This is a genomic window from Pseudomonas sp. M47T1 (assembly GCF_000263855.1).
Lineage (GTDB): Bacteria > Pseudomonadota > Gammaproteobacteria > Pseudomonadales > Pseudomonadaceae > Aquipseudomonas.
The window spans coordinates 171,729-401,253 of sequence record NZ_AJWX01000003.1 but is presented as its reverse complement, the minus strand read 5'-3'; the positions used below and the strand labels follow the sequence as shown (position 1 = coordinate 401,253).

208 protein-coding genes, 5 tRNA genes and 3 pseudogenes (2 of these 216 only partly in view) are annotated in these 229,525 nt (G+C 62.4%); 83 read left to right on the top strand and 133 right to left on the bottom strand.

Annotated features, from left to right (window positions below):
* Positions 1-706: the start of a DNA helicase RecQ gene (gene recQ / locus PMM47T1_RS05700; protein WP_008366661.1), read on the bottom strand. Its footprint begins 1,433 nt before the window's first position; the window shows 706 of its 2,139 coding nt (coding positions 1-706); the start codon lies at positions 704-706; its stop codon lies off the left edge, out of view.
* Between the two features lie 255 nt (positions 707-961).
* Between recQ and PMM47T1_RS05695 the strand changes: the two genes are divergently transcribed.
* The 3 genes from PMM47T1_RS05695 to lapD all read left to right on the top strand — a co-directional run bounded on the left by PMM47T1_RS05695 (position 962) and on the right by lapD (position 4,410).
* Positions 962-1,549 carry a UPF0149 family protein gene (locus PMM47T1_RS05695; protein WP_008366659.1) on the top strand — a complete coding sequence of 196 codons (588 nt, stop codon included), beginning with the start codon at positions 962-964 and terminating at the stop codon, positions 1,547-1,549.
* Positions 1,550-1,749: 200 nt separating this feature from the next.
* On the top strand, positions 1,750-2,457 hold the full coding sequence (gene lapG, locus PMM47T1_RS05690; protein WP_043300741.1) for a cysteine protease LapG: 708 nt from the start codon (positions 1,750-1,752) through the stop codon (positions 2,455-2,457).
* A gap of 9 nt (positions 2,458-2,466) precedes the next feature.
* Complete coding sequence (gene lapD, locus PMM47T1_RS05685) at positions 2,467-4,410, top strand: cyclic di-GMP receptor LapD (RefSeq protein WP_008366655.1); 1,944 nt, start codon at positions 2,467-2,469, stop codon at positions 4,408-4,410.
* Between the two features lie 171 nt (positions 4,411-4,581).
* On the opposite strand, the gene PMM47T1_RS05680 is transcribed toward lapD, so the two are convergent.
* Positions 4,582-13,053: a retention module-containing protein gene (locus PMM47T1_RS05680; RefSeq protein ID WP_008366653.1), complete on the bottom strand. Its 8,472-nt coding sequence runs from the start codon at positions 13,051-13,053 to the stop codon at positions 4,582-4,584.
* Positions 13,054-13,628: 575 nt separating this feature from the next.
* Between PMM47T1_RS05680 and PMM47T1_RS05675 the strand changes: the two genes are divergently transcribed.
* Genes PMM47T1_RS05675 through PMM47T1_RS05665 form a run of 3 tightly spaced genes read left to right on the top strand, consistent with a single transcriptional unit; the run spans position 13,629 to position 18,539 of the window.
* The gene (locus PMM47T1_RS05675) at positions 13,629-14,984 is read left to right on the top strand and encodes a TolC family outer membrane protein (RefSeq protein WP_008366651.1); all 1,356 of its coding nucleotides are present in this window, start codon (positions 13,629-13,631) and stop codon (positions 14,982-14,984) included.
* 28 nt (positions 14,985-15,012) lie between these two features.
* Positions 15,013-17,172: a type I secretion system permease/ATPase gene (locus PMM47T1_RS05670; protein ID WP_008366649.1), complete on the top strand. Its 2,160-nt coding sequence runs from the start codon at positions 15,013-15,015 to the stop codon at positions 17,170-17,172.
* Between the two features lie 11 nt (positions 17,173-17,183).
* Complete coding sequence (locus tag PMM47T1_RS05665; protein WP_008366647.1) at positions 17,184-18,539, top strand: HlyD family type I secretion periplasmic adaptor subunit; 1,356 nt, start codon at positions 17,184-17,186, stop codon at positions 18,537-18,539.
* Positions 18,540-18,629: 90 nt separating this feature from the next.
* Here PMM47T1_RS05665 and PMM47T1_RS05660 read toward each other — a convergent pair whose 3' ends face one another.
* The gene (locus PMM47T1_RS05660; RefSeq protein WP_008366645.1) at positions 18,630-19,592 is read right to left on the bottom strand and encodes a zinc-binding dehydrogenase; all 963 of its coding nucleotides are present in this window, start codon (positions 19,590-19,592) and stop codon (positions 18,630-18,632) included.
* Between the two features lie 139 nt (positions 19,593-19,731).
* Here PMM47T1_RS05660 and PMM47T1_RS05655 point away from each other — a divergent pair, with 139 nt between their 5' ends.
* Entirely contained in the window at positions 19,732-21,813 is a 2,082-nt protein-coding gene (locus PMM47T1_RS05655) for a carboxy terminal-processing peptidase (RefSeq protein ID WP_177323363.1), read from the top strand.
* 186 nt (positions 21,814-21,999) lie between these two features.
* A complete protein-coding gene (locus PMM47T1_RS05650) occupies positions 22,000-23,832 on the top strand; it encodes a bifunctional diguanylate cyclase/phosphodiesterase (RefSeq protein ID WP_008366641.1) in 1,833 nt (610 codons plus the stop codon).
* On the opposite strand, the gene PMM47T1_RS05645 is transcribed toward PMM47T1_RS05650, so the two are convergent.
* The 11 genes and pseudogenes from PMM47T1_RS05645 to PMM47T1_RS05600 all read right to left on the bottom strand — a co-directional run bounded on the left by PMM47T1_RS05645 (position 23,744) and on the right by PMM47T1_RS05600 (position 29,942).
* On the bottom strand, positions 23,744-24,217 hold the full coding sequence (locus tag PMM47T1_RS05645) for a tetratricopeptide repeat protein (protein WP_043300740.1): 474 nt from the start codon (positions 24,215-24,217) through the stop codon (positions 23,744-23,746). The genes PMM47T1_RS05650 and PMM47T1_RS05645 overlap by 89 nt on opposite strands.
* Positions 24,205-24,576: a hypothetical protein gene (locus PMM47T1_RS05640; RefSeq protein ID WP_008366638.1), complete on the bottom strand. Its 372-nt coding sequence runs from the start codon at positions 24,574-24,576 to the stop codon at positions 24,205-24,207. Before PMM47T1_RS05640 ends, PMM47T1_RS05645 begins: the two co-directional genes overlap by 13 nt.
* Positions 24,573-24,914, bottom strand: a complete 342-nt coding sequence (locus PMM47T1_RS05635; protein WP_008366636.1) for a helix-turn-helix domain-containing protein — start codon at positions 24,912-24,914, stop codon at positions 24,573-24,575. The genes PMM47T1_RS05640 and PMM47T1_RS05635 overlap by 4 nt, the downstream gene beginning before the upstream one ends.
* A gap of 104 nt (positions 24,915-25,018) precedes the next feature.
* Positions 25,019-25,486, bottom strand: coding sequence for a YkvA family protein (locus PMM47T1_RS05630; protein ID WP_008366634.1), 468 nt, complete (start codon positions 25,484-25,486; stop codon positions 25,019-25,021).
* A 290-nt stretch (positions 25,487-25,776) separates the two neighbouring features.
* Positions 25,777-26,547: an FKBP-type peptidyl-prolyl cis-trans isomerase gene (locus tag PMM47T1_RS05625; protein WP_008366633.1), complete on the bottom strand. Its 771-nt coding sequence runs from the start codon at positions 26,545-26,547 to the stop codon at positions 25,777-25,779.
* A gap of 158 nt (positions 26,548-26,705) precedes the next feature.
* Positions 26,706-27,638: a pca operon transcription factor PcaQ gene (pcaQ, locus tag PMM47T1_RS05620; protein ID WP_008366631.1), complete on the bottom strand. Its 933-nt coding sequence runs from the start codon at positions 27,636-27,638 to the stop codon at positions 26,706-26,708.
* A 183-nt stretch (positions 27,639-27,821) separates the two neighbouring features.
* The gene (locus tag PMM47T1_RS05615) at positions 27,822-28,004 is read right to left on the bottom strand and encodes a molybdopterin oxidoreductase (RefSeq protein ID WP_008366630.1); all 183 of its coding nucleotides are present in this window, start codon (positions 28,002-28,004) and stop codon (positions 27,822-27,824) included.
* Positions 28,005-28,053: 49 nt separating this feature from the next.
* Positions 28,054-28,401: pseudogene (locus PMM47T1_RS28875) on the bottom strand (molybdopterin-dependent oxidoreductase); the annotation flags it as partial.
* A 287-nt stretch (positions 28,402-28,688) separates the two neighbouring features.
* Positions 28,689-29,042 carry a hypothetical protein gene (locus tag PMM47T1_RS05610; RefSeq protein WP_008366627.1) on the bottom strand — a complete coding sequence of 118 codons (354 nt, stop codon included), beginning with the start codon at positions 29,040-29,042 and terminating at the stop codon, positions 28,689-28,691.
* A 13-nt stretch (positions 29,043-29,055) separates the two neighbouring features.
* Positions 29,056-29,451 (bottom strand): hypothetical protein, encoded by a 396-nt coding sequence (locus PMM47T1_RS05605; protein WP_008366626.1) that lies wholly within the window; start codon positions 29,449-29,451, stop codon positions 29,056-29,058.
* Between the two features lie 107 nt (positions 29,452-29,558).
* A complete protein-coding gene (locus PMM47T1_RS05600; protein ID WP_008366623.1) occupies positions 29,559-29,942 on the bottom strand; it encodes a hypothetical protein in 384 nt (127 codons plus the stop codon).
* Between the two features lie 343 nt (positions 29,943-30,285).
* On the opposite strand from PMM47T1_RS05600, the gene PMM47T1_RS05595 reads away from it, so the two are divergent.
* From PMM47T1_RS05595 to PMM47T1_RS28870, 3 genes are all read left to right on the top strand, one after another.
* Entirely contained in the window at positions 30,286-32,091 is a 1,806-nt protein-coding gene (locus PMM47T1_RS05595) for a di-heme-cytochrome C peroxidase (protein WP_043300773.1), read from the top strand.
* Positions 32,088-33,263 carry a catalase family protein gene (locus PMM47T1_RS05590; protein WP_008366618.1) on the top strand — a complete coding sequence of 392 codons (1,176 nt, stop codon included), beginning with the start codon at positions 32,088-32,090 and terminating at the stop codon, positions 33,261-33,263. The genes PMM47T1_RS05595 and PMM47T1_RS05590 overlap by 4 nt, the downstream gene beginning before the upstream one ends.
* Before the next feature lie 420 nt (positions 33,264-33,683).
* Positions 33,684-33,836, top strand: a complete 153-nt coding sequence (locus PMM47T1_RS28870) for a DUF3309 family protein (RefSeq protein WP_008366615.1) — start codon at positions 33,684-33,686, stop codon at positions 33,834-33,836.
* 63 nt (positions 33,837-33,899) lie between these two features.
* Here PMM47T1_RS28870 and PMM47T1_RS05580 read toward each other — a convergent pair whose 3' ends face one another.
* From PMM47T1_RS05580 to PMM47T1_RS05570, 3 genes are all read right to left on the bottom strand, one after another.
* Positions 33,900-35,558: a cation acetate symporter gene (locus PMM47T1_RS05580; protein ID WP_008366613.1), complete on the bottom strand. Its 1,659-nt coding sequence runs from the start codon at positions 35,556-35,558 to the stop codon at positions 33,900-33,902.
* Positions 35,555-35,866: a DUF485 domain-containing protein gene (locus PMM47T1_RS05575; RefSeq protein ID WP_008366611.1), complete on the bottom strand. Its 312-nt coding sequence runs from the start codon at positions 35,864-35,866 to the stop codon at positions 35,555-35,557. Before PMM47T1_RS05575 ends, PMM47T1_RS05580 begins: the two co-directional genes overlap by 4 nt.
* 211 nt (positions 35,867-36,077) lie before the next feature.
* Complete coding sequence (locus PMM47T1_RS05570) at positions 36,078-36,935, bottom strand: glycine betaine ABC transporter substrate-binding protein (RefSeq protein WP_008366609.1); 858 nt, start codon at positions 36,933-36,935, stop codon at positions 36,078-36,080.
* A gap of 280 nt (positions 36,936-37,215) precedes the next feature.
* Between PMM47T1_RS05570 and PMM47T1_RS05565 the strand changes: the two genes are divergently transcribed.
* Entirely contained in the window at positions 37,216-38,766 is a 1,551-nt protein-coding gene (locus PMM47T1_RS05565; RefSeq protein ID WP_008366607.1) for a glycoside hydrolase family 17 protein, read from the top strand.
* Positions 38,767-38,834: 68 nt separating this feature from the next.
* Here the strand turns inward: PMM47T1_RS05565 and PMM47T1_RS05560 are convergent, their stop codons facing one another.
* Positions 38,835-39,191 (bottom strand): hypothetical protein, encoded by a 357-nt coding sequence (locus tag PMM47T1_RS05560; protein ID WP_008366605.1) that lies wholly within the window; start codon positions 39,189-39,191, stop codon positions 38,835-38,837.
* A 215-nt stretch (positions 39,192-39,406) separates the two neighbouring features.
* On the opposite strand from PMM47T1_RS05560, the gene PMM47T1_RS05555 reads away from it, so the two are divergent.
* The 3 genes from PMM47T1_RS05555 (at position 39,407) to PMM47T1_RS05545 (ending at position 42,509) form a co-directional block, all read left to right on the top strand.
* Positions 39,407-40,705: a serine protein kinase PrkA gene (locus tag PMM47T1_RS05555; protein WP_008366604.1), complete on the top strand. Its 1,299-nt coding sequence runs from the start codon at positions 39,407-39,409 to the stop codon at positions 40,703-40,705.
* Complete coding sequence (locus PMM47T1_RS05550; RefSeq protein WP_008366602.1) at positions 40,698-41,474, top strand: MlaA family lipoprotein; 777 nt, start codon at positions 40,698-40,700, stop codon at positions 41,472-41,474. Before PMM47T1_RS05555 ends, PMM47T1_RS05550 begins: the two co-directional genes overlap by 8 nt.
* A gap of 180 nt (positions 41,475-41,654) precedes the next feature.
* Positions 41,655-42,509: a pirin family protein gene (locus tag PMM47T1_RS05545; RefSeq protein WP_008366600.1), complete on the top strand. Its 855-nt coding sequence runs from the start codon at positions 41,655-41,657 to the stop codon at positions 42,507-42,509.
* A 34-nt stretch (positions 42,510-42,543) separates the two neighbouring features.
* Here PMM47T1_RS05545 and PMM47T1_RS05540 read toward each other — a convergent pair whose 3' ends face one another.
* Both PMM47T1_RS05540 and PMM47T1_RS05535 read right to left on the bottom strand, forming a co-directional pair.
* The gene (locus tag PMM47T1_RS05540) at positions 42,544-43,686 is read right to left on the bottom strand and encodes a patatin-like phospholipase family protein (protein WP_008366598.1); all 1,143 of its coding nucleotides are present in this window, start codon (positions 43,684-43,686) and stop codon (positions 42,544-42,546) included.
* Between the two features lie 39 nt (positions 43,687-43,725).
* The gene (locus tag PMM47T1_RS05535; protein WP_008366595.1) at positions 43,726-44,661 is read right to left on the bottom strand and encodes a lipid A biosynthesis lauroyl acyltransferase; all 936 of its coding nucleotides are present in this window, start codon (positions 44,659-44,661) and stop codon (positions 43,726-43,728) included.
* 121 nt (positions 44,662-44,782) lie between these two features.
* On the opposite strand from PMM47T1_RS05535, the gene minC reads away from it, so the two are divergent.
* From minC to PMM47T1_RS05500, 8 genes are all read left to right on the top strand, one after another.
* Positions 44,783-45,511 (top strand): septum site-determining protein MinC, encoded by a 729-nt coding sequence (gene minC / locus PMM47T1_RS05530; protein WP_008366592.1) that lies wholly within the window; start codon positions 44,783-44,785, stop codon positions 45,509-45,511.
* 125 nt (positions 45,512-45,636) lie between these two features.
* A complete protein-coding gene (gene minD / locus PMM47T1_RS05525) occupies positions 45,637-46,449 on the top strand; it encodes a septum site-determining protein MinD (protein ID WP_008366590.1) in 813 nt (270 codons plus the stop codon).
* Positions 46,449-46,700, top strand: a complete 252-nt coding sequence (gene minE / locus PMM47T1_RS05520) for a cell division topological specificity factor MinE (RefSeq protein WP_008366588.1) — start codon at positions 46,449-46,451, stop codon at positions 46,698-46,700. Before minD ends, minE begins: the two co-directional genes overlap by 1 nt.
* Positions 46,701-46,789: 89 nt before the next feature.
* The gene (locus PMM47T1_RS05515) at positions 46,790-47,425 is read left to right on the top strand and encodes an RluA family pseudouridine synthase (protein ID WP_008366585.1); all 636 of its coding nucleotides are present in this window, start codon (positions 46,790-46,792) and stop codon (positions 47,423-47,425) included.
* A 164-nt stretch (positions 47,426-47,589) separates the two neighbouring features.
* A complete protein-coding gene (locus PMM47T1_RS05510; protein WP_008366584.1) occupies positions 47,590-48,879 on the top strand; it encodes a M18 family aminopeptidase in 1,290 nt (429 codons plus the stop codon).
* 231 nt (positions 48,880-49,110) lie between these two features.
* On the top strand, positions 49,111-49,278 hold the full coding sequence (locus PMM47T1_RS30060) for a hypothetical protein (protein WP_008366582.1): 168 nt from the start codon (positions 49,111-49,113) through the stop codon (positions 49,276-49,278).
* Positions 49,279-49,346: 68 nt separating this feature from the next.
* The gene (locus PMM47T1_RS05505) at positions 49,347-51,524 is read left to right on the top strand and encodes a mechanosensitive ion channel family protein (RefSeq protein ID WP_008366581.1); all 2,178 of its coding nucleotides are present in this window, start codon (positions 49,347-49,349) and stop codon (positions 51,522-51,524) included.
* A gap of 89 nt (positions 51,525-51,613) precedes the next feature.
* Positions 51,614-52,096 carry an MEKHLA domain-containing protein gene (locus tag PMM47T1_RS05500; protein ID WP_008366579.1) on the top strand — a complete coding sequence of 161 codons (483 nt, stop codon included), beginning with the start codon at positions 51,614-51,616 and terminating at the stop codon, positions 52,094-52,096.
* Here the strand turns inward: PMM47T1_RS05500 and phnR are convergent.
* Complete coding sequence (phnR, locus tag PMM47T1_RS05495; RefSeq protein ID WP_008366578.1) at positions 52,071-52,790, bottom strand: phosphonate utilization transcriptional regulator PhnR; 720 nt, start codon at positions 52,788-52,790, stop codon at positions 52,071-52,073. The genes PMM47T1_RS05500 and phnR overlap by 26 nt on opposite strands.
* Positions 52,791-53,132: 342 nt before the next feature.
* Between phnR and PMM47T1_RS05490 the strand changes: the two genes are divergently transcribed.
* From PMM47T1_RS05490 to PMM47T1_RS05465, 6 genes are all read left to right on the top strand, one after another.
* Entirely contained in the window at positions 53,133-54,197 is a 1,065-nt protein-coding gene (locus tag PMM47T1_RS05490; protein WP_008366575.1) for an ABC transporter substrate-binding protein, read from the top strand.
* Positions 54,198-54,316: 119 nt separating this feature from the next.
* Positions 54,317-55,123: an alkaline phosphatase family protein gene (locus PMM47T1_RS05485; RefSeq protein WP_008366574.1), complete on the top strand. Its 807-nt coding sequence runs from the start codon at positions 54,317-54,319 to the stop codon at positions 55,121-55,123.
* Positions 55,124-55,188: 65 nt separating this feature from the next.
* Positions 55,189-55,974, top strand: coding sequence for an ABC transporter permease (locus tag PMM47T1_RS05480; RefSeq protein ID WP_050990384.1), 786 nt, complete (start codon positions 55,189-55,191; stop codon positions 55,972-55,974).
* Positions 55,961-56,758, top strand: coding sequence for an ABC transporter permease (locus tag PMM47T1_RS05475; protein WP_008366570.1), 798 nt, complete (start codon positions 55,961-55,963; stop codon positions 56,756-56,758). Before PMM47T1_RS05480 ends, PMM47T1_RS05475 begins: the two co-directional genes overlap by 14 nt.
* Before the next feature lie 2 nt (positions 56,759-56,760).
* The gene (locus PMM47T1_RS05470; RefSeq protein WP_008366569.1) at positions 56,761-57,750 is read left to right on the top strand and encodes an ABC transporter ATP-binding protein; all 990 of its coding nucleotides are present in this window, start codon (positions 56,761-56,763) and stop codon (positions 57,748-57,750) included.
* Between the two features lie 238 nt (positions 57,751-57,988).
* Positions 57,989-58,642, top strand: a complete 654-nt coding sequence (locus PMM47T1_RS05465) for an HAD family hydrolase (RefSeq protein ID WP_008366568.1) — start codon at positions 57,989-57,991, stop codon at positions 58,640-58,642.
* Here the strand turns inward: PMM47T1_RS05465 and PMM47T1_RS05460 are convergent.
* From PMM47T1_RS05460 to PMM47T1_RS05450, 4 genes and pseudogenes are all read right to left on the bottom strand, one after another.
* Positions 58,630-59,214, bottom strand: coding sequence for a tRNA-uridine aminocarboxypropyltransferase (locus PMM47T1_RS05460; RefSeq protein WP_008366567.1), 585 nt, complete (start codon positions 59,212-59,214; stop codon positions 58,630-58,632). The genes PMM47T1_RS05465 and PMM47T1_RS05460 overlap by 13 nt on opposite strands.
* 84 nt (positions 59,215-59,298) lie before the next feature.
* A complete protein-coding gene (locus PMM47T1_RS05455; protein WP_425225576.1) occupies positions 59,299-60,468 on the bottom strand; it encodes a methyl-accepting chemotaxis protein in 1,170 nt (389 codons plus the stop codon).
* Positions 60,469-60,582: 114 nt separating this feature from the next.
* Positions 60,583-60,858 (bottom strand): annotated as a pseudogene (locus tag PMM47T1_RS30780) (PAS domain-containing protein); the annotation flags it as partial.
* Positions 60,859-61,017: 159 nt separating this feature from the next.
* A complete protein-coding gene (locus PMM47T1_RS05450) occupies positions 61,018-61,911 on the bottom strand; it encodes a LysR family transcriptional regulator (protein ID WP_008366563.1) in 894 nt (297 codons plus the stop codon).
* A gap of 255 nt (positions 61,912-62,166) precedes the next feature.
* Between PMM47T1_RS05450 and speB the strand changes: the two genes are divergently transcribed.
* From speB to PMM47T1_RS05420, 6 genes are all read left to right on the top strand, one after another.
* Complete coding sequence (gene speB, locus PMM47T1_RS05445) at positions 62,167-63,117, top strand: agmatinase (protein ID WP_008366562.1); 951 nt, start codon at positions 62,167-62,169, stop codon at positions 63,115-63,117.
* A gap of 10 nt (positions 63,118-63,127) precedes the next feature.
* Positions 63,128-63,535 (top strand): YybH family protein, encoded by a 408-nt coding sequence (locus PMM47T1_RS05440; RefSeq protein ID WP_008366561.1) that lies wholly within the window; start codon positions 63,128-63,130, stop codon positions 63,533-63,535.
* A gap of 50 nt (positions 63,536-63,585) precedes the next feature.
* Positions 63,586-65,085, top strand: coding sequence for a purine-cytosine permease family protein (locus PMM47T1_RS05435; protein WP_008366560.1), 1,500 nt, complete (start codon positions 63,586-63,588; stop codon positions 65,083-65,085).
* A gap of 152 nt (positions 65,086-65,237) precedes the next feature.
* The gene (locus PMM47T1_RS05430; protein ID WP_008366559.1) at positions 65,238-66,617 is read left to right on the top strand and encodes a sodium:solute symporter; all 1,380 of its coding nucleotides are present in this window, start codon (positions 65,238-65,240) and stop codon (positions 66,615-66,617) included.
* Between the two features lie 120 nt (positions 66,618-66,737).
* On the top strand, positions 66,738-66,965 hold the full coding sequence (locus PMM47T1_RS05425) for a hypothetical protein (RefSeq protein ID WP_008366558.1): 228 nt from the start codon (positions 66,738-66,740) through the stop codon (positions 66,963-66,965).
* Between the two features lie 10 nt (positions 66,966-66,975).
* On the top strand, positions 66,976-67,224 hold the full coding sequence (locus PMM47T1_RS05420) for an acyl carrier protein (protein ID WP_008366557.1): 249 nt from the start codon (positions 66,976-66,978) through the stop codon (positions 67,222-67,224).
* 32 nt (positions 67,225-67,256) lie between these two features.
* On the opposite strand, the gene csrA is transcribed toward PMM47T1_RS05420, so the two are convergent.
* From csrA to PMM47T1_RS05405, 3 genes are all read right to left on the bottom strand, one after another.
* Entirely contained in the window at positions 67,257-67,466 is a 210-nt protein-coding gene (csrA, locus tag PMM47T1_RS05415) for a carbon storage regulator CsrA (RefSeq protein WP_008366556.1), read from the bottom strand.
* A gap of 178 nt (positions 67,467-67,644) precedes the next feature.
* Positions 67,645-67,977, bottom strand: coding sequence for a YnfA family protein (locus tag PMM47T1_RS05410; protein WP_008366555.1), 333 nt, complete (start codon positions 67,975-67,977; stop codon positions 67,645-67,647).
* A gap of 176 nt (positions 67,978-68,153) precedes the next feature.
* Positions 68,154-68,969, bottom strand: a complete 816-nt coding sequence (locus tag PMM47T1_RS05405; protein WP_008366554.1) for an SDR family oxidoreductase — start codon at positions 68,967-68,969, stop codon at positions 68,154-68,156.
* A gap of 265 nt (positions 68,970-69,234) precedes the next feature.
* On the opposite strand from PMM47T1_RS05405, the gene PMM47T1_RS05400 reads away from it, so the two are divergent.
* The gene (locus PMM47T1_RS05400) at positions 69,235-70,371 is read left to right on the top strand and encodes an OpgC family protein (protein ID WP_008366553.1); all 1,137 of its coding nucleotides are present in this window, start codon (positions 69,235-69,237) and stop codon (positions 70,369-70,371) included.
* Positions 70,372-70,377: 6 nt separating this feature from the next.
* Here PMM47T1_RS05400 and nadA read toward each other — a convergent pair whose 3' ends face one another.
* Positions 70,378-71,436 (bottom strand): quinolinate synthase NadA, encoded by a 1,059-nt coding sequence (gene nadA, locus PMM47T1_RS05395; protein WP_008366552.1) that lies wholly within the window; start codon positions 71,434-71,436, stop codon positions 70,378-70,380.
* Between the two features lie 417 nt (positions 71,437-71,853).
* Between nadA and PMM47T1_RS05390 the strand changes: the two genes are divergently transcribed.
* Both PMM47T1_RS05390 and PMM47T1_RS05385 read left to right on the top strand, forming a co-directional pair.
* Positions 71,854-72,678: a sugar phosphate isomerase/epimerase family protein gene (locus tag PMM47T1_RS05390; protein ID WP_008366551.1), complete on the top strand. Its 825-nt coding sequence runs from the start codon at positions 71,854-71,856 to the stop codon at positions 72,676-72,678.
* 65 nt (positions 72,679-72,743) lie between these two features.
* A complete protein-coding gene (locus PMM47T1_RS05385; protein ID WP_008366550.1) occupies positions 72,744-73,838 on the top strand; it encodes a hypothetical protein in 1,095 nt (364 codons plus the stop codon).
* Position 73,839: 1 nt separating this feature from the next.
* Here the strand turns inward: PMM47T1_RS05385 and PMM47T1_RS05380 are convergent, their stop codons facing one another.
* The 3 genes from PMM47T1_RS05380 to PMM47T1_RS05370 are packed head-to-tail and all read right to left on the bottom strand — an operon-like array spanning position 73,840 to position 76,708.
* Positions 73,840-74,721: a DMT family transporter gene (locus tag PMM47T1_RS05380; RefSeq protein WP_008366549.1), complete on the bottom strand. Its 882-nt coding sequence runs from the start codon at positions 74,719-74,721 to the stop codon at positions 73,840-73,842.
* 2 nt (positions 74,722-74,723) lie between these two features.
* Positions 74,724-75,473, bottom strand: coding sequence for a 2OG-Fe dioxygenase family protein (locus tag PMM47T1_RS05375; protein WP_008366547.1), 750 nt, complete (start codon positions 75,471-75,473; stop codon positions 74,724-74,726).
* Positions 75,470-76,708: an argininosuccinate synthase-related protein gene (locus tag PMM47T1_RS05370; RefSeq protein WP_008366545.1), complete on the bottom strand. Its 1,239-nt coding sequence runs from the start codon at positions 76,706-76,708 to the stop codon at positions 75,470-75,472. The genes PMM47T1_RS05375 and PMM47T1_RS05370 overlap by 4 nt, the downstream gene beginning before the upstream one ends.
* Positions 76,709-76,851: 143 nt before the next feature.
* Between PMM47T1_RS05370 and PMM47T1_RS05365 the strand changes: the two genes are divergently transcribed.
* Positions 76,852-77,742 (top strand): LysR family transcriptional regulator, encoded by an 891-nt coding sequence (locus PMM47T1_RS05365; RefSeq protein WP_238536600.1) that lies wholly within the window; start codon positions 76,852-76,854, stop codon positions 77,740-77,742.
* Positions 77,743-77,805: 63 nt separating this feature from the next.
* Here the strand turns inward: PMM47T1_RS05365 and PMM47T1_RS05360 are convergent.
* The 18 genes from PMM47T1_RS05360 to PMM47T1_RS05275 form a co-directional block, all read right to left on the bottom strand.
* Positions 77,806-77,881, bottom strand: a tRNA-Lys gene (locus PMM47T1_RS05360).
* Between the two features lie 146 nt (positions 77,882-78,027).
* Positions 78,028-78,103 (bottom strand) — tRNA-Lys (locus PMM47T1_RS05355).
* A 63-nt stretch (positions 78,104-78,166) separates the two neighbouring features.
* Positions 78,167-78,841, bottom strand: a complete 675-nt coding sequence (gene queC / locus PMM47T1_RS05350; RefSeq protein WP_008366540.1) for a 7-cyano-7-deazaguanine synthase QueC — start codon at positions 78,839-78,841, stop codon at positions 78,167-78,169.
* 85 nt (positions 78,842-78,926) lie between these two features.
* A complete protein-coding gene (gene queE / locus PMM47T1_RS05345) occupies positions 78,927-79,574 on the bottom strand; it encodes a 7-carboxy-7-deazaguanine synthase QueE (RefSeq protein ID WP_008366537.1) in 648 nt (215 codons plus the stop codon).
* A gap of 163 nt (positions 79,575-79,737) precedes the next feature.
* Positions 79,738-80,568, bottom strand: coding sequence for a tol-pal system protein YbgF (ybgF, locus tag PMM47T1_RS05340; protein WP_043300737.1), 831 nt, complete (start codon positions 80,566-80,568; stop codon positions 79,738-79,740).
* 6 nt (positions 80,569-80,574) lie between these two features.
* The gene (gene pal / locus PMM47T1_RS05335; protein WP_008366533.1) at positions 80,575-81,072 is read right to left on the bottom strand and encodes a peptidoglycan-associated lipoprotein Pal; all 498 of its coding nucleotides are present in this window, start codon (positions 81,070-81,072) and stop codon (positions 80,575-80,577) included.
* Positions 81,073-81,124: 52 nt separating this feature from the next.
* Positions 81,125-82,426: a Tol-Pal system beta propeller repeat protein TolB gene (gene tolB / locus PMM47T1_RS05330; RefSeq protein ID WP_008366532.1), complete on the bottom strand. Its 1,302-nt coding sequence runs from the start codon at positions 82,424-82,426 to the stop codon at positions 81,125-81,127.
* A complete protein-coding gene (gene tolA / locus PMM47T1_RS05325; protein WP_043300736.1) occupies positions 82,423-83,511 on the bottom strand; it encodes a cell envelope integrity protein TolA in 1,089 nt (362 codons plus the stop codon). The genes tolB and tolA overlap by 4 nt, the downstream gene beginning before the upstream one ends.
* The gene (tolR, locus tag PMM47T1_RS05320) at positions 83,508-83,960 is read right to left on the bottom strand and encodes a protein TolR (RefSeq protein ID WP_008366529.1); all 453 of its coding nucleotides are present in this window, start codon (positions 83,958-83,960) and stop codon (positions 83,508-83,510) included. The genes tolA and tolR overlap by 4 nt, the downstream gene beginning before the upstream one ends.
* 14 nt (positions 83,961-83,974) lie before the next feature.
* Positions 83,975-84,670 (bottom strand): protein TolQ, encoded by a 696-nt coding sequence (gene tolQ / locus PMM47T1_RS05315; RefSeq protein WP_008366527.1) that lies wholly within the window; start codon positions 84,668-84,670, stop codon positions 83,975-83,977.
* A 2-nt stretch (positions 84,671-84,672) separates the two neighbouring features.
* Positions 84,673-85,128, bottom strand: coding sequence for a tol-pal system-associated acyl-CoA thioesterase (ybgC, locus tag PMM47T1_RS05310; RefSeq protein WP_008366525.1), 456 nt, complete (start codon positions 85,126-85,128; stop codon positions 84,673-84,675).
* A 136-nt stretch (positions 85,129-85,264) separates the two neighbouring features.
* A complete protein-coding gene (gene ruvB / locus PMM47T1_RS05305; RefSeq protein WP_008366524.1) occupies positions 85,265-86,323 on the bottom strand; it encodes a Holliday junction branch migration DNA helicase RuvB in 1,059 nt (352 codons plus the stop codon).
* On the bottom strand, positions 86,324-86,932 hold the full coding sequence (gene ruvA / locus PMM47T1_RS05300; RefSeq protein ID WP_008366522.1) for a Holliday junction branch migration protein RuvA: 609 nt from the start codon (positions 86,930-86,932) through the stop codon (positions 86,324-86,326).
* An 86-nt stretch (positions 86,933-87,018) separates the two neighbouring features.
* A complete protein-coding gene (gene ruvC / locus PMM47T1_RS05295; protein ID WP_008366520.1) occupies positions 87,019-87,543 on the bottom strand; it encodes a crossover junction endodeoxyribonuclease RuvC in 525 nt (174 codons plus the stop codon).
* 103 nt (positions 87,544-87,646) lie between these two features.
* Positions 87,647-88,393, bottom strand: a complete 747-nt coding sequence (locus PMM47T1_RS05290; RefSeq protein ID WP_008366519.1) for a YebC/PmpR family DNA-binding transcriptional regulator — start codon at positions 88,391-88,393, stop codon at positions 87,647-87,649.
* A 201-nt stretch (positions 88,394-88,594) separates the two neighbouring features.
* Positions 88,595-90,370, bottom strand: a complete 1,776-nt coding sequence (aspS, locus tag PMM47T1_RS05285) for an aspartate--tRNA ligase (RefSeq protein WP_043300734.1) — start codon at positions 90,368-90,370, stop codon at positions 88,595-88,597.
* 95 nt (positions 90,371-90,465) lie between these two features.
* Positions 90,466-90,687, bottom strand: a complete 222-nt coding sequence (locus PMM47T1_RS05280; protein WP_008366515.1) for an FmdB family zinc ribbon protein — start codon at positions 90,685-90,687, stop codon at positions 90,466-90,468.
* A gap of 129 nt (positions 90,688-90,816) precedes the next feature.
* The gene (locus tag PMM47T1_RS05275; RefSeq protein ID WP_043300769.1) at positions 90,817-91,137 is read right to left on the bottom strand and encodes a ribbon-helix-helix domain-containing protein; all 321 of its coding nucleotides are present in this window, start codon (positions 91,135-91,137) and stop codon (positions 90,817-90,819) included.
* A 596-nt stretch (positions 91,138-91,733) separates the two neighbouring features.
* On the opposite strand from PMM47T1_RS05275, the gene PMM47T1_RS30555 reads away from it, so the two are divergent.
* Positions 91,734-92,336, top strand: coding sequence for a cold-shock protein (locus PMM47T1_RS30555; RefSeq protein WP_043300733.1), 603 nt, complete (start codon positions 91,734-91,736; stop codon positions 92,334-92,336).
* A 227-nt stretch (positions 92,337-92,563) separates the two neighbouring features.
* On the opposite strand, the gene PMM47T1_RS05265 is transcribed toward PMM47T1_RS30555, so the two are convergent.
* Both PMM47T1_RS05265 and PMM47T1_RS05260 read right to left on the bottom strand, forming a co-directional pair.
* Positions 92,564-92,770 carry a SlyX family protein gene (locus PMM47T1_RS05265; protein WP_008366510.1) on the bottom strand — a complete coding sequence of 69 codons (207 nt, stop codon included), beginning with the start codon at positions 92,768-92,770 and terminating at the stop codon, positions 92,564-92,566.
* A complete protein-coding gene (locus PMM47T1_RS05260; protein WP_008366508.1) occupies positions 92,760-93,197 on the bottom strand; it encodes an HIT domain-containing protein in 438 nt (145 codons plus the stop codon). The genes PMM47T1_RS05265 and PMM47T1_RS05260 overlap by 11 nt, the downstream gene beginning before the upstream one ends.
* Before the next feature lie 911 nt (positions 93,198-94,108).
* On the opposite strand from PMM47T1_RS05260, the gene PMM47T1_RS05255 reads away from it, so the two are divergent.
* From PMM47T1_RS05255 to PMM47T1_RS05245, 3 genes are all read left to right on the top strand, one after another.
* Positions 94,109-95,467: an OprD family porin gene (locus PMM47T1_RS05255; RefSeq protein ID WP_008366506.1), complete on the top strand. Its 1,359-nt coding sequence runs from the start codon at positions 94,109-94,111 to the stop codon at positions 95,465-95,467.
* A 179-nt stretch (positions 95,468-95,646) separates the two neighbouring features.
* On the top strand, positions 95,647-97,362 hold the full coding sequence (locus PMM47T1_RS05250) for a proline--tRNA ligase (protein WP_008366504.1): 1,716 nt from the start codon (positions 95,647-95,649) through the stop codon (positions 97,360-97,362).
* A 16-nt stretch (positions 97,363-97,378) separates the two neighbouring features.
* Positions 97,379-98,329: a hypothetical protein gene (locus tag PMM47T1_RS05245; RefSeq protein WP_008366502.1), complete on the top strand. Its 951-nt coding sequence runs from the start codon at positions 97,379-97,381 to the stop codon at positions 98,327-98,329.
* A 125-nt stretch (positions 98,330-98,454) separates the two neighbouring features.
* Here the strand turns inward: PMM47T1_RS05245 and dinB are convergent, their stop codons facing one another.
* Positions 98,455-99,522: a DNA polymerase IV gene (gene dinB / locus PMM47T1_RS05240; RefSeq protein WP_008366501.1), complete on the bottom strand. Its 1,068-nt coding sequence runs from the start codon at positions 99,520-99,522 to the stop codon at positions 98,455-98,457.
* 261 nt (positions 99,523-99,783) lie between these two features.
* Between dinB and PMM47T1_RS05235 the strand changes: the two genes are divergently transcribed.
* From PMM47T1_RS05235 to PMM47T1_RS05215, 5 genes are all read left to right on the top strand, one after another.
* Positions 99,784-99,860, top strand: a tRNA-Met gene (locus PMM47T1_RS05235).
* Positions 99,861-100,075: 215 nt separating this feature from the next.
* A tRNA-Met gene (locus PMM47T1_RS05230) sits at positions 100,076-100,152 on the top strand.
* A 188-nt stretch (positions 100,153-100,340) separates the two neighbouring features.
* Positions 100,341-100,417, top strand: a tRNA-Met gene (locus PMM47T1_RS05225).
* 322 nt (positions 100,418-100,739) lie between these two features.
* Positions 100,740-103,316 carry a bifunctional lysylphosphatidylglycerol flippase/synthetase MprF gene (gene mprF / locus PMM47T1_RS05220; RefSeq protein WP_425224792.1) on the top strand — a complete coding sequence of 859 codons (2,577 nt, stop codon included), beginning with the start codon at positions 100,740-100,742 and terminating at the stop codon, positions 103,314-103,316.
* Entirely contained in the window at positions 103,316-104,614 is a 1,299-nt protein-coding gene (locus PMM47T1_RS05215; protein ID WP_008366497.1) for a virulence factor family protein, read from the top strand. The genes mprF and PMM47T1_RS05215 overlap by 1 nt, the downstream gene beginning before the upstream one ends.
* 176 nt (positions 104,615-104,790) lie before the next feature.
* Here PMM47T1_RS05215 and PMM47T1_RS05210 read toward each other — a convergent pair whose 3' ends face one another.
* On the bottom strand, positions 104,791-106,689 hold the full coding sequence (locus PMM47T1_RS05210) for a potassium transporter Kup (protein WP_043300732.1): 1,899 nt from the start codon (positions 106,687-106,689) through the stop codon (positions 104,791-104,793).
* Between the two features lie 209 nt (positions 106,690-106,898).
* Between PMM47T1_RS05210 and rimO the strand changes: the two genes are divergently transcribed.
* The 6 genes from rimO (at position 106,899) to tsaA (ending at position 111,116) form a co-directional block, all read left to right on the top strand.
* Entirely contained in the window at positions 106,899-108,236 is a 1,338-nt protein-coding gene (gene rimO / locus PMM47T1_RS05205) for a 30S ribosomal protein S12 methylthiotransferase RimO (protein ID WP_008366494.1), read from the top strand.
* 182 nt (positions 108,237-108,418) lie between these two features.
* Entirely contained in the window at positions 108,419-108,886 is a 468-nt protein-coding gene (locus PMM47T1_RS05200) for a GNAT family N-acetyltransferase (protein ID WP_008366492.1), read from the top strand.
* A gap of 50 nt (positions 108,887-108,936) precedes the next feature.
* Positions 108,937-109,647: an rRNA pseudouridine synthase gene (locus PMM47T1_RS05195; RefSeq protein WP_008366490.1), complete on the top strand. Its 711-nt coding sequence runs from the start codon at positions 108,937-108,939 to the stop codon at positions 109,645-109,647.
* Positions 109,648-109,680: 33 nt separating this feature from the next.
* Entirely contained in the window at positions 109,681-110,142 is a 462-nt protein-coding gene (locus tag PMM47T1_RS05190; RefSeq protein WP_008366487.1) for a DUF1456 family protein, read from the top strand.
* 89 nt (positions 110,143-110,231) lie between these two features.
* Entirely contained in the window at positions 110,232-110,414 is a 183-nt protein-coding gene (locus PMM47T1_RS05185) for a hypothetical protein (protein WP_008366486.1), read from the top strand.
* Between the two features lie 9 nt (positions 110,415-110,423).
* Complete coding sequence (tsaA, locus tag PMM47T1_RS05180) at positions 110,424-111,116, top strand: tRNA (N6-threonylcarbamoyladenosine(37)-N6)-methyltransferase TrmO (RefSeq protein WP_008366483.1); 693 nt, start codon at positions 110,424-110,426, stop codon at positions 111,114-111,116.
* A gap of 145 nt (positions 111,117-111,261) precedes the next feature.
* Here the strand turns inward: tsaA and fpr are convergent, their stop codons facing one another.
* Entirely contained in the window at positions 111,262-112,041 is a 780-nt protein-coding gene (gene fpr / locus PMM47T1_RS05175) for a ferredoxin-NADP reductase (protein ID WP_002554680.1), read from the bottom strand.
* A 120-nt stretch (positions 112,042-112,161) separates the two neighbouring features.
* Here fpr and PMM47T1_RS05170 point away from each other — a divergent pair, with 120 nt between their 5' ends.
* A complete protein-coding gene (locus PMM47T1_RS05170) occupies positions 112,162-113,088 on the top strand; it encodes a LysR family transcriptional regulator (RefSeq protein ID WP_008366447.1) in 927 nt (308 codons plus the stop codon).
* Here the strand turns inward: PMM47T1_RS05170 and PMM47T1_RS05165 are convergent, their stop codons facing one another.
* Together PMM47T1_RS05165 and erdR are read right to left on the bottom strand one after the other, a co-directional pair.
* On the bottom strand, positions 113,089-113,451 hold the full coding sequence (locus PMM47T1_RS05165) for a diacylglycerol kinase (RefSeq protein ID WP_008366446.1): 363 nt from the start codon (positions 113,449-113,451) through the stop codon (positions 113,089-113,091).
* Between the two features lie 75 nt (positions 113,452-113,526).
* Positions 113,527-114,177, bottom strand: a complete 651-nt coding sequence (erdR, locus tag PMM47T1_RS05160; RefSeq protein ID WP_008366444.1) for a response regulator transcription factor ErdR — start codon at positions 114,175-114,177, stop codon at positions 113,527-113,529.
* A gap of 266 nt (positions 114,178-114,443) precedes the next feature.
* Between erdR and PMM47T1_RS05155 the strand changes: the two genes are divergently transcribed.
* Positions 114,444-115,358, top strand: a complete 915-nt coding sequence (locus PMM47T1_RS05155) for a DMT family transporter (RefSeq protein WP_008366443.1) — start codon at positions 114,444-114,446, stop codon at positions 115,356-115,358.
* 31 nt (positions 115,359-115,389) lie between these two features.
* Here PMM47T1_RS05155 and PMM47T1_RS05150 read toward each other — a convergent pair whose 3' ends face one another.
* Entirely contained in the window at positions 115,390-116,112 is a 723-nt protein-coding gene (locus PMM47T1_RS05150) for a tRNA-uridine aminocarboxypropyltransferase (RefSeq protein WP_008366441.1), read from the bottom strand.
* Between the two features lie 172 nt (positions 116,113-116,284).
* On the opposite strand from PMM47T1_RS05150, the gene PMM47T1_RS05145 reads away from it, so the two are divergent.
* Positions 116,285-116,713: a PA3611 family quorum-sensing-regulated virulence factor gene (locus tag PMM47T1_RS05145; RefSeq protein ID WP_008366439.1), complete on the top strand. Its 429-nt coding sequence runs from the start codon at positions 116,285-116,287 to the stop codon at positions 116,711-116,713.
* On the opposite strand, the gene PMM47T1_RS05140 is transcribed toward PMM47T1_RS05145, so the two are convergent.
* A complete protein-coding gene (locus PMM47T1_RS05140) occupies positions 116,714-116,908 on the bottom strand; it encodes a hypothetical protein (RefSeq protein WP_008366438.1) in 195 nt (64 codons plus the stop codon).
* Positions 116,909-117,324: 416 nt separating this feature from the next.
* On the opposite strand from PMM47T1_RS05140, the gene PMM47T1_RS05135 reads away from it, so the two are divergent.
* Positions 117,325-118,458, top strand: coding sequence for an LOG family protein (locus PMM47T1_RS05135; protein ID WP_008366436.1), 1,134 nt, complete (start codon positions 117,325-117,327; stop codon positions 118,456-118,458).
* 11 nt (positions 118,459-118,469) lie between these two features.
* Here the strand turns inward: PMM47T1_RS05135 and recX are convergent, their stop codons facing one another.
* From recX to PMM47T1_RS05110, 7 genes are all read right to left on the bottom strand, one after another.
* Positions 118,470-118,937, bottom strand: a complete 468-nt coding sequence (gene recX, locus PMM47T1_RS05130) for a recombination regulator RecX (protein ID WP_008366435.1) — start codon at positions 118,935-118,937, stop codon at positions 118,470-118,472.
* 7 nt (positions 118,938-118,944) lie between these two features.
* The gene (recA, locus tag PMM47T1_RS05125; protein WP_008366432.1) at positions 118,945-120,009 is read right to left on the bottom strand and encodes a recombinase RecA; all 1,065 of its coding nucleotides are present in this window, start codon (positions 120,007-120,009) and stop codon (positions 118,945-118,947) included.
* An 86-nt stretch (positions 120,010-120,095) separates the two neighbouring features.
* A complete protein-coding gene (locus tag PMM47T1_RS05120; protein WP_008366430.1) occupies positions 120,096-120,596 on the bottom strand; it encodes a CinA family protein in 501 nt (166 codons plus the stop codon).
* Positions 120,597-121,317: 721 nt separating this feature from the next.
* Positions 121,318-121,872: a hypothetical protein gene (locus PMM47T1_RS29685; protein WP_157212953.1), complete on the bottom strand. Its 555-nt coding sequence runs from the start codon at positions 121,870-121,872 to the stop codon at positions 121,318-121,320.
* 21 nt (positions 121,873-121,893) lie between these two features.
* The gene (locus PMM47T1_RS30055) at positions 121,894-122,466 is read right to left on the bottom strand and encodes a 2OG-Fe(II) oxygenase (RefSeq protein ID WP_008366428.1); all 573 of its coding nucleotides are present in this window, start codon (positions 122,464-122,466) and stop codon (positions 121,894-121,896) included.
* Between the two features lie 318 nt (positions 122,467-122,784).
* Positions 122,785-123,123, bottom strand: coding sequence for a phage holin family protein (locus tag PMM47T1_RS05115; RefSeq protein ID WP_008366426.1), 339 nt, complete (start codon positions 123,121-123,123; stop codon positions 122,785-122,787).
* A 125-nt stretch (positions 123,124-123,248) separates the two neighbouring features.
* A complete protein-coding gene (locus PMM47T1_RS05110; protein WP_043300730.1) occupies positions 123,249-123,965 on the bottom strand; it encodes a LexA family transcriptional regulator in 717 nt (238 codons plus the stop codon).
* 164 nt (positions 123,966-124,129) lie between these two features.
* Here PMM47T1_RS05110 and mutS point away from each other — a divergent pair, with 164 nt between their 5' ends.
* Both mutS and fdxA read left to right on the top strand, forming a co-directional pair.
* Positions 124,130-126,697, top strand: a complete 2,568-nt coding sequence (mutS, locus tag PMM47T1_RS05105) for a DNA mismatch repair protein MutS (protein ID WP_008366422.1) — start codon at positions 124,130-124,132, stop codon at positions 126,695-126,697.
* A 139-nt stretch (positions 126,698-126,836) separates the two neighbouring features.
* Positions 126,837-127,160 carry a ferredoxin FdxA gene (gene fdxA / locus PMM47T1_RS05100; RefSeq protein ID WP_008366420.1) on the top strand — a complete coding sequence of 108 codons (324 nt, stop codon included), beginning with the start codon at positions 126,837-126,839 and terminating at the stop codon, positions 127,158-127,160.
* A gap of 468 nt (positions 127,161-127,628) precedes the next feature.
* On the opposite strand, the gene rpoS is transcribed toward fdxA, so the two are convergent.
* From rpoS to PMM47T1_RS05060, 8 genes are all read right to left on the bottom strand, one after another.
* Positions 127,629-128,633 carry an RNA polymerase sigma factor RpoS gene (gene rpoS, locus PMM47T1_RS05095; RefSeq protein WP_008366418.1) on the bottom strand — a complete coding sequence of 335 codons (1,005 nt, stop codon included), beginning with the start codon at positions 128,631-128,633 and terminating at the stop codon, positions 127,629-127,631.
* A 106-nt stretch (positions 128,634-128,739) separates the two neighbouring features.
* A complete protein-coding gene (locus tag PMM47T1_RS05090) occupies positions 128,740-129,630 on the bottom strand; it encodes a peptidoglycan DD-metalloendopeptidase family protein (RefSeq protein WP_008366416.1) in 891 nt (296 codons plus the stop codon).
* Positions 129,631-129,794: 164 nt separating this feature from the next.
* Entirely contained in the window at positions 129,795-130,469 is a 675-nt protein-coding gene (locus PMM47T1_RS05085; protein WP_008366414.1) for a protein-L-isoaspartate(D-aspartate) O-methyltransferase, read from the bottom strand.
* Complete coding sequence (gene surE / locus PMM47T1_RS05080; protein ID WP_008366412.1) at positions 130,469-131,218, bottom strand: 5'/3'-nucleotidase SurE; 750 nt, start codon at positions 131,216-131,218, stop codon at positions 130,469-130,471. Before surE ends, PMM47T1_RS05085 begins: the two co-directional genes overlap by 1 nt.
* Positions 131,206-132,264 carry a tRNA pseudouridine(13) synthase TruD gene (gene truD, locus PMM47T1_RS05075; RefSeq protein WP_008366411.1) on the bottom strand — a complete coding sequence of 353 codons (1,059 nt, stop codon included), beginning with the start codon at positions 132,262-132,264 and terminating at the stop codon, positions 131,206-131,208. The genes surE and truD overlap by 13 nt, the downstream gene beginning before the upstream one ends.
* Positions 132,261-132,734, bottom strand: coding sequence for a 2-C-methyl-D-erythritol 2,4-cyclodiphosphate synthase (gene ispF, locus PMM47T1_RS05070; protein WP_008366408.1), 474 nt, complete (start codon positions 132,732-132,734; stop codon positions 132,261-132,263). Before ispF ends, truD begins: the two co-directional genes overlap by 4 nt.
* Positions 132,735-132,969: 235 nt before the next feature.
* A complete protein-coding gene (gene fghA, locus PMM47T1_RS05065) occupies positions 132,970-133,818 on the bottom strand; it encodes an S-formylglutathione hydrolase (RefSeq protein WP_008366406.1) in 849 nt (282 codons plus the stop codon).
* Positions 133,819-133,912: 94 nt separating this feature from the next.
* A complete protein-coding gene (locus PMM47T1_RS05060) occupies positions 133,913-135,025 on the bottom strand; it encodes an S-(hydroxymethyl)glutathione dehydrogenase/class III alcohol dehydrogenase (RefSeq protein ID WP_008366405.1) in 1,113 nt (370 codons plus the stop codon).
* A gap of 107 nt (positions 135,026-135,132) precedes the next feature.
* Between PMM47T1_RS05060 and PMM47T1_RS05055 the strand changes: the two genes are divergently transcribed.
* Positions 135,133-136,032 (top strand): LysR substrate-binding domain-containing protein, encoded by a 900-nt coding sequence (locus PMM47T1_RS05055; RefSeq protein ID WP_008366403.1) that lies wholly within the window; start codon positions 135,133-135,135, stop codon positions 136,030-136,032.
* Positions 136,033-136,111: 79 nt separating this feature from the next.
* Here PMM47T1_RS05055 and ispD read toward each other — a convergent pair whose 3' ends face one another.
* The 23 genes from ispD to rpsB form a co-directional block, all read right to left on the bottom strand.
* Positions 136,112-136,822, bottom strand: coding sequence for a 2-C-methyl-D-erythritol 4-phosphate cytidylyltransferase (ispD, locus tag PMM47T1_RS05050; protein WP_008366401.1), 711 nt, complete (start codon positions 136,820-136,822; stop codon positions 136,112-136,114).
* Positions 136,819-137,097, bottom strand: coding sequence for a cell division protein FtsB (ftsB, locus tag PMM47T1_RS05045; RefSeq protein ID WP_008366399.1), 279 nt, complete (start codon positions 137,095-137,097; stop codon positions 136,819-136,821). Before ftsB ends, ispD begins: the two co-directional genes overlap by 4 nt.
* Positions 137,098-137,195: 98 nt before the next feature.
* Positions 137,196-138,485 carry a phosphopyruvate hydratase gene (gene eno, locus PMM47T1_RS05040; RefSeq protein WP_008366398.1) on the bottom strand — a complete coding sequence of 430 codons (1,290 nt, stop codon included), beginning with the start codon at positions 138,483-138,485 and terminating at the stop codon, positions 137,196-137,198.
* 153 nt (positions 138,486-138,638) lie between these two features.
* Positions 138,639-139,484, bottom strand: a complete 846-nt coding sequence (gene kdsA, locus PMM47T1_RS05035) for a 3-deoxy-8-phosphooctulonate synthase (RefSeq protein WP_008366395.1) — start codon at positions 139,482-139,484, stop codon at positions 138,639-138,641.
* A gap of 18 nt (positions 139,485-139,502) precedes the next feature.
* The gene (locus PMM47T1_RS05030) at positions 139,503-141,134 is read right to left on the bottom strand and encodes a CTP synthase (RefSeq protein ID WP_008366393.1); all 1,632 of its coding nucleotides are present in this window, start codon (positions 141,132-141,134) and stop codon (positions 139,503-139,505) included.
* A 169-nt stretch (positions 141,135-141,303) separates the two neighbouring features.
* Positions 141,304-142,599: a tRNA lysidine(34) synthetase TilS gene (tilS, locus tag PMM47T1_RS05025; RefSeq protein ID WP_008366391.1), complete on the bottom strand. Its 1,296-nt coding sequence runs from the start codon at positions 142,597-142,599 to the stop codon at positions 141,304-141,306.
* A 138-nt stretch (positions 142,600-142,737) separates the two neighbouring features.
* Positions 142,738-143,685, bottom strand: a complete 948-nt coding sequence (locus PMM47T1_RS05020; protein ID WP_008366388.1) for an acetyl-CoA carboxylase carboxyltransferase subunit alpha — start codon at positions 143,683-143,685, stop codon at positions 142,738-142,740.
* 128 nt (positions 143,686-143,813) lie between these two features.
* The gene (dnaE, locus tag PMM47T1_RS05015; protein ID WP_008366386.1) at positions 143,814-147,335 is read right to left on the bottom strand and encodes a DNA polymerase III subunit alpha; all 3,522 of its coding nucleotides are present in this window, start codon (positions 147,333-147,335) and stop codon (positions 143,814-143,816) included.
* A 457-nt stretch (positions 147,336-147,792) separates the two neighbouring features.
* Entirely contained in the window at positions 147,793-148,422 is a 630-nt protein-coding gene (gene rnhB, locus PMM47T1_RS05010; protein WP_177323367.1) for a ribonuclease HII, read from the bottom strand.
* Between the two features lie 8 nt (positions 148,423-148,430).
* Positions 148,431-149,564, bottom strand: coding sequence for a lipid-A-disaccharide synthase (gene lpxB, locus PMM47T1_RS05005; protein ID WP_177323366.1), 1,134 nt, complete (start codon positions 149,562-149,564; stop codon positions 148,431-148,433).
* A gap of 5 nt (positions 149,565-149,569) precedes the next feature.
* Positions 149,570-150,346 carry an acyl-ACP--UDP-N-acetylglucosamine O-acyltransferase gene (gene lpxA, locus PMM47T1_RS05000; RefSeq protein WP_008366383.1) on the bottom strand — a complete coding sequence of 259 codons (777 nt, stop codon included), beginning with the start codon at positions 150,344-150,346 and terminating at the stop codon, positions 149,570-149,572.
* Positions 150,343-150,783 carry a 3-hydroxyacyl-ACP dehydratase FabZ gene (gene fabZ, locus PMM47T1_RS04995; protein WP_008366382.1) on the bottom strand — a complete coding sequence of 147 codons (441 nt, stop codon included), beginning with the start codon at positions 150,781-150,783 and terminating at the stop codon, positions 150,343-150,345. The genes lpxA and fabZ overlap by 4 nt, the downstream gene beginning before the upstream one ends.
* A gap of 112 nt (positions 150,784-150,895) precedes the next feature.
* Entirely contained in the window at positions 150,896-151,951 is a 1,056-nt protein-coding gene (gene lpxD / locus PMM47T1_RS04990; RefSeq protein ID WP_008366381.1) for a UDP-3-O-(3-hydroxymyristoyl)glucosamine N-acyltransferase, read from the bottom strand.
* Between the two features lie 2 nt (positions 151,952-151,953).
* A complete protein-coding gene (locus tag PMM47T1_RS04985) occupies positions 151,954-152,463 on the bottom strand; it encodes an OmpH family outer membrane protein (protein ID WP_008366380.1) in 510 nt (169 codons plus the stop codon).
* 39 nt (positions 152,464-152,502) lie between these two features.
* Positions 152,503-154,851 (bottom strand): outer membrane protein assembly factor BamA, encoded by a 2,349-nt coding sequence (gene bamA, locus PMM47T1_RS04980; protein ID WP_008366379.1) that lies wholly within the window; start codon positions 154,849-154,851, stop codon positions 152,503-152,505.
* Between the two features lie 73 nt (positions 154,852-154,924).
* A complete protein-coding gene (gene rseP / locus PMM47T1_RS04975; protein WP_008366378.1) occupies positions 154,925-156,277 on the bottom strand; it encodes a sigma E protease regulator RseP in 1,353 nt (450 codons plus the stop codon).
* A gap of 59 nt (positions 156,278-156,336) precedes the next feature.
* A complete protein-coding gene (gene ispC / locus PMM47T1_RS04970; RefSeq protein WP_043300728.1) occupies positions 156,337-157,527 on the bottom strand; it encodes a 1-deoxy-D-xylulose-5-phosphate reductoisomerase in 1,191 nt (396 codons plus the stop codon).
* Positions 157,524-158,339 (bottom strand): phosphatidate cytidylyltransferase, encoded by an 816-nt coding sequence (locus tag PMM47T1_RS04965; protein WP_008366374.1) that lies wholly within the window; start codon positions 158,337-158,339, stop codon positions 157,524-157,526. The genes ispC and PMM47T1_RS04965 overlap by 4 nt, the downstream gene beginning before the upstream one ends.
* Positions 158,339-159,094, bottom strand: a complete 756-nt coding sequence (uppS, locus tag PMM47T1_RS04960; RefSeq protein WP_008366372.1) for a polyprenyl diphosphate synthase — start codon at positions 159,092-159,094, stop codon at positions 158,339-158,341. Before uppS ends, PMM47T1_RS04965 begins: the two co-directional genes overlap by 1 nt.
* A gap of 19 nt (positions 159,095-159,113) precedes the next feature.
* Positions 159,114-159,671, bottom strand: a complete 558-nt coding sequence (gene frr, locus PMM47T1_RS04955; RefSeq protein WP_008366371.1) for a ribosome recycling factor — start codon at positions 159,669-159,671, stop codon at positions 159,114-159,116.
* Entirely contained in the window at positions 159,668-160,411 is a 744-nt protein-coding gene (pyrH, locus tag PMM47T1_RS04950) for a UMP kinase (protein WP_008366369.1), read from the bottom strand. The genes frr and pyrH overlap by 4 nt, the downstream gene beginning before the upstream one ends.
* 188 nt (positions 160,412-160,599) lie before the next feature.
* On the bottom strand, positions 160,600-161,469 hold the full coding sequence (tsf, locus tag PMM47T1_RS04945) for a translation elongation factor Ts (RefSeq protein WP_008366368.1): 870 nt from the start codon (positions 161,467-161,469) through the stop codon (positions 160,600-160,602).
* A 181-nt stretch (positions 161,470-161,650) separates the two neighbouring features.
* Positions 161,651-162,391 carry a 30S ribosomal protein S2 gene (gene rpsB / locus PMM47T1_RS04940; protein ID WP_008366367.1) on the bottom strand — a complete coding sequence of 247 codons (741 nt, stop codon included), beginning with the start codon at positions 162,389-162,391 and terminating at the stop codon, positions 161,651-161,653.
* Positions 162,392-162,734: 343 nt separating this feature from the next.
* Between rpsB and map the strand changes: the two genes are divergently transcribed.
* The 4 genes from map (at position 162,735) to PMM47T1_RS04920 (ending at position 168,371) form a co-directional block, all read left to right on the top strand.
* Positions 162,735-163,517: a type I methionyl aminopeptidase gene (gene map / locus PMM47T1_RS04935; RefSeq protein WP_008366366.1), complete on the top strand. Its 783-nt coding sequence runs from the start codon at positions 162,735-162,737 to the stop codon at positions 163,515-163,517.
* Positions 163,518-163,653: 136 nt separating this feature from the next.
* The gene (locus PMM47T1_RS04930) at positions 163,654-166,356 is read left to right on the top strand and encodes a [protein-PII] uridylyltransferase (protein WP_008366365.1); all 2,703 of its coding nucleotides are present in this window, start codon (positions 163,654-163,656) and stop codon (positions 166,354-166,356) included.
* Between the two features lie 10 nt (positions 166,357-166,366).
* On the top strand, positions 166,367-167,563 hold the full coding sequence (dapC, locus tag PMM47T1_RS04925; RefSeq protein WP_008366364.1) for a succinyldiaminopimelate transaminase: 1,197 nt from the start codon (positions 166,367-166,369) through the stop codon (positions 167,561-167,563).
* Between the two features lie 85 nt (positions 167,564-167,648).
* Positions 167,649-168,371 carry a M12 family metallopeptidase gene (locus PMM47T1_RS04920; RefSeq protein WP_008366363.1) on the top strand — a complete coding sequence of 241 codons (723 nt, stop codon included), beginning with the start codon at positions 167,649-167,651 and terminating at the stop codon, positions 168,369-168,371.
* Here the strand turns inward: PMM47T1_RS04920 and PMM47T1_RS04915 are convergent.
* Entirely contained in the window at positions 168,356-170,017 is a 1,662-nt protein-coding gene (locus PMM47T1_RS04915) for a Na+/H+ antiporter (protein WP_008366362.1), read from the bottom strand. The genes PMM47T1_RS04920 and PMM47T1_RS04915 overlap by 16 nt on opposite strands.
* 295 nt (positions 170,018-170,312) lie before the next feature.
* Here PMM47T1_RS04915 and PMM47T1_RS04910 point away from each other — a divergent pair, with 295 nt between their 5' ends.
* Genes PMM47T1_RS04910 through PMM47T1_RS04895 form a run of 4 tightly spaced genes read left to right on the top strand, consistent with a single transcriptional unit; the run spans position 170,313 to position 173,402 of the window.
* Positions 170,313-170,663, top strand: a complete 351-nt coding sequence (locus tag PMM47T1_RS04910) for an ArsC family reductase (protein WP_008366361.1) — start codon at positions 170,313-170,315, stop codon at positions 170,661-170,663.
* 41 nt (positions 170,664-170,704) lie between these two features.
* Entirely contained in the window at positions 170,705-171,739 is a 1,035-nt protein-coding gene (dapD, locus tag PMM47T1_RS04905; protein ID WP_008366360.1) for a 2,3,4,5-tetrahydropyridine-2,6-dicarboxylate N-succinyltransferase, read from the top strand.
* Between the two features lie 56 nt (positions 171,740-171,795).
* Positions 171,796-173,001, top strand: coding sequence for an aminotransferase class V-fold PLP-dependent enzyme (locus PMM47T1_RS04900; RefSeq protein WP_008366359.1), 1,206 nt, complete (start codon positions 171,796-171,798; stop codon positions 172,999-173,001).
* The gene (locus PMM47T1_RS04895; RefSeq protein WP_008366358.1) at positions 172,998-173,402 is read left to right on the top strand and encodes a SufE family protein; all 405 of its coding nucleotides are present in this window, start codon (positions 172,998-173,000) and stop codon (positions 173,400-173,402) included. The genes PMM47T1_RS04900 and PMM47T1_RS04895 overlap by 4 nt, the downstream gene beginning before the upstream one ends.
* A 120-nt stretch (positions 173,403-173,522) precedes the next feature.
* Here PMM47T1_RS04895 and tcdA read toward each other — a convergent pair whose 3' ends face one another.
* Positions 173,523-174,323, bottom strand: a complete 801-nt coding sequence (gene tcdA / locus PMM47T1_RS04890) for a tRNA cyclic N6-threonylcarbamoyladenosine(37) synthase TcdA (RefSeq protein WP_008366356.1) — start codon at positions 174,321-174,323, stop codon at positions 173,523-173,525.
* A 236-nt stretch (positions 174,324-174,559) separates the two neighbouring features.
* On the opposite strand from tcdA, the gene PMM47T1_RS04885 reads away from it, so the two are divergent.
* Positions 174,560-177,151, top strand: coding sequence for a glycosyltransferase (locus PMM47T1_RS04885; RefSeq protein WP_008366354.1), 2,592 nt, complete (start codon positions 174,560-174,562; stop codon positions 177,149-177,151).
* 158 nt (positions 177,152-177,309) lie between these two features.
* Here PMM47T1_RS04885 and PMM47T1_RS04880 read toward each other — a convergent pair whose 3' ends face one another.
* The 6 genes from PMM47T1_RS04880 to PMM47T1_RS04855 form a co-directional block, all read right to left on the bottom strand.
* The gene (locus tag PMM47T1_RS04880; protein WP_008366352.1) at positions 177,310-178,392 is read right to left on the bottom strand and encodes a DUF1120 domain-containing protein; all 1,083 of its coding nucleotides are present in this window, start codon (positions 178,390-178,392) and stop codon (positions 177,310-177,312) included.
* Positions 178,389-180,701 (bottom strand): fimbria/pilus outer membrane usher protein, encoded by a 2,313-nt coding sequence (locus PMM47T1_RS04875; RefSeq protein WP_238536599.1) that lies wholly within the window; start codon positions 180,699-180,701, stop codon positions 178,389-178,391. Before PMM47T1_RS04875 ends, PMM47T1_RS04880 begins: the two co-directional genes overlap by 4 nt.
* A gap of 77 nt (positions 180,702-180,778) precedes the next feature.
* The gene (locus PMM47T1_RS04870; RefSeq protein ID WP_008366348.1) at positions 180,779-181,501 is read right to left on the bottom strand and encodes a fimbria/pilus chaperone family protein; all 723 of its coding nucleotides are present in this window, start codon (positions 181,499-181,501) and stop codon (positions 180,779-180,781) included.
* Positions 181,502-181,648: 147 nt separating this feature from the next.
* Positions 181,649-182,302, bottom strand: coding sequence for a DUF1120 domain-containing protein (locus PMM47T1_RS04865; protein ID WP_008366346.1), 654 nt, complete (start codon positions 182,300-182,302; stop codon positions 181,649-181,651).
* Positions 182,303-182,491: 189 nt separating this feature from the next.
* A complete protein-coding gene (locus PMM47T1_RS04860) occupies positions 182,492-183,145 on the bottom strand; it encodes a DUF1120 domain-containing protein (protein ID WP_008366344.1) in 654 nt (217 codons plus the stop codon).
* A gap of 73 nt (positions 183,146-183,218) precedes the next feature.
* A complete protein-coding gene (locus PMM47T1_RS04855) occupies positions 183,219-183,869 on the bottom strand; it encodes a DUF1120 domain-containing protein (RefSeq protein ID WP_008366342.1) in 651 nt (216 codons plus the stop codon).
* Positions 183,870-184,105: 236 nt separating this feature from the next.
* Here PMM47T1_RS04855 and dapE point away from each other — a divergent pair, with 236 nt between their 5' ends.
* Genes dapE through PMM47T1_RS04840 form a run of 3 tightly spaced genes read left to right on the top strand, consistent with a single transcriptional unit; the run spans position 184,106 to position 186,464 of the window.
* Entirely contained in the window at positions 184,106-185,257 is a 1,152-nt protein-coding gene (gene dapE / locus PMM47T1_RS04850; protein WP_008366341.1) for a succinyl-diaminopimelate desuccinylase, read from the top strand.
* A complete protein-coding gene (locus PMM47T1_RS04845) occupies positions 185,257-186,069 on the top strand; it encodes a putative RNA methyltransferase (protein WP_008366339.1) in 813 nt (270 codons plus the stop codon). Before dapE ends, PMM47T1_RS04845 begins: the two co-directional genes overlap by 1 nt.
* Positions 186,070-186,086: 17 nt before the next feature.
* A complete protein-coding gene (locus PMM47T1_RS04840) occupies positions 186,087-186,464 on the top strand; it encodes a hypothetical protein (protein ID WP_008366337.1) in 378 nt (125 codons plus the stop codon).
* A gap of 77 nt (positions 186,465-186,541) precedes the next feature.
* On the opposite strand, the gene PMM47T1_RS04835 is transcribed toward PMM47T1_RS04840, so the two are convergent.
* On the bottom strand, positions 186,542-186,751 hold the full coding sequence (locus tag PMM47T1_RS04835; RefSeq protein ID WP_008366335.1) for a cold-shock protein: 210 nt from the start codon (positions 186,749-186,751) through the stop codon (positions 186,542-186,544).
* A gap of 193 nt (positions 186,752-186,944) precedes the next feature.
* Between PMM47T1_RS04835 and plsB the strand changes: the two genes are divergently transcribed.
* The 3 genes from plsB (at position 186,945) to PMM47T1_RS04820 (ending at position 190,607) form a co-directional block, all read left to right on the top strand.
* Positions 186,945-189,428: a glycerol-3-phosphate 1-O-acyltransferase PlsB gene (gene plsB / locus PMM47T1_RS04830; RefSeq protein ID WP_008366333.1), complete on the top strand. Its 2,484-nt coding sequence runs from the start codon at positions 186,945-186,947 to the stop codon at positions 189,426-189,428.
* 63 nt (positions 189,429-189,491) lie between these two features.
* Positions 189,492-189,890 (top strand): YbaY family lipoprotein, encoded by a 399-nt coding sequence (locus PMM47T1_RS04825; RefSeq protein WP_008366331.1) that lies wholly within the window; start codon positions 189,492-189,494, stop codon positions 189,888-189,890.
* Between the two features lie 27 nt (positions 189,891-189,917).
* On the top strand, positions 189,918-190,607 hold the full coding sequence (locus PMM47T1_RS04820; protein ID WP_008366328.1) for a DUF4197 domain-containing protein: 690 nt from the start codon (positions 189,918-189,920) through the stop codon (positions 190,605-190,607).
* Between the two features lie 255 nt (positions 190,608-190,862).
* On the opposite strand, the gene PMM47T1_RS04815 is transcribed toward PMM47T1_RS04820, so the two are convergent.
* From PMM47T1_RS04815 to PMM47T1_RS04805, 3 genes are all read right to left on the bottom strand, one after another.
* Positions 190,863-193,931: an efflux RND transporter permease subunit gene (locus PMM47T1_RS04815; protein WP_008366326.1), complete on the bottom strand. Its 3,069-nt coding sequence runs from the start codon at positions 193,929-193,931 to the stop codon at positions 190,863-190,865.
* 4 nt (positions 193,932-193,935) lie between these two features.
* Complete coding sequence (locus PMM47T1_RS04810) at positions 193,936-195,036, bottom strand: efflux RND transporter periplasmic adaptor subunit (protein ID WP_008366324.1); 1,101 nt, start codon at positions 195,034-195,036, stop codon at positions 193,936-193,938.
* Between the two features lie 72 nt (positions 195,037-195,108).
* Positions 195,109-197,280 carry a TonB-dependent receptor gene (locus tag PMM47T1_RS04805; RefSeq protein WP_008366322.1) on the bottom strand — a complete coding sequence of 724 codons (2,172 nt, stop codon included), beginning with the start codon at positions 197,278-197,280 and terminating at the stop codon, positions 195,109-195,111.
* Between the two features lie 152 nt (positions 197,281-197,432).
* On the opposite strand from PMM47T1_RS04805, the gene PMM47T1_RS04800 reads away from it, so the two are divergent.
* Positions 197,433-198,068: a TetR/AcrR family transcriptional regulator gene (locus PMM47T1_RS04800; RefSeq protein ID WP_043300761.1), complete on the top strand. Its 636-nt coding sequence runs from the start codon at positions 197,433-197,435 to the stop codon at positions 198,066-198,068.
* Positions 198,069-198,078: 10 nt separating this feature from the next.
* Here PMM47T1_RS04800 and PMM47T1_RS04795 read toward each other — a convergent pair whose 3' ends face one another.
* Complete coding sequence (locus PMM47T1_RS04795; RefSeq protein WP_008366318.1) at positions 198,079-198,861, bottom strand: class I SAM-dependent methyltransferase; 783 nt, start codon at positions 198,859-198,861, stop codon at positions 198,079-198,081.
* Positions 198,862-198,953: 92 nt separating this feature from the next.
* Between PMM47T1_RS04795 and PMM47T1_RS04790 the strand changes: the two genes are divergently transcribed.
* Positions 198,954-199,571, top strand: a complete 618-nt coding sequence (locus PMM47T1_RS04790; protein WP_043300760.1) for a hypothetical protein — start codon at positions 198,954-198,956, stop codon at positions 199,569-199,571.
* Between the two features lie 443 nt (positions 199,572-200,014).
* Here the strand turns inward: PMM47T1_RS04790 and PMM47T1_RS04785 are convergent, their stop codons facing one another.
* The 5 genes from PMM47T1_RS04785 to ppc form a co-directional block, all read right to left on the bottom strand.
* Positions 200,015-200,884 (bottom strand): DUF72 domain-containing protein, encoded by an 870-nt coding sequence (locus PMM47T1_RS04785; protein ID WP_043300726.1) that lies wholly within the window; start codon positions 200,882-200,884, stop codon positions 200,015-200,017.
* Positions 200,881-201,174 carry a hypothetical protein gene (locus PMM47T1_RS04780; protein WP_008366312.1) on the bottom strand — a complete coding sequence of 98 codons (294 nt, stop codon included), beginning with the start codon at positions 201,172-201,174 and terminating at the stop codon, positions 200,881-200,883. The genes PMM47T1_RS04785 and PMM47T1_RS04780 overlap by 4 nt, the downstream gene beginning before the upstream one ends.
* Positions 201,175-201,337: 163 nt before the next feature.
* On the bottom strand, positions 201,338-202,012 hold the full coding sequence (gene tsaB, locus PMM47T1_RS04775; protein ID WP_008366310.1) for a tRNA (adenosine(37)-N6)-threonylcarbamoyltransferase complex dimerization subunit type 1 TsaB: 675 nt from the start codon (positions 202,010-202,012) through the stop codon (positions 201,338-201,340).
* A gap of 92 nt (positions 202,013-202,104) precedes the next feature.
* Positions 202,105-202,752 carry an adenylate kinase gene (adk, locus tag PMM47T1_RS04770; RefSeq protein ID WP_008366308.1) on the bottom strand — a complete coding sequence of 216 codons (648 nt, stop codon included), beginning with the start codon at positions 202,750-202,752 and terminating at the stop codon, positions 202,105-202,107.
* Positions 202,753-203,045: 293 nt separating this feature from the next.
* Positions 203,046-205,694, bottom strand: coding sequence for a phosphoenolpyruvate carboxylase (gene ppc / locus PMM47T1_RS04765; protein WP_008366306.1), 2,649 nt, complete (start codon positions 205,692-205,694; stop codon positions 203,046-203,048).
* Between the two features lie 208 nt (positions 205,695-205,902).
* Here ppc and PMM47T1_RS04760 point away from each other — a divergent pair, with 208 nt between their 5' ends.
* From PMM47T1_RS04760 to PMM47T1_RS04750, 3 genes are all read left to right on the top strand, one after another.
* The gene (locus tag PMM47T1_RS04760; RefSeq protein ID WP_008366305.1) at positions 205,903-206,247 is read left to right on the top strand and encodes a hypothetical protein; all 345 of its coding nucleotides are present in this window, start codon (positions 205,903-205,905) and stop codon (positions 206,245-206,247) included.
* Between the two features lie 349 nt (positions 206,248-206,596).
* Complete coding sequence (locus PMM47T1_RS04755) at positions 206,597-206,998, top strand: DUF4398 domain-containing protein (RefSeq protein ID WP_008366303.1); 402 nt, start codon at positions 206,597-206,599, stop codon at positions 206,996-206,998.
* Positions 206,999-207,045: 47 nt separating this feature from the next.
* Positions 207,046-207,837, top strand: coding sequence for an OmpA family protein (locus PMM47T1_RS04750; RefSeq protein ID WP_008366302.1), 792 nt, complete (start codon positions 207,046-207,048; stop codon positions 207,835-207,837).
* Between the two features lie 47 nt (positions 207,838-207,884).
* Here PMM47T1_RS04750 and PMM47T1_RS04745 read toward each other — a convergent pair whose 3' ends face one another.
* The 18 genes and pseudogenes from PMM47T1_RS04745 to PMM47T1_RS04660 all read right to left on the bottom strand — a co-directional run bounded on the left by PMM47T1_RS04745 (position 207,885) and on the right by PMM47T1_RS04660 (position 227,488).
* Positions 207,885-208,337, bottom strand: coding sequence for a hypothetical protein (locus PMM47T1_RS04745; protein WP_081492617.1), 453 nt, complete (start codon positions 208,335-208,337; stop codon positions 207,885-207,887).
* Between the two features lie 137 nt (positions 208,338-208,474).
* Positions 208,475-208,625: pseudogene (locus PMM47T1_RS30265) on the bottom strand (J domain-containing protein); the annotation flags it as partial.
* Between the two features lie 227 nt (positions 208,626-208,852).
* Complete coding sequence (locus tag PMM47T1_RS04740) at positions 208,853-209,161, bottom strand: hypothetical protein (protein ID WP_008366297.1); 309 nt, start codon at positions 209,159-209,161, stop codon at positions 208,853-208,855.
* On the bottom strand, positions 209,154-210,056 hold the full coding sequence (locus PMM47T1_RS04735) for an alpha/beta hydrolase (protein WP_050990382.1): 903 nt from the start codon (positions 210,054-210,056) through the stop codon (positions 209,154-209,156). Before PMM47T1_RS04735 ends, PMM47T1_RS04740 begins: the two co-directional genes overlap by 8 nt.
* A complete protein-coding gene (locus PMM47T1_RS04730) occupies positions 210,028-211,305 on the bottom strand; it encodes a flavohemoglobin expression-modulating QEGLA motif protein (protein WP_008366293.1) in 1,278 nt (425 codons plus the stop codon). Before PMM47T1_RS04730 ends, PMM47T1_RS04735 begins: the two co-directional genes overlap by 29 nt.
* A 14-nt stretch (positions 211,306-211,319) precedes the next feature.
* Positions 211,320-211,874: a hypothetical protein gene (locus PMM47T1_RS04725; protein ID WP_008366291.1), complete on the bottom strand. Its 555-nt coding sequence runs from the start codon at positions 211,872-211,874 to the stop codon at positions 211,320-211,322.
* A gap of 37 nt (positions 211,875-211,911) precedes the next feature.
* Positions 211,912-212,616 carry a TetR/AcrR family transcriptional regulator gene (locus PMM47T1_RS04720; RefSeq protein WP_008366288.1) on the bottom strand — a complete coding sequence of 235 codons (705 nt, stop codon included), beginning with the start codon at positions 212,614-212,616 and terminating at the stop codon, positions 211,912-211,914.
* A gap of 226 nt (positions 212,617-212,842) precedes the next feature.
* Positions 212,843-214,345, bottom strand: a complete 1,503-nt coding sequence (gene lysS / locus PMM47T1_RS04715) for a lysine--tRNA ligase (protein WP_008366285.1) — start codon at positions 214,343-214,345, stop codon at positions 212,843-212,845.
* A gap of 83 nt (positions 214,346-214,428) precedes the next feature.
* A protein-coding gene (prfB, locus tag PMM47T1_RS04710) for a peptide chain release factor 2 (protein WP_157212952.1) occupies positions 214,429-215,524 on the bottom strand; the annotation gives its coding sequence in 2 pieces (ribosomal slippage) (positions 214,429-215,451 and positions 215,453-215,524; 1,095 coding nt in all).
* A 198-nt stretch (positions 215,525-215,722) separates the two neighbouring features.
* Entirely contained in the window at positions 215,723-216,730 is a 1,008-nt protein-coding gene (locus tag PMM47T1_RS04700) for a diguanylate cyclase (RefSeq protein ID WP_008366278.1), read from the bottom strand.
* 51 nt (positions 216,731-216,781) lie between these two features.
* On the bottom strand, positions 216,782-217,792 hold the full coding sequence (locus PMM47T1_RS04695; RefSeq protein WP_008366276.1) for a chemotaxis response regulator protein-glutamate methylesterase: 1,011 nt from the start codon (positions 217,790-217,792) through the stop codon (positions 216,782-216,784).
* Positions 217,789-220,086, bottom strand: coding sequence for a hybrid sensor histidine kinase/response regulator (locus tag PMM47T1_RS04690; protein WP_008366274.1), 2,298 nt, complete (start codon positions 220,084-220,086; stop codon positions 217,789-217,791). Before PMM47T1_RS04690 ends, PMM47T1_RS04695 begins: the two co-directional genes overlap by 4 nt.
* Entirely contained in the window at positions 220,083-220,766 is a 684-nt protein-coding gene (locus PMM47T1_RS04685; protein WP_008366272.1) for a chemotaxis protein CheW, read from the bottom strand. Before PMM47T1_RS04685 ends, PMM47T1_RS04690 begins: the two co-directional genes overlap by 4 nt.
* Entirely contained in the window at positions 220,763-222,022 is a 1,260-nt protein-coding gene (locus tag PMM47T1_RS04680) for a CheR family methyltransferase (RefSeq protein ID WP_008366270.1), read from the bottom strand. Before PMM47T1_RS04680 ends, PMM47T1_RS04685 begins: the two co-directional genes overlap by 4 nt.
* Positions 222,022-222,546, bottom strand: a complete 525-nt coding sequence (locus PMM47T1_RS04675; protein ID WP_008366269.1) for a chemotaxis protein CheW — start codon at positions 222,544-222,546, stop codon at positions 222,022-222,024. Before PMM47T1_RS04675 ends, PMM47T1_RS04680 begins: the two co-directional genes overlap by 1 nt.
* Positions 222,546-224,168, bottom strand: a complete 1,623-nt coding sequence (locus PMM47T1_RS04670; RefSeq protein WP_008366266.1) for a methyl-accepting chemotaxis protein — start codon at positions 224,166-224,168, stop codon at positions 222,546-222,548. Before PMM47T1_RS04670 ends, PMM47T1_RS04675 begins: the two co-directional genes overlap by 1 nt.
* Before the next feature lie 348 nt (positions 224,169-224,516).
* The gene (locus tag PMM47T1_RS04665; RefSeq protein ID WP_008366264.1) at positions 224,517-225,227 is read right to left on the bottom strand and encodes a tetratricopeptide repeat protein; all 711 of its coding nucleotides are present in this window, start codon (positions 225,225-225,227) and stop codon (positions 224,517-224,519) included.
* Positions 225,227-227,488 (bottom strand): TonB-dependent receptor, encoded by a 2,262-nt coding sequence (locus PMM47T1_RS04660; protein ID WP_081492616.1) that lies wholly within the window; start codon positions 227,486-227,488, stop codon positions 225,227-225,229. Before PMM47T1_RS04660 ends, PMM47T1_RS04665 begins: the two co-directional genes overlap by 1 nt.
* Before the next feature lie 134 nt (positions 227,489-227,622).
* Between PMM47T1_RS04660 and PMM47T1_RS04655 the strand changes: the two genes are divergently transcribed.
* Both PMM47T1_RS04655 and PMM47T1_RS04650 read left to right on the top strand, forming a co-directional pair.
* Complete coding sequence (locus tag PMM47T1_RS04655; RefSeq protein ID WP_008366261.1) at positions 227,623-228,297, top strand: response regulator transcription factor; 675 nt, start codon at positions 227,623-227,625, stop codon at positions 228,295-228,297.
* A protein-coding gene (locus PMM47T1_RS04650) for a sensor histidine kinase (protein ID WP_043300723.1) crosses the window boundary here: on the top strand, positions 228,290-229,525 show its 5' portion. The gene runs 36 nt beyond the window's last position; only the first 1,236 of its 1,272 coding nucleotides appear in the window; its start codon is at positions 228,290-228,292; its stop codon lies beyond the right edge, outside the window. Before PMM47T1_RS04655 ends, PMM47T1_RS04650 begins: the two co-directional genes overlap by 8 nt.

The window sequence follows — 229,525 nt, the reverse complement described above, 5'->3', positions numbered from 1 at the left end:
GGCAGTACACGATGCCGGCGTCGCTGCGGCGCTCCGCCAGGAAGGCCATCAGTTGCTTGCGCGGGTTTTCCTTGGGCACGATGCGGTAGAAGATGTTCGGGCGGTCAAAGCTCGACAGGAAGCGTTCGGCATCCTGCAGGTGCAGGCGGGTGACGATTTCCTCGCGGGTGCGCTTGTCGGCCGTGGCGGTCAGGGCAATACGCGGCACATGGGGGAACTGTTCGGCCAGTTGCCCCAGTTGCAGATATTCGGGACGGAAGTCATGGCCCCACTGCGACACGCAGTGCGCTTCGTCGATAGCGAACAGGGCAATGTCCAGGTTGCGCAGGAAGTCGAGCATGCGCGGCTGCACCAGGCGCTCGGGGGCCAGGTAGAGCATTTTCACTTCACCGCGACGAATGCGTGCAGCCAGGTCGCGCTGCTGTTCGGCGCTGAGCGTGGAGTTCAGCGCCGCGGCGGCAACGCCCAGCTCTTCAAGGGTGGCGACCTGGTCGTCCATCAGCGCGATCAGCGGCGACACCACCACCGCAAGGCCCGGGCGCAGCAGCGCCGGCACCTGGAAGCACAAGGACTTGCCGCCACCGGTGGGCATCAGTACCAGGGCATCGCCACCGCTGGCCACGCGCTCGATAATGGCACCCTGGCGACCCCGAAAACTGTCGTAGCCGAAGATGTCCTTAAGGACGCGTTGAGCCTGTTCGAGCATAAGAACTCCAAATATCGCAGAACCATCCGTGCCCTAGGCTGGATGAAAATTGCGCACGTTTCACGCAAAAATGCGTAAGCACCCTTTGCCGGGGTACCCTTTCAGGGCGTGAAACGGCCAAAGCGGCGCATTATACCCGAGCGCTCGGCTGCACAGGGCACCACTGATAAGGCCATGTTTTGCAGGCTTGGGTGGCGCGCGGGGCGTAACAAGGCCTAGAATTCACTATCGTAAATTCTTCAAGGTAGCCTTTTAATGTCCTTCGCTGAGCAACTGAACCGCCTGCAAGCCTTCCTCGACGCCGATGAGCTGCACGAGGAAGCGCTGGACTTCGTGGCCGCTCACGGCTATCTGACCGCGCTGTCCGTCTGTTCCGAGGCCGTCCCGGACCGTGAATGGATCGACGCCCTGTTCGCTGAAGAGCCGCACTATACCGATGCGGCACAGCGTGAAGAGATCGAAGGCACGCTGGTTGCGCTCAAGGCCCACATCGCCCGCCAGCTGGCCAGCGACGAGGAATTCGAGCTGCCATGCGACCTGGACCTGGGCGAAGAGGCGGACGACTCCGAGCTGCGCGGCTGGTGCATCGGCTTCATGGAAGGCGTGTTCATGCGCGAAGCGGCCTGGTTCGAAACCGCCGAGGATGAAGTGAGCGAAATGCTGCTGCCGATCATGGTCGGTTCCGGGCTGTTCGACGAACAGCCCGAATTCGCCGACATCGCCGCCGACGCCAACCTGCAGGACGACATGATCGTGCAGATCCCCGAGGCGCTGACGGCCCTGTATCTGCTGTGCAACGCACCGGACGAAAAACCGGCCATCCTCAAGCCGCGTCACCACTGATACGTGGGAACGGGCTCTGCCCGCGAAAAGGTCACCGCGGTATTTCATAAATCATGCGTGACTCTTTTCGCCGGTAGAACCCGATTCCACCAAAGCGGTACATGAGCGTGCCGCTTGAATAAAAATATATACGCCCTTCCCCTGTGCTGTCTGATCGCCATCTCCTAAACTCTGTCGACTGATCACAGAGTGCCCCTGGCATGCCCCAACGCCCGCGTCGACACGGATGGCTCTCGCCAAGGCTCTGGCGCCTGTGTGGCTGGGTAGTCCTGTGCCTGTCGCTGACCGTGGCCGGAGAAAACTGGCCTGACTGGGACTTCACGCAAATCATCAACAAGGCTGACCAGCACTACGGTGGGCTGGGCTCGGCGCGCGGGCGCATGGAAGCCTGGGCCACATTGCTGCAAACCAGCGGCGACAGGCCGGAGCTGGAGAAACTGAGCATCGTCAACAGCTTCTTCAACCGCCAGATGGCCTTCAAGGATGACATGACCGTATGGCACGTCGAAGACTACTGGGCCACCCCGCTCGAAGCGCTGTGGAAAGGCGCCGGGGACTGTGAAGACTATGCCATTGCCAAATACTTCAGCCTGCGCCGCCTGGGCGTGCCGGCCGAGAAACTGCGCATTACCTACGTCAAGGCCCTGAGCCTGAACCAGGCGCACATGGTGCTGGCCTACTACGCCACCGACCGTGCTGACCCACTGGTGCTCGACAACCTGATCGGCGACATCAAACCCGCTTCCCAGCGCAAGGATTTGCTGCCGGTGTATGCCTTCAATGCCGAAGGCGTGTATTTACCCGGCGCCTCGGCCAGTGCCCGCAGCAGCGACAGCAAGAAACTGTCGCGCTGGCAGGACGTGCTGCAAAAAATGAAAGCCGAAGGCTTTACCATCGGCGACGGATAGGAGTGCCCAATGTCATTACTCAAGCAACTGTTCCTGGCGATCTGCCTGTTCCTGGTGGTGGCCTTCAGCGGCAGCTTTTTCGTTGGCCTCGAGAACTCGCGCGAGCAGTTGGTCAGCCAACTGCGCTCCCACGGCCAGGACGCCGCCACGGCGCTGGGGTTGTCGCTGGCACCCCATGTGGACGACCCGGCGATGGTGGAGCTCATGGTGTCGTCGATTTTCGACAGCGGCTACTTCTCCAACATCCGCGTGGTGAATATCGGCGATAACAGCACGATGGTGGAACGCACCGCAGAGCCGGGCACCGGCGAGGTGCCCAGCTGGTTCGTGCACTTGGTCAACCTCAAGCCCCAGGGCGGTGACGCCCTGGTGATGCGTGGCTGGGAACAGGCGGCCCGCGTGGAGGTGCTGAGCAACCCGCAATTCGCCCTGGCCAAGCTGTGGGAAACCGCCATCGGCAGCCTGGCCTGGCTGGCCCTGTGCGGCCTGCTGAGCGCCATTTTCGGCGGCTGGCTGCTGCGCAAGCAGCTGCAACCATTGGACAGCATGGTCAACCAGGCCAACGCCATCAGCCACCGCGAGTTTCTCAGCCTGCCGAAAATACCGCGCACCCCGGAACTGCGGCGGGTGGTGCTGGCCATGAACCAGATGGTGGAAAAGCTCAAGGCGCTGTTTGCCGAAGAAGCAGCGCGCAGCGAGAAGTTGCGTGAAGAGTCCTACCAGGACACGCTCACCGGCCTTGCCAACCGCCGCCTGTTCGACACCCAGTTGACCAACCAGTTGATGGTCACCGAGCAGAACACCGAAGGCTTTGTGCTGATGCTGCGGGTCAATGACCTGGCGGGCCTCAACCAGCGCATGGGCGGCCAGCGCACCGACGCGCTGATTGCCGAGGTGGGTGAGGTGCTGACCAAACTGCTCAAGGAACCGCGCCGCAGCCATTGGACCGCCGCCCGCAACCGCGGTGGCGAATTCAGCCTGCTGGCACCGGCGGTCACCAGCGAAGAGGCCGAACAACTGGCCGATGACCTCAGCCGCCAACTGGAAAACTTCTACCTGACCGGTGCCAGTGATCGCTCCCCCGTGGCGCACATCGGCATTGTGGCCTACAAGCCCGGCGAAACCCTGAGCACCGTGTACATGCACCTTGACCAGGCGCTCACCGAGGCGCAGAACCATCCGCAGCGCGCCTGGGCGGTGCTGGCCCACTTCAACGGCGCGCCCATCCAGAACCCGGCGCAGTGGCGCACCTGGATCGACGAGGCACTGACGCTGCGCAAGCTCAAGCTGTATTTCCAGCCGGTGGTGCCGTGCGCCGAACCCGGGCAGGTTCTGCACCACAAGGTGCTGTCACGCCTGCTGGACCCCGCCGGCGAAGCCGTGGCCGCCGCGCACTTCCTGCCCTGGATCGAACGCCTGGGCTGGTCTGCGCGCTTCGACCTGGCCATGCTCGAACACACCCTGGACTATTTGCAGGAACACCCGCACCCCCTGGCCTTGAGCCTGTCGGGCACCACCTTGCGCCGCGTAGAGCACCTCACACCCCTTCTCGACATGCTCAAGGCCAGCCCAGGCCAGGCCCACCTGCTGACACTGGAAGCGGACGAGCGCCACCTGCCCCCACCCGAGCAGTTGCAAGCCCTTAGCCAGGCCATTCGCGACACCGGCTACCGCTTTGGCCTGCAACACTTTGGCGGCCGCTTCAGCCAGATCGGCAACTTCACCCACCTGGGCCTGGCGTACCTGAAGATCGACGGCAGCTACATCCGCGCCATCGATCAGCAGAGCGACAAGCGTCTGTTCATCGAAGCCATCTACCGCGCCACCAACAGCATCGACATGCCGTTGATAGCCGAGATGGTGGAGACGGCCGGCGAGTTGGAGGTGTTGAAGGAGCTGGGGTTGCATGGGGCAATGGGGCGCCTGATAGGGCCACCGGTGGCGCAGGTTTGATGCCTGCCTTGTAGGCTGCCGAAGGCTGCGCGGGCCCTGTGCCTCACTGGAGAGCTTCTGGGTTCACACCGGCCAGCGCAGCCTGGCGGCAGCGGCTGCAAATCCGCGGCGACGAAACAGAATAAAAAAATCCCGCCACGAAGGCGGGATTTTTTATCTAGCCAAACACCCTTACGCTACATCCACCTTCAACGAATGATCCCCCAGCATGCCACCAATGATGGTTGCCGTGTCGTGGGATGAGATGGTGCCGCCCGCCCCTGGGGTGATGCCGTAGTGGGTGGCCACGTTGACCCCCTGCAGGTCGATGGTCTGGGTGGTGGCGCCGCCGGCGGTGGCGCTGACGTCGATGCTCGATACCAGCCCGGAACCCGAACCGGTGACCTTGAAGTGCAGGTAGTCATCCAGGGTCGACGCCGTGGCACCGTCACCTTGCAGCAGTTGCGACAGGTCCAGCTTGTCGGTGCCCAGGGCGAAGTCGGTGATGGTGTCGTGGCCCGTGTTGCCAGCCAGGTACTTGAAGGTGTCGGCGCCGTCGCCGCCGGTCAGGGTGTTGTCACCCAGGCCGCCGATGATGGTGTCGTTGCCGCCACCGCCATTGATCACGTCATTGCCCGCGCCACCGGTGATGACGTTGGCCTGGCTGTTGCCGGTCAGGTGGTCGCCGTAATCGGAGCCAATCAGGTTCTGGATATTGATCAACTGATCGTGACCGGCATTGACCGTGTCCTGCACACCGGTGTTGCTCAGGTCTACGGTGACCGGCCCCTTGGCGGCGTGGTAGCTGACGGTGTTGACCCCGGTACCGCCGTCGAACTTGTCGTTGCCCGCTCCGCCGATCATGAAGTCGTTGCCCGCCAGGCCCAGCAAGGTGCTGCCGCTGTCGTTGCTGATCAGGATGTCATCGCCCGCCGTGCCGGTCAGGGTATGGCCGTCCTGGTAGGTGATGGTCGCCGCCGCGGTGTCGCTGCCGCCATGGTTGTCGGTGACGGTGTAGGTCGCCGGCAGGTCCGGGGTGTAGTTGGCGGCCCCGGCGTAGTTGATGCTCATGTCCAGGGTGTAGGCCGTCTGACCGGTGTGGTTGGCGGCGTGGCTGACGTGAATGGTGTAGTCACCGTCAGTGCTGGCGGTCAGTACGCCGCCATCACCCAGGGTGGTGGCACTGCCGTTGCCCAGCTGCCAGGTCATGTTCAGGTGGCTGTTACTGGCGTCGCTCAGGTTCAGGCTTTCCCCGGCTTTCAGGTGCACGGTGATGCTGTCGCTGGCGTTGGCATTGCTGCCAAAGCCCACCGCGCCGAGGAAGCCGCTGACCACCAACAATGCCGTCATGTTGCTGGTGTTGGCGTTGAAGTCACTGCGGTCAATGGTCTTGATCTGGTTGCTGCTGAGGTTGCTGGTGCCATTGAACTGGATGGTCTGCACCGTGGTAGCGGTGAAGTCTGCGCCTTTGGGTGCCCAACCGGTGTCGAAGCCGGTATTGGCCACGGTCAACGGGTCGCCATTGGCATCGGTGTCGTTGGCCGCCAATGCCTCGCTGGGCACAATGATGGTGGACGACAGGATGTTGGTGATCACGTGATCAGCCACCGCCACTGGCGGCGAGTTCGGGGTCACGGTGATGTCCAGGTTGGCGGCATTGGACAGGTCGCCGTCATTGTCCGCCAGCACGAAGGTGACCTTGTCGGTGAAGGTCGCCGTGGAGCCGCTGGACGCCGAACTATAGGTGTAGGCGCCGTTGTCCATATCCACCACCACGGTACTGCCATGGCTGGTGGCCACGCTGATGCTGTTGGTGGTGGTGTCGAAGGTGCCCGCGCTGGTGCCGCCGGCAGTGGTCATGCCCCCTTCGCCATTGTTGGCCTTCGGATCGTAGGTGTAGGTCACGCCGTCGATGGTGATCGACTTGATGAAGCCACCGTCGGCGCCGAAGGTGCCGTTGGTCAACAGGCTGCCGGTCAGGGCCACGGCCTGCACCGTGCCACTGAGCACGCTGCCCAGGTTATTGAGGTTGGTGACCACGGTGGCATTGGTGTTGGTGCCGGTGGTGCCGTCATAGGCGATGGGGTTCAGGTACTGACTGTCGACGCCGTTGCCCAGGCCAATGGCGTAAGCCTTGATGTCATTGGCGTTGAGGAAGTCGGTCCAGGCCTTCTCTTCGGTGGTGTCGATGCCATCGCCCAGGTTGGGGTTGGTCTCGCTGCCCGACTGGCTGCCACCCGAAGTGGGGTGGGTGCTGGACAGCGTAGGGTTGCCGTCGGAGAAGAAGTAGGCCACGTTCTGGCCGCCCACCAGCTTGCCGTTGGTGTTGAACGCCGACTCGGCGCCCGACAGGGCGTAGTCATAGTTGGTGCCGCCGTTGGCATGCAGCCCGGCGATATACGCCTTGGCGGTAGCCACGTCGACCCAGACGCTGCTCGGCGTGCTGACGCCGTTGCTGAAGGTGACCACCTGCACTTTCACGTCGCCCATGCCGCTGTACTGGTCCAACAGCTTGTCGATCGACACCTTGGCCAGATCCAGGCGCGACAGCTTACCCACCCCGGAAGGATCGTCCATGCTCCCCGAGATGTCGATCACCAGCAGCACGTTGGAGTTGACCTCCGGCGCAATCACCGCACGGTCGATGGCGCCCGCCTGGGGCACATCGTCAGTGATGTTGATGGTCAACTGGTTGGTAATGGTGTTGCCCTGGCTGTCGGTGGCCCGGTAGGTGACAGTGTCGGTGGTGGTGTCGGCGCCGTTGTTGGCCGAAGGGTCGGTTTTCGGCGCCGAGGTCAGGGTGTAGGTGTAGCTGCCGTCGGCGTTGAGCTGGATCACCCCGTGGGCGGTGGTGAACAAGCCATTGCTGGCGCCGTCGATACTGTAGGTAATGGTGCCCACGCCGCCCGCCACGGAACCGGCTACCGAACCGGAGCCGGTTTCGGCGGTGGAATCGGGGTTGCTGCCCGTCACGGTACCGGCGGCCAGGTCCTTGCCATCCTGGTTCAGGTCCAGGGCGGCTTCAGCCACGGTCACGCCCGCGCCGTCGCCGGGCACGATGTGCAGGCCTGCATTGCCGATGCTGATGGTCAGCGTGGTGGTGCTGACATCGCCATCCTTGTCGGCGACCGAGTAGACGAAGGTGTCAGTCACATCACCGGCGGCGGCCGAGTTCGGGTTGGCGTGGTAGTAGCTGGACCCGTCCGCGGCGATCACCAGTTGGCCGTATTGGCCCTGGATGATGGTGCCCACGCCGCCCAGGACGTTAGTGCTGGTATCGCTGCCGGCCTTGACGCCGACCACGCCGGCGAAACCGTCCGCGCCCGACACGTCGTTCTGCAGCACGTTGCCCTGGGCCAGTTGGCCTTCGAGGATATGCGCGGAGTCCGGGTAGGCCTGGGGCTGGTCGTCGACGATTTTGATGGTCAGCTGGCTGGCCACGTGGTTGCCAACGCTGTCGGTGGTCACCACAGCGAAGGTTTCGGTGGTGCCGATACCGGCCACTTGCGGCGCGGTGGTCAGGGTGTAGGTGTAGGTACCGTCGGCGTTCATGTGCAGCACGCCGTATTGACCCTTGATGTCGCCGCTGGCGTCAGTGCCGTAGACGCTGTAGTTCAGCGCGCCGACGCCACCGGTGACAGAACCGGCCACGGTGCCGCTGGCGGTTTCCGAGGTCCAGTCCGGGTGGCTGCCCACCGAGTTGCCTGCGGCCAGGTCGTTACCGTCCTTGACCAGGTCCAGCGCGGCTTCGAACACGGTCACGCCGTCGACATTGGTGGCGGTGAGGTGCGAATCGCCGACCTTGATGGTCAAGGTAGTGGTGCTGATGTCGCCGTCTTTATCCGCTACCGAGTAGGTAAATACGTCGATGCCGACGTGATTCACCGAGTTGGCATTGGCATGGTAGGTGCTGGTGCCGTCGGCGGCGATGAACAGCTCGCCGTATTGGCCCTGAATCACGGTGCCAACGCCGGTGGTCACGGCCTTGCTGGTGTCGGCGCCGGCTTTCACGCCGACCACGCCGGCGAAGCCGTCGGCGCCCGACACGTCGTTGGCCAGCACATTGCCCTGGGCCGTCTGGCCTTCAGTGATGTGCGCGAAGTCCGGGTAAGCCTGCGGCTGATCGTCGACGATCTTGATGGTCAGGGTACTGGCCACGTGGTTGCCGACACTGTCGGTGGTCACCACGGCGAAGGTTTCGGTTGTGCCGATACCGGCCACTTGCGGCGCGATGGTCAGGGTGTAGGTGTAGGTACCGTCGGCGTTCATGTGCAGCACGCCGTACTGACCCTTGATGTCGCCGCTGGCGTCAGTGCCGTAGACGCTGTAGTTCAGCGCGCCGACGCCACCGGTGACAGAACCGGCCACGGTGCCGCTGGCGGTTTCCGAGGTCCAGTCCGGGTGGCTGCCCACCGAGTTGCCTGCGGCCAGGTCGTTGCCGTCCTTGACCAGGTCCAGCGCGGCTTCGAACACGGTCACGCCATTGACGTTGCTGGCCTTCAGGCCCGAATCATCAATCTTGATGGTGAGGGTGGTGGTGCTGATGTCGCCGTCTTTGTCCGCAACCGAATAAGTGAATACGTCGATGCCGAAGTGGCCGACCGAGTTGGCATTGGCGTGGTAGATACTGGTGCCGTCGGCCGCGATGATCAGCTCGCCATACTGGCCCTGGATGACCGTGCCTACACCGCCGATGACCGCCTTGCTGACGTCGATACCCGCTTTCACGCCGACCACGCCGGCAAAGCCGTCCGCGCCCGACACGTCGTTGGCCAGCACATTGCCCTGGGCGGTCTGGCCTTCGACGAGGTGCGCGAAGTCCGGGAACGCATGAGGCTGGTCATCGACGATCTTGACCGTCAGGGTGCTGGCAACATGGTTGCCGACACTGTCGGTAGTCACCAGGGTGAAGGACTCGGTGGTACCGATGCCTGGCACCTGCGGTGCAGTCGTCAAGGTGTAGGTGTAGGTACCATCGGCGTTCATGTGCAGCACGCCGTACTGGCCCTTGATGTCGCCACTGGCGTCAGAGCCGAACACGCTGTAGGTCAGCGCGCCGACGCCACCGGTGACAGAACCGGCCACGGTGCCGCTGGCGGTTTCCGAGGTCCAGTCCGGGTGGCTGCCCACGGAAGTGCCCGGTGCCAGGTCGTTGCCGTCCTTGACCAGGTCCAGCGCGGCTTCGAACACGGTCACGCCATTGACGTTCTTGGCCACCAGGCCCGAGTCGTTGATGTTGATGGTGACGGTGGTGGTGCTGATGTCACCGTCCTTGTCCGCTACCGAGTAGGTGAACACATCGGTAGCGCCTGTGACGCCCACCGAGTTGGCGTTGGCGTGGTAGATGCTGCTGCCGTCGGCCAAGATCACCAGTTCGCCATAAGTGCCCACAACCACGCTGCCCACGCCGCCGCTTACCGGCGTGGTGGTATCGCTGCCCGCCTTGACGCCCACCACACCGGCAAAGCCGTCGGCGCCGGAGACATCGTTGGCCAGCACGTTGCCCTGGGCCACCTGGCCTTCGGTGAGGGTAACCGAGTCGGCCAGGGCCACGGGCTGGTCGTTGACGATTTTGATGGTCAGGTCGCTGACCACGTGGTTGCCCGCGCTGTCGGTGGTTACCAGCACGAAGTTTTCGGTGGTGCCAATGCCGGCCACTTGTGGCGCGGTGACCAGGGTGTAGGTGTAGGTACCGTCGGCGTTCATGTGAATCACGCCGTACTGGCCTTTCATGTCGCCGTTGGTATCGGAGCCGTAGACGCTGTAGGTCAGCGTGCCCACGCCACCGGTGACCGAGCCCACCACGGTGCCGCTGGCGGTTTCCAGTGGCGAATCCGGATGGCTGCCGGTGGAGGTGCCGGCGGCCAGGTCGTTGCCGTCCTTGGTGGTGTCCAGCGCGGCTTCGAACACGGTCACGCCGTCGACGTTCTTGGCCACCAGGCCGGCGTCGTTGATGGTAATGGTGACGGTGGTGGTGCTGATGTCACCGTCCTTGTCCATCACCGAGTAGGTGAAGGTATCGGTGGCGCCTGCCTCGCCCACGGAGTTGGCGTTGGCGTGATAGACCGCAGAGCCATCGGCCTGGATCAGCAACTGGCCGTAGGCGCCGGCGATGACCGTGCCCACGCCACCGCTGACGGGCGTGGAAGTATCGCTGCCGGCCCGCACACCCACGACGCCGGCAAAGCCGTCGGCGCCGGAAATGTCATTGGCCAGCACGTTGCCTTGGGCAATCTGACCTTCAGCCATGGTGACCGCGTCCGGCACGGCGGTAGGCGTGTCGTCGACGATCTTGATGGTGACCTGGCTGTCCACCTGGTTGCCGACGCTGTCGGTGGTCACCAGAGTGAAGGTGTCCAGGGTACCCAGGCCCGGCACTTGCGGGGCGACGTTGAGGGTGTAGGTGTAGCTGCCATCGGTGTTCAGGTGCAGGGTGCCGTACTGGCTGGTGACGTTGCCGTTGGCATCGGCGCCTTGCAGGCTGTAGGTGAGCGCGCCGACACCGCCAGTGACGGAGCCGGCCACGGTGCCGGTGCCCACTTCAGCGGTGGAGTCCGGGTGACTGCCGGTGGGCAACGCCGCTTCGAACACGGTGGCGCCGTCGACGTTGGTGGCCTTCAGGCCCGCATCGTTGATGGTGACGGTGACGGTGGTAGTGCTGATGTCACCGTCCTTGTCCGCTACCGAGTAGGTAAACGTATCGCTGACGGCGCCGTCCTTGGTGATGTTGGCATTGGCGTGGTAGCTGCTGCTGCCGTCGGCATTGATGGTCAGGGTGCCGTAGGTGCCTTCGATGGCCACGCCAACGCCGCCGCTGACGGCGGTGGAGGTATCGCTGCCGGCCTTCACGCCCACCACGCCGCCGAAGCCATCGGCGCCGGAGGCGTCGTTGGTCAGCACGTTGCCTTGCAGGGTGACGCCTTCGGTGACGGTCTCGGTGTCGGCCACGGCCTTGGGCACGTCGTCGACGATGGTGGTGGTCAACTGGGTGCTGGCGGTGCTGCCGTCGGTGTCGGTAGCCACCACGGCGAAGGTGTCAGTGATGGTGTTAGGGCCCTGGACATCCGGATGGGTGTCGGCATGGGTCAGGGTGTAGCTGTAGCTCACCACGCCAGTGGTGGCGTTGTAGCTGTTGATGGTCAGGGTACCCAATTGGGTGACAACGCTGACAGGCGAGCTGATGCCCACGCCGTTGGTCACCACCGACACACCGCCAATGGTCAGGGTTTGCAGGCCATCGGGCGCGCTGACGGTGAACTGCCCGGTCTGGGTCAGTGCCGCGGCAGCGGGGCTGGAGCCGTTGGCCAGGTTGGCCTCGTTGACGGTGGTATTGACCCCGTTCACATCTGGCGCAGTGATGGTCACCGCGTCGTTGATGTTGTTGATGTTCAGCGTCAGCACCGCGGTGCTGGTATCGCCGTCGGCATCGTTGAGGGTGTAGGTGAAGCTGTCAGTGCCCTTGCCGCCGCCGTGCAGGTCGTTGAACGCCTGGCCAGCCGCGTTGAGGGTGTAGGTGTAGGTGCCGTCGGACGCCAGCACCAGGGTGCCGTAGGTGCCGGTGTAGGTACCGGCCGTGATCGGCCCGCTGGTGGCGGTGATCGGAATGCGGTCCGCACCCTGGATGTCGTTGGTCAGCACGTTGCCGGTCAGCACCAGGTTCTGCTCGGTGGCAGGCGTGGTGGGGTTGTCGTTGATGGCGTGAGGCACGTCATCGACCACGGTCACGGTGAACGAGCCGCTGCTGTTGGTGCCGTTGGAATCGGTGGCGCTGACGCCCAGGTTTTCAGTGACGGTGTTGGCGCCGCCGCCGGCAGGCTGGGTGTCCGGCCCGGTCAGGGTGTAGCTGTAGCTGACCTGGCCGGTGGTGGGGTTGTAGCCGGTGATGGTCAGGGTGTTGCCCAGGCCAGTGGTGATCGACTGGCCGATGCCCACTACCGCACCGTTGTTGACCACGGTGATGCCACCCACCACCAGGTTGCTCAGGCCATCGGCGGCGGTGACAGTGAAGCTGCTCGATTGGGTCAGCGCGGCCGTTTGCGGGTTGGAGCCGTCGGCCAGGTTGGCCTCGTCGACGCTGACGCCATTGCCAAGGCCGGTCAGGGTCACGCCGTTGTCCACCACCAGGGCGGCGGTGTTGGCGTTGGTCAGCGCAGCCACTTGCGGCACGGTAAAGTCCGCCACGCCGTTGAAGCCGGCGGTGGCGTAGCCCAGCACGGGGGCGATGGCGCCGCCGGTTTCGGTCAGCAGCACGAAGCTGTGGCCGCCACCCTCGGCGCCGCCCTGGGTCGAAGTGCCCAAGGCTGCCGGACCTGCGGCGGTGGCCTCGGCGGCCTTGGTAGGGTCAGCGCCGGCGGCGATGGCCTGCTGGATTTTCTGCACGTCGGTAAGGTCGGCCTGGGTCGGCGCGGTGGCCTCCTGAGTGGCCACGTGAGGCGCCCAGTCGCCGCCCAGCATCTGCTGGCTGAGGGTAACCTCGCTGCCACGCCCAAGGGTCAGTTCCTTGCCGTTTTCCAGGTGCACGGCCACGGCCCCGTCGGCGCCCGTGTCCAGTTGTTCACCCACGAACAGGCGGTCGCCCTGATGCACCTCGCGGCGCGTGCCGTCCGCACCCATCGCAAAAACGTGTCCGATTACCTGACTGACTACACCAATCAACGTGGCCATATGTGCACTCCTCATCTGCCGCTCTGGGCATGGGGTTTTGCAGAAAAAGTGCTATCGGCTTCGCGTAGCGGTGTGGCTGAGGTGTCTGCTGAGGGCTCCCCTGAGGGAGCACTGCCCGGCGCTAGATTTCAGGCCCTACCTAATCCTGGAAACGCCCTGTTCGACCCGCAAAACCTGAATGAAATCAGGAGGATCCAAACAGTTTGTGTACCAGTGAGTGTTCAAGAGAGGTTTTCGGCCTGCGAGTGACAATTTATTGTCGCCAAAAACCCTCCTGTTTTCTCCCCTTCGCTACTTCCTTGCGCAATACTGCAAAATTTTGTTGAACTTTTCTTCGCCGCCCGTAACTCTTGGCTTTCCGTGGGTATAGCAGGCGGCCTGATGAGAACAATGTCGTGAAATCCTCAGACCGCATAAGTTTTTTTTCGCATAAGACTTATTCGAAAAAGTTCTTAGATTTAGCTAAGGATGTTCTTAGCTCTCATGTTACAAGCCTGAAACGGTTTGCACCCTATTTTTCGTCATTTTTTTGGCGAACACAGCACCAATTTAAGACCACCAGGGAGATTCACCCCATGCGCGTTTACACCCCCATCTGCAGCGCGGTCCTGATCGCGATGGCTTGCGCCCAAGCCCACGGCATGACGCTGACAGAGGCGATTCAGAGCACGATCAGCTACCACCCCGAAATCCAGTCGAGTCTGAACAACCGCCTGTCCGCAGATGAGGATGAAAAAGTTGCCAAGGGCGGGTACTACCCGTCCGTAGACCTGGTGGCCGCGTACGGCCGCGCCCGCACGGACAACCCCACCACCCGCGCTATCGAAGGCAACAACGCCGAAACGCTGAACTACACCCAGTCGGAACTGCGCCTGCGGCAAATGCTGTTTGACGGGTTCAACACCCCGAACGAAGTAGCCCGTACCCAGGACGTGGTCAATTCGCGCGCGTATTACCTGCGCGGCACCGCCGAAACCCAGGCCCTGCGCGCCATCGAGGTGTACCTGAACGTGCTCAAGCAGCGTGAATTGGTGACCTTGGCCAAGAACAACCTGCAAGCGCACCTGCGTGTGAACGACCAGATCGGCCTGCGTAGCGAACGTGGCGTGGGCAGCACCGCCGACGTCGACCAGTCCCGCGCCCGTCGCGCGCTGGCGGAAAACAACCTGTACACCGCCCAGGTCAACCTGGCCGACGCCGAAGCCAACTTCTTCAGCACTGTGGGGCGCATGCCCGACGAGCTGGAAGCACCACCCAGCGTCCGCGGCGAAGTGCCCACCGACATCATCGCTGCCCGCCAGGAGATGCTGGACAACAACCCCTACCTGAAATCGGCCCAGGCCGACGTGCAGGCCGCCGAAAGCCAGTACGAAGTGGCGAAGTCGCCGTTCTACCCGCGCTTCGACGCCGAACTGGCAGTGGACGCCAACAACAACATTTCCGGAGAACAGGGCCGCGACAACGAATGGCGCGCCGGCGTGGTGATGAACTACAACCTGTTCAAAGGCGGCAGCGACAAGGCCCGCCTGCAGTCCGACGCGCACAAAATCAACCAGGCCATGGACATCCGCAACAACGCCCTGCGCATGCTCAACGAGAACCTGGCGCTGGCCTGGCACGCCATGGACAACGCCCACGTGCAGACCCCGTATGCCCGCGAGTACGCCGAGACCACCACCAAGGTGCGCGCGGCCTACCAGGACCAGTTCGGCCTGGGCCAACGCACCCTGCTCGACCTGCTGGACAGTGAAAACGAGCTGTACACCGCCAACAGCCGCTACACCGAAGTACGCTACACCGAGGAATTCTCGATGTACCGCGTGCTGGCCAACATGGGCGTGCTGCTGGAAAAAGAACGCGTAGTGCTGCCCAACGAGGCCGTTGCCCAGTCGGAAGTGAAGAACGAAGCTCGCCTTCCGGAAATGAAGTGACTGCCCTTTGGTTTTTGGAGTACTGCACGTGACCAGCATGCAACCTGCGGGGCCGGCAACGGACCCGCGCCTGAGTTTCGATGACCCCTTGCTGGACGGTTTGCTGATCCTGTGCAAGCTACATGGCTGCGCCGTCAGCCGAGCCAGCCTGAGCGCCGGCCTGCCCCTGGCCCAACAGCGCATGAGCGCCGAACTGCTGCCGCGCGCCGCTGCCCGCGCCAGCTTGTCGGCCCGCCTGCTGCGCCGTGAGCTGGGTGCCATTTCGGCGCTCAACCTGCCGGTGCTGCTGATGCTCAAGGGCGGCCGCTGCGCCGTGCTGCGACGCCTGGGCGACGACGGCCGCGCGCTGATACTGCCCTGCGAAGCCGAAGGCGGCGAGCAGTGGGTAACCCAGGAAGAACTGGCCGCCGAATACACCGGCGAGGCGCTGTTCGCGCGCCCGCGCCATGAACTCGAAGACCTGCGCCAGCCGCTGATGCCCCGCGTGCATGCGTGGTTCCGCGACACCCTGAAACTGTCCCGCTGGCTGTACAGCGACGCGATCCTCGCCAGCCTGATGATCAACCTGCTGGGCCTGATGGTGCCGCTGTTCGTGATGCAGACCTACGACCGCGTGGTGCCCAACCAGGCCACCTCCACCCTGTGGGTGCTGGCCATCGGTTTGCTGGTGGGCACACTGTTCGAACTGGTGCTGCGCGTGCTGCGCGCCCACCTGCTGGACACCGCTGGCAAGAAAACCGACCTGATCCTGTCGGCCACGCTGTTCGAGCGCATCACCGGCATGGCCATGAAAGCCAAGCCGGCCACCATTGGTGGTTTCGCCCAGAGCATCCATGACTTCCAGGGCCTGCGCGAATTCCTCACGGCTGTGACCCTCACCAGTATCATCGACCTGCCCTTTGCCGTGCTGATGCTGGCGGTGATCGGCCTGCTGGGTGGCTGGCTGGTGCTGGTGCCGATCGTCGCGTTCCCGCTGACCATCGGCTTTGCGCTGATCATCCAGGCCAAATTGCGCGATACCGTGCAGAAAAGCCTGGCCCTGGGCGCCGAGCGCCAGGCCCTGCTGATCGAAACCCTCAGCGGCCTGGAAAGCATCAAGGCGTGCAGCGCCGAGAGCGAGCGCCAGTACCAGTGGGAATCCACCCACGGCGCCCTCACCCGCCTGGACAGCCATGCGCGCAACCTGGCCGCGCTGGCCACCAACGGCACGCTGTTCATCCAGCAGTTCGCCGGCATGGCCGTGATCGTGGCCGGTGTGTACACCATCATCGCCGGCAACCTCAGCGTCGGCGCCCTGGTGGCCAGCTACATGCTCAGCAGCCGTGTGCTGGCGCCCCTGGGCCAGATCGCCGGGTTGATTACCCGCTACCAGCAAGCGCAACTGACCATGATCAGCACCGATGCGCTGATGGCCCTGCCGCAGGAACGCGACCCGCGCCAGCGCCCGCTGGAGCGCACGCAATTGCAAGGTGCTCTGGCCATGAGCCAGGTGACCTTCCGCTACGCCGGGCAGAACGCCCCGGCACTGGGCAATATCAGCTTCAGCATGCGCGCCGGTGAACGCATTGGCATCATCGGCCGCAGCGGCTCGGGCAAAAGCACCCTGGCACGCTTGGTGATGGGCTTCTACGAACCCGAGGAAGGCCAGATCCTGCTGGACAACCTGGACCTGCGCCAACTGGACGTGGCTGACCTGCGACAGCAGATCGGCTACGTGGCCCACGACCTGCCACTGCTGGCCGGCAGCCTGCGCGACAACCTGACCATGGGTGCCCGCTATGTGAGCGACGCGCGCATGCTGGAAGTGGCCGAGATGACCGGCGTCACCGAACTGGCCCGCCAGCACCCGCAAGGCTTCGACCGCCCCGTGGGCGAGCGCGGCCAACTGCTCAGCGGCGGCCAGCGCCAGGCCGTGCTGCTGGCCCGTTCACTGCTGCTGGACCCGCCCATCATGGTGCTGGACGAACCCACCAGCCATATGGACAACGCCAGCGAAGACGCCCTGCGCCTGCGCCTGCACAACTGGGTAGGCGGCAAGACCCTGCTGCTGGTCACCCACCGCACCTCGATGCTCAGCCTGGTTGACCGCCTGGTGGTGTTGGACAACGGCCGTATCGTGGCCGACGGTCCGAAGGAAGCGGTGATCGAAGCCCTGCGCAAAGGCCGCGTTGGCCAGACGCCTGTTTAGGAGTGGTATTGATGTCAGCTTCCCAAGGCTTGCGGGGCTATTTCAGCAGTTTCGGCAAGACCGCCGAGAGCGAGTTCATGCCCGAACTTGCCAGCGCGGCGCTACAGGATTCACCGCGTTTGACGCGCATCACCGTGTGGCTGTGCTTCGCCCTGCTGCTGGCCGCCCTGATCTGGGCCAAGTTTGCCGTGCTGCAGGAAGTCACCATGGGTGAAGGCAAGGCCATTCCGTCCAGCAAGGTTCAGGTCATCCAGAACCTGGAGGGCGGTATCGTCACCGAGATCTACGTGCGCGAAGGCCAGGTGGTGAACAAGGGCGACACCCTATTGCGCCTGGACGACACGCGCTTTTTGTCCAACAAGGGCGAAAGCGAGGCCGACCGTTATGCGCTGATGGCCCAGGTGGAACGATTGTCGGCGGAAGCCGACGGCAAGCCGTTCGTGATCTCCGACGAAGTGCGTACCAAGGCCCCGCAAGTGGCCGAAGACGAGATGGGCCTGTACCAGTCGCGCCAGCGCCGCCTGGCCAGTGAACAGCAGACGCTCAACGAGCAACTGCGGCAAAAAACCCAGGAGCTGGCTGAGTTTCGCTCCAAGCAGGACCAGTACCGTTCCAGCCTGGGCCTGCTGCAGCAAGAGCTGAACATGTCGACGCCGTTAGTGGGTACCGGGGCCATTTCGCCGGTGGAAATCCTGCGACTCAAACGCAGCGCGGTGGAAGCTCGCGGGCAGATGGACGCCACCACCCTGGCGATTCCACGGGCGGAAGCGGGGATCAACGAGATCAAGAGCAAGATGAACGAGTCGAACCAGCAGTTCCGCTCCGACGCCTCAAAGGACCTCAACGCCAAGCGCACCGACCTGTCGAAAATCACGGCCACCAGCATCGCCATTGATGACCGCGTGAGCCGTACCACGGTGGTGTCGCCGGTGCGCGGCATCATCAAGACGCTGAAGGTCAATACCATCGGCGGCGTGGTGCAACCGGGCAGCGACATGGTGGAAATCGTGCCGCTGGAAGACAACCTGCTGATCGAAGCCAAGGTCCGCCCCCAGGACGTGGCGTTCCTGCACCCGGGGCAACCGGCGATGGTCAAGTTCAGCGCCTATGACTACACCATCTACGGTGGCCTGAAAGCCAAGCTGGAACTGATCAGCGCCGACACCATCACCGACGACAAAGGCAACAGCTTCTACCTGATCCAGGTGCGCACCGACGCCAACCACCTGGGTGGCGACGCCAAGCCGCTGGTGATCATCCCGGGCATGACCGCCACGGTGGACATCATCACGGGTGAGAAGAGTGTGCTGGATTACCTGCTCAAGCCGGTGTTGAAAGCGCGCACGGAAGCGTTGCGCGAACGCTAGACCGCGTGCCGCCTTTCGCGGACACGGCCCGCTCCTACAGGATCCCCCCGTAGGAGCGGACCATGTCCGCGAAGGGCACAACCGGTTCTATCAGACCAGGGTTGGATCGATCACCAGAACGACCTTGCCCGAGACCTGGTTACTTGCCAGCTCGGCAAACGCCGCTTGCGCGTCGCCAATGGCGAACGTACGCGCCACCTGCGGCTTCAACCGCCCTTCCTCGAACAACGGCCACACGTGCTGACCCAGGTCGCTGAGCAGATCGGCCTTGAACTGGTCACTGCGGCTGCGCAAGGTCGAACCCAGCAATTGCACGCGCTTGCCCAACACCTTGCCCAGGTCGATATTGGCCTGGGTGCCGCCCATCAAGCCGATCAGCACCCAGCGCGCATCCACGGCCGTGACCTTCAGGTTCAGGTCGGCGTAGTTGGCACCCACCGGATCGAGGATCACGTCGAACGGGCCGAAATCGCTCAAGGCCTCCAGGCCATCACCGCGCACCACGCCACCCTGGGCCCCCAGGGCCTCGCAGTAGGCCAGGCGCTCGGCCGAACCGACGCTGACCCAGGTCGGGTTGCCAAATGCCTTGCACAGCTGGATAGCGGCCGAGCCGATGCCACTGGCACCGGCGTGCAGCAGCACTTTTTCACCCGGCTTGAGCGCCGCCAGCTGGAACAGGTTCAACCACACCGTGGCGTACACCTCGGGAATCGCCGCCGCTTCGATCAGCGACAGCCCCGCCGGCACCGGCAGCACATGGCGACCGTCCGCCACAACCTCTTCGGCCATGCCGCCACCGGCCAGCAACGTGCACACCCGATCGCCCACCTGCCAGGACGACCCGGGGCCCACCTCGCTGATCACGCCGGCGCACTCCAGGCCCAGTACATGGCTGGCGCCCGGTGGCGGCGGATACAGGCCGGCGCGCTGCAGCAAATCGGCGCGATTGAGGCCCGCGGCAGCTGTCCGAATTTTCACTTGACCCACGTCGCAATCCGCGCTCGGATGGTCTACCCACTCCACATGTCCTTCAACGCCTTGCAATGCCTTCACAGTGCCTCCATAGTTGACTCATGACTGAGCCCGGTGCCTAGGTGCCGGGCTTGTTGCATTATGCGACCGGTTTCAATGAAACCGGCGAATTCAAAGACGGCCTAATATGCGTGATCAATTGTCCCCACGTCGAATCAGCATGAAGCATCTACTGCCCAGCTCCGCCCTTGCACTGTGCATCGGCCTCGGCGCTCTGTCGATGTCCGCCCGCACCTTCGCAGCCAACAGCTGGGATAACCTTCAGCCTGACCGTGACGAGGTGATCGCCAGCCTCAACATCGTCGAGCTGCTCAAGCGCCATCACTACAGCAAGCCGCCGCTGGATGACAAACGTTCGGTCATCATCTACGACAGCTACCTGAAGTTGCTCGACCCCTCGCGCAGCTACTTCCTGGCCAGTGACATCACCGAGTTCGACAAGTGGAAGACGCAGTTCGACGACTTCCTCAAGAGCGGTGACCTGGACCCCGGCTTCACCATCTACAAGCGCTACCTGGACCGCGTGAAATCGCGTCTGGACTTCGCCCTGGCCGAGCTGGCCAAGGGTGTCGACAAGATGGACTTCACCACCCACGAGACCATGCTGATCGACCGCAAGGACGCACCATGGATCACCAGCGAAGCGGACCTGGACAACCTGTGGCGCAAGCGCGTCATGGACGAAGTGCTGCGCATGAAGATTGCCGGCAAGGACAACAAGCAGATCCAGGATACCCTGACCAAGCGCTACAAGAACCAGTTGGCGCGCCTGGACCAGACCCGCAGCGAGGACATCTTCCAGGCGTACATCAACACCTTCGCCCAGTCGTATGACCCGCACACCAACTACCTGTCGCCTGACAGCGCGGAAAACTTCGATATCAACATGAGCCTGTCGCTCGAAGGTATCGGTGCCGTGCTGCAAAGCGACAACGACCAGGTCAAGGTGGTGCGCCTGGTGCCTGCCGGCCCTGCCGACAAGACCAAGCAGATCGCCCCGTCCGACAAGATCATCGGCGTCGCCCAGGGCGACAAGGAAATGGTCGACGTGGTGGGCTGGCGCCTGGACGAAGTGGTCAAGCTGATCCGCGGCGCCAAGGGCTCCGTGGTGCGCCTGGAAGTGATCTCGCACACCAATGCGCCGAACGACCAGACCAGCAAGATCGTGTCCATCACCCGTGAAGCGGTGAAACTCGAAGAGCAGGCCGCGAAGAAATCCATCCTGCACCTGACCGAGAACGGCAAGGAATACAAGCTGGGCGTCATCGACATCCCGGCCTTCTACCTTGACTTCAAGGCCTTCCGCGCCGGCGACCCGGACTACAAGTCCACCACCCGCGACGTGAAGAAACTGCTGACCGAACTGCAAGCTGAAAAAGTCGACGGCGTGGTCATCGACCTGCGCAACAACGGCGGCGGCTCGCTGCAGGAAGCCACCGAACTGACCAGCCTGTTCATCGAGAAAGGCCCGACGGTTCTGGTGCGCAATGCCGACGGCCGCGTCGACGTGCTGGAAGACGAAAACCCCGGCGCGTTCTACAAGGGCCCGATGGCGCTGCTGGTCAACCGCCTGTCCGCCTCGGCCTCGGAGATCTTCGCCGGCGCCATGCAGGACTACCACCGCGCGCTGATCATCGGTGGCCAGACCTTCGGCAAGGGCACCGTGCAAACTATCCAGCCGCTCAACCATGGCGAGCTGAAGCTGACCCTGGCCAAGTTCTACCGCGTCTCCGGCCAAAGCACTCAGCACCAGGGCGTGCTGCCTGACGTCGCCTTCCCGTCGATCATCGACACCAAGGAAATCGGCGAAAGCGCACTGCCTGAGGCCATGCCGTGGGACACCATCCGTCCTTCGATCAAGCCGACCGCCGACCCGTTCAAGCCGTTCATTGCCCAGCTCAAGGCTGACCATGACCAGCGCACCGACAAGGATGCCGAGTTCATCTACATCCGCGATCGCCTGGCGTTGGCCGAGAAACTGATGAACGAGAAGACCGTCAGCCTCAACGAAGCGGACCGTCGTGCCCAGCACGCCGATATCGAAGCCAAGCAGCTGGCGCTGGAAAACGCCCGTCGCAAAGCCAAGGGTGAAGCGCCGCTCAAGGAAATGAAGAAGGAAGACGAGGACGCCATGGCGGCCGAGCCGGACAAGACCAAGCCGGAAGACGACGCCTACCTGGCCGAGACCGGTCGTATCCTGCTCGATTACCTGAAGCTGAACTCGACGGTAGCGAAGCATTGATGAATTGATGGCTATTTGTCATCAAATGGTCATCCATCTGTCGTGAAATAAGGGGCTGGGCACTGTAATAAGTGCCCAGCCTTTTTTTTCGCCCTCAAGCTTCTGTGGGAGCTGGCTTGCCAGCGAGTTTTTCATGCTCCCCAAAAGCTCGCTGGCAAGCCAGCTCCCACAAGGTTGCGATTACCCATGACCATCACCGAACAGCTGGGCGCATTGGCCAATATCCTGGCCCAGGGCAGCCTGCACACCCTGTTCCAGCCCATTGTCTCGCTGTCGGAGCGGCGTATCCTGGGGTACGAGGCCTTGAGCCGCGGGCCGTCCAACAGCGCCCTGCACTCGCCCATCAATCTGTTTGCCGTGGCGCGCCAGGCCGGGCGCCTCAGCGAGCTGGAAATAGCCTGCCGCGGTACCGCCTGCCAGCGCTTCAGCGAACAGAAGCTGGGCGGCAAGCTATTCCTCAACGTGTCGCCCGAATCATTGCTGGAGCCCAGCCACCAGCCGGGCATGACCCTCAAGGTGTTGCAGGCCCACGGCATCCCGCCCAGTGACGTGGTCATTGAACTGACCGAACAAACCCCCACCGACGACTTCCAGCTGCTGTACAACGCCCTGCATCACTACCGCGCCATGGGTTTCTCGATTGCCCTGGATGACCTGGGCGCTGGCTATTCGAGCCTGCGCCTGTGGTCGGAGCTGCGCCCGGACTACGTGAAAATCGATCGTCACTTTATCGATGGCATTCACCAGGACGCGGTCAAGCGCGAGTTCGTCGGCTCCATCCTGCAAATCGCCAAGGCCTCCCGGGCCCAGGTGATTGCCGAAGGCATCGAGCTGCCGGAAGAACTGGCAGTGCTGGCCGAGATGGGCGTGGACCTGGTGCAGGGCTACCTGCTGTGCCGCCCTCAGGAGCAGCCACCCCACGACGCGCGCACCCTGCTGCCCAAGCTGGATGCCAGCGTGGCGGTATTGAGCGAGGAAGGCAGTGACCTCAGTGCCCTGCTGATCGACCAGTTGGCAGTGCAACAGAACCTCCCCACCGCAGCGGTGCTGGAGGCATTTCGCAGCCAGGCCAACCTCAATTCCCTGGCGGTGCTGGACGACCAGCAGCAACCCTGCGGTATCGTCCACCGCCACTCCTTGTCCGAAGCGCTGCTCAAACCCTTTGCCACCGACCTGTTCGCGCGCAAGCCCATCAGCCGGCTGATGAGCGAGGACTTCCTGGCGGTGGAGCTCAGCCAGTCGCTGCAACAAGTCAGCCGCCTGCTCACCAGCCGTGCCCGCCAGCGTATGGAAGAGGATTTCATCATCACCCTGGACGGCCGCTACCTGGGCCTGGGACGGGTGATAGACGTGCTCAAGCTGATCACCGAAATGAAGATACAGCAGGCGCGCTACGCCAACCCACTGACCTTGCTGCCCGGCAACGTGCCCATCCAACAGTGCCTGACCCGGGTGCTGCAACAAGGCCGCGAAGCCGCCATCTGCTACGTCGACATCGACAGCTTCAAGCCCTTCAATGACATCTACGGCTACGGCCGTGGCGACGAGGTGCTGCTGTGTCTGGCCCAGTGCCTGAACGAGCGCGTCGACCCGGCCCGCGACTTTGTGGGCCACATTGGCGGTGACGATTTCATGCTGGTGCTGGGCTCGCCCGACTGGCGCAAGCGCTTGAATGAACTGCTGGAGGATTTCCAGGCGCAATGTAGGCGCTTCTACCGCGCCGAGCATCTGGAGCAAGGGTGTTTCGTGGCCCGCAACCGCCAGGGCCAGCGTCAGGAATTCGCGCTACTGTCGTTGTCCATCGGTGTGGTGCACCTGCACCCGCAGGCCTGCGCCACGCTGGATGCCAGCCTGTTGGCCGAACTGGCCTCCCAGGCCAAGCACCAGGCCAAGGTAGTGCCCGGCTACAGCATCCATGTGCTCGATACCCTTACTCTGGCCCCGCTGCATAACGCGCTGCCCGCTCAGGGTCTGGCGCCAGCCCCGGGCCGCCCTGACGGTACAACTGCGCAAGCTTGAATGCAGCCAGCGGGTGGCCACCGGCCAAGGCCATTTCCCACCAGTGCACCGCCGCCACCGCATCCGGGGCGCTGCGCAGGGTGCCGGCCAGGCTGGTGACGCCCATCTGGTAGGCCGCCTTGGCATCACCGCGCTCGGCGGCCAGGCGCACCAGGCGCAAGCCCTCATCACGAGCCGCCAGGCCTTTGCCACGGAACAACAGGATATGGCCATAGAAACCCATGGCATTGAGGTCGCCCAGGTTGGCCATGCGTGAAAACTGCCCCTCCAGCCATTCCCAACCGCGCGGCTGGCGCACGAACCAGGGCCAGTGGAACAGTTGTCGCGCCACCCAGTAGCTGATCCGGGCTCGGAGCAGCCACACCCCGCGTTTCACGATGTGCATTCTTCCGGGTAGCTGTATTCGAACACGCGTACCACTTCCGAGGCGTGCCAGGACGCCGCGGCCACACCATCGGACGGCCCGCTGAAACGTCCCAGGCGCTCGACGCATTCGAAAAAGCCGGTGCGCGGCAGGCGGCTGGCGCCCTGGCTGATCACCAGCGAGCTGCGCAGCGGCTGTTCGGCACGGGCATCGATCACGGCCAGGTATTCCAGGGCCGCAGTCAGCGTCTGCATGGCCGGGGTGGGCAATTGCAAGCGCTCAAGCAAGGCGCGGTAGGTCAACAGGTGTCGTTGGCGGCGAGCATGGTCCAGCTCGCTCAGCAGGCCGTCCCACTGCTGACGGCTGATGCGCACGCTCACGAGGGGTCTCCCCAGCCGGGAACCCCCAGCTCCCACGCCAGGCTTCGTCGGATGGCGGCATCGGGCTCACGCTCACCGGACTCGATCATGGCCAGGTAAGAAGGGCTGATACCCACGGTGCGCGCCAGCTTGTCCAGGGCCAGGCCCTTGGCTTCGCGCAATGGGCCCAGCCGGGTCAGGGCCGGCAATGCTTCGCTCGCAGGCTGCGGCGCAGCGCCAGAGACGGCCGGCGGCGGTTCGGCCGGTTGCCCGGCTGCGGCCAACAATGCCTGATATTGATCCCACGGCAGCACGGCATATTCCGGCTTGCCATCGCGACTGATGACCTGAACACCCATTACAACCCCCTGTAGGATCACCATATGTAATCTGTAGGCATAATCCTTATGCCAAATATAGTAACAGTCGGCGGGAGAGAACGGGATTTTCTATTTCAACTTGCTTACAAACTACGGTTTTCGCCGCTGTTGTGTTCAAGTTGCAGGGCCTGTGGCGTGGCGGGCAAACGCTCTACCACGCGCAGTTTCTCGGGGCGCAGGCTGTCACGCCAAGCCTTGAAGGCGTCGAGTTCCTTTTCCAGGCTGTTGATCACCCAAGCCAGCACCGCAATGTCATCGAGAAAGCCGATGCCCGGAATCCAGTCGGGGATGGCGTCGATGGGGCTGACGAAATACAGCAGCCCAGCCACGATCATCACCAGCGCCCTGGGGTTGACCTGCCGGTATTCACCACGCCAGTAAGCCAGGCACAGGTCCTGCAGCAATTTGGCGTTGCTCTTCAGTTGGCTGAAACGGCTGGCCTGCCCCCGGCTTTTGCGCACCACGGCAAAAATCAGCGCAGGCAGGCGGCCACGGCTGAGCAGGCGCTCGGCCAGCGGCAGGAAACGGGCGAAATTCCAGGGTGCTTTCATTGCCCCTCCGGGGAAGCAGCGCCGTCGGGTTATCCACAATTATTGTGGATAACCTTGTGAACAGCGGTCGTTTGGCTGGCTGAAAGCCACGTTTTTCAAGGGGCGAGCTTAGATCGGGCGTTTTTTACACACTTTTACAGGTTCAGATGAATCGTTTGCGCGGCTGGTTGCTTATAGGACTGCGACAGGCCTGGGCAGTTCATTGTCCCGTGCAGGAGCGGGGATCACCGCCTGCGCTCAAAAAAAAACGCCCCGCTAGGCGGGGCGTTTTTGATGCACAGGGCTGTGAATTACTTCGAAGCAGCCTTGTCAGCATCAGCAGCGTCGGCCTTGTCGGCGTCAGCAGCGGCTGGCTCTTGACCAGCCTTGGCCGGGTCCTTGATGGCCAGCAGTTCCAGGTCGAATACCAGCACCGAGTTGGCTGGGATTTTCGGGCTTGGGCTCTGGGCACCGTAGGCCAGGTCGGCCGGGATGAACAGCTTGATCTTCTCGCCAACGTGCATCAGTTGCAGGCCTTCGACCCAACCTGGGATCACGCCGCTTACTGGCAGGTCAATCGGGCTACCGCGCTCGATGGAGCTGTCGAAGACGGTGCCGTCAGTCAGTTTGCCTTCGTAGTGAACAGTTACCACATCAGTCGGCTTAGGCTGTGCGCCATCGGCTTTCTTGATGATCTGGTACTGCAGGCCGGAAGCGGTAGTGACCACGCCTTCCTTCTTGCCGTTCTCTTCCAGGAATTTCTTGCCCGACGCTTCGGCTTCGGCGTTCATTTTGGTCATGCGCTCTTCAGCGCGCTTTTGCAGCGCAGCGAAAGCTTCAACCAGTTCGTCGTCCTTGAGCTTCTGAGGCTTTTTGCCGACCGCATCTTCGATGCCTTGGGCGACGGCCTTGGAGTCCAGGTCGTCCATGCCTTCCTGAGCCAGGCTCTTGCCCATGTTCAGGCCGATGCCGTAGGAAGCTTTCTGCGCCGGGGTTTTCAGTTCCACGCTGGAATGATTGTCGCAACCTGCGAGTACCAGAGTGACCAAGGCAACCGCCGCCGCCAACCGATGCTGTTTCATGCTATTTCCTTGTTCATGCGCCAAATGGGCAATCGAGTAAAGCCGCGAGCTTATCAGGCGGCCACGACCAATGGCTACCGGCATGAGAGCTGGAAAATACAGATAAGTTCAGGTGTCCAAAGGGTTTCATCTGAATGATGGCAAACCTTACCAAAATCTTACAATGGTTCGGTGTGGCGATAACTCGCTGCCACCTCGCGCAACACGTCGCACAACCACTGCGCCGGCAACGACAGCGCCAGCGAAGCGTTGCTGCAGATGCCCACCGAGCCGCCCGGCTCGCGCACGCCCAGGTCGAGCTCGAACAGCGCCTGCTCGCGGATATCCAGCAACACGGCGTCACGCGGCGCTACCCAGATGGCGTTGCTGCTCAGCACGTAACGACGGCTCAAGGTGGGCGACAAGGTTTCCAGGCGCTGGGACGGCATCTCGATGGCACACTGCACGAACAGGCTGTCGGCATGCTTGCGAATGGTGGTGCCCGCCAGCGGCAGCACCAGCGGGTAACGATTGACCCGAGCACGGTCGGTGGGCACTTGGCCCAGCAGCGGGTGGCCGGGGCGCACCACCAGGGTCATGGCCTCGCTGTACAAGTGCTCGAATATCAGGCCCTGAATTTGCGGGCTGTCGGTCATGCGCCCGATCACCAGGTCCAGTTCGCCCACGTGCAATTGCGACAACAGGTGCGCCCCCGGCCCGGTGGCCACGCTGACAATCAGCGCCGCATGGCGCTCGTTGAGGCGGCACAGCACCTCGGGCATCAGCAGGCTTTCCACCGTGGACAGCACGCCCACCTTGACCTGCGGCGCCTCGTGCTCCTCGGTGCGCAGGGTGCTTACGCCGTCACGCAGGGCCTGCACGCAAGGTGCCGCGTAACGCATGAAACGCACCCCGGCCGGGGTCAGCTCGACGCCGCTCTTGTCGCGCTCGAACAGACGCGTCTGCAGCAATTCCTCCAGCTCCTTGAGGGTCTTGGAAATGGCCGGCTGGCTGATCGCAACGGCATCGGCGGCCTTGGCGAAACTGCCCTGGCGGGCGATTTCGAGAAAGCACAGCAGGTGGCGGAATTTGATGCGGGTGTCGAGGTTCATGCGCGAATATTACACCGCTTTGTGGGAACGGGCTCTGCCCGCGAAACCGGCGCCGCAGAGCATTCTGGATAACCGTGGTGTTCTTTTCGCGGGCAGAGCCCGCTCCCACAAGAAATAGCCAGCCACATAAAAACGTCGTCCGATCGCACCGTGCCTGTGTAAATACCGAGGGCCTGCCTCGTTTCAGTACACATCGCGCAAGTAGCCCTTGTCCTTGCTCATCTTCGCCACATAGGCCTCGGCATCCACGCCACCGTGCTCGGTGATAACCGCCTTGAGCGCCGCGTCGACGTCCTTGGCCATGCGGCTGGCATGCTCCAGCCATGGCCACAGCAAGGCGCCCTGCTCCACCAGCCGCTGCTGCACTTAGATCTTCTGCACCTGATCGCAAGAGAACGCCGTGTCCAGGCGCTGTATATTGGGCCTCCAACGATATCTGCCCGGACACATAAAAGGCCACCGCATCAGGCCCGTGGGCCTGGATCAGCGCCTTTAGGCGATCGGCCGTATCGCTGATGGCCTGATCCATGGGCACACGCGCCGGATCGCGCTGGCGTTCACGGCGCAGGTAGGCATGCTCCATCCGCCCGCTGTCAGCCAGCCGCTGGTGGCAACTGCTGCCCTTAGTGCACAGGCGGCCGAAATGGGTGGGGTGGGCCTTGTCGCCGGTCACCTTGGTAACGCGGTTGTCGGTGACACTCATGATGATGCCGCAGCCAACACCGCAATAGGGGCACACACTGCGAACCGTGGTACTGCTCATGGGCCTGCCTCGACCTGGAAAAACAAAAAAGCGCCGGCTGCCACCGAGCTTTTGCGAGCGGGGGTGGGGCAACACGGCGCCTTTGTCGTGATGGGGCAATCGACGTTGATTGCGGATGTTTGAGTGAGCGCAAAGAGCGCGCCAGCTTGGCGCGGAACCTGTTTGCAGGGGCGGGATGTGCATGGCGGCCTTCAGGGATGCACTGCCTTGCAGCGCACGCATCAACATGTAGCCACAGCCTGACGGCTGCGGCTTAGCAGTGGATTACTCGATCAGTAAAAATCCGCCTATGAGCCACATGAACGAAATCGCCGAGAGAAAAACTTCACCTTCGCCAGACGCATCACCCGACTTGGGAAATTGGCGATGTCGTCAGCGCTTAGCTCTCCCGATCGGATGACCAAGCCGGAAAGCGTCACCATCCCGGATATTTTCGAGACCAACATCATTCGACCCAGCAACCCGCCGGAATCAACGGTCCCTGCCCGCATGGCGATGTGGGAGCTGCGGCTCAATGCTTCGATCATGGATGTTAGGCGATACCGGCTCAGGTATAGGCCGAACAGTATATTGGCCAAAGCCGATGGCAGTATGGGGCCGTAGGCGATGAAGATCAGTAAGGGAGCATTGGAAATATCCACTCATAGCATCGCCTTACAGTTTTCTACCCATATCCAATACAAAGTAGGCGGAGGCAAACCAGACGATAATCAAATAAGTCATCAGGCTTTTGATGAAGAACAACCGTCTGAGATGACGTGGGAACTGCTTGATATCCAGAGGATCAAGAACACCGGCACGAATCCCTGGCCCGGACCAACCAAGCGCCCCCCAGATTTTTGTGATCAAGACCATCCGACCGAACCAGCCTTGCCCCAGAAGCACCGGAGCGCCTACGCTGAACTGGCGAGAGTTGCTTAGCGCCTCGAGCATCTGGTCCAAGTAGCGACGGCTTAAGTAAAAGCTGTATGCCGTACTGACAAAGCACATGAGTATTGGACCGCCCGAAAAAACGAGCGTCAGCCAGAACCTGACCGAGTCATAGCCCATTCTGCCCTCCTTCGAAAATCAGATCACCAACGTATTCTCCCCCCCATAATTCATGACAGTCCAAGCCCGCGCGTACGCGGATTGGGCGTCAGACGAAAATGGCTTTATCAAGCCAGCTTAGCCACCAAGGTAGCGGCAATTGCCCACACGATGATCACGCACGTCAGCACATCCTTGATTCGAAAAAACCTTCTGAGGCCGGGAGGGAAATTTTGAATATCCGCAGGGTCAAGCACACCAGCACGAATGCCTGGCCTTGGCCATGAAATGGCGCCCCATACGGTTGCCAACAGCATCATTCGGCTGGACCAGCCTTGCTTGAGCAGCGCCGGGGCAAGGAGCGAAAACTGACTCGACCGTCCCAAGGCATGCACCATCTCGTCCAAGTGGCGACGGCTTAGGTAGAAACTGAACCCAAGGCTGACGAAACACAGCAGAACCGGCCCGGCATAAAGCACCAGGGCCCACCAGGAGGAAGAAAAGTCATTCATTAGCGCAGGGCTTTCTCATAGACAACATCTCCCAGGTTTCGACCGATGATTGCGCCGATTGTAGCTCCGGCCCACGCCCCCATTCGGGCAATGGCAACGCCAGCGCGCCCGTCCTTGGAAGTGTTGTAGTGGCTCACTGACGATTCCTTTTGGCAGGCCCCAGCCTAGCAATCCGGAAAATCAGGGCAATAAACGCTTTGTCAGGAAATGTTGCGATCCACGCAGCTCGCTATCAAAAAACACTGTGTAAAAAAAGCTACAGAATGTAAGTGAATAGCCACTTGCCACTGTATATATAATCAGGCATAAAAGGGGCAACGTTTCCCTGATATGGATGTCTGCCGTGCGATTGATCTACCGCAGCCTGATAGTGCTGCTCTTTGGCATTTTCGTCGCAGTGGCCGTGGTGCTGTACTACACCGCGCGCCCCAACCTGCCCCGCTACGAACCGGTGCAATCCTTGCGCTACCTGGACCAGTGGAGCGCGGCCGACCGCCAGCTCTACTACTTCACACCACAGGGTACCCAGGTGAAGGGCCTGCATTACGACTGGTTCACTGCCCTTGAGCTGCCGTTCTCCCAGGACCGCTTTGCCGCGCCCGAGTACATGGCGCGCTTCGGCTTCCTGACCGAGCCCCATCAACAGCCCAGCGCCGCCAACCCCGGCAACCTGCCGGTGGGTTTCGCCCGCCACCGCAACGACGGTGACAATGCCGAGTACCTGGACATCACCTGCGCCGCCTGCCACACCGGCGAGTTGCGGGTGAACGGCCAGGCGGTGCGCATCGACGGCGGTACCGCCCAGCACGTGCTGCCCTCCAGCGTGCCCACCCTCAAGGGCGGCAGCTTCGGTCAGGCGCTGGTGTCGAGCCTTGCGGCCACCTATTACATTCCGTGGAAGTGGAGCCGCTTTGCCCACCGCGTGCTGGGCGAACGCTACGACAGCGACAAGGACACCTTGCGCAAGCAGTTCAAGGCCTCGCTGGACACCTTCGCCCACACCGCCTGGAACGACTGGCACCGCGGCCTCTACCCCACCGAGGAAGGCCCGGGCCGCACCGACGCGTTCGGGCGCATCGCCAACGCCACCTTCGGCGACGCCATCTCGCCCGCCAACTACCGCGTGGCCAATGCCCCGGTGGATTACCCGCAGCTGTGGGATATCTGGACCTTTGACTGGGTGCAGTGGACCGGCTCGGCGCAGCAGCCCATGGCGCGCAACGTGGGTGAGTCGCTGGGCGTGGGCGCTACCTTGAAGCTGCTGGACGAACACGGCCAACCGGTGATGGGCGACGATCGCTACGCCTCCAGCGTGCGCATCAAGGACCTCTACAGCATCGAAGAAACCCTGCAGCACCTCAAGCCGCCCGCCTGGCCCGAGGACATCCTGGGCAAGGTCGACCTGCCGAAAGCCGCTGCCGGCCGCGCGCTGTTCACCGACAACTGCGCGGGTTGCCACGTACCGCCCATGCATAAGGAGGGTGAACGCCCCGTGCGCCGGATGGTGCTGGTGCCCACGCAAACCATCGGCACCGACCCCACCGCCGCCAACAATATCGCCACCTACCGCTACGACGTCAGCAGCCTGAAGTGGACGCCCGAAGACCTGAAGGGCCTGAACGTGACCATTGAGCCCAACCCGGGCCCACTGGACCTGACCAAGGTGTCCGTGGCCCAGGGTCTGGCCTACGTCACCGCGTTCGTCGAGCGGCACGCCTACAAGGCCGCCGGCATCAGTGAAGCCGAGCAGGCCCGCTACAACGGTTTCGGCCTGCCGATCGGCGTGCTGGAGGTGCTGGCTTATAAAGCCCGCCCACTGGACGGCGTGTGGGCTACCCCACCGTTCCTGCACAACGGCTCGGTGCCCAGCGTTTACCAGTTGCTGTCGCCCCAGGACGAGCGCCAGCGCACCTTCTACCGCGGCACTTTCGAGTACGACCCGGTCAACCTGGGCTACCGCACCGAGCGCTTCGACGCCGCCTTCCTGTACGACACCGCCATCACCGGCAACCACAACAGTGGCCATGAATTCCGCGACGGCCCCCGTGGCCGGGGCGTGATCGGTCGCTACCTGCAACCGGACGAACGCCGAGCCCTGATCGAGTACCTGAAAGTACTGGGCGGCCCGCTCGAGGAGAAATTGCCATGATGTTCAGTGATTCAGCGCGCCTGCCGGGCTTCTTCGGCCGCCTGTGGCTGCGCCTGGGCCGCGGCCTGTTCAAACTGGTGCTGATCGTGCTGGTGCTGGGCGGCCTGGGCCTGGGGATCGGCTACGCCTACTACGCCTGGAAATTCAGCGGCCCAGTGCCGGCCGAAGAGCAGGTCCCGCCCGGCGAGGCAGCCATGACCCAGGACATCATCCAGACCGCCATCCGCATCGTCGACCAACACCGCGAGCCCACCCGCTACCTGCGCGACGCCCACGCCAAGGCCCATGGCTGCGTGACCGCCGAGGTCAGCGTGCCGCAGAACCTCACCGTTGATTTGCGCCAGGGCGTGTTCGCCGAACCAGGGAAGGTCTGGCAAGCGTGGATTCGCCTGTCCAATGGCAACGCCTACCCACAGTTCGACCAGCTGCAGGATGCGCGCGGCATGGCCATCAAGCTGCTGGACGTACCGGGCAAGCAACTGATGGCCGACCAGGTGGACCACCACGACCAGGACTTTGTAATGTTCAACCACGCCAACTTCTTCGTCAGCGACGTGGCCGAGTACCGCCAGAACATCAGCGCCCAGGCCGATGGCAAGCAGGCCATGGCTTTCTTCCCCGGCTGGGACCCGCGCAGCTGGCAACTGCGCCACCTGCTGATCGCCAAGGCCACCCTGGCCAAGGCGCCGCTCAGCCCTACCCTGGCGACTTACTACTCGGTATCGCCCTACAAGTTCGGCAGCGCCAACGCCAAATTCCGCGTGGTGCCCGACCCTGCCAGTTGCCCGCCCTACACGGTGGCCAAACAGAACCAGGACTTGCCCAACTTCCTGCGCACCGCCCTGCACCAGCAACTCACCACCGACCAGCAACCAGCGTGCTTCATGCTGCAGGTACAGCGCCAGGACCCGCGCAAGTACATGCCCATCGAAGACACCAGTGTGCAATGGAAGGAAAGCGACGCGCCCTTCCAGACCGTGGCCATGATCCGCGTGCCCCCCCAGGACTTCGACACCCCGGCGCAAAACCTGATGTGCGACAACCTGTCGTTCAACCCCTGGCATGGCATCGAGGCCCACCGGCCAATTGGCGGCATCAACCGCTTGCGCAAGGCGGTGTATGAGGCGGTGAGCGAGTATCGGCATGCCCGCAATGCGGCGGTAACTCAATAACAGGGGGCTGGCGGCGTCCAGCATCCTATGTTCGGCACGGTATAACGACTTAAGACACCGTGCGCAAATACTGGCTGATAAAGCAGGCACCCGCCGATGGAGACTATCGACCGCACCGGCAACGCTGAAGTCAGACATTTCTGAAACTGTTTCCGCACGTGTAGAACGCACCTCGGTGCAGCCGCTGCCGCAGGCGGTGCTGGCCCTTTGCCTCGCTGAAGATCGCCTGCGCACGCTAGGCCTGCGACAGCGGGTACCACGGCGGCGGGTCTTGAATTTTCGAGGTTCTTACACCCCCGAACAAAATGTCTAAAAATATTTCGGACTTTTTTCAACACCCCAGAGTCGGATTTATTAAGCCGTCAGGTTTTCACTGACGCTAAAAGCCTGCACCCCAAAAGTCGAAGAAAGGAAAACGTCATGGGCACCATACTTATCGTCATCCTTATCCTGCTGCTGATCGGTGGTCTTCCCGTGTTCCCTCACTCCAGAAGCTGGGGTTATGGGCCGTCCGGTATTATCGGTGTCGTGCTGGTGGTTCTGTTGATATTGGTATTGCTCGGCAGGATATAACCGCAGCAATCGCAATAAAGAAAGGCAGCCCGCAGGCTGCCTTTTTCATGTCTGTGCTACCGATTAGTGCGCCACTGCCCCGCTGGCACCCAGGCCAGTCTGGGAGCGCACGAACTGTGGCAGGAACAACGCCCGTTCGTTTTCCGCAGCCTTGGACTTGTCGGTAATGGAGAAGAACCAGATGCCGACGAAGGCAATGATCATCGAGAACAGCGCCGGGTACTCATAAGGGAAGATGGCCTTTTCATGCCCCAGGATCTGCACCCAGATGGTTGGGCCCAGAATCATCAGCCCGACGGCGCTGATCAGGCCCAGCCAGCCACCCACCATGGCGCCACGAGTGGTCAGCTTTTTCCAGTACATGGAAAGGAACAGCACCGGGAAGTTGCAGCTGGCCGCGATGGAGAAAGCCAGGCCCACCATGAACGCGATGTTCTGGTTCTCGAACAGGATGCCCAGGCCGATGGCCAGGATGCCGAGCGCGATGGTGGTGATTTTCGAGACGCGGATTTCTTCCTTCTCGTTGGCCTTGCCCTTCTTGATCACACTGGCGAACAGGTCATGGGACACCGCCGAGGCACCGGCCAGGGTCAGCCCGGCCACCACGGCCAGGATAGTGGCAAAGGCCACGGCGGAAATGAAGCCCAGGAATATACTGCCACCCACCGCGTCAGCCAGGTGCACCGCAGCCATGTTGTTACCGCCCAGCAAAGCGCCCGCCGCGTCCTTGAACGCCGGGTTGGTGCTGACCAGCAGGATGGCGCCAAAGCCGATGATGAAGGTCAGGATGTAGAAGTAACCGATGAAGCCGGTGGCATACAGCACGCTCTTGCGCGCTTCCTTGGCGTCGGAAACGGTGAAGAAGCGCATCAGGATATGGGGCAGGCCCGCAGTACCGAACATCAGCGCCAGGCCCAGGGAGAACGCTGAGATCGGGTCTTTCACCAGGCCGCCGGGGCTCATGATGGCCTCGCCTTTGGGGTGAACCTTGATGGCTTCGGAAAACAGCGTGTTGAAGTCGAAGTTGACGTGTTTCATCACCATCAGCGCCATGAAGGTGGCGCCCGACAGCAACAGCACTGCCTTGATGATCTGCACCCAGGTGGTGGCCAGCATGCCGCCGAACAGCACGTACAGGCACATCAGGATACCCACCAGCACCACGGCCACGTGGTAGTCCAGGCCGAACAGCAACTGGATCAGCTTGCCGGCACCGACCATTTGCGCAATCAGGTAGAACGCCACCACCACCAGCGAACCGCAGGCCGACAGGGTGCGGATCTCGGTTTGCTTGAGGCGGTACGAGGCCACGTCGGCAAAGGTGTACTTGCCCAGGTTGCGCAGGCGCTCGGCAATCAGGAACAGGATGATGGGCCAGCCCACCAGGAAGCCGATGGAGTAGATCAGGCCGTCGTAACCGGAAGTGAACACCAGTGCGGAAATACCCAGGAAGGACGCCGCCGACATGTAGTCACCGGCAATCGCCAGGCCGTTCTGGAAACCCGTGATACGCCCGCCCGCCGCATAGTAATCGGCGGCCGACTTGTTGCGTTTGGAGGCCCAGTAGGTGATGCACAGGGTGGCCCCCACAAACACCACGAACATGACAATGGCAGAGACATTGAGCGGTTGCTTCTGCACCGCACCGGTAATGGCATCGGCCGCAAACAGCGCGGGGGCGAACGCCAGCAGGCCAAGGCTGGCCAATAATCGCTTGATCATTGTTGCGCCTCCTTGAGGATCTCTTTGTTCATGTCGTCGAACTCACCATTGGCGCGGCGCACATAGATAGCCGTCAGGATAAACGCGCTCAATATCAAGCCAACACCAATGGGTATACCCCAGGTGATGGATGACTCAGGGGTCAACTTGGCACCCAATATATGGGGGCCGTAGGCAATCAACAGAATGAAAGCCGAATAAAGCCCAAGCATGATCGCCGAGAGTATCCAGGCGAATCGTTCCCTTTTTTGTACCAGCTCCTTGAAGCGCGGGCTGTTTTGAATCGAGAGGTAAATGCTGTCGTTCATTGTTTTTATCCTCGCAGCACAGATGGGTTGCAACGATTCCACTGTAGGCTGCTGTGAAACAGTCTCCAGACGACCTTAGTATTAGATCGACATTACCGATTCGCCAGTCGACATAGTTGCATAGCTAACTGATGACAAAGATAAAACAAAGAAAAACCGCCAGGGTATTAGCCCGGCGGTTCTGGAAGTTGCGTAATAGAGCGGTCGGTGATTATTTACCCACCCACTCGGCCACGCGATCAGGGTGCTTGGCTACCCAGTCCTTGGCAGCGGCTTCAGGCTTGGCGCCTTCCTGCACGGCGAGCATCACTTCGCCGATTTCGTCCTTGGAGTTCCAGTGGAATTTCTTCAGGAACGCAGCCACGTCCGGTGCCTTGGCGTCCAACTCCTTGCTGCCGATGCTGTTGACGGTTTCGGCAGCGCCGTACACACCTTTCGGGTCATCGAGGAAACGCAGTTTCCATTTGGCGAACATCCAGTGCGGCACCCACCCGGTCACGGCGATGGACTCATGCTTGTCGTAGGCGCGGCCCAGTTCTGCAGTCATGGCCGCACCGGAGCTTGCTTGCAGTTTGTAACCGGTCAGGTCGTAGTCCTTGATGGCTTCGTCGGTCTTGAGCATCACGCCTGAACCGGCGTCGATACCCACAATCTTGCTCTTGAAGGTGGTGTCGGTCTTGAGGTCGGCAATGGATTTGGCCGCCACGTACTCCGGCACGATCAGGCCGATCTTGGCGTCCTTGAAGTTGGGGCCGTAGTCGACCACCTTGTCCTTGTTCTTGGCCCAGTATTCACCGTGGGTCACTGGCAGCCAGGCCGAGAGCATGGCGTCGAGTTTGCCGGTGGCCACGCCCTGCCACATGATGCCGGTGGCCACGGGCATCAGTTTCACGTCGTAACCCAGCTTCTGCTTGATCACTTCCGACGCCACGTAGGTGGTGGCAACGCTGTCGGACCAGCCATCGACATAGCCGATGCTCAACGTGGGCTTGCTATCGGCGCTGGCCAGGGTGGAACTTGTAGCAAGTACCAGAGCGGCGGTCGCTCCCAGGATTTTTCGCATGTTCATCCAGACTTCCCCAAAAGGCTGCGCTCGACGAGTGTCGAGCATCGATCGTGTGTGGTTCGGGTGCACGGCGCTGGCAAATCGCCTTGACTGCCCCCCGATGATCAACCTCGCGCCCCGACCATCCTGCTCTGGCTGCGACCTTGAGGCAGCGAGAAACGACATCACCCTGCCAGTAGTAAAGACGACCGCTGGTCGCCTGCCCGAACTTTGCATGGCAAACGCGTAAGGTGCTGGCAAAGCAGGTAACATGCGCGGCTTTGTTGCCTGACGAAAATAGACAATGCCCGCCACGTCCCGCTCTACGTTGTTGCCTTACCTGTTCGCCTGTGTGCTCGGTGTGCTGGCCCTTGCCGGTTTCTGGTATGGGCTGGGCAAGCCGGTGATCCTGCCCGACGCCGCCAGCGCTACGCACAAACTGCAATGCGCGTCGTACACGCCGTTCGACAAGGACCAATCGCCGTTCGACCAGCCATTCAAGCTGCGCCCCGAGCGCATGGACGCCGACCTGGCCCTGCTGGCCACGCGCTTTGAATGCATTCGCACCTATTCAATGACTGGCCTGGAAGGCATTCCGGCACTGGCGCGCAAGCACGGCCTTAAGCTGATGATCGGTGCCTGGGTGAACAGCAACCCGGTGGACACCGCCAAGGAAGTGAAGGCACTGATTGCCGCCGCCAACGCCAACCCGGATGTGGTGGAGGCGGTGATCGTGGGCAACGAGACGTTGCTGCGCAAGGAAGTCACCGGCAAGTACCTGGCTCAATTGATTCGGGAGGTGAAAAGCCAGGTCAAGCAACCGGTGACCTACGCCGACGTCTGGGACTTCTGGTTGCAGTACCCGGAAGTGGCACCTGAAGTGGACTTCCTCACCATTCACCTGCTGCCCTATTGGGAAGACAACCCCACCGGCATCGATGACGCCCTGGCTCACGTAGCCCAGGTGCACGACATCTTTGCCAAGCGCTTTGCACCCAAGGACATCTTGATTGGCGAGACCGGCTGGCCCAGCGAAGGCCGCCAACGCGAGACCGCCCTGCCCAGCCGGGTCAACGAGGCACGCTTCATTCGCGGCGTGGTGGCCATGGCCGAACAACGCGGCTGGCACTACAACCTGATCGAGGCCTTCGACCAGCCGTGGAAGCGCGCCAGCGAAGGCGCCGTGGGCGGTTACTGGGGCCTGTTCGACGCCGACCGCCAGGACAAGGGTGTGCTGCAGGGGCCGGTGACTAACGTGCCGTTCTGGCCGCAGTGGCTGGGCGCCGGCGTGGTGCTGTGGTGGGTGACCCTGGTCTTCGCCGGCCGCGTGGACAACCGTCGCAGCGCCCTGCTGCTGCCGCTGCTGGCGGCGGTGGGTGCGGGCAGCCTGGGTGCCTGGGGCGAACTGGTGCGCATCAATGCGCGGTTTGCCGAAGAGTGGGTGTGGGCCGCGCTGCTGGCCGGGTTGAACCTGGTGGTGTTGGCCTATGGCGCCCTGGCGCTGGCCCAGCGCAGCGGTTGGCGGGAATCGCTGTTCGGCTGGCTGGACCGCCGTGGTGGCTGGTGGCTGATGGCGGCCGGCTTCGGCGCGGCGGTGATGATGCTGGCGCTGGTGTTCGATGCCCGCTATCGCAGCTTTCCGAGTGCAGCACTGGTGTTGCCGGCTCTGGTTTACCTGCTGCGGCCGGTGAACGTGCGTCGTCCTGAAGTGCTGCTGTTGACGGCCATCGTTGGCGTGGGCATTCCCGTGCAACTCGCTATCGAAGGCGTGCATAACCAGCAGGCGTGGGCCTGGGCCCTGGTCAGCGGGTTGATGGTGTGGGCGCTGGTGCATAGCCTTCGGGTTTCGCGTTGAGGCCTTCGCGGGCACGGCCCGCTCCTACATCTGTAGGAGCGGGCCGTGCCCGCGAACGGCGCCACTCTTCAGCGGCGAACCAACCGCAACCCCGCAATCACCACCGCAAACACCGCCAGGCTGGCGCTGTACAGCACCAGCCCCGGAATGCCGATGACCAGCGCCAGCGCGGCAATCCACCAGCCCAGGCAACGGGGCACGAAGAAGCCCAGCACCGAGGCCACCAGGGCCGCCATGGAAATAGCGCGAAAGTGAATCAGGTACCCCAGGCCCGAGCGCAGTTGGCACTCCCAACGGCTGGCCTCGTCGCTGCACAGTCCCACCCAGCGGGCATCTTCCATCAACCCGTAACGTACGCCGTAGCTGGCAGCCAGGCTCAGGGCTACCAAGGCGAAAAGCACAATCAATGACGAACGACGGGACATGAACCACTCCGGAAGGGAAAATCGGCGCCAAGAATAACGGTCGCCACCCTTTATGCAAGGCGAAAACCGTTGCACCGACTATTGTGTCTGTTTGACGTATCACGCCCGTACAATATTTTGCGTGCCAAAAGCGGCCATACTTGGCAACTTGCCACCAACGCGGTGGTCAGAGCCTGCGTACTTCACTTAGCTTTCGCCTTCTTAGGGACATCGTCATGCTTCGAATACTGCACTTCGCTGCCTTGCTGGGCGGCCTCATCCTGAGTGCGTCCGCGCTGGCCAAGGATGTTGATGCCGCCACCTATGGCTACCCGTTGACCAACCCGTTCGAAGCCACGATTGCCTCGACCCCCCCAGACCTGCGGCCCAAGCTGCCGGCCGACGAGGACATCAAGCAGGCAGACCATACCCTGAACCTTCGCCCGGACCGCGACTTCACCCTGCCCGACAACTTTTGGGCGGTGAAAAAATTGCGCTATCGCCTGGCGTACCAGGACCATCCGGCGCCGCTGATCTTCATCATCGCCGGCACCGGCGCGCCCTACACCAGCAGCCTCACCGAGTACCTGAAGAAGCTGTACTACCAGGCCGGCTACCACGTGGTGCAATTGTCATCGCCCACCAGCTACGACTTCATGAGCGCCGCCTCGCGCTTCGCCACCCCCGGGGTGACCAAGGAAGACGCCGAAGACCTGTACCGTGTGATGCAGGCCGTGCGCGCGCAGAACCCCAAGTTGCCGGTCACTGACTTCTACCTGACCGGCTACAGCCTGGGCGCGCTGGACGCCGCGTTCGTCAGCCAACTGGACGAAACCCGACGCAGCTTCAACTTCAAGAAAGTGCTGCTGCTCAACCCGCCGGTGAACCTGTACACCTCCATCAGCAACCTGGACAAGCTGGTACAGGCCCAGGTGAAGGGCATCAACAACAACACCACGTTCTACGAAGTGGTGCTGCAAAAGCTCACTCGCTACTTCCAGCAGAAGGGCTACATCGACCTTAATGACGCGTTGCTGTACGACATCCAGCAATCCCGGCAACACCTGTCCAACGAACAGATGGCCATGCTGATCGGCACCTCGTTCCGCTTCTCGGCGGCCGACATTGCCTTTACCTCGGACCTGATCAACCGCCGTGGGCTGATCACCCCGCCCAAGTTCCCGATTACCGAGGGCACCAGCCTCACGCCGTTCCTCAAGCGTGCCTTGCAATGCGACTTCGACTGCTACCTGACCGACCAGGTCATCCCCATGTGGCGTGCCCGTACCGACGGCGGCAGCCTGCTGCAACTGGTGGACGAAGTGAGCCTGTATGCCCTCAAGGACTACCTGCACGACAGCCCGAAGATTGCCGTGATGCATAATGCCGACGACATCATCCTCGGCCCCGGCGACCTGGGTTTCCTGCGCAAGACCTTTGGCGACCGCCTGACCGTTTACCCTCACGGTGGCCATTGCGGCAACCTCAATTACCGCGTCAACGCCGACGCCATGCTGGAGTTCTTCCGTGGCTAAGACATTACTCCTGGCCGCCGCACTGCTGTGCGCCGGCGTGGCCCATGCCGACGACACCCCGACACACGCCGACGCGGACGGTTTCACCGAGCCGCTCAAGCAACTCAAGTTCAACCCCGGCCTTGACCAGCGCGAGTTCGAACGTTCAAGCCTCACCGCGCTGAACGTGTACGACCCGGTGGAGAACTGGAACCGCCGCGTCTACCACTTCAACTACCGCTTCGACGAGTGGGTATTCCTGCCAGTGGTCAATGGCTATCGCTACGTGACCCCAGGCTTCCTGCGCAGCGGCGTGAGCAACTTCTTCAGCAACCTGGGCGACGTGCCCAACCTGCTCAACAGTTTGCTGCAGCTCAAGGGCAAGCGTTCGCTGGAGATCACCGGGCGCCTGTTGCTGAACACCACTATCGGCGTGGCCGGCCTGTGGGACCCGGCCACCAAGATGGGCCTGCCGCACCAGACCGAGGACTTTGGCCAGACCCTGGGCTTCTACGGTGTGCCAGCCGGCCCGTACCTGGTGCTACCCGTGTTTGGCCCGTCCAACTTGCGTGACACCACGGGCCTGCTGTTCGACTACGGCGCCGAGTCGCAGATCAACTTCCTCAACGTGTCGCAGGAAAGCAGCCGTCACCCGGAAATCTGGGCCTTGCGTGCAGTGGACAAGCGCTACACCACCAGCTTCCGTTATGGCTCGCTGGACACGCCGTTTGAATACGAGAAGGTGCGCTACATCTACACCGAATCGCGCAAACTGCAGATCGCCGAGTAACCCTTGTGGGCGCTGGCTTGCCCGCGAGCTTTTCAGCCGCCAAAAGCTCGCTGGCAAGCCAGCTCCCACACCTAAAATAATCAATAATATTGATAGTTAATAGCCGAAATTGTCGCTATTCGTTCGATATATCATGAGTGAAAATAGAGCCATTCCCACCTCCCACACAGGAGTTGTGCCATGACTCAGTTTCGCAAAGTAATCGGTGTACAGGCTGGCCAAGCCACCAGCGACGGCGCAGGCGTGAGCCTGACCCGCGTGATCGGCGGCCCGGGCATTGAGCGGTTCGACCCCTTCCTGATGCTGGACGAATTCGGTTCGGACAACCCCGATGAATACATCGCCGGGTTCCCGCCACACCCGCACCGCGGCTTTGAAACCATTACTTACATGCTCGAAGGCCGCATGCGCCACGAAGATCACCTGGGCAACGTCGGCCTGCTGCAAGGCGGTGGCGTGCAGTGGATGACGGCGGCGCGCGGCATCATTCACAGCGAAATGCCCGAACAGGAAGAAGGCGTGATGCGCGGCTTCCAGCTGTGGCTCAACCTGCCCGGCAAGGACAAGCTCGGCACCGCCAGCTACCGCGACATCCAGCCCGACGATATTGCGCGCCTGACCACCCCGACCGGTATCGACGTGGTGGCCATCGCCGGTACTTTCGACGACGGTGACGTGCGCCAGGCCGGCGCGGTAGAACGCCCGCACACCGAACCGCACCTGTTTGACCTGCATTTGCCGCCAGGCAGCACCATCAGCCCGCGACTGCCCCAAGGGCACCGCGTGATGCTGTATGTGTACGAAGGCGCGGTGCAGTTGCCGGGGCTTGCCGACAGCGTCAAGGCCAGCCGCCTGATTCGCCTGTCGGACGTGGGTGAGTTGCAGATCAACAGCGTCGACGGCGCTCGCGTGCTGCTGATCGCCGGCAAGCCGCTGAACGAACCCATTGTGCAATACGGCCCGTTCGTGATGAACAGCCGCGAAGAAATCGAACAGGCCCTGCGCGACTTCCGCGATGACCGCCTGACCGCTTGACCGCTTGACGGCCCGACGCAGCCTGCGGCAGCTCCTACGGGGCTACCCCCAGAAACGCCAGCAACTGCGCCTGCTTGGCCAGCGCATCGCGACGCCCCAGTTCGATCAATTCCGTGCAATACCCCGCCTCGAACAACAAATAACTCAACAACCCCGCGCCACTGGTTTTCGTCGCCCCCGGCCCGCGCAGAAACAGGCGCAAGGCCGGTGGCAGTTCGTGGCGATGGCGGGCGGCAATCTCGTCCAGCGGCTGGCTGGGCGACACCACCATCACCTCCACCGGGCTCAGGCCCAGCGGCGCGCTGTGCACATCGGCAGGCAGCAACCTGCCCAATTGATTGAGGCGTTGCAGCAGCTCCAAGTCGTCTTCCAGGCTGTCAATGAAGGCGCTATTGAGCAGGTGCCCGCCAATCTGCGCCAGGCTCGGCTGTTGCTCGCCGCCCACCGCCCCCACGCTGGCCGACGGCCCCCGTGCATTGCCACTGACACCCACCACCAGTACTCGCTCGGCCCCCAGGTGCAGGGCCGGGCTGATGGGGGCGGACTGGCGCATGGCGCCATCGCCGTAGAAGTCCTGGCCGATGCACACCGGCGCAAACAGCAACGGGATGGCAGCGCTGGCCAGTAGATGTTCAACATCCAACCGCGTGGGTACGCCGACACGGCGGTGGCGCAGCCAGGGCTGGATACCGTCACTGCCCTGATAGAACGTCACGGCCTGGCCACCGGTATAGCCGAAGGCGGTCACGGCAACGGCCCGCAGGTGGCCGCCCGCCAGTGCGGCATCAATGCCGCGCAGGTCGAGGCGTTCGCGCAGAAGGTCACCCAGCGGAGCGTTGTCCACCAGGGCAACGGGCACGGCGTCGCCGATCCCGAGCAGGCTGTGACGAATGAAGCGCATGGCCTGGCGTACCACGCCGGGCCAGTCGCTGCGCAGCACCTGGTGGCTGGTAAACCCCCGCCAGAACGCCTCCAGGCGCTGCACGGTGGCAATGAACTGGTCGGCACCGCTGGCCAGGGTCACGGCGTTGATGGCGCCGGCCGAGGTGCCGACGATGACTGGAAACGGATTCGCTGTGCCGGCGGGCAGCACCTGCGCGATACCCGCCAGCACACCTACCTGGTAGGCGGCACGGGCGCCGCCGCCGGAGAGGATCAGTCCTGTGGTTGGCTGCATGACACTCCTCGGCCTGGCGGCTGCGGCTACAAAACAACTTCAGCGGCGGCGCTTTTCGTAAAGCTTAGGCGAGCCTGCAGGCCGCGACTTGAAGCGTCGGTGCGCCCACAGGTACTGCTCCGGGCACTCGCGAATGGACGCTTCCACCCACTGGTTGATGCGCAGGCAATCGGCCTCTTCGCTCTCCCCCGGGAAACCTTGCAGCGGCGGGTGCACCACCAGTCGGTAACCGCTGCCGTCCGCCAGGCGCTGCTGGGTGAACGGAATCACCCGTGCCTTGCCCAGGCGGGCGAACTTGGTGGTGGCGGTGACCGTGGCGGCCGGAATGCCGAACAGCGGCACGAAAATGCCCTGCTTGGCGCCGTAGTCCTGGTCGGGCGCATACCAGATGGCACGGCCCTTGCGCAGCAGCTTGAGCATGCCGCGCACGTCTTCGCGCTCCACCGCCAGGGAATCCAGGTTGTGCCGCTCGCGCCCTTGGCGCTGCACGAAGTCGAACAACGGGTTGCCGTGCTCGCGGTACATGCCGTCGATGGTGTGGCGCTGCCCCAGCAGCGCGGCGCCAATTTCCAGGGTGGTGAAGTGCAGGGCCATGAGGATGGCACCCTCGCCAGCCTGCTGCGCAGCCTGCAAATGCTCAAGGCCTTCGATGTGCGCAAGCCGCGCCAGGCGGGCCTTTGGCCACCACCAGCTCATGGCCATTTCGAAGAAGGCGATGCCGGTGGAAACGAAATTTTCCTTGAGCAAACGCGTTCTTTCGACGAGCGGTAATTCTGGGAAACACAGTTCCAGGTTTCGCGCCGCAATGCGCCGGCGCTCGCCGGCAATGCGGTACATGCCAAGGCCCAGCACACGGCCAATGACCAGCAGCGCGCGGTACGGCAGTTGCACTACAAGCCACAGCAGCCCCAGGCCCAGCAGCAGCGGCCAGAAACGCGGGTGGAGGAAGGTTCGGTTAAAACGCGGGCGATCCATTACAGATTCCGGACAGACAACAAGGCCGCGCATTCTACATGGGTTCGCCCGGCTTGCGGCTTGCGGGCGTTCTCGTTATAAGTCTCGGCACTTTTCGTTACAAGGCGCCTTTTTGCCGACCATGAGCCAGACCGAACCGCTAGACCAGGAAACCGTGTTCCAGCTGAAGGGCAGCATGCTCGCCATTACCGTGCTGGAGCTGGCGCGCAACAACCTCGAAGGGCTGGACCGCCAGTTGGCGGCCAAGGTCGCCCAGGCCCCCAATTTCTTCAGCAACACCCCGCTGGTGCTGGCGTTGGACAAAATGCCGGCCAGCGAAGGTGCGGTCGACCTGCCGGGCCTGATGCGCGTGTGCCGCCAGCACGGCCTGCGCACCCTGGCCATTCGCGCCAGTCGCATCGAGGACATCGCCGCCGCCATCGCTATCGACCTGCCGGTGCTGCCGCCGTCGGGCGCCCGCGAGCGGCCCATCGAGCCGGAAGCGCCCAAGGCACCGGAAAAACCGCCGGCGCCAGTGGTCAACCCGACGAAAATCATCACCCTGCCGGTACGCAGCGGCCAGCAGGTCTATGCTCCCGGCGGGGACCTGGTGGTCATGGCCACGGTCAGCTCCGGTGCGGAACTTCTGGCCGATGGCAACATCCATGTGTACGGCCAGATGCGCGGTCGCGCCCTGGCCGGTATCAAGGGTGATACCAAGGCCCGGATCTTCTGCCAGCACCTGGGCGCCGAACTGCTGTCCATCGCCGGCCAGTACAAGGTCTCCGAAGACCTGCGTCGCGACCCGCTGTGGGGAGCGTCGGTACAAGTCAGCTTGTCCGGGGATGTGTTGAACATCACCCGTCTTTAACGGATACTGCCGCCATTTTCCATGCAACTTTTAAACTTGGCGGCGTTGAGCCATCAGCAGTTGTTTACAAGTCATGCTTTCATTCAGGGACTAGCAATCCTTTTTCACTTCAGGGGTGATACACCTTGTCCAAGATTCTCGTGGTTACATCCGGCAAAGGTGGTGTGGGCAAGACCACCACCAGCGCCGCCATCGGTACCGGCCTGGCCCTGCGCGGCCACAAGACAGTCATCGTCGACTTCGACGTGGGCCTGCGCAACCTCGACCTGATCATGGGCTGTGAACGCCGCGTGGTGTACGACTTCGTCAACGTGGTCAACGGCGAAGCCAACTTGCAACAGGCCCTGATCAAGGACAAGCGCCTTGAGAACCTGTACGTGCTGGCGGCAAGCCAAACCCGTGACAAGGACGCGCTGACCAAGGAAGGCGTGGAAAAAGTACTGATGGAACTCAAGGAAACCTTCGAGTTCGTGGTTTGCGACTCGCCGGCCGGCATCGAGACGGGCGCTCACCTGGCCATGTACTTCGCCGACGAAGCCATCGTGGTCACCAACCCGGAAGTGTCCTCGGTACGTGACTCGGACCGCATGCTGGGCCTGCTGGCCAGCAAGTCGCGCCGCGCCGAGCGCAACGAAGACCCGATCAAGGAACACCTGCTGCTGACCCGCTACAACCCCGAGCGCGTGAGCAAGGGCGAGATGCTGGGCGTGGAAGACGTGAAGGAAATCCTCTCGGTGACCCTGCTGGGCGTGATTCCCGAGTCCCAGGCCGTGCTCAAGGCGTCCAACCAGGGCGTGCCGGTCATCCTCGATGACCAGAGCGACGCCGGCCAGGCCTACAGCGATGCCGTAGACCGCCTGCTGGGCAAGAACGTGGAACACCGCTTCCTCGCGATGCAGAAGAAAGGATTCTTTGAGCGGCTCTTTGGAGGCAACTGATGAGCATTTTTGACTTCTTTCGTTCCAAAAAGGTCAATACCGCGTCGGTAGCGAAAGAGCGTCTACAGATCATCGTGGCGCACGAGCGTGGTCAGCGCAGTACCCCGGACTACCTGCCAGCCCTGCAGAAGGAACTGGTGGAAGTAATTCGCAAGTACGTCAATATCGGCAACGAGGACGTGCAGGTCGCCCTGGAAAACCAAGGCAGCTGCTCGATCCTGGAACTCAACATCACCCTGCCTGACCGTTAACTCGGCCTGGCAGCACCCGCGGCGGTTGCCGGTCTTTCCCTGGGGAAACACCGGCAATCGCCGTTGGCGTTTTTACCGAGACAATTTCAATGCCGCTGTCCAACATCCACATCCTGCACCAGGATGACGCCATCCTGGTGATCAACAAGCCCACGCTGTTGCTGTCGGTGCCCGGCCGCGCCGAGGACAACAAGGATTGCCTGATCACCCGCCTGCAGGAAAACGGCTACCCGGAAGCGCGGATCGTGCACCGCCTGGACTGGGAAACCTCGGGCATCATCCTGCTGGCTCGCGACGCCGACACCCACCGCGAACTGTCGCGCCAGTTTCACGACCGCGAGACCGAAAAGGCCTACACCGCCCTGGCCTGGGGCCAGCCGGAACTGGACAGCGGCAGCATCGACCTGCCGCTGCGCTACGACCCGCCCACCAAGCCACGCCACGTGGTGGACCACGAACAGGGCAAGCACGCCCTGACCTTCTGGAAGGTGCTGGAGCGCTGTGGTGACTGGTGCCGCGTGGAGCTGACGCCCATTACCGGCCGCTCGCACCAGTTGCGCGTGCACATGCTCTCCATCGGCCACCCGCTGCTGGGTGACGGCCTGTACGCCCACCCCGAGGCGCTGGCGGCGTACCCGCGGTTGTGCCTGCATGCCAGCATGCTCAGCTTCACCCACCCTACCAGCGGCGAGCGCGTGCGCTTCGAGTGCCCCGCGCCGTTCTAACCTTGCCTGTTTTGCCTGTGGGAGCGGCCTCTGCCCGCGAAAAGCGCAGGTTATCCGCAGTGATTTCTTTGCGGGCAGAGCCCGCTCCCACAGGTCCATGGGCACGACGCCCCCAAGCGGGCTGCAATACGTTAAACTCGCGCCACTGCTGTCTGGAGCCATTTATGCGCGAAGCTTTGAACCAGGGCCTGATCGACTTCCTCAAGGCCTCCCCCACGCCGTTCCATGCCACCACCAGCCTGGCCATGCGCCTGGAGGCTGCCGGTTACCAGCGCCTCGACGAGCGCGACACCTGGGCCACCGTTGCTGGCGGGCGCTACTACCTGACCCGTAACGACTCCTCGATCATCGCCTTCAAGCTGGGCCGCCACTCGCCGCTCATTGGCGGTATTCGCCTGGTGGGCGCCCACACCGACAGCCCGTGCCTGCGGGTAAAGCCGCAGCCCGAGCTGCAGCGCCAGGGTTTCTGGCAACTGGGCGTGGAAGTCTACGGCGGCGCGTTGCTGGCGCCCTGGTTCGACCGCGACCTGTCGCTGGCCGGCCGCGTCACCTTCCGCCGCGACGGCAAGGTCGAAAGCCAGCTCATCGACTTCAAGCTGCCGATTGCCGTGGTTCCCAACCTGGCCATTCACCTCAACCGTGAAGCCAACCAGGGCTGGGCCATCAATCCCCAGACCGAACTGCCGCCTATCCTGGCCCAGGTGGCCGGTGACGAGCGCCCGGACTTCCGTGCCCTGCTCACCGAGCAACTGGCCCGCGAACACGGCCTGAACGCCGATGTGGTGCTGGACTACGAGTTGAGCTTCTACGACACCCAGAGCGCCGCAGTGGTGGGCCTGCACGGCGAGTTCATCGCCGGCGCGCGCCTGGACAACCTGCTGTCGTGCTACGCCGCCCTGCAGGCGTTGCTCAACGCCGACAGCGAGGAAACCTGCGTGTTCGTGGCCAATGACCACGAAGAAATCGGTTCGTGCTCGGCGTGTGGCGCCGACGGCCCGATGCTGGAGCAAACCCTGCGCCGCCTGCTGCCCGACGGCGACGACTTCGTGCGTACCATCCAGCGCTCGCTGCTGGTGTCGGCCGACAACGCCCACGGCGTGCACCCCAACTACGCCGAGAAGCACGACGCCAACCACGGCCCGAAACTCAATGCCGGCCCGGTGATCAAGGTCAACAGCAACCAGCGCTACGCCACCAACAGCGAAACCGCCGGGTTCTTCCGCCACTTGTGCATGGCCGAGGAAGTGCCGGTGCAAAGCTTCGTGGTACGCAGCGACATGGGTTGCGGTTCCACCATCGGCCCGATTACCGCCAGCCACTTGGGCGTGCGCACCGTGGACATAGGCCTGCCAACCTTCGCCATGCACTCGATCCGCGAGCTGTGCGGCAGCCAGGACCTGGCGCACCTGGTCAAGGTACTGGAAGCCTTCTACCGCAGCCGCGAGCTGCCCTGACCCCTGAAGGCGCTGCCGCAGGCTGCGAAAAGGTCCGCAGGCCCCTCGGCGGTGTCATGTCGATCGCGGGCACGCTGTGCGTGCCTTCGCAGCCTGCGGCAGCTCGGGGCCACCCCACACAAGACAGGGGCTGCCCTATAGGCGACGTCAATGTTTCATGATACCGATCAAGTCGTGTGAGACAGCCAGGCCTACACTGAATCAAGGCCCCTCGCAAAAAGGACAACGGTCATGGACGAATTCACCACCCTGCTTGTTCAGGTCATGGCCAGCCTCGGCCTGTTGACGTTCGGCTTCAGCCTGCGTGAACGCGATATCGGCGTGCTGATGATCTGGGTCGGCATGCTCTGCCTGCTGGGCATTGTGCTTTACAAGATCCTGGTGCGAATCGGCGCATAGCGCTCGCAATGGCCCGGCACGGCTCGTACACTCCCTCGATCAAGAATTGCCCCTGGGTTTATCGTCGCGTGCCTGTCCTTTTCCGTTTGCCTGCCCTGTTCACCCTACTGCTGAGCTGCCTGCTGGCAGTGCTGCCACCCGCCCAGGCGGCCGGCTTGCCGAGCCTGCTCAGCGGCTCGCAGAAAGCCCAGCCCGCACCCACCGAACCGCTCGCGCAGTCACTGGACGAGGTGATCAAGTCGCTGGAAAACGATCAACAGCGCACCCAGCTGCTGACCGACCTCAAGCGCCTGCGCGACACTACGCTCAAGGCCCAGCCTGCCAGCGAAGAAGGCGTGCTGGGCCTTATCGGAAGCACCCTGGGGCATTTCGAGAAACAGTTTTCCGGTGACGACAGCCCCTTCAGCCGCTGGTCCAACGAATTCGACCAGGCCGGCGTGGAGCTGTCCAACCTGATGCTGCCAGTGGCCCAGTGGCCGCCGATCATCTTCGGCTTCGTACTGATCATCCTGGTGTGGAGCCTGCTGGCCTATGCGCTGAACTGGATCAGCCACCATATCCGCATGCGTTTCGGCCTCAGCGAAGAGTTGCCCCAACACCCGCGCACCCTCGACCTGTTGCGCTTCGCCCTGCGCAAGCTGGGCCCATGGATGGTGGCACTGATCATCACCGTGTGGGTGGGTTACGCCCTGCCCTCCTCGCTGGGCAAGGACCTGGCCATGGTGCTGGCCTACGCCCTGGTAGTGGGCACCTGTTTCTCGGCGATCTGCGTGGTGGCGTTTTCCCTGTTGGACGGCCCCCACCGCCATCGCGCGCTTTACATTCTGCGCCACCAGGCGTTCCGTCCACTGTGGCTGATCGGCAGCTTCGCCGCCTTCGGCGAAGCCCTCAACGACCCACGGCTGGTGGCCAGCCTGGGCTCGCACCTGGCGCACATGGCCGCCACGCTGGCAAACATGCTGGCGGCGGTGTGCACCGGCATGTTCGTCCTGCGCTTCCGCCGCCCGGTGGCGCACCTCATTCGCAACCAGCCGCTGTCCCGGCGCCTCACCCGGCGGGCCCTGAGTGACACCATCGAGATCCTCGGCACATTCTGGTACCTGCCAGCGCTGGTGCTGGTGGGTATTTCGCTGATCGCCACCTTCATCGATGCCGGCGACACCAGCACCGTGCTGCGCCAGTCCCTGGTGTGCACCGTGCTGCTAGTGCTGTGCATGGTGTGCAACGGCCTGGTACGCCGGCACGCTCTACGGCCGCACAAGCGCATCAAACGCCACGCGGTGTACTCCGAACGCCTGCGCAACTTCGGCTACACGTTGGTGCACATGATCATCTGGCTGGCCTTCATCGAGCTGGGCCTGCGCGTGTGGGGCATGTCGCTGATCCGCTTCACCGAAGGCGAAGGCCACGACATCAGCGTCAAGCTGTTCAGCCTGGCGGGCACACTGATACTGGCGTGGCTGGTATGGATACTGGCCGACACCGCGGTGCACCATGCCCTCACCCACTCGCGCAAGGGCCTTGCCAACGCTCGCGCGCAAACCATGATGCCGCTGATCCGCAACGTGCTGTTCATTGCCATCTTCATCATCGCCGCCATCGTCGCCCTGGCCAACATGGGCATGAACGTCACGCCACTGCTGGCCGGTGCCGGCGTGATCGGCCTGGCCATCGGTTTTGGCGCCCAATCGCTGGTGGCCGACTTGATCACCGGCCTGTTCATCATCATCGAAGATTCCCTGGCCATTGACGACTACGTGGACGTGGGCGGCCACCTGGGCACGGTGGAGGGCCTGACCATCCGTACCGTGCGCCTGCGCGACATCGATGGCATCGTGCACACCATTCCGTTCAGTGAAATCAAAAGCATCAAGAACTACTCGCGGGAATTCGGCTACGCCATTTTCCGGGTCAATGTGCCGCACACCATGGACATCGACACCGCCATCAAGCTGATGCGCGACGTGGGCCAGAAGATGCGCACCGACCCCTTGCAGCGCCGCAACATCTGGTCGCCCCTGGAGATTCAGGGCGTGGAAAGTTTCGAATCGGGTACCGCTATCCTGCGGGCCCGCTTCAAGACCGCGCCCATCAAGCAGTGGGAAGTGTCGCGGGCGTTCAACCTGGCCCTCAAGCGCCAGCTCGACGAGTCGGGCCTGGACCTGGCCACCCCGCGCCTGAGCGTGCAGGTGGTCACCAGCGCCGGTGGCAATGTGGCTGGCGAGACGGCTACCGTTTCGACATGATGTGTGTCCAATGTGGCAATAGACTATGGGCGGCCCACAGGGTAGCGTGGCACCTCCGACTTCTTTCAGTGCAGTAGAGGAAGAGCACAATGCTTGGCCCCGACCTTGCGAGCCGCTTGCTGGAAATCGACGAGGCCTATTTCAGGCACACCGGCAAACACCTGCCCATGGCCATCCCCGGCGCGCCCATCGACCTGCAATGGGTGCACGAACGCGCACCCTATGGCTTGCTGGCCCACGACGGTAGCGACCAGCCACGGTTCATCTACGCCAATGAGCAGGCACAGAAGTGCTTTGACTACCCGCTGGAAGACTTCATCGGCCTGGTGTCGGAACTCAGCTCGCCGCCCACCCAGCGGGCTTCGCGCCAGTATTACCTGGACCGGGTGCGCCGCGCGGGCTACAGCTTCAACTACCAGGGCGAGCGCTTTTCGCGCAGCGGCCAGACCTTCCAGATCTTCGATGGCGAGATCTGGGAACTGTCCCCGCCCGGCAGCGTGGTACGCGCCGGCCAGGCCTCGCTGTTCTGGCTGACCGAGGTGGAAATCAAGACGGCGAAACATCGGCACTGAGGCGAATGGCATCGTGCCGCCAGTACTCCAGGTCGCAATCAATCAGCCGCCCGTGCTGGTCATGATTGATGCGCGTAATGCGCAGCCCCGGGCTGCCCAATGACACCTTCAACGCACTGGCCGCCTCGGCGCGCAATGCCGTGGGCGACATCTCGAAACGCACCCGCCCGTATTCAATTGCGTAGTGACGCGCGTAAATCTCGGTCAGCGGCTGGTTCAGGTCCAGTTCCAGAATACCTGGGAAATACTGCGGGTTAAGGTAGTGTTCCACATACAGCACCAGCCGCTGGTCAATGCGCCGCGTGCGGCACAACTGGATCACGCTGGACAGCGGTGGTAATTGCAGGCTCGCACAAATGGCCGCCGACGCCGGCACCAGGCGCCCCGACAACAACTGCGTGGACGGCTCGCGGCCCTGCTCGCGAACCATGGCGTGGAAGTGGCTGCGCTTCATCAGGTCATAGGTGAGGCGCGGCGGCGAGATAAACCAGCCCCGGCGCTCTTCGCGGTAAATCAGCCCCCTGGCCTCCAATTGCACCAGCGCCTCGCGCAGGGTGATGCGCGTGGTGTCGAATACCTCGCTCAACTTGCGCTCGGCCGGCAACTTGCAACCGGGCGCCAGCAAGCCATGCTGGATCTGTTCCTGCAGGGCCTGGCAGATGGCTGTCACGGCCCGGGGTGCACTGTTACGCATCATCTCAACCTGTCTGGACTAGTCCAGCCGCAAAAAGGGGCACTGACGGTGCCAAGGGAACCTGCCAGCAGCGTAGGGAAAATAAATGACTGCGGGATGACAGACGCTTCGGAAATGCCCTACACCCCATGGCGCAAGCCTTTGCAGATCAGTCAGTTAAATCTGAACTACGCTTAGTGCCCACGGGTGCCGGGCAAGGTCCTGCAAGCCGCGCGCCAGGCCCCCATACATCAAATTGTAATCACTGCCTCCTAGATTGGCTCAGGTCTTGCTGATCTAGACCACCCGCGACACCGTCCAGACAAACACCAGCGTTCACGGAACGCGCCCAAGGAGCTTCGGATGAAAAAGCTTTTCCTGGCATCACTGGTAGGCATGGGCATCACCATGAGCATCAACGCCATGGCCGCCGACGTCGATTTGAACACCCTGGAAGCGGCCGCCAAGGCCGAAGGCGCCGTCAACAGCGTCGGCATGCCCGATGACTGGGCGAACTGGAAAGGCACCTGGGCGGGGTTGCTGACCAAATACGGGCTGACCCACATGGACACCGACATGAGCTCGGCCCAGGAAGTGGCCAAGTTCGCCGCGGAAAAAGACAATGCCAGCGCCGACATCGGCGACGTAGGCGCCGCCTTCGGCCCCATCGCCGTGAAGCAGGGCGTGACCCAGCCGTACAAACCCAGCACCTGGGACCAGATTCCAAGCTGGGCCAAGGATCAGGACGGCCACTGGGCACTGGCCTACACCGGCAGCATCGCGTTCATCATCAACAAGCAACTGGTGAAGGATGAGGATGCGCCCAAGAGCTGGGCCGACCTGGAAAAAGGCAAGTACAAGGTTGCCATCGGTGACGTGAGCACTGCGGCCCAGGCGGCCAACGGCGTGCTCGCCGCGGCCATTGCCCGTGGCGGCGATGAAAGCAACCTGCAACCAGGCCTGGAACTGTTCACCGAACTGGCCAAGCAAAAGCGCCTGTCGCTGGCCAACCCCACCATCCAGACCCTGGAAAAGGGTGAAGTGGAAGTGGGCGTAGTGTGGGACTTCAACGGCCTGAGCTACCGCGACAAGATCGACCCTACCCGCTTCACCGTGCTGATTCCTTCCGATGGCTCGGTGATTTCCGGCTACACCACCATCATCAACAAATACGCCAAGCACCCGAACGCCGCCAAGCTGGCGCGCGAGTACATCTTCAGCGACGAGGGCCAGTTCAACCTGGCGCGCGGCCATGCCCGCCCTATCCGTGCCGAGCACCTGAAACTGCCTGACGACGTGGCGTCCAAACTGCTGCCCAACGAGCAGTACAAGAACGTCAAGCCGATCAAGAACCCTGATGCGTGGGAGAAGAGCTCCAAGGCCCTGCCGCAGCAGTGGAACGAGCAGGTCATCATCGAGATGAATTGATCGGCGGCGCTTTCTTCGCGGGCAGAGCCCGCTCCCACAGGCGCAGTGTGTCCAGTGTGGGAGCGGGCTCTGCCCGCGAAGAGGCCAGCCCTGGCAACAACGATTTCAGAGGCTAAGCCATGCCCCACAAAACCCTACTGGTCCTGCTCGACGGCCTCAGCTATCAGGTCGCCGAGCACGCCATGGGCCACTTGCAGGCCTACGTCGGCGCCGGCAAGGCCGCGCTGTACCAGCTCCAATGCGAGTTGCCAGCCCTGTCACGGCCCCTGTACGAATGCATCCTCACCGGCGTTGCGCCCATCGACAGCGGCATCGTGCACAACAACGTTACGCGCCTGTCCAACCAGCGCAGCGTGTTCCACTGCGCCAGCGAGGCCGGCAAGGTAACCGCCGCGGCCGCCTACCATTGGGTCAGCGAGCTGTACAACCGCTCCCCGTTCGACGCCGCTCGCGACCGCCACACGGTGGCACCGCATCAGCCCATCCAGTTCGGGCATTTCTACTGGGCCGACCATTACCCGGACTCGCACCTGTTCGCCGATGGCGAGGACCTGCGCCTCAAGCACGAACCGGACTTTCTGCTGATCCACTCCATGAACATCGACGATGCCGGGCACAAGCATGGCCTCAACAGCGCCCAATACCGCAACAGCGCGCGGGGCGCCGACGTGATCCTGGCCGACTACCTGCAAGGCTGGCTGCAGGCCGGCTACCAGGTGCTGGTGACCGCCGACCACGGGATGAACGACGACCGCTCCCACAACGGCCTGCTGCCCGAGGAGCGCCTGGTACCGCTGTTCGTGCTGGGCAACGCCTTCAGCCTCGACCCGGCGGCCCGCCCGCAACAGACCCAGCTGTGCGGTACCCTGTGCGAACTGCTGGGCGTACCCCATGACAAACCGCTGTGCCGGGAGTTGCTCAAGTGAGCCAGCCAACCTACCGCCCCACCACCGGGAAAATCTGGGCCATCCTGTGCCTGGTGCCTTTTGCCATGGTGTTTTTCGTGTTCCAGATCGCCCCCCTGGCCTGGGTGGCCATCCACAGCCTGCAAACCGATAGCGGCTGGAGCCTGGACAACTTCATCAGCGCGTTCAGCTCGCGTTTCTACCGCCAGGCCATGCAGTTCAGCCTGGAAATCAGTTTCTGGTCGAGCCTGTTCGGCATTATCATCGCCGTGCTGGGCAGCTACTCCCTGCGCAGGGTGGACTCCAGGCTGCGCGATTTCGTCAGCGCCTTTGCCAACATGACCAGCAACTTCGCCGGGGTGCCGCTGGCGTTCGCGTTCATCATTCTGCTGGGCTTCAATGGCAGCGTGACCATGATGCTCAAGCAGGCCGGGATCATCCAAGACTTCAACCTGTACTCCAAGACCGGGCTGATCATCCTGTACACCTATTTTCAGATTCCCCTGGGCGTGTTGCTGCTGTACCCGGCCTTCGATGCCCTTCGCGAAGACTGGCGCGAATCCTCGGCCCTGCTGGGCGCCAGCGCCTGGCAGTATTGGCGGCACATCGGCCTGCCGGTGCTGACCCCGGCGCTGCTGGGCACCTTCGTGATCCTGCTGGCCAACGCCCTGGGCGCGTACGCCACGGTGTACGCCCTGACCACCGGCAACTTCAACGTGCTGCCGATCCGCATCGCGGCCATGGTGGCCGGCGACATCAGCCTGAACCCCAACCTGGCCGCAGCGTTGGCGATGATCCTGGTGGGCATGATGACCCTGGTGACCCTGGTGCATCAGTGGCTGTTGAAGAGGAGCTACCATGTCGCGCACTGAATACGGCCCCGCCGGGCTCTACCATCGGCTGGTGGTGTGGCTGCTGTTCCTGATTCTGCTGCTGCCCCTGGCTGGCACCCTGCTGTACTCGCTGGCCACCAGTTGGTCGGCCACCATCCTGCCCAGCGGCCTGACCTTCCAGTGGTACCTGGAACTGTGGAGCGACGCCCGTTTCCTGCACGCCTTCGGCCAGTCGCTGATTGTCTGCGTCGGTGCCCTGGTGCTGTCGGTGGTGCTGATCCTGCCGCTGCTGTTCGTGGTGCACTACCACTTCCCGCGCCTCGACGGCCTGATGAACATCCTCATCCTGCTGCCCTTCGCCGTGCCGCCGGTGGTGTCGTCGGTGGGCTTGCTGCAGCTCTACGGCTCGGGCCCGCTGGCCATGGTGGGCACGCCGTGGATACTGATTGGCTGCTACTTCACCGTGGCGCTGCCGTTCATGTACCGGGCCATCACCAACAACCTGCAGGCCATCAACCTGCGCGACCTGATGGACGCCGCCCACCTGCTGGGCGCCAGCACCTTCAAGGCGGCTTTGCTGGTGGTATTGCCCAACCTGCGCAAGGGCCTGTTGGTGGCATTGCTGCTGTCGTTCTCGTTCCTGTTCGGCGAATTCGTGTTCGCCAACCTGCTGGTAGGCACCCGCTACGAAACCCTGCAGGTGTACCTCAACAACATGCGCAACAGCAGCGGGCACTTCAACAGCGCGCTGGTGATTTCCTATTTCCTGTTTGTGCTGGTGCTGACCTGGGCCGCCAACCGTTTGAACAAGGACAAAGACTAAAGATGAGCTTCGTCAGCGTCGAACAACTGCAAAAGCACTACGGCGACACGCCGGTGTTCAGCGACATCAACTTCACCATCAGCCGCGGCGAGTTCGTCACCCTGCTGGGCCCGTCGGGCTGCGGCAAGTCGACCCTGCTGCGCTGCATCGCCGGCCTGACCCCGGTCAACAGTGGCCGCATCCTGCTGGACGGCCACGACCTGGTGCCGCTGAGCCCGCAGAAGCGTGACATCGGCATGGTGTTCCAGAGCTATGCGCTGTTCCCCAACATGACCGTGCAACAGAACGTCGCGTTCGGCCTGCGCATGCAGAAGGTCGGCAAGGCGCAGAGCCAGCAGCGCGTGGACGAAGTGCTGCGCATGGTGGAGTTGCAGGACCTGGCCAGCCGTTACCCGCACCAACTCTCTGGCGGCCAGTGCCAGCGCGTGGCCTTGGCCCGCTCATTGGTCACCCGCCCACGCTTGCTGTTGCTGGACGAGCCACTGTCGGCGCTGGACGCGCGCATTCGCAAGCACCTGCGTGAACAGATCCGCGCCATCCAGCAGGAGCTGGGCCTGACCACTATTTTCGTCACCCATGATCAGGAAGAAGCACTGACCATGAGCGACCGTATTTTCCTGATGAACAAGGGCCGCATCGTGCAGAGCGGCGACGCCCAGAGCCTCTACACCGCCCCCACCGATGCCTTTGCCGCCGGGTTCATCGGCAACTACAACCTGCTGGATGCCGAGCAGGCGGGCAAACTGCTGCAACGGCCTGTGCACACGCGGTTGGCGATTCGGCCGGAGGCCATCAGCTTGAGCCTGACGGGTGAGCTTGAAGGCGAGATTCGCAGCCATAGCTTGCTGGGTAATGTCATCCGGTACCGGGTGCAGGCGCGAGGTGTTGAGCTGGTAGTGGACGTGCTTAACCGTTCGGCGAGTGATCTACTGCCCAATGGGCAGCGAGTGTCACTGACTATCGATACACAGGCACTGTGTGAGGTAGCCTGAGAACAAACGCAAACCAGCGTTTGATCTTGCTGTTAGCTTTTGATCTGGCTGTTGATCTTGCTGTTGAGGTTGGCCCCGTTAAGCGCCAGGGCCGACTGGAGGCACACTGCAGAGGGAGACGAGGCAGGAGCCAAGTCAGGTGCGCAGGGCCAGGGACGGCCCTTCGCGCCGGCCCCCGGAAGCGTGCCGGCGGATCGGGCCGGAATTGTTTTTTGCATTTATCAGAGGGAAATTTTGTATGGCATTGGCAATCTTCGACCTGGACGAAACCCTGATCCACGGCGACTGCGCCACCCTGTGGAGCGAACAGATGGGCCGCCTGGGCTGGGTCGACCCCGAATCATTCATGCGCAAGAACAACGAACTCATGGACGCCTACAGCCAAGGCAAACTGGCCATGGAGGACTTCATGGCCTTCAGCCTGGAACCCATGATCGGCCGCACCCCCGAAGAAGTCGACCACCTGGTAGGCCCCTGGGTCGAAGATTTTATCGAACCCATCATCTTCAGCGACGCCACCAAAACCATCGCCCAGCACCGCAAGGCCGGCGACCGCATTCTCATCATCTCCGCTTCCGGCACCCACCTGGTGGGCCCCATCGCCGAACGCCTGGGCGTGGACGACATACTGGCCATTGAACTGGACGTGCAACACGGCGTGTACAGCGGCGCCACGGTCGGCACCCTCACCTACCGCGAAGGCAAGATCACCCGCCTGCTGCAATGGCTGGACCAGGAAGAGGAAAACCTGGAAGGCGCGACGTTCTACTCCGACTCACGCAATGACCTGCCGCTGCTGCTCAAGGTCGACCACCCCCACGTGGTCAACCCCGACCCGGTGCTGCGCGAGCACGCGGAAAAGGCCGGCTGGCCCATTCATCACTGGGTGTGATTGCGCCGGTAGACGTCTTCACCCATGGCTGCGATCTGCCCTTGGATCAATGCATCGAAGGGCGCCAGCAGCGGTTGGAATGATGCCGGGGCTTCGAGTATTTCCAGCGCGTGCGTGATGGCCTCGATGGTCGATAAAGCCCCGGGCCCCGGCGCCTTGCGCAGGCGGTAGCGCGACGGCGGTGCGCCGTCCAGGGTTACCCGTGGCAAGGCCGCCAGCGTTGGGTTGAGGTGCAGCATCTTGCGCGCCTTGCGCCACGTGCCGTCGGGCACCACCAGCAGCATCGGCTGACTGCTCAGGCCAGCGACCAGCGGCTGGGCGTCGTCCCCCGGAAACAGTAGGCACGTTCGATAGCCCGGTTGCTGCAACAACGCGTCATCGAAGACTTCGCCCACCACCAACTCGGCGTTGGCCAAACCCAATACAGCCAACCGCGCGGTGTTGAGCGCGTGATTGACCTCGCTGGGGTGTTGCAGGATCAGCACGCGGGTGCGGCTGGGCAGGCTGGGGATCAGCGCGCACAGGCAGCGGGATTCGGGACGATGGCAGCGGGGGCAATGTATTCGAGGCATCGCTCATTTTGCCACAAGCCAACACCCAACTCGACCTCTGTAGGGGCGGACAGGGTTCGCTCCTACAAGGAAAACGTTGCCTTATTAGCGGCTGAATCGCTCGGCCAGGCTGTGCAGGTATTCGGCCATGCGCTCCAACTCCTGGCTGATCTGCGCGCCCTCTCGGGCCTGGCTGGCGCTGCGGTCGCACAGTTGCGCAATGCGGGTGATCTGCTGGTTGATGTCCTCGGCCACATGGCTCTGTTGCTCGGAGGCTGTAGCCATTTGCTGGCTCATGCCAGTGATGCGGCTCACTGCCTGGGTGATGCCCACCAGCGCGGTTTGCACCGCCTCGACGCTCTGCACACTGTCACGGGAAATTTCCTCGCCGCGATTGGCCGTGGCCACGGCGCGATCGGCCCCTGTTTGCAGCGACGTAATGATCTGGTGAATCTGCTCGGTAGAGGTACGGGTACGCATGGCCAGCGAGCGCACTTCGTCCGCCACCACAGCGAAGCCACGGCCCTGCTCCCCTGCCCGCGCTGCTTCGATGGCCGCATTGAGCGCCAGCAGGTTGGTCTGTTCGGCAATGGCGGTGATCACGTCGGCGACGCTGCCAATGGATTGGGTTTGCTGGGCCAAGTCGTTCACCGCCTGGCCAATCTCGCTGACCGCGGAGCTCATCAGGCCCATGGCCTGCAGGCTTTGCTGGGCCAGGGTGCTGCCCTGCTGGGCGAGCTGGTCGGCATCGGCCGCCGCCACGGCGGTATTCTGCACGTTGTGTGCGACTTCCTGGATGGTGGCGGCCATCTCGGCAATGGCGGTGGCCGATTGATCGGTTTCGCTGCGCTGGCGGTCCAGCAGTTGCGCCTGGGCGCCCGACAACCCGGAAGACTGCGAGGCCCGCTCGCGCACACTGACGCCAGCGTCCACCAGCCGCGTGAGGGCGGTTTGCAAACGCGCTTCCTCGCTGAACATGGCCAAGTCCAGCCGCCCCTGGGCGCCGGGTGTGTCACTGTAGGTCAAGGCCACCAGGGCACTGGTGAAGGATTTCGGGTGTTCGCCCAATGTGCGTTCGATGTCGCGCACCTGGCGGCGCTCGGTCAGGGCCCAGGCGCCCACCAGGCTGGCCAGTACCACCAGCAACGCCGGGTAGCCCTCCAGCAGGAAATGGCTCAACACCGACACCACCGCCGCCGCCAGGATAGGCCAGCCGCGCTGGAACGCTTTGCCCAGGCGCACCAAGGGTGAAACCGGCGATTTGCCGGCGCGCATGCGTGCGTAAAGCTCGGTGGCACGACCGATCTGCTCGCGGCTGGGCACCGAGCGCACCGACTCGAACCCACTGATGCGGCCGTGCTCGTAAATGGCCGTGACGTAGGCGCTGACCCAGTAGTAATCGCCGTTCTTGGCGCGGTTCTTCACCACGCCCATCCACGGCTTGCCCTGCTTGATGGTGTCCCACATGTGCGCGAAAACGGCCGGCGGCATGTCCGGGTGGCGCACCAGGTTATGCGCCTGGCCCACCAGCTCGTCATAGGTGAAACCACTGATATTGACGAATGCCTCGTTGCAATAGGTGATGTGGCTGTTGAGGTCAGTGGTGGAAATCAGCCGCTGTTCGCTTGAAAACGTGCGTTCGTGTTCGCTAACGGGCAAATTCATGCGCATCTGGGCGGTCCCTGCTGTAGATGAAAAAAGTCATCAAGCCCTGAAAGGTGTAGCAGAGCCTTTCAGGGTTGTAGGGACGTTCGACGCGGCACGTTTCAAAAAGCGCACAAATAATGGCCTCTGGCCGCCGCGACCCATCGCCACAGGCACCCATCAGACAGGCGTGAGCTGTGCCTTGAGCAGGTCGCGGAAGGTCTGGATCAACGGCTCGCGGCTGCGTCCCCGGCGGGTGATCATGGAAAATGGCGCCTGATAGCCGAACGTCGCCGGCGACAACACCCGCAGGTCGCCCTTGTCTGCCCATGGCTGGGCGTAGTGTTCGGGCAGGTAGCCGATGTAGGCCCCGGACAGCACCAGAATCAGCTGCGCTTCCATGCTTTCCACGGTGGCGGCGCTGTGCTTGAAACCATGGCGGGCCAGTTCCGCCTGGCTCCAGTAACCGCGCCCGACCATGCGCTGCTGGGTGATGACTTGCTCGGGAATGCGCCGTTCGGCGTACAACGGGTGGCGATTGCTGCAATACAGCCAATGCTGCTCGCGGTACAGCGGCTGATAGACCAGGCCGCTCATGCGCGTGGAGAACGCGCCGATGGCCAGGTCCAGGCGGTTTTCCTGCACGCCCAGTTGCAGCTCGTAGGGGCTGGACACCGACAGGTGCAGGTGCACCGCCGGGTGTTCCTGGCAATACGCCCCGATGGCCTCGGCGAACGGCAGGGCGCGGTCACTGACGGTGGAGTCGATGACACCAAGGTTGAGCGTGCCGCGAAGCTCGCCCTTGAGCGCGGCGGCGTACTGCTCGAAGCCTTCCATTTCGGCCATCAGGCGCAGGGTTTCCTGATGGAACAGTTCGCCCTTGCTGGTGAGGCTGAAGCCGCCGCGGCCGCGATGGCACAACACAATGCCCAGCGCCGCTTCCAGCTGGCTCATGTAGGTACTGATGGCCGAGGTGGACAGGTTCAGTTCCTGCTGGGCGTTGGCGAAGCCCTGGTGGCGGACGACGCTGACGAAGATGCGCAGCAGTTTCAGGTCGGGAAGTGCGTTGGCCATGGTGGTCGTTCTGTGTTGTTTCAGGGCGGGGCCGTTTCGCGGAGACGGTCTGCCCCTGCAGGGAACGCGAAACCGGCAGGAGCGAAGCGTGTCCGCGAAGAAGGCAATACCAGTGTAACGGCATTACTTCAGAAAAATCTGAACTAAGTATTTCTCGGTAGCGATTCTTCTCGGTCACTACCTTTTGCAGACTCCGCCTCAACGTGCCGGTTTCTGCCGAGCTCAAAGAAAAAAGACAAACGATGAGGGTAACCCGTGGACAAGATTCTTCACCAACCACTGGGCGGTAACGAAATGCCGCGTTTCGGCGGCATCGCCACCATGATGCGCCTGCCGCACCTGCAAACCGCAGCCGGCCTGGACGCGGCCTTCGTCGGTATTCCCCTGGACATCGGTACCTCGCTGCGCTCCGGCACCCGTTTCGGCCCTCGCGAGATTCGCGCCGAATCAGTGATGATCCGCCCCTACAACATGGCCACCGGGGCCGCGCCCTTCGACTCGCTGTCGGTAGCCGACATCGGTGACGTGGCAATCAACACCTTCAACCTGCTCGACGCCGTGCGCATCATTGAAGAAGCCTACGACGAAATCCTCGAGCACAACGTGATCCCGCTGACCCTGGGCGGCGACCACACCGTGACCCTGCCGATCCTGCGTGCCATCCACAAGAAGCACGGCAAGGTCGGCCTGGTGCACATCGACGCGCACGCTGACGTTAACGACCACATGTTCGGCGAGAAAATCGCCCACGGCACCACCTTCCGCCGCGCCGTGGAAGAAGGCCTGCTGGACTGCGACCGCGTGGTGCAAATCGGGCTGCGCGCCCAGGGTTATACCGCCGAAGACTTCAACTGGAGCCGCAACCAGGGTTTCCGCGTGGTGCAGGCCGAAGAGTGCTGGCACAAATCGCTGGCCCCGCTGATGGAAGAAGTGCGCGCCAAGGTCGGTGACGGCCCTGTTTACCTGAGCTTCGACATCGACGGCATTGACCCTGCCTGGGCACCTGGCACCGGCACCCCCGAAATTGGCGGCCTCACCACCATTCAGGCCATCGAGATCGTGCGTGGCTGCCAGGGCCTGGACCTGATTGGCTGCGATCTGGTAGAAGTCTCTCCGCCCTACGACACCACCGGCAACACCTCGCTGCTGGGCGCCAACCTGCTGTACGAAATGCTCTGCGTACTGCCGGGCGTGGTGCACCGCTGAGGACATGACCATGAGCGCAGAACAACAAGTACTTCAAGCTGCCCGCGACCTGGTCACCGCCTTTGCCAGCAACGACCGTGAGGCCTATTTCGGCGCCTTCACGGCCGACGCCAGCTTTGTGTTCTACACCCTTGCGCAACCGTTGCTGTCCCGCGATGCCTATCGTGAGGTGTGGGACGGCTGGCGGCGCGAGGATGGCTTCGAAGTGATCGAATGCACTTCAAGCAACGCGTGCGTCAGCCTGCAAGGTGACGTGGCGATATTCATGCATGACGTGGCGACACAGCTGCGCATGCAAGGGGAGATGTGCTTTAGCCAGGAGCGCGAAACCATTGTGTTTCGCCAACAACAAGAAGGCCATTGGCTGGCCTGCCACGAACACTTATCCGCCGCACCCTCGACACTGCCCTCCCCTTAGCCGCCGCGCCGCCCGCGAAGACGGGCGCCACGCAATGATCGGAGCAGATCATGAACAATAACAACAGCACGAACAGCATCAGCCAGATAGAAACCTTCGGGGTCGAGCAGATCCCGGACCACGAAAGGAATGCCAAGCCCCTCGACCTGTTCCGCCTGATCTTCGGCGGCGCCAATACTTTTTCCACCGCAGTGCTGGGCAGCTTTCCGGTGCTGTTCGGCCTGTCGTTCCAGGCCGGCCTGGTGGCCGTGCTGTTGGGCACCCTGGTAGGCGCGCTGATCCTGGCGCCCATGGGGCTGTTCGGCGCCATCAACGGCACCAACAATGCGGTGTCCTCCGGTGCGCACTTCGGTGTGCACGGGCGCATCGTCGGCTCGTTCCTGTCGCTGCTGACCGCCATCGCGTTCTTCTCGCTGTCGGTGTGGAGCTCGGGTGACGCCCTGGTGGGCGGCGCCAAGCGCCTGATCGGGCTGCCGGAAACCGACCTGACCCTGGGCCTGACCTACGGCCTGTTTGCGGTGCTGGTACTGGCCGTGTGCATTTATGGCTTCCGCTTCATGCTGTGGGTCAACAAGATCGCCGTGTGGACCGCCAGCCTTCTGTTCCTGTCGGGCATCGCCGCCTTCGCCGGTGCATTCGACGTGAACTACGCCGGCACCGTTGCCCATGGCCAGGCCGGCTTCTGGGCCGCGTTCATTGGCGCCTCGCTGGTGGCCATGAGCAACCCGATCTCGTTCGGTGCGTTCCTGGGTGACTGGTCGCGCTACATTCCGCGCACCACCTCCAAGGCACGCATCATGGGCGCGGTGATCTTCGCCCAGCTGGCCACCTTGCTGCCGCTGATGTTCGGCCTGGCCACCGCAACCATCGTCGCCACCCAAGCGCCGGACTACATCGCCAACAACAACTACGTGGGTGGCTTGCTGGCGGTATCGCCGGGCTGGTTCTTCCTGCCAGTGTGCCTGTTGGCAGTGATCGGCGGCATGTCCACCGGGACCACCTCGTTGTATGGTACGGGCCTGGACATGTCCAGCGTGTTCCCGCGCCTGCTGTCGCGGGTGCAGGCCACCTTGTTGATCGGCCTGATGTCGATTGCCTTCATCTTCATCGGCCGCTTCGCCTTTAACCTGGTGCAGAGCGTGTCCACCTTTGTGGTGCTGATCATTACCTGCACCACCCCTTGGATGGTGATCATGCTGATCGGCCTGCTGATGCGTCGCGGCTGGTACTGCCCCGATGACCTGCAAGTGTTCACCCGTGGTGAACAGGGTGGGCGCTACTGGTTCCACCACGGCTGGAACTGGCGCGGCCTGGGTGCGTGGATTCCCAGCGCGCTGGTGGGCCTGTGCTTCGTCAACCTGCCGGGGCAGTTCGTTGGCCCGCTGGGCAACCTGGCCGGCGGCATCGACATCAGCCTGCCGGTAACCCTGGGCCTGGCGGCCGTGGTGTACCTGACGTTGCTGAAACTGGTTCCGGAGTCGGCCGCGGTCTACGGCCCAAACGGTGTGCGCGGTAGCGCGCCGATCGCTGCAGGTGCCACCCCCGCATAACCCGTAGCTGCCGTCAGGCTGCGAAAAGGTCCGCAGGCCCTTCAGCGATGTCATGTCGACCGCTGGCGCGCTTTGCGCGCCTTCGCAGCCTGCTGGCAGCTCTACGGGACTGGTATTCCAACTATAAGAAATAAACGCGGAGAAGTTTTCCCATGGCTTTAGATATTTTCGTTGTCGCGATCTACGCGGCTGGCATGTTGCTGCTCGGCTGGTACGGCATGCGCAAGGCAAAAACCCATGAAGACTACCTGGTGGCCGGTCGCAACCTGGGCCCGTCGCTGTACATGGGCACCATGGCCGCCACGGTATTGGGCGGTGCTTCCACCGTGGGTACCGTGCGGTTGGGCTATGTGCACGGCATTTCCGGTTTCTGGCTATGCGCGGCGCTGGGCCTGGGCATCGTCGCCCTGAATCTGTTCCTGGCCAAGCCGTTGCTGAAACTGAAGATCTTCACCGTCACCCAGGTGCTGGAGAAGCGCTACAACCCCATGGCCCGACAGGCCAGCGCTGTGATCATGCTGGCCTACGCGCTGATGATCGGCGTGACCTCCATCCTGGCCATTGGCACCGTGCTGCAAGTGCTGTTCGGCCTGCCGTTCTGGCTGTCGGTGCTGGCCGGCGGTGGCGTGGTGGTGGTGTACTCGACCATTGGCGGCATGTGGTCACTGACCCTCACCGATATCGTCCAGTTCGTGATCAAGACCGTGGGCCTGATGTTCATCCTGTTGCCCATCTGCCTGTACCGTGTGGGCGGCTGGGACCAACTGGTGGCCAAGCTGCCGGCGTCCAGCTTCAGCTTCACCAGTATCGGCTGGGACACCATCATCACCTACTTCATGATCTACTTCTTTGGCATCCTGATTGGCCAGGACATCTGGCAACGGGTGTTTACCGCCAAGAACGAAAAAGTAGCCGTGTACGCCGGCACCACCGCCGGTATCTACTGCATTTTCTACGGCCTGGCCTGCGCCCTGATCGGCATGGCCGCCCACGTGTTGCTACCGGACCTGGACAACGTCAACAACGCCTTCGCCGCGATCGTCAAGGTCAGCCTGCCTGACGGCATTCGCGGCCTGGTGATTGCCGCAGCCCTGGCCGCCATGATGTCCACCGCCAGTGCCGGCCTGCTGGCCGCCTCCACCGTGCTCACCGAAGACCTGCTGCCAAAGCTGCGCGGCGGCAAACAATCGAGCCTGGGCATCAACCGCCTGTTCACCCTGCTGACCGGCCTTGTGGTACTGGGTATTGCCTTGGTGGTGACTGACGTGATCAGCGCCCTGACCTTGGCCTACAACCTGCTGGTGGGCGGCATGCTGATCCCATTGATGGGGGCTATCTTCTGGAAACGGGCCACCACCGCAGGGGCCATCAGCAGCATGGGCCTTGGGTTCATCACCGCGCTGGTATTCATGTTCAAGGATGGCCTGGACGCCAATACGCCCATCTACTACAGCCTGGGTGTTGGCCTGGTGAGCTTCGTGCTTGTCAGCCTTCTGTCACGCCGGCCTGCATTGGCCGCCAAACTGGCCTAATCTGTTGAAAAAAGCCGCATCCCCATGAGGATGCGGCACATCATAAGGATAGGCCGCTGTTGTTCTGACAGTACCGCAAACGAATTGCTGAACGGAGCGCGCACGCATTCGAGGTCTGCCATGAACCGAACAGACATTCAGCTGTATATCCACAGCACCATCGAGCAACAACTGGCCGCGCAGCAAAGCGATGCGCCACATCTGGACCTTGCCCAGCTGTTTAACTGCCTGGAACGCCTGTTCGGCGTTCAACTGGACCCCGACCGTGTATTGCGCCAGGTCAGCACCATCAACGACCTGAGCCGCGTTATCCAGAGCATGACGCTCCCCGACCGCGCTTCAGCGTAGGAAAGCGACCATGCCACGATTCGGTATGCGCAAGACCGTGCACAACTTCATCAGTGATTTCCTGCGCGACGGTGACTTCCATGACGACGTCAGTCTTGAGTCGCTGGGGTTGGACAAGGCGGACATCATGATGCTGATCACTCGCCTGGAAGACGAATATGGCCTGACGGCGTTTACCAGCGAAGAGGACAAGCTGCTGGAGCAGGCCGTCACGGCCAACGACCTATGGAAATTCCTGCAGGAGATAAACAGGCACTGACATCCCCAGACAGGCACTGCTGAAGGTTGTGATTATGGATGTTCGCAAGGTTCCGGTGGCAGTGCCGCCTGCTTCGCCGCCTGGGCCATGATGCGCCTGAACACTTCGGCGCGATGGATCTCGATGTGCTTGGGCGCCTGAACGCCAAAGCGCACCTGGTTGCCGCGAACCTCCAGTATCTTCACCCAGACTTCGTTGCCAATGGCTATGGATTCACCCACTCCTCGCGTCAATACCAGCATCGTCCCGCCCTCGTTTCATTGAATGAATCACGAGACTGCGCCGCGCCTTGACCGCTATCAACACCTACGGATCAAAACAGGATTGCCCTACACAGTTTGGCGAAATGCCCTACAGAAACGTCTGATGAAATAGCGTAGGACTGCACGAATCCGGACTGTTTTGCACGCTGTTGCATGCTTATGAACTGTGCAAGCGCGGGCCCCACAGGATGATGCTGGCGCCAATCACGCACAGCACTGCCCCCAGCCAGTCGCTGCCCGCCGGGCGCACGCGCTCCACGACCGCCAGCCAAGCCAGTGAAGTGATGATATAGAGCCCGCCGTAGGCCGCGTAGGCGCGCCCGGCATACGCCGCTTCGACGCGGGTGAGCAACAGGGCGAAGCAGGTCAGGCTGAGCAACGCAGGCACCGCCCACCAGGCGCTCTTGCCCAGGCGCAGCCACAGGTAGAAGGCGTAGCAGCCGGCGATCTCGAACACCGCCGCGAGGAAGAACCACAGGTAATTGAGCATGGGAGCGTCCTGTAAAAGGCAGGATCTTCCCTGAGTTGCGCCCCAGGCGCCAGCACGGCCGCGGCAGCCGCGTGCAGCCGCGGCCGCCAGGCTGTGCAGGCCAGCGGCCTTGCTGACACTTTCAGTGAACGCCAGGGCCCCGCGTAGCCTGGCGGCAGCGGCAGTGTGGGCCTGCTTCAATCAGCGCTGGGGCGGGCCTTGGCGCGCATTTTTTCCGCCATGCTGGCCATTTCGTTGTAAAGCAATTGCGGGTTCTGTTGCTTGAGCTGCCAGGCCATGCGCCCCTGCTCGTGGGGCAGGATCATGAACTGGCCCTCGGCCACCTGCTGGTAGACATAATCGGCAATGTCCGCCGCGCTGATGGGCGAGCTTTCCAGCAGCTTGCCCACTTGGGCTTTCATGGCCGGCGTGGGGCCACGGAACGAGTCGAGCAGGTTGGTCTGGAAGAACGACGGGCACACCACGTGCACCCCCACTTCCTGCTGGCGCAATTCCACCAGCAGGCTTTCGGACAGCGCCACCACACCCGCCTTGGCCACGTTGTAGTTGCTCATGGCCGGGCCTTGCATCAGCGCGGCCATGGAGGCGATGTTGATGATCTTGCCTTTGCTTTTCTCCAGCAACGGCAGGAACGCCTTGCAGCCCTTGACCACGCCCATCAGGTTGATTGCGATCTGCCAGTCCCAGTCTTCCAGTTGCAACTCGCTGAAGAAGCCGCCAGAGGCCACGCCGGCGTTGTTGACGATCACGTCGATGCCGCCCAGCTTTTCTTCACACGCTTGGGCCAAGGCCGTCAACTGACTGTAGTCGCGCACATCACAGCGCTGCACGAAGCCATCGCCGCCCGCCTCGCGCACCCGTTTCAGGGTTTCCTGCAGGCCGGCCTCGTTGACGTCCGACAACGCCAGGCGCCAACCCTCGCGCGCCCAGCGCAGCGCTATTTCGCGGCCCAGGCCCGAACCTGCGCCAGTGATCATCATGCGATTGTGCATAGCCAATGCCCTGTTGTTCCTTGAATGGTAGGGCCCAGTCTAGTGAAGGAAGGCGCAAGCCTCATGCACCATCAGGTTAGTGAATGGGTGATGCAAACCACCGCTTTGCGACGCCTTTGTGACATTCAGTAATAACCCGGCTTTTGCAATCACCCGGAAAAAACGCCAACCTCCCCGCCGCTGATCGGCCACCCGGGTTTTGACGGAACCTGCAAGGCCGTGCGCCTCTCCTTATTCAACCACTTATCGATCAAGGCCAATCATCATGATCACCCGGCGCGACCACCGCATCGACTTCTATCGTGGCTTGGCGCTGGTCTTCATCCTGTGGGATCACATACCGCAAAACCCGCTCGCCAACTTCACCGCGCGCAACGTGGGCTTCAGCGATGCCGCCGAGATCTTTGTGTTCCTGGCCGGTTATGCCGCCGTGCTGGCCTACGGCAAGATCGCCCTGCGCAGCGGTTACCTGATTGCCACGGTGCGCATCCTGCGACGCGCCTGGGTGCTGTACGTGGTGCACATCTTCCTGCTGGTGCTGCTGATGGGCATCATTTTCGTTGCCAACAGCCATGTCGAAACCCGCGACATGATCCAGGAAATGAACCTCAACTATTTCATCCTCAACCCCCAGCAGGCGCTGGTGGATGAGTTGCTGCTGCGTTTCAAGCCCAACCTGATGGACCCGCTGCCGTTGTACATCGTGCTGCTGGCCGGGTTGCCGCTGGTGCTGCCCCTGCTGATCAAGCACACCGTGCATACCGTGGGGTTGTCGCTGGCGGTGTACGGGCTGACCCAGTGGTTTGGCTGGAACATTCCGGCCCACGGCAATGGCCTGTGGTATTTCAACCCGTACGCCTGGCAGGCGCTGTTCGTGCTGGGCGGCGCAGCGGCGTTGCACAGCCAGGCGCCCCAGGTGCAGGACCTGCGCCCATTGCGCCAGCAGCCGCTGTTCATGACCTGCGCGGTGGTGGTGGGTATCAGCGCGTTCATTGTGCTGAGCTGGCGCTGGCCGGCGCTGCACGATGCGTTGATGCCGCAATGGATTGCCGAACGCCTGTACCCCATCAGCAAGACCGACCTGGCGCCGGTGCGCCTGCTGCACTTCCTGGCGATGGCCTATTGCGTGGCCAAGCTGGTGCCGTCGGGCCAATGGCTGCAGCACTGGCTGGTACAGAAAGTGGCGATGATGGGCCGCTATTCGCTGGAGGTGTTTTGCCTGAGCGTGCTGCTGGCGCCGCTGGCGGACATGGCCAATGCACTGGGCGGTGATCGCCTGCCCATGCAGGTTGCCACGGCCCTGGCGGGGTTGGGCCTGATGCTGGCCTTGGGGCAGTGGCTGGACCTGAACCGGCGCCTGACCAGCCCACCACCGGCGGCGGGCGTGGTCAGCCAGGCCTGAAGCGGCTCAGGCGTTGCCAGCAACCTTCATGCGCGCCGCTTGCGTGAAGTCGAGCATGCGCTTGAGCGGGCGAATGGCCTGGGGAATCAGCGCCGGGTCGACGATGATCTCGTTGCGGCCTTCGCGCAACGCGGTCAGCGTGCGCTCCAGGGTGTTCATGGCCATCCACGGGCAATGCGCGCAGCTGCGGCAGGCCGCGCCGTTGCCCGCCGTAGGCGCCTCGACGAAGATCTTGTCCGGGCACAACTGCTGCATCTTGTAGAAGATGCCGCGGTCGGTGGCGACGATGAACGTCTTGTTCGGCAAGCGCTGGGCAGCGGCAATCAGCTGGCTGGTGGAGCCCACTGCATCGGCCAGCTCAATCACCGACTCCGGCGACTCGGGGTGCACCAGGATGGCGGCATCCGGGTAAAGGGCCTTCATGTCTTCCAGCTGACGCCACTTGAACTCTTCGTGAACGATGCACGAACCGTCCCACAGGAGCATGTCGGCACCGGTCTGCTTCTGGATGTAGCGGCCCAGATGCTTGTCGGGCCCCCAGATGATGGTCTCGCCGTTGTCCATCAGGCTTTCGACGATTTCCAGCGCGCAGCTGGAGGTCACTACCCAGTCGGCACGCGCTTTCACGGCCGCCGAGGTATTGGCGTACACCACCACCGTGCGCTCCGGGTGCTGGTCGCAAAACGCCGAGAAGTCCTCCACCGGGCAGCCCAGGTCCAGCGAGCAGGTGGCATCGAGCGTGGGCATCAGCACGCGCTTTTCCGGGGTGAGGATTTTCGCGGTTTCTCCCATGAAGCGCACGCCGGCCACCACCACGGTCTTGGCAGGGTGGTTCTTGCCGAAGCGGGCCATTTCCAGGGAGTCGGACACGCAACCACCGGTTTCCTCGGCCAAGGCCTGGATCACTGGGTCACAATAGAAGTGGGCCACCAAGACTGCGTCCTGAGCCTTGAGCTCGGCAGCGATGGCAGCGCGGTAGTCGGCTTCCTGCTCGGGCGTCAGCGGCTTGGGCTGCTTGGCGTCGAGGTGGGCCTGGACCAGAAGGCGTTCGGAAATCTGCGTCATGTTGGCAAGACCTGCAGGCGCTTGTGCGCGAAAGTCGAGTATACCACCCGAGCTTACGCGAGCCTGGGCGTGTTTCGCTGGCGGTACATACCGCCGCGCCGAGGAAGGCTACAGCCAATGAGATGATTTCCAAAGATTTTTTTCAAGCCGCCGGGCACGCCGTGCGGGCGTTGGTTGCCCGGCTGCACTCAACCACGTGGCTGCGGCCGCTTCCCATCGGACAGACGGGCGGATGGTCGGCGTTTTTTCGACACGTTGACTGGCCAACCCACACACCCTGCACTAGCCTCTGTTTTGCCACGCAATTTCCATTGCCTGCGCCCTCTCGCCCGCACCGGGCCGGGGCGGTAGCCTGCCCACCTTTTGCCTCGCCCCACCTTGCCCAGTGCTCACGTCCGACAGCCCGGAGGCACGACCATGCGGCTCGCACTCTCCAGCATCGCCTGGGAACGGGCGGATGACATCGCCGTCAGCCAGTTGCTACAGCGCTTGCAGATCGACGCAATCGACATCGCGCCCAGTCAGTATTTTCCCAACCCGCAGCACGTGTGCGAAGCACGGGTGGCCCAGGTGCGCCGCTGGTGGCGCTCGCGAGGCATCGAAATCACCGGCATGCAGTCACTATGCTTCGGTACCACGGGGCTGAACCTGTTCGCCGGCGCACACAGCCAGGCCGCCCTGTTGCTGCACCTGACTGCGGTGTGCCGTATCGCCGCCGGCCTGGGCGCCACCCGGCTGGTGTTCGGCTCGCCGAAAAACCGCGACTGCAATGGCCTGGGGGCCCAGCAAAGCCTGGACATTGCCACGGCCTTCTTTCGCCAACTGGGCGACATTGCCCACGACCACGGGGTGACCATTTGCCTGGAGCCGGTGCCGGCGCGCTACGGCGCCAACTTCATGCTCACCAGTGCAGAGACGGCCGAAGTGGTGCGGCGCGTGGCCCATGGCGCAATCCGCATGCAACTGGACACCGGTGCCCTGACCATCAACGGCGAAGACGTTGCCCGGGTGTTGCATGAGTGCAGTGAGCTGATCGGCCATGTGCATGCCAGCGAACCCGGCCTGGTGCCACTGGGCGATGGCACCACGGACCATCCGCGGGTGCTGGCCGCGCTGCGCGGTTACCTGCCCCAGCATGTGGTGAGTGTCGAGATGCTCACCGGCCGCGGTGAGGCGTCGTTGCCTGCGATCGAGCGCGCCCTGCGGGCTGCCACCCGCTACTACCGGCATCCGGCGTCGTAACCTCACCCCAGCTGTAGCCTGCGGCAGCGGCCACAGGGTTTCGAACTTTATCGAAGGGGGCTTTCATGAGCAGCCAGGCCTTGCCCACTGCACGCAGTTGCTTCGCCCCTGGCCTGCTGGCCAGCGTCTACCTATGCCTGTGTTTTGCCCCACTGGGCGCACGCTTGCCGTTTACCGTACCGTCGCTACGGCTGTGGACCTTGGCGATTGTGTTGCTGCTGGCATCGGCACTGGCAACCGCGCTGCGCCCTTGGCGCCATGGGTGCTGGTTGCTGGCCTTGGTGGTGTTCGGGCATTGCCTGGGCAGCCCGGTACTGTTCAGCGAAATCACCTTTCACCTGCTGGCCTTGAGCACAGGCTTTCTGCTGGTGCTGGCCATTGTTGCCAGCCAGTCTGGGCACCCCGTTGAGGCGATGCTGTGGCTGGTGAGCGGGTTGTTGTCCTGGGTGTACATGCAGCCCCATAACCTGTCTGACAACGACGCCTGGTCTGCCGCGCTGAGCGCCTATGGTGCGCCGCTGATGGGCGTTTCGGTGGCTGCGCAATTGGCCTTGCTCACGCGTTTTGGACACGGCCTGGCCCGCACCCTGAACCGCGCGTTCCTGCTGGCGCTGGGGTTGTTGCTGTTTACTCACCTTACGGGCCTGCTGCCTCTGGGCAATGCTCGGCAATGGCTGTGGCTGGTGGCCATGAGCATGGTGATGGACGCGCTGGTAATCGCCCAGTTGCTGGCAACACCGGGGCGGATGCCGCGATGGCTGGGGTGGCTACTGGTGGCGCTGCTGGCCTGCCATTTGCTGATGCCTTCGGGCGATGCGCGCTATGGCTACCCGGGGAAAGACAGCCTGTATCAACAGGTGTCGGCGTTGCCAGCCAGCGAGATTCTGGTGCAACGCTGGGCGCAAGCGGCCGTGGCCCGTTACCGAGCGCTGGACCCGGGCCTGGCCAGGCACCGCTTTGTGCAAGCAGGCTCGATCGATGCCTTGTTCCAGGCCCGGCATACCCAGGCGTTTTACCTGCTGGGTGCACCGCTGGACCTTCAGCACAACACCAGTGGCCTGGACGCTGGGCTGCAACGGCAGGTGGACCGTTACCGTTGCCGATACACCTGGAACGCGGCGATCAGCGACGGCAGCGTGCTGCACCTTTCCTGCGGGTGAGTCAGGCTGGTACCGGCGCCTTCACCACTTTCTCTGGGCGCCCACCCACCAGCGCCGCAATCAGGATCAAACCGCCGCCACACCAAGCCAGCGGCGTCAGTTGCTCGTTGAGCCACAGCACCGCGAAGCACGCCCCAAACAGCGGTTCGGAGCCCATCAGCAGCGCCGCGCGTGTGGGGCTGGCATGTTGCAGCGCGTAGTTCTGTGCAAAGAAAGCAAACAGCGTGCAGAACACCACCAGGTAGACCGTCGCCGTCCAGAACGACACCTCGGTGGGTAACGCCGGCACGCCGCCGGTGGTCAGCAACAGAATCAGCAAACTGCCAAAGCCCACTACCCCCACCTGCACCGCCGTCAGCGCCAACGCGGGTATCTTGACGTTCTGCAGCAGGTACTTGGTGGAACACACCATGAACGCGCGCAACAGTGCCGCCAGGATCATCAACCAGTCACCCAGGTTCATCTCAACTTGCGAGGCGCCGGTGAGCATCATCGCACCCACCAGCGACAGGCACGCAATGCCGATGGCCTCGGCGCTGGGACGGCGGCGAAACACCGCCCACTCCACCAGGGGCGTCAGCACCACGCACAGGCTGATCAGGAAGGCTGCGTTGCTGGCAGTGGTCAGGTGCACGCCATAGGTCTCGCTGAGAAAAATCCCCAGCAGGATGGTGCCCAGCGCGAGCCCAGGTAGCAGTGCCTTCTTCAGATGCCCGCGCAGTGCCGGCAACAACAGCACAAAGGTCATGATGAAGCGTACGCTCAGAAAGCCCATGACCGGGTAGAACACCAGGGCACCCTTGGCCACGCCGTAGCTGGTACCCCAGATGAACGCCACCAGTAGCAACATGATTTCGGCGATGCGTATTTTCGATAACGACATATTCAACCCCCCTTGCGGGTAAAGGCGATGACCAACGCGTCGCGGTGGCCCTGGCGCCCGATTTCCAGGCTATTGATGGGCGAGACCTCGTGCATGATCTGCTGGTCATCGCCGACGATCATGTCAAGGCCATTGGCCAGGGTCACTTCGCACAGTGTCTTGTTCAGCGGGTTCGAGACCCGCGTGGTACCGCCGGTGATACCGACCCGGCGAATCAGCAGCATGACGATATAGTCCACCCCATCACGATGCCGCCCCTCGGGGGTCGGTTTGCCCTGCTCGGCATCGTTGGTCACGATGCGGTAGGGGTGCAGGCGGATGTTCCAGTCACAGGTGGCCCCCGCCGCGCGGTCGAACACCCGCGCCATGCCGCTGAGCAGTGCGGTGAAAAACGGATGCTCGACCATGCCGTCTTCCAGCGGCAGGAAGTGCCGGGCCACACCCCCGTTGAGGGTGTTGATGTACCTGGCCTGCTCGTACGGTGCATGGGGCAACTTGTGCAGGCTGCCGCCGACCCGATAGTCGAACTCGCTGTAGCGACGCAAGCGATAGGTGCCCCTGTCGGCCATGTACTCGTCCAGCACCAGGCCATCCCAGTAACTGGCGAACTCGGCCCAGCTGTCGGCATCCAGGTTGAAGCGCTGGGCCAGGCCCTGACCGTCGCGGTAGGCCCAGCCGTGTTTGTTGATGTCGTCGCCCATGGACTGGACGGCTTGGGCGTCCAGCACGATTTGCGCACAGGCAAGGCTCATGGGCTTACTCCTTCAGCCTGCGCCGCGCTGCGCAGCGGGCGGCGTGCATGCTGTTCGGCCAGGCTGCGGCTGCCACGTTCACGAGCGATGTCCTTTTCCCACTGGTCGCGGTCGGTGAGGTACAACGCTGCCGGCGCCTTGATGGCGGCCAGTTGAGCGCTGCCCTCGCTCAACTGCAGGGTCACTTTGCCGGTCACCGACGCGGCCGTGTGGGCAATGAATGCAGTGGCGGCGCCATGCAGGGCGCCGAACCAGCGGCCCTCGATGGCTTCGCGCACCCACAGCTGTTCCTGGGTGATCTTTTCACGGATCAGCTCGGCATCCAGCACCGCCGTTTCCAGGGTGCGGTAGGCCTGCAACAGTACGGCCGCCGCCGGCGCCTCGCGCACCTCCAATACCTTCTCGCCACCTTCCAGGTGTTCCAGCCCACTGTAGCGGCCTATCTGGAAGCACCCCGCCAAGTGGTTGAGCTGGTGAATCAGCTCGATCAACGGCAGGATCTGCCCGTTCAGGGCAAACGGCCGGCCGCCACGGAACTCGATCTCCAGGCGATCCACTTCGCGAGGCTGGCGGGCGCGGGTCCAGCGGTAGATATCGGGCGACACGGTGAAGTCTTCCGGGTTGTCCAGGCAGCCCGACTCGTATTCGCGCACCCACAGGTTGGCGTCGCCACTCATGCCCCGGGTCTGAAAACCGCTGAGCCCGGCGGCGCTCAACTGCGCCACTTTTTCCTGGCGGGTCAACGCCGAGTATTCGTAAGGGCTGCCCGTGAAGCCGGTGTAGCCCAGCTGCTTGATGGCGCCATTGAGGCGGCGCAGGCTGTTCTGCGACTGGTTGGCGGTGTGCAGCAACGCGCCGCAACCCAGCTTGTGGGCGGTTTCCACAGCGAAGCGGGCAATGATGGGCCGCGACAATGACGAGCTGATCGGGTACATGCCCAAGTATTGCGCCTGGGCCTGAATGGCCGGCAGCACAGCCTGTTCAACGAACGCGGAGCGCCCGTCCACCACCATCAGCGTGGCCCCGAAGAAGTTTGTGATGCGTTCCAGTTCCGCGTAATCTGCCCCTTCATCCAGATCCACTGCCAGCGCCGTGACCTTGCAGTCGAGCTTCGACAGTTGGTACAGCAGGTAACTGCTGTCCAGGCCACCGCTGAACAAAGTCAGTACATGGGGCGTGCGTTCGGCTATGAAAGCCAGGTCATCCAGGCTTCGAACATCCATTTCTCGGGTCATGCAGCGGGCTCTCCTGAGGCCAGTGAGTGAGATTGCAACCAGTGCCCGGATTATCGACGGCCCCGTGACTGGCTATTAGCCCAGCTTTCAGGACAACAGTTTTGCGCCACGAGAACGAATCAACCAATCGGCTGATGCCGTACATGTCGGTGTTTGTGAAGGTGGTAGAGCTGGGCAGCTTCTCTGCGGCCGCCGAGCAAGTGGGGCTGACCGCCTCGGCGGTGAGCCGGCAGATCGCCACGCTGGAAAGCGCCCTGAGCGTCAAACTGTTGGAACGCACCACGCGCAAGCTGCGCCTCACCGAAGTGGGCACCCAGGTGTTCGTCCGTTGCCAGGAAATGGTGGAGTCCGCGCGCGCCGTACAGGAAATAGCCGAGCGCTTCGTCAGCAGCCCCCAGGGTTTGATCAAGATCAGTGCGCCCAAGGCCTTCGGCAAAATCATCATCAGCCCGCTGATACCCGAGTTCCTGCGTCTGTACCCGCAAGTGGACGTGCAACTGATGCTCAGCGACCAGCCCGGCGCCCTGATCAGCGACGACTTCGACCTGCTGGTGCGCATCACCGATACCCCGCCCCTGGGCCTGGCCGCCCGCCCGTTGCTCGACGTGCACCACGTGCTGTGTGCCAGCGAACATTACCTGGCGCAGGCCGGCACGCCGGTGCACCCCGAAGACCTGAGCCATCACAGTTGTATCTACCTGGGCGAAACCCCCAGCGACAACCGTTGGCAACTGCGTCACGCGCCTAGCGGCGACAAGGTGACCGTCAACGTCAAAGGCCGCTTCGTCAGCAACCACAGCGAGGTGCGCCTGAATGCTGTGCTGGCCAACCTGGGCGTGGGTTGCCTGCCCTTCTTCACCGCTGCCGAAGCCTTGGCCAACCAGCAGATAGTCGAAGTGCTGAGTGACTGGCGCTACGAGACCACTTACCACGGCAAGGCCTGGATTCTGTACCCGCCCAACCGCTACCTGCCGCCCAAGTGCAGGGCGTTGATTGATTACCTGGCGGACCATATCAACAGCGCCACGCACTAAAAATCACAGACGAAAAAAAGCCGGAGAACACGATGTGTTTTCCGGCTTTTTTCTTGATGCATATGGTGGGTCGTGTGGGATTCGAACCTACGACCAATTGGTTAAAAGCCAACTGCTCTACCAACTGAGCTAACGACCCGCTGTGTTGGGGTGCGCATAATACTGGTTTATAACGCAAATTCAAGACTTTTTTGCAATGACCGCGTCATTTGATCAAGGCAAGAAAATCGAGGACGAAAAAAAGCCGGAGGCGCTGAACGCTTCCGGCTTTTTTCTTACCGCATATGGTGGGTCGTGTGGGACTCGAACCTACGACCAATTGGTTAAAAGCCAACTGCTCTACCAACTGAGCTAACGACCCGCTGTGTTGTTGGGCGTATAATACTGATTTCTAACGAGAATTCAACAAGTTATTTGAAAAAGATCAAAAATAGCGCGTTGGGTCGCTGACACCGGCCGCCGCGAAGCCTTCTGCGCGCAGGCGGCAGCTGTCGCATTTGCGGCAGGCGCGGCCCTGATCGTCGGCCTGGTAGCAGGAAACAGTAAGGCTGTAGTCCACGCCGTGCTCCATACCGGCCTTGACGATGTCAGCCTTGCTGAGGTTTTGCAGCGGCGCCTTGATGCTGAAGCCCTGCCCTTCCACGCCCGCCTTGGTGGCCAGGTTGGCCATGCGCTCGAACGCCTCGACGAACTCGGGGCGGCAGTCCGGGTAGCCGGAATAGTCCACGGCGTTGACGCCGATGAAGATGTCCCGTGCGCCCAGCACTTCTGCCCAGCCCAGGGCCAGGGACAGGAACACCGTGTTGCGCGCCGGCACGTAGGTCACCGGGATGCCCACGGTAGGCGCCTCGGGCACGTCGATGCTGCTGTCGGTGAGGGCCGAGCCGCCGATGCCGTTCAGGCTCAGCCCGATGACTTTGTGCTCCACCGCCCCCAGGTCCTTGGCCACGCGGGCGGCAGCGTCCAACTCGGCGCGGTGGCGCTGGCCGTAGTCGAAGCTCATGGTGTAGCAGCTGTAGCCTTCGGCCTTGGCCATGGCGACGACGGTGGCCGAGTCCAGGCCGCCGGAGAGCAGGATTACCGCTTTTTTGTCAGTCATGTCTGGTGTCCTTCGATGAGGCTGCGAATGCGGCTGTGACCGCTGCCGCCAGGCCGCGGCTACAGGTTCGTGTTGGGCCTGCGAATCAGCGGCCGGGTTCGTCGTTCCACAGCAGTTTATGCAATTGCAACTGGAAGCGTACAGGCAGGTTGTCAGCGACGATCCAGTCTGCCAGGTCGGTGCCGCTCAGCTCGCTCTTGCTCGGCGAGAACAGTACATCGCTGACGCGACGGTCCAGGCCGTACTGAATGAGCTTGGATACCGCCCAGTCATAGTCGTCCCGCGAGCAGATCACAAACTTGACCTGGTCATTGGGGGTCAGCAACTCGATGTTTTCGTAGCGGTTGCGATGCGACTCTTCAGAGGCCGGGGTTTTGAGGTCCAGCACCCGGCTGGCGCGGGTGTCCACCTTGGAGATGTCCAGCGCACCACTGGTTTCCACCGACACTTCATAGCCGGCATCGCACAGTTGCTTGATCAGGGGGATGGCATTGGGCTGGGCCAGCGGCTCACCGCCGGTGACGCAGACATAGCGCGGCTTGAAGCCGGCCACTTGCTCCATGATCGATTCCAGGGTGCGAATGGTGCCGCCGGTGAAGGCGTAGGCACTGTCGCAGTACTGGCAGCGCAAGGGGCAACCGGTCAGGCGTACGAAAACCGTGGGCAGGCCCGCGGTACGAGTCTCACCCTGCAACGAGTAGAAGACTTCGGTAATGCGTAATGTGTCTTGCATAGGGTCCACGGGCGGGACAGCTAAACAGGCTGACCGCCTCCGTTGGGCACTTCGAAGAACCCGCCAACGCGTAGTTCAGGGAAGCGTGTTCGAATAAAAGGGCAACAATTCTAACGAAAAAACCCGCGACAAGCGCGGGTTTCTTCAAGTTGGCAGTGCCAGCTTACATTTTCTGCAGGTCACGCTGCGCCAGTTGGGCAGCGGAGGTGCCAGGGTATTGGCTTACAACCTGCTGAAGAATGCCTTTGACGCGGTCGGTATGACCCAGGCGACGCTCGACATCAGCCAGCTTGTACAGCGAATCCGGCACCTTGGCGTGCTTGGGGTACAGCTGGCTGACCTTGGCAAAAGCCTGCCCGGCGCCTTGCAGGTCACCCTTGGCCAGGTTCACTTCACCCAACCAGTACTGGGCGTTACCCGCGTACTGGCTGTTGGGGTATTTGCGCAGAAAGGCGGCGAACGCCAGGCTGGCCTTGTCGAAGTCCTTGGCCTTGATCAGGTCGAAGGCGGCATCGTAGTACAGTTTTTCCTTGGCCGGGTCACCCGGCTCGGTGCTGGCCGCAGGCGCCTGGGCGGCTGCTGACGGAGGCACCGGGGTACCGGCGGCGTTTACATCGCCACCGGCTTGAGAATTCTCGGAAGGCGCGGCGGCTGCAGGTGCAGTGCCGGTTCCAATGCGACGATCGAGTTCCTGATAACGCTCCAGACCCTGCTGTTTAAGCTGCTGGATATCGTTTTGCTGGACTTCGACCTGTCCGCGCAAACGCGCGATGTCTTCCTGCATTTGCTGCAGTTGCATGAACAGCTGGCCTTGCGCAGACACCGGGGCTTGCGCCCCGGAGTCAGCGTAGGCGCCGCTCGTGCCATAACCCGATGGCGGATTACTGCTGACCCCATTGCTGGAACCATCACCATCAACCACAGGAACCTCGGCCCATGCCACGAGTGGCAAGGCGAGAGCCAGAATAGTTACAGCACGGCGGCACGTTCGCATATCGAATTACTTACGCAGTTCGACGCGACGGTTCTGAGCCCACGACTGTTCGTCGTTGCCAGTTGCAACTGGACGCTCTTCGCCGTACGAAACGACTTCCAGCTGAGCTGGCGAAACGCCTTGCAGGACCAGGTAGCGTTGAACGGCTTTCGCACGACGCTCGCCCAGAGCCATGTTGTACTCGCGAGTACCGCGTTCGTCGGTGTTACCTTCCAGTACGACGTGAGCGCCATTGGCTTTCAGGTCTTTAGCGTGGACGTCCAGAGCGCGCATGGCTTCTGGTTTCAGGTCCGAGCTGTCGTATTCGAAGTAGAAGGTGGTGATTGCGCGCAGAGCAGCTTCTTCGCTCAGGGAGCCATCAACGGCACCGGTGTTTGCGCCGTAACCAGCGTTAGGGTCTACAGCTGCTTGACCAGCGTTGTCGCCGCCTTTCGAAGAGCAACCTACAGCTACAGCCATGGCCAGAGCCAGCGCAGCAAACTTACCAAACTTCAGCATTTCCATCGTGAAACTCCTAATGAACCCCAATGTGTTAAGTAAAACGTGTAGCGCCGCGTCAGTTCAGGTAAGGGGACCAGGACGGTTCTCTGACTTCGCCTTGAGCGGTAGGAAGCGGGAGCCTCACGCGGCCGTTTAGCGACACGAGCATCAAGACTCCCCGGCCCTGCTGGCGGGTGGCGTAGATTACCATGGTGCCGTTGGGCGCAACAGTAGGCGACTCATCAAGACTTGAATCTGTGAGAATTTTTACCGTTCCACGCTCCAGATCCTGCGAAGCAACCTTGAAGTTGGTGAAACCGTCCTGGCGATGGATCATGACCAGGGTCTTTTCATCGGCAGAAAGTTTCGGGTTGGCGTTGTAGTTGCCAATAAAGGTGACGCGGGTTGCACCGCCACCGCCCAGCGACTGTTTATAGATCTGTGGCTTGCCACCGCGGTCGGAGGTGAAATAGATGGTGGAACCATCTTTACCCCAGAACGGTTCGGTGTCGATGGCCGGATCATTGGTCAGGCGGGTGAGGTTGCGCGAAGCCAGGTCCATCACGTAGATCTCGGGGTTGCCGTCCTTGGACAGCACGAACGCCAGCTTGCTGCCGTCAGGCGAGAACGCGGGTGCGCCGTTGAGACCTTCGAAGTTGGTGATCTGCTGACGCGCACCGGTATCGACGTTCTGCACGAAGATACGTGGGCGCTTCTGCTCGAACGACACGTAGGCAATGCGCTTGGCATCCGGTGCGTAACGCGGTGACAGGATCGGCTCGCGCGATTGCAGCAGGGTGACCGCGCGGGCGCCGTCGTAGTCCGAACGCTGCAAGGTGTAGCGAGTGCTGTTGGTGCTGAAACGCTCGGCAGTTACATAAAGGAGGCGAGTGGAGAATGCGCCCTTGATGCCGGTGAGCTTTTCAAACGACTGGTCGGAGATGTAGTGCGCCATGTCGCGCAGTTGATCGACGCTGCCCGACACGCTGCCGGTCAGCACAGGCTGCTGGCTGCTGACGTTGAGCAGTGCATACGACACCTGCAGGCGACCGCCGGCCGGGGTGATGCTGCCGACCATCACGTACTGGGCACCCAGGGCCTGCCAGTCACGCCATACCACTTCGCTTGGCTGCGACGGGGTGCTGATCATGTTCTGCTTGTCGATCGGCGAGTAGTAACCCGAGTTGCGCAGGTCGTTGCCGATGATCAGTGCCATGTCCTCGGGCAGCACGGAGCCGCCCTGGAAGCCGAAGGGCACGACGGCGATCGGGGTGGCCCGATCGCTGCCGCTGGTGACCAGAATGTTCTTTTCATCTGCCTGGGCAACGGCTGCAACGCAGCACAGTGCAACCAGCAGTCCTCGAAGAAGGTTAATCACAAGGCAAGGTCCTCAGGGGTGAATGTCATCTTGAAATTGCGGTAAGGGTTGAAATCACTCGGTTTCAGGCCCTGCATTTCGGTTAAACGACCGATGTTCTTGACCGCTGCCACTGCCGACGCATCGAACGGACCATCGCCACTGCTCTTGGCCACGGTAACGTTGGTGACGGTGCCGTCAGGCAACATGTTGATCTGCAGTACCACTGTCATGTTCTTGCGCGCAGACGGTGGGCGAGCCCAGCCTTCGGCAGCACGGGAACGGATCAGGTCATCGAAGTTGCCTGCGGTCTGGTCGCCCTGCTCGTCCGCCAACGCCTGCTGGCGCTGAGGTGTATCGGACAGCAAGTCAGCCAATGCCTGCGCCTTCTTGTCTTCAGCGGCCTTGCGGGCTGCTGCCTGAGCCTTCTTCTTGGCGTCGTCGGCAGAAGCCTTCTTCGCGTCCTCGGCGGCTTTCTTCTTCGCCTCCTGCGCAGCTTCGGCCACTTTCTTGGCGTCGTCCGCGGCCTTCTTCTTGGCGTCCTCGGCGGCTTTCTTCGCAGCGTCGGCGGCCTTCTTGGCGTCTTCCTCGGCTTTTTCCTTGGCCTCGTCCTCAGCTTTCTTCTTGGCGATGTCGGCCTGCTCGGCTTTTTTCGCTTCGGCAGCCTTCTTGGCGTCGTCGGCTTTCTTCGCCGCGTCCGCCGCGGCGGCCTTGGCGTCGTCGGCAGCAGCTTTCTTGGCGTCGTCGGCCTTCTTGGCTTCCTGGGCTTTTTGAGCGGCTTCTTCCTGCTTTTGTTCCGCAGCCTTGTCAGCTTGCTCCTGCTTCTCCTGCTCGACCTTTTTCTGTTCCATCTGCTCGACTTCCGTCTGCTTGGCAGCGGACTTCTTGGCCTCCCCGGCAATCTTCTGATTGGTCTGGGTGGTGGCCTGGCTCTTCGATTTCAGCTGGTACAGAGTAGCCTGGACGATGGGCCTGGCAGGCGGCAGATCCGGGGTCATGGCAAAGCTTATGAACAGCATGCCAAAAATCAGGATATGCAGGGCAATGGCCCAGACACTGGGCCAGAAATAGCTTTCCGAGGCGGAGGGCTCTCGTTGTCGCATCAGGGGGCCTCGGTAATCAGGCCGACGTTACCGACACCCGCTTTCTGCAACCCGCCCATGGCACCCATGACCGCGCCGTAGTCCACAGACTTGTCGCCGCGAATGAATACCTGGGTGCGTTTGCCGCCTTCGTTGCCGGCGCGAATGATCTTGGTGACGGCGTCGGTCATGGCAGGCAGGGTCATCGCCTTGTCCTGGACCTTGTCGGCATCGACTTCGCTGCCAAGGTTCCAGTAGTAGGTCTTGTCAGCCTTGATCGAAATGGTCAGGACCTGGGTGTTGTTGTCCTGCGGCAAGGCTTCGCTGGAAACCTTTGGCAGGTCAACCTTCACGCCCTGGTTGAGCATTGGTGCGGTGACCATGAAGATAACCAGCAGTACCAACATCACGTCGATGTAGGGCACCACGTTCATCTCGGCGACCGGCTTGCGTTTCTGGCGAACTCGGGCCATGGGTAATTACCTGCTCACTCTTCGCTGGTGTGCACTTTACGGTGCAGGATGGCCTGGAACTCGTCAGCGAACGTGTAGTAACGGCTGATCAAGGTTTCGCTGCGCGCGGCGAAGCGGTTGTAGGCGATAACCGCCGGGATGGCCGCGAACAGGCCGATGGCAGTGGCCACCAGCGCTTCGGAAATACCCGGGGCAACGGTGGCCAGAGTGGCCTGTTGGGCGCCAGCCAGGCCGCGGAAGGAGTTCATGATGCCCCACACGGTGCCGAACAGGCCGATGTAGGGGCTGACCGAACCGACGGTGGCCAGGAACGGCAGCGTCTGCTCCAGTTTTTCTTCTTCACGGGAAATGGCCACGCGCATGGCACGACCCACGCCGTCCATGACCGCGTCCGGGTCTACACCCGGCTGCTGGCGCAGGCGCGAGAATTCCTTGAAGCCGGCACGGAACACCTGCTCCACGCCCGAATCCGGATCAGGGTTGCTACCCGCCTGACGGTACAGCTTGGACAGGTCGATGCCCGACCAGAAACGCTCTTCAAACGAATCCAGTGCACGGCGGCCGGCACGGATGAGTGCGCTGCGCTGAAAAATCATGACCCATGAAGTGACCGATGCGGCTACCAGAATCAGCATTACCAGCTGTACAACCACGCTGGCATTGCTGACCAGGCTCCACATGGAGGTATGGTCGACGACGTTAGCTTCCACGCTTAATCTCCTGCTTTTGAGTGTGTACCCGGGCCGCCTGCAGCGGCAAAGGCCGCACGCAGAGCTTCGGGAATGGCCCGGGGTTTGAAAGTATCGGCGCGCACACAGGCCACCAAAAACTGCCCTTCGCAGAGCAGCGTCATATCCGCTGCGCGCCAGACCTGCTGCTTGAAGCGCAGGCTGGCACGGTTCAATTCAATTACTTGCGCAGTGACGAGCAACTCGTCGTCCAGCCGGGCCGGCACCAGGTAGCGCGCCTCGCTGGAATGCACCACGAACAGCAGGTTCTCGCGTGCCAGAACCGACTGCACATAACCCAGTTCACGCAGCCTTTCGGTGCGTGCCCGCTCCATGAACTTGAGATAGTTGACGTAATAAACGACGCCGCCCGCATCGGTGTCCTCGTAATAGACGCGACAGCGATGTGCGAACGACTCAACCCCATTTTGCGCGCGCATACTCTAGTGCTTACTCCTCAGGTTGCCAATCCGGCCAGGCAACTGTTTTTTCATCGTTTTTGCGCCGTTCAGGTAGGGCAAGCGCCTGTCAGCACCCTAGGACCGCAAAAACCTCAATTAAATCGCCATCATCGCGTTATTCATCACCCGGATCGACGAACTGCTCAGTCGCAGGCGTTTCGCCCAGGCGGTTGGGGATGTTAAGCCCGAAATGCAGGTACGCATGGCGGGTAACCACCCGACCACGCGGGGTGCGCATGATATAGCCCTGCTGGATCAGGTATGGCTCCAGCACGTCCTCGATGGTGTGCCGCTCCTCGCTGATGGCCGCTGCCAGGCTGTCCACGCCCACCGGGCCGCCGTCGAACTTCTCGATCATGGTCAGCAACAGACGGCGGTCCTGGTGATCGAAGCCACGTTCGTCCACATCCAGCAGGTTCAGCGCCAGGTCGGCGATGGGTTTGGTGATGTGGCCCTTGCCGCGCACTTCGGCGAAGTCGCGCACCCGGCGCAGCAAGCGGTTGGCGATACGTGGTGTGCCGCGGGCGCGGCGGGCGATCTCGAACGCGCCCTGGTCTTCAATGGGCAGGCCGAGAATGCCGGCCGAGCGGCTGACAATGGTGGCCAGGTCTGCGGTGCTGTAGAACTCCAGGCGCTGAACAATGCCGAAGCGGTCGCGCAATGGGTTGGTCAACATGCCCGCGCGGGTAGTAGCCCCCACCAGGGTGAACGGCGGCAGGTCGAGCTTGATGGAACGTGCGGCCGGCCCTTCGCCAATCATGATGTCCAGCTGGAAATCTTCCATGGCCGGGTACAGCACTTCCTCGACGATGGGCGACAAGCGATGGATTTCGTCGATGAACAGCACGTCGTGCGGTTCAAGGTTGGTGAGCAGCGCCGCCAGGTCGCCAGGGCGCTCCAGCACCGGCCCCGAGGTGCTCTTGATCGACACCCCCATTTCCTGGGCAATGATGTTGGCCAGGGTGGTCTTGCCCAGGCCCGGCGGGCCGAAGATCAGGGTGTGGTCCAGGGACTCGTTGCGCCCACGGGCGGCCTGGATGAACAGCTCCATTTGCTCGCGCACGGTGGGCTGACCGATATAGTCGGCCAGGCTCAGCGGGCGAATGGCCCGGTCCTGCTGTTCTTCCCGGTCGCGGCCGCTGGTGGCGGCGATCAGGCGGTCGGCTTCGATCACTTAAATCATTCCCTTCAGGGCGTGGCGGATCAGGTCTTCGCTGCTAAGGCCTTTAGTCTTGATGGCGGCCACTGCCTTGCTGGCCTCCTGAGGCTTGTAGCCCAGGGAGATCAGCGCACTGACGGCGTCAGTCTCGGCGCTTGGCACCGGCGCGGCGGTATTGGGCCCGGTGGGCATCAGTTCGAACATGGCCGGCGCGGTTTCCCAGGCCTTGAAGCGGTCCTTGAGCTCGACCAACAGGCGCTCGGCGGTTTTCTTGCCCACGCCCGGCACCTTGGTCAGGGCCGACGCGTCCTGGGCCTGCACGCAGCGCACCAGCTCGTCCACGTCCAGGCTCGACATCAGCGCCAGGGCCAGCTTGGGGCCCACGCCGTTGAGGCGAATCAGCTCGCGAAAAAACTCGCGTTCGCGCCTTTCAAAGAAGCCGTAGAGTAACTGAGCATCCTCGCGAACCACCAGATGGGTGTGCAAAGTCACCACCTGACCGACCGGCGGCAAGCGATACAACGTGGTCATCGGCACTTCCAGCTCGTAGCCCAGGCCGTTGACGTCGAGAATCAGGTGCGGCGGCTGCTTTTCCGCCAGGGTGCCGCGCAAACGTCCAATCACGTTTCAATCCTTTCAGTGCCGACGAGCAATACTCGCCATCATTGCAGGCCCGACGGGCCATGCAAGTCAAAAATCTTCAGAGGCTGTTACAGCCGCAGGCGGCCACCACGGCTGCGCGCCGAGCCCAGGCCGTGGGGAATCAGGCTTGAGCGCGTATGGGCATGGGTCAGGGCAATGGCCAGGGCGTCGGAGGCGTCGATTTGCGGCTTGGCGGTCAGCTTGAGCAAATGCATGACCATCATCTGTACCTGCTCCTTGTTGGCGCCACCGGTACCGGCCACCGCCTGCTTGACCTGGGTAGCCGTGTATTCGGCCACCTCCAGCCCCTCCTCCATCGCCGCGACAATGGCCGCGCCACGCGCCTGGCCCAATTTCAGCGCCGAGTCGGCGTTGCGTGCCATGAACACCTTTTCGATACCCATGGTCACCGGGCCGTAGCTCTGAATGACTTCACGCACACCGCGAAACACAATCTGCAGGCGTTCCTGCAGTTCGCCGCTGCCGGTGCGAATACAGCCAGAGGCCACATATTCGCAGCCGCGCCCGGTGTCACGTACCACACCGTAGCCGGTAATCCGCGAACCGGGGTCGATACCTAGAATTAACGTCATAAAGCCTGCAGCGTGAAGGTTGCCGAAAAGCAGAAACCGGAACGGCAACGCCGCGCTCCATGGCGCGATTCTGCCGCTCCGGCCTCAAGAGTGTGGTTCTGGATCAGCCGAGCTTTTCCATGACGTCGTCCGGGATCTGTGCGTTGGAATAGACGTTCTGCACGTCATCCAGGTCTTCGAGCATGTCGATCAGCTTGATGACCTTTTCCGCACCCTCCAGGTCCAGTTCGGCACTGGTGCCGGGCACCATCACGATTTCCGCGTCGGTGGACTTGAAGCCCGCCGCGTCCAGCGCGTTACGCACCGCATAGAAGCTGGCGAAGGAGGTAAACACGTCCATCGAGCCGTCTTCATGGGTGGTGACGTCATCGGCGTCGGCCTCCATGGCCGCTTCCATCAGCGCGTCTTCGTCGGTGCCTGGCGCGAACGCGATCTGCCCCTTGCGCTCAAACAGGTAGGCCACCGAGCCGTCGGTACCCAGGTTGCCGCCCGATTTGCTGAACGCGTGACGCACGGCCGCAGCGGTACGGTTACGGTTGTCGGTCATGCATTCGACCATCACTGCCACGCCGCCCGGGCCGTAGCCTTCGTAGGTCAGTTCAACCATGTCGTCGGTGGCCGCGGCGCCCGTGCCGCGGGCCACGGCGCGGTCAATGATATCGCGGCTCATGTTGGCGCCCAGGGCCTTGTCCAGGGCCAGGCGCAGACGGGGGTTGGAGCCCGGATCACCACCACCCTGGCGGGCCGCGACGGTCAGTTCGCGAATCCACTTGGTGAAGATCTTGCCTCTCTTGGCATCCTGACGCTCTTTGCGGTGCTTGATGTTCGCCCACTTGGAATGACCAGCCATAACAACTCCGAAATTCTCTTATTACGCAATCGCGGGAGTGGATTTAGTGTGCGAGCGGGCTCTGCCCGCGAAGCGAACACCCAGGTGCCTGCTTCGCGGGCAAAGCCCGCTCCCACACAAACCAGCTCACGCCAGGCCCGCTCCACAGGTTCAGGCCTGCCATGTGAAAAGCGCATCCGAAGATGCGCTCTGGTTCAGCTCTTACTCAGCCTTGGGCTGTTCGCGCAGGCGTATATGCAGCTCGCGCAGGGCCTTGGCGTCGACCAGGCCCGGGGCCTGGGTCATCACGCACGCGGCGCTCTGGGTTTTCGGGAAGGCGATCACTTCACGGATCGACTGGGCGCCGGTCATCAGCATCACCAGGCGGTCAAGGCCGAAGGCCAGGCCACCGTGGGGCGGGGCGCCGTACTTCAGGGCGTCCAGCAGGAAGCCGAACTTCTCTTCCTGTTCCGCTTCTTCGATACCCAGCAGGCGGAACACGGCCTGTTGCATTTCCTTGCGGTGAATACGGATCGAACCGCCACCCAGCTCGGTGCCGTTCAACACCATGTCGTAGGCGCGCGACAGAGCGGTGGCCGGGTTGGCCGCAAGCTCCTCGGGCGTGCACTTCGGCGCGGTGAACGGGTGGTGCAGCGCGGTGAAGCTGCCGTCCTCGTTCTCTTCGAACATCGGGAAGTCGACAACCCACATCGGTGCCCACTCGCAGGTGTGCAGGTTGAAGTCGTTGCCGACCTTCAGGCGCAGGGCACCCAGGGCTTCGCTGACGATCTTGGCCTTGTCGGCACCGAAGAACACCAGGTCGCCATCCACTGCACCCACGCGATCCAGGATGGTGTTCAGCGCTGCTTCAGGGATGTTCTTGACGATTGGCGACTGCAGGCCTTCGACGCCCTTGGCGCGCTCGTTGACCTTGATATACGCCAGGCCCTTGGCACCGTAGATGCCGACGAACTTGGTGTAGTCGTCGATCTTGCTGCGTGGCATGCTCGCCCCGCCTGGCACGCGCAGTGCGGCAACGCGGCATTTAGGGTCGTTGGCCGGGCCGCTGAACACCTTGAATTCCACATCTTTCAGTTGGTCGGCAACGTCTACCAGTTCCAGCGGGTTGCGCAGGTCCGGCTTGTCGGAACCGTAGCGGCGCATGGCTTCTTCGAAGGTCATGTGCGGGAATTCGCCGAATTCCAGGTCCAGCACTTCCTTGAACAGGTTGCGGATCATGGCTTCGGTAAGGCCCATGATGTCCTGTTCGTTGAGGAAGCTGGTCTCGATGTCGATCTGAGTGAACTCAGGCTGACGGTCGGCACGCAGGTCTTCGTCGCGGAAGCACTTGGCGATCTGGTAGTAACGGTCGAAGCCAGCCACCATCAGCAGTTGCTTGAACAGCTGGGGCGATTGCGGCAGGGCGAAGAAGCTGCCGGCGTGGGTGCGGCTTGGCACCAGGTAGTCGCGGGCGCCTTCCGGGGTAGCCCGGGTGAGGATCGGCGTTTCCACGTCCAGGAAGCCGTTCTCGTCCAGGAAGCGACGGATGCTGGTGGTCATGCGCGAACGCAGGCGCAGCTTCTCGGCCATTTCCGGACGACGCAGGTCGATGAAGCGATAACGCAGGCGGGTTTCCTCGCCAACGTCGGAATATTCGTTCAGCGGGAACGGCGGGGTTTCCGCTTCGTTCAGCACTTCCAGCTCGTAGCCCAGGACTTCGATCATGCCCGAAGCCATGTTGGCGTTGCCGGCACCGGCCGGACGCAGGCGTACCTTGCCGGTCACCTTGACCACGTATTCGCTGCGCACACGGTCGGCAGCGGCGAAGGACTCGGCGCGATCCGGATCGAAGACCACCTGGGCCAGACCTTCACGATCACGGATATCGAGGAAAATCACCCCGCCATGGTCACGACGGCGGTGGACCCAGCCGCAAAGGGTGATTTCCTGACCTTCCAGGGTCTCGTTCAGTTGGCCGCAATAATGGCTGCGCATCATGATGGTGGTTTCGCTTCTCGTATTCGGTATTCGGGGAAGGCCTTGCAAGCCTTGGCGTTGGCTAATAGTGCAAGACCCTGAGGGTGCAGTTCAACTCAATCGGCTTTGTCGCCGCCCGCCAGATTCTTTTTGCTGCCGGTCTTGAAGTCGGTTTCATACCAGCCAGTACCGCTCAGGCGAAAGCCTGGCATGGACAGCAGTTTCTTGAGCTCCGGGGCTTGGCAGGCCGGGCAGTCCGTCAACGGCGACGCACTGATCTTCTGGATGACTTCCATCTGGTGACCACAGGAAGCACATTGATAGTCATACATGGGCATGGGGAATGTCTCGGCAACAAATACACAGCACAGCCGCGCCACGCGGCAAAGAGCGGGATTATATCCTTATACCGCGCGACTGTGCAGCCGTGACGACGCCCCGAATGTCGCTCGCGCCCCCGGACACCGTCAATGGGCCGTGCCACAGCGGTCCAACAGGTGCACCACGCACACCACGCGCACCAGCCCGCTGAAGTTCTTGACCCCGCCGTGACGCAAATGCACCTCGCGATCCAGGTGCGAGAGGATGGCGTTGACCGTGCAGCCATTGGTGGCGGCTATACGCTCGAGAATCTTCCAGTACACCCGCTCCAGCCTGAGGCAGGTGGCAAAGCCATTCAATCGCACCGACCGGGACAGGGGTTGCGCCAGGCCCATATTAAAGTCGGCAACAAAGGGGTCGTCATGAATCTTGCCGGCCCGGGACGGCAATCGGGGACTTTGGATCATTTCGCTGGGCATAATGAGCACCACATCCTTGTGTAAAAGAACACTGAGAAAAATCAAACATAGTTTTATCGTTTCCCTTCCCCCATAAGGCCCTAACTAAATATTCCCTGCCAGCGGAACAGGCTTTTGCAGCCGTAGGAACACGCCGCCAAGAACAAGTAAATAATTCTCCCCGCAACCACGACCCAGCCTTGGCCGTCCGCCTGAACGCCTTGGCCGGCGGGGCACGCGCGCCCTCCTCCTCGGCGAGCTTGAATAACGACAGCCAGCGCAACAAGTACCGAACAAGCGCAAGTTAGAAACGAACAATGCCTACGTAACAAGATCACTTTTCCTATCCAGCAAACACACTCCCTTTGCCGTCATGACCACGTCAGCGCAAACGTTTGTTTACACGCTCCGCAAATGACCGTCGGGGCCCTTGATTTGAGTCGCTACAGGCTTTGCTGTTAAATAGAACACCTGTGCCGTGCACACCTTCATTGCGTGCACGTGCGCAGGCTGCACTCGCCCCGTGAACTGCGTCTCATTTTGTTCTGATGCGCACCGTGACGTGCCAGCTCTCCTTGTGATCCGTCTGAACGTGAGTTAATAAAATGTTGAAAATCGTCCACCTCCTGACGGGCGCCGCAGCCTTGCTGCTGTCCTTCATCCCCAGTCTGCGGGCCGAAGCGGTGCCTTACCTGCAACAACCCGATGCCATATACCTGGCTCTTTTTGGTCTGCTCAACCTGACCCTCGCCCCTGTCATTCCTTACTGGAACAAAGGCCCACGGCATCAATTGCAAAACCTGGTCAGCGCATTGCTGGTATTGGCCGTGGTGCTGCAAACCGTGACCCTGCTGGCCGAATGGACCAACGTCGGCAATTTCGCCGCCATGCTGCCAGGCCTTGCCTGCGCCGTGCTGGCGGTACTCCTGCACCTGGCCGTCAGCTTCTACAGGTCCTCCCCTGCGGCTGCGGCACCGTCGTATGACATGAGCAATCGTGATACCGGCACGGTGAAGTGGTTCAACACCTCCAAGGGCTTCGGTTTCATTTCCCGCGATTCCGGCGACGATATCTTCGTGCATTTTCGCGCCATTCGCGGTGAGGGCCATCGTGTGCTGGTCGAAGGCCAGCGCGTGGAGTTCTCGGTAATGAACCGTGATAAGGGCCTGCAAGCCGAAGACGTGATCGCCGCCTCGCCGCGCCGCTGATCACGACACAAAAAAACCCGCGTCCAGCCTTGGCTGAACGCGGGTTTTTTATTGGGTTGCGGATTACGCGCAATGCTGCGGTTGCGGTTGGCCTGGCTTTTGATCTTGCTTTTGACAACCTTGGCGCTTTACGGGGGGGCCCGAAAAATCAAAAGCAGGATCAAGAACCAAAGCAACGGCAACGGCAACAGAGAGGAGCAATCGCTACTTTTCCGACGGCGGCACCCTCAATAATGGGGCGGCGGGGCTTCCTGCTCGCTGACGCCGAACTGCCCTACCATTTCTTCCTGACGCTTGAGCAACGCCGCCATCTGCATCTGCAGACGCTCTACCTGCCGCTGCTGCTGCACCATCTCGTCATTAAGCGCCTGGATAGTGTCATCCTGAAATGCCAACCGGGTTTCCAGCTCCATCACTCGCGCTTCAAGCGTCATGGGCGGCCTCCAGGAATACAAAGTCCGCGGTCAGCACTTCACGCAACTGCTGGCGAATGGTGTCAACTTGTTGCGCCGTATAAGGCAGCGCGGAAACTTTACCCCACACCGGTGCTGGCCATGCCACGTCGTCACGCTTGCGAACTATCACGTGCATGTGCAATTGGCTGACAACATTACCCAGGGTGGCGACGTTGATCTTGTCGGCGGCAAAGCACTCTTTCAATAGTTGGGCCAGGAAGGTGGTTTCCTGCCACAGCTGAAACTGTTCGGTGTCACTGAGCTGAAACAGCTCACTGATACCGTCGCGACGAGGCACCAGAATAAACCAGGGGTAATTGGCGTCATTGCTCAACAGCAGCCGGCTCAGAGGAAAGTCGCCGATGACGAGGGTGTCGTGTTGCAGGCGCGAATCTAAAGAAAACACCGCGAGATCTCCGGCAAGGTGAAAATTTTTTTAGCCCCATGGATCGGGAGGGCCCATGCACCCACAGGATACCCTCGTTCAGCAGGCGGTTCACGGACAACCGCCTATCGGTGCAGGGAGTCGCCCAAGCAGGCGCCGCGAACACGCACCGGTTCAGTGCGGCACGCACCAGGAACGACCGAATTTTCCCGCTGTGAACACCCGCCCGCCCTCCCCCGAAGAAAACCTGCGGCGCAATCGTTGTCGACGGAAATTTCCTGTAATTACAAGCGGGTTTGCCAAAGTGCAACTGTGGTCTAGGCTGCCATGGGCAACCGCTACTTTTCGCACCAAAATGGGCCAGAGTGAGTAATGCCAGTGCGCCAGTCATCCGCCAAGTTCCCACTTGCCTACGCCAACGGTAACGTTTCGCAACCAGGGGCGAACCCCGCGCGATCCTCAGGCCGCCGTCAAGTTCCCTGGCCCACCCCCGATTTCATGAGGCGGGGCGGCGAAAACGGAAAAAAAGTGAAAAATTTGTCATGGGTTGGCACGTTTGAGCACGCTTGTTGCATTCCTACCCACCCAAGTCGACACGCACCCCGGGACGGGATGACGCGAGACAAATAACAACAGCTGCACGGAAGCCCATGGAGTTTTCAGGGATGAGCTTAGAACCTTTCTACCTATGCTCAAGCCCTCGGAAACAGCGCTGTAGTTGTGCAGCTTGTTACATAAAAAGCTGTGGTTTGCGACATGGACGGAAGTTTTTGCGACAGGCTCAGAAACACGTCAACGATTGAGCTCAGAAGTATCGCCATAAAGCGTCAGCGTGATATAAGTTTACGCCGACACAAAAAGAAAGAGCCGCCCAGATAATAAACCAGGTGGGACGGCAGTACTCTTCCTAAAAACCAAAGGAGCAAATCACGATGAAAGTGATTAAGTGGAGCGCAATCGCACTGGCAGTTACCGCGGCTAGCACGCAGCTGGCCAGCGCCGCAGCATTCGTTAGCGATCAGGCAGACGCCAAGGGCTTCGTCGAAGACGCAACCCTGAACATGCTGCTGCGCAACTACTACTTCAACCGCGACAACAAGCACCAGAGCCATGACTCCATTGACTGGACTCAGGGCATCCAGGGCGTCTTCACCTCTGGCTTCACCCAAGGCACCATCGGTGTCGGCGTCGACGCGTTCGGCTACCTGGGCTTGAAACTCGACGGCGGCAAGGGTACCAGCGGCACCAACAACCTGACTGTAGGCGGTGATGGCGAACCGAACAGCAGCTACGGCAAAGCCGGCGCTGCCATCAAGTTCCGCTTCTCGAAAACCGAGCTGAAAATCGGCGACCAGCAGCCTACCACTTCGCCAGTATTCGCAGTCGGCGGCTCCCGCCTGACTCCGCAGACCGCTACCGGTATCACCCTGCAGAGCAGCGAAGTCAAAAACCTGGACCTGGAAGCGGGCCACTTCACGTCGTCCACCAGCGAAAGCCAGACCAACCGTGACGGCAACCTGTGGTCGCAATATGCTATCGGCCTGAACGGCAGCGAAGACGGCGTTTCCTCCCGCTCTATCGACTACGCGGGCGGCAAGTACGCGTTCAGCGACAACTTCACCGCGTCCCTGTACGGTGCCAAGCTGGATGACATCTGGAACCAGTACTACACCAACCTGAACTACGTCCTGCCACTGGCTGATACCCAGTCGCTGACCTTCGACTTCAACTATTACAAAACCACTGACAGCGGCAGCGCCAACGCCGGCAAAATCGACAACAACACCTTCTCGTTGTCGGCCGCCTATGCCTTCCTGTCGGCTCACACCGTTACCCTGGCCTTCCAGAAGGTCAACGGCGACACCCCATTCGACTACGTGGGCGTGGGTGACAACAACCGCGGCGCTGACTCGATCTTCCTGGCCAACTCCGTTCAGTACTCCGACTTCAACGGCCCGGGCGAGAAATCGGCCCAGATCCGTTACGACCTGAACATGGCCACCTTCGGCGTGCCTGGCCTGAGCTTCATGGCCCGTTACGTGAAAGGCTGGGACATCGACTACGCCAGCATCTCTGCTGACAGCGCCTACTACAACGCTGACCGCGCTAATGCCAACGATGAGAAACACCACGAAACCAACCTGGAAGCCAAATACGTAATCCAGGAAGGCCCAGCCAAGGACCTGTCGTTCCGCATCCGTCAGGCTTGGCACAGCGCCAGCAGCCTGCAGGCTGACGGCGACGCCAACGAGTTCCGCCTGATCGTCGACTACCCACTGTCGATCCTGTAATCACAGGGCACTCGCCAGCGGTACCGATAGCTATATAAAGAAGCCCGGCTGATGCCGGGCTTTTTTTTGTCACCACCGCAGCTCGCGGCGGCGGCCACACGGCATCGGCCTGTACGTCGCCGGATGTGCACCGTACAATGCCCAGCTTCAATAAAATTCAGCAACAGACACGGCCTATCATGCGCACCAGTCAATATTTGCTCGCCACCCAGAAAGAAATTCCCAACGACGCGGTTGTCATCAGCCATCAACTGATGCTGCGTGCCGGCATGATCCGCAAGCTTGCCTCGGGCCTGTACACCTGGCTGCCGATGGGCCTGCGCGTAATGCGCAAGGTGGAAAACATCGTGCGCGAGGAAATGAACGCCGCCGGCGCCCTGGAAGTGCTGATGCCGGGCATCCAGCCAGCCGAACTGTGGCAGGAATCGGGCCGCTGGGAACAGTACGGCCCTGAGCTACTGCGCCTGAAGGATCGCAACGACCGCGACTTCTGCGCCGGCCCTACTCACGAAGAAGTGATCACGGACCTGGCCCGTAACGAGCTCAACAGCTATAAACAGCTGCCAATCAACATGTACCAGATCCAGACCAAGTTCCGTGACGAAATCCGTCCGCGCTTCGGCTTGATGCGTGGCCGTGAATTCATCATGAAGGACGCCTACTCCTTCCACGTTGACCAGGCATCGCTGCAACAGACTTACGACCGCATGCACCTGGCCTACTGCAATGTCTTCACCCGCCTGGGCCTGAAGTTCCGCCCGGTAGAGGCCGACAACGGCTCCATCGGCGGCGCCGGTTCCCACGAGTTCCACGTACTGGCCGAGTCCGGCGAAGACGATATCGTGTTCAGCGACACCTCCGATTACGCTGCCAACATCGAAAAAGCCGAAGCCGTCCCACGCGAAACTTCCCGTGGCGCCGCCACCGAGGAACTGCGCCTGGTGGACACGCCGAACGCCAAGACCATTGCCGATCTGGTGGAAAACCACGGCCTGGCCATCGAAAAGACCGTCAAGACCCTGATCGTGCACGCGGCCGAAGAAGGCAAGCTGATTGCCCTGGTTGTTCGCGGCGACCACGAACTCAACGAAATCAAGGCCGCCAACCACCCGCTGGTTGCCAGCCCGCTGGAAATGGCCAGCGACGCCGAACTGCGTGACGCCATTGGCGCCGGCGCTGGCTCCCTGGGCCCGCTGAACCTGCCACTGCCCTGCATCATCGACCGCTCCGTAGCGCTGATGAGCGACTTTGGCGTGGGTGCCAACATCGATGACAAGCACTACTTCGGCGTGAACTGGGAACGCGACCTGCCGATTCCGGAAATCGCCGACCTGCGCAACGTTGTCGACGGCGACCCAAGCCCGGACGGCAACGGCACCCTGGTGATCAAGCGCGGCATCGAAGTGGGCCACATCTTCCAGCTGGGCACCAAGTACAGCGAAGCCATGAAGTGCCAGGTGCTGGGCGAGAACGGCAAACCGGTCACCCTGACCATGGGCTGCTACGGCATTGGCGTGTCCCGCGTGGTGGCAGCCGCCATCGAGCAAAACAACGATGCTGGCGGCATCATCTGGAACGACACCCTGGCACCCTTCCAGGTTGCCCTGGTGCCGCTGCGCTATGAAACCGAGCAGGTTCGCGAGGCTACCGACAAGCTGTACGCCGAACTGACCGCCGCCGGCTTTGAAGTGCTGCTGGACGACCGCGACAAGAAGACCAGCCCCGGCATCAAGTTTGCCGACATGGAACTGATCGGCATCCCGCACCGCATCGTCGTCAGCGATCGTGGCCTGGCCGAAGGCAATCTGGAATACAAGAGCCGCACCGAAGGCGAGGCTCAAGCCATTCCGGTCGCCGACGTGCTGTCCTTCCTTCAGGCCCGCGTGCGTCGCTGATCAGACCCGAGAAACCATGTATAAGCGAAGTGGCTTGAAACTGGGGGGCACCGCCTTGTGCGGTGCCCTGTTGCTGGGCGGCTGTGCCAACCACATGTCCCAGCGCAGCGAGCATGACGAGCGGGTCGAGCGCAAGCTGCTCGACCACAGCCTGCAAATAGACGCCGGCAGCCCGGCCTCGCTGGAGCTGCCGCAACGTCGGGTGCGCATACACGAGCAGAAGACCTTCGAGGTCACCGAGTTCGAGGTTACCCGCCGTTACGACCGCTACACGCCCTACCAACCCTGGCGCGAGCTGTACGAAGTGCCGCTGGGGGCGGTGGCCGTGGTGGCGGGCGTGGGGGCCAACGTGGTCAACGTGCTGATGTTCGGGCAACTGCCCGACAGCGTCACCAAGGACTGGATCAGCTACGGTTTCGCCGGCCTTAACCCCTTCATGAACGTGCAGTCCAATGGCCGCGCCCAGCAGAACCTTGCAGGCGTCGATCAGGTTCAGAAGGACAAGCGCCTGGAAACCACCAGCCTGCCCTGGAGCGAACGACCGGTTGACGTGCAGTCGGGCAAGCAGACCTTTGAGCTGACCACCGACCGAAACGGTGTGCTCAAGGTCAACCTGTTGGACAGCCCGTTCGCCGATCAGGACCTGAAAAACGTCAGCCAGTTGAAAATCAGTGTCGAGGACGCCGACGACAACGTTCGCGCCGATACCACGCTAGGCCTGAGCAGCGACTTGCGCGGCAAGCTGGTGGAAGCACGCGCGCTGATCTACGACGACCTGGAAGGCGAGGACGTGGGCCAGTGGGTGCATCGGGTGAAACGATTGTCGGACCTGGGCCTGGAAGAGGAAGCCAGCGAGCTGGAGCAAAGCCTGATTGAGCTGACCCGCAACGATCCGGAGTTGCAACAGCAGTTTCTCAAGTCCCTGACCCGCGACGCCGGCCGGCTGGTGGCAGACCCCGGCACCTGATCGGTCGCCAGGCGATGGCTGCTCGTAGCCGCTATCGCCAGACTGCGCTGGCCCTTAGCCTCACTTGATAACTTCAGTGTACTCAAGGGCCAGCACAGCCTGGCGGCTGCGGCTACGGGCAGCCATTAAGATTCACCGATAAACAACTCAAGCTGCTCATGCGCCCCGCGCAAATCTTGCAGCCGCACCCCTATCCCCAGCAACCGTACCGGTTTTGCGCCCCGCGCCACCGCCTGGCTCATCAGCTGCCGATAGCTCTCCAAATCCCGCCCCGCGCCCGCCTGCTCAAGGGTGGTCTGGCTGAAATCATGAAACTTGACCTTCACGAACGGCTTGCCAGCTTTATAGCTGCTGTCGATGCGCGCCATGCGGGTGGCCAGGGTTTCCATCAGCTCGGGCAATTTGGCCAGGCAGGCCGCCACGTCTGGCAGGTCGGCGTCGTAGGTATTTTCCACGCTGATGGACTGGCGTCGACTGTCGTTGTGCACCGGGCGCTCATCAATGCCTCGGGCCAGACTCCATAACCGCTCGCCGAAACTGCCGAATTCGCGAACCAGGGCCAGCTTGCTCCAGTCGCGCAGCTCCAGGCAGTTACTGATGCCCAGGCGTGCGAGCTTGTCGGCGGTGACTTTGCCCACGCCGTGCAGCTTGTTGACGGGCAGCGCCGCCACAAACTCCTCGACCTGTGGCGGTGTTACCACAAACAGGCCGTTGGGCTTGCGCCAGTCGCTGGCGATCTTGGCCAGAAACTTGTTCGGCGCCACTCCGGCCGACACGGTGATGTGCAGCCGCCGGGAAACCTTACGCCGAATGTCTTCGGCAATGCGCGTGGCGCTGCCGGAAAAGTGCGGGCATTCGGACACGTCCAGATAGGCTTCATCCAGGGATAATGGCTCGATCAGGTCGGTGTACTCGCGAAAAATCCCGTGGATCTCCCGCGAGGCTTCCTTATAGGCATCCATGCGCGGCTTGACGATGGTCAGGTCTGGGCACAGCTTGAGGGCATGGCGCGACGACATGGCTGAACGCACGCCATAGGCTCGCGCTTCGTAGTTGCAAGTGGCAATCACCCCGCGGCGGTCCGCTGAGCCACCCACCGCCATGGGCTTGCCGGCCAAGGTGGAGTCGTCGCGCATCTCGATGGCGGCGTAGAAGCAGTCACAGTCGACGTGGATGATTTTTCGCTGTGTCATGGCCCGGCATTTCTGACTATAAAGGAAGCGCTTTCTCACAAAGCATGCCGCTAGTATCTCACCCACCCGACCGGGATGGCAGGCCTTCGGGCCCCCATGAATTTATTATATCAATCGAAAACCCACCCTCGATAGGGCTGAAAGCCCCGGCCGGCCTGCCCGCAAGGCCATTTACAGCGCGCTAACCGTTTGAACGAAAAGACTTTTCCCGAAATTGGGGTTTGACACGCCAGGGGATTTCTGTAGAATCAACTCCACAGACGCGGGATGGAGCAGTCTGGTAGCTCGTCGGGCTCATAACCCGAAGGTCGTCGGTTCAAATCCGGCTCCCGCAACCAAACATCAGAAAAGGCCAATCGAAAGATTGGCCTTTTTTGTTTCTGCTTATTTCGTATTCACCAGTGGCAATTCCCTCTTTGCCCGCCTGTAGCTAGCACTGACCCAGCTAAAAATCCTTTTGGGTTCAAATAGTTGGCTCAATGGCACTAAATGGCCAGGATTTGCGATTAACAGTTGACACCCCCGCTGCTTGCTGTAAAGTCCGCCCCACAGACGCGGGATGGAGCAGTCTGGTAGCTCGTCGGGCTCATAACCCGAAGGTCGTCGGTTCAAATCCGGCTCCCGCAACCAAACGTCAGGAAAGGCCAATCGAAAGATTGGCCTTTTTTGTTTGCCCGGAATTTGTGCCGCCCTTCCGCCCAGGAGGCAATCGAAATTACCAAGGGGTTCAGGCACTTGCCGTCACTGTGCCAATTTGTCACAGTGCTGGATTAGCAGTTGACACCCCTGACGCGTGCTGTAGAATCCGCCCCCACAGACGCGGGATGGAGCAGTCTGGTAGCTCGTCGGGCTCATAACCCGAAGGTCGTCGGTTCAAATCCGGCTCCCGCAACCAAATATCGAAGAAGGCCACTCGCAAGAGTGGCCTTTTTCGTTTGGGCGCAGAAATAAAAAGGGCACAATTGTGCCGTATTGTTGTCCACCCTTCCATGACATAGAGGTGGAAGAAACATGAAACTTCCCCTATAGATAAAGCGTCCGAGCCCGATAAATGATCAAACGGGTTAATATATTCCGAATTATTTTTGTATAGGGATTGGTAACTTGACTGGATACCTTCATCCTGTTGCGCACAATCCACGAGGTGATTGATGCGCCCCGACTCGCCAGAACTGCCTGATACCGTGACTGCCCCACATCCGTTGAACCCAAGCAAAATGCGCTGGCTGGAGCTGTTGAGCAAGTACCGCCAACCCATCGGCCTGGCCGTTACCCTGCTGTTGTTCGGCATTGCCCTGATTGCCTGCCGCCACCTGCTTGCCGAACTCGACATCTACGCCCTGCATGACTCGGTACTGAGCACGCCCAGGTCTTCCCTGCTTGGCGCCCTGGGTGCCGCCGCCGCAGGTTTTGTGGTGCTGCTGGGCTATGAATGGTCGGCCAGCCGTTATGCGGCCGTGACCCTGCCGCGCAAGACACTGGTGCTGGGTGGCTTCACCGCATTCGCCATCGGCAACGCCATTGGCCTGTCGCTGCTCTCGGGCGGCTCGGTGCGCTATCGCCTGTACGCTCGCCACGGCGTAGGTGCGGCGGAAGTTGCGCGCATGACCCTGTTCGCCAGCCTGTCGCTGGGCTGCGCCTTGCCGCCGTTGGCTGCACTGGCCACCCTGAGCAACCTGCCTGCCGCTTCGGCAGCGCTGCATATGCCTGCCGTCGCTCTGGGCGCTATCGCGGGTGCGGTCATTGCCTTGACGCTGCTGCTGGCAACCGGCATTTATCGCCGCCGCCTCGCAGAGCAACCGATTGCGGACAACCTGCTGGTCAAGGTAGGCCGACGCACTTTGCGCCTGCCGGGCGTGCGCCTGACCCTGCTGCAGTTGGTGATCACCGCCCTGGACGTGCTGGCTGCGGCCACCGTGCTGTACCTGTTGCTGCCCGAGGCCCCACCCTTTGGTGCGTTCGTGCTGGTGTACCTGCTGGCCCTGGCGGCCGGTGTACTCAGCCATGTACCCGGTGGGGTTGGCGTGTTCGAAGCCATTCTGCTGGCCGCGTTTGCCAACGAACTGGGTGCCGCACCACTGGCCGCCGCGTTGCTGCTGTATCGCCTGATCTACGTGATGTTGCCGTTGCTGCTGGCGTGTATCGTGCTGCTGGCCACCGAGGCCAAGCGTTTCTTTTTTGCCCAACAGGCCATCCGGGTGGCCTCGGGCATGGCGGCGCCGATCCTGGCGCTACTGGTGTTCCTGTCTGGTGTGGTGCTGCTGTTTTCCGGCGCCACGCCGGAAATCGACACCCGCCTTGAACATCTGGGCTTCCTCATCCCCCACCGCCTGATCGACGCCTCGCACTTCGGCGCCAGCCTGATCGGCGTGTTGTGCCTGCTGCTGGCCCAGGGCCTGCGCCGTCGCCTGTCGGCGGCCTGGATGCTCACCACCACGCTGTTGCTGGTGGGCGCGCTGCTGTCGCTGCTCAAGGGTTTCGACTGGGAAGAGGCCTGCCTGCTGACTTTCACCGCGTGCCTGCTGGCGATCTTCCGACGTTCGTTCTACCGTCCGAGCCGCCTGCTGGAGCTGCCTTTCTCGCCCTTCTACCTGATGGCCAGTGCCTGTGTGGTGGGCGCGTCGATCTGGCTGTTGCTGTTCGCCTATCAGGACATTCCCTACAAGCATCAGCTGTGGTGGCAGTTCACCCTGGACGCCGATGCCCCCCGCGGCCTGCGCTCGGCGCTGGGCAGTGCGGTGCTGCTGGTGATCGTGGCGCTGACCTGGCTGCTGCGCACCGCCCGGCCGGTGATTCACCTGCCCGACAGCGAAGAGCTGAACCGGGCAGCGAAGATTCTGATGACTTCCGATCAGCCGGACGGTGGCCTGGCGCTGACAGGTGACAAGGCTTTGCTCTTCCACCCCAACGATAACGCCTTCATGATGTACGCCCGCCGCGGCCGGAGCCTGGTCGCGCTGTATGACCCTATTGGCTCTACCCAGCAACGGGCGGAAATGATTTGGCAATTCCGCGACCTGTGCGACTTTCACCATGCACGACCGGTGTTTTATCAGGTACGCGCCGAGAACCTGCCGTTCTACATGGACATCGGCCTGACCGCGATCAAACTGGGCGAGGAAGCCCGGGTAGACCTGGAAAAGTTCGACCTGGAAGCCAAGGGCAAGGAGATGAAGGACCTGCGCTACACCTGGAACCGCGGCACCCGCGACGGCCTGTCGCTGGAGATCCACGAACCGGGGCAGGCGCCGCTGGATGAGTTGCGGGTGATTTCCGATGCCTGGCTGACCGGCAAGAACGTGCGGGAAAAAGGCTTCTCCCTGGGCCGTTTCAGCCCGGAGTACCTGCAGCATTTTCGTATTGCAATTATTCATTTCGAGGGACGCCCCGTGGCGTTCGCCAACCTGCTCGAGACCCACAGCCATGAACTGGCCAGTCTCGACCTGATGCGCGCGCACCCCGAGGCACCAAAGCTGACCATGGAGTTCATGATGGTCGGTTTGATTCAACATTATAAGAGTCATGGTTATGCACGCTTCAGCCTGGGCATGGTGCCGTTGTCGGGCCTGCAACCACGTCGTGGCGCACCGCTGACCCAGCGTCTGGGGTCGATGGTGTTCCGTCGTGGCGAGCAGCTCTACAACTTCCAAGGCCTGCGGCGCTTCAAAGACAAGTTCCAGCCCGACTGGGAACCCCGTTACATGGCCGTGCCCGCAGGACTCGATCCGCTGGTGGCACTGGCTGATACTGCCGCCCTGATCGCGGGCGGCCTGACAGGATTGGTGAAACGCTGATGATTCGACGCAACTGGCGAAAATGGCTGGCGGTCGTGGTGGTAGTGATCGCTGGCGCCGCGGCGGTCTACTGGTACATGAACCGCCCCGCCCCCGCGCCCCTGGTTGAACAAGTGAAACTGGACGACGGCAACAGCGCCACGCTGGTGACCCCGGGTACCAGGATCAAGGCCCGTGTCGTGCTGTCGGTGCCTGCCGAACAGGCACTGACCGACAAGCAACTGACCGACCTGAGCAAGGACGGCTCGGCCCAACTGGTACAAGTACTGCTGGCCAAGTCCGACTGCGATGAACAGGAAAACGACCTCAAGGCTGCTGCCCAGCACCTTGACGGCCCGGTGACCCTGTTCGGCGGCATTGGCTCCGGCGCTGCCGAAGCCTGGTCGTGGCTGAGCAAGCAGACCGACGACAAGGCCACCGCCGTGTCGGTAGGCTTCAGCCTGGAGCAGCCCGGCTGCGCCACCCCGCTGCCGAAGAAGGCCGATCATGGCCACTGGATCGTGGCCTGGAACGATAACCCGGATGACGCCAGCGCCTCGTTCGTGCGCGACACGCCGAATGCCGAAACCAGCATCAGCGATTATGACGTGCACCTGCCTCAGGTGCTCAAGAACGAGCTGACCAAGCTGCTGGTAGGCGACAACAAAGACGCTCTGAGCATGCCCGTGGTGGAAGTGCCGGCTGGCCAGGCCACCGATACCGTGACCCTGTTCCTGTCCGGTGACGGCGGCTGGCGCGACCTGGACCGCGACGTGGCGGGCGAAATGGCGAAGATGGGTTACCCCGTCGTCGGCATCGACATGCTGCGTTACTACTGGCAGCACAAGACCCCGGAGCAGAGCGCCGAGGACCTTTCTGCGCTGATGCTGCACTACCGCCAGAAGTGGGGCACCAAACGCTTCATCCTGGCCGGTTATTCGTTCGGCGCCGACGTGTTGCCGGCTACCTACAACCGCCTGCCGGCCGACGACCAGAAGCGTATCGACGGCGTATTGCTGCTGGCCTTCGCCCGCAGTGGCAGCTTCGAGATCGAAGTGGAAGGCTGGCTGGGTAACGCTGGTAAGGAAGCGCCTACCGGCCCGGAAATCGCCAAGATGCCGCAAAACAAGATTCTGTGCGTATATGGCGTGGAAGAGGCGGACGAGACCGGCTGCACAGACGCCAAGACCTACACTGGCGAAACCCTGAAGCTGCCTGGCGGCCACCACTTCGACGAAGACTATCCGGCGCTGGCCAAGCGCCTGATCGACGCCATCGAGAAGCTGCAAGGCAAGCCACCGGTGGCCAAGGCTAACTAACGGTCAGCCTGGTCAACAAAAAGCCCCCGCACCTGTGAAGGTGCGGGGGCTTTTTTGTGTACGCCGTCTGCGTCGTGTAGCCGCCGCCAGGCTGCGCGGGCCCCGGCCCTGGGCCACACCGCAGATCTCCGGCGCCCTCAGGGGCCAGCGCAGCCTGACGGCAGCCGCTACGAGCACTACATCTCCACTTGGGTACCCAGCTCGATCACTCGGTTCACCGGCAGCTTGAAGAACCGCAGGTTGCCGTTGGCGTTCTTCAGCATGAAGGCGAACAGCCCCTCGCGCCAGCGTGCCATGCCCACCAGCTTGGACGGGATCACCGTCTCACGGCTGAGGAAGTAGGTGGTACGCATCGGGCTGAAATCCAGGTCCTCCAGGTGGCACAGTTTCAGCGCGCCCGGTACGTCCGGCTCGTCCATGAAGCCGTAGTGCAGGATGACCCGGAAGAAGCCCTCGCCATAGGCCTCCACCTCGAAGCGGCGGTTGGCCGGCACGCGTGGGTCGTCTTCGTTGACCACGGTCAGCAGTACCACCTGCTCGTGCAATACCTGGTTGTGCAGCATGTTGTGCAACAAAGCATGGGGCACGGCGTCGGAACGCGCGGTCAGGAACACGGCGGTGCCCTGCACCCGGTGCGGTGGCTGCACGCGAATACTGCTGATGAAGATCGGCAACGGCAATGCGCCCTCGTCGATACGGTCCACCAGCAGTTGCTTGCCGCGCTTCCAGGTGGTCATCAAAACGAACAGCGCGCTACCGGCCAGTACCGGAAATGCACCACCCTGGACAATCTTCGGCACGTTGGCGGCGAAGAACATGCCGTCCACCAGCAGGCAGATGCTCATGACCGGCACGGCGAACACCGGCGGCCACTTCCACATCAGCAGCATCACCGCTGACACCAACAGCGTGGTCATCAGCATGGTACCGGTCACGGCCACGCCGTACGCCGACGCCAGCGCGCCCGAGGACTCGAAGCCCAGCACCAGCAGGATCACGCCACACATCAGCGTCCAGTTCACCGCGCCAATGTAGATCTGGCCTTGTTCGTCACTGGAGGTGTGCTGGATATGCATGCGCGGAATATAGCCCAGCTGGATAGCCTGCTGGGTCAGCGAGAACGCACCGGAAATAACCGCCTGGGAGGCAATGACCGTGGCCACTGTGGACAGGCCGATCAGCGGCAGCAGTGCCCAGCTGGGCGCCAGCAGGAAGAACGGGTTACGCGCAGACTCGGGGTCGGCAAGGATCAGCGCGCCCTGGCCGAAGTAATTGAGCACCAGCGCCGGCAATACCAGGATGAACCAGGCGCGGGCAATGGGCTTGCGGCCAAAGTGGCCCATGTCGGCGTACAGCGCCTCGGCACCGGTCAGCGCCAGCACCACCGCGCCCAACACCGCCACCGAAATACCGAAGTGGCTGGCGAAGAACCTGACGCCCCACATGGGGTTGATCGCCTTCAGCACTTCGGGTTGCTGGGAAATGCCATACGCGCCCAGAATGCCGAGCACCACGAACCAGGTGACCATCACCGGCCCAAATAGCTTGCCGATGCGCGCAGTGCCGTGCCGCTGGATCAGGAACAGGCCGATCAGCACGATGAGTGCCAGGGGCACTACCCAATGGCTGATGCCATCGAACGCCAGCTCCAGGCCCTCCACTGCCGACAGTACCGATACCGCCGGGGTAATCATGCTGTCGCCATAAAACAGCGCCGCACCGATCAGCCCGCACACCACCAGCATCGAACTCAGCCGCGGGTAGCCCGCCGAAGCGCGCCGCGCCAGGGCGGTCAGGGCCATGATGCCGCCCTCGCCCTGGTTGTCGGCACGCAGCACGAACAGCATGTACTTGATCGACACCACCCAGATGAGCGACCAGAAAATCAACGAAAGAATGCCCAAAACGCCATCATGGTTGCTGGGAATCCCATAGCCACCGGAGAACACCTCCTTGAGGGTATACAACGGGCTTGTACCGATATCGCCGTAGACTACCCCGACGGCGGCCACCAGCATCGCAATCGGTTTTGCCGACGAATGCCCCGTGCCTGCCTGACTACTTGCCTGAACCATCAACCACTCCTACAACCTTGGACTTTGGGTGTTTCAAAATACTGCGAGACTCAACGCGGCGAAGCATAGCGCAGCACTCGTCGTATTTCCCTGCATAAAGCTGGTCAAGTGGCTTTCTCATCGCTAGAATTGCGCACTTTTTGATCAGAGGCGCGTAAAGTGCCCGTCAGGGTTGCTGTTGGCAGCTCTAATTAATACCGAGGTTAGTCATGTCCACCACTCCCGCGCCGTCCGCCCCCAAGGTTGGCTTTGTCTCCCTGGGCTGCCCAAAGGCCCTGGTCGACTCCGAACGCATCCTGACCCAGCTGCGCATGGAAGGCTATGAAGTCGTGCCGACCTACCAGGACGCCGACGTCGTGGTCGTCAACACCTGCGGCTTCATCGACTCTGCCAAGGCCGAGTCCCTGGAAGTGATTGGCGAAGCCCTGGCCGAAAACGGCAAGGTCATCGTCACCGGCTGCATGGGCGTGGAAGAAAGCGCGATTCGCAACGTGCACCCCAGCGTGCTGGCTGTGACCGGCCCGCAGCAGTACGAGCAGGTCGTCAATGCCGTGCACGAAGTGGTGCCGCCACGCCAGGACCACAACCCGCTGATCGACCTGGTACCGCCACAGGGCATCAAGCTGACCCCGCGCCACTACGCCTACCTGAAGATTTCCGAAGGCTGCAACCACAGCTGCAGCTTCTGCATCATCCCGTCCATGCGCGGCAAGCTGGTCAGCCGGCCGGTAGGCGACGTGCTGAGCGAAGCCGAGCGCCTGGTCAAGGCCGGCGTCAAGGAGTTGCTGGTCATCTCCCAGGACACCAGCGCCTACGGCGTGGACGTCAAGTACAAGACCGACTTCTGGAACGGTCGCCCGGTCAAGACCCGCATGCTGGAACTGTGCGAGGCCCTGAGCAGCCTGGGCGTGTGGGTGCGCCTGCATTACGTGTACCCATACCCGAACGTGGACGACATCATCCCGTTGATGGCCGCCGGCAAGCTCCTGCCGTACCTGGACATCCCGTTCCAGCACGCCAGCCCCAAAGTGCTGAAGCTGATGAAGCGCCCGGCCTTCGAGGACAAGACCCTGGCGCGCATCAAGAAATGGCGCGAACAATGCCCGGACCTGATCATCCGCTCTACCTTCATTGTCGGCTTCCCTGGCGAAACCGAGGAAGACTTCCAGTACCTGCTGGACTGGCTGACCGAAGCCCAGCTGGACCGCGTAGGCTGCTTCCAGTACTCGCCCGTTGAAGGCGCACCCGCCAACGACCTCGACGCTGCCGTGGTACCTGACGACATCAAACAGCAACGCTGGGACCGCTTCATGGCCCACCAGCAGGCCATCAGCGCCGCACGCCTGCAAATGAAGATCGGCCGCGACATTGAAGTGCTGATTGACGAAGTGGACGAACAAGGCGCCGTGGGCCGCTGCTTCTTCGACGCACCGGAAATCGACGGCAGCGTGTTCATCGAAGGCGCTGAAGGCCTGAACCCGGGCGACAAGGTCATGTGCCGCGTGGTGGATGCCGACGAGTACGACCTGTGGGCCGAGCGTATCTAAACGCTCCAGCCTCACAAAAAGACCTGCCTGCTGGCAGGTTTTTTTATGCCCTGGAACACCCTTTGTAGCCGCTGCCGCCAAGCTGCGCCGGCCCTGCGCCTCGCTGAAGGTGTTCGGTGAACTCAGGGGCCAGCGCAGCCTGGCGGCAGCGGCTACACTGCGGGAATCAAGGAGGAGCAGACATGGGCAAACATCTGGTGGTGCACACACCACGCGCCAACGATTACGCGGAACTGACCAACCTGTGGGAGGCGTCGGTGCGCGCCACGCACCATTTCCTGCCGGACAGCTATGTGGCCCTGCTGCGCGAGCTGGTGGAAAAACACTACCTGGACGCGGTCATGCTGATTTGCTGCAAGGACGAGCGTCAGCGCATCACCGGCTTTGCCGGGGTGGCGGCCGGGAAGATCGAAATGCTCTTCATCCACCCCGACTTTCGTGGCAGAGGCATCGGCAAGCGCCTGCTGCTCTTTGCCCTGGACAACCTCAACGCCGACCAGCTGGACGTCAACGAGCAGAACGAGCAAGCCTTCGGTTTCTACATGAAACAAGGCTTCGAGGTGGTGGGCCGTTCCGAGGTCGACGGCATGGGCCAACCCTACCCGCTGCTGCACCTGCGCCGGATACAGCGACAATCTGCACGGGCTTAACCGCGGCAGGGCGGTTACACTAGCGCCCTTCTTCTGTTACGGCTCCTGTCATGTCTGATCCCATTCGTCTGTCCAAACGCCTCATCGAACTGGTCGGGTGCTCCCGCCGCGAGGCCGAACTGTTTATCGAAGGGGGCTGGGTGACGGTTGACGGCGAAATCGTCGACGAGCCGCAGTTCAAGGTGGCCGACCAGGTCGTGGCCCTGAGCCCCGAGGCCAAGGCCGAACAGCCCGAGCCCGTTACCTTGCTGCTGCATCAGGAAGCCGGGCAGTCGCTGGAGCAGGCCCAGGCCAGCCTTGAGGCCGCCTCGCTGTCGACCGAGCACAGTTACAGCAAGCGCCCGCTCAAGGGCCATTTCCTGCGCCTGACCTGCGGGGCCGAGCTGCAGGCCAAGGCCAGCGGCCTGCAAGTGTTTACCCAGGATTGGAAAATCCTGCGCAAGCTGACGGCCGACGCCGCCAAGATCGAACAGGAATACGTGGTCGAGGTCAGCGGGCAAATGTCCGAGCACGGCCTCAATCGCCTGACCCATGGCGCTACCTACAAGGGCAAGCCGCTGCCAGCGGTGAAGGCCAGCTGGCAGAACGAGACGCGCCTGCGCATCGCCATGAAGAACCCGCAGCTGGGCATTATCGCCCAGCTGTGCGCCAGCGTCGGCCTGACCGTGGTGGCCATGCGCCGCATCCGCATCGGCGGCGTGTCCCTGGGCAAAGTCCCGGCGGGCCAATGGCGCTACCTGGCCAGCAACGAAAAGTTCTGACCCTCTTATTTTCGCAACACTGGGATTTCCACCATGATTCACAATGATGTACTGCGCAGCGTGCGCTACATGCTCGACATCAGCGACAACAAAGTGGTTGAGCTGATCAAGCTCTCGGGCCTGGAGGTGAGCAAGGAAGACGTCCTCACCTACCTGAAGAAAGACGAGGAAGAAGGCTTCGTGAACTGTCCTGACCTGGTCATGGCGCACTTCCTCGACGGCCTGGTGTTTTTCAAGCGCGGCAAGGACGAAAGCCGTCCGGCCCAGCCGATTGAAACGCCGGTCACCAATAACGTCATCCTGAAGAAACTTCGCGTGGCTTTCGAGCTCAAAGAGGATGACATGCACGCAGTGCTCAAGGCCGCCGAATTCCCGGTATCCAAGCCTGAGCTGAGCGCGCTGTTCCGCAAGGTCGGCCACAACAACTACCGTCCGTGCGGCGACCAGTTGCTGCGCAACTTCCTCAAGGGCCTGACCCTGCGAGTGCGCGGCTGAAACATCGCAATGCCCGGATAACCGCGACGTAGCCGCTGCCGCCAGGCTGCGGCTACGGGCGCAGACCACTTCCTGTGAGGTATACCGTCATGCTCTCGCGTTTGTTGCTTGCAATCGCGCTTTCCCTGCCTCTGGTTGCCGTGGCCGGTCCCGCCCCTTGGTACAAGTGGCAGAGCATCAGCCAGAATGGCGCCATGGTTTGCTCGCAGACCAACCCCGGTGCCGGCTGGCAGCGCATGTCAGGCCCCTATGACAATGCCGGTTGCCGTTGATCCCCGCCCATGACCTATAGCGTTTCGCCCATCGGCTTTGTCCGTTCCTGCTTCAAGGAAAAATTCGCCATCCCCCGCCAGCCCCAATTGGCACCCGCCGCCCGCGGGGTGCTGGAGTTGGTCGCACCTTTCGATCAGGGCGACGCCGTGCAAGGGCTGGAGCACGTCAGCCACGTGTGGCTGCTATTCCTGTTCCACCAGGCACTGGAAGACAAGCCACGCTTGAAAGTGCGCCCTCCCCGCCTGGGCGGCAACAAATCAATGGGGGTATTCGCCACCCGCGCCACCCACCGCCCCAACGGTATTGGCCAGTCGGTGGTGCGCCTGGAGAAGGTCGAGGCCGGCAAGCTGTGGCTCTCGGGCATTGACCTGCTGGACGGCACACCGGTGCTCGACATCAAACCCTACGTGCCTTACGCCGACAGCCTGCCCCATGCCCGCAACGACATGGCCAGCGGCGCGCCAGAGGCAATTGCGGTGATTTGGGCTGACACTGCCCTGGTGCAGGCCCATGGCCACGCCACGCGCCTTGCAGAGCCCCTGGTGGAGCTGATTGAGCAATGCCTGGCCCAAGACCCGCGGCCGGCGTATCAGGTACCTGTGCCTGAGCGCGAATACGGGGTGCGATTCTGGGATGTGGAGGTGCGTTGGCATTATCCGCAGGCGGGGACCATCCGGGTGATGGAAGTAGTGTTGGGGTAATTTCAAATCTGCGGCGCCTGCTTCGCTACAAGCACGGCGCACCTATGGAAGCGGACCGTGTCCACGAACCAGACGCCACGGTTTCCTTGGGAAATCACAGGCACAAAAAACCGCCCACAAGGGCGGTTTTTTATTGAACGAAGGCTTACTTCTCGACGAAGGCGCGCTCGATCAGATAGTCACCCGGCTCGCGCATGCGCGGCGAAACGGTCAGGCCGAAGCTGTTCAGCACTTCGCTGGTCTCGTCGAGCATGCTCGGGCTACCGCACAGCATGGCGCGGTCGTCCTGAGGGTTGATCGGCGGCAGGCCGATGTCGCTGAACAGTTTGCCGCTGCGCATCAGGTCGGTCAGGCGGCCTTCGTTTTCGAACGGCTCGCGGGTAACCGTCGGGTAGTAGATCAGCTTGTCACGCAGCGCTTCACCGAAGAACTCGTTCTGCGGCAGGTGCTCGGTGATGAACTCGCGGTAGGCGACTTCGTTCACGTAACGCACGCCGTGGCACAGAATGACCTTTTCGAAACGCTCGTAGGTTTCCGGGTCCTGGATGACGCTCATGAACGGCGCCAGGCCAGTGCCGGTGCTCAGCAGGTACAGGTGTTTGCCAGGCTTGAGGTCGTCCAGCACCAGCGTGCCCGTAGGCTTCTTGCTGATGATGATCTCGTCACCTTCCTTCAGGTGCTGCAGCTGGGACGTCAGCGGACCGTCTGGCACCTTGATGCTGAAGAATTCCAGATGCTCTTCCCAGTTCGGGCTGGCGATGGAGTAAGCGCGCATCAGCGGGCGGCCGTTGGGCTGCTGCAGGCCGATCATCACGAACTGACCGTTCTCGAAGCGCAGGCCCGGGTCGCGGGTGCACTTGAAGCTGAACAGGGTGTCATTCCAGTGATGGACACTGAGTACACGTTCGTGGTTCATGTTGCTCATGTACGGGGGCTCCTCAGAAAACGCGTGCGCCGAACGAGAGCGCGATTGCGCATTATTCTAACGGCAGCGACAATATCTGTTAATTGAATTATCAAGATATGGGTTATCGGTTATATCGATATGCGATTTACTCTACGCCAGCTCCAGGTTTTCGTCGCCGTGGCCCAGCAGGAAAGCGTTTCGCGCGCCGCCAGCTTGCTGTCGCTGTCGCAATCGGCCGCCAGTACCTCCATCACCGAATTGGAGCGCCAGTCCAGTTGCCAATTGTTCGACCGCGCGGGCAAGCGCCTGAGCCTCAATGCGCTGGGCCATCAGTTGCTGCCACAAGCCGTGGCGCTGCTGGACCAGGCCAAGGAAATCGAGGACCTGCTCAACGGCAAGTCCGGCTTCGGCTCCCTGGCCGTGGGCGCCACGCTGACCATCGGCAACTACCTGGCCACGCTGCTGATAGGCAGTTTCATGCAGGTGCACCCGGAAAGCCAGGTGAAGCTGCATGTGCAGAACACCGCCAATATTGTGCACCAGGTAGCCCATTACGAAATTGACCTGGGGCTGATTGAAGGCGATTGCAACCACCCGGATATCGAAGTGCAGCCATGGGTGGCCGACGAACTGGTGGTGTTCTGCGCTCCGCGCCACCCCCTGGCCGCGCGTGGCCGGGCCACCCTGGACGAGCTGACCCGCGAGGCGTGGATCCTGCGCGAACAGGGTTCAGGCACGCGCCTGACGTTCGACCAGGCCATGCGTCATCACCGCTCGACACTCAACGTACGGCTGGAATTGGAGCATACCGAAGCCATCAAGCGCGCCGTGGAATCGGGGCTGGGTATCGGCTGCATCTCGCGCCTGGCCCTGCGCGACGCATTCCGGCGCGGCAGCCTGGTGGCCGTGGAAACCCCGGACCTGGACCTGACGCGCGAGTTCTTCTTCATCTGGCACAAGCAGAAGTACCAGACCCAGGCCATGCGCGAATTCCTCGAACTGTGCCGCGCCTTCACCGCCGGGGTGCGGCGCAGCGACGAGATCGTGCTGCCGACCATCCCCTGATCAGAGCAGGATCACGCCCCACACCAGGGCGATCATGCACAACACCACAAATTGCGCGGCGCTGCCCATGTCCTTGGCATTCTTGGACAGCGGGTGGCGGTCCAGCGAAATACGGTCGATGGCCGCTTCCACCGCCGAGTTGAACAGCTCGACAATCAAGGCCAACAGGCACACGGCAATCAGCACCGCACGCTCCACACGGCTGACATGCAGCAGGAAAGCGATGGGCACCAGCACCACGTTGAGCAGCACCAGCTGACGGAACGCGGCTTCGCCGACAAAGGCGGCGCGCAGGCCATCCAGCGAGTAGCCGGTGGCATTGAAGATGCGTTTCAGGCCGGTCTGGCCTTTATATGGGGACATGAAAGATCAACTGTTGCAGGAGAAAAGAGGCAAGCTAATTCAGCTTTTGTCAAAAAACCGTGAAGGCAAAGTGCCTTAGGACGACGAAATTGACTCAAGTTGTTGCAGCAGCAACGCCGCCTGCGTGCGCGTGCGTACATTCAGCTTGCGGAAAATAGCCGTCACGTGGGCCTTGATGGTTGCCTCCGAGACACTCAGCTCGTAGGCAATCTGCTTGTTCAACAGCCCTTCGCAGACCATGGTCAACACCCGGAACTGCTGTGGCGTCAGGCTGGCAAGCCCTTCGCTGGCAGCCTTGGCCTCGGCAGAGACGCTGACCGCTTCGAACGCCTGGGGCGGCCACCATACCTCGCCGTCCAGCACATTGCGCACCGCTTCCTGAATCACTTCAAGGGGGCTGGATTTGGGGATGAAGCCGCTGGCGCCGAATTCGCGCGCGCGCACTACCACCGCCGCCTCTTCCTGGGCCGATACCATTACCACGGGTACCTGCGGGTATTGCCCGCGCAGCAGCACCAGCCCCGAGAAGCCATAGGCACCGGGCATGTTCAGGTCCAGCAGCACCAGGTCCCAGTCGGCCTTGGCGGTGAGTTGGGTTTCCAGTTCGGCAATGCTTGCCACTTCCACCAGGCGGGTGTCGGCACCCAGCCCCAGGGTCACGGCCTGGCGCAGGGCGCCGCGAAAAAGGGGGTGGTCGTCGGCTATCAGGATGTCGTATGTGGCCATCGATCTAATGATCCTGTTCTGTGCAGGCGCGCAAGGATTCGGCGCCTGCCGAGGCAACTCAGGCTTATTTTAACGCCAACTCACGGAAAGATTGGCGGGGTTAACACGTGGGTGCCCAAATCGGCGCCCAGCATGCCGACGCCTGACAGGGTGGTCAAGTTCGGCGCTTTGCGGCTAAAGTCGCACCCCGCTGCGCTTCAACGCGCCTGGCCTGCACGATTGCCGCCGGCCAGACGCGGCTCGTCCTTACTTACAAGAGAATACCCATGCGTCGCCAAGCCCTGCGTGCTGACCTGCTGATGTTGTTGACTGCCATGATCTGGGGCTCAGGCTTCGTAGCCCAGACGGCCGGCATGAACCACATCGGCCCCTTCCTTTATTCGGGGCTGCGCTTTGCCCTGGGCTCTCTGTGCCTGTTGCCGCTGGTATTGAGCGGTAACCGCAACACGCCGGCACGCGAACCGTTCATGACCAAAGGCTTGTGGCTGGGCGGCATGGTAATGGGCCTGGCGCTGGCACTGGGGATCAACCTGCAACAGGTGGGCCTGCTGTTCACCAGCGTCACCAACTCGGGGTTCATCACCGGCCTTTATGTGATTGTAGTGCCTGTGCTGGGCATGTTCATGGGCCACAAGACAGGCCTGGGCACCTGGCTGGGCGCCGGGCTTGCGGTAGTGGGCATGTTCCTGCTGAGCGTGGGCGACAACTTCCACGTGTCGTCGGGCGACTGGCTGCAACTGGCGGGGGCCTTTGTGTGGGGCGGCCACGTGGTGCTGGTTGGCGTGTTCGCCAGCCGCCACGATCCGATTCGCCTGGCGTTCCTGCAGTTTGCCACCTGTGCGGTCATAAGCGTGGTACTGGCGCTGGTGATGGAGCCTATCGACCCGGCGGCGATCATGGCAGCCGCACCTGCCCTGCTGTATGGCGGCATCGTTGCCGTGGGCATCGGCTACACCTTGCAGGTGGTGGCGCAGAAAGACGCCATCGCTTCCCACGCGGCGATCATCCTGTCGCTGGAAGCGGTGTTCGCTGCCATTGCGGGCGCCTGGCTGCTGGGTGAGTCGTTGCAGATGCGTGGGTACCTGGGTTGCGCGCTGATGCTGGCGGGCATGCTGATTGCCCAACTGTGGCCGCAGCGGCCCGTGGTTGATGCCCCGTTGAAGGCCTCCAGCGCTTCTTGACCGTAGCCGCACCACGATGTGCCCGCTGCCGTCAGGCGGCGGGGGAAACCAGGGATTGCAGGCGCTGGTGCGCCGGGTCCGTTTCGTCCAGTGGCAGCTGGAACTTGGCCGCCAGGTAGTGTCCGGTGAACACGTCCAGCCAACTGTCCAGCACGGCGCTGGCCTGCGGGTCACCGGCCAGCTCCAGGCACAGCGCCGCCACTTCAGCGGTGCAGAAGTGATCGTCGCGCTTGGAGCGGCGAAGCTTGTAGCGCGACAACTGATCGCTGGCCAGGCTCAGCACCGGAAAACGCTCCAGGTACGGGCTCTTGCGGAACATCTTCCGCGCCTCGGTCCAGGTCGCGTCCAGCAGAATGAACAACGGACGCTTGCCCGCCTGTGGCTCGACCTGGGTCACTACACGCTCCGGCGCAACGAACTCGCCCGGAAACACGATGTAGGGTTGCCACTTCGGGTCATCCAGCAACGCCAGCAACTGCTCATCCACCTCGGTACGCGACCAGATGAACGCCTGGGTATCGGGCAGCACGTCGGCAATCAGCCAACCGGTGTTGGAAGGCTTCAGCGGCTCCACATCATGCATGATCAAACACACGCCCGAATGCGCCGCAACCGTTGGGCGGAATTTGCACAGGCAGTAATCGAAGATCACCCGGCACCCCGGGCACCGCGGCGCGCGCGACCCACGGTTGACGAAGGGCTTGATGCAGCGCGCCAGGCGCTCGGAACGCAGGCGGGAAACAGCGTGGGACATGGGTGTGCAAGGCTCGATGAAAACGACCGGCAATGGCCGCCAGCCTGAAAGGCGCAGAGTTTATCAGAGCTTTAACTGCCGATCCGCCGGGTTTGCCCCTATAATCGCGCCCTTTATGAACGCATAGACCGGTCACTGGTCCAACTGCCAGTCATTGAATCAGGAGAGTTTCATGCTGCGCTTTATCGCCCCCCTCACCCTCTTGCTGGCTTTGCCCGTGGCCGCTCAGGCAGCGTCGCTGCAGGAATTCGAGCTGGGCAAGCTGCTTCAGCAGGTTGCTGAACAAAGCAACCTCGGCACCCCGCGCGAGGTCAACGAAAACATCCTGGACCAAGGCTACACCGTTGAGGGCAGCGAGCTGGTCGACCACCTCAGCGTACAGCAGAGTGAAGCCGAAAAGATGCGCGCCAACCCTGAGGAGGTGCGCGTTCAGCTGGGCCGCAGCGTGTGCAGCAACAAAGGCTACCGTGACCTGATGAACAAAGGTGCCGCCATGCGCTATGAGTTCACCGAGAACCACACCAATCTGGCCGTGACCACCCAGCGCTACACCGCACAGCACTGCGCCCTGCTGGACAGCAAGGCAAGCAAGAAGAAGTAATCAGCCGGCCCGTTCGCGCCGTTGTGCATCATCGGCGCGCAACTCGGCCACCAATGCCTGCACATAGCGCGAGCGCCGCTGCGCGCCGTCCAGCCGCTGAAGGCATTCCTCTTCCAGGGTGACGTTATTGGCCTGGGCCGCCTGGCTCAGCATTCTCAACAAGTCACTGTCCAATTCCAGGCTGATTCGCTTCATCCTTGGCCTCCGTGCGCGACCGTCCTTCAGCGACATTATTTTGCCACCTCTGTTTGTTCAGTAAATCAGACCTTTCAACAAACTGGATCCGTTCAGACAGGCGGTAGACGGCAATATCTTTCATCCATAAAGCGGTTGCCAGTCAGGATTTTAAGAGCACATCATCACCTTGAAGCGCATCTGTCCGGCAGGGTCTAGATTTACATCAACAGCCTTTCTGCCCCGGGAGCCCTGGAGGTACCCCGCCAGCGTGACGTTCAACGGGTCACCGCCTCAACTGCCTGCCTCAACCGCCCCCGTGGGCTTACTGCAATGTCCGGGGCTTAACCTGGACGGCCAGCGACACAAGCAGTGTCGCGGCCTGGCCGAACGGCTCGGCACAGGCCAAAGGTTCATATGCAGAAGGAGAAGTTTGAATGCCTTACGAACCGAATGAATTCCTGTCCAGCCATTTCAACAGCAATGGCCTGGACCTCACCCGCCAAGTGGAAACCCAGCTCAGCCAGATAGCCCCCAACAGCCCCAACCTGGCGCTCTACCGCGACATGATGCTGACCGTGCTGCGCATGGCCCAGGACGACCGCAACCGCTGGAACGCCAAGATCACCCTGCAAGCCCTGCGCGAACTGGAACACGCCTTTCGCGTACTGGAACAGTTCAAGGGCCGACGCAAGGTCACGGTATTCGGCTCGGCGCGCACGCCGCTGGAACACCCCCTTTACGCACACGCCAGGGAACTGGGCGCCGCCCTGGCCCGTACCGACCTGATGGTGATCACCGGTGCCGGCGGCGGCATCATGGCCGCCGCCCATGAAGGCGCAGGGCTGACCCACAGCCTGGGCTTCAACATCACCCTGCCCTTCGAGCAGCACGCCAACGCCACGGTTGAAGGCAGCGACCAACTGCTGCCGTTCCACTTCTTTTTCATTCGCAAGTTGTTCTTCGTCAAGGAGGCTGACGGCCTGGTGCTATGCCCTGGTGGCTTCGGCACCCTGGATGAAGCACTGGAAGTACTGACCTTGATACAGACCGGCAAGAGCCCGCTGGTGCCCGTGGTGTTGCTCGACGCACCGGGCGGCAGTTTCTGGCAAGACTGCCTGGACTTCATCGGCAAGCAGTTGCGCGACAATCACTACATCCTGCCCACCGACCTCAAGCTGTTGCGGTTGGTGTACAGCGCCGACGAGGCGGTAGAAGAGATCAACCGCTTCTATGCCAATTTCCACTCCAGCCGCTGGCTCAAGCACCTGTTCGTGATACGCCTGCAACATGCCTTGAGCGACGACGCCCTGGCGCATGTGCAGCAACACTTTGCCGACCTGTGCCTGAGCGACACCTTTCATCAACATGCCTACGATGGCGAAGCCTATGACGAACCGCAGTTCAGCCACCTGACGCGGCTGGCGTTCACCTTCAACGGGCGTGACAACGGTCGCTTGCGCGAGCTGGTGGACTACCTTAATGAACCGTCGAACTGGGCCACAGCGCCTGCTGCAACCCAGGTTTCCAGCACCAGCGCGCGGCCACGGGAGGCGGCCAAGGTTACCTGATTGAACAGGCCTCAGTCGTAGATGTCCCGGCCGCTCAACAAGCGGCCGACCATGTCCATGGCGTAGCCGCGGTACACCAGAAACCGCGTCTGCTGGGCACGGCTGCGCGGGTCGGTGGGCAACTGCCCAGCAAACTTGCGCTGCCACACCTGCGTCAGCTGTTCGGCCCAGTCGAAGCCGCACTCGCGCAAGGCCTGCTCAACGTCTGCACGTTGCAGGCCACGCTGACCAAGCTCTTCACGGATACGCGCAGGCCCATAGCCCGAACGGGCACGGTAGCTGATGAAGCTTTCAAGGTAACGGGACTCGGACAACAGACCCTCTTCCGTCAGACGGTCGAGTTCCTGGTCGATCATTTCGGGAGGGGCGCCTCGCTGACGCAATTTGCGCGTCAGCTCGACCCGACCGTGCTCGCGTCGCGCGAGCAGGTCCATTGCAGTCCGTCGCACAGCGACGGGTGTATCCAGTATGACAGGCATGACGTGATTAGAAATCGACGTCAGCGTCTACCATTTCGTCTTCGGCAGCAGCTTCAACAACTGGTGCCTTCTTGGCATCAACACCGCCAGTCAGCAGCTTCTCGCGAATTTGCTTCTCCAGGGCCGCACCGATTTCCGGGTTGTCCGCCAGGAACTTGGCCGAGTTGGCCTTGCCTTGACCGATCTTGCTGCCTTGGTAGCTGTACCAGGCACCGGCTTTTTCCAGCAGGCCATGAGCAACGCCCAGGTCGATGATTTCGCCGTTGAGGTAGATGCCCTTGCCGTAGAGAATCTGGAATTCGGCTTGACGGAACGGCGGCGCCACCTTGTTCTTGACGATCTTGACGCGGGTTTCGCTGCCGACTACTTCGTCGCCTTCCTTCACCGCGCCGGTACGGCGGATGTCCAGACGCACGGAGGCGTAGAACTTCAGCGCGTTACCACCGGTGGTGGTTTCCGGGCTGCCGAACATGACGCCAATCTTCATGCGGATCTGGTTGATGAAGATGACCAGGCAGTTGGCGTTCTTGATGTTACCGGTGATTTTACGCAGTGCCTGGGACATCAGGCGGGCTTGCAGGCCCACGTGCATGTCACCCATTTCGCCTTCGATTTCAGCCTTGGGAACCAGGGCTGCCACGGAGTCGACGATGATCACGTCAACGGCGTTGGAACGCACCAGCATGTCGGTGATTTCCAGGGCCTGCTCGCCGGTGTCCGGCTGCGAAACCAGCAGGTCGTCGACGTTGACGCCCAGTTTGCCGGCGTACTCAGGGTCCAGGGCGTGCTCGGCGTCGACGAACGCACAGGTAGCGCCCATCTTTTGTGCCTGGGCAATCACGGACAGGGTCAGGGTGGTCTTACCCGACGATTCAGGACCGTAGATCTCGACGATACGGCCTTTCGGCAAGCCGCCGATGCCCAGCGCGATGTCCAGGCCCAGGGAGCCGGTGGAGATGGCAGGAATAGCCTGGCGATCCTGGTCGCCCATACGCATTACGGCACCCTTGCCGAATTGACGTTCGATCTGACCCAAGGCCGCAGCCAAGGCTTTCTTCTTGTTGTCGTCCATTAAAGTCCTCTCTAAAAATCAATAAGGCCTGATGGCCGGATAACTGTATAAGTAGCCAGTATTATTCCACAGGGATCAGTGCACGCCTACCCCTGTGTTGAGATTTCTGCTGCTACAAGGCGTATCAGCCCCTCTAGCGCGGCCTTTACCGTTTGTCGGCGGACCTCTTCGCGGTCGCCGGGGAACTGTTGGCGCTCGGAAATCACCTGATCGCCGTCGGCCCAGGCGAGCCAGACGGTGCCCACCGGCTTCTCGGCGCTGCCGCCGTCCGGCCCGGCGATGCCGCTGACCGCCACGGCGAAACGCGCCCCGCTGCGCTGGGTCGCGCCCAGCGCCATGGCCTCTACCACCTCCTGGCTGACCGCACCGACGCGGGGGAACAGTTCGGCAGGCACGCCCAACTGGGCGGTTTTCTGCGTGTTGGAGTAGGTGATATAGCCCGCTTCGAACCAGGCCGAGCTGCCGGAGATTCGGGTGATGGCCTCGCCGATGCCACCGCCGGTGCAGGATTCGGCGGTGGTGACTTGGGCTTTCGCTGTACTGAGGTGTTTGCCAAGGGCGGAGGATAAAGAGGTTATCGTATCCATGACATTGGTCCGTGAGGGCTAAGTAGCCGCTCACGGTACTCCATCCTACAAATCAGTCTCAACTGTACGAATCTTGGGACCCGGTACAGCATGCATAGACATCCTGAGGAGCAGCTGGATCTGGAATAGGCGCTTGGCCTTTTGATTGATCACCATTTATCGACTCAATGGATATTTCGATATTGTCATGACCGCCCGGAACTGCAGGGGCGCTCCCGACTGGGACTGCTCCAATGGCAAATCCAGGACCGCCACCTCCACCTGCTGGACTCCCCGAAGGATAGAGCAAATGCACGCTGCCCAAGGATGTAACACCGGTACTTGGGTCCCAACGGATGGCAGCCACCATCCCCCCATGCTCTGTGTCAATTACCAACCGAGGGACAAGCAGAAGGTTGGGCGCGACCCAATGGTCCGGATAACCCCCGTGCGGTACGTCTGCAAAATACTTCTGTGCAATGGGCGCAATTACTGCATCGTGAATCATGCGAGCAGTGTCGCAAGTCACCAACCCAAGTGCCGACGCACCGACTGCCACAGCAGTGAAGCCCAAACTAGCCGGACCAAATCCTGCCAAGAAGGTGAACGCAGCAGCGGTTCCCGCAACGTTCCCAACAAGACTAATGACGTCCCCAACGCTGAATTGCCGGGTATCTTGATACTCTGCTGTAATTTTTAGAAAAGTGGTCGTACCAGCGAAGGTATTCGTCGCAATATATAACTACCCTTTAAGCCAGTACCAAAGCGCGAAAACGAACGAGAGCACTGACAGACCAAAAAAATAGGCAGCATACGTTCGCCGCAATTGCTGACGACCCAGCCTCACTTGTTCAGCCACAGCGTCATCAAATAAAATGCAGCCTGCAGTGTTTGCAGCCGCCCTGATTATAAAATCATCCCCCCGAACTTCGACACTCAGCCTTACCGTTTCACCAACCGAAAGACGATGAGCCCCACATCGAGTATCACTGGCAGACAATGGAGCGAAAACCTGTCTGGATGCCGAGCCAGGTTCAACCTTCAATAGAAAACGCAAAATCGTCCGATCTTCATCACTAGCACCTAAGGATTTCCAGATAACTCCGGACGCGGGGATAAGTGGAGCCGACTTTGAAATAGCTCTTTCTGGAAAAAACAAAACCAAAGCTAACCCAATGACCAAAAACGATGAGGCCGTCCATGCAAATACTTTCACTCGCTGGCGGTCGCTCAACCCAATAAATACTGCCATCATTGACCGAGAAGGATTTGCTCTCAACGCTTGATTTCGACCCACAAGACTTCCTATTAACAGTGACTAAAAAACAGTCTTGAATGCGATAGTCACCCTCAGCTGATCACAGGCCACGGAAGGCGACCGAGCGCTATGTGGAGTCTGACCATTAAAAACAACAAACCTTCCAGAACGCGGCAACACCGATTTTATGACGTTCATTTTCTGATGATCATAAAAGATTAACTCGCCGCCCCAGCAACTAGCCCAATGGGAATTACAGAATAACACGACTGTTTTCCCCCGCTCCTGCGGCTTGTTATCACGATGAATTGGGGAGTCCTGACCAAGCGTCTGGCCGTTAGCATATACTCCCAACAAAATTGCATCGGGAATATGCAGCTCTTTTATTCTGCCCCAGACAGAAGCAAGAAAACCCCACTCGGGATTCACGGCCAGTTCACTCGCACAACACTCGCCTTCCGGACGGCGCGCTCCAGCTATAAATATATGCCAACAGGGCCTGGAGAAATAGGCATCGCTCCGAGGCCAACCATAGCGCCACATTGCGGCGTTGAACTGAACAGCAATTAGATTCTGCTCCTCGACAGTGATGCCATCGTCATGTACTTGAATATCGTCGCTGGTAAAAATCATATACTTTCCTCAAGACGAACCGACTAAGAGTCCCCTACCTCCAAACAAGTGCTTGAGACACGCCTCCGCAAAATTGGACACATCCAGTACCGCCCAACAACAGAAGACACCATCGAATCTATGGAATAATTACCAAAGCATCAACAGCACAAATGTAAACTAATTTCTCCGAGATAAAATTTGCACCAGAACAATCGAATACCCACACACTCAAAAGCAGATCGCTAGCCACCCATATTAAAAGTCGCAAAAGATTGCTAAACACATTGAGTTGTGCCGAATATCCAAAAATATCAAGGGGACGATTTTTTTACTCGGTCACAAGCGCTTGCGCCGCCCCGCCGTTCCCAACCCCAAGCGCTTAACTACCCAGCGCTCATAAAGGCTGAGCGCCACGTCCGCCCCAGCCATGGCGGTCATGCACCCCAGCGCGCTGGCCGACCACAACGACAGTCCTGCGCCGTAAAGCAGCATGGTGCCCGCCAGCCCGCAGGCCATGCAGGCCCCAGAGCGCATCAATACGCGGCGCAGCAGGTGCCAGCCTTGAGCCCCCTCCTTGTCAGCGCGCCACATCTCGCCGGTGACGCCACCCAGCAGCGCCAGCATCACGACCAGCCAGACGGGGACTTCCTGTAGAAATGCCTGGTTCAATTGCATGTCTCTTCCTCCTGGCAAGACGTTACAAAACCAGACTATGCGCTAATGCATATTTATTCAATGCACAAATGCATGCATCGTAACCACTGCCGACAGGCTGTCGGCCAAGGAAGTGTGGGGCGCTGCTAGCGGGCGTACATGCCCCACCAGAAGACGTGGCCCAGGATGATGATCTGCTCATCCTGCATCTGGGCGAAGCTGTAGTCTTCGTCGGGGTGTTCTTCGCGGTTGAAGCTGCGCAGGCGGATGCCTGTAGGAAGGCGGTAGAGCTGCTTTACGCGCAATTGGCCGTTGTGGTTGATAGCGTACAGGTCACCGTCGACGATGTCGCCGATACCGCGCTTGCCGGCGTTGACACCCACGGTGGCGCCATCGCGCAACACCGGGAGCATGCTGTTGCCGCGCACGGTCACGCATTTGGCCTGGTCGAACTGCACGCCGTTGTGGCGCAGGCTGCGCTTGCCGAATCGCAGGCTGGCGCGCTCGCTTTCCTCTATGACAAACCGGCCTGAACCCGCAGCCAGTTCGACTTCGCGCAGAAAAGGCACGGACACTTCGTCATCTTCCACCGGCGTGTCGTCGTCCCACAGGCTGATGTCCCGCAGCTCCGCATGCCCATTGCCCGAAGGCAGGCTGGCCCGACCGCGCAGCTGGTCGGTGCTGACGCGAAAATACTCGGCGAGTTTGGCGATGTGCTTGTCGGCGGGGTCGACGATCTTGCCAGCCAGGATGCGCGACAGGGTGGACTGCGCAACACCCGTGCGCCGGTGCAGCTCGGTGGCGCAGAGGCCATCGCGCGCGAGCAGTTCCTTGAGAATGAGGGCTACGGTACGTGTTTGCATACCCTTGATAGTGCGACGCAACCGCGTGCCTTGTAAATGCTCCAGTGCATTTTTCTCCTATAGACAGCAGATTGCACGGTGTACAGGCGGCAAGTGCGAAAAAATCCCTGTAGTATTCGCCGCTTGCCTTTTGACACACCCGCCACCGCGAGCCAAGTTTCTGCATGAGTGATCTTTCCAGCCACACCCCCATGATGCAGCAGTACTGGAAGCTGAAGAATCAGCATCCGGACCAGTTGATGTTCTACCGCATGGGCGACTTCTACGAGATCTTCTACGAAGACGCGAAGAAAGCGGCCAAGTTGCTCGACATCACCCTGACAGCTCGCGGCCAGAGTGCGGGGCAGTCGATCCCCATGTGCGGCATCCCTTACCACGCGGCCGAGGGTTACCTGGCCAAGCTGGTGAAGCTGGGCGAGTCGGTGGTGATCTGCGAACAGATTGGCGACCCGGCCACCAGCAAGGGCCCGGTGGAACGCCAGGTGGTGCGCATCATCACCCCCGGCACGGTCAGTGACGAGGCGCTGCTGGATGAGCGTCGCGACAACCTGATTGCTGCGGTGCTGGGTGACGAGCGCCTGTTTGGCCTGGCGGTGCTGGACATCACCAGCGGCAATTTCGCGGTATTGGAAATCAAGGGCTGGGAGAACCTGCTGGCGGAGCTTGAGCGCATCAACCCGGTGGAGCTGCTGATTCCCGACGACTGGCCCCAAGGCCTGCCGGCGGAGAAGCGTCGCGGTTCGCGCCGTCGCGCGCCATGGGATTTCGAGCGCGACACCGCGCACAAGAGCCTGTGCCAGCAGTTCTCCACCCAGGACCTCAAGGGCTTTGGCTGCGAGAACCTGACCCTGGCCATCGGCGCCGCCGGCTGCCTGCTGGGCTACGCCAAGGAAACCCAGCGCACCGCCCTGCCGCACCTGCGCAGCCTGCGCCATGAGCGCCTGGACGACACCGTGGTGCTGGACGGCGCCAGCCGTCGCAACCTGGAACTGGACACCAACCTGGCCGGCGGGCGCGACAATACCCTGCAATCGGTGATCGACCGCTGCCAGACCGCCATGGGCAGCCGCTTGCTGACCCGCTGGCTGAACCGCCCGCTGCGCGACCTGAAGGTACTGCAGGCTCGGCAAAGCTCGATCAGCTGCCTGCTGGACGGCTACCGCTTCGAAAGCCTGCAACCGCAGCTAAAGGAAATTGGCGATATCGAGCGCATCCTCGCCCGTATCGGCCTGCGCAACGCCCGCCCTCGCGACCTGGCGCGCCTGCGCGACGCGCTGGCAGCCTTGCCAGAACTGCAAGTGGCCATGTCCGACCTGGAAGCGCCGCACCTGGCGTTGCTGGCGACCATTGCCGGCACCTACCCGGAGCTGGCCGACCTGCTGAGCAAGGCCATCGTCGACAACCCTCCGGCGGTAATCCGCGACGGCGGCGTGCTCAAGACCGGCTACGACAGTGAGCTGGACGAGTTGCTGGCCCTGAGCGAAAACGCCGGGCAGTTCCTGATTGACCTGGAAGCCCGGGAAAAAGCGCGCACCGGCCTGGCCAACCTCAAGGTGGGCTACAACCGTGTACACGGCTACTTCATCGAGCTGCCGAGCAAACAGGCCGAACAGGCGCCCGCCGATTACATTCGGCGCCAGACCCTGAAGGGCGCCGAGCGCTTCATCACGCCGGAACTGAAGGCGTTCGAGGACAAGGCGCTGTCGGCCAAGAGCCGCGCCCTGGCCCGCGAGAAGATGCTGTACGACGCATTGCTGGAAAACCTGATCGGCCACTTGCCGCCGCTGCAGGATACCGCTGCCGCCCTGGCCGAGCTGGACGTGCTGAGCAACCTGGCCGAGCGTGCGCTGAACCTGGACCTCAACTGCCCGGTGTTCGTCGACGAGCCGTGCCTGCGCATCAACCAGGGGCGCCACCCGGTGGTCGAGCAGGTACTGACCACGCCGTTCGTGGCCAACGACCTGGCCCTGGACAACAACACCCGCATGCTGGTGATCACCGGCCCGAACATGGGCGGTAAGTCCACCTACATGCGCCAGACCGCACTGATTGTGCTGATGGCCCACATTGGCAGCTTCGTACCGGCCGCCGCCTGCGAGCTGTCCATGGTGGACCGCATTTTCACCCGTATCGGCTCCAGCGACGACCTGGCCGGCGGGCGCTCCACCTTCATGGTGGAAATGAGCGAAACCGCGAACATCCTGCACAACGCCACGGACAAGAGCCTGGTGCTGATGGACGAAGTGGGTCGCGGCACCAGCACCTTCGACGGCCTGTCGCTGGCCTGGGCCGCCGCCGAGCGCCTGGCACAGCTCAAGGCCTATACTCTGTTTGCCACGCACTATTTCGAATTGACGGTACTACCGGAAAACGAGCCACTGGTAGCCAACGTGCACCTGAGCGCCACCGAGCACAAGGAACGCATCGTGTTCCTGCATCATGTGCTGCCGGGGCCTGCCAGCCAGAGCTATGGCCTGGCCGTGGCGCAGTTGGCCGGCGTACCGAACGCGGTCATCGCCCGCGCCAAGGAACACCTGGGCCGCCTGGAAACGGCGAGCCTGCCCCACGAACCGATCGCCAGCGCCCCGGGTCAACCCCAGGTACCGCACCAGAGCGATCTGTTCGCCAGCTTGCCGCACCCGGTGCTGGAACAACTCAGCAAGACCGACGTTGATGGCCTGACGCCACGCCAAGCTATCGAATTGCTCTATACACTAAAGAACCGGATCTAACGCAGCAGCGCACAAGCTGATAGAATCCCGCGCGGTTTGGGAATGCCACGGGCTCTTAGCCTGGTCCGCCGGCTGACCAGCCCAAACCGCGCGGCCCTTTTTCAGGGGCTTCGCTGCCGCCTTGAGGAGATATTTTGAAATGACCTTCGTCGTCACCGACAACTGCATCAAGTGCAAATACACCGACTGCGTCGAAGTCTGTCCGGTGGACTGCTTCTACGAAGGCCCGAACTTCCTGGTGATTCACCCGGACGAGTGCATCGACTGCGCCCTGTGCGAGCCTGAATGCCCGGCTGTGGCCATTTTCTCTGAAGACGAAATCCCGTCCGGGATGGAGAACTTCATCGAGCTGAACGCCGAGCTGGCAGAAGTGTGGCCGAACGTCACCGAGCGCAAGGACCCTCTGCCCGACGCGGCGGAGTGGGACGGCAAAACCGGCAAGATCGAGCACCTGGAGCGCTAAGGCGTTCGAGTGTGAAAAAGGCCCCTTCATGGGGTCTTTTTTTATCTTGGATTGGTGGGACAGGCGCCCGGGCGCCACAAGTCTCAAACAAAAAAAAGGGGCGGCATAAGCCGCCCACCTTTTCTGTCCCTATTCCCTGTATTCCCTGTCATCGTCCTGATGAATCGCGTCTTGCGATGTCCTGACCTTCTTCCCTGAAAGCCTGTGCCTACTCCTTGGCACAGGTTCGATAGTAGAGAATCCACATGACGATTCAACTGCGCAAATCTTTCAGGAAAAGTCTTTTCATCGCTGACACAACCGATAAATACCTATAAATACAAGGCATTGGCGCAGGCCATGGAGAAACGGTGACAGGCCTGCCGCACAATCGCTTACATAAGCCGTAAGCAATCACCGACAATCATTCTCAACAACACAAACGAAAACGCCCCGAACCAGTCGGGGCGTCTGCGCTGTCAAACCGAGTTACTGGAACAATGACTCGCTGGACAGGCCGTTTTTCTCGAGGATCTCGCGCAGCCGTTTAAGGCCTTCGACCTGGATCTGGCGTACCCGCTCACGGGTAAGCCCAATTTCCAGACCTACGTCTTCAAGGGTACTGCTTTCATGACCGCGCAAGCCGAAGCGACGCACCACGACTTCACGCTGCTTGTCGGTGAGTTCCGACAACCACTGGTCAATGCTTTGCGACAGGTCATCGTCCTGCAGCAGCTCACAGGGGTCGGTGGGGCGATCGTCGGTAAGGGTGTCGAGCAGGGTCTTGTCCGAGTCCGGCCCCAGGGAGACGTCTACCGAGGAAACCCGCTCATTGAGCCCCAGCATGCGCTTGACCTCGCCCACCGGTTTTTCCAGCAAGCTGGCGATTTCTTCCGGCGAGGGTTCGTGGTCCAGCTTCTGGGTCAGTTCGCGCGCCGCCCGCAGGTAGACATTGAGTTCCTTCACGACATGAATCGGCAGCCGGATGGTCCGGGTCTGGTTCATGATGGCGCGTTCAATGGTCTGGCGAATCCACCAGGTGGCGTAGGTCGAGAAGCGGAAACCGCGCTCGGGGTCGAATTTCTCGACCGCCCGGATCAGGCCCAGGTTACCTTCCTCGATAAGATCGAGCAGGGACAGGCCCCGGTTGACGTAGCGTCGAGCGATTTTCACCACCAGACGCAGGTTGCTTTCGATCATGCGCTTGCGTCCGGCCGGATCGCCCTTTTGCGACAACCGCGCAAAATGAACCTCCTCTTCCGGAGACAGCAGTGGGGAAAAGCCGATTTCATTCAAATACAGCTGTGTCGCATCCAGCGCACGAGTGTAATCGATGTACTTGTGCTGCTTGAGCGCTGTGGAGCTCTTGGCCTTGGCTCGAACAGGTGTTGCCACCGGTTCGTCGTCCGCTTCCGCATCCAGGACGATGCCGGCTTCCATAAGGAGCACCTCATCGTCGATGTCAAACTCCGGCGCTTCTTTGTTGAGAGCCATTGTTATAGTCCTTTGCTGAGTTCGACCTCAAGCTCCAGCGTTGCACATGTCCTTGGCAACGCTAAAGCCTGTCCCCACTACGTGAAGGAACAGGCTTGGCAACACATCAACGACGCGGCAGGAATTGCAGCGGATCTACAGGTTTACCTTGGCGGCGAATTTCGAAGTGAAGCTTCACCCGGTCGGTACCCGTCGAACCCATTTCGGCAATTGTCTGCCCGGCCTTGACCTGTTGCCCCTCCCGAACCAACAGCCTGCGGTTGTGACCGTAGGCGCTGACGTAGGTATCGCTGTGCTTGATGATTATCAACTCGCCGTAGCCCCGCAACCCACTCCCGGCGTAAACAACTGAACCATCAGACGCAGCAAAAACAGGCTGTCCCAATTCACCGGCGATATCAACGCCTTTATTCAAACTACCGTTTGAAGCAAATTTTCCAATCAGTACGCCGTTCGCAGGCCAGGTCCAGCCCCCTGCGATCTTCTCTCCAGCGGGCACTGGCACGGGCTCGGGAGCGGCGACGACAGGCGCCGGCGCGGCGGTTTTCTGCCCGGCCGCGCCCGGTACCGGCGTGAAGATAATGGGCCGACGAGTAACCTTGAACGAGCCCGACGGCGACGTCGAGGTGTCAGTTTGCGTACTGGCAACCGGTACAGATGGGCTGCTGCCATCACCGAAGCGAATGACCTGTCCCGGATGAATGGTATAGGGCTCGGGAATGTTGTTGCGCGCCGCCAGGGCCTTGTAGTCCCAGGAGTAGCGGAAGGCGATGGAGAACAGCGTGTCGCCACGCTTGACCCGGTATTGGCCCGTAGTGACCGGCTGGCGTTCCGGTACGGCCGGTGCCGACGCGCCGCCGCTGCTGCGGTCAACCACACGCACGCCGCCCGCAGGATGGCTTGCACAACCGGCCAATGTGGTTGCAAGGGCGAGACCAATCACCAGAAGCTTGTAGCTCGATAAACCTGCATGCTGCCGAATGACTGTGGGACTCACCCGCCGCTCCCTTGAAAATGGTGGCTGATAGGAAAATAGACTGTTGTGTCGCAATTATAACCATCCACTCGGGTTTTACTGACGTATTCGCATGACAACCGTCAACGGCTGCGCTGTCAGACACACGCCCGGCCGAAGAATTCACCCGTGTCGCGAAAAGCCGCTCAGGCCAGCGGGCCGTTCAATAGCGGCACGAAGCGCACGGAACCGAGCACATGGCGAGAGAAGCCGTGTTCTTCACGAACGATCAGCAGCAACTGCTGCACCTCCCCGGAACCCACCGGTATCACTAGCCGGCCGCCTGGCGCCAGCTGGTCCAGCAACGCCTGGGGCACGTCGGTGGCCACGGCCGTGACGATGATGCCGTTATAGGGCGCCAGTGCTGGCCAACCCTCCCAGCCGTCGCCCCAGCGAAACACCACATTGCGCAGGTTCAGTTCGACCAGGCGCTCCTTGGCGCGGTCCTGCAGCACCTTGATGCGCTCTACCGAAAACACCCGCTCCACCAGCTGCGACAGCACGGCTGTCTGGTAGCCGGAGCCAGTGCCGATCTCCATGACCTTGTCCAGCGGGCCCGCTTCCAGCAGCAGCTCGCTCATGCGCGCCACCATGTAGGGCTGGGAGATGGTCTGGTTGTGGCCGATGGGCAAGGCCGTGTCTTCGTAGGCGCGGTGAGCCAGGGCTTCATCGACGAACAGATGACGAGGCGTGCGCCGAATCACGTCCAGCACCTGAGTGTTGCTGACGCCCTCTTCGTACAGGCGTTGAATCAGGCGCTCGCGGGTGCGCTGGGAGGTGAAACCGATACCGCGCCGGGTCAGGTCATCTTGCTCGCGCATTAACGCAACCCCTCCAGCCAGCCTTCAAGGCTGGCAAAGGCCGGGCTGAAGGTGCGGTCCAGTTGCAACGGTGTGACCGAGACGTAGCCCTGCATCACCGCATGAAAGTCGGTACCGGGCCCGCCGTCCTCGGCATTGCCGGCCGCCGCGATCCAGTAGCCTTCCCTGCCGCGCGGATCAACCATGCGCACTGGCGCCGCGGCACGGGCGCGGTGGCCCAGGCGCGTGAGCTGGATGCCACGGATGCGCTCCAGCGGCAGGTTGGGAATATTCACATTGAGCACCGTGCGGGGCGGCAGATCAAGCAACTCGTGGGCCTGGATCAGGTGCCGGGCATACCAGGCGGCGCTGGCCAGGTTATCCACCTGACGTGACAGAAACGAGAACGCAAACGCGGTACGTCCCAGGAACCGACCCTCCAGCGCTGCGGCCACGGTACCGGAGTACAGCACGTCATCGCCCAGGTTGGCGCCCAAGTTGATGCCCGACACCACCAGGTCCGGCTCCTGCGCCAGCAAGCCGTTGAGGCCCAGGTGCACGCAGTCCGTGGGCGTGCCATTGACGCTGATGAAGCCGTTGGCCAGCCGTTGCGGATGCAGCGGCCGGTCCAGCGTCAGCGAACTGCTGGCACCGCTTCGGTCCTGGTCCGGGGCGATCACCGTGCACTCGGCGTAGTCGGCCAGCGCTTCATGCAGCGCGGCCAGGCCGGGTGCGGCGACCCCATCATCGTTTGATATCAGAATACGCATGGGTTGTCCGTCTGCCCTGCCGGCACCAGATCAACAAGCTCGCGCACCACCACGGTGGCGAAGCATCCGGCCGGTAGAACGAATTCCAATTGCAGAATGTCAGGCTCCGGATAATGCCACGTCAACTGGCCGATGGGCAGCCGCAGGATGCGTCGTTCGTGCGCCATGCCCGCTTTTGCCAGCCAATTGCCCAGTGGCGCCAGACGCACGCCAACATTCTGCTCCAATTCATGGATGGCGCCCGCGGCCGGCGAGTCACCTTCGCCCCACAGGGGGCCGGTAGGGTGCAGGTCGAGAATGGCCAGGCGCGGGTCACTGCACTCGGCTTCGCCGGCGGGGAAGAAGCTGCGGCTGTCGGTGAACGCCAGCAGGTCGCCCACCCGCGCCTGGTTCCAGGAGCCGTCGGCCACGCGTGCGGCCAGCACTTGGTTGAACAGGTAGCTGCGGGCCGTGGACAGCAGCCGCGAGCGCACGTTGCGTTGTTCTGGCAAGGCCTGGCGTTCAGCCCACTGGCGGGCGTCATGGACATTGCCGCCCTGAAAGCCGAAGCGCTGGGTGCCGAAGTAATTGGGCACGCCGCTGGCCTTGAGCTGGTTCAGGCGCGCATCCAGCGCAACGCGGTCGGCTTCCAAGGCCGTCAAGCGCAGGGTGAAGCCGTTGGCCGAGTGGGCACCACGCTGCAGTTTGCGCTTGTGCCGGGCGATTTTGAGGATGCTCAGGGTTTCGTTTTCGGCAGCGCTCAGGTCGGGGTCGGCCTTGCCTGGCAGGTGCAGGCTGAACCACTGGCGGGTCAGCGCCTGGCGGTCCTTGAGGCCGGCATAGCTGACGGTGCGCAGCGGCACCCCGGCAGCCTTGGCCAGGCGGCGCGCGGCTTCCTCGGTGTTGAGGTTGCGTTTTTCCACCCACAGCCACAGGTGCTCGCCTTCACCGGCCAGCGGGATATCCAGCACTTCGTCGACCTGGAAGTCTTCGGCAGTGGCCTTGAGCACGGCACGGCCCAGCGCTGGCCCAGCAGCGCAGGGGCCCAACAGTTCGAGTTCGGTCATGCTGGCAGCAACAAGGCAACGGCGTGAACCGCGATACCTTCCTCACGGCCGGTAAAGCCTAGCTTCTCGGTGGTGGTGGCCTTGACGTTTACCTGGTCCAGCTCGACCTGCAGGTCGGCGGCGATCAGAGCACGCATGGCGTCGATGTGCGGGGCCATTTTTGGCGCCTGGGCAACGATGGTGGCGTCGACATTGCCGACCTTCCAGCCCTTCGCCTGGACGATGGCCACTACGTGGCGCAGCAGCACGCGGCTGTCAGCACCCTTGAATTGCGGATCGGTGTCGGGGAAGTGCTTGCCGATATCACCCAGGGCCGCTGCGCCGAGCAAGGCATCGCTCAAGGCATGCAACAGCACGTCGCCGTCAGAATGGGCGAGCAGGCCGAATGTATGAGCGATTTGCACACCGCCCAGGGTAATGAAATCGCCGTCAGCGAAACGGTGCACATCGTAGCCGTGGCCAATACGCATAAATAGAAAAGCCCTGAAGGAGACAGGGCGTGATTCTACCTGCTTTATGTAACAACGGGGCCGCAAAAAGCGGCCCCAAAACGCCGCAGATCAGGGGCAAAACGACATCACCAAAATTCATCCCAAACCTTGATCCAACGTGGGAGCGGGCTTTGCCCGCTTAGCTGACACCATGGTACCCCTGACCCTGTGCGGTGTTCTTTTCGCGGGCAGAGCCCGCCCCCACAGCCACGGTTCAATTCAAACCGAGCGCCTTGGCGTGATAGCGCAGGTGGTCATCGATGAAGCTGGCGATGAAGTAGTAGCTGTGGTCGTAGCCCGGCTGCATCCGCACTTCAAGCGCATGGCCCGCCGCCTTCGCTGCCTGCACCAGCGCCTCGGGCTTGAGCTGGTTGACGAGGAAATCATCACGATCGCCCTGGTCCACCAGGAAGGCTTGCGGCGTCTTGCTTTCAGCCATCAGCACCGAAGCATCCCACTCGCGCCAGCGCGAACGCTCCTCGCCCAGGTAATGGGAGAACGCCTTCTGGCCCCACGGGCAATCCATGGGGTTGCTGATGGGAGAGAACGCCGACACCGAGGCATAGCGCCCCGGGTTGCGCAAGGCACACACAAGCGCCCCATGCCCGCCCATGGAGTGACCGCTGATGCTGCGGCGCCCGGAAGCCGGAAAGTGCGCCTGCACCAAGGTTGGCAACTCGTTCACCACGTAGTCGTGCATGCGGTAATGCTTGGCATAGGGCTGCTGCGTGGCATTGAGGTAGAAACCGGCACCAAGGCCGAAGTCCCAGGCGCCATCCGGATCACCCGGCACATCTGCACCACGGGGGCTGGTGTCCGGCGCGACGATGATCATCCCCAATTCGGCCGCCAGCTTGTGCGCGCCGGCCTTCTGCATGAAGTTCTCATCGGTGCAGGTCAGGCCCGAAAGCCAATACAGCACCGGCAACTTGCCGCCCTGCTCCGCCTGGGGCGGCAGGTACACGGCAAACACCATGTCGCACCCCAGCACCTCGGAGCGGTGCCGATAGCGCTTGTGCCAGCCGCCGAAACTCTTCTGGCAGGAGATATTGTCCAAAATCATAGATTTATTCCAGCGCCAAGCTCCAAGCTTTAAGCTGCAAGAGGTATGGGTTGCTACAACTTGCAGCTTTCAACGTGAAGCGTGCCGCCGCTCCTCAGAAGTGGATGACGGAACGGATGCTTTTGCCTTCATGCATCAGGTCGAACGCCTTGTTGATGTCTTCCAGGCCCATGGTGTGGGTGATGAAAGTGTCCAGCGGGATTTCGCCCTTCTCGGCCATTTCCACGTAGCTTGGCAGCTCGGTACGGCCGCGCACGCCACCAAACGCCGAACCACGCCAGACGCGGCCGGTTACCAGCTGGAACGGACGGGTGGAAATTTCCTGGCCGGCACCGGCCACGCCGATGATCACCGACTCGCCCCAGCCCTTGTGGGCGCATTCCAGCGCGGCACGCATCAGTTGCACGTTGCCGATGCACTCAAACGAGAAGTCCACGCCGCCATCGGTCATGTCGACGATGACTTCCTGAATAGGACGGTCGAAGTCTTTGGGGTTGACGCAGTCGGTGGCGCCCAGCTGGCGAGCGATCTCGAACTTGGCAGGGTTGATGTCGATGGCAATGATGCGGCTGGCCTTGGCCTTCACCGCGCCAATCACGGCGGACAGGCCGATGCCGCCCAGGCCGAAGATGGCCACGGTGTCACCCGGCTTGACCTTGGCGGTGTTCAGTACCGCGCCGATACCGGTGGTGACGCCACAACCCAGCAGGCAGACTTTTTCCAACGGCGCTTCTTTCTGGATCTTGGCCACGGAGATTTCCGGCAGCACGGTGTATTCCGAGAAGGTCGAGGTCCCCATGTAGTGGAACAGCGGCTTGCCGTTGTAGGAAAAACGCGAAGTGCCGTCGGGCATCAGGCCCTTGCCCTGAGTGGCGCGCACGGCCTGGCACAGGTTGGTCTTACCCGACAGGCAAAATTTGCACTGGCGGCACTCGGCGGTGTACAGCGGAATCACGTGGTCGCCCACGGCCACCGAGGTCACACCTTCGCCGATGGCTTCAACGATGCCGCCGCCTTCGTGGCCCAGGATAGACGGGAAGATGCCTTCTGGATCAGTACCGGACAAGGTGTAGGCATCGGTGTGGCACACGCCGGAAGCGACGATGCGCACCAGCACTTCGCCAGCCTTGGGCATGGCCACGTCGACTTCAACGATTTCCAGCGGCTTCTTGGCCTCGAACGCTACTGCGGCACGGGACTTGATCATCGCAACCTTCTCCTGAAGTGTTTAAGTAAGGCATTCAGTGTAATTCATGCGCCCTTGATGAATAATCAAGCCAAAGGCAAAACATTATTGCTGTACAGGGACAATCAATGAACGAGAACCGCTGGGAAGGTATCGACGAATTCGTGGCCGTGGCTGAATACAGCCATTTCACTGCCGCCGCCGAACGCCTGGGCATTTCTTCGTCGCATATCAGCCGGCAGATAGCGCGCCTGGAAGAGCGCCTGCAAACCCGACTGCTGTACCGCAGTACCCGGCGGGTGACGCTGACCGAGGCCGGGCAGACCTTCCTGCAACATTGCCAGCGCTTGCAGGACGGCCGCGAAGAAGCCCTGCGCGCCATGGGCGACCTTAACAGCGAACCCAAGGGGCTGCTGCGCATGACCTGCGCCGTGGCCTATGGCGAGCGCTTCATCGTGCCATTGGTGACGCGATTCATGGGCCTGTACCCGCAGCTGCGGGTGGACATTGAGCTGAGCAACCGCACCCTGGACCTGGTGCATGAAGGCCTGGACCTGGGCGTACGCCTGGGCCGCCTGCAAGACTCGCGGCAGGTGGCCTCGCGCCTGGCGCCACGGCGCATGTACCTGTGCGCCTCGCCGGCTTACCTGGAACGCTATGGCCGGCCGCACAGCCTGTCGGAACTGGCGCGGCACAACTGCCTGATTGGCAGCTCGGACGTGTGGGCCTTGCAGAACGAGGGGCGTGAACACGCCCAGCGCGTGCAAGGCAACTGGCGCTGCAACAGTGGGCAAGCGGTGCTGGATGCTGCGTTGCAGGGAATCGGACTGTGTCAGTTGCCCGACTATTACGTGCTGGAGCACCTGCACAGTGGCGCGTTGGTGTCGTTGCTGGAGGCGCACCAACCACCCAATACGGCGGTGTGGGCGCTGTACCCGCAGCAGCGGCATTTGTCACCGAAGGTGAGGAAGTTGGTGGAGTATTTGAAGGAAGGGTTGGCGCTTCGCACCGAATACCGGAGCGCCTGAGCCCGCTCCCACGACCTCAAAGGCAGCTGCGATTTAAAGGGTGGGAGCGAGCTCTGCCCGCGAAAAAGACCACGCAAATTTAATGGGAGCGCAGGGCCCAGCGCTGGCGCAACCACTCCAGGTCTTCGGGGCGGGTGACCTTGAGGTTGTCCGAACGCCCTTCGATCAGGCGTGGCGCCTGGCCGGACCACTCCATGGCGCTGGCTTCGTCGGTAATGGCCACGTCAGCCACCAGGCTGTCTGCCAACGCTCGATGCAAGGCGCCCAGGCGGAACATCTGCGGTGTATAGGCCTGCCAGATGGTGCTGCGGTCCACCGTCTCGGCCACGCGGCCATGGGCATCGGCACGCTTCAGGGTGTCCCTGGCCGGTACCGCCAGCAAACCACCCACAGGGTCGTGAGCCAGTTCGCCCAACAGCTTGTCCAGGTCGGTGCGCGACAGGTTCGGCCGCGCCGCGTCATGCACCAGCACCCAGTCGTCATCGGCAGCGCCCTGGGCGTGCAGGTGCAACAAGGCGTTGAGCACCGAGTCGGCGCGCTCGGCGCCGCCCGGGGCGCGCTGGATGCGCGAATCACGGGCGCTGGCCAAGCCAGGCCAGTAAGGATCGTCTTCAGCCAGGCTCACCACCAGGCCTTTCAGGCCAGGGTGATCGAGAAAGCAATCCAGGCTGTGTTCAAGAATGGTTCGGCCGCCCAGTTGCAGGTATTGCTTGGGCCGGTCGGCTGCCATTCGGGCGCCCACGCCTGCGGCAGGAATCACTGCCCAGAAGGCAGGAGAGGAATAGGTCATTGGGCCAACTGGTAAAGGGTTTCACCGTCCTTGACCATGCCCAGTTCATGGCGAGCCCGCTCTTCGACGGTCTCCATCCCTTTCTTCAGCTCGGCCACTTCCGCATCCAGCACGCGGTTGCGCTCCAGCAGGCGCTCGTTTTCGGCGTGCTGGTCGGCGATCTGCTGCTCCAGGCTGGAAACCTGGGCCAGGCTGCCATTACCTACCCAGAGGCGGTACTGCAAACCTCCCAGCAGCAACAGCAGGACAAGGAACAACCAATAAGGACTGCGCATCAAGGTATCCAGTGGAAATTAACGGCCGTACTGATGGCACGAAGCCTGGCTAGGCCAGGCTTTGTGCTGTACAGCGCTTGCTTTGTACCATCTAAAGCTTAGCCGCGAAACTCGGCACGGCCACGATAGACTGCCTTGGCACCCAATTGTTCTTCGATGCGCAGCAGTTGGTTGTACTTGGACACGCGGTCGGAGCGGCACAGCGAACCCGTCTTGATCTGACCAGCGGCAGTACCCACGGCCAGGTCGGCAATGGTGGAGTCTTCGGTTTCGCCCGAACGGTGCGAAATGACCGCGGTGTAACCGGCTGCCTTGGCCATCTGGATGGCTTCCAGGGTTTCGGTCAAGGTGCCGATCTGGTTGAACTTGATCAGGATCGAGTTGGCGATGTGCTTGTCGATGCCTTCTTTCAGGATCTTGGTGTTGGTCACGAACAGGTCGTCACCGACCAACTGCACTTTTTCACCCAGCTTCTCGGTCAGTACTTTCCAGCCAGCCCAGTCGGACTCGTCAAGGCCGTCTTCGATGGAGATGATCGGGTAGCGTTCGGTCAGGCCCTTCAGGTAGTCGGCAAAACCTTCGGCGTTGAAGGTGTGACCTTCACCGGCCAGGTTGTACACGCCGTCTTCGTAGAATTCGCTGGCGGCGCAGTCCAGGGCCAGGGTCACGTCGGTGCCCAGCTTGTAACCGGCGTTGGCCACGGCTTCGGCGATGGCCGACAGCGCGTCTTCGTTGGACTTGAGGTTCGGCGCGAAACCGCCCTCGTCACCCACGGCGGTGTTCAGGCCGCGGGCCTTCAGCACAGCCTTGAGGTGGTGGAAAATCTCGGTGCCCATGCGCAGGCCGTCGGAGAAGGTCTTGGCGCCAACCGGCTGAACCATGAACTCCTGGATGTCGACGTTGTTGTCGGCATGCTCGCCGCCGTTGATGATGTTCATCATCGGTACCGGCATGGAGTACACGCCAGGGGTGCCGTTGAGGTTGGCGATGTGAGCGTACAGCGGGATGTCCTGGTCCTGGGCAGCGGCCTTGGCGGCAGCCAGGGAAACGGCCAGGATGGCGTTGGCACCCAGTGTGGCTTTGTTTTCAGTGCCGTCGAGTTCGATCATGGCGTGGTCCAGGGCTTTCTGGTCCGCAGGATCCTTGCCCAGCAGCAGCGAGCGGATCGGGCCATTGATGTTGCCAACGGCCTTCAGTACGCCCTTGCCCATGTAACGGCTCTTGTCGCCATCACGCAGTTCGAGCGCTTCACGCGAACCGGTGGAAGCACCGGACGGCGCGCAGGCGCTGCCGATGATGCCGTTATCGAGAAGCACATCGGCTTCCACAGTGGGATTGCCACGGGAGTCGAGAACTTCACGACCTTTGATGTCGACGATTTTTGCCATTGTTGTAAGCACTCCAAATTTGACCAAAACGACACTGCTGAGGGAAATCTGTTGTGGACGAAGGCTCAATGAGGCGGGCAGGCCTTCGGTCGACAAGGCTCTGGCCCGAGCGGGCCAGAGTGAATCGAGAGGTACTTTACCGGAAAAACGAGGTTACGCGGTTTCTACTGTCGGAAAACTCTTAACCAGATCGTCCAATGACTTGAGCTGGGTCAGGAACGGCTCCAGTTTGTCCAGGCGCAGGGCGCAAGGACCGTCGCACTTGGCGTTGTCCGGATCCGGGTGGGCTTCCAGGAACAGGCCCGCCAGGCTCTGGCTCAGGCCAGCCTTGGCCAGGTCGGTGACCTGGGCGCGGCGGCCGCCAGCGGAGTCGGAACGCCCGCCCGGCATTTGCAGGGCGTGGGTGACGTCGAAGAACACCGGGTATTGGAACGACTTCATGATGCCGAAGCCCAGCATGTCCACCACCAGGTTGTTGTAGCCGAAGCTCGAACCACGCTCGCAGAGGATCAACTGATCGTTACCGGCTTCCTCGCACTTGGTCAGGATGTGCTTCATTTCCTGGGGCGCGAGGAATTGCGCCTTCTTGATGTTGATGACCGCGCCGGTCTTGGCCATGGCCACTACCAGATCTGTCTGACGCGACAGGAAGGCCGGCAGCTGGATGATGTCGCAGACCTCGGCGACCACGGCGGCCTGGGCCGGCTCGTGGACGTCGGTGATCAGCGGCACGCCAAAGGTCTTCTTCACTTCTTCGAAGATGCGCATGCCCTCTTCCAGGCCGGGGCCACGGTAAGAGGTAACCGAGGAACGGTTGGCCTTGTCGAAGCTGGCCTTGAACACGTAAGGGATACCGAGCTTCTCGGTAACCCGCACGTACTCTTCGCAGACCTGCATCGCCATGTCGCGCGACTCGAGCACATTCATGCCGCCGAACAAGACGAAAGGCTTGTCGTTGGCGATCTCAATGTTGCCTACACGGATGATTTTCTGCGCCATGCTAAGTCGATTCCCTGATCAGGCTTTCTTCTGGTGTTGGGCCAAGGCCGCCTTGACGAAGCCGCTGAACAACGGGTGGCCGTCACGCGGGGTCGAGGTGAACTCGGGGTGGAACTGGCAGGCCACGAACCATGGGTGGTCCTTGGCTTCAACCACTTCCACCAGCGCGCCGTCGCCGGAACGACCCGACACCACCAGGCCAGCGTCGATCAGCTGCGGCAGCAGGTTGTTGTTGACCTCGTAACGGTGGCGATGACGCTCCACGATCACGTCCTTGGCGTAGCAGTCGAACACCTTGGAACCGCTGACCAGCTGGCAGTCCTGGGCGCCCAGGCGCATGGTGCCGCCAAGGTCGGAGGTTTCGGTACGGGTCTCGACCGCGCCGGTGGCGTCTTCCCACTCGGTGATCAGGCCCACGACGGGGTGGCCGCTGCTGCGATCGAACTCAGTGGAGTTGGCGTCTTTCCAGCCCATGACGTTACGCGCGAACTCGATGACCGCCACTTGCATGCCCAGGCAGATACCCAGGTACGGCACCTTGTTCTCGCGAGCGTATTGCACCGCGGTGATCTTGCCTTCCACGCCGCGCAGACCGAAACCGCCCGGTACCAGGATGGCGTCGGCGCCTTCCAGCAGGCCGGTGCCCTGGTTCTCGATGTCTTCGGAGTCGATGTAGCGCAGGTTGACCTTGGTACGGTTGCTGATGCCGGCGTGGCTCATCGCTTCGATCAACGACTTGTACGCGTCCAGCAGCTCCATGTACTTGCCGACCATGGCGATGGTCACTTCGTGCTCGGGGTTGAGCTTGGCGTCGACGACCTTTTCCCACTCGGACAGGTCGGCACCGCCGCACTGCAGGCCGAAGCGCTCGACGACGAAGTCGTCCAGGCCCTGGGAGTGCAGGATGCCCGGAATCTTGTAGATGGTGTCGGCGTCTTCCAGCGCGATCACCGCACGCTCTTCAACGTTGGTGAACTGCGCGATCTTGCGCCGCGAGGACACGTCGATCGGGTGGTCGGAACGGCACACCAGCACATCCGGCTGCAGGCCGATGGAGCGCAACTCCTTGACCGAGTGCTGGGTAGGCTTGGTCTTGGTCTCGCCAGCGGTGGCGATGTAGGGAACCAGCGTCAGGTGCATCAGCATCGCGCGCTTGTTGCCGACTTCGAAACGCAGCTGGCGGATGGCTTCCAGAAACGGTTGCGACTCGATGTCGCCGACGGTACCGCCGATCTCGACCATGGCCACGTCGGCATCGCCGGCGCCCTTGATGATGCGGCGCTTGATTTCGTCGGTGATGTGCGGGATGACCTGGATGGTGGCACCCAGGTAGTCACCACGGCGCTCCTTGCGCAGCACGTGCTCGTACACGCGGCCGGTGGTGAAGTTGTTGTTCTGGGTCATGGTCGTGCGGATGAACCGCTCGTAGTGGCCCAGGTCCAGGTCGGTCTCGGCGCCGTCATGGGTGACGAACACTTCACCGTGCTGGAACGGGCTCATGGTGCCCGGGTCGACGTTGATGTACGGGTCCAGCTTGAGCATGGTGACCTTAAGTCCCCGCGCCTCCAGGATGGCCGCCAATGAAGCCGAGGCGATGCCCTTCCCCAATGAAGAAACAACACCGCCCGTGACGAAGATGTAGCGCGTCATGAAAAACCCTAGAAATCTGCGTTAAAGCGGTCAGAGCCGCCGGGGAAAGCGAAGGAAGGCCGAAGCCCCCGATGGCCAAAAACAGTTTGGCAATCGGCAACTGCCGTGTTTCCGGAGGAAGCACAGAAGTTGTATCAAGAAGGGAGCGTAGTCTACCGGAAACAGCCTTTCATCTCAAACGTTGTGCGTTCGGCGGTGGCATCCAGTGCAAAAGCGCATCGCTGCCGCCCCGCCCCGGCAGGTTGGCCACCGCGTGCAACCGGCCATCGATGAACAGCAGCGGCAAGCGGGCCCGCACGAACGGCGGCAGGCCTGTTTCGTTGAGCAGGCGCTTGAGGTCGCGATGGCCACGGCCCGGCACTTCCAGCACTTCGCCGCCCTGGCGATAGCGAATCTGCACCCTGCCCTGCGGCACCAGGCCGCACAGCCGGACCTGGCCATTGGCGGCCAGCGACAGCGGTTGCGCAGGGTCGGCCCACTCCCATTCGCCCGCAGGCGTGTGCAACCAGTCGTCGGCCAGCCACCACAGCCGCTCGCCGGCACGCAGCAAGCGGCCATCAGCCAGAACCCACACCGGTGTTGCCGAGGGGGCTGCGTCGCGCAGGTCTTGCCAGCCCGCCCAGTGCTGGCTGTCGGGCAAGCGCGTGAGCGAAGACAACCAATGCTGCAAGGCATTGCGCTGGCGGGCGTCGGACAACGTCAGCAACGGCGCAAGGGCCAGTGACGGCAGGTTCAGCCAGGGAAACGGCGAGGCCACCTGGGCAGGTTGAAGATCCTGCTCGGCCACCTCCACCAGCAAGGCGTGCGCTTCGGCCAGGTGGCTGGCGGTGCGGGCGAAGGTCTGGGCAAAGCGCGGCCAGCGTCGGGCGATCACCGGCAACACGTCGCTGCGCAAGTAATTGCGCGAAAAGCGAGTGTCGCTGTTCGAAGGGTCCTCCACCCATTCCAGCGCATTGGCCCGGGCGTAGCCCTCAAGCTGCTCGCGACTGATCTGCAACATCGGTCGTACCAGCATTCCCCGGCCCAACGGGCGCTGCCCGGACATGCCCGCCAGGCCTCGCACACCGGTGCCGCGCAACAGGCGGAACAGCAGTGTCTCGGCCTGATCGTCACGATGCTGGCCGGTCAGCAACACCTCACCCTCCCCCAGCACCTGCTCGAACGCTGCGTAGCGAGCATCGCGGGCGGCGGCTTCCAGGCTGGCGCCAGGGGCTACCTGGACGCGCACCACGGTCAGCGGCACGCCCAGGGCGTCGCACAGCCGCTGGCAATGGTGCGGCCAGGCGTCAGCCGCAGCCTGAAGGCCGTGATGAACGTGGATGGCGCGCAAGGGGGGAAATGATTCGGTGCGGGCCAGGGTGGCCAGCTGGTGCAACAGGACGGTGGAGTCGAGGCCGCCGGAGAGCGCGATGTGCCAGCGCGGGGCGCTGCGCCACAGAGCAAGGGAGTGCAATAGTGTATCCATGACAACCCCCTCTATCGACCTTGAAACGCAATGTGGGAGCTGGCTTGCCAGCGAGCTTTTCGGGCTACCCCAAAAGCTCGCTGGCACGCCAGCTCCCACACCAACCACCCCACAGGAGGTGGTTGAACAACTTGAGAATTACAGACCGTAGCTCATCAGGCGGTCGTAGCGACGCTTGAGCAGGGTTTCGTTGTCCATGCCCTTGAGCATGGCCAGTTGCGAGGCCAGTTCCTTGCGGATCAGTGCCGCGGCCGCAGCCGGGTCACGGTGGGCGCCGCCCAGCGGCTCCTGGATGACCTTGTCGACGATACCCAGGCCTTTCAAGCGCTCGGCAGTGATGCCCATGGCTTCGGCAGCGTCCGGGGCCTTCTCGGCGGTTTTCCACAGAATGGAGGCGCAGCCTTCCGGCGAGATCACCGCGTAGGTGGAATATTGCAGCATGTTCAGCTGGTCGCACACGCCAATGGCCAGTGCACCGCCCGAACCACCTTCACCGATCACGGTGGCGATGATCGGGGTTTTCAGGCGCGCCATGACACGCAAGTTCCAGGCGATGGCTTCGCTCTGGTTGCGCTCTTCGGCATCGATGCCGGGGTAGGCGCCCGGCGTGTCGATGAAGGTCAGGATCGGCATCTTGAAGCGTTCGGCCATTTCCATCAGGCGGCACGCCTTGCGGTAGCCTTCAGGGCGCGGCATGCCGAAGTTGCGGCGAACCTTCTCGCGCACTTCGCGGCCTTTCTGGTGACCGATGACCATCACTGGCTGGTCGTCCAGGCGAGCGATACCGCCCACGATGGCAGCGTCGTCGGAGAAGTGACGGTCGCCGTGCAGCTCATCGAACTCGGTGAAGATGTGCTGGATGTAGTCCAGGGTGTACGGACGGCGCGGGTGACGCGCCATGCGGGCGATCTGCCAGCTGGTCAGGTTGCCGAAAATGCTTTCGGTCAGGGTACTGCTCTTGTCTTGCAGGCGAGCGATCTCATCGCTGATGTTCAGCGAGTTGTCGTTGCCGACCAGGCGCAATTCTTCGATCTTGGCTTGCAGGTCAGCGATCGGCTGTTCGAAATCAAGAAAATTCGGGTTCATAGGCATCCGTCTTGGGTCGACGGCCAAACGGCCGGCCGGTTGATCCGTTAGGCACCCCACCATACGGGAAAGGGCGCATTGAGGTCGAGTTTAACGATCTGGGTCGAGTCTAGTCACCTTTGACTGGCTCAACGATATTGCAGGAAGACGTTCTCACGGCCGAACTGGTCACGCAGCGCTTGTATCAAACCGTCACCGGGATCAATTCGGTAGTCTTCGCCAAATTGCAGCAACGCCTTGGCGTCGGGGCCGGTGTACTCCATGGTGATGGGGCAGGCACCGCGGTGGCGCTTGCACAACTCGCCCAGCCAGTTGAGCCGGTCGCCCTTCAAACCGTCGGCGTGCACCTTCAGGCGCAGGCTTTCGGCCAGGTTGGTGCGCGCGTCTTCCATGGTCATCACGCGGTTGACCCGCAGGCGCAGGCCACCGGAGAAATCGTCGTTGCTGACCTCGCCTTCCACTACCACCATGGCATCGGTCTGCAACAGCGACTGGGCCGCCATGAACGAATCGGCGAACAGCGACGCCTCGATGCGCGCCGAACGGTCGTCGAGGGTGATGAAGCCCATCTTGTCGCCCTTCTTGTTCTTCATCACGCGCAGGTTGATGATCATGCCCGCCACGGTCTGGGTGCCCCGGGCCGGCTTGAGGTCGATGATGCGCTGACGGGCGAATCGGCGGATCTCGCCTTCGTATTCATCGATGGGGTGACCGGTGAGGTACAACCCCAGGGTCTCCTTCTCGCCGCGCAGGCGCTCCTTGAGGGTCAGCTCCTTGGCCTTGCGATGGCTGGCGTAGACGTCGGCGTCCTCGTCCACGAACAGGCCGCCAAACAGGTCGGCGTGGCCACTGTCGTGGGTGCGCGCGGTCTGTTCGGCCGCCTTGATGGCCTCTTCCATGGCCGCCAGCAGCACGGCGCGGTTGCGGTCGATATTGGCCAGGTAGGCCTTGCTCTCATCGTGGAAGTACGGCCCCAGGCGGTCCAGTGCGCCGCTGCGGATCAGGCCGTCCAGCGTGCGCTTGTTCACGCGCTTGAGGTCGATGCGGTCGCAGAAGTCGAACAGGTCCTTGAACGGGCCGGCCTGGCGCGCCTCGGTAATGGCCTCCACCGGCCCCTCGCCCACGCCCTTGATGGCGCCCAAGCCGTAGATGATGCGGCCTTCGTCGTTCACCGTGAACTTGAACTCCGAGGCGTTCACGTCCGGCGCGTCGAGGCGCAACTTCATGGTGCGCACTTCCTCGATCAAGGTCACGACCTTGTCGGTGTTGTGCATGTCCGCCGACAGTACCGCAGCCATGAACGGCGCCGGGTAGTGGGCTTTCAGCCAGGCGGTCTGGTACGACACCAGGCCGTAGGCGGCCGAGTGGGATTTGTTGAAGCCGTAGCCGGCGAACTTTTCCACCAGGTCGAAAATGTTACCGGCCAGGTCCGGGTCAATGTTGTTGGAGGCACAACCTTCAATGAAGCCACCACGCTGCTTGGCCATTTCCTCGGGTTTCTTTTTACCCATGGCCCGGCGCAGCATGTCCGCACCACCCAGGGTGTAGCCAGCCATGACCTGGGCAATCTGCATCACTTGTTCCTGATACAGAATGATGCCGTAGGTAGGCGCCAGTACCGGCTTGAGGCCTTCGTACTGGTAGTCGGAGTGCGGGTACGCAAGCTCGGCACGGCCGTGCTTGCGGTTGATGAAGTCGTCCACCATGCCCGATTGCAGCGGGCCCGGACGGAACAGGGCCACCAGTGCGATCAAGTCTTCCAGGCAGTCGGGCTTGAGCTTTTTGATCAGCTCTTTCATGCCGCGCGACTCAAGCTGGAACACCGCGGTGGTCTCGGCCTTCTGCAGCAAGCTGTAGGTGGGCTTGTCGTCCAGCGCAATGAAGGCGATGTCCAGCGGCTCTTCGCCAACCTTGGCACGGTCGCGGTTGATGGTCTTCAGCGCCCAGTCGATGATGGTCAGGGTACGCAGGCCGAGGAAGTCGAACTTCACCAGGCCCGCCGCCTCCACGTCGTCCTTGTCGAACTGGGTTACCAGGCCGTCGCCTTCTTCGTCGCAATAAATGGGCGAGAAGTCGGTGAGCTTGGTGGGCGCGATCACCACGCCACCGGCATGCTTGCCGACGTTACGCACCACGCCTTCGAGCTTGCGGGCCATCTCCCAGATTTCTGCGGCCTCTTCATCCACCTTGATGAAGTCGCGCAGGATCTCTTCCTGCTCGTAGGCCTTTTCCAGGGTCATGCCCACTTCGAACGGGATCATCTTCGACAGACGGTCAGCCAGGCCATAGGACTTGCCCTGCACCCGCGCCACGTCGCGCACTACCGCCTTGGCGGCCATGGAACCGAAGGTGATGATCTGGCTTACGGCATTGCGGCCGTATTTCTCGGCCACGTAGTCGATCACCCGGTCGCGGCCGTCCATGCAGAAGTCGACGTCGAAGTCGGGCATGGACACCCGTTCCGGGTTGAGGAAACGTTCGAACAGCAGGTCGTATTCCAGCGGGTCGAGGTCGGTGATCTTTTGCACGTAGGCCACCAGCGAGCCGGCACCCGACCCCCGGCCCGGGCCTACCGGCACGCCGTTGCTCTTGGCCCACTGGATAAAGTCCATCACAATCAGGAAGTAGCCGGGGAAGCCCATCTGGATGATGATATCCAGCTCGAAATTCAGCCGGTCCACATAGACCTGACGCTTGGCCTCGTAGTCCTCGGTGGTATCGCGGGGCAACAGCACGCTCAGGCGATCTTCCAGGCCGTCGAACGACACCTTGCGGAAGTACTCGTCGATGGTCATGCCATCGGGAATCGGGTAGTCGGGCAGGAAGTGCTTGCCCAGCTTGACGTCGATGTTGCAACGCTTGGCGATCTCGACGGTATTTGCCAGTGCCTCGGGCAGGTCGCTGAACAGCGCGTGCATTTCCTCGGCGCTTTTCAGGTATTGCTGGTCGCTGTAGTTCTTGTTGCGGCGCGGGTCGTCCAGGGCCCGGCCTTCACCGATGCAGACGCGAGTCTCGTGGGCCTCGAAGTCTTCCTGGCGAATGAAGCGCACGTCGTTGGTGGCCACCAGCGGCGCGCCGAACTTGTCGGCCAGGGCCACGGCGGCGTGCAGGTATTCTTCGTCGTTGGTGCGGTTGGTGCGCTGGATTTCCACGTAGAAGCGGTCGGGGAACACCGCCATCCACTCTTGCAGCAACACCTCGGCGTCCAGCGGGTTGCCGCCCAGCAGCGCCACGCCGATCTCGCCTTCCTTGGCCGCGGACAGGCAGATAACGCCCTCGCTGGCCTCGGCCACCCACTCACGCTCGATGATCACCTGGCCATTGCGCTGGCCGTCGATGAAACCGCGAGAAATCAGTTCGGTGATGTTGCGGTAGCCCTTGGCGTTCATGGCCAGCAGGCTGATACGGCTCAACGGACCGTCGGGATCCTTGTTCGACAGCCACAGGTCGGCACCGCAGATCGGCTTGATGCCGCCACCCATGGACGCCTTGTAGAACTTGACCAGCGAGCACATGTTGTTCTGGTCGGTGACTGCCACGGCAGGCATGTTCAAACCAGTCAGGGCCTTGACCAGCGGCTTGATACGCACCAGGCCGTCGACCAGGGAATATTCGGTGTGCAGGCGAAGATGAACGAAAGAAACCGACATGGTGATCCTATAGGTGCACAAAACAACAAAAGCGCGATTGTACCGTAATGGTGGTTACTTGAGCATAACCAGGGCAACGCACATCCAATGCCGTACAAACAAGGCGGACTGCGCAAATGCCACAGGCATAACTGGCCCGAAACAAACGTGGGACCGGGCTTGCGCGTGAGGCGGGGAAGCGCCGCGCGGGCGGCGCGCGGTCTCATGACCGCAGTTGAAACATCGACTGGCGCCTGCCAGCCACCCCCCGCTTCAGTCTGGCGGCAACGGCGATATCGACCGGGGGGAGGCTGGGAGGGGTGCGCTTGGGGTTTGCTGCGCTCTTGAGACCGCGGGCCGCCCGCGCGGCGCTTCGGGGGCAGAGCCCCCTCCCACAGTTTGTTTTCAGCGTGCCATTCCAGTGGCATCTCCGCTACCCGCCCTGTTTGTATGGCTGGGGAGTTTTTGTGGGCCGATTTCAGCTTTCTGCGAGATCTGTGTCCAGCATCGCCCGAGCTTCATACGCCTGACGGACGGGCGCAAACGAACGCCGGTGAATCGGCGTAGGGCCGAGACGCGCCAAGGCTTCCAGATGGACAGGCGTTGGATAACCCTTGTGACCGCCGATGCCGTAACCCGGGTAGATCAGCTCAAAGGCAGCCATCTCACGATCACGGCTGACCTTGGCCAGGATGGACGCGGCGGCGATGGCCGGCACCTTCGCGTCACCCTGCACCACCGGAGCGCTGGGCACGGCCAGTTTCGGGCAGCGGTTGCCGTCGATCAGGGCCATTTTCGGGGTGATGTGCAGGCCTTCCACGGCGCGCTGCATGGCCAGCATGGTGGCGTGCAGGATGTTCAGCGCATCGATCTCCTCGACCTCGGCGCGGGCGATGTGCCAGCTCAGGGCCTTTTCACAGATTTCGTCGAACAGCCTCTCTCGTTTGGCCTCGGTCAGTTTCTTGGAGTCATTGAGCCCCTGGATCGGCCGGTTCGGGTCAAGAATCACCGCAGCGGTGACCACCGCGCCGCACAGCGGGCCACGGCCCACTTCGTCGACACCGGCGACCAGGTCTTCGACCAGGGTGTAGTCCAGACCCATTTGCAATTGTGTGGTCATTGTTTTGCCAGCAGTGCCAGTACCCCGTCGGCGGCCTGGTTGGAGGCATCGCGGCGCAGGGTGCGGTGAATGTCGTCAAAGCCCTGGGTCTGTTCCTGGCCGTTATCCAGCAAGGGTAGCAGGGTGTTGACCAGCGCTTCGGGGGTGGCGGCGTCCTGCAGCAACTCGGGCACCAGCAAGCGCTGGGCCAGCAGGTTGGGCAGCGACACGTAGGGGCTTTTCACCATGCGCTTGAGAATCCAATAGCTCAGCCCTGCCAACCGGTAGGCCACCACCATGGGGCGCTTGTACAGCAGCGCTTCAAGGGTGGCCGTACCCGAGGCAATCAGCACCGCATCGCAGGCCGCCAGCGCGCAATGGGACTGGCCGTCGAGCAGGGTCAGCGGCAGGTGGCGGCCAACCAGCATGGTTTCGATCTGCGCACGCCGCGCGGCGTTGGCGCAGGGCAGCACGAAGCGGATGTCCGGGCGCACAGCCAGAAGGCGCTGGGCAGCGTCAAGGAACAGCTCACCCAGGCGCCCTACTTCGCCACCACGACTGCCCGGCATCAGGGCGACCACTTCGCCATCCAGTGGCAGGCCCAGCTCGGCCCGCGCCTGGGCACGGTCAGCCGTCAAGGGGATGGTGTCGGCCAGCGAGTGGCCCACAAAGCGCACCGGCACGCCCTTCTCTTCATAGAACTTGGCTTCGAAGGGGAACAGCGTCAGCATCAGGTCGCAGCCTTCGCGGATTTTCAGCACGCGCTTCTGCCGCCACGCCCACACCGAGGGGCTGACGTAGTGCACGGTCTTGATCCCGGCCTGACGCAGCTTGAGTTCGATGTTGAGGGTGAAATCGGGAGCATCGATGCCGATGAACACATCCGGCTTGCGCTCGATCAAGGTCTGGATCAACAGCTTGCGGCGTGCCAGCAGCTCGCGCAGGCGGCCCAACACCTCGACCAGGCCCATGACCGCCAGGCGCTCCATGGGGAACTCGGAGACCAGGCCCTGGGCCTCCATCAGCGGGCCACCCACACCCATGAACTCGATGTCAGGGTGACGCGCCTTCAGCGCCTGCATCAGCCCGGCGCCAAGGATATCGCCGCTGGCCTCGCCCGCTACCAGCGCAACCCGCAGTGTGCCTGGCAATGCCATCAGCGGGTAATGCCGCGGGTCGAGGTCTGGATGGAACGCAGGAACACGTCCACTTCAGGGTGCAGGGCAGCCGGCTCGGCCAGCTCGGCAATGGCCTGGTCGACGGTGAGGCCTTGACGGTAGACCGTCTTGTAGGCTCGACGCAGGGCATGAATGACCTCGTCGCTGAAACCACGACGGCGCATGCCTTCGAAGTTCATGCTGCGGGCCTCGGCTGGGTTGCCGAACACGGTCACGTAGGCCGGGACGTCCTTGCCAATGGCCGTGCCCATGCCTGAGAAACTGTGGGCGCCGATGTGGCAGAACTGGTGCACCAGGGTGAAACCGGACAGGATCGCCCAGTCATCCACGTGCACGTGGCCCGCCAGCGCCGTGTTGTTGACCAGGATGCAGTGGTTGCCGATAACGCTGTCGTGGCCGATGTGGGCATAGGCCATGACCAGGTTATGGTCGCCCAGGGTGGTTTCGGCGCGGTCCTGTACGGTACCGCGATGAATGGTCACGCCTTCGCGAATGACGTTGTGATCACCGATCACCAGGCGCGTCTCTTCGCCCTTGTACTTGAGGTCAGGGGTGTCTTCGCCTACCGAGGAGAACTGGTAGATGCGATTGTGCTTACCGATTCGGGTAGGCCCCTTGAGAATCACGTGGGGGCCGATGACGGTCCCCTCGCCGATTTCAACACCAGCGCCAACGATCGACCAAGGGCCGACCTCGACGCCGTCGGCCAGAATGGCCGACGGGTCGATGATGGCGCGAGGGTCAATCAAACTCATAGCTTGCGTTCCGCACAAATGATTTCAGCCGAGCACACCGGCTTGCCGTCTACCGAGGCCTGGCACTCGAATTTCCAGATCTGGCGCTTGCAGCTCAGGAACTTGGCTTCCAGGATCAGTTGGTCGCCCGGCATCACCGGCTGGCGGAAACGCAGTTTGTCGGACCCCACGAAGTAATAAAGGGTACCGTCGGCCGGTTTCACGTCCAGCATCTTGAAACCAAGAATACCAGCTGCCTGGGCCATTGCCTCAATGATCAGCACGCCCGGCATGATCGGGTGCTGCGGGAAGTGGCCGTTGAAGAATGGCTCGTTGATGCTGACATTCTTGTAGGCGCGAATGCGCTGTGCCTCGACGTCCAGCTCCACTACACGGTCCACCAGCAGGAACGGGTAACGGTGAGGCAGGTATTCGCGAATCTCGTTGATGTCCATCATTTCGGGGGGAAGCCTGTATAAAAGATAGGGAGCGCGCGACTGACGCGCAGCACTCCTATTGCAAATCAAGGAGGCAGTTTAGCGGCTGTGCACACTTGATATGGAAATGGTATCAGCCATCAGATGATGCTTTGTCGCCCGGGGTCACGGCTTCGACACGCTTTTCTACCTGTTTGAGACGACGGAACATGTCATCTATCTGTCGCAGGCGTGCGGCGCTCTTGCGCCATTCACCCGCAGGCTGCATCGCTGTGCCCGAGGAATAAGCCCCTGGCTCGGTGATCGAATGGGTCACCATGGTCATGCCGGTAATGAACACACCGTCACAAATATCAATATGGCCCACCAGGCCCACGCCGCCGGCCAGCATGCAATTCTTGCCGATTTTGGTGCTGCCGGAGATGCCGACGCACGCTGCCATGGCGGTGTTGTCGCCGATCTGCACGTTGTGGGCGATCTGGATCTGGTTGTCGAGCTTCACGCCATTGCCGATGACCGTGTCGGCCAGTGCGCCGCGGTCAACGGCGGTGTTCACGCCGATTTCCACGTCATCGCCAATGCTGACGCCACCCACCTGGGCGATCTTGTTCCACACGCCCTTCTCGTTGGCAAAGCCGAAGCCTTCGCCGCCCAGCACCGCCCCAGACTGAACCACCACGCGATGGCCAATGCGCACGTCGTGGTACAGCGTGACGCGCGGGGCCAACCAGCCGCCTTCACCAATCACGCAGCGCGCACCGATGAAGCAATGGGCGCCGATGGTGGTGCCGGCGCCGATGTGCGCGCCGCTTTCGATCACCGCAAACGGGCCGATGCTGGCCGTGGGGTCAACCACGGCGTCGTCGGCCACCACGGCGCTGGCGTGAATGCCGACGGCCGCCTTGGGCTTGGGGTCGAACAGGTGGGACACACGGGCATAGGCCAGGTACGGGTCGGCAACGACCAGCGACGCGCCTTCGTAGCCTTCGGCGTCTGCCGCCTTGAGCAATACGGCAGCCGCCTTGCAGTCGGGCAGGAACTTGCGGTACTGGGGGTTTGCCAGGAAGCTCAACTGACCTGGGCCGGCCTCTTGCAAAGTGGCCAGCCCGGTAATTTCGGTTTCCTCGCTGCCCCGCAGGGTAGCACCGAGGAACTCGGCCAATTGGCCGAGCTTCAGGGTCACGGTCATGATCAGCGCGCTTTGTTCATGCGCTCGATGACTTGGCGAGTGATGTCATATTGCGGTTTGACATCGATCACAGCGCCGCGCTCGAGAACCAGGTCAAAGCCACCGTTCTTGATAACTTCTTCAACGGCGCCGTCCAGCTTCGGCTTCAGGGTCTTGAGCATGTCGCGGTCGGCGTTGGCCTTGGCTTCGTTCAGCTCCTTGGACTGGAACTGGTAGTCACGGGCCTTCTGCTTGAAGTCCAGTTCCAGTTTCTCGCGGTCGCCTTGTGGCAGCTTGTCGCCACCGTTCACCAGGCGGTCCTGGATACCCTTGGCGCTGCTTTCCAGGGCCTTGAGCTTGGTCAGTTGCGGGCCGAATTTCTTCTCGGCGTCAACGGCGTACTGCTTGGCAGCGTCCGACTCCAGCAGGGCCATCTGATAGTTCAGCACGGCAATTTTCATGTCGGCAAACGCTGGGGTGGCGGTAGCGGCCAGGGTGGCTGCCAGAAGAACCATTTGTGTCAACTTACGCACGATGCACTCCTACGGAAACTGTTGTCGGTTGAGCAGACCTTAGAAGGTCTGGCCCAGGGAGAATTGGAAGATCTGGGTTTCAGAGTAATCAGGCTTCTTGATCGGCGTGGCCAAGCTGAAGCTCAGAGGACCCAGCGCGGTGACCCAGGTCACGCCCAGACCGACGGAGGCGGCCATTTGCGAGAAGTCGACACTTTCACAGTACTTGGAGGTCGACGAGCAATTGGTGTCGAACGTGCTACCCATGTCCAGGAACAACGAGGTCCGCAGGGAACGCTGGTCTTTCACGAACGGCATCGGGAACAGGACTTCGGCACCGCCGGTGATCAGGACGTTACCACCGAAGGCTTCAGGGCTCTGGTCCGGGTCAATCGCAGTACCGTTCTTGCCGGTACTCGGGGTGCTGCGTGGGCCCAGGGTGCTGTCCTTGAAACCGCGGACGGAGTTGAAACCACCGGCGTAGTAGTTCTCATAGAACGGCAGCCCGTGGGTATCGCCGAAGCCGTCACCGTAGCCCAGCTCCGAGTGCAGGCGCAGGGTGTAGGTATCGCTGAGCGGCGCGAACAACTGGCCACGGTAGTCGACCTTGTAGAACGACAGGTCGCTGCCAGGCGTGGTGGTTTCAAACGTCAGGCTTTGCGAGTGACCACGGGTAGGCAGCGTGCCTTTGTTCAGGGTGGAGTCGGACCAGCCCACGGAGGCCTTCAGGTTGGTGAAGCTGCTGCCTTCCTTGTCGATGAAGTCGAAGATTTCATCAACGGTGTAGGTACCGGTGCTGATCGAGTCGTGTTGCAGCGTCAGGCCGTACGTCATGCGCGACGTTTCGCTGATCGGGTAGCCGAAGGTTGCGCCCACGCCGTAGCTGTCAACCGAGTAGCTGGCGATATCGACGTCGAGGTCGCTGTAGTCGGTTTTACGGTAGAACGCGTTGTAACCCAGGCTGACACCGTCCGGCGTGAAGTACGGATCGACGTAGCTGAAGTTGTAGCGAGTCTGGTATTCGGACTTGGTCAGGCCGATGGACACCTTGTTGCCAGTACCCAGGAAGTTGCTCTGGCTGATGGAACCACCCAGGATCAGGCCCGCGCTCTGGGCGAAACCGACGCTGGCGGTGATCGACCCCGAAGCCTGCTCTTCAACCGAGTAGTTCACGTCAACCTGGTCATCCACGCCTGGTACGGCCGGGGTCTCGACGTTGACTTCCTTGAAGTAGCCCAGGCGCTCCAGGCGGGTCTTGGACTGGTCGATCAGGTAGGTCGACGCCCAGCCACCTTCCATCTGGCGCATTTCGCGACGCAGCACCTTGTCATCGGTCTTGGTGTTGCCGCGGTAGTTGATGCGGTTCACGTAGGCACGCTTGCCCGGGTCCACCACGAAGGTGATGTCCACGGTGTGGTCATCGTCGTGCGGGGTAGGCACGCCGTTGACGTTGGCGAAGGTGTAGCCATCGTTACCCAGGCGGCGGGTGATCAGCTCGCTGGTGGTGGTCATCAGCTTGCGCGAGAACACCTGGCCTTTTTCCACCAGCAGCAGCGACTTGACCTGGTCTTCAGGAACTTTCAGGTCGCCAGACAGCTTCACGTCACGAACGCTGTACTTCTGGCCTTCGTTGACGTTGACGGTGATGTAGACGCTTTTCTTGTCCGGGGTGATCGACACCTGGGTAGACGCGATGTCCATGTTGATGTAGCCGCGGTCCAGGTAGTAGGAACGCAGGCGCTCAAGGTCACCGGAAAGCTTTTCACGGGCGTACTTGTCGTCGTTCTTGAAGAACGACAGCCAGTTGGTGGTCTTGAGCTGGAACTGATCGGTCAGTTCCTCTTCGGAGAACACCGTGTTGCCCACCACGTTGATGTGCTGGATGGCGGCAACGGTGCCTTCGTTGATCTTGATCTTCAGGCTGACGCGGTTGCGCGGCTGCGGCACCACTTCGGCATCGACGGTAGCCGAGTAGCGGCCCTGGGCAACGTACTGGCGTTGCAGTTCGTTACGCACGCCCTCAAGGGTCGCACGCTGGAAGATCTCGCCCTCGGCAAGACCGGACTGCTTGAGGCCCTTCATCAGGTCTTCAGTGGTGATGGCCTTGTTGCCCTCGATCTCGATACTGGAGACCGACGGACGTTCGACTACACTGATAACCAGGACGTTGCCGTCGCGGCCCAGCTGGATATCCTGAAAGAAACCGGTCTTGAACAGCGCGCGAGTGGAATCCACCAGGCGTCGATCATCCGCTTCGTCGCCCACGTTCAATGGCAAGGCACCAAACACGCTGCCGGCGGATACCCGCTGCAAGCCGTTGACACGAATATCAGAGATTTTGAAGGACTCGGCGTGAACTTCGGTGACCATCAATGCGGCAAGAACCGCAGTAAGCAGCAGACGTTTCATGAAGTCCTTTCTTATTCCAACTGGCAATAAGCAAACTGCCGCAAAGGCGGCAGGTTTGCAATTGAGCGAAGCTTTACAGTCGACCCAAATCGTTGATCAGGGCAAGCAACATCACCCCAACTACCAAACTGATACCGATCTGGATCCCCCAACCCTGTACCCGATCCGACACCGGGCGACCACGCACCCATTCGATCAGGTAGAACAGCAAGTGCCCCCCATCCAACACGGGGATGGGCAGCAAATTCAGAACCCCCAGGCTAATGCTCAGATAGGCGAGGAAATTCAGGAAATCCCCAACGCCCGACTGGGCTGAAGCGCCCGCCACTTTAGCAATGGTTATCGGTCCACTCAAGTTTTTTACCGAGAGCTCGCCGAACAACATTTTCTTCAACGAATCAAGGGTGAGCACGCTCATGGTCCAAGTGCGCCTGGCGCCTTCGCCAATCGCCGCCAGCGGACCGTAACTGACCTCGCGGGTCATCTCCGCCGGCCATTGCACAGCCTTCACCCCTGCACCCAAGTAACCTGCGGCCGCCTTGCCCTCGCCTTTCGAGGCCAGGGTCACCGGCACATCCAGTTGCAATTCATCGCGCTGCACATGCAGCACCACTTTACCGTCCGGGCGCTCGCGCACCAGGTCAACCACCTGCTGCCAGTCGCCGAGCGGCTTGCCGTCCAGGGCCAGCAGGCGGTCACCGGTTTTCAGACCAGCGGCTTGCGCCGGGCCCTTCGGGTCGAGCTCGGCCAAGACCGGCTCCAGGGCCGGTCGCCATGGGCGAATACCCAGCGAGCGGATCGGGTCCGGCTCGTCGGTGCCCTGCAGCCAGTGGTCCAGCGCCAGGGTATGCGGCTCATCGGCCGTCGAACCTTGGGGACGCACAGTAACGTTCAGCGCACCGCTCTCACCCAGGCGGCGCACCAGTTGCAGGTTGACCTGCGACCAGCCGCTGGTGGCTTCGCCATCTACGGAAACAATTTCGCTGCCGGCACTGAGGCCTGCGGCAGCGGCAATACTGCCTGGCTCGACATTGCCGATGACCGGCTTGACCTGCTGGCTGCCCAGCATCGCCAGCACCCAGAAGAAAAACATCGCCAGCAGGAAGTTGGCGATGGGACCGGCGGCAACAATGGCGATGCGCTGCCCGACCTTCTTGCGGTTGAAGGCCTGGTCCAGCTGTTCGGCCGGCACCTCGCCCTCGCGCTCATCGAGCATCTTCACGTAGCCGCCCAACGGGATGGCCGCAACTACATATTCTGTGCCCTGGCGGTCGCGCCAGCGCAGCAGCGGCATGCCAAAACCCACGGAAAAACGCAAAACCTTGACGCCACAGCGCCGCGCGACCCAAAAATGGCCGAATTCGTGAAAGGTAACCAGCACACCCAATGCCACCAGGGTACCGACAATCATGTAGAGCGCACTCATAACTCTCTCCGAATTGCGTCGCGGCGCAAATCAAGCGGTGCGCGTGCACACCGCGGCGATCAACGCCCGTGGCGATTCAACCATTGCCCGGCCAGCTCACGTGCCCGTGTGTCGGCGGCAAACACTGCGTCCAGAGCCTCCAGTGCCACTACCGGCTCCTGGCTCAGTACATCCTCGATCATACGCGCGATCTCCGGATAACGGATGCGCCGTTCGAGAAACGCCGCCACCGCCATTTCGTTGGCCGCATTGAGCGTGGTGGGCGCACTGTTGCCGGCCTGCGCCGCCTGCCGCGCCAGGCGCAGGCAAGGAAAGCGTTGCTCGTCGGGCGCCTCGAAGTCCAGGCGGCCCACGGCGAACAGGTCCAGTGGCGCCACGCCCGAATCAAACCGCGCAGGCCAGGCCAGCGCGTGGGCGATGGGGGTACGCATGTCGGGGTTGCCCATCTGGGCCAGCACCGAGCCGTCGACATAATCGACCATGGAGTGAATCACACTTTGGCGATGCACCACCACCTCGACCTGCTCCGGACGTGCATCGAACAGCCAGCAGGCCTCGATCAGCTCCAGGCCCTTGTTCATCATGCTGGCCGAATCCACGGAGATCTTGCGCCCCATGGACCAGTTGGGGTGGGCGCACGCCTGTTCGGGCGTGACATCTTCCAGCTCGGCCAGCGGCGTTTCACGGAACGGGCCGCCGCTGGCGGTCAGAAGGATGCGGCGCACGCCTACATTGCCCAGGCCACGGGAGAAGTCCTGCGGCAGGCACTGGAAAATCGCGTTGTGCTCGCTGTCGATAGGCAGCAGCACGGCGCCACTGCGGCGCACGGCCTGCATGAATAGCGCGCCGGACATCACCAGCGCTTCCTTGTTGGCCAGCAAGACCTTCTTGCCCGCCTCCACGGCCGCCAGGGTCGGACGCAGGCCCGCCGCACCGACGATGGCCGCCATCACGGCGTCCACGCATGGGGCGGCGGCCACCTGGCACAGGCCCTGCTCGCCGATCAGTACCTGGGTGTCCAGCCCGGCAGCCCGCAGGCCGACCTCCAGGCGACGGGCGCCCGCCTCGTCCGGAACCACGGCGCACTGCGGCCGGTGTTTCACGCACAGGGCCAGCAACTCATCGATCCGCGAGAAGCCGCTGAGGGCAAACACCTGGTATTTGTCGGGATGGCGCGCCACCACGTCCAGCGTGCTCAGGCCAATGGAGCCCGTTGCACCCAGTACGGTAATCATCTGTGGCGTACTCACAGAGCACTCCAGTTTGCCATCCACAGCAGCACGGCAAATACCGGGATCGCTGCGGTGAGGCTGTCGATGCGATCAAGGATACCGCCATGGCCCGGCAGCAGGTTGCTGCTGTCCTTGATACCTGCGCGGCGCTTGAACATGCTTTCGGTGAGATCACCCACCACCGACAGCGCCACCACGATAGCGGCGCCCATCAGGCACAGAATCGTTTCGCCCACACCCCAATGACGCACTTGCCCCACTACCAGAGTGATCAGCAGGCTCACCGCCATGCCACCGTAGAAGCCGGCCCAGCTTTTACCGGGGCTGACCTGCGGGGCCAGCTTGGCCTTGCCGAAGGCCCGGCCGGAAAAATACGCACCGATGTCGGCAGCCCACACCAGCACCATCACCGCCAGAATCAGCCAATTACCTTGTTCCTGGGCCTTGATCAGCACCAGGCCTTGCCAGGCCGGTAGCAAGATCAGGAAGCCGATCAGCAGCTTGCAGGCCACGCTGCCCCAGTGTTCGCTGGTACGCGGGAAGGTCAACACCAGGAAGGTCGCCACCCCCCACCAGATCAACGCTGCCGCCAGCACGAAGGGCGCCAGCGCCGGGGACAGGTACAGGAAAAACAGGGCCACGGCCACCACGGCGGCGAAACCCACGCGCGCAGGCTGGCGCTCGAAACCGGCCAGGCGAGCCCATTCCCAGCCACCCAGGGTCACCACCAGGCCGATGAACAGGGCAAAGCTTGCCCCTTCGAGCAGGAAGAAACCGCACAGGGCGATCGGCAGCAGGATCAGCGCTGTAATGATGCGTTGTTTAAGCATTAAGCACGGGCTCCGGCTTCGACCTGCTCGCTCGTCTTACCGAAGCGGCGCTGGCGCGAAGCGAAATCAGCCAGCGCGGTGCGCATGGCTTCGTGTTTGAAGTCCGGCCAGAACAGGTCGGAGAAGTACAGCTCGGCATACGCCAGCTGCCACAGCAGGAAATTGCTGATGCGCCGCTCGCCGCCGGTGCGGATGCACAGGTCGGGCAGGGGCAGGTCGCCCGTGGACAGGCAGGTCTGCAGCAACCCCGGGGTGATGTCCTCCGGGCGCAGGTGCCCGGCCTGAACCTCGCGTGCCAGGCGCTGTGCGGCCTGGGCGATGTCCCACTGGCCACCGTAGTTGGCGGCGATCTGCAGCACGAAGCGGTCATTGCCGGCGGTCAACGCCTCGGCTTCGCGCATGGCCGCCTGCAATTCCGGGTGAAAGCGTGAGCGATCACCAATGATGCGCAGGCTGATGCGGTTTTCATTCAGGCGCCGCGCTTCCCGGCGCAGGGCCGAGAAGAACAGTTCCATCAGGGCCCCGACCTCCTCGGCCGGGCGCTGCCAGTTTTCACTGGAGAAAGCGAAGAGGGTCAGCACCTCGACCTTGGCCTCTGCACAGACCTCAATGACCGCGCGAACGGCATCCACGCCGGCCTTGTGCCCGGCAATACCGGGCAGCAGGCGCTTTTTCGCCCAGCGATTATTCCCATCCATGATGATCGCAACGTGTCGCGGTACCGAGGACGGTACAGTCAGCTTGGTCTTTTCCATGGAAACGCGCGGATCCTTCTTATACAGCCATCAAATCGGCTTCTTTCTGTTTCACAGCCGTTTCGATTTCAGCCACGAACTTGTCCGTCAGCTTCTGGACGTCATCGGCGGCACGGCGCTCTTCGTCTTCGCTGATTTCCTTTTCCTTGACCAGGTCTTTCAACTGGCCCAGGGCATCGCGACGGATGTTGCGCACGGCTACACGGCCGTCTTCGGCCGCTTCACGGGCCTGCTTGGTGAAGCCCTTGCGGGTTTCCTCGGTCAGGGCCGGCATGCTGATCAGCAGCAGCTCACCCAGGTTGGTGGGGTTGAAACCCAGGCCCGAGCTCTGGATGGCCTTGTCGACGGCGGCCAGCATGTTGCGTTCGAAGGCCACGACCTGCAGGGTACGCGAGTCCTTGACGGTCACGTTGGCAACCTGGTTCAGCGGGGTGTCGGCGCCGTAGTACGGAACCATCACGCCACCCAGGATGCTGGGGTGCGCCTGACCAGTGCGGATGCGGCTGAACGCGTGGGCCAGCGACTCCAGGGATTTCTGCATGCGCTCTTGAGCGTCTTTCTTGATTTCGTTGATCATTCTTCGCCTTCCTCGATCAGAGTTCCTTCAGCGCCGCCCACTACGATATTCAGCAGAGCGCCAGGCTTGTTCATGTTAAACACCCGCAACGGCATGTTGTGGTCGCGGCACAGGCAGATGGCGGTCAGGTCCATCACGCCCAGCTTGCGGTCCAGCACTTCATCGTACGTCAGGCGGTCAAATTTCTCAGCATGCGGATCCTTGAATGGATCGGCAGTGTACACACCATCCACCTTGGTTGCCTTGAGCACCACGTCCGCACCGATCTCGATGGCGCGCAGGCAGGCAGCGGAGTCGGTGGTGAAGAACGGGTTGCCGGTACCGGCGGCGAAAATCACCACGTCGCCGGACTTCAGCAGGCGGTCGGCCTTGCGACGGTCGTAGTGGTCAGTCACACCCACCATGGTGATCGCCGACATGACGATGGCCGGGATGTTCGAGCGTTCCAGCGCATCGCGCATGGCCAGGGCGTTCATCACAGTGGCGAGCATGCCCATGTGGTCGCCGGTAACGCGGTCCATGCCGGCTTCGCTCAGCGCAGCACCACGGAACAGGTTGCCGCCACCGATGACCAGGCCAACCTGAACGCCGATGCCTACCAGTTGGCCGACTTCCAGCGCCATGCGGTCCAGTACCTTCGGGTCGATACCGAAGTCTTCCGAGCCCATCAGGGCCTCGCCGCTAAGTTTGAGCAAAATGCGTTTATAGCGAGGTTGACGACCACTAACCTGCTGAGCCATTGCGAATCTCTCCTGCGGCGTTAAAAAATTCTGAGCGGGCTGTTTTGCAGCCTGCGCTAACTCTAGCTTGGCGCTGCTACAGCGCCATCGGAAGCGGCCTTGTAAGCCACGATTCCGCCTTTCATTTTGACAAAGAGGCTGCGCGCGTGAGCGGGCAGCCTCTTTGGGGCGACAGTGGTAAGACCGTCTTACTGCTTGGCAGCAGCCAGCTGGGCGGCAACTTCTTCAGCGAAGTTGTCCACTGGCTTCTCGATGCCATCACCGACTTTGAAGTAGGTGAAGGAAACGATTTCAGCGCCAGCCTTCTTGGCCAGATCACCGATCTTGATTTCAGGGTTCTTGACGAACGCCTGTTCAACCAGGGAAGCCTCGGCCAGGAACTTCTTGATGCGACCATCAATCATGTTCGCAACGATGTTCTCAGGCTTGCCTTTGATCTTGTCTTCGTTCAGTTGCAGGAAGACCGCTTTTTCGCGCTCAATGGCTTCAGCCGAGACTTCCGATGGCAGCAGGAACTCCGGATTGCTGGCAGCCACGTGCATGGCGATGTCTTTGGCCAACTCGGCGTTGCCGCCTTTCAAGGCAACCACTACGCCGATCTTGTTACCGTGCAGGTAAGCATCGACCACGTCGCCTTCAACGCGAACCAGGCGACGAATGTTGACGTTTTCGCCAACTTTGCCAACCAGTGTTTCACGAGCCGATTCCTGAGCGGCGATCAGCGGAGCTGCGTCGGTCAGTTGGTCGGCGAATGCTTTTTCGACGCTGGCAGCGACGAATTGCTTGAAGTCATCCTGCAGAGCCAGGAAGTCGGTCTGCGAGTTGACTTCCAGGATAACGGCGGCTTTGTTGTCAGCACCGACTTTAACAGCGATGGCGCCTTCAGCGGCAACGTTGCCAGCCTTTTTGGCAGCCTTGATGGCACCCGAGGCACGCATGTCGTCGATCGCTTTCTCGATGTCGCCGCCAGCCTTGGTCAGGGCTTTCTTGCAGTCCATCATGCCTTCGCCGGTACGCTCGCGCAGTTCTTTGACCAACGCTGCAGTAATTTCTGCCATTTCAAAATCCTCTTGGATAGGTTTTCAACCATTCCACCCGATTGGCACGGGCGCTCAATTCTTGAACACTGCCAGCTACTGCGTTAAAAAAATGCAATGACTACGCAGGCAGGTTCTCGAGGTGGCAAAAAGGGGGCCTAGCCCCCTTTTTGCGTACCGAGTAAACGCTGGGCGTCTAGACTCAGCCTTCTACCGCTGCAGCAGGTGCGTCCTGGACGTACTCTTCGGTACCGCCAGCAACGTGGTTGCGGCCACGGATGACGGCGTCAGCCATCGAACCCATGTACAGCTGGATGGCGCGGATGGCGTCATCGTTACCTGGGATGATGTAGTCAACACCTTCTGGGCTGGAGTTGGTATCGACAACGCCGATGACCGGGATACCCAGCTTGTTGGCTTCGGTGATCGCGATGCGCTCGTGATCAACGTCGATGACGAACAGTGCGTCTGGCAGACCGCCCATGTCCTTGATACCACCCAGGGAGCGATCCAGTTTTTCCAGATCACGGGAGCGCATCAGGGCTTCTTTCTTGGTCAGCTTGGCAAAGGTGCCATCTTCGGCCTGGGTTTCCAGGTCGCGCAGACGCTTGATCGAAGCACGGATGGTTTTGAAGTTGGTCAGCATGCCGCCCAACCAGCGGTGGTCGACGTACGGCGAACCGCAACGTGCTGCTTCTTCAGCAACGATCTTGCCAGCCGAACGCTTGGTGCCGACGAACAGGATCTTGTTCTTGCCCTGGGCCAGGCGCTCAACGAAAGTCAGAGCTTCGTTGAACATTGGCAGGGTTTTTTCGAGGTTGATGATGTGAATCTTGTTACGCGCGCCGAAAATGTACTTACCCATTTTCGGATTCCAGTAACGGGTTTGGTGACCGAAGTGCACACCGGCCTTCAGCATATCGCGCATGTTGACTTGGGACATGATAGTTCCTTGATAAGTCGGGTTAGGCCTCCACGTACCCCAATGACCAACCAGCAGCTTGAGCTGCGGGCACCCAGGTCATCGTGCCGGCACGTGTGTGGGTTTGTGCTTTCGGGGCTATCCCCGGAAAGCGGCGCATTTTATATCACAGAACCTTTGCCAGCGAAACCCGAATTCACGTTGTCGATCAACGACTTTTGCGTGCGGGCTTGATTCGCGCAACAATGGCCCTATGAACTCTATATAGAGAAGCGATGCCTGGCGACAGTTCCCCCTGCCGTACGTCTGGTAGAATCGTTTCATTCCGTGTTTGCCTGCGCCGTCGAGCGCCTAGAGAGACCGTATGACCGTCACCATCAAGACTCCCGAGGACATCGAGAAAATGCGCATTGCCGGCCGCCTGGCCGCGCAAGTGCTGGAAATGATCGAGCCGCACGTCAAGCCTGGCGTGACCACCGAGGAGCTGGACCGACTGTGCCATGACTTTATCGTCAATGAGCAGAAGGCCATCCCTGCACCGCTGAATTACAAGGGCTTCCCCAAGTCGATCTGCACCTCGATCAACCACGTGGTGTGCCACGGCATCCCGGGTGACAAGGCGCTGAAGGACGGCGACACCGTGAACATCGACGTCACGGTGATCAAGGACGGCTACCACGGCGACACCAGCCGCATGTTCCACGTGGGCACGGTGCCGGTGTGGGCCGAGCGCCTGTCCCAGGTGACCCAGGAATGCCTGTACAAGGCCATCGAGCTGGTCAAGCCGGGCTGCCGCCTGGGTGACATCGGCGAAGTGATCCAAAAGCACGCTGAAAAGAACGGCTTCTCGGTGGTGCGCGAGTTCTGCGGCCACGGCATCGGCAAGGTGTTCCACGAAGAACCGCAGATCCTGCATTACGGCCGCGCCGGCACCGGCATGGAACTGAAGGAAGGCATGACCTTCACCATCGAACCCATGATCAACCAGGGCAAGGCCGACACCAAGGTGCTGGGCGACGGCTGGACCGCCATCACCAAGGACCGCAAGCTGTCGGCCCAGTGGGAGCACACCCTGGTGGTAACCGCCAGTGGTTATGAGATCTTCACCTTGCGGGCCGACGACACCATCCCACGCGTCTCTGCCTGATGTAATGGATGCCTGTGGGCGCTGCTTGCCAGCGAGTTTATTGGCGGCCACCAAACGCCCGCCGGCACGCCAGCGCCCACATGAAGAACACCAGGAACAACTTCAGCTCACTATTCAGTTCAGGAAGGCCCATTCGATGCCCCAGGTGGATCCGGAGTTGTTCGATCGCGGTCAGTTCCAGGCGGAACTGGCCCTGAAGGCGAGCCCCATCGCCGCGTTCAAGAAAGCCATTCGCCAGGCCCGCGAAGTGCTCGACGCACGTTTTCGCAGCGGCCGCGATATTCGCCGCCTGATCGAGGACCGTGCCTGGTTCGTCGACAATATCCTGCAGCAGGCCTGGAACCACTTCGACTGGAGCGAGGAAGCCGATATCGCCCTGGTGGCCGTGGGCGGTTATGGCCGGGGCGAACTGCACCCCTATTCCGACATCGACCTGCTGATTCTGTTGGAAAGTTCGGACCACGAGATTTTCCGCGATTCCATCGAGCGCTTTCTCACCCTGCTGTGGGACATCGGCCTGGAAGTGGGCCAGAGCGTGCGTTCCATCGAGGAATGCGCCGAGCAGGCCCGTGGCGACTTGACCATCATCACCAACCTCATGGAAAGCCGTACCGTGGCCGGCCCCGAGCGCCTGCGCAAGGCGATGCTGGAGGTCACCAGCACTGCGCACATGTGGCCCAGCAAGGACTTCTTCCTGGCCAAGCGCGCCGAGCAAAAGGCCCGGCACCACAAGTACAACGACACCGAATACAACCTGGAACCCAACGTAAAGGGTTCGCCCGGCGGCCTGCGTGATATCCAGACCATCCTCTGGGTAGCGCGCCGCCAGTACGGCACCCTGAACCTGCACGCCCTGGCCGGTGAAGGCTTCCTGCTGGAAAGCGAGAACAACCTGCTGGCCAGTTCCCAGGAATTCCTCTGGAAGGTGCGCTACGCCCTGCACATGCTGGCCGGGCGCGCCGAAGACCGGCTGCTGTTTGACCACCAGCGCAGCATCGCCGGGCTGCTGGGTTTCAAGGACAGCGACGCGAAGCTGGCCATCGAACGCTTCATGCAGAAGTACTACCGGGTAGTGATGAGCATCGCTGAGCTCAGCGACCTGATCATCCAGCACTTCGAAGAGGTGATCCTCGCCGATGACGTGGGCAGCGTCAGCCAGCCGGTCAATTCGCGTTTCCAACTGCATGACGGCTACATCGAAGCGGTGCACGCCAACGTGTTCAAGCGCACGCCGTTCGCCATGCTGGAAATCTTCGTGCTGATGGCGCAGAACCCCGAAATCAAGGGCGTGCGCGCCGACACGATTCGGCTGCTGCGCGAACATCGCCACTTGATCGACGACGATTTCCGCAACGACATCCGCAACACCAGCCTGTTCATCGAGCTGTTCAAGTGCGAGATCGGCATTCACCGCAACCTGCGACGCATGAACCGCTATGGCATCCTGGGCCGTTACTTGCCCGAGTTCGGCCATATCGTGGGGCAGATGCAGCATGACCTGTTCCACATCTACACCGTGGACGCCCACACGCTGAACCTGATCAAGCACCTGCGCAAACTGCAGTACACGCCGGTGTCGGAAAAATTCCCGCTGGCCAGCAAGCTCATGGGCCAGTTGCCCAAGCCCGAGCTGATCTACCTGGCCGGCCTGTACCACGACATAGGCAAGGGCCGCCATGGCGACCACTCCGACCTGGGCGCCATCGACGCCGAGGCGTTCTGCCAGCGCCACCAGTTGCCGGTGTGGGACAGCCGCCTGATCGTGTGGCTGGTGCAAAACCACCTGGTGATGTCCACCACGGCCCAGCGCAAGGACTTGTCCGACCCGCAGGTGATCCATGACTTCGCCCAGCTGGTGGGCGACCAGACGCACCTGGACTACCTGTACGTGCTGACCGTGGCCGACATCAACGCCACCAACCCCAGCCTCTGGAACAGCTGGCGCGCCAGCCTGCTGCGCCAACTGTTCACCGAGACCAAGCGCGCCCTGCGCCGCGGCCTGGAGAACCCGCTGGACCGCGAAGAGCAGATCCGCCAGACCCAGAGCGCTGCCCTGGACATTCTGGTGCGCGCCGGCACCGACCCTGACGATGTGGAACAGCTGTGGTCGCAACTGGGCGACGATTACTTCCTGCGCCACACCGCTGGCGATGTGGCGTGGCACAGCGACGCCATCCTCCAGCAACCACTGGATGGCGGGCCGCTGGTGCTCATCAAGGAAACCACCCAGCGCGAGTTCGAGGGTGGCACGCAGATCTTCATCTATGCGCCCGACCAACACGACTTCTTCGCGGTGACCGTGGCCGCCATGGACCAGCTCAACCTGAACATCCATGACGCGCGCATCATTACCTCCAGCAGCCAGTTCACCCTGGACACCTACATTGTGCTGGACACCGACGGCGGTTCCATCGGCGACAACCCGGTGCGCGTGAAAGAGATTCGCGACGGCCTGGCCGAAGCCCTGCGCAACCCCGATGACTACCCCAATATCATCCAGCGCCGAGTGCCACGCCAGCTCAAGCACTTTGCCTTCGCGCCGCAGGTCACCATCCACAACGATGCCCAGCGCCCGGTGACCATCCTGGAGCTCAGCGCTCCGGACCGCCCCGGCCTGCTGGCACGCATAGGCAAGATTTTCCTGGAGTTCGACCTGTCGCTGCAGAACGCCAAGATCGCCACCTTGGGCGAGCGGGTGGAGGACGTGTTCTTCATTACCGACGCCGATAACCAACCGCTTTCCGATCCGCAACTGTGCAGCCGCTTGCAGGATGCCATCGTCGACCACCTGAGTGTCAGCCAGCCGAACGGCGTAGAGCTGTCGCGCCTGAGCATTTAGAGGAACGTTCGTGAACAACGCTTTGAACCAGCTTCAGCCCTACCCGTTCGAGAAACTGCGCAAGCTGCTGGGCGCCGTCACGCCAACCGCGGACAAGCGCCCTATCGCCCTGTCGATTGGCGAGCCCAAGCACCGCTCGCCCAGCTTCGTGGCCGAAGCGCTGAGCGCCAACCTTGACCAGATGGCCGTGTACCCCACCACCCTGGGCATTCCGGCGCTGCGCGAAGCGATAGGCGCCTGGTGCGAACGCCGCTTCGGCGTGCCCGCCGGGTGGATCGACCCGGCTCGCCACGTGCTGCCCGTCAACGGCACCCGCGAAGCGCTGTTCGCCTTCACCCAAACGGTGGTTGAGCGCAGCGATGACGGCCTGGTGATCAGCCCCAACCCGTTCTATCAGATCTATGAAGGCGCGGCCTTCCTGGCCGGCGCCACGCCGCATTACCTGCCCTGCCTGGACAGCAACGGTTTCAACCCGGACTTCGACGCCGTGTCGGCCGAGACCTGGCAGCGCTGCCAGATCCTGTTCCTGTGCTCGCCGGGCAACCCCACCGGCGCGCTGGTGCCGATGGAAACCTTGAAGAAGCTGATTGCACTGGCTGACGAGCACGACTTCGTGATTGCGGCCGACGAGTGCTACAGCGAACTGTACTTCGACGAACAAACGCCACCGCCAGGCCTGCTCAGCGCTTGCGTGGAACTGGGCCGCAGCGACTTCAAGCGCTGCGTGGTGTTCCACAGCCTGTCCAAGCGCTCCAACCTGCCTGGCCTGCGCTCAGGCTTTGTGGCCGGCGACGCCGACATCCTCAAGGCCTTCCTGCTGTACCGCACCTACCACGGCTGCGCCATGCCTGTGCAGACCCAACTGGCGAGCATCGCCGCCTGGAATGACGAAGTGCACGTACGCGCCAACCGCGCCCTGTATCGCGAGAAATTCGATGCCGTGTTGAACATCCTGGCGCCGGTGCTGGACGTGCAACGCCCGGACGGCAGCTTCTACCTGTGGCCGAAAGTGCCCATGGACGACGCGCAGTTCTGCCAACAGCTGTTCGAACAGCAGCACGTGACCGTGGTGCCGGGCTCGTACCTGTCCCGCAACGTGGAGGGCGTCAACCCGGGTGCCGGCCGCGTGCGCATGGCCCTGGTCGCGCCACTGGCCGAGTGCGTGGAAGCGGCCGAGCGCATTCGCGACTTCATTCAGCAGCGCTGATTTCAACGGGCGCTGCGTTATGTACCGCACAGCGCCCGCCTGAAGCACCAAGACTGCAGGCTCTTGCCTAAAAGGAGCCTGCATCATGCCCACACACTTCTGTGTCGCGCCCAACACCCCCGGCCTGCCCGCCTCCCTGGCGGCTGCGTTGGCAGAAAACCCGGCCAACGGGCACACTGCCGAACCTGGCGGGCGGCGCAAACGCGCCATTGGCGAATTCCGCAAGTTCTGGAAACCTGGGCGCACCTTGCAGATCGCCTTCGTCGACGATCCCGACGACGCTCATCGCCAGGCGATTGTCGACGCCATCGTGCTGTGGCAACCCTGGGTAAACCTCACCTTCGAATTTGTGGCGAGCAAGCGCGGCGACATCAAGATCCTGACCGGCTACAACGACAACTACTCGCTGATCGGCACCGATGCCCTGACCGTCGGCCCTAGCGACGCCACCATGGTGCTGGGCATCAAGCCCCACGAGCCGCGCTTTCAGTCCACGGTATTGCATGAGTTCGGCCACGGCCTGGGGGCCCAGCACGAACATCAGCATCCGGACGCCGACATTCCGTGGGACCTGCCCAAGGTCTACGCACATTTCGAGGCCCTGGGCGTCGCCCGGGAGGAGGTGGACCACAACCTGCTGAACAAACTGGATCGCAGCCTGCTGCTGGCGACCCGCTACGACCGCCGGTCGATCATGCATTACCCGGTCAAGCAGGAGCTGACCCTAGGCGACTGGACCCTGGCGCAAAACACCAGGATAAGCCGCAAGGACAAGGCCTTCATGCGCCGGGCTTACCCCACCGCCTGACGACTGACACCCAGATTAGCCTCGTTCATGTCCAGCTCACTGAGTATTTCACGCAGCACGTCATCGCCAATGTGGTGGTGACGGCGCAGCTCATACAGCTCCAGACGTTGGGCGCGCAGGCCGCGGATGCGCAAGCGGCGCTCCAGCTGGTCCATCTGCTGGGCCAGGGCCTGGGCTTCGGCGGAATCGTTGAATATCGCCAACTGGTGGCGATATTCAGCCATGATCTGCGCTTTCAGCTCGGTGGCCAGGGCCGCCTGCGCGGCATCCGGGGTTGGCGTGCCCGGGTCGCTGACCTCTTCGCTCTCCAGGGCGCGGATGGCCGCCTCGGCCGTGCGGCGCCGGGTTTCGCGCACTTCCTTGCGCAAGGCTTCGTCCGAGTTTTTTTCCACGCCGCGCAGCAACAGCGGCAAGCCCAGGCATGCCACCACCAGCGACAACAGAATCACCCCCGCCGCGATGAAAATCAGCAAATCGCGCTCGGGGAAGTCCTGGCCGGCGCCCAGCAGCAACGGTACCGACATCACACCGGCCAGGGTCACCGCGCCGCGCACACCGCCGACGGTCAACAACCAGCAGGACCGAGTGGTGGGCATCACGGTGAGGTTCTGCTGCCCCGTCAGGCGGCGCAGCAGGCCAATGGAACGCCAGGTAATCTGCACCCAGACAAATCGCAGCAATACCAGGGCGACGAAAATAATCACCACATCGAAAATCCGATAAGCCAGGGTTGGCCACAGGGTAGCCTCGTGACGGGTGACAGCCTTGATGATGTCGGGCAATTGCAGCCCCAGCAGCAGGAAGATCAGGCCATTGAAGGCGAACTCCAGCAGCGACCATACGCTGCGGTTGAGCAGCCGCGTGCTGGTCTGCCGCGGCAGCAGGTCCAGCCAGCTCTGCATCATGCCGGCCGCCACCGCCGAGAGAATGCCCGACGCACCGACGCGCTCGGCCACCACATAGGCGGCGAACGGCAGCAACAACATGAACACCACGTGGGTGGCAGGGTCGTCCCAGCCCCGGGCAATCATCCACACGCGCAGGCGCCCCACCAGCCAGCTCAAGGCCACCCCGATGGCCAGCCCGCCCAAGGCCACGAAGACGAACGTGAGGCTGGCCTGGGCCAGGGAGAAGTAACCGGTCATGGCCGCGGCCAAGGCAAACTTGAACGTCACCAGGCCAGAGGCGTCATTCATCAGCGCCTCACCCTGCAGGATGCGCATCAACGGCGTGGGCAGCTTGTCTTGGGCAATGGCCGACACCGCCACGGCATCCGTGGGCGACAGCACCCCCGCCAGGGCAAAGGCCACGGGCAACGCAATGGTCGGCAGCAGCCAGTGAATGAAGTACCCGGCGCCCACCACGGTAAACAGCACCAGGCCAACAGCCAGCATCAGGATGGAACCGCGAAAGCGCCACAGGTCGCGCTTGGGCATGCGCCAGCCATCGGAGAACAGCAGCGGCGGCAAGAACAGAAACAGGAACAACTCCGGGTCCAGCACCACGTGCAGCCCCAGGCTCGGCCAGGCCAGCAGGGCCCCGGCGGCAATCTGCACCAACGGCAATGGAATCGGTATCACCCGCGCCACCAGCCTCGAGATGCTGACCAGCATCAGCAGGATCAGGACGGTATAGGCGGTTTGCATAAGACAGAATTCCCCTTTAAACGGACCATCTTAACCACCGCGGACAAAGATGGCCCCTGCACATTCGTCGCACACAGGCCGTAGGGCCGCAATTACCGCGCTTGTGGGAGCAGGCTTGCCAGCGAGCTTTGCGGCCCAAAAGGTCGTTGGCAAGAAAGCTTGCAGCCCATTCGGAAGCGCTTTGCAAAGCAACAGTCATGGCGCCGAAAGAATCGATGCCGCATAATTCGTCGATTCGTTTCCAGGAGACAGCTGAGCAAGGCCACGTTCCGCACGGGCCGCTCCCTTTGAGACCATGGCTTATACACTGTTTGGCATCAAGGCCTGCGACACCATGAAGAAAGCCCGCACCTGGCTCGACGAGCACGGCGCCGGCTACGACTTCCATGATTACAAGACCCAGGGCATCGACCGTGAGCACCTGGTTCAATGGTGCAACGAACACGGTTGGCAAACCGTGCTCAACCGCGCTGGCACCACCTTCCGCAAGCTCGCTGACGAGCAGAAGGCCGATCTGGACCAGGCAAAAGCCATCGAACTGATGCTTGCCCAGCCTTCCATGATCAAGCGCCCGGTGCTGGACCTTGGCGACCGGACCCTCGTGGGCTTCAGGCCCGAAATTTATGCGGCGGCCGTTCAGCAATAATGCTGGCAACAGGCCCCAATCCATTGCAAAGAGGTAACTGCATGTCCACTACCCTGTTCAGCCTGGCCTTTGGCGTTGGCACCCAGAATCGCAACGGCGCCTGGCTTGAAGTGTTCTACGCCCAGCCACTGGTTTCGCCGTCGGCCGAACTGATCGCCGCCATCAGCCCGGTACTGGGCTACACCGGTGGCAACCAGGCCATCACCTTCACCACCGCCCAAGCCGCGCAACTGGCCGAAGCACTCAAGGGTGTTGACGCTGCCCAGGCGGCCCTGCTGACCCGCCTGGCCGAAAGCCACAAGCCGCTGGTGGCCACCCTGCTGGCCGAAGACGCCGCACTGACCAGCACCCCCGAGGCCTACCTCAAGCTGCACCTGCTGTCGCACCGCCTGGTCAAACCGCACGGCGTGAGCCTGGCCGGCATCTTCCCGCTGCTGCCAAACGTGGCCTGGACCAGCCAGGGCGCCGTGGACCTGGCCGAATTGGCCGAGCTGCAACTGGAAGCACGCCTCAAGGGCGAGCTGCTGGAAGTGTTCTCGGTGGACAAGTTCCCGAAAATGACCGACTACGTGGTACCGGCCGGCGTGCGTATCGCCGATGCAGCCCGTGTGCGCCTAGGCGCCTACATCGGCGAAGGCAGCACCATCATGCACGAAGGCTTCGTCAACTTTAATGCTGGCACCGAAGGCCCGGGCATGATCGAAGGCCGCGTATCGGCCGGCGTGTTCGTGGGCAAGGGCTCCGACCTGGGTGGCGGTTGCTCCACCATGGGCACCCTGTCGGGCGGCGGCAACATCATCATCAAGGTGGGCGAAGGCTGCCTGATCGGCGCCAACGCCGGTATCGGCATTCCCCTGGGCGACCGCAACACCGTGGAAGCCGGCCTGTACATCACCGCTGGCACCAAGGTGGCACTGCTGGACGAGAAGAACCAGCTGGTCAAGGTAGTCAAGGCCCGTGACCTGGCCGGCCAGACCGACCTGCTGTTCCGTCGCAACTCGGAAACCGGCGCCGTGGAATGCAAGACCCACAAGTCGGCCATCGAGCTGAACGAAGCGCTGCACGCTCACAACTAAGCGGCACCGCGCCGGCCCGGCACCACGCCGGGCCTGCCTGCCCCGAGCCCGATACCATGTTCCAGCCTTCCCCCTGGCGTGCCGATTTCCCGGCCATCGCCGCTCTGCAACGCCAGCACCAGACCTATCTGGACAATGCGGCAACCACTCAGAAACCCCAGGCCCTGCTTGATGCATTGGCCCACTATTACGGTCACGGCGCCGCCAATGTGCACCGTGCCCAGCATCTGCCCGGCGCGCTGGCCACCCAGGCCTTCGAAGCCAGCCGCGAAAAAGTCGCGCAATGGCTCAACGCTGCCAGCCCCAGCCAGATCATCTTCACCCACGGCGCCACCAGCGCGCTGAATCTGCTGGCCTACGGCCTGCAAGCGCATTTCCAACCCGGCGACGAGATTGTCATCAGCGCCCTGGAGCACCACGCCAACCTGCTGCCTTGGCAACAACTTGCCCTGCGCGCCGGCCTCAAGCTGGTGGTGCTGCCCCTGACCACCGCCGGCCTGGTCGACCTGGATGCCGCGGCAACACTGATCGGCCCGCGTACGCGCCTGCTGGCGGTGAGCCAGTTGTCCAACGTACTCGGCGCCTGGCAACCGCTACAGCCCTTGCTGGCCATGGCCAAGGCCCACGGCGCCGTCACGGTGGTGGATGGCGCCCAAGGCGTGGTGCATGGGCGCCACGACGTGCAGCAGCTTGGCTGCGACTTCTATGCCTTCTCCAGCCACAAGCTCTATGGCCCGGATGGCGTGGGCGTACTCTATGGGCGCAGCGAAGCCCTGGGCCAACTGGCTCACTGGCAGTTTGGCGGCGAGATGGTTCACGTTGCCGATTACCAAAGTGCCAGCTTCCACCCAGCCCCGCTGGGCTTTGAAGCCGGCACACCACCGGTGGCCGGCGTGATCGGCCTGGGCGCCACCCTGGATTACCTGGCCAGCCTGGACCAGGAAGCCGTCATGGCCCATGAACACGCCTTGCATGGCCTGCTGCTGCGCGGCCTCAACGACCGTGAAGGCGTGCGCCTGCTGGGCACGCCACAGGTGGCACTGGCCAGCTTCGTGATCGACGGCGTGCACAACGCCGACCTGGCCCACCTGCTCACCGAACAGGGCATTGCCGTGCGCGCAGGGCATCACTGCGCCATGCCATTGCTGAAAAGCCTGGGGCTGGCGGGTGCCATTCGTGTGTCACTGGGCCTGTACAACGACAGCGATGACCTGCAGCGCTTCTTCGAGGCGCTGGACAAATCCCTGGAGCTGCTGCGATGAGCCTGCCCGTGCACGCGGCCGAAGCGCTGCAGGCATTCGAACTGGCCGCCGGCTGGGAACAGCGCGCGCGCCTGCTGATGCAATGGGGCGAGCGCCTTGCCCCCCTGGGCGATGAAGAGAAAACCGCCGAGCATCTGGTGCACGGTTGCGAAAGCCAGGTATGGCTGATTGCCCATCAGCTGGATGGCCAGTGGCAGTTTCGCGCGAGCAGTGACGCACGGATGATTCGCGGCTTGCTGGCGCTGTTGCTGGTGCGGGTCGAGGGGTTAAGTGCGGTGCAGTTGAACGCGCTGGATTTGCCCGCGTGGTTCCAGCAACTGGGCCTGGGCCGCCAGCTGTCGCCTTCGCGCAGCAACGGCCTGAATGCCGTGCTCAAGCGCATGGCCGAATTGGCCGGTTGACCCCGCCCCCATTGCAGGACACAAAAACGGTGGGAGCGGGCTCTGCCCGCGAACAATGCGCCACGGTGCATCAGTCAGCACCCGGTAGCCTTTTCGCGGGCAGAGCCGGTTCCCACGGAATCAAGTGCGCTCAGACGGGCGGCGCACGCCGGCGACCAGCTTGTCCACCGCCCGCGCCGCCGCCACCATGCCGAAGGTCGCGGTCACCATCATCACCGCGCCAAAACCACCCGCGCAGTCCAGCTTCACCCCCTCGCCCACGAACGCCTTGGTCAGGCATACGCCGCCCTTGTTGTCGGGGTAGCGCAGCTGTTCGGTGGAGTACACGCACGGCACGCTGTAGTGCCTGGTGGTGTTGCGCGAGAAGCCGTAGTCGCGACGCAGGGTAGAACGCACGTTCGCCGCCAACGGGTCATTGTGGGTGCGGTTCAGGTCGCACACCTTGATCTGCGTGGGGTCGACCTGCCCGCCCGCGCCACCGGTGGTGATGATGCCGATCTTGCGGCGCTTGCACCAGGCAATCAGGGCCGCCTTGGCCTGCATGCTGTCGATGCAGTCGATGACGAAATCCAGCTCGGGGGTGATGTACTCGGCCATGGTCTCGCGGGTCACGAAGTCGCTGACCGCGTGCACGGTGCACGTGGGGTTGATGGCTCGCAACCGTTCGGCCATGACCTCCACCTTGGGCTTGCCGACGTTTCCGTCCAGCGCATGCAACTGGCGGTTGACGTTGCTGACACACACGTCGTCCAGGTCAAACAGCGAGATCTCGCCCACGCCGCTGCGCGCCATGGCTTCGGCCGCCCACGAGCCCACGCCGCCGATGCCGACGATGGCCACATGGGCAGCGCGCAGGCGCTGCATGCCTTCGCGACCGTACAGACGGGTGACACCTTCGAAACGTGGATCTTCTGTGCTCATGGACCAGTACCTCAAAAACCGGCGCGCATTATAGGCCTGTCATTCGCGCAGATCACCTACGGCGTTTAATGCGCTACAACTAATAGCAGGCAAGAACTTAAACAAAAAATTCCAATCTAAACGTATGTTTTCAGACATCTCCTATACACACTTGTAACGTGCAGAGTAGGATGCGCGCCGGTTCGGCGCCTGTCGCCGGCACTCCCCCGTTCCCCCGCTTCGGAACCCAAGCCCCCATGTCATCGCGTAAATTTGGTCTCAACCTGGTGGTAGTCGTCGCGATCGCGGCCCTATTCACGGGTTTCTGGGCGTTGATCAACCGCCCGGTCACCGCCCCCGACTGGCCTGAACAGATCTCCGGTTTCTCCTATTCGCCTTTCCGCCTGGGCCAGAGCCCGCAGAAGGAGCAATACCCCACTGACGACGAAATTCGTCAGGACCTTGAGCAGATGAGCAAGCTGACCGACAGCATCCGCATCTACTCGGTGGACGGCACCCAGGCCGACATTCCGAAAATTGCCGAGGAATTCGGCCTGCGCGTCACCGTGGGCGTGTGGATCAGCCCGGACCTTGAACGCAACGAACGCGAAATCGCCAAGGCCATCGAACTGGCCAACACTACCCGCAGCGTAGTGCGCGTCGTGGTGGGCAACGAAGCGCTGTTCCGCAAGGAAGTGACGGTCAAGGACCTGGAAGCCTACCTGGACCGCGTGCGCGCGGCCGTGAAGGTGCCAGTGACCACGTCCGAGCAATGGCACATCTGGGAACACAACCCGTCCCTGGCCAAGCACGTGGACCTGATTGCTGCGCACATCCTGCCGTACTGGGAATTCATTCCCATGGACAAGGCCGGCCAATTCGTCCTGGACCGGGCGCGGGAACTCAAGCACATGTTCCCGAAGAAGCCGCTGCTGCTGTCTGAAGTGGGCTGGCCCAGCAATGGCCGCATGCGCGGTGGCGCCGACGCCACCCAGGCGGACCAAGCCATTTACCTGCGTACCCTGGTGAACAAGCTCAACCGCCAGGGCTACAACTACTTCGTGATCGAAGCCTATGACCAGCCGTGGAAGGCCAGTGACGAAGGCTCGGTGGGCGCGTACTGGGGCGTGTTCAACGCCGCGCGCCAACAGAAATTCAATTTCGAAGGCCCGGTGGTGGCCATTCCGCAATGGCGCGTACTGGCCGTGGGCTCCGTGGTGCTGGCCATGCTGTCGCTGGCCTTGCTGCTGATCGACGGCTCGGCCCTGCGTCAGCGTGGCCGTACCTTCCTGACCTTCATCGCCTTCCTGTGCGGCTCGGTACTGGTGTGGATCGGCTACGACTACAGCCAGCAATACAGCACCTGGTTCAGCCTGACGGTGGGCTTCCTGCTGGCGCTTGGCGCCCTGGGTGTGTTCATCGTGCTGCTCACCGAAGCGCATGAACTGGCGGAAGCGGTGTGGATTCACAAACGCCGCCGTGAATTCCTGCCGGTGGAAGGCGATTCCACCTACCGCCCGAAAGTGTCCATCCACGTACCGTGCTACAACGAGCCGCCGGACATGGTCAAAATGACCCTGGACCACCTGGCCGCGCTGGATTACCCAGACTTCGAAGTGCTGATCATCGACAACAACACCAAGGACCCCGCGGTGTGGGAACCGGTGCAGGCCTACTGCGAAACCCTGGGGCCGCGCTTCAAGTTTTTCCACGTCGCGCCCCTGGCCGGCTTCAAGGGCGGTGCACTGAACTACCTGATACCGCACACCGCCGCCGACGCCGAAGTCATCGCCGTGATCGACTCCGACTACTGCGTGGACAAGAACTGGCTCAAGCACATGGTGCCGCACTTCGCCGACCCGAAGATCGCCGTGGTGCAATCGCCCCAGGACTACCGCGACCAGAACGAAAGCACCTTCAAGAAGCTGTGCTACTCCGAGTACAAGGGCTTCTTCCATATCGGCATGGTGACCCGCAACGACCGTGACGCGATCATCCAGCACGGCACCATGACCATGACCCGTCGCTCGGTGCTCGAAGAACTGGGTTGGGCCGACTGGTGTATCTGTGAAGACGCCGAACTGGGCCTGCGCGTGTTCGAGAAAGGCCTGTCGGCGGCTTACTACCACCACAGCTACGGCAAGGGCCTGATGCCCGACACCTTCATCGACTTCAAGAAGCAGCGCTTCCGCTGGGCCTATGGCGCCATTCAGATCATCAAGCGCCACACCGCCAGCCTGCTGCGCGGCAAGGACACTGAACTGACCCGTGGCCAGCGCTACCACTTCCTGGCGGGCTGGTTGCCGTGGGTGGCCGATGGCATGAACATCTTCTTCACTGTGGGTGCGCTGCTGTGGTCGGCAGCAATGATCATCGTGCCGCAGCGGGTCGACCCGCCGCTGCTGATCTTCGCTATCCCGCCACTGGCGCTGTTCGTGTTCAAGGTGGGCAAGATCGTGTTCCTGTACCGTCGCGCCGTGGGCGTGAACCTCAAGGACGCCTTCGCCGCCGCCCTGGCAGGGTTGGCGTTGTCGCACACCATTGCCAAGGCGGTGCTGTACGGCTTCTTCACCACCAGCATTCCGTTCTTCCGCACACCCAAGAACGCGGACAGCCACGGCCTGCTGGTGGCCATCTCGGAAGCACGCGAAGAGCTATTCATCATGTTGCTACTGTGGGGCGCAGCGGGCGGCATCTGCTTCGTGCAGGGCCTGCCTAGCTCGGACATGCGCTTCTGGGTGACCATGCTGCTGGTGCAGTCACTGCCTTACCTGGCAGCGCTGATCATGGCTTTCCTGTCGTCGCTGCCCAAGCCGACGCACGAGCCTGAACCGGTGACGGCGCAGTAAAACAGAAGGCCCGCAGATGCGGGCCTTTTTTTATGAACATCACGAATGGCCAACGTCAGGCCGGCGGCCCGCAACGTTGGCTTTTTACGTTACTTTTGCTGTTGCTGTTGATATGGCATTTGATTTGAAGCCCCGTAAAGGGCCAGGGACGGCTGTTTCTACAGATACACAATCTCCACCGTAGCCGCCCCCTCCAGCATCACCTCCTCGCTCAACTTCAGCTCTGACAACGGCGCCACGAACAGGTCAATCGCCAGGTTGCCACTGAACTGACTGATGGCCGCTGGCTGGTGGTCGCCATGGGTAAAGCCCAGCAGGCGGCCGTCATGATGCAGGGCGGCGCCTTCATTGGCCGGCGCCGGCTGCCAGCTCAGGCCGCCCGGTTCGCCGTACAGCGCCACCAGCGGGCGGCCATCGCCCTGGCTGTCTTCGGCCACTCGGGCGCGGTAGGCGCCTACCGGCGTGTTCAGGGCCGTACGGCCCAGGCCAAACAGGCTGCCCTGCGCCAGCCCTTCGAGGGTGCGCGCCGAGCCCGCGCGGTTTTCGCGAGCCGTCAGGGCAAACCGCGTGGGGCCTTCGCAGTTGATGGTCAGGGCCACGCTACGGGTGAACAGCGTGGGCTGATGCGGCGACAGACGCTGGGCAGGGATGCGGCCGAAATCGACACGGCCGCCCTCGCCCAGGCGCGGCGTGCAGGAGGCCGGTGCAAAGCCTGCGCGCAGGCTAAGGTCTCGCTGCTGGCCGGCAATGTCGAACACCCCGGCGGCCTGCCAGTGCGTAAGGTCGCTGACCCGCAGCGCCGCCTCGCTGGCCTCACCCACTACCTTCATTTGCACACTGAACTGGCGCCCCTTGAGCCGGGCGCCACCCTTGAGCGGCACGGCGCCACGGTCCGGCGTCAGCGACGTCAGGGCGCGGCCATCGACCGCACCACCCAGCGCCACCGGCTCCCCATCCAGCAGCGCCTGGCCCAGCTCCAGGCGGTAGCGTCCCTGCCCCAACGCGAATGCGTCGGGGCTTGCCGCCTGGGCGCGGTAGAACAGCTGCATGTCCTCGGGCTGCGGGCAGTGCACCTGCAACGTCAGGTGCCGGGGGGCAAGGTGCCAACTGCCGTCACTCGCTTTCAGCGTGGTGCGGTTCAGTACACCGTAGTCGATCTCGCCCTGGCTCAGGGTCATTTCGCACGCCTGCGCGCCACCGATCCCGGCAAGGCCTGCAAATACTATGGCGACAGTCTTCATGCTTGTTTTCCTTGTGATGGGCGACACACGGCCTGGGTGGTCTCGAAATACGCATCCGGATCGGCCTCGGCCGCCAGCTCATAATGCAACTCACACGGCGCCTGGCCTGCCACCCTGACCCACAGCTGATCGATAGCCTGAGCATTGGGCACGAACACCGTGCCATCGGCCTGCACCAGGGTGACCAAGGCGCCCGCGCCATCACTGACCAGGGCCCCGGCTGGCAATGCCTGGCCCGTGCTGGTGACGGCTTGCAACAGCAAGCGCCGAGTGGTCTGCACACCAAATGCCAGGCGTGGCACCGCCCCCCGACCGGCCTGCAATACCGCCGCCCCCTGAAGGATGTCGACATTGCGCGGCAGGCTGCTGGACACCACCTGCACCGAACTCTTGGCGTAGGGTGCGACCTGGGCAACCACCGCCTGGCCTTGGCCATCGGTCCATACCGTGCCGCCGGGTGTGTCCACGCGAACGCCCGGCAACTCACCCACCGACAGCAACGCGAAGGTGTCCTGCAAGGCATAGGGTGACAGCGTCAAGCCGCCTTCATGAACGGCCATGCCTCCGCGCAATGCGCCACTGTAGCCGGCGTTGCCCTGGCCGTAACTGGTGTACCCCAGGTCGACCTGAGCCACCCGTGGCAACAGCGATACACCGGCCGTGATGTCCAGCTCCTTATCCTGACTGTTGCGCTCACCGGCCAGCCGATAGCCGAAGGTGTCACTGACCTGCTCTTGCAAGCCAACCCCCACGCGGCTTTTGCCACCCGCGCCACGAACGGAAGTGCGCAAGCGCCGACGCTCGCCCAAGGGCAGGCTGGCGCTCAGGTAAAGGGCGTTGCCCAGCCCGGCGTCGCCTGCCACGTTCCATTCGGCGCTCAGTGACAACGACGCCTTGCCGACGCGTTGGCCCCACGAGGTGTAGGCGCGCGCGGCCTTGCGCCCGTTGTACAGGGTAGACAATGAGTACCCACCATTGAGGCTGCCCAGGCGCGGGTGTGACCAGGACAGCCCCATGGCGTACTGCTCGCGGTAGCGCGACTCGCTGGCGAGTTGGTTGTCCAGCAAGGTGTCGGCCAGTTCGCGATAGCCGCTGCTTTGCCGTGACGCCGTGAGGCTGGCCGACCAGAACGGGTTGAACTGCTGCTGCAGGGTCACACTGCCCTGCACGCCTCGAACATTGTCCTCCCCCGTCTGGGCGGCCTGAAGCAGCCCCTGCAGGCGGCTGCCGGTCCAGCCGTCCAGGCCCAGGCCTGCCCCTGCTGCGTTATAGCCGTCAGCGGCGAGCACGCCGCTGCTCACACTCGTGCGCGCGAACAACGGTTGGCTCCAGCCGGCACTCAGCACCCATGGGCTGCGCTTGAGCCCTCCCAGGTCACGCACCTGGCCGGCACCGAAGGCAAAGCCGCTGGCCGGCAGGTTGACGCCCATGGTGGCGGCCGGCACGGTGAAGGTGCGACGCGAGTCATCGGCTTCAATCACCGTCACCTGCACATCGCGCCGCGTGTCCAACTGGCTGACACCTTCCAGCGTGAAGGGCCCCGCAGGCACCACCGTGGAGTACACCAGGGCACCGCTCTGGCGCAACTCGACCCGCGCCTGGCTGGCGGCAATGCCCTCGATGCGCCCGCCCCCCCCTGAGGACGACAGCGCAGGCTCGCTCATCCACTGCAGGCCATTGATACGCGCCCCCGCCAGCACCGGGTTGAACAGATTGATCTGCCCCAGCTGAAACACCGCCTGTTGCTCAGCGAAGGTACGCTGCCCGTAGGCCTCCAGGTGTTCGGTGCTACCACGACCGTTGGAGGAGGTATACAGCTGCCGGCTGCGCACAATCCAGTCACCGGCGTTGAAGCCTGCCTCAGTGTTGGCTGACCAGAATTGGCTGGTGCCGCCCTCGAACTGGTTATAGAGGCCCTGCACGTCATAGTTGAGCAGCCCGGCGACACCGCCGAAGGTGTAGGCCGACAAGTCCGCTGGCAACGGCTGCAAGGCATCAAGCGGTACCCACAGGTTGACCTGGCCGGTCTGGGGCTGCAGTTCTACCTGCGTTTGCGGGTACTGCTCGACAAAAGCGCCGCAGCGCTCCCCATCACCGGCACCTGCGATCAACGCGGCATCGCGCAACGCCTGGTCGAAGCACAAGGCCCCGAGGCTGTCGAAACGCGCCTGCACCTGGCCCCGCGGCTGGCCATTCACGCTCAGCGCCACGGGATGGCTGCCCGCGGTGAAACGCGCGGCCTGGCTGAGGTACTCGGCCACCTGCGGGTCAATGCCGCGCAAGCGCAGGGTTTCACTGTCAAACGGCATCGCCGCTGCCAAGCCCCCGGCGCTGCCCATCGACAACATTGCGCCGAGCACCGCACCCCCTCCCCTCACCGTGTTCATCAGGGCGCATCCCCGTGCAAGGGCGCCTGATAGGCGTCCACGGCGAAGCCGTACACGGTGGCGGGTTGCAGTCGCACATGAGTGGCGGCTACTGCGCTGGCCACCGCCAGGCTGAGATGGTCACCCGGCAACAGGTAACTGCGGGGCAGTTGTACTTCAATGTCGCCTGGCATCAGGCGCAACTCTTGCGCAAGGCGCACCACATAGGCAGTGTCGTTGGCCACCGTCAGCGCGCCGTCGACCAGGCGCCAACGCAAGCCCAACCACGGTTCGCGCTGCGCCGCCAGGCCCTTGGGGTGCAGGATAACCGGCAGGTTCTGCCGTACGGTGACGCCCACTCGGGCTTCACCCGGCACGGGCGCGCCAGGGTTCTGGCTGATACCTTCGAAGATGACCCGCTTGAGCCGCTGAGTCTTGAGCGGTTGGTCGTTGCGCAGGATAAAACGCACCAGTTGCTCCTGGCCCGCTTCTACCCGCGACACCGGCGGGGTGACGAACACCAGGGGCTGGGTGTCCTCGGGGACGTTCTCCAGGGTCACGTGCAACAAGGCCACTCGGCTGTCGCTGTTGGTGACGCGGATCGAGGCCTCGCCTTCGGCCTCATCCACAATGATCACCGAGGTTTCGGGAATCATGCCGTCCGCCACCACACTGGTAGCCAAGAGTGGACTCAGGCAGAAGCCCACCAGGTGAAAAAACGTAACGCAGTTGGCGAATCTCATGATGCTACTCCCTCGGCCATCGGGCCCCGTGGCCTGCAGCCGAACGTCGGGTGCACACAAGCCCTCCGGCAGTGGCCCGCCAGAGCAGTTGCGCAAGTGAAAGAAAGTGGGGAGGTGGCAGGGGCCTGCGGCCCGCGCCACCCTGGGTTACAGGTAAACCACTTCGATTGAGGCTGAACCGTCCAGCAAGACTTCCTCGTTCAAGGTCAGCGTCGCGGCATCGTTGATCACCAGATAATGCTTGAGCCCCAGCGCGGCATCCTTGATGGGAATGGGCCCAGTGGTCACGCCCAACGTGTCATTGAAGCCCAGCAATGGCCCGAAATTGCGAATGCCCCTCTCCCCCGAAGAGGAGGGTATCCAGCTGCTGCCGTCCTCGGTACCGACTGTGACAAAGGCCGGTTTGCCATCAACGGTCGATCTGGTTGGGTACACCTCCAAATAATGTGCCCCCGTCTTTTCGCCGCTGGGTGTCAGGCCCAGCCCATAAGGTGTCACGAACATACTGTTACCATGAGTGCCGGCCCTGTTGTCGACACCTCGAATGCCGAACAGCGTCGCCGCCTGGCAATTGATGTTTAGCGTCTGCAAGTGCTCCTGCGCAATCATTGTGTGGGCGCCAGTTTTGAGGTCGGAGGACGATATCTTGCTGAACACCACGTCCCCCCTGCTCAACGTTGGGGTGCAGGACATAGGCACAATACTGCCGGTCACCGCCAGGTCCACGCTGGACGCTGCGATAGCCGAGGTGGCCGTGCTGGCTAACAATGCCGCGGCAACAACGCTCTTTATTGTATTCATTAGGGCTTGATTCCCTTGATTCGATTAATGGGGTTCCGGCTTTGGGGTCACAGACCGCCGTACCAGGGATGGAGCCTGGTGCATCCAGTAGGTGTGCACCCACGTTTTCCATGGAAATTTCCTACCAGAGGGCGAATAGCCCCAGACCAATAGCCGCGACCTGCGCGCCTGGTCCCAGGTCGCTGCGGGTTACAGGTAAACCACCTCAATGGACGCAGAACCATCCAGCATGATTTCCTCATTCAAGGTCAGAGTGTCGGCGTCATTGATCACCAGGTAGTGCTCCATCCCCAATACCGCGTCCTTCACGGGAATGGGGCCGGAGGTCACGCCCGCAGTGTCGGTCAAGCCCAGCAGCTCACCGTAGTTGCGAATGCCCTTGTCGCCGGTTGTCGAAGCTTGCCAAGTGGTACCGCTGGCATCGCCCACGGTCACGAACGCAGGCTTGCTGTCGATGGTGGAGCGAGCCATGCGCAACTCCATAAAGTGCGCGCCGATTTTCTCCCCCTGGGCAGTAAGACCCAGGCCGTAAGGCGTCATGTACCACGCGTTGCCGTTAGTGCCGGGGCGGTTATCGATACCGCGAATACCGAACAGCGTCGGCGCCTGGCAATTGATGCTCAGGGTTTGCTGTTTGCGCTCGCCAATAAGGGTGTGCTTGCCCGCATTCAGGTCTGCCGCTGAGATACGGCTGAACACGGCGTCTCCCATGCTCAACGTGGGCGTGCAAGAGGCAGGAATAATGCTGCCAGTCACGGCCAGGTCCACGCTGGAGGCGGCCATGGCCGAAGCGGCAAAGGTGCTCAGCACAACAACGTAGAACGATCTCTTGAATAGTTTCATGGCAATGGTTTCCTGAACGGCTATAAAGTCATTGAAACGTGACGCTGCACTCGCCACGCGTTGCAGCTGGGTGCTAGAGGTAAACCACCTCAAGGATGGCCGAGCCATCGAGCGGTACTTCTTCATTCAACGTCATGGAGTTGGCCGCATTGATCAGCAAAAACTGATCAAGGCCCAGGGCGGCGTCCTTCACTGGAATGGGCCCGGTGGTGACGCCGGGGGTATCGGTAAAGCCCAATAACTGGCCATCGTTGCGAATGGACCGATCCGTAGTTTCGGAGGGGTACCAGGTGCTGCCGTCAGGGCTACCCACCGTGACGAACGCCGGCTTGCCGTCGATAGTGGAGCGGCTCATGATCACCGTGATCATGTGTGAACCGATCTTCTCGCCGGCCGGCGTCAACCCCAGCCCATAGGGCGATTGATACCAGCCGTTGCCGACCGACCCCGCACGGTTGTCGATACCGCGGATGCCAAACAACGTTGGCGCCTGGCAGTTGATGTTGAGGGTTTGATACTTGTGCTCGCGGATGTTGGTGAGGTCATCCAGGTTCAAGTCTGCCGACGAGATACGGTACGAGGTGTCTCCCAGGCTGAGGGTGGGCGTACACGCTGTCGGCACGATACTGCCGGTCACGGCCAAGTCCACGCTGGAGGCGGCCAGTGCGGACGACGCCACGCTGGCCAGCACCACGGTGGCCATGAGATGTTTGAAGTGAGTCATAGACGGAAAGTCCCCGGTTGGTTAAGGTCATTGAGTACTGGCTCTACGTCCAGCGGCGGCCATATTAGGAAAGCGTCCCGCCCCAACCAGTAGGCGCGCTCCCAAGTTTTCGATAGAAATTTCCCACAGATGCAGCGAATGGTCCGACGGCGCCAACGGTCCCTGCGGCTTCGGGCGTTTTGCTTTAAGATGTCGCCCTCTTTCTATGCGCCTTGCCCTGTTTCCGGAGTCTTCCCATGACGGCCGCCGCCGATCTCTCGCCTACCCTGCAACTTGCGTGCGACCTGATTCGCCGCCCCTCGGTCACCCCGGTGGACGCCGACTGCCAGAAGCTGATGATGCAGCGCCTGGGCGATGCCGGCTTCACGCTGGAACCCATGCGCATCGAGGACGTCGATAATTTCTGGGCCAGCCACGGCACCCAGGAAGGCCCGGTACTGTGCTTTGCCGGCCACACCGATGTGGTGCCCACCGGCCCGGTCAGCGCCTGGCAGACCGACCCGTTCGAGGCGTTGATCGACGCCCACGGCATGCTCTGCGGCCGTGGCGCGGCGGACATGAAAGGCAGCCTGGCGGCCATGCTGGTGGCGGCCGAGCGTTTCGTGGGTGATCACCCCGACCATCGGGGTTCGGTAACCTTTCTGATCACCAGCGATGAAGAAGGGCCGGCCCACCATGGCACCAAGGCCGTGGTCGAACGCCTGGCCGCGCGCAACGAGCGCCTGGACTGGTGCATCGTGGGCGAGCCGTCCAGCACCTCGCTGGTGGGTGACGTAGTCAAGAATGGCCGTCGCGGCTCGCTGGGCGCTACCCTGACCGTGCGCGGCAAGCAAGGCCACGTGGCCTACCCGCACCTGGCCCGCAACCCCATCCATCTGGCTGCCCCTGCCTTGGCAGAGCTGGCCGCCGAGCACTGGGACAACGGTAATGCCTTCTTCCCGCCTACCAGCTTCCAGGTATCGAACCTGAACTCGGGTACCGGTGCCACCAACGTCATTCCCGGCGACCTGACGGCGGTGTTCAACTTCCGGTTCTCCACCGAGTCCACGGTCGAAGGCCTGAAAGCCCGCGTGGCCGCCATTCTCGACAAGCACGAACTGGACTGGCACGTGGACTGGGCGCTGTCGGGCCTGCCGTTCCTGACCGAGCCCGGTGCGCTGCTGGACGCCGTGTCCGCCAGCATCAAGGCCGTGACCGGCCGCGACACCCAGGCCTCCACCAGCGGCGGCACCTCCGACGGCCGCTTCATCGCCACCCTGGGCACCCAGGTGGTTGAACTGGGCCCGGTCAACGCCACCATCCACCAGGTTGACGAGCGCGTACTGGCCAGCGACCTCGACGTGCTGACCGAAATCTACTACCAGACCCTGGTGAAACTGCTCGCATGATGCTCACCTGCCCCCTCTGCCACGCCGGCCTGGCCAACGCCGGCAACGGCGTGGTGTGCCCCGCGGGGCACAGCTTCGACCGCGCGCGCCAGGGTTACCTGAACCTGTTGGCGGTGCAGCACAAGAACAGCCGCGACCCGGGCGACAACCAGGCCATGGTCGAGGCCCGCCGTGATTTTCTCAATGCCGGCCACTACGCCCCCGTGGCCCAGCGCCTGGCGGAACTGGCCGCCGAGCGCCAGCCCGGTCGCTGGCTGGACATCGGCTGTGGTGAGGGCTATTACACCGCGCAGATCGCCGAGGCCCTGCCCCGCGCCGATGGCTACGCCCTGGACATTTCCCGCGAAGCGGTGAAACGCGCCTGCAAGCGTGACCCGGCCGTGACCTGGTTGGTGGCAAGCATGGCACGCGTTCCGCTGCCCGATGCCAGCTGCCAATTCCTGGCCAGCGTATTCAGCCCGCTGGACTGGCAGGAAGCCAAGCGCCTGCTGGTGCCCGGCGGCGGGCTGATGCGCGTGGGGCCTACCCGCGAGCACCTGATGGAACTGCGCGAGGCACTTTATGATGAGGTGCGCGAGTACATCGACGACAAGCACCTGCTGCAAGTACCCGACGGCATGGTGCTGGCCCACAGCGAAACACTGAAATTCAAGATCAAGCTGATCGACGGCCCGTCGCGCGCCAACTTGCTGGCCATGACACCCCACGGCTGGCGCGCCAGCGCCGAACGTCGCGCCAAGGTCATCGAGCAGCCCCGGCCATTCGTGGTCACCGTTTCCATGCGTTACGATTATTTCGTGCTGCAACCCTGATTCCCGAGAGTACGCCCATGCGCCAACCCGATATCGAGATTTACCTGAAAGACGCCGACGTCGACCACAAGGCCATCGCCACGTGGCTGACCCAAGCACTGGGCCCCTGCAGCGAGTGGGTACAGAAAGGCCAGACCTGGAAGTGCAAGGCGGGCACCGTGCCGGTCACCTGGCTGCCCAAGGCCGTGGGCAAGTGGAACAGCCTGTACCTGGAAAGCGACAGCACGCCCTGGGACGACGACATCGCCTGCGCCCGCGCCGCCTTCACGGCTTTGCAGGTGGAAGTGCGTTGCGCACCGGGCACCTGGGTGGAAGAGGAAGGTGAAGAAAGCGCCGATACCTGGGTCCGCATCAGCGAAGATGGCGAAGAGCAGATCACCTGGCGCACCAGTTGATCCTGCCCCTCCCCATCCTGTAGCCGCTGCCCAAGGCTGCGGCTAAAGGTGTGAGCCGCAGCCCCGAAGGGGTGACCTCAGAGGCCCTGCACATCCTCGGCCTGCGGGCCTTTGGGGCCGTCGACCAGGGCGTATTCCACCTGCTGGCCTTCTACCAGCGAACGGTGTCCCTCGCCGCGTATGGCGCGGAAATGCACGAACACATCCGCCCCGCCCTCACGCTGGATAAAGCCATAGCCCTTGGCATCGTTGAACCATTTGACGCTTCCTGTCTCACGAGACGACATCGCACTACTCCGTTTTTTTCTATTTATGGAACAGCAATTGCCGCCGGCCCTCACCTGGGCCCGGCGCGCATCCCTACATGGCGGGCGCCCCAGTATGGGGCCGCCCGACACAATTAATATGACGGCGGCGCTTTTTGCAGGACGATCGAGCCTGTAGAGTGCCGATCATTCGTTTCAAGCAAGCACAGGCCTTATGACCCGTTTCCCGTTCCGCCGTTTTGCCTTTGGCGCCCTGCGTCGGCTGCTGTATTTGTGGGTTCGCTCCGAAACCATCAACCAGTCGTCGTTCACCCTGAACCTGGACCGCAGCCGGCCCGTGTTCTATGTGTTGCAGTCGCCATCGGCCAGTGAACTGGCGGTACTGGACGCCGAGTGCACCAAGGCCGGCTTGCCCCGCCCGGTACTGCCCGTTGCCGTTGGCCAGTTGCTGGAACCGGCCGCCTTTTTCTACCTCACCCCCGAACCGGACTGGCTGGGTCGCCAGGACAAGCGTGGAGTTCCACCCACGTTGGAGCGCCTGGTAGCGGCCATCAGCCAGAACGCCGAAGAAGATGCACAAATCATTCCCGTTAGCGTGTTCTGGGGCCAATCACCTGCCAGCGAGTCCAGCCCCTGGAAGCTGCTGTTCGCCGACAGCTGGGCGGTCACGGGCCGTCTGCGGCGGCTTGTAAGCATTCTGATCCTGGGCCGCAAGACCCGCGTGCAGTTCTCCGCGCCCATTCATTTGCGCGAGCTAGTGGCACAGAACAAGGGCCACGAACGTACCCTGCGCATGACCCAGCGCCTCCTTCGGGTGCATTTTCGTAACCTCAAGGCGGCCGTCATAGGTCCGGATATTTCCCACCGGCGTAACCTGGTCAAGGGCCTGATCCACGACAGCCAGGTGCGCCAGGCCATCAGTGAGGAGGCCCAGCGCCAGAATATCCCGCTGGCAAAAGCCGAAGCCCAGGCCTTGCGCTACGGCAACGAAATTGCCTCGGACTACACCTACACCGCCATCCGCTTCCTGGAGGTGGTGTTGAGCTGGTTCTGGAACAAGATCTACGATGGCATCAAGGTCCACCACCTTGAAGGCGTGCAGGAAGTGGCCCCCGGCCACGAAGTCATCTACGTGCCGTGCCACCGCAGCCACATCGACTACCTGCTGCTGTCGTACCTGCTGTTTCGCAACGGCCTTACCCCGCCGCACATCGCCGCCGGCATCAACCTCAACATGCCGGTGATCGGCAGCCTGCTGCGCCGTGGCGGCGCGTTTTTCATGCGCCGCACCTTCAAGGGCAACCCGCTGTACACCGCGGTGTTCAACGAGTACCTGCACACACTGTTTACCAAGGGCTTCCCCGTCGAATACTTCGTCGAGGGCGGGCGCTCGCGCACCGGTCGCATGCTGCAGCCCAAGACCGGCATGCTGGCTATCACCCTGCGCAGCTTCCTGCGCTCCTCGCGCATGCCCATCGTCTTCGTACCGGTGTACATCGGCTACGAGCGTGTGCTGGAAGGCCGCACCTACCTTGGCGAACTACGTGGCGCCAGCAAGAAGAAGGAATCGATATTCGATATCTTCAAGGTCATTGGCGCGCTTAAGCAGCGATTCGGCCAGGTGGCGGTGAACTTCGGTGAACCCATCAAGCTGGCCGAATTCCTCGACAGCGAGCAACCGGGCTGGCGTGAGCAAGACCTGGGGCCGCAGTTCAAGCCCCAGTGGCTGCACGAAACCACCCACCGCCTGGGCGCCCGGGTAGCTCGCCACCTCAACGAGGCCGCTGCAGTAAACCCGGTGAACCTGGTGGCGCTGGCACTGTTGTCCACCACGCGCCTGGCGCTGGACGACGGCGCCATGGCGCGGGTACTGGACCTTTACCTGGCGCTGTTGCGCAGCGTGCCCTACTCGCCGCACACCACCCTGCCCGAAGGCGACGGCCGCGCGCTGATCGAGCACGTGAAAGCCATGGACCTGCTGTCCGAGCAGAGCGACGCGCTGGGCAAGATCCTGTACCTGGACGAGCAGAACGCCGTCCTCATGACCTACTACCGCAACAACGTGTTGCATATTTTTGCCCTGCCCGCCCTGCTGGCCAGTTTCTTCCAAAGCAGCTCGCGCATGAGCCGCGAACAACTGCTGCGCTACACCCGGGCCCTGTACCCCTACCTGCAATCCGAACTGTTCATTCGCTGGTCGCTGGATGAACTGGACGCGGTGGTGGATCAGTGGCTGGCGGCCTTCGTCGACCAGGGCCTGCTGCGCTTCGAACACCAGGTGTACCTGCGCCCGGCGCCCAGCTCGCGCAAGTTCGTGCTGCTGACGTTGCTGTCGCGCAGCATTGCCCAGACCCTGCAACGCTTCTACATGGCCATCGCCCTGCTGATCAATGGCGGCCAGCATGCCTTGAGCGCCGAGGAGTTGGAGGACTTGTGCACGATCATGGCCCAGCGCCTGTCGATTTTGCATGGCCTCAATGCCCCGGAATTCTTCGACAAGAGCCTGTTTCGCCACTTCATTCAGACCCTGCTGGACCAAGGTGTGCTGACCCGTGACAGCGCCGGGAAACTGGGCTACCACGCCCTGCTGGGCGAGCTGGCGGAAGGCGCGGCCAAGCGCGTGCTGCCGGCCGAGATTCGCCTGTCGATTCGCCAGGTTGCCTTGCACCGTAGTGACGAAGCGTTTCAGGGCAGCTGAATCAGGCGGCGATTATCCGTATCCTGTGCACTCTTTCGCTGCACTCGATACGGAGATCCGCCCATGAAGAAACTCACCCTCGTGCTGCTCAGTGCCCTGCTGGGCGCCTGCACCAGCGTTGATAGCGAGCCCAAGGCCAGCCTGGACGGTGAAGTGTTCTACCTGCAACGCATGGCGCTGCCCCCCACTGCCACCCTCAGCGTGAGCCTGCAGGACGTGTCGCTGGCCGATGCCCCCGCGCAGACGCTGGCCAGCCAGAACGGGCCCATCAAGGGCCAGGTGCCGCTGCCTTTCCACCTGCAGTACGACCCACGACAAATCCAGCCCGGGCATCGCTATGCCGTCAGCGCCCGCGTTGAGGCTGACGGCCAACTATTGTTCATCAGTACCGAACAGCACACCGTGCACCTGGACGGCCAAGACCCACAGCCGTTGCGTATTCGCCTGAACCCCGCTCGCTAACCCGACCATTACCCCAAGGATGTTGCCATGCTTCGTCGCTCCGCCCCCTTTGCCGGCCTGATGGCTGGCCTGCTGCTGTGTTCCCACGCATTCGCCCTGGACCTGTCCAGCCTGTCACAGGGTGACGCCAGCGGCGGCCTGAAAGACGCCCTGACCCAAGGCGCCCAGGTTGCCGTGAAGCAACTGGGTACCCCTGGTGGCTTCAACAACAACCCGGATGTGCGCATCGAACTGCCGGGTAAGCTGGGCAAGGCTGCCAAGACCATGAAGAAACTGGGCATGGGCAGCCAGGTCGACGCCCTGGAAACCAGTATGAACCAGGCGGCCGAAGCCGCCGTGCCACAAGCCCAGGCGCTGCTGGTGGACGCCGTGAAGAAAATGACCGTTACCGACGCCAAGGGCATTCTCACCGGCGGCAACGACTCGGCCACCCAGTACCTGAGCAAGACCAGCCGCGAACAGATCCGCGCCAAGTTCCTGCCCATCGTCAAGCAAGCCACAGACAAGGTTGGCCTGGCGCAGAAATACAACAGCTTCGCCGGCCAGGCCGCCAGCCTCGGGGTTATCGACTCCAAGGACTCCAACCTGGAAGGCTACGTAACCGAACAAGCCCTGAACGGCCTGTTCAAGGAAATTGCCGCACAGGAAGCCAGCATCCGCAAGAACCCGGCACAGGCGGCCACCAGCCTGGCGAAGAAAGTGTTCAGCGCACTGTGACTGAATGCCGTGGCCGCTGCCCAAGGCAGCAGCCACGGCTTTTCCAGGTCAACGCCAGGTCCGCTGGATTGGCTTTATCGGCCAAGCCGTTGAGCGCGCGCTGCATGCCTCAGCAAGACGCTGATGGCAATGTAACGGAACGCGCAATAGTCGCTTTCTCGGGCGCGAGAACAATGGGCGGCTTAATCATCGCTGTCTCAATTTAATCTGAATGTGAGACAGGGATAGCCAAGGTCGCGCCACTCTCTCGATTATTCAAATTTCCGAGACATCCCGAACCCTGAACCACGCCGCATACAACGCCGGCAAAAACAGTAACGTCAGGGCCGTGGCCACGATCAGGCCACCCATGATGGCCACGGCCATCGGCCCGAAGAAGCCGCTGCGTGACAGGGGGATCATGGCCAGCACTGCGGCCAGCGCGGTGAGCACGATGGGGCGCAAGCGCCTTACCGTGGCCTCGATGATCGCGTGCCAGGGCGCTGCGCCACTGCGAATATCCTGTTCTATCTGGTCCACCAGAATCACCGAGTTGCGCATGATCATGCCCGACAGGGCGATGGTGCCCAGCATGGCCACGAAGCCGAACGGCTGACGGAATACCAGCAGGAACAGGGTTACGCCGATCAGCCCCAACGGCGCGGTGAGAAACACCATGAACATGCGTGAAAAGCTGCGCAGCTGCACCATCAACAGCGTCAGCACCACCACGATGAACAAGGGCACCCCGGCTTTGACCGAGTTCTGCCCGCGCTCCGAATCCTCTACGGTGCCGCCCACTTCCAGCAGGTAGCCATCGGGCAGTTGCGCGCGAATGCCTGCCAGGGTTGGCTGGATTTGCGCCACCAGGGTGGCCGGTTGCTGCTGGTCATAGATGTCAGCGCGCACGGTGACGGTTGGCAGGCGGTTACGGTGCCAGATGATGCCCTCTTCGAAGCCGTACTCCAGGGTGGCGATCTGCGACAAGGCCACGCTCTGGCCGTTGTCGGTGGGCACGGCCAGGCTGGGCAGGCGCGACAGTTCGCTGCGCTCGGCGGAGGTGCCGCGCAACAGGATCTCGATCAGCTCGTTGTCTTCGCGGAACTGGCTGACGCTGGTACCGGTGAGCGAGCTTTGCAGCAACTGGGACAACTGAGCAGTACTGACACCCAGCGCCCGGGCGCGGTCTTGATCGATGTTGAGGTACACCACCTTGCTCGGCTCCTCCCAATCCAAGTGCACGTTCACCACGTGGGGGTTCTCGCGCACCTTGGCCGCCACCTGGCGGGCCAGGGCGCGCACCTCGTCAATGTGTTCGCCGGTTACCCGGAACTGCACCGGGTAGCCCACGGGCGGGCCGTTCTCCAACCGCGTGACACGTCCGCGCAGCATGGGGAATTGCTCATCCAGCGTGTCGATCAGCCACAGCCGCAGGGTTTCACGCTGCTCCACGTCCTGCGCCAGCACCACAAACTGGGCAAAGCTGGCGGCGGGCAGTTGCTGGTCCAATGGCAAGTAGAACCGCGGCGATCCGGTGCCCACGTAGGCCACGTAGTTTTCGATACCCGGATGGTTCTTGAGCATTGCCTCCAGGCGCTGCACCTGTTCGGCGGTGTTGGTGAGCGAGGCGCCTTCGGCCAGTTTCAGGTCAACCATCAATTCATGGCGTTCGGAGGCCGGGAAGAACTGCTGCGGCACGAAGCGGAACAGCACCAGCGAGCCCACGAACAACGCCAGGGTGGCGACAATCACGGTCTTGCGGCGCCGCAAGCACCAGCCCACCGTGGCCCGCACGCGCTGGTAGAACGGTGTGCCGTAAGGGTCTGGCCCTTCGGCGCCGTGCTTGTCACGGTGGCGCTGAGCAAGGTCGGGTAGCAGGCGTTCCCCCAGCCAGGGTACGAACATCACGGCGGCCACCCAGGAGGCCAGCAAGGCCAGGGTCACCACCTGGAAAATCGAGCGGGTGTACTCGCCCGTGCTCGATTGCGCGGTGGCGATAGGCAGGAAGCCGGCAGCGGTGATCAGGGTACCGGTAAGCATCGGAAAGGCCGTACTGGTCCAGGCGAAGCTGGCGGCCTTGATGCGGTCCAGGCCCTGCTCCATCTTGATGGCCATCATTTCCACGGCAATGATTGCGTCGTCCACCAGCAGGCCCAGGGCCAACACCAGTGCGCCCAGGGATATCTTGTGCAGGCCGATGCCCAGGTAGTACATGGCGGCGAAGGTCATGGCCAGCACCAGCGGAATGGTCAATGCCACCACCAGGCCCGTGCGCAACCCCAGGGAAAAGAAGCTCACCAGCAGCACAATGATCAGCGCTTCGGCGAGCACCCGCACAAACTCGCCGACGCCGGCTTTCACCGCCGCAGGCTGGTCGGACACCTTGCGCAGTTCCATGCCGGCCGGCAGGCTCTGCTGGATCTGGGCGAACTCGGTTTCCAGGGCCTTGCCCAGTTGCAAAATGTCACCGCCCGGCTGCATGGCCACCGCCAGACCTATGGCGTCCTGGCCCATGAAGCGCATGCGTGGCGCCGGCGGATCGCTGAAGCCGCGATGCACCTGGGCGATATCGCCGATGCGCACGGTGCGGTCGCCCACCCGCAAGGGAAACTGGCGAATCTGCTCCACCGTTTTGAAGCGCCCGCTTACGCGTAACTGCAAGCGCTCGCCCGGGGTTTCAAAAAAGCCTGCGGTGCTGACCGTGTTCTGTGCCTGCAAGGCCTGTTGCACAGCACTCAGCGGCAACGCAAGGGTAGCGAGTTTGACGTTGGACAACTCGATCCAGATCTTCTCGTCCTGCAGCCCAATCAGCTCAACCTTGCCTACATCGGCCACGCGTTGCAGGCGAATCTGGATGCGCTCGGCATAGTCCTTCAGCACCGCGTAATCGAAGCCGTCGCCGCTCAGGGCGTAGAGGTTACCGAAGGTAGTGCCGAATTCGTCATTGAAGAACGGGCCCTGCACGTCCGGCGGCAAGGTCTGGCGAATGTCGCTGATTTTCTTGCGCACCTGGTACCAGAGCTCGGGAATCTCGGAGGATGGCATGGAGTCGCGGGCCATGAACGTGACCTGGGATTCACCGGGCCGTGAGAACGAGACGATGCGCTCGTACTCACCGGTTTCCATGAGTTTCTTCTCGATGCGCTCGGTCACCTGGCGCCCCACTTCCTCGGCGCTGGCGCCGGGCCACAAGGTGCGGATGACCATGGCCTTGAAGGTGAACGGCGGGTCTTCGCTTTGCCCCAACTTGGTGTACGACAGCGTGCCCACCAATGCCAGCAGCAGCATCAGGAACAGTACAATCTGGCGGTTGTTGAGCGCCCACTCGGACAGGTTGAAACGCATGGGGCTACTCCTTGTCCGCCGGTTTCACCACGCGGTTGCCGCGATCCACCGGGCGCACCTGCTCGCCCTCGTGCAACACATGCACGCCGGCCGCCACCACCCAGTCGCCGGTTTGCAACCCTTCGAGCACCGGCACGCTATCCTCGCCGTAAGGACCAACCCTGACCACGGCCCGTTGCAGCACATTGCCCGGCCCTACGCGCCATACATAGGCCTGGCCGTTATCCGCGCTCAGCGCTGCCAGGGGCACCGACAACGGCACCGGCCCGTCAGCCTCGACGTTCACCCGCGCACTTTGCCCCAACTCGGCGGCGACCTTGTCGGAGTCGAAGGCCACACGCGCAGCGAAGGTTCGCGACCGAGGGTCGGCGGCAGGAGACAGTTCACGAAGGCGCCCGGGTATCTGGGTTTGCGGCTGCCCCCACAGTTCCACGGTCACCGGCTGGCCCAGGTGAAAACGGGTGAAGCCCTGCTCCGGCAGGCTGATCAGCACTTCGCGCTCGCCATCGGCGGCCAGGGTGAGCACGGTCTGGCCGGCGGCCACCACCTGGCCCACTTCCAGTTGCCGGCGAGCGATGACACCCGCCTGGGGCGCACGCAATACCGCATAGCCGGCCTGGTTGCCCGCCACCTGGTTCTCGGCCTTCAACTGGGTCAGCCGTGCCAGGCCCGCGCGGTAGGCATTTTCGGTGTTGTCGAACAGCGAACGGCTGACCATGCCGCGGTCCACCAGTTTCTGATAGCGCTCACGCTCGGCACGCACCATGTTCAGGTTGGCTTCGGCCGCCGCCACCTGGGCCCGGCTGGCCTCCAGTTGCAGGCGGGTGTCCTGGGGGTCGAGTTCGGCCAGTGGCTGGTCGGCCTTGACCCGGTCGCCCTCATCCACCAGCCGCTTGATCACTTTGCCGCCCACGCGAAAGGCCAGGTCCGGCTCGAACCGCGCGCGCACCTCGCCGGGGTAGCTTTCCACCACTGCACCCGCCGGTTGCGGCTGCACCACCATGGCCGGGCGTACCCGCGGCGGGGGGGCTTGCTCCTGGCCACAGGCAGCAAGCAACAGCACCAGACTCATGGACACGACAGCGGGCAAGACGTGGCGCAACATGGTGGGCGACCTTCAGTGAGGGGCGTTTATATTATTTGTACTCCATAGTACAGTAAATCACCCCACGGCGGGTCAGAAACGATAAACCGCTGACAACACCGCCGACCTGGCGTCGCCATATTCTATGGACGAAGAGCGTTTGCCGTTGCCGGTCACTTGCCGTATCCGCTCGACGTAGTGGGTGTCCAGCAGGTTATCCAGGTTCAACTGCAGGTCCAGTTGCTCACTCACCTGGTAGCCCAGCATGGCCTGGTGCACCCAGTAGCCATCGGCCTTGTGGGTTTCGTCATTGCGCAGGTTTCGCTCGCTGGCATGGCGCAGGCCGTAACCCACACGCCAATCACCTGGCATTTGGTAGGTGGTCCACAGGCTGAATGAGCGCGGCGGCGTATTGGCCAGTGCCTGACCTTCGGCCGCACGGTTGGTGGCAGACTTCAGCGTCTGGCTCTGCATATACGTGTAGTTGGCGAATACCTGCCATTGGGAAGTCAGGCGACCGCTGGCGCCCAGCTCCAGGCCTTGCACCCGTTGCGTGCCAGCCAGCAGCGATTCGCCGGTGGCCAGCTTTTCCCTGACGTTGTCTTTTTGCACCCGGAAGAGCGCGGCGTCCAGTTGCAGGTCCCCCGCCAGGAACGCCCACTTGGTGCCAAGCTCCCAGCTGCGGCTGGTTTCTGGCGCCGCCTTGGCAGTGCCCCGGGTTACGCCATAGCCGCCGCTGACCAGGCTTTCGGCCGACGGGTTGAACGAGTTGCCGTACGCCAGGTAGACCCGACCGTTTTCCGCCGGTTTGTACACCAGCCCGGCACGATGGCTGAGCACTGCATCGCGGGTGTTGTACTCGGTGCTGGTGCCGCCGGGCTTGCGCTCCAGGCTGCTGCCGTCGATCCAGTCATGGCTCAGGCCCAGGGTGAGGTCCCAGCGCGGCGCCAGGCTCAAGGTGTCGAAGGCATACAGGGCGGTGTTCTGCAGGCGGTTGCGCATGGACGCTTCGGGGCTGCGCTTGATCGGGCCATGCCAGTAACCCGGTGGGTTGGCCAGGTCGTAGGCGTGATCCGCCGCAAGCGTGCGAATGTTGTAGTTGCCGGCGTCGCGCCGGTAGCGCTCGTAGGACACTTCCACCCCGGTGACCAGCGCATGGCCGATGCCGAAGGTGTCGAAATGGCTGGTCAGGCTGGTGTTGCCGAGCCATTGATCGGTAACGATGTCCCGGGCAAAGCCCTGGGGCCCGGCGGGCCGGTATTTGCCCGCTGGCAGGCCGTCGCGGTCGACATGGGAAGCCGAGACCACGGCGTGGCGTTCGACCCTGGCATAGCGCAGGGTGGTGTTCAGGGACAATGCGTCGCTGAAGTCGTGGTCGAACGCAACGCTGAAGCGGTCGGTATCGATGCGGTCCTTGTCCAGGTTACGCCAGCCGAAATAGCTGCTGCGCTTCACGCCGTCGATGACCTTGCCCTGGTGGGTGGGCAGCCCGTAGTCGGGAAGGCCATTGTCCTGCTGGTGGAAATAGCTGAGGGTCAGCCGCGTGTCCTCGCCCAGGCCCAGCAACAGCGAAGGCGCCAGCCCCCAGCGCTCGCGGTCGATGTGCGGGCGGCCAGGCACGTCGTTTTCGTGGGCCATCAGGTTCAGGCGCACGGCACTGCCGGTGCCGACCTCGGTCAACGGCTGGTTGGTGTCCAGCGTGAGCCGCCGGTAGTGGTCGGTACCCAGCCCCAGCCCCAGTTCGGTGAAGGCGTCGGCCTGGGGCGCCTTGCTGATCAGGTTGATGGTGCCGCCCGTGGTGCCGGCCCCGCCGAACACCGAATTGGGCCCCTTGAGTACTTCAACTGCCTGCAGGTTGAAGCTGTCGCTGCGCGAGGTCTGGGCGCTGTCGCGCAGGCCGTCGAGCTGGACATTGCTGCTGGCGTTGAAGCCACGGATGTTGATCAGGTCCCCGGAGCCGCCGTTGCCCTCGCCCGCATCAAAGGTGATACCCGACACATTGGACAGGATGCGCCGCACGCTCAGGGCATTCTGCTCGCGAATGATCTGCTCGCCCACCACCGTTACCGTCTGTGGCACATCCAGCAATGGTTCGGTGAGCTTGTGGGAGGCCGAGCGCTCGGCCTTGTAGCGCCGTTCGCGCTCGCCCTCCACCCGCAGGTGCTCCAGCTGCACCGGCGCGCCCTCGCCCAGGGCTGCCCACGAGCAGGACATCAATGCCAGGCCGCCCAAGGGCCTCGCCAGAAACAAACGTTGGTGTGCCATGAAATACTGCCTCCCCAAAAATTGAAGGGGAAGGATAAGGGCGTAAAACCCGGAAAAACCGAGTCAGAGAAAATCAGGAAGTGTCCTACTCCACGTCTGTAAGACGCAGCGCCTATATACTGTTCATCACCCTCGACAGGTCAGCCATGCCCATGCCCGCATCCCACACCCCCTCCAACGGCCCCGGCCGCCCCAAGGACCTTGCCAAGCGCGACGCCATCCTGACGGCCGCCAAGCAGCTGTTTCTCGGCCAGGGCTACGCGGGCACCAGCATGGACGCGGTGGCCGCGCTGGCGGGCGTGTCGAAACTGACCGTGTACGGCCATTTCACCGACAAGGAAACCCTGTTCACCGCTGCGGTGGTGGCCACCTGCGAGGCGCAACTGCCAGCGCCATTGTTCGCCTTTCCCGCGGGCGCCCCCGTGGAGGAAGTGCTGACCCGTATCGGCCGGGGCTTCCAGGCGCTGATCAGCAGCGAGGAGTCGGTCAACCTGCACCGCCTGATCATGACCCTGGGCGCCCAGGACCCGCACTTGAGTGCGATGTTCTTCGAAGCGGGGCCGCTGCCGATATTGCGCGAGATGGAAGCCCTGCTGGACCACATCGACCGCAGCGGTGCGCTGCGCATCGACAACCCGGGCTACGCCGCCGAACACTTCTTCTGCATGCTCAAGGGTGCGCCCAACTTCCGCCTGCTGCTGGGCTGTGCGCCCGCGCTGGATGACATTGAAGCCTGCGGGCATGTGGACGAAGTGGTGCGGGTGTTCATGCGCGCCTACCGGCCCTGAACGCCGCCGGTCAGCCCTTGAGGGCTTTCTTGGGGTAAATATCGTAACGGCTCGACTTGCCCTCAAGGCTATGGCTTGGCTTGGGCCCTTCGATGCACGGCGCCTTGCGCGGGCGCTTCACCACCACGCGGTGTGACGCCAGGGCCAGGGCGGCCTGCAGCAACGCCGGGGCGTCCATGTCGTCGCCCACCAACGGCCGGAACAGGCGCATTTCCTTCTTCACCAAGGCACTTTTCTCACGGTGGGGGAACATCGGGTCCAAGTAGATGACCTGGGGTGGCTCGCCTTCCCAGCGTCGAATCAGGTCAATGGAATTGCCTTTCAGCAAGTGCATGCGCGCAACAATGGCGCCTACTTCGGCGTCGCCCTGGGCGCGCGCCAGGCCGTCCTCCAGCAGTGCGCCGATGATGGGCTGGCGCTCAATCAGGCTCATGTCGCAACCCAGGCTGGCCAGCACGAACGCGTCCTTGCCCAGGCCCGCCGTGGCGTCCAGCACCCGTGGGCGCACGCCTGGCTGAATGCCCACGGCCTTGGCGATCATCTGCCCGCTGCCACCGCCGAACAGCCGTCGGTGCGCCACGGCGCCTTCGACGAAATCCACCCGCACCGGGCCGGGCGCATCCGGCCCTAGCTGCTGCAACTGCAGCCCGGCGTCGGTGGCCTGCAAGGCAAACTCGGCATCGTCGATGGCCAAGGGCAGGCCAAGGCGCTGCGCCCATGCCTGCGCCTGGGGTTCAAGGGCGCTGTTCTGCGCCTCGACGCGGATGCGAACTGCCGCTTGCTGGTCTGCCATGAAATCCACTACTCAAAAAATTTAAAGATCGGCCATTTCGGCCGATAAGGAATATGTCCGGTATTTTGCCAGAGCCAGCGACCTTTAGTGCCATGAGCAGCCTTCAGACCACATCGATCGGCTACATTTCGCCCCACGGCGACTTCAGCCGCCAGAACACCCAGGCATTGGGTGGCATCAGCCACCTGTGGTCGGACTTCTTCGCACAGGCGATGGCTGACCAGGTGAGTGATCAGGCCGATAGCTCGCTGGCCCTGCCCGACGCCTCGCAAGACCCGGCTGCCGAACCCACTGGCGGCGGCGATGTACTGGCACAGATTCTCTCCCAGCGCCTGTGCGACGTACAGGACACCGAAGTCAAACCGCCTGAGCCGCTGTTCCTGCCCAAGGCCGAACTTGAGGCCGACCTGCTGCAAAAGGCCGCCCCACCCTACCCTGCCGAAGAAATCGTCGACCAGCAGAAACAGCTGGAGTTCGACAATGGCTGGGTACGCCCCGTCGTGATGAATGCCAACCAGCCGCAGCCTGAGCCTGGCCCCGCACCTGCGCCCAAGTCGTTGTTCCTGCCGATTGCCGAGTTCGAGTGGGATTTGGCGGACAAGCATGTGCCGTATGACGCTGATACGTTGGCGGAGCAGGATAAGGCGTTTGCTTTTGATACGAAGTGGGCGCGGCCTTTGGTGGTTAATAATTTGCGGTTGGCGGCTTAAGGGTTTCCCTGGAATTGGGGGTGACTGCCAGGTGCTTGTCGATGGTTTTCTGGTGCCCTTGAGATCGAGCGCGACACACCCCTCAAGACAAGCCCATCCCAGCCCCTACCCCATCTACCGCCGACAGCTTTTGAAACAACCCCAAGGTTGTCCCCACCCCGCCAGGGGGATAGGTTACCCAGGTCACTGCATATCAGTGACCGGATGTGAGAGTCTGAAATCAAGGAGCCCCAACAACCTCAAACACCTTTGCAAGGCGCCTAGTCGCGTGCAAAGCGAAGCTACAAAACCCTGTAGCAGCAACGGTCGTTGTGGGAGCGGGCTCTGCCCGCGAAAAGGACGCCACGTTCCGCCAGGTATTACGCGGTGTTCTTTTCGCGGGTAGAACGCGCTCCCACAGGGGATGGTGTAGCTGCCGAAGGCTGCGTCCTGGGGTGCCCGATTCAGAGCAGGCCCAACTGCTCGGCAACCGGCTCGCGGGGGTGCTCGGGCAACGCAGGCAACCCCGGCAACCGCTGCATCAACTGCCCATGAAAGCGCCGGGCCAGGATCGGTGCCCGGTGGTTGTCCGAGGTGTGCAAGAAGATGTAAGGCGTGCGCCCCTCCTCGATCCACCCGGCAATCTTTTCCACCCAGGGCACCAGGAAGGTGTCATTGGCCTCAACATCCGGATGGCCAATGAAGCGCACCTGCGGGTGCTGACTGAACGCGGTGGGCCGTGGTGGCACCCTGGGTTTCTTGGCCTGGGCGTGCAGCACGGCAGGCGACTGCTCGGTGCAACTGAACAGGGCGCGCGGGTCCAGGCAGATGCGCTCCACTTCGCGGGCCATCAACAGGCGGTTGAGCATGCGCTCTTCGTTACCCTTGGCAAAGAAAGCCTGGTGACGAACCTCTACCGCCACCGGCTGTTGCAGTGCGTCGATGAACGCCACCAACTCGGCCAGGCGATGGGGCCCGAAGGTGGCCGGCAATTGCAGCCAGAACGGCGCCACCCGCGCGCCCAGGGGCTTGAGCAGCTGCACGAAGGCCTCGGCAGCCGGCAGCAAGGCGCGCAGGTCGGCGCCGTGGCTTATTTCACGAGGGAATTTGGCCGTGAAGCGGAAATGTTCGGGCATGCTCTGCACCCACCGCGCCACGGTGGCGGGGCTGGGCTGGGCGTAAAAGGTGGTGTTGCCTTCCACAGCGTTGAACACCTGGCCGTAGAGCGGCAGAAAATCGGCCTGGCGAGCGTCAGCCGGGTACAGGTGATCGCGCCAGGCCAGCTCGCTCCAGGAAGGACAACCGAGGTAGTACGGCAGCAGCGACACTGTCAGATATGAACGTCCAGGCCCAACACTTCACCGTCCCATTCAACGAACGTGGAGGTGGTCAGGTAGCTGCTGAGGGCGGTGGCAACGCGACGGCTCATGGACCGGTGGAAGATCATGTCCTGAGGGCGTGCGGGCAGGTTGGCAACACTACCACCGCGCGGCGCGCTGCGTTGCGCGGAAGGCTGGACTTCGAAGTCGCCTTCCAGATCGTCGGCGTCGTCTACCTGCGCCTGCGCCTTGCGGGGCTTGCGTTTGATTGGGTAGGAACTCGACGAAAAGCCGTCTACACGCATAACTGCTTACTCTTGACCGATGATGGCAATTTAGCGGCACCTATGCAGGTAAGCAAATGCCCGAGTGATAACTAGACCACAGTTCCCGGAAAAGGTTTACCCCACAGGCCACTTAACCGATGAACTGCTCAAAAAACGAGCAGTTAGCGGCGCCATTCATCGCTCAACGGGCTTTTGGCGTGGCCACTTTATCGCGCAGGTACACTGGCTGGGCCAGGTCGGCGGCCACCGCTTCGCCACGGGCCCAGGCGCCCTGAGCCAGGGTCAGCAGGTCCAGGGCATGAGGCAGCAAGGTGGCGTCGCAGGCAATCGGTTTCACCGCCAGCCGCTCGCCATAGCCCCAGCCGGTGCCGGCGCCGTACCAGTCGCCCGTGGCGCCTGCGGGCAGGCTGACGGCCTCGGGGGCCAGTACGGCTTCGGCCCCCACCCGCTTCATTTCATTGCCGTCGGCCTGGTAGCACCCCCAGTACACCTCGTCCATGCGCGCATCGATGGCGGCGGCCACCTGGCGCGCGCCCTGTTCGCGCAGCGCGCGCTGGGCCAGCAGGGCCAGGTTGGACACCGCAAGCACCGGGCGATCAAGGCCGAAGGCCAGGCCCTGGACCACACCAATGGCGATGCGTACGCCGGTGAAGGCGCCCGGGCCACGGCCGAAGGCAATGGCGTCGACCGCCGACAAGGCAATGCCCGCCTCGCCCAGCAGGGTCTGGATCATGGGCAGCAGCTTTTGCGCGTGCAGCCGCGGGATCACTTCGTAGTGGCTCAGCACCTTGCCGTCATGCAGCAGGGCAACGGAGCAAGCTTCGGTAGCGGTATCCAGGGCCAGCAAGGTGGTCATTGCGCGAATCCATCAGAAAAAAGTGCAGTATTATAAACGTCAACGGCCCGCAAGCGGGCCGTCAATTGATCGAGCATTCGATCAGAACACGATCAGCTCAGTGCAGCCAGTACCTTGGCGGTAATGGAGTCAACCGACCCCACGCCTTCGATATGGCTGTAGACCGGCTTGCCCTGGGCAGCCGACAGCTTCTGGTAGAAGGCTACCAGTGGCTCGGTCTGGGCGTGGTACACCGACAGGCGATGACGCACGGTTTCTTCAGTGTCGTCCTTGCGCTGAACCAGTTCCTCACCGGTTTCGTCGTCCTTGCCAGCCACTTTCGGCGGGTTGTAGACAACGTGGTAAACGCGGCCCGAACCTTCGTGAACACGACGGCCGGCGATACGCTGGACGATTTCTTCGTCCTTGACCGCGATTTCCACCACGTGATCCAGCTCGACGCCGGCAGTCACCAAGGCTTCAGCCTGGGGAATGGTGCGCGGGAAGCCGTCGAAGAGGAAGCCGTTGGCGCAGTCAGCCTGGGCAATGCGTTCCTTGACCAGGGCAATGATCAGGTCGTCGGAGACCAGGCCGCCGGCGTCCATCACGCTCTTGGCCTTGATGCCCAATTCGGTACCGGCCTTGACGGCGGCACGCAGCATGTCGCCGGTGGAGATTTGCGGAATACCGAACTTTTCAGTGATGAACTTTGCCTGAGTACCTTTGCCGGCCCCGGGAGCTCCCAGCAGAATCACGCGCATCGATGTGCTCCTCAACTTTTTATATGGAAATCGTCAGACCCGCCCCAGCGCAGCTAACTGCCTGAAGCCAATCCCAAAATCGGTTGGTGGCCACAAAAATGGCCAAAAGGCTGACCAAGATACACAGCGGCTCAAAGCCACACAAGCCGTCCAAAGCAGGAACAACCTGCGTCCCATGCGCACGCCCCGTGCCGGTGCCACTGAGCGCAACCCTGGCTGGGTTGCGCCACGCAGCCGCTTCCCGGCACGGTCCCCTCTCAGATAGTGGACGCGCCGGGCGTGCTTCGCCAGCCTCAACCGGTGTTGCGCAGACCGGCGGCAATACCCGCCACGGTGACCAGCAGCGCCTGTTCCAGAGGGCTGTCCTGCGCCGCCTCGCGGCCACGGGAGCGGGCCAGCAGCTCGGCCTGCAGCAAGTGCAGCGGGTCGAGATAGGTGTTACGCAAGCTGATGAATTTCAAGGTTTCCGGGCTGTGCGCCAACAGCTGGGATTGGCCGGTGAGGCCCTTGACCACAGCGCACGCCTGCGACAATAGGTCGCGCAGCTGCGCACCCAATGGTTTCAGCGAATCCTGCACCAGGCGTTCGTCGTAAAAACGGGCAATGTCAGCATCAGCCTTGGCCAGCACCATTTCCAGCATGTCGATGCGCGTGCGGAAGAACGGCCATTGCTCGCGCATGCTGGCCAAGAGGTTGCCTTCGCCGCGCTCCAGCGCCTTGCTCAAGGCGGCTTCCCAGCCCAGCCAGGCCGGCAGCATCAGCCGCGTCTGCGTCCAGCCGAAAATCCATGGGATGGCTCGCAGGCTTTCGATACCGCCTTGGCGACGCTTGGCAGGCCGGCTGCCCAGTGGCAGGCGCCCCAGTTCCTGTTCGGGCGTGGACTGGCGGAAATACTCGACAAATTGCGGGTTCTCGCGCACTACGTCGCGGTAGGCCTTGACCCCGTCGGCAGCCAGCTTGTCCATCAGTGCGCGCCAGGCCGGTTCCGGTGGGGGCGGCGGCAGCAAGGTGGCTTCCAGCACTGCGGCCAGGTACAGGTTGAGGTTCTGTTCGGCAATGTCCGGCAGGCCGAACTTGAAGCGGATCATCTCGCCTTGTTCGGTGGTGCGGAAACGCCCGGCTACCGAGCCCGGCGGCTGCGACAGGATGGCCGCATGGGCCGGGCCGCCGCCACGGCCTACGGTGCCACCACGGCCATGGAACAACAGCAGTTCGACGCTCTGCGCATGGCAAATGCGCACCAGGTTCTCCTGGGCACGGTACTGGGCCCAGGCGGCCGCCGTGGTGCCGGCGTCCTTGGCCGAGTCGGAGTAGCCAATCATCACTTCCTGTGGCCCGTGCAGGCGGCTGCGGTAGCCCGGCAGGTGCAGCAGGCGTTCGATCACCGGGCCGGCGTTGTCCAGGTCGGCCAGGGTTTCGAACAGCGGCACCACGCGCATGGGGCGCAACACCCCGGCTTCCTTGAACAGCAATTGCACCGCCAGCACGTCGGACGCGGCGCCCGCCATGGAAATCACGTACGACCCCAGCGAGGCTGCCGGCGCCGCGGCAATTTCCCGGCAGGTGGCGAGCACCTCGGCCGTTTCCGCCGCTGGCTTGAAATGCGCTGGCAGCAGGGGCCTGCGGTTGTTGAGTTCCTGCATCAGGAAGGTGATGCGCGCTTCCTCGTCCCAGTCAGCGTAGCGCCCCAGGCCCAGGTAGTCGGTGATCTCGGTAAGGGCCGCGGTGTGGCGTGACGAGTCCTGGCGCACGTCCAGGCGCACCAGGAACAGGCCGAAGGTGACGGCGCGACGCAGGCAGTCGAGCAGCGGGCCGTCGGCGATAACACCCATGCCGCATTCATGCAAGGACTGGAAGCACAGTTGCAAGGGTTCGAGCAGGTCGCGGTTGTTGCTCAAGACCTCGGCGCCAGCCGGTTGCGGCTGGGTCAGCGAAGCGTGGGCCCAATTGCGCGTGGCCCGCAGGCGTTCGCGCAGTTGCTTGAGCAGCGTGCGATAGGGCTCGGCGGTGTCGCCAACGGCTTCGCGCAGCGCCACGCTCGCCTGCTGCATGGACAACTCGGCGGCCAGGTGGTCGACATCACGCAGGAACAGGTCGGCAGCCATCCAGCGCGCCAGCAGCAGCACTTCGCGGGTCACCGGCGCCGTCACATTGGGGTTGCCGTCGCGGTCGCCACCCATCCACGAGGCGAAGCGGATGGGCGCCGCTTCCAGGGGTAGATGCAGGCCGGTGGCAGCGTGCAGCGCCTCGTCCACCCGGCGCAGGTGGTGGGGAATGGCATGCCACAGCGAGTGTTCGATGACCGCAAAGCCCCACTTGGCCTCATCCACGGGAGTGGGCCGGGTACGGCGGATTTCCTCGGTGTGCCAGGCCTCGGCGATCAGGCGTTGCAGGCGCTGGCGGATCTGTTCGCGCTCGGCTGGCGTGAGGTCGCGGTGGTCCTGGGCGGCCAGTTGCGCGGCAATGGCGTCGTATTTCTGGATCAGGGTACGGCGGGCCACCTCGGTGGGGTGGGCGGTCAGTACCAGTTCGATGTCCAGCCGGCCCACTTGCCGGGCCAGGGACTCGGCGCTGTGCCCGGCCTGCTTGAGGCGTTCGAGCAACTGCGCCAGCACGGTGTTTTCGAAGGGTGGAGGCTGGTCTTCGTCGCGCCGGCGGATCAATTGATATTGCTCGGCGATGTTGGCGAGGTTGAGAAACTGGTTGAAGGCCCGCGCCACCGGCAGCAGGTCCTGCTCGGCGAGGTCGTTGAGGCGGGTGCTCAGTTGTTCGGTGGCGGTCTTGCCATTGTCGGGGCCGCTGCGCCGGTCAGCCTTGGCGTCGGCCCGGATGCGCTCGATGGTGTCCAGAAACCCTTCGCCATACTGCTCGCGAATGGTGTTGCCCAGCAACTCGCCCAACAGGTGAACGTCTTCGCGCAGGCGCGCATCGATCTCGGTCATTGGCACAGTCTCCTTGATTGTTATTCGGCGTGCCGTCCCTTGCAGGTGTGTGGCCCTTGCAACTGAACAAGCACAGGAAAAACCGCTCTATCTCCAAGAGTGCCCAGCGCGCTCGATTCTTACAAGGGTATTGGCTACCTGTGTTCAAACGGCCAATCGGGGCTACGCTCAGAAAGAGGCCCGGCACTGACTGATCAATGAGGTCGACATGAAAATCCGCGAGCTTGCGCAACACTGGGAACAGAACGCCAAGGGCCGCTTGAGCCCTACCGGCTACAACATCCACCTGGACATGGAGTCGGCGGCCCGGCTGGCGGCTATCACCGAAATGTACCCCAAGCACCACCCCGAGGAACTGCTGGGCGAGTTGATTGGCGCGGCGCTGGAAGAATTGGAAACCAGTTTCCCCTACATCAAGGGCCAGAAAGTCATCGCCACCGACGAGGAAGGCGACCCGTTGTACGAAGATGTAGGCCCTACCCCGCGTTTCCTGGCGCTTTCGCGTCGCTACCTGCATGACATGTCGGCCAAGGCCGACGAACCCAAGCACTGACCCCCTCGCCCGCCCCCACATTGACCGCATCCGGCTTTTTGTGGGGGCGGGCTCTACCCGCGAAAAGCACGCCCACGCGGTGTCAGAAGCACCGCGCGGCCTGTTTCGCGGGTAGAACCCGCTCCCACAAAGGCAGCAACCGTGTGCGGTGTGGGGACCTGTCACTCCTGTCAGGAATTTGATGATCTTCACTAAATTCGAGTGAACCAATCAAAAAACGCTCCGGTCCGAACCAATAAGCCATCACAGAAGACCCTTCGAAATGTGGCTCAGGCGTCCCGCTATCCGGGCCCGCATGGAAGATCTGTCATGGGTGAGTTTTCAGGAGTCAGACAATGGAGTTGCAACCATGAATACCAGCACAGCCAACACCACCACCCCACTGCGCGGGCTGAAACTGGCGGCCGTGGCAATCGGCACCAGCCTCATCCTCGCCGGTTGCGCCGGCAAGCCCCCCACCGAGCAGTACGCGGTGACCCAATCGGCGGTCAACAGCGCGGTCAGCGCCGGCGGTACCGAATACGCCGCCGTCGAAATGAAGGCCGCCCAGGATAAGTTCAAGCAGGCCGAAATGGCCATGCACGACAAGCACTATGACCAGGCCCGCATGCTCGCCGAACAGGCCGAGTGGGATGCCCGTGTCGCCGAGCGCAAGGCGCAGGCGGCCAAGGCCGAAAAAGCCGTGCAGGACGCCCGTGCAGGCGTTCAGGACGTGCGCGAAGAAGGCATGCGCAATACGCAGCAGCAGTGAGCCCTGCTCAGCTATCGCCACCCGTATTCGATTAAAGGATGAACACCATGCGTAAACACTTGATGATCCCTGCCCTGCTGGCCGCCAGCGTTGCCCTGGCTGCCTGCGCCACCAAACCCAACCCCAACCTTGACCAGGCGCGCACCAACTTCCAGGCGCTGCAAGCCAACCCACAGGCCAGCCAGGTGGCGGCGCTGGAAACCAAGGACGCGTCCGACTACATGGACAAGGCCGACAAGGCCTACCTGAACCATGACGACAGCCGCGACGTGGACCAGTTGGCCTACCTGACCAACCAGCGCGTGGAAGTGGCCAAGCAGACCATTGCCCTGCGCACCGCAGAGGCTAACCTGAAAAATGCGTCTGCCCAGCGTACCCAGGCACGCCTGGATGCCCGTGACGCGCAGATCAAGCAACTGCAGGACAGCCTCAACGCCAAGCAGACCGACCGCGGCACCGTGGTGACGTTTGGCGATGTGCTGTTTGACGTGAACAAGGCCGGCCTCAAGTCCAGCGGCCTGATGAACGTGAACAAGCTGGCGCAATTCCTTCAGGAAAACCCGGACCGCAAGGTGATTGTCGAGGGTTACACCGACAGCACCGGTTCTGCGTCCTACAACCAGACCTTGTCTGACCGCCGTGCAGGTTCGGTGAGCACAGCGCTGGCGAAGATGGGCGTGGACCCCAGCCGTATCGTGTCCCAGGGGTATGGCAAGGAATACCCGGTGGCCGATAACACCAGCGTGTCCGGCCGGGCGATGAACCGTCGTGTGGAAGTGACCATTTCCAATGACAACCAGCCGGTGGCACCGCGTTCGGCCGTCAGCTCCACCAACTGATCGAAGCATCGAGGGTCGCCCGCTCACGCGGGCAATCCTCTGTCAGCTCAACGTTGCAGTTGGCGCGCTACCAGCACAATCAGGCCCACCCACTTCGCCGCTTGACGGAGCTCGTCCAGCGTCTGCTGACTCACAGCAGGCATTGGCGCACCGCTGGCCCACCAACCGGCACACACTACCCCGGCAAACAGCAGCACTCTACTTATGCTTGAGCGAAGCCTTTCGGATTCGGGCGGCACGTGCACGCTCTCATCCCAGCGCAGACGATTGCTACGGGCGATTAATCGCGGCCATAGCGCAGGTTCCGACACCCAGGTTTCCCGCCAGCCAAATCGCTGACAGCAGTAGTCCCACATGCCCACCGTCCAGCGCGTCTGCTCGTTGAACAGGTTCATCAGGCGGGACTGAAAGTTGCGGCGCTGATCGATGCCCATCAGCCACGGCTGCGCCAGCAAACCTTCCAGGCAATCAATGAAACCGAGAGAATCACCGTCTGCCATGAACTCGCTCAGCTCATCAAGGCAACGCTCGTCAAACACACCGGCTTCGGGGCAGGCTCGAACGTTGTAGCCGGGCTGGGGGGCGGCGCGGGCTCAGCCAAAGGCGGCGCCGGGGGCGCGGCATGCTGCGTCCCCCGCAGCGCTGCCTCATAGGCATCGCGCAGGCGCTGAAAGCCCTCGGGGTCTGTGTCGGGGGCGATGAATCTTGAGCAGCCGCGCATACTGGCGCTTGATGCTGCGCTCATCCGCGCTGGCCTCAAGCCCCAGCACTGTCCAGCAGTCGCTCATCGCCAGCTCCCGTGGTCGATCACGGCCAAACGCTGCTCCAACGCCTCGCGCACCTGGCTGATATGGCGCACATCCTGGGTGTCGAGTGCCTGCTGAAACTCGCCAGCCCAGTGGGCTATTTGCCATCATTTAGAAATGGAGGGCGGTGGTAACGTAATCTACACACAGGATTGATGAACTTTACCTGCCTGGCGACAGCGCTCGAAGGCGTTGCCCGGTGGTCACAGTCATTGCCCTGGAGCGCAATGCACCGCCTGCTTCTGGTTATCCACCAATACCCCACTCAACCCCTTCTGCGTGGTATCGAACAGCACCACGATGCCATCGATGCACTGCGCCACTTCATTGGCCGGGGTAGCGGAGACTTTGTAGTCCTCGCCCGGGATGGTCTTGAGCATGGTGAAGTCGGTCAGCAGCAACGCATCTTCGGGCTTGGCGAAATGCAGGTAGCCGTAATACCACAGGCACGCCACCGTACCGATAATGCTGCACACCCCGGTGATGATCATCGGGATGGCGTTGCGTTCTTCACTCATGGGGTTTCTCAGGGTAATTGGGGATCTCGCCCAGCCGGCGCAGGCCGTTGAAATGCTGCGGGTCTTCCAGGAAGCGGATCATCACCGTGCGCCAGGTAGGGTCGGCGAAGGTCTGCACGTGGCCACCACGGGTCAGTTGCAACACCCGGGGCGGCGGGGCCTTTTTGTACAGTTCCAGGCCGTTGGCCAGCGGCACTACCGCGTCGTCCATGCTCTGGTAGAACAGCATGGGCGTGCCTTTCAGGGCTTCGATGGAGTAAAGGGCGCTGTCACTGTCCGGCACCAGCCAGGACAACGGCACCTGCAAAGGCCAGGTCAGCCACGAGGTACTGAGGGCAAAGCGCCCTACGCCTCGATAGCTGGACGGCACGCCGTCGAACACCAGCGCCTGCAGGCGCTTGAGTTGCTGCGGGTGGTCGGCCAGGTAATGGATACCCATGGCGCCGCCCAGGCTCTGGCCCAGCAGCACCAGGGGCTTGCCCTGCACCTCGGGTTGCTGGCCTAGCCAGGTGAAGGCGGCGTCGATGTCCTGATAGATCGCGGGCAAGCTCGGGCTGCCTTCGGACAAGCCGTAACCGCGGTAATCAATCAACAGCACCTGATAGCCCTGCTCCGGCAGCCACCAGCTGCCACCCAGGTGCCAGGCCATGTTGCCGCCGTTGCCGTGCAGGTGCAGCACCGTGCCCTTGACCGGCACCCCGGGCTTGGCCGGCAGCCACCAGCCATGCAAGCGGGTGCCGTCGGCGGCGGTCAGGGTCACGTCGCGGTACGCAAGCCCGGCCTTGTCGGGGGCGAAGGGCTGGCCCTTTTCCGGGTAGAACAGCAGGCCGCTGCAACCGCTCAGCAAGGCCAGCAGCACCAGGCCGCTACAGAATGTTCGAATAGTCCGCTTCAATGCGATCCAGACTCAGGTGGTTGAGGAAGTTGGAGAAGCACATCCACGCCGACAGCGCGTTGAGGTCGCGGAACTGCTCGGGCAGGTACTTGGGCGGCGTCACCAGGCCCTCATCCACCAGCTGTCGCAGGGTGCGCATGTCTTCCAAGGTGGTCTTGCCGCAGAACAGCAGCGGAATCTGCTCCAGCTTGCCTTTGCGCACGGCCAACTGGATATAGTTGTAGACCATGATGAAGCCCTTCAGGTAGGAAAGGTCCTTGGTAAACGGCAACCCCGTGGGCGTGGAACCCCGGAACACGCGACTGGCATTACCGTAGCTTTCCGGCATGCCGAAGCCCTGCTCGCGGAAGAAGTCGAACACCTGCAGGAAGTCGGCGCCCTGCTCCACCATGTGAATGGCACGCGTGCGGTTGGTCAGCTTGCGCAGGCGGCTGGGGTAGGAGGCGAAGGCAATCACTTCCATCAAAATTGCCAGCCCTTCCTGGGTAACCGTGGACGAGGGCGGGCCCTTGGACAGGAAGGTGCAAATTGGCTGGTTCTGGCCGTTGAGCGTGGTACCCACGTGCACCAGCCCTTCGTGCACTTCCAAGGCGCGCACGTCGCGCTCGTTGAACATGGCGTCGCTGCGGATCTTGATGTAGTCGGCGCCTGCCGCCGCGTCAGCGACGATGCCATCGGACTCGAACACCCGGATGGTTTCCTCGGCCTCGCCAAAGGTGCGGTTCAGGCGGCTCTGCAGCATGCCCACGGCGTCCTTGGCGGTGAGGGTCTTGGGCTCGTCCTTGAGGTCGCCGCGGCCGTCAATGTTGTTCAGGTAGTCGGACAGCATCAAGCCCAGGTCGGCCAGGGTGGGGTCGCCGGCGTGAAAAGCGTCGGACGCCGCGCCGTACAGTTCCTGGGAAATCAGCCCGAAATCTTCGGTGCCGCGCGCTTCCAGCATGCGCACCACCATGCGGTACTCCTTGCACATGCGCCGCATGATCTGGCCCACCGGGTTGAACTGGCCGAGCTGGCGGGTGATGTCGCGCTCGATGTTCTGAAACTCCAGCTTGACCGCGCTGGAGTCGAACGACAGGGGCCGGTTCTGGTAATAGGCACGGTCCACGGCCGGCAACGCCTTGCCCTTGGCCTTGAGGAATTCCTGACGGATGCTGTCATCCCATTTCACCGCATCCAGCACGCGGATGGGGGTCTGGGCCAACACGATGCGGTCGGACAGGCCACGTATCGTCTGTTGGTATTCGTCCAAAGGGCGACTCCTTATCAAGACTTGCGAATAGGCTTGGCCCGAGTGTACCGGGCAATTTCAACGAATACGTCGGAGTTGGCCGGGTCGTCCAGGTAGGCAAACACCTGGTCCAGGTCACTGTCCACCCGCACGCCTTCACCCTCTTTGCCGTCCACCCCTTCACCGCGCAGGGCCTGCTGTTGCAGGGCCTGGCGAACACGGTCGACATCGAGGTTATAGACCACCAGCGCGCCGTCGTCGGTCAGCTCGAAGCCAACCAGGGCATATTGACCACCATAGTCGGCCGGCATTCGCGCCGAGGCGTACCAGCGGCTGCCGTGGCCGGCCACGGTAAAGCCTACCTCATCGCGTGGCTGGCCAGCAGGCGTGCTGATGGCAAGGTAGTGGTCGGCGCCGTTGCGCTTGATGCTCAGGGCCAGGTGCTGCCCCCAGGCATCCTTGCTCACCCAGCGCCCCACCAGCCCCGCAGGCGCGGCCTGGCTGGCCGGTAACGGGGCATTGAAGCTGACCAGGCAGCCACCCAGCAGCAACGACGACAGGGCGATGAGCAGCAGGCGCCAGGCGTTCATCAAGCACTCCTTGCAGGGCGCCAGGGGCGCCCGTTATTCAGGCCGAGGCCAGCACCAGGTGCATGTAGCGCGTCAGAATCGCCAGCATGTCTTCATCGGCCATCGGTTGCTCGTTGTCGAGCAGGCCCTGATATTCCATGCGGCCGATGATGGCCGTCAACACCTTGGCATCCTGTTTGGGCTCGCGCGAACCCAGCACTTCCAGCAGCTGGCAGGCGCCCTGCAAGAGGATTTGCTGATGCGAGGTCACCAGTTCTGCCAGCCGCGGGCTGAGCAGTGCTTCCTGGCGAAACGCCTGTTCGGCCATCAGGTAGTCGCGGCGGGTCAGCAACTGACGATGCACGTATTCAGCAGTCATGCGCGCGATCTCGTCGGCCAGTTGGGCACGGGAGGCCGGGCTGCCGTCGTTGCGCGCCATGATGCCGCGCAACAACTCTTCGGTACTGGCCCACAGCTTGGCCATGTAGGCGGCGCTGCGCTCCACGTACTGGGCGAAGGTGTCGGTGAGCAGGTCTTCGATGTCCTTGAAATAATAGGTGGTGGCCGACAGCGGTACACCGGCTTGCGCCGCCACCGCACGATGCCGAACCCCGCGTACGCCATCGCGTACGACAATGCGCATGGCCGCGTCGAGAATCTCCTGGCGACGCTGTTCACTTCCCTGGCGGCTGGCCTTGCGGCCCTGATACTGAACGCTTTCCGCCACTGCTGTCGCTACACCGGCAGCACCTTGTTGAGCCATTGCAGGAGTCACTTCTACTGTCCTCTGTAGTTTTGTGCTTGGGTGGCCATGTAGCCGCTGCCGCAGGCTGCGCTGGCCCTTCGGTACACTGAAGATCGGAAGCGGGGCATAGGCCCAGCGCAGCCTGGCGGCAGCGGCTACGGTATGCCACGAAACCATTGTATTGCCTTGCGTGTGCAACGTGCACAAAAAAGCCGCCCCTGGGGGCGGCTTCTTCATGTTGCCTTTACGCCTGCGGACGCATGTGCGGGAACAGGATCACGTCGCGAATCGACGGGGAGTTGGTCAGCAGCATCACCAGGCGGTCGATGCCGATGCCCTCACCCGCCGTTGGCGGCATGCCGTACTCCAGCGCGCGCACGAAGTCGGCATCGTAGTGCATGGCTTCGTCGTCGCCGGCGTCCTTGTCGGCCACCTGGGCCATGAAGCGCTCGGCCTGGTCTTGCGCGTCGTTCAACTCGGAGTAGGCGTTGGCGATTTCACGGCCGCCGATGAACAGCTCGAACCGGTCGGTGACGTTCGGGTTGTCGTCGTTGCGACGGGCCAGCGGCGACACTTCGAACGGGTATTGGGTAATGAAGTGCGGCTGCTCCAGCTTGTGCTCCACCAGCTCTTCGAAAATCATCACCTGCAGCTTGCCCAGGCCTTCGAAGCCCAGCACCTTGGCGCCGGCTTTCTTGGCAATGGCGCGGGCCTTGTCGATGTCGGTCAGGTCGGCTGCGGTCAGTTCCGGGTTGTACTTGAGGATCGAATCGAACACCGACAGGCGCACGAACGGCTCGCCGAAGTGGAACACCTTGTCGCCGTACGGCACGTCGGTGCTGCCCAGGACCAGCTGTGCCAGTTCGCGGAACAGCTCCTCGGTGAGGTCCATGTTGTCTTCGTAGTCAGCGTGGGCCTGGTAGAACTCGAGCATGGTGAACTCGGGGTTGTGCCGGGTGGAAACGCCTTCGTTACGGAAGTTGCGGTTGATTTCGAAGACTTTCTCGAAGCCGCCAACCACCAGACGCTTGAGGTACAGCTCCGGCGCGATGCGCAGGAACATCGGCAGGTCCAGCGCGTTGTGGTGGGTTTCGAACGGCTTGGCCGCCGCGCCGCCAGGAATGGTCTGCAGCATCGGCGTTTCCACTTCCAGGAAATCACGCTTCATCAGGAAGTTGCGGATATGGGCGATGACTTGCGAGCGTACGCGGAAAGTGTCGCGCACTTCTTCGTTGACGATCAGGTCAACGTAGCGCTGGCGGTAGCGCTGCTCGGTGTCGGTCAGGCCGTGGTGCTTGTCCGGCAAAGGGCGCAGCGACTTGGTCAGCAGGCGCACGCTGGTCATTTCCACGTACAGGTCGCCCTTGCCCGAACGGGCCAGGGTGCCTTCGGCTGCGATGATGTCGCCCATGTCCCAGGTTTTCACCGAGGCCAGGGTTTCTTCCGGCAGGGTCTTGCGGTTGACATAGACCTGGATGCGACCGGTCATGTCCTGGATCACCATGAACGAGCCACGGTTGAGCATGATGCGACCAGCAACCTTGACCGGAATGGCCAGGGCTTCGAGTTCTTCCTTGGTCTTGTCGACGTACTGCTTCTGCAGGTTACCTGCGTAGCTGTCACGGCGGAAGTCGTTGGGGAAGGCCTGGCCCTTGGCACGCTCGGCAGCAAGCTTTTCCTTGCGCAGGGCGATCAGGGAGTTTTCTTCCTGTTGCAGGGCTTGCGGGTCGAGTTGTTGGTCGCTCATGTCTTGAAAAATTCCATCACGGGGTTGTTGCCCCCGCCTTGCGGCGGGGATCGCGGGCGAATGCACCCCCAGGGGCGCTCGCCTTACAGGCCTTGCTTGAGGCTGGCCACCAGGTATTCGTCGATATCGCCGTCCAGCACCTTGTCGCAGTCACTGCGTTCGATGTTGGTGCGCAGGTCCTTGATGCGCGAGGCATCCAGCACGTAGGAGCGAATCTGGTGCCCCCAGCCGATGTCCGACTTGCTGTCTTCCATGGCCTGGGACGCCGCGTTGCGCTTCTGCACTTCCTGCTCGTAAAGGCGCGCCCGCAGCATTTTCATGGCGGTGTCCTTGTTCGCGTGCTGGGAACGTTCGTTCTGGCAGCTGACCACGGTGTTGGTGGGCACGTGGGTGATACGTACCGCCGAGTCGGTGGTGTTTACGTGCTGGCCACCGGCGCCCGAGGAGCGGTAGGTGTCGATGCGCAGGTCCGCGGGGTTGATGTCGATTTCGATGTTGTCATCGATTTCCGGCGACACGAACACGGCCGAGAACGAGGTGTGGCGGCGGTTGCCTGAGTCGAACGGGCTCTTGCGCACCAGGCGGTGAACACCGATCTCGGTGCGCAGCCAGCCAAAGGCGTACTCGCCCTTGATGTGCAGGGTAGCGCCCTTGATACCGGCCACTTCACCGGCCGACAGCTCCATGATGGTGGTGTCGAAGCCGCGTTTGTCGGCCCAGCGCAGGTACATGCGCAGCAGGATGTTGGCCCAGTCCTGGGCTTCGGTACCGCCGGAGCCGGCCTGGATGTCCAGGTAGGCATTGTTGGCATCCATTTCACCGCTGAACATGCGGCGAAATTCCAGCTTTTCCAGCGACTCGCGCAGGCGATCGACTTCCTCGGTCACGTCGGCGACGGCGCCTTCGTCTTCTTCCTCGGCCGCCATCAACAGCAGGTCCTTGGCATCGCCCAGGCCCGCGTTCATTTCGTCCAGGGTGTCGACGATCTGGGCCAGCAGCGCGCGCTCGCGGCCCAGGTTCTGAGCGTACTCAGGGTTGTTCCAGACTGCCGGATCTTCAAGCTCGCGGTTGACCTCGGTCAGACGCTCATGCTTTTGATCGTAGTCAAAGATACCCCCGAATGGTTTCGGAGCGCTCGGACAGGTCCTTGATGGTGTTCAGGATCGGGTTGATTTCCATGGCGGGCAGCACTCGTACGTATCTGGTCAAAAGCCGGAGAGTATAGCGTACTCGCACGCCATGGGCAGCCCGCTGGGCGGGTTTGCCTGCAAGTTGGCAGTTTGCTGAGGCGCTGCCCGCAAACACAACACCGATTTGCCGCCCAGCAGTAGGTCTGTGTCGCCCCACTGGATCTCCCGCGCAAAAGCCCGAGCACGCTCAGTCGCTGATGCCCACCTGGTTACGACCATTGTGCTTGGCCTGGTACAGGCCCTTGTCCGCGGCCGAGATCAGTTGGCGGCAATGGGAGCCGGCCTGGGGGATATGGGTGGACAGGCCGATGCTGACGGTCAGGTGCGAGCCTTCACTGGGCGACACATGGGGAATTTTCATGGCGGCGATGGTCTGGCGCAGTTTTTCCGCCACCAGCCGGGCGCCGCCTGGCGAAGTATTGGGCAGCACCAGGGCGAACTCTTCACCGCCGTAGCGCGCCGGCAGGTCGGTGGAGCGGCTGCAAACGTCGCGGATGGAGTCAGCCACCCGGCGCAGTGCTTCGTCGCCGTCCAGGTGGCCGAAGCTGTCGTTGAAGGACTTGAAGTAGTCGACGTCGATCATCAGCAGCGACAACTGGGTCTGGTCACGCAGCCCTCGGCGCCATTCCAGCTCCAGGTATTCGTCGAAGTGACGGCGGTTGGACAAGCCGGTCAGGCCATCGGAGTTCATCAACCGTTGCAGCACCAGGTTGGTGTCCAGCAACTGCTGCTGGCTGACGCGCAGTGCCCGGTAGGCCTCGTCGCGCTGCAGCAAGGTTTGGTAGGAACGCGAGTGGTAGCGAATGCGCGCCACCAGTTCGATGTTGTCGGGCAGCTTCACCAGGTAGTCGTTGGCGCCGGCGGCAAAGGCTGCGCTCTTCACCAACGGGTCTTCCTTGGTGGACAGCACGATGATCGGGATGTCCTTGGTGGCCGGGTGGTTGCGATAGTCGCGTACCAGGGTCAGGCCGTCGAGGCCGGGCATCACCAGGTCCTGGAGAATGACCGTGGGCTTGAGCCGCACGGCCTGTTCGATGGCCTGGTGCGGGTCGGCACAGAAGTGAAAGTCGATGTTCGCTTCAGCCGCCAGGCCACGACGCACCGCTTCGCCGATCATGGCCTGGTCGTCGACGAGCAGCACCATGGCCTTGTTCTCGTCGGTGGCCTTGAATTCTTCGATCTGCAGGTCAATCATGCGTTGTCACCTGGTCACTGCCTTGGAGCCGGCACGGCGTGGTTCTCGGGGTCATGGCTGAAAAATTTCCATCAGTCTGGGAGCAATCCGCTCCAGTGGGCGGATTTCCACCGCTGCATCAATGGCGGCTGCCGCCTTGGGCATGCCATACACCGCACTGCTTTGCTGATCCTGTGCAATGGTCAGGAAATTCTGCTGGCGCAGCAGTTTCAAGCCCTGGGCACCGTCGCGCCCCATTCCGGTCAGCAGCACGCCAACCGCATCGCCGCGCCAGAAACGCGCGACGCTTTCGAAAAAAACATCAATGGAGGGTCGGTAGATTTCGTTCACCGGCTCCTCCGTGTAGGCCAGTGTGCCGTCGTTGAGCAGACGGATGTGATGATTAGTGCCTGCCAACAATACTACGCCAGGTTGCGGCGGCTCGCCTTCCCTGGCCAGGCGCACGTCCAGGCCCGAGGTACCGGCCAGCCAATCGGCCATGCCCGCTGCGAACACCTGGTCCACGTGCTGCACCAGCACAATGGCGGCCGGAAAGCTTTTCGGCAAGCCCTTGAGCAACACTTCCAGCGCCGCCGGGCCACCGGCCGAAGAGCCTATAGCCACCAGACCGTGGCGCTGGACGTTACTGCGCAGGGGCGTAGGCACGCTCTTGACCGGTGTGCCGCGCTGGCCGATCAACCAGCCGATGTTGAGGATCTTGCGCAGCAGCGGTGCGGCCGCATCACGCGGGTTGCCTGCGCCCAGGGCCGGAGTATCGACCACATCCAGGGCGCCATGGCCCATGGCCTCGAACACCCGGTGCACGTTCTGCTGGCGGTCCACGGTGACGATGACGATGGCACAAGGCGTGGCAGCCATGATCTGGCGAGTGGCTTCCACGCCGTCCATAACCGGCATGATCAGGTCCATCAGGATCAGGTCGGGCACCTGTTCGGCGCATTTGGCCACTGCTTCGGCGCCATTGCCCGCCACCCAGATCACCTGGTGCTCAGGCTCAAAGGCCAGTGCCCGGCGCAGGGCCTCGACGGCCATGGGCATGTCGTTGACGATGGCTATTTTCATCCCTGCGCACTCCCGATCAACTCGACCACAGCGTCGAGCAAGGCATCGTCGTGGAAACTGGCTTTAGCCAGATAGTAGTCGGCTCCGGCATCCAGTCCACGCCGTCTATCTTCCTCACGATCCTTGTAGGACACCACCATGACCGGCAGCGATTGCAGGCGCTCATCGCGGCGCACCAGGGTCACCAGTTCGATGCCGTCCATGCGCGGCATGTCGATGTCGGTGATCAGCAGGTCGAAATCCTCGCTGCGCAGGGCGTTCCAGCCGTCCATGCCATCCACCGCCACCGCCACGTCATAGCCGCGGTGGCTGAGCAACTTGCGTTGCAGTTCGCGCACGGTGAGAGAGTCGTCGACCACCAGCACGCGCTTGCGCGCCTGTTCGGCGCCGACCCGCGCGCGACGATCAATGCGTTCCAGGCGCCCAGTGGTCAGCAGTTTCTCCACGGAGCGCAGCATGTCTTCGACATCCACGATCAGCACCACCGAACCATCGTCCAGCAATGCACCGGCCGAGATGTCCTGAACCTTGCCCAGCCGCGCATCCAGCGGCAACACCACCAGGGTACGCTCGCCAATGAAGCGCTCCACCGCCACGCCGTAGATGGCGTCGCGCTCGCGTATCACCACCACGCGCAACGACGCATCGCTGCTTTGCCCGGCCGGGCGTTGCAGCAACTGGCTGGCGGCGACCAGGCCGACGTGGCGGCCCTCGTACCAGAAGTGTTGGCGCCCCTCCAGCTGGACAACGTCCTCGGCCGGCAGGTCAAGCGTGTGTTCGATGTGCGCCAGCGGGAAGGCATACGCCTCTTCGCCCACTTCCACCACCAGGCTGCGCACCACCGACAGGGTCAGCGGCACTTCGATATGGAAACTACTGCCCTGGCCACGTACCTGGGTCAGTTCAACCGAGCCGCGCAGCTGGCGCATCATGTGCTGCACCGCGTCCAGGCCCACGCCGCGCCCTGACACCTGCGTCACTTTGTCGCGCAGGCTGAAACCGGGCAGAAACAGGAAGCTGAGCAGTTCTTCTTCGCTCAGTTGCACGGCCGTCTCGGCTGGCGACAACTGGCGCTCGACGATGCTGCGGCGCAGCCGGTCCAGGTCGACACCGCCGCCATCGTCGCTCAATTCCAGCACCAGCAGGCCGGCCTGGTGCGAAGCCCGCAGCAGTAAGCGACCCTCGAGCGGCTTGCCGGCCAGCAGGCGCTGCTCGGGCATTTCGATGCCGTGGTCGACGGCATTGCGCAGCAGGTGCGTCAGCGGCGCCTCGAGCTTTTCCAGCACGTCGCGGTCGACCTGGGTTTTCTCGCCTTCTATGTCCAGGCGCACCTGCTTGCCCAGCGAACGCCCCAGGTCACGGACCATGCGCACTTGACCGCCGAGCACGTCGGCAAAGGGCCGCATGCGGCAGGCCAGGGCAGTGTCGTAGAGCAACTGGGCACGCTGGCTGGCCTGCCAGCCGAACTCGTCCAGCTCACTGGTCTGGTGCACCAGCATGTGCTGGGTCTCGGCCAGCAGGCCCTGGACCAGCGCCAGCGCTTCGTGCACTTCTTCCGTCTGGGCGCTGGCTTGCAGATGTTCTTTGAGGCCGTCCAGCGCCCGTTGGCTCTGGCCCTGCATGCGCTTGAGGCGCTGCATGGTGGCCAGGTAAGGCTTGAGGCGCTGGGTTTCGACCAGGGACTTGCTGGACAGGTCGAGCAGGCTGTTCAGGCGTTCGGCAGTCACCCGCAGCACCCGCTCGCCGCCTTCGACGGGGCCCTTGGCCTGGCGCGGCTGCGTGGCAGCGGGAAGCTCGGCCGCCAGTGCAGGTTCAGGCTCAAGCTCCGGCTCCGGCTCCGGCTCCTGCGCCTGCGCGGGCTCGGGTTGTGCAGGCGAGACAGCAGGCCGTACCGGGGGAATGAACGAGGGGTCTAGCAGGGCCGTCATGCGCACCGAGTAGGTGGCGATGTCCTCGGTGGTGGGCGCGGTTTCAGGCGTGGCGATGCGCATCAGCAGGTCGGTGCCGTGCAGCAGGGCATCAATGTGTTCAGGGGTCAGCAGCAGGCGCCCTTCCTGGGCACTGACCAGGCAGTCCTCCATCACGTGGGCGACGCTGACCCCGGCGTCCACGCCTACGATGCGCGCTGCACCCTTGAGCGAGTGCGCCGCGCGCATGCAGGCTTCCAGCTGTTCGGCCTGTTTGGGGTTGCGTTCCAGTTCCAGCAGGCCGGCGCTGAGTACCTGGGTCTGGGCTTCGGCTTCCAGGGCAAACAGTTCCAGCAACGAGGCGTCGCGCATTTGCTCCGGGGTCATGTCAGGCTCCTGGCAACGGCGTCCAGCAGCTGAGTTTCATCCAGCACCCGCACGCTGCGGCCCTTGAAGGGCAGCACGGCATGGGTGAAGCGGTTGCCGGCCTGGCCCACGGCGGGCGAGGCGTTTTCAAGCTGCGCAAGTTCGATGCGATGGATACCGTCCACTTCATCCACCGGCACTACCACCGAGCCACCGGCAGCAGCCAGGATCAGCATGCGCGGCATGATGCGCGCCGACGTGACCGGGTTGACGCTCACGTCCACCCCCAGCAATTCAGCCAGCGACAGGCAGGGCACCAGGGCCCCGCGCACGTTGGCCACGCCTTGCAGCGCCCGCGAGCGCTGATGCGGTAGCGAATGCACGGACTGCACCGGGGCAATCTCCACCAGGCAGCGGGTGGCCAGGGCCAGCCACTCCTCGGCCAGGCGGAACACCACCAGAGAACGCGAGGCCACCTGGCCCAGGGCCTCGATGGTTTCACCCCGCACCGTTTCGCGCACCAGGGAGTAGCGGTCCAGCAGGCGCACGGCCGCCGCCGCATACACCTGGCAGTTTCGGCAATGAATATGGTCGGCCAGCAACGGGCATGACTTGTCGCCATGAATTCCGATCCGGTTCCAGCAATCGTCAATCGCTTCGCCATCCCCCTGGATGACGTTCAGCGAAGCCAGGCCAATCATCGTTTACGCTCACTGTCAGCGGTTCGGTCACTGCGCGCGGCGCGCTCCTGCAGGCGCCGCGCACCGACGCTGTCGCCCTGGGCGGCCAGCAGCATGGCCAGGTGGGCCAATGCCTCGGAGTGCTGCGGTTGCAGGTACAGCGCCTTGCGGTAAAAATCCTGGGCCTTGCGGGCATCGCCACCGACATCGTTGAGCAAACCGAGCCAGTAGAACGCTTGCGCATGCGGCCCATGGTGCTTGAGGTACTGTTCGCAAGCCTGCATGGCCTCCTGGCTCTTGCCTTCGTTGGCCAGGCTGGCGATCTGCTCGAGTGTTACCTGTACCGGTTTTTCGGCCGCAGGCGTCGCGACTTGAGGGACGGCTGGCATCGCCCGTGAACGCGCTACCGGTGCGGACGGTGGCGGCGGCCGGGTCGTCGGCGCAGGCCGCACATAAGGCGCCGCCGGCTCAGGCGGCGGCGTGTCGTCACGCACAAACGCGAAAGACTGCGCGATGCCCAGCGGGCGCATGCCCAGGCGTGCCAGCAGGCTGCCCTCGGCGGGGCCGATGAACAGCGCACCGCTTTTGTCGTTCAGGCCCTTGAGCACCTCGAACACACGCTGCTGGGTTTCCACGTCGAAATAGATCAGCAGGTTGCGGCAGAACACGAAATCATAGGGCGGCTCGCCCTTGAGCAGCGCCGGGTCCAGCACGTTGCCCACGTGCAGGCGCACTTGCTGGCGCACCCGGTCGCTCAATCGATAGCCGTCATCCATGGCGTCGAAATGACGCTCGCGAAAGGTCAGGTCAGCACCTCGGAACGAATTGCGCCCGTACACACCACGCTGGGCCTTGGCCACGGAAAGGGGGCTGATATCGACGCCATCGACCTTGAACATGGCCGGGCAAATGCCCACGTCCAGCAACGCCATGGCAATGGAGTAAGGTTCTTCACCGGTGGAGCACGGCAGGCTGAGGATGCGCAGTTCCCGCTTGCCCTTGAGCTCCGCCAGCCGCGCCTGGGCCAGCTTGGCCAGCGCTACAAAGGTCTCGGGGTAACGCAGAAACCAGGTTTCGGGGACGATCACCGCTTCAATCAAGGCCTGCTGCTCGGCCCCACTGCCCAGCAGCAGGCCCCAGTAGGCGTCCGCGTTCCCGGCGCCGCTGGCGGCGCACCGTTGGGTGACCGCCCGTTCGATCAGCGCCGGGCCCACCGACGCCACGTCCAGGCCGATGCGCTCACGCAGGAACTTGAAGAAACGCGGATCGCCTTCCATCAGTCTTCCCCATCCTTGAGGCGGTCGGCCAGTTGCGGGGCAAACAGCAGCTCGCGCACCCGCTCATCCAGCAAGTCCTGCACGCCCACCCATTGCAGCAACCCCTGTTCATCCTCGCGCACCGGCCCCAGGTAGGGCGTAGTGCGGTTGGACACTTCGCTGGGGCGAAAGTCATCCGGGTTGCAGCGCAGGGTGTGGGTGGCGTGCTCCAGAATAAGGCCCAGGCGCAGGTCCGGGCGCGCCGGGTCACTGCGGTAATGCACTAGCACCAGGCGCGTACTGGTGCGCTGGGGCGCCGGGGTGCCGAACATTAACTGGCCCACGTCAATGACCGGCACTACGCGGCCACGGTGGGCAAAAATACCCACCACCCAGGCCGGCGCCTGGGCCACCGGCTTGAGCGGCACGCAGGGCAGTACTTCACCGATATCGGTGGCCGCCAGGGCAAACCGTTCGGCGCCTACCTGAAAAATCAGGAACAGCTTGCCCTGGGCGGCCCGGGTCGACCGCAGCGGCTCGCTCATCAGACTTTGAAGCGCGATACGCCGCCACGCAGCCCGGTGGCTACCTGGCTGAGTTCGTCGATGGCGAAACTGGCCTGGCGCAAGGACTCCACGGTCTGGCTGCTAGCGTCGCTCAACTGCGACAGGGCATGGTTGATCTGTTCGGCACCGGTGGCCTGGGCCTGCATGCCTTCGTTGACCATCAGCACCCGCGGCGCCAGCGCCTGCACCTGCGCGATGATCTGCGACAGCTGGTCGCCCACCTGCTGCACCTCGAACATGCCGCGGCGCACTTCTTCGGAAAACTTGTCCATCCCCATCACGCCCGCCGACACGGCCGACTGGATCTCGCGCACCATTTGCTCGATGTCATAGGTGGCCACGGCGGTCTGGTCGGCCAGGCGTCGGACCTCGGTGGCCACCACGGCAAAGCCGCGGCCATATTCGCCGGCCTTTTCCGCTTCGATGGCGGCGTTGAGCGACAGCAGGTTGGTCTGGTCGGCTACCTTGACGATGGTCACTACCACCTGATTGATGTTGCCGGCCTTCTCGTTGAGGATCGCCAGCTTGGCGTTCACCAGGTCAGCGGCGCCCATCACCTGGTGCATGGTCTCTTCCATGCGCGACAGGCCCTGCTGGCCGGAGCCGGCCAGCATCGAGGCGGCATCGGCTGCCGAGGTGACCTCGGTCATAGTGCGCACCAGGTCACGGGAGGTGGCGGCGATTTCCCGCGAGGTGGCACCGATCTCGGTGGTAGTGGCCGCAGTTTCGGTGGCCGTGGCCTGTTGCTGCTTGGAGGTGGCCGCAATTTCCGTGACCGACGTGGTGACCTGCACCGAGGAACGCTGTGCTTGGGACACCAGCGCGGTGAGCTCGGTCATCATGTCGTTGAAGCCGGTCTCGACCATGTTGAATTCGTCGCGACGGGACAGATTCAGGCGCGAACTCAGGTCACCAGTGCGCATGGTTTCCAGGATGCTGGTGATCTTCTGCATCGGCTGCATGATTGCGCGCAACAACAGCAAGCCGCACACGCCGGCGGCAATGATGGCCAGCAGCAGGGCAATACCCATGGTGAGCTTGGCGTCGCTCACAGCCTGGGAACTGGCCTTGGAAGCATGTTCGGCCGCATCCCGGTTACGCTCAATCATACTGTTCAACTGCTTGCGGCCCGCCGCCCAGGCGGGGCTGAGCTGGTCGTTGAGCAGGTCCTGGGCCAGGGAGAAGTGCTTCTGGTGGTAGGCGTCCAGCACTTTGGCCAGGGCCTGTTCGTAGTTGGCGCGCAGGCGCGAAAACTCGTCAAAGCTGGCTTTGTCGTCCGGATCGAACACGGTCTTCTGGTAGTTGGCCATCTGCTCGGTGAGACGGTCGGAAAAGCCCTTGAACTGGTCTTCATCAGACGTCACGTATTCGCGCTGGTAGCTGAGCCCCACCAGCTGCTGGGTGTAGACGTAACTTTCAACCCAGGCGCTGCGGATCATGGAGCTGTAGTAGACCCCCGGCACACTGTCGGTGCGGACGTTTTCCTGGGCATCGTCGATGGCCTTGAGGCGCGTATAGGAGGCGACCACCATCAACAGCATGATGGCGATAATCACGGCGAAGCTCGCCAGAATCCGTTGGCGCAATGTCCAGTTCTTCACAGTCATCCCTCGAGAGTGCTACATCTACCGGCAAATTGGCCGAGTATAGCCTAGGGATAACCCTGCTGACTGTGTCGTTTTTGGCTACTTCCCTACATGTTTCCGACATGATGGCCAATACGGTGGCACCCGCGCCCTGTGGCGCTTGAGTACGCTGGGTATCGTCACCCTCGCGACAGCGGCTATAGGTGTGTCGAAAAGGGATGAGCACCGCGCATTGCCTGGCGCGTCGCAAGACGCAGCCTCTTTAGGCTGCCGCCAGGCTGCGAAGGCGCGCGCAGCGGGCACGCGATCGACATGACAACGCCGAAGGTCCTGCGGAGCTTTTCGCAGCCTGCGAGTGGGGGGTTAGCCCAGGCGTTGGTCGATGGCCTCGATTACCGGGGCAAACACCGCAGGGGGTAAAGGCACTACGGCTTCACGAATGGTGCGCAAGAACGCCGGCGTGGCCGTGCGCGTTGCACGCATGACCCATGTCGCGGCTTCGTCCAGCTCGCCACGACGCACCAGCATCGCCGCGTAGCTGCACTGGCCACGGAAATCCCCGGCCAGGGCCGAGCGCTGGAACCATTCGAAAGCCAGCGCCTGGTTCACCGGCGACACCCAGCCTTCCTCGTGGAAGCGTCCCACCAGGTTCATGGCCTTGGCATGCCCGGCATCGGCGGCGCGCTGGTACCAGGTCAAGGCCTGAACCATGTCCCTGGCCACGCCAAGCCCACGGCTGAGCAGATTGGCGTAGTTGTACTGGCCCCAGTCCAGCCCGCGCTCGGCGGCGGCGCGGTAGTGGTGGGTGGCACCTGGCAGATCGGGCTTGCAGCCCCAGCCCAGTTCCAGACAACGGCCCACCATGTTCAGGGCTGACAGGTGGCCGCGCGCCGCCGCGATGCGAAACCAGCGCAAGGCCAGTTCTGCGTCCCGTTCGATGCCATGGCCGTCGAGCAGCACCTGGCCCAGGCGCGCCTGGGCCTCCAGGCTGCCGGCAGCGGCCTGGTCGAGCAGCAGGCGCGCCACCGCGGTGCAGTCCTGCACCCCCAGGCGCAGGACGGGATCGGCCAGCATCAAAAGCGGTACTCGGCGGTCAGCGTGGCACCGCGTCCATCGCCCGGAATACCGTAACCGCGGCCGTTGTATTCGGTGAAATAACGCTTGTCGAAGATATTGGTGACGTTCAGGCGCAGGTCGACATTCTTGTTGATGGCGTGGGTAAAGGCCATGTCGTGGACTACATAGTCGGGCAAGGTGGTCTTGCTGGCGGAGGTGGTGACCGAGTCGGCGCCGGTGCCGGTGCCCTGGTAGATGTCCACGGTATCAACATAGCGCACGCCATAGCTGAAGCTGTTGTTGCCCGGCAGTTTCCAGGTGTTCCACAGGCTGATGGTGTGCTTGGGCGTGTTGGCGATGCCCACGCTGCCGTCTTCGGAAGTGGCGTTGGCGGCTTTCAGGGTCACGGCATTCTGGTACGCGTAACCGGCGTACACCGACCACTTGTCGGTGATGTTGCCCACCACGCCCAGCTCCAGCCCGCGCACGCGCTGCTCGCCGCCCACGTTCAGGGTGGCACCGGTGTCGTCATCGGTGTAGGTCAGGCTGCGCTTGGTTTCATACAGGGCGGCGGTGAGGCTCAGGTTTTCGTTGAGCACATCCCACTTGGTGCCCAGTTCGATGGTCTTGCCGCGCTGGGTGCTGTCGCCGGTGCTGCTGCCGGTCTGCGCCACGGCGGTCAGGCTGCTGGGCTGGCGGGCATTGGCGTAGCTGAGGTAGATACTGCCCTCTTCCACCGGTTTGTACACCAGGGCGGTATGCACGCTGGTGAGTTTTTCCGAATCGGACGAGTTGCCGTTATCCACCCACGCCGCAGTCTGGCTGGTGCGCGAGTAGTTGCTGGTGATGCGCGAATCGTAGTGATCCTGGCGAGCGGCCAGGTTCAGTTCCCAGTGCTCGTTGAACTTGAGGGTATCGAGGGCGTAGAAGGCTTTATCGGTCTGCTCGGCGCCGATTTCGGAGCTGGTGTAGGTGTCTGCCGAATACGGGTACTTGGACCAGCTGTTGCTGTCGGACGTCAGGTTGGTCATCTGCGCAGCGTCGGCGGCGGTGAGCTTGCCGATGTCCGATTGCAGGGTCTGCTTGCTGTATTCGATACCGGTGACCAGGGTGTGGCCGATGCCGAAGGTATCGAAGCGCAACGTCAGGTTGCTCTGGTCGCTCCAGGTTGCGTTGGTCTGATCGCGTTCCGGCGTGTTCAGGTAACGACGGTACACGCCCTTGTTGGCCATCACACCCGGGGCTGGGTTGGACGCGCTGTAGTAGGTACCGCCCGGCGTGGTGACGAAGTAGTCGTGGTCCAGGTGGAAATAGGTGAGCTGATTGTCGAAGGTGACATTGTCGTTGAAGTCATGGGCGAACTTCAGGTTCAGGCGGTGGGACTCGTTGTTTTCCTTGTCCAGGTTGCGCCAGCCCCAGTAACGGCTCCAACTGCCCAGGCGGCGCGGGCTGCTGCCGTTGCTGCCGTCCACGGTAGGAATGCCGTAGTCGGTATTGCCGTTGTCGTGCAGGTACTCGTAGGCGATGGTGAAGCGGGTGTCGGTGCCCAGGCCCAGGGACAAGGACGGCGCGAAGCCGTTGCGCTCGCGCTGAATCCAGTCACGGCCGTTCTCGCCGCCCTTGTAGCCCACCACGTTGAGGCGGAACGCCGCGCCCTCGCCCAAACCGTCAATGGTATGGTTGATGTCCAGGGTGGAGCGCTTGTAGTTGGCCGTGCCAACGCCCACGTCCAGGGTGTCGAAGTCTTTCAACTCAGGGCTTTTGGTCACCAGGTTGATGGCGCCGCCAATGGCGCCCACACCCCAGCCCGAACCACTGGAACCCTTGAGCACTTCCACCTGTTCGGTGTTGAACAGCTCGGAGTGGGTGTACTTGGCCGGGTCACGTACGCCGTCGCGGTAGATGTTGCCGTCGGCACTGAAACCACGAATGTTGATGCTGTCACCCACCCCGCCGCCGCCTTCACCGGAGTTGAAGGTAATGCCCGGCACGTTGCGCAACACATCCTTCAGGTCTTGGGCGTTCTGCTCTTCCAGTACACGCTTGGGCACCACGCTGATGCTCTGCGGCGTGTCGCGCAGCGCTTCGGTGAATTTGCTGCCCGAGAGCTTTTCGGTCTGGTACGGGGTGCCGCTTTCCTGGGGCGCATCGATGACGGTGGAGTCCAACTGCAACGTGTTGGGCACCGGGTCGGCAGCGTAGGTGAAGCTGCTGAGCGTGGCGACAGCCATGCCCAGGGAAACGTCCAGGCGAGGTGGGAGAGTGGATTGACGGCTCATGGGGTTCTCGTAGGAGGGGCCAGCAGGTTAAAGTAAACAACAACGATTCTCTTTCGCGCATTGTGCGCGAATGCTTCTCAAGATCTTGTTAAGAAGATTTCACCTTCGACACATTCACTCCATACGGTCCGCCCATGCGCATTCTGGTCATCGAGGACGACCTGGTCATCCTCGACAACATCACCCGCTACCTGAGCCGCCGCGGCTACATTGTCGATTGCGCGGAAAACGGCGCCCAGGGCCTGGACATGGCCCGTGGCGGTGACTTCGACCTCATCGTCCTCGACCTCATGCTGCCGCGCCTGGACGGCTATTCCCTGTGCCGACAATTGCGTGAAGAAGGCGGCCGGCGCATTCCGGTGATCATGGTGACTGCCCGTGACACCCTGGAAAACCGCCTGGAAGGCTTCGAGGCCGGCGCCGACGATTACCTGGTAAAGCCCTTCGCCCTGGCCGAACTGGCGGCGCGGGTGAACGCCGTGCTGCTGCGCGCCAGCCCGCCGCACCCGACCGTGCTGCAGGTGGCCGACCTGTGCCTGGACACCGCCACCCTGGCCCTGAGCCGCGCCGGCCAGGCGCTGAAACTGCCGCCCGCGCCGCTGCGGCTGTTGACAGCGCTGATGCAAGCCAGCCCTGCAGTGCTGGCACGGCGCAAGCTGGAAGAGTTGCTGTGGAGCGATTCACCGCCCGACAGCGACAGCCTGCGCACCCATATCCATCAGTTGCGCCACGTGGTGGACAAGCCCTTTGCCCTGCCGCTGCTGCGCACGGTACACGGCATCGGCTACCGGCTGAGCGCCGATGACTGACGGCCGCCGTCATAGCATGGGGCGGCGCCTGATCCTGATCTATGGATTGGTTAGCCTGCTCACCGGCGCACTGGTGCTGGGCCTGTCGAACATTGGCCTGAACCGCCTGGAAATGCGCTTGCAGGAAATCGACATGGGCATCGCCATCCAGCGGGTGCGCGAAGAAGTGGCCAGCGGTGGCGAGGGGCGCCCTGGGCGCTTTTTTGCCGGCGCGCCAGGTTCGGCGCAGTTCCCTGCCGACCTGCGCAGTCTGTCACCGGGTTTCTACAAACTGATGCGCGGCCAGCGCCTGTGGCACGTGCGCGTGCTCGATGACGGCAACCAGCGCTTCCTGTTGATGCGCGACTACACCGACTATGAACACAGCCAGACCACGCTGGTGATGGTCGGTGTGATCAGCGTCGGTGGCCTGGTGCTGCTGGCCGTGCTGTTGGGGCTGATCACCACCCGCCGGCTGGTTCGCCCCATCGAACGCCTGTCAGCCAGCATGACCACCCGCGCTAGCCTGCCGCCTTGCAGCCGGCTGGCCACGGACTTCCCCCGCAATGAAATCGGTACGGTGGCGCAGGCCTTCGACGACACCTACAACCACCTGGAGTTGGCCTTGCAACGCGAACGGCTGTTCACCGCCGACGTCGGTCACGAACTGCGCACGCCGATGATGGCGGCGCTAAGCGCCTGTGAAGTACTGCGCGACGAAGAGCACCTGAGCGTGAGCGCCGATGAGCAGATGCAGCGGATCGAAGGCTCCATCAAGGACATGCGCCAGCGTCTGGACACCTACCTGATGCTGGCCCGTGGCGAGTCCGATTGCCTGGGCTTTGCCCGGGCCAGCATGGCCCAGGCGGTTGATGAACAACTGCAGCAATCGCGGCCCCAGGCACAACGCCTGCAATTGACACTGCTGCTACATCAAGGTGGGACCGCCGCTGCACCGAGCTACCCCGTGCCGTTGCTGCGCACGGTATTGGGCAACCTGCTGCGCAACGCCCTGCAATACGCCGGCACAGGCAGCGAAATAAGGCTGCGGGCCGGGGACACTTGGGTGGAGGTGCAGGACAATGGGCCCGGCGTGCCCGCCGACCAGCACCAGGCCATCTTTCTGCCCTTCACCCGCGGCGCCCAACCCAGCATCGACAACCTGGGGCTGGGGCTGTCGCTGGTCAAGCGCATCTGCCTGAACCAGGGCTGGGCCATCAGCGTCACCTCCCCCGAAGGCGGGCCGACG

Coding starts and splice junctions, on each gene's coding strand:
- PMM47T1_RS05695 (WP_008366659.1), top strand. CDS start 962: ATGTCCTTCGCTGAGCAACTGAACCGCCTGCAAGCCTTCCTCGACGCC.
- lapG (WP_043300741.1), top strand. CDS start 1,750: ATGCCCCAACGCCCGCGTCGACACGGATGGCTCTCGCCAAGGCTCTGG.
- lapD (WP_008366655.1), top strand. CDS start 2,467: ATGTCATTACTCAAGCAACTGTTCCTGGCGATCTGCCTGTTCCTGGTG.
- PMM47T1_RS05680 (WP_008366653.1), bottom strand. CDS start 13,053: ATGGCCACGTTGATTGGTGTAGTCAGTCAGGTAATCGGACACGTTTTT.
- PMM47T1_RS05675 (WP_008366651.1), top strand. CDS start 13,629: ATGCGCGTTTACACCCCCATCTGCAGCGCGGTCCTGATCGCGATGGCT.
- PMM47T1_RS05665 (WP_008366647.1), top strand. CDS start 17,184: ATGTCAGCTTCCCAAGGCTTGCGGGGCTATTTCAGCAGTTTCGGCAAG.
- PMM47T1_RS05655 (WP_177323363.1), top strand. CDS start 19,732: ATGAAGCATCTACTGCCCAGCTCCGCCCTTGCACTGTGCATCGGCCTC.
- PMM47T1_RS05650 (WP_008366641.1), top strand. CDS start 22,000: ATGACCATCACCGAACAGCTGGGCGCATTGGCCAATATCCTGGCCCAG.
- PMM47T1_RS05645 (WP_043300740.1), bottom strand. CDS start 24,217: ATGCACATCGTGAAACGCGGGGTGTGGCTGCTCCGAGCCCGGATCAGC.
- PMM47T1_RS05635 (WP_008366636.1), bottom strand. CDS start 24,914: ATGGGTGTTCAGGTCATCAGTCGCGATGGCAAGCCGGAATATGCCGTG.
- PMM47T1_RS05630 (WP_008366634.1), bottom strand. CDS start 25,486: ATGAAAGCACCCTGGAATTTCGCCCGTTTCCTGCCGCTGGCCGAGCGC.
- PMM47T1_RS05625 (WP_008366633.1), bottom strand. CDS start 26,547: ATGAAACAGCATCGGTTGGCGGCGGCGGTTGCCTTGGTCACTCTGGTA.
- pcaQ (WP_008366631.1), bottom strand. CDS start 27,638: ATGAACCTCGACACCCGCATCAAATTCCGCCACCTGCTGTGCTTTCTC.
- PMM47T1_RS05605 (WP_008366626.1), bottom strand. CDS start 29,451: ATGGGCTATGACTCGGTCAGGTTCTGGCTGACGCTCGTTTTTTCGGGC.
- PMM47T1_RS05600 (WP_008366623.1), bottom strand. CDS start 29,942: ATGAATGACTTTTCTTCCTCCTGGTGGGCCCTGGTGCTTTATGCCGGG.
- PMM47T1_RS05590 (WP_008366618.1), top strand. CDS start 32,088: ATGATGTTCAGTGATTCAGCGCGCCTGCCGGGCTTCTTCGGCCGCCTG.
- PMM47T1_RS28870 (WP_008366615.1), top strand. CDS start 33,684: ATGGGCACCATACTTATCGTCATCCTTATCCTGCTGCTGATCGGTGGT.
- PMM47T1_RS05580 (WP_008366613.1), bottom strand. CDS start 35,558: ATGATCAAGCGATTATTGGCCAGCCTTGGCCTGCTGGCGTTCGCCCCC.
- PMM47T1_RS05575 (WP_008366611.1), bottom strand. CDS start 35,866: ATGAACGACAGCATTTACCTCTCGATTCAAAACAGCCCGCGCTTCAAG.
- PMM47T1_RS05570 (WP_008366609.1), bottom strand. CDS start 36,935: ATGAACATGCGAAAAATCCTGGGAGCGACCGCCGCTCTGGTACTTGCT.
- PMM47T1_RS05565 (WP_008366607.1), top strand. CDS start 37,216: ATGCCCGCCACGTCCCGCTCTACGTTGTTGCCTTACCTGTTCGCCTGT.
- PMM47T1_RS05560 (WP_008366605.1), bottom strand. CDS start 39,191: ATGTCCCGTCGTTCGTCATTGATTGTGCTTTTCGCCTTGGTAGCCCTG.
- PMM47T1_RS05555 (WP_008366604.1), top strand. CDS start 39,407: ATGCTTCGAATACTGCACTTCGCTGCCTTGCTGGGCGGCCTCATCCTG.
- PMM47T1_RS05545 (WP_008366600.1), top strand. CDS start 41,655: ATGACTCAGTTTCGCAAAGTAATCGGTGTACAGGCTGGCCAAGCCACC.
- PMM47T1_RS05540 (WP_008366598.1), bottom strand. CDS start 43,686: ATGCAGCCAACCACAGGACTGATCCTCTCCGGCGGCGGCGCCCGTGCC.
- PMM47T1_RS05535 (WP_008366595.1), bottom strand. CDS start 44,661: ATGGATCGCCCGCGTTTTAACCGAACCTTCCTCCACCCGCGTTTCTGG.
- minC (WP_008366592.1), top strand. CDS start 44,783: ATGAGCCAGACCGAACCGCTAGACCAGGAAACCGTGTTCCAGCTGAAG.
- minE (WP_008366588.1), top strand. CDS start 46,449: ATGAGCATTTTTGACTTCTTTCGTTCCAAAAAGGTCAATACCGCGTCG.
- PMM47T1_RS05515 (WP_008366585.1), top strand. CDS start 46,790: ATGCCGCTGTCCAACATCCACATCCTGCACCAGGATGACGCCATCCTG.
- PMM47T1_RS05510 (WP_008366584.1), top strand. CDS start 47,590: ATGCGCGAAGCTTTGAACCAGGGCCTGATCGACTTCCTCAAGGCCTCC.
- PMM47T1_RS30060 (WP_008366582.1), top strand. CDS start 49,111: ATGGACGAATTCACCACCCTGCTTGTTCAGGTCATGGCCAGCCTCGGC.
- PMM47T1_RS05500 (WP_008366579.1), top strand. CDS start 51,614: ATGCTTGGCCCCGACCTTGCGAGCCGCTTGCTGGAAATCGACGAGGCC.
- phnR (WP_008366578.1), bottom strand. CDS start 52,790: ATGCGTAACAGTGCACCCCGGGCCGTGACAGCCATCTGCCAGGCCCTG.
- PMM47T1_RS05490 (WP_008366575.1), top strand. CDS start 53,133: ATGAAAAAGCTTTTCCTGGCATCACTGGTAGGCATGGGCATCACCATG.
- PMM47T1_RS05485 (WP_008366574.1), top strand. CDS start 54,317: ATGCCCCACAAAACCCTACTGGTCCTGCTCGACGGCCTCAGCTATCAG.
- PMM47T1_RS05480 (WP_050990384.1), top strand. CDS start 55,189: ATGGTGTTTTTCGTGTTCCAGATCGCCCCCCTGGCCTGGGTGGCCATC.
- PMM47T1_RS05475 (WP_008366570.1), top strand. CDS start 55,961: ATGTCGCGCACTGAATACGGCCCCGCCGGGCTCTACCATCGGCTGGTG.
- PMM47T1_RS05470 (WP_008366569.1), top strand. CDS start 56,761: ATGAGCTTCGTCAGCGTCGAACAACTGCAAAAGCACTACGGCGACACG.
- PMM47T1_RS05465 (WP_008366568.1), top strand. CDS start 57,989: ATGGCATTGGCAATCTTCGACCTGGACGAAACCCTGATCCACGGCGAC.
- PMM47T1_RS05460 (WP_008366567.1), bottom strand. CDS start 59,214: ATGCCTCGAATACATTGCCCCCGCTGCCATCGTCCCGAATCCCGCTGC.
- PMM47T1_RS05455 (WP_425225576.1), bottom strand. CDS start 60,468: ATGCGCGCCGGCAAATCGCCGGTTTCACCCTTGGTGCGCCTGGGCAAA.
- PMM47T1_RS05450 (WP_008366563.1), bottom strand. CDS start 61,911: ATGGCCAACGCACTTCCCGACCTGAAACTGCTGCGCATCTTCGTCAGC.
- PMM47T1_RS05440 (WP_008366561.1), top strand. CDS start 63,128: ATGAGCGCAGAACAACAAGTACTTCAAGCTGCCCGCGACCTGGTCACC.
- PMM47T1_RS05435 (WP_008366560.1), top strand. CDS start 63,586: ATGAACAATAACAACAGCACGAACAGCATCAGCCAGATAGAAACCTTC.
- PMM47T1_RS05430 (WP_008366559.1), top strand. CDS start 65,238: ATGGCTTTAGATATTTTCGTTGTCGCGATCTACGCGGCTGGCATGTTG.
- PMM47T1_RS05425 (WP_008366558.1), top strand. CDS start 66,738: ATGAACCGAACAGACATTCAGCTGTATATCCACAGCACCATCGAGCAA.
- PMM47T1_RS05420 (WP_008366557.1), top strand. CDS start 66,976: ATGCCACGATTCGGTATGCGCAAGACCGTGCACAACTTCATCAGTGAT.
- csrA (WP_008366556.1), bottom strand. CDS start 67,466: ATGCTGGTATTGACGCGAGGAGTGGGTGAATCCATAGCCATTGGCAAC.
- PMM47T1_RS05410 (WP_008366555.1), bottom strand. CDS start 67,977: ATGCTCAATTACCTGTGGTTCTTCCTCGCGGCGGTGTTCGAGATCGCC.
- PMM47T1_RS05405 (WP_008366554.1), bottom strand. CDS start 68,969: ATGCACAATCGCATGATGATCACTGGCGCAGGTTCGGGCCTGGGCCGC.
- PMM47T1_RS05400 (WP_008366553.1), top strand. CDS start 69,235: ATGATCACCCGGCGCGACCACCGCATCGACTTCTATCGTGGCTTGGCG.
- nadA (WP_008366552.1), bottom strand. CDS start 71,436: ATGACGCAGATTTCCGAACGCCTTCTGGTCCAGGCCCACCTCGACGCC.
- PMM47T1_RS05390 (WP_008366551.1), top strand. CDS start 71,854: ATGCGGCTCGCACTCTCCAGCATCGCCTGGGAACGGGCGGATGACATC.
- PMM47T1_RS05385 (WP_008366550.1), top strand. CDS start 72,744: ATGAGCAGCCAGGCCTTGCCCACTGCACGCAGTTGCTTCGCCCCTGGC.
- PMM47T1_RS05380 (WP_008366549.1), bottom strand. CDS start 74,721: ATGTCGTTATCGAAAATACGCATCGCCGAAATCATGTTGCTACTGGTG.
- PMM47T1_RS05375 (WP_008366547.1), bottom strand. CDS start 75,473: ATGAGCCTTGCCTGTGCGCAAATCGTGCTGGACGCCCAAGCCGTCCAG.
- PMM47T1_RS05370 (WP_008366545.1), bottom strand. CDS start 76,708: ATGACCCGAGAAATGGATGTTCGAAGCCTGGATGACCTGGCTTTCATA.
- PMM47T1_RS05365 (WP_238536600.1), top strand. CDS start 76,852: ATGTCGGTGTTTGTGAAGGTGGTAGAGCTGGGCAGCTTCTCTGCGGCC.
- queC (WP_008366540.1), bottom strand. CDS start 78,841: ATGACTGACAAAAAAGCGGTAATCCTGCTCTCCGGCGGCCTGGACTCG.
- queE (WP_008366537.1), bottom strand. CDS start 79,574: ATGCAAGACACATTACGCATTACCGAAGTCTTCTACTCGTTGCAGGGT.
- ybgF (WP_043300737.1), bottom strand. CDS start 80,568: ATGCGAACGTGCCGCCGTGCTGTAACTATTCTGGCTCTCGCCTTGCCA.
- pal (WP_008366533.1), bottom strand. CDS start 81,072: ATGGAAATGCTGAAGTTTGGTAAGTTTGCTGCGCTGGCTCTGGCCATG.
- tolR (WP_008366529.1), bottom strand. CDS start 83,960: ATGGCCCGAGTTCGCCAGAAACGCAAGCCGGTCGCCGAGATGAACGTG.
- ybgC (WP_008366525.1), bottom strand. CDS start 85,128: ATGCGCGCGCAAAATGGGGTTGAGTCGTTCGCACATCGCTGTCGCGTC.
- ruvC (WP_008366520.1), bottom strand. CDS start 87,543: ATGACGTTAATTCTAGGTATCGACCCCGGTTCGCGGATTACCGGCTAC.
- PMM47T1_RS05290 (WP_008366519.1), bottom strand. CDS start 88,393: ATGGCTGGTCATTCCAAGTGGGCGAACATCAAGCACCGCAAAGAGCGT.
- aspS (WP_043300734.1), bottom strand. CDS start 90,370: ATGATGCGCAGCCATTATTGCGGCCAACTGAACGAGACCCTGGAAGGT.
- PMM47T1_RS05280 (WP_008366515.1), bottom strand. CDS start 90,687: ATGCCCATGTATGACTATCAATGTGCTTCCTGTGGTCACCAGATGGAA.
- PMM47T1_RS05275 (WP_043300769.1), bottom strand. CDS start 91,137: ATGATCCAAAGTCCCCGATTGCCGTCCCGGGCCGGCAAGATTCATGAC.
- PMM47T1_RS30555 (WP_043300733.1), top strand. CDS start 91,734: ATGTTGAAAATCGTCCACCTCCTGACGGGCGCCGCAGCCTTGCTGCTG.
- PMM47T1_RS05265 (WP_008366510.1), bottom strand. CDS start 92,770: ATGACGCTTGAAGCGCGAGTGATGGAGCTGGAAACCCGGTTGGCATTT.
- PMM47T1_RS05255 (WP_008366506.1), top strand. CDS start 94,109: ATGAAAGTGATTAAGTGGAGCGCAATCGCACTGGCAGTTACCGCGGCT.
- PMM47T1_RS05250 (WP_008366504.1), top strand. CDS start 95,647: ATGCGCACCAGTCAATATTTGCTCGCCACCCAGAAAGAAATTCCCAAC.
- PMM47T1_RS05245 (WP_008366502.1), top strand. CDS start 97,379: ATGTATAAGCGAAGTGGCTTGAAACTGGGGGGCACCGCCTTGTGCGGT.
- dinB (WP_008366501.1), bottom strand. CDS start 99,522: ATGACACAGCGAAAAATCATCCACGTCGACTGTGACTGCTTCTACGCC.
- mprF (WP_425224792.1), top strand. CDS start 100,740: ATGCGCTGGCTGGAGCTGTTGAGCAAGTACCGCCAACCCATCGGCCTG.
- PMM47T1_RS05215 (WP_008366497.1), top strand. CDS start 103,316: ATGATTCGACGCAACTGGCGAAAATGGCTGGCGGTCGTGGTGGTAGTG.
- PMM47T1_RS05210 (WP_043300732.1), bottom strand. CDS start 106,689: ATGGTTCAGGCAAGTAGTCAGGCAGGCACGGGGCATTCGTCGGCAAAA.
- rimO (WP_008366494.1), top strand. CDS start 106,899: ATGTCCACCACTCCCGCGCCGTCCGCCCCCAAGGTTGGCTTTGTCTCC.
- PMM47T1_RS05200 (WP_008366492.1), top strand. CDS start 108,419: ATGGGCAAACATCTGGTGGTGCACACACCACGCGCCAACGATTACGCG.
- PMM47T1_RS05195 (WP_008366490.1), top strand. CDS start 108,937: ATGTCTGATCCCATTCGTCTGTCCAAACGCCTCATCGAACTGGTCGGG.
- PMM47T1_RS05190 (WP_008366487.1), top strand. CDS start 109,681: ATGATTCACAATGATGTACTGCGCAGCGTGCGCTACATGCTCGACATC.
- PMM47T1_RS05185 (WP_008366486.1), top strand. CDS start 110,232: ATGCTCTCGCGTTTGTTGCTTGCAATCGCGCTTTCCCTGCCTCTGGTT.
- tsaA (WP_008366483.1), top strand. CDS start 110,424: ATGACCTATAGCGTTTCGCCCATCGGCTTTGTCCGTTCCTGCTTCAAG.
- fpr (WP_002554680.1), bottom strand. CDS start 112,041: ATGAGCAACATGAACCACGAACGTGTACTCAGTGTCCATCACTGGAAT.
- PMM47T1_RS05170 (WP_008366447.1), top strand. CDS start 112,162: ATGCGATTTACTCTACGCCAGCTCCAGGTTTTCGTCGCCGTGGCCCAG.
- PMM47T1_RS05165 (WP_008366446.1), bottom strand. CDS start 113,451: ATGTCCCCATATAAAGGCCAGACCGGCCTGAAACGCATCTTCAATGCC.
- erdR (WP_008366444.1), bottom strand. CDS start 114,177: ATGGCCACATACGACATCCTGATAGCCGACGACCACCCCCTTTTTCGC.
- PMM47T1_RS05155 (WP_008366443.1), top strand. CDS start 114,444: ATGCGTCGCCAAGCCCTGCGTGCTGACCTGCTGATGTTGTTGACTGCC.
- PMM47T1_RS05150 (WP_008366441.1), bottom strand. CDS start 116,112: ATGTCCCACGCTGTTTCCCGCCTGCGTTCCGAGCGCCTGGCGCGCTGC.
- PMM47T1_RS05145 (WP_008366439.1), top strand. CDS start 116,285: ATGCTGCGCTTTATCGCCCCCCTCACCCTCTTGCTGGCTTTGCCCGTG.
- PMM47T1_RS05140 (WP_008366438.1), bottom strand. CDS start 116,908: ATGAAGCGAATCAGCCTGGAATTGGACAGTGACTTGTTGAGAATGCTG.
- PMM47T1_RS05135 (WP_008366436.1), top strand. CDS start 117,325: ATGCCTTACGAACCGAATGAATTCCTGTCCAGCCATTTCAACAGCAAT.
- recX (WP_008366435.1), bottom strand. CDS start 118,937: ATGCCTGTCATACTGGATACACCCGTCGCTGTGCGACGGACTGCAATG.
- recA (WP_008366432.1), bottom strand. CDS start 120,009: ATGGACGACAACAAGAAGAAAGCCTTGGCTGCGGCCTTGGGTCAGATC.
- PMM47T1_RS05120 (WP_008366430.1), bottom strand. CDS start 120,596: ATGGATACGATAACCTCTTTATCCTCCGCCCTTGGCAAACACCTCAGT.
- PMM47T1_RS30055 (WP_008366428.1), bottom strand. CDS start 122,466: ATGATTTTTACCAGCGACGATATTCAAGTACATGACGATGGCATCACT.
- PMM47T1_RS05115 (WP_008366426.1), bottom strand. CDS start 123,123: ATGCAATTGAACCAGGCATTTCTACAGGAAGTCCCCGTCTGGCTGGTC.
- PMM47T1_RS05110 (WP_043300730.1), bottom strand. CDS start 123,965: ATGCAAACACGTACCGTAGCCCTCATTCTCAAGGAACTGCTCGCGCGC.
- mutS (WP_008366422.1), top strand. CDS start 124,130: ATGAGTGATCTTTCCAGCCACACCCCCATGATGCAGCAGTACTGGAAG.
- fdxA (WP_008366420.1), top strand. CDS start 126,837: ATGACCTTCGTCGTCACCGACAACTGCATCAAGTGCAAATACACCGAC.
- rpoS (WP_008366418.1), bottom strand. CDS start 128,633: ATGGCTCTCAACAAAGAAGCGCCGGAGTTTGACATCGACGATGAGGTG.
- PMM47T1_RS05085 (WP_008366414.1), bottom strand. CDS start 130,469: ATGCGCGAGCAAGATGACCTGACCCGGCGCGGTATCGGTTTCACCTCC.
- surE (WP_008366412.1), bottom strand. CDS start 131,218: ATGCGTATTCTGATATCAAACGATGATGGGGTCGCCGCACCCGGCCTG.
- truD (WP_008366411.1), bottom strand. CDS start 132,264: ATGACCGAACTCGAACTGTTGGGCCCCTGCGCTGCTGGGCCAGCGCTG.
- ispF (WP_008366408.1), bottom strand. CDS start 132,734: ATGCGTATTGGCCACGGCTACGATGTGCACCGTTTCGCTGACGGCGAT.
- fghA (WP_008366406.1), bottom strand. CDS start 133,818: ATGATTTTGGACAATATCTCCTGCCAGAAGAGTTTCGGCGGCTGGCAC.
- PMM47T1_RS05060 (WP_008366405.1), bottom strand. CDS start 135,025: ATGATCAAGTCCCGTGCCGCAGTAGCGTTCGAGGCCAAGAAGCCGCTG.
- PMM47T1_RS05055 (WP_008366403.1), top strand. CDS start 135,133: ATGAACGAGAACCGCTGGGAAGGTATCGACGAATTCGTGGCCGTGGCT.
- ispD (WP_008366401.1), bottom strand. CDS start 136,822: ATGACCTATTCCTCTCCTGCCTTCTGGGCAGTGATTCCTGCCGCAGGC.
- ftsB (WP_008366399.1), bottom strand. CDS start 137,097: ATGCGCAGTCCTTATTGGTTGTTCCTTGTCCTGCTGTTGCTGCTGGGA.
- eno (WP_008366398.1), bottom strand. CDS start 138,485: ATGGCAAAAATCGTCGACATCAAAGGTCGTGAAGTTCTCGACTCCCGT.
- kdsA (WP_008366395.1), bottom strand. CDS start 139,484: ATGGCGCAGAAAATCATCCGTGTAGGCAACATTGAGATCGCCAACGAC.
- PMM47T1_RS05030 (WP_008366393.1), bottom strand. CDS start 141,134: ATGACGCGCTACATCTTCGTCACGGGCGGTGTTGTTTCTTCATTGGGG.
- tilS (WP_008366391.1), bottom strand. CDS start 142,599: ATGGATACACTATTGCACTCCCTTGCTCTGTGGCGCAGCGCCCCGCGC.
- PMM47T1_RS05020 (WP_008366388.1), bottom strand. CDS start 143,685: ATGAACCCGAATTTTCTTGATTTCGAACAGCCGATCGCTGACCTGCAA.
- dnaE (WP_008366386.1), bottom strand. CDS start 147,335: ATGTCGGTTTCTTTCGTTCATCTTCGCCTGCACACCGAATATTCCCTG.
- lpxA (WP_008366383.1), bottom strand. CDS start 150,346: ATGAGTTTGATTGACCCTCGCGCCATCATCGACCCGTCGGCCATTCTG.
- fabZ (WP_008366382.1), bottom strand. CDS start 150,783: ATGATGGACATCAACGAGATTCGCGAATACCTGCCTCACCGTTACCCG.
- lpxD (WP_008366381.1), bottom strand. CDS start 151,951: ATGACCGTGACCCTGAAGCTCGGCCAATTGGCCGAGTTCCTCGGTGCT.
- bamA (WP_008366379.1), bottom strand. CDS start 154,851: ATGAAACGTCTGCTGCTTACTGCGGTTCTTGCCGCATTGATGGTCACC.
- rseP (WP_008366378.1), bottom strand. CDS start 156,277: ATGAGTGCGCTCTACATGATTGTCGGTACCCTGGTGGCATTGGGTGTG.
- PMM47T1_RS04965 (WP_008366374.1), bottom strand. CDS start 158,339: ATGCTTAAACAACGCATCATTACAGCGCTGATCCTGCTGCCGATCGCC.
- uppS (WP_008366372.1), bottom strand. CDS start 159,094: ATGGAAAAGACCAAGCTGACTGTACCGTCCTCGGTACCGCGACACGTT.
- frr (WP_008366371.1), bottom strand. CDS start 159,671: ATGATCAACGAAATCAAGAAAGACGCTCAAGAGCGCATGCAGAAATCC.
- pyrH (WP_008366369.1), bottom strand. CDS start 160,411: ATGGCTCAGCAGGTTAGTGGTCGTCAACCTCGCTATAAACGCATTTTG.
- tsf (WP_008366368.1), bottom strand. CDS start 161,469: ATGGCAGAAATTACTGCAGCGTTGGTCAAAGAACTGCGCGAGCGTACC.
- rpsB (WP_008366367.1), bottom strand. CDS start 162,391: ATGTCCCAAGTCAACATGCGCGATATGCTGAAGGCCGGTGTGCACTTC.
- map (WP_008366366.1), top strand. CDS start 162,735: ATGACCGTCACCATCAAGACTCCCGAGGACATCGAGAAAATGCGCATT.
- PMM47T1_RS04930 (WP_008366365.1), top strand. CDS start 163,654: ATGCCCCAGGTGGATCCGGAGTTGTTCGATCGCGGTCAGTTCCAGGCG.
- PMM47T1_RS04920 (WP_008366363.1), top strand. CDS start 167,649: ATGCCCACACACTTCTGTGTCGCGCCCAACACCCCCGGCCTGCCCGCC.
- PMM47T1_RS04915 (WP_008366362.1), bottom strand. CDS start 170,017: ATGCAAACCGCCTATACCGTCCTGATCCTGCTGATGCTGGTCAGCATC.
- PMM47T1_RS04910 (WP_008366361.1), top strand. CDS start 170,313: ATGGCTTATACACTGTTTGGCATCAAGGCCTGCGACACCATGAAGAAA.
- dapD (WP_008366360.1), top strand. CDS start 170,705: ATGTCCACTACCCTGTTCAGCCTGGCCTTTGGCGTTGGCACCCAGAAT.
- PMM47T1_RS04900 (WP_008366359.1), top strand. CDS start 171,796: ATGTTCCAGCCTTCCCCCTGGCGTGCCGATTTCCCGGCCATCGCCGCT.
- PMM47T1_RS04895 (WP_008366358.1), top strand. CDS start 172,998: ATGAGCCTGCCCGTGCACGCGGCCGAAGCGCTGCAGGCATTCGAACTG.
- tcdA (WP_008366356.1), bottom strand. CDS start 174,323: ATGAGCACAGAAGATCCACGTTTCGAAGGTGTCACCCGTCTGTACGGT.
- PMM47T1_RS04885 (WP_008366354.1), top strand. CDS start 174,560: ATGTCATCGCGTAAATTTGGTCTCAACCTGGTGGTAGTCGTCGCGATC.
- PMM47T1_RS04880 (WP_008366352.1), bottom strand. CDS start 178,392: ATGAAGACTGTCGCCATAGTATTTGCAGGCCTTGCCGGGATCGGTGGC.
- PMM47T1_RS04875 (WP_238536599.1), bottom strand. CDS start 180,701: ATGCCGTTTGACAGTGAAACCCTGCGCTTGCGCGGCATTGACCCGCAG.
- PMM47T1_RS04870 (WP_008366348.1), bottom strand. CDS start 181,501: ATGAGATTCGCCAACTGCGTTACGTTTTTTCACCTGGTGGGCTTCTGC.
- PMM47T1_RS04865 (WP_008366346.1), bottom strand. CDS start 182,302: ATGAATACAATAAAGAGCGTTGTTGCCGCGGCATTGTTAGCCAGCACG.
- PMM47T1_RS04860 (WP_008366344.1), bottom strand. CDS start 183,145: ATGAAACTATTCAAGAGATCGTTCTACGTTGTTGTGCTGAGCACCTTT.
- PMM47T1_RS04855 (WP_008366342.1), bottom strand. CDS start 183,869: ATGACTCACTTCAAACATCTCATGGCCACCGTGGTGCTGGCCAGCGTG.
- dapE (WP_008366341.1), top strand. CDS start 184,106: ATGACGGCCGCCGCCGATCTCTCGCCTACCCTGCAACTTGCGTGCGAC.
- PMM47T1_RS04845 (WP_008366339.1), top strand. CDS start 185,257: ATGCTCACCTGCCCCCTCTGCCACGCCGGCCTGGCCAACGCCGGCAAC.
- PMM47T1_RS04840 (WP_008366337.1), top strand. CDS start 186,087: ATGCGCCAACCCGATATCGAGATTTACCTGAAAGACGCCGACGTCGAC.
- PMM47T1_RS04835 (WP_008366335.1), bottom strand. CDS start 186,751: ATGTCGTCTCGTGAGACAGGAAGCGTCAAATGGTTCAACGATGCCAAG.
- plsB (WP_008366333.1), top strand. CDS start 186,945: ATGACCCGTTTCCCGTTCCGCCGTTTTGCCTTTGGCGCCCTGCGTCGG.
- PMM47T1_RS04825 (WP_008366331.1), top strand. CDS start 189,492: ATGAAGAAACTCACCCTCGTGCTGCTCAGTGCCCTGCTGGGCGCCTGC.
- PMM47T1_RS04820 (WP_008366328.1), top strand. CDS start 189,918: ATGCTTCGTCGCTCCGCCCCCTTTGCCGGCCTGATGGCTGGCCTGCTG.
- PMM47T1_RS04815 (WP_008366326.1), bottom strand. CDS start 193,931: ATGCGTTTCAACCTGTCCGAGTGGGCGCTCAACAACCGCCAGATTGTA.
- PMM47T1_RS04810 (WP_008366324.1), bottom strand. CDS start 195,036: ATGTTGCGCCACGTCTTGCCCGCTGTCGTGTCCATGAGTCTGGTGCTG.
- PMM47T1_RS04805 (WP_008366322.1), bottom strand. CDS start 197,280: ATGGCACACCAACGTTTGTTTCTGGCGAGGCCCTTGGGCGGCCTGGCA.
- PMM47T1_RS04800 (WP_043300761.1), top strand. CDS start 197,433: ATGCCCGCATCCCACACCCCCTCCAACGGCCCCGGCCGCCCCAAGGAC.
- PMM47T1_RS04795 (WP_008366318.1), bottom strand. CDS start 198,861: ATGGCAGACCAGCAAGCGGCAGTTCGCATCCGCGTCGAGGCGCAGAAC.
- PMM47T1_RS04790 (WP_043300760.1), top strand. CDS start 198,954: ATGAGCAGCCTTCAGACCACATCGATCGGCTACATTTCGCCCCACGGC.
- PMM47T1_RS04780 (WP_008366312.1), bottom strand. CDS start 201,174: ATGCGTGTAGACGGCTTTTCGTCGAGTTCCTACCCAATCAAACGCAAG.
- tsaB (WP_008366310.1), bottom strand. CDS start 202,012: ATGACCACCTTGCTGGCCCTGGATACCGCTACCGAAGCTTGCTCCGTT.
- adk (WP_008366308.1), bottom strand. CDS start 202,752: ATGCGCGTGATTCTGCTGGGAGCTCCCGGGGCCGGCAAAGGTACTCAG.
- ppc (WP_008366306.1), bottom strand. CDS start 205,694: ATGACCGAGATCGATGCGCGCCTGCGCGAAGACGTTCACCTGTTGGGC.
- PMM47T1_RS04760 (WP_008366305.1), top strand. CDS start 205,903: ATGAAAATCCGCGAGCTTGCGCAACACTGGGAACAGAACGCCAAGGGC.
- PMM47T1_RS04755 (WP_008366303.1), top strand. CDS start 206,597: ATGAATACCAGCACAGCCAACACCACCACCCCACTGCGCGGGCTGAAA.
- PMM47T1_RS04750 (WP_008366302.1), top strand. CDS start 207,046: ATGCGTAAACACTTGATGATCCCTGCCCTGCTGGCCGCCAGCGTTGCC.
- PMM47T1_RS04745 (WP_081492617.1), bottom strand. CDS start 208,337: ATGGCAGACGGTGATTCTCTCGGTTTCATTGATTGCCTGGAAGGTTTG.
- PMM47T1_RS04740 (WP_008366297.1), bottom strand. CDS start 209,161: ATGAGTGAAGAACGCAACGCCATCCCGATGATCATCACCGGGGTGTGC.
- PMM47T1_RS04725 (WP_008366291.1), bottom strand. CDS start 211,874: ATGAACGCCTGGCGCCTGCTGCTCATCGCCCTGTCGTCGTTGCTGCTG.
- PMM47T1_RS04720 (WP_008366288.1), bottom strand. CDS start 212,616: ATGGCTCAACAAGGTGCTGCCGGTGTAGCGACAGCAGTGGCGGAAAGC.
- lysS (WP_008366285.1), bottom strand. CDS start 214,345: ATGAGCGACCAACAACTCGACCCGCAAGCCCTGCAACAGGAAGAAAAC.
- PMM47T1_RS04700 (WP_008366278.1), bottom strand. CDS start 216,730: ATGATTGACCTGCAGATCGAAGAATTCAAGGCCACCGACGAGAACAAG.
- PMM47T1_RS04695 (WP_008366276.1), bottom strand. CDS start 217,792: ATGAAAATAGCCATCGTCAACGACATGCCCATGGCCGTCGAGGCCCTG.
- PMM47T1_RS04690 (WP_008366274.1), bottom strand. CDS start 220,086: ATGACCCCGGAGCAAATGCGCGACGCCTCGTTGCTGGAACTGTTTGCC.
- PMM47T1_RS04685 (WP_008366272.1), bottom strand. CDS start 220,766: ATGATTGGCCTGGCTTCGCTGAACGTCATCCAGGGGGATGGCGAAGCG.
- PMM47T1_RS04680 (WP_008366270.1), bottom strand. CDS start 222,022: ATGGAAGGCGATCCGCGTTTCTTCAAGTTCCTGCGTGAGCGCATCGGC.
- PMM47T1_RS04675 (WP_008366269.1), bottom strand. CDS start 222,546: ATGAGCGAGCCGCTGCGGTCGACCCGGGCCGCCCAGGGCAAGCTGTTC.
- PMM47T1_RS04665 (WP_008366264.1), bottom strand. CDS start 225,227: ATGCTGGCCGATCCCGTCCTGCGCCTGGGGGTGCAGGACTGCACCGCG.
- PMM47T1_RS04660 (WP_081492616.1), bottom strand. CDS start 227,488: ATGAGCCGTCAATCCACTCTCCCACCTCGCCTGGACGTTTCCCTGGGC.
- PMM47T1_RS04655 (WP_008366261.1), top strand. CDS start 227,623: ATGCGCATTCTGGTCATCGAGGACGACCTGGTCATCCTCGACAACATC.